The sequence below is a fragment of the Aquimarina sp. U1-2 genome (genome assembly GCF_017897595.1).
Classification (GTDB): domain Bacteria; phylum Bacteroidota; class Bacteroidia; order Flavobacteriales; family Flavobacteriaceae; genus Aquimarina.
In genome coordinates this window covers 1-230,686 of record NZ_JAGKIK010000002.1, presented here as the reverse complement: position 1 = coordinate 230,686, position 230,686 = coordinate 1, and the positions used below count along the sequence as shown (strand labels likewise).

Here is a 230,686-nt window from a genome sequence, read left to right as displayed (position 1 = left end):
AACCGAAATATACTATAAACTATCTTCGATAACAAAAAATGGTAATTTATTCTTATACCAGTTCTACTTTAAAGTTGCTCAAATAAAAAACAGTCATTTTTTGTTTAGACAAAAAAGAAAACTCAATCATAGTCGTAGGCTATGGTTGCTTTTTATGTTGAAGTATAAACGGCAAAGGGCAATCCTGACTGCCATCCGCCGGGCAGGCAGGTTTTGATGAGCAATTTTAAAGTGGAAGTAGTATTAAACCAGGGTTAAAAACTATATAATTCTAGAGGAGTCACACAAAAGTCTAGTCGTATATCCAAAGAAAAAATATCGGTTATACACTCTTCTGCTCTAAAGAAAGAAAGACCAATTTTAATGGTTTCAGGGCTGCATTTTGCTAAAAACGTATCATAAAAACCTTTTCCGTACCCTACTCTGTTTCCTTTTTTATCAAAGGCCAAAAGAGGTACAAATACTACCTCTATCTTATCTTCTGAAATCATAATTCCTTCTACCGGCTCGGGTATACCTAATGAATTTATTTCTAATTTGGTAGTATCGGTTAGTAAAATATGATCAAGGGTGTGATTATCGCCATTACTTTTAGGAACAAGTACATTTTTGTCTTTACCTTGCAAAATATGCAAAACAAACTCTGTATTGATTTCTTTTTGCCTGGATATTGGTAAAAAAATATGATAATAGGTTTTGTCCCATATGGGTAATGCTAATAGTCGATTAGCGATATCTATACTTAAACTATCAATTTTTTCTTGGTCTAATTGAGAACGTAACTGTTTGTATTTTTGACGGAGTTCTATTTTTTTCATTATTCTTCTAACTCAGTAGTAATGCGAAATATCGCATCCCCCTTATATACAATAGGTGCTTCGTTCACATTAATAATATAACCATCGTTACTCGATTTCACAATATGTCTCATTTTTCCGTATGGATCTGTAATAGTCGCCAGCATTTCTCCTTTTTCGACATGCTTGCCAATTGGTATTTTAATATGCAGCAATCCACTATATTTTGCACGAAGCCAGTTACTTTTTTTGATGACGATAGAATCGTTAATGGTATCGGGCATTTCAAATTTGGGGTGTAACATTTCTAAATAATGTAACACACGCATAGTGCCATACACCCCTTCTCTGGCAATATCCCTATTACTGTTTTGTGATTTTCCACCTTCAAACAATAAAATGTCTATATCTTTTTTGGCACAGGTAGCCCTGTAGGATCCGTCGAGGTTTTTAGAAAGTAGCGTAAATGGTGCATTAAAAATTTTGGCCATAGCCACAGATTTTTTGTTGCTAGGGTCTATTCTGATATGAGGTGCATTAAATCTACTACCACCACCCGTATGAAAATCAAGACAAAAATCGGCAATGGGTAATATTTCAGTAACAAATTGATAGGCAAATCGACTTGCAAGCGACCCATTTTTTGTACCCGGAAATACTCTGTTTAAATCACGCCCGTCAGGAAAAAATCGATTCATTGTTAAAAAACCGAATACATTAAGTACAGGAATGCATATAATTGTTCCTTTTACGGGTTTATTAATTTTTTTAGCTATAATCTGTCGAACGACTTCTACGCCATTAATTTCGTCACCGTGAATTCCCGCAGTAATAAGCACTGTTGGACCCGATTTTTTGGATCTCTCGATGATGATCGGAATTTCTACCTTGGTCGAGGTATATAGCTTTGCAATGTTAAAATTAATTGTTTTACTACATCCCAAAGGAACTTCTTCTCCCAATATATTGAGCACATCTTTGGTTACCCTTGTTTCACTCATGTTATTGATTCTTTCTTTCGATATATTTGATAATTGATTTTGCAATATCTTTTCCGGTGGCATTTTCTATGCCTTCCAGTCCTGGAGAAGAATTAACTTCTAAAATAAGTGGTCCTCTTTTACTTTGCAACATATCGACACCAGCAACCCCCATTTTTAAGGTTTTAGCAGCCATAATTGCTGCTTGCTCTTCGTGTCGAGTGAGTCGTATCACATTCGCCGTACCACCACGATGCAGGTTAGATCGAAATTCTCCTGCTTTGCTTTGCCTTTTCATAGCTCCCACTACTTGGCCGTCTACCACTAAAACTCTGATATCTGCTCCTTTGGCTTCTTTGATGAATTCTTGAACGATTACTCTGGCTTGCAAACCGTTGAATGCCTCTAAAACCGACTCGGCAGCAGTTTTTGTTTCTGCAAGAACTACACCTAATCCTTGGGTACCTTCAAGAAGTTTTATAATTAAAGGAGCTCCGCCTACATGAGAAATAACTTCAGAAACATCTTTCGAATAATTAGTAAATACCGTTTTGGGTAACCCAAGTCCTGCCTTTGACAAGACCTGCAAACTGCGTAGCTTGTCTCTGGATTGGATCAATGCTTGTGAACTTAGGGTTGTAAATACATTCATCATCTCGAACTGCCGCACTACAGCGGTACCATAAAAAGTAGTAGAAGCTCCTATTCTAGGTATTACTGCATCAACATGATCTAGTTTTCTACCTCGGTAATAGATTTCTGGCTTTTGCCGTTCAATAACTATATCACAACTTAAAGGATCGATCACTTGCACGTTGTGTTTACGTTTTACTGCAGCTTGAACTAGAGCATGGGTAGAATATAAATTCGTACTGCGCGACAAAATTTTAATATTCATTTCGTTTTTAAATTGTAAGACTGATTTTCTAACTGGGGATCGACTAAAAATTTTCCACTCAAAAATCTGCGCCCTATTAATACAGGAAAACGCATATCATCACGGGGAGATAACGTAAAAGTGATAGGATAAGATCTATTAAATACTTGAATTTGAGTTCGTATGGCAAAACGTGTTTCAATTTTTCCATTGCTACTCTTCACGGCAGTCATATCATAATTTTTAAATATGAATTTTTTACCGTTGTACTCTGGGTGGGTGGCATCTAGAAATGTACATTGCAATGTTTTATCCACTTCCCGAATATCAATACAATGTATCGCAGAAGTATATGCTCCTGTATCAATTTTTGCATTGATATTAGATAATTCTAAGATTGGAAAATCAACTTTGTCTGTACGACCAATTATTTCCTTCATGCGTTCCTAAAAAATAACCGTTTTCATTTAGAACTACTAATGTAATAAAAATCAAAACGCGCCATACCGTTATAGATATTTAAATAAATCTCGTAAAAAAGGAAATTTTAAGCTTAGAAGAATCCGGTTTAACATAATTTAAACTTTAAAACTGTATTCATAAATTGCCGTAAACTCTTAAATTTACCCTATAAATGCAAAACGCCTCATTAGACATACAACTTAGAACATTACCTTCTGGTCCGGGAGTGTATCAATATTATGATAAAGAAGGTAGGTTGTTGTATGTTGGTAAAGCAAAAAATTTAAAGAAAAGAGTAGCTTCTTATTTCACAAAGAATCACGATAACTACAAAACCAAAATTCTTGTAAAAAAAATTCATTCGATACAACATATAGTCGTCGATACAGAGACCGATGCCTTATTATTAGAAAACAACCTGATTAAAAAACACCAACCTCGTTTTAATGTTATGCTTAAGGATGACAAAACCTATCCTTGGATTTGTATAAAGAATGAACGTTTTCCCAGAGTTTTTCCTACTAGAAATTTAATTAAAGACGGATCAGAGTATTACGGACCCTACACCAACTTTAAAACTGTAAATACATTATTAGATCTCATTAAAGGGCTGTACCAGCTTAGAACATGTAACTATGATTTATCTCAGGATAAAATAGATAACGGCAAATATAAAGTTTGCCTTGAGTATCACTTGGGGAACTGCAAAGGTCCTTGTGAAGGTTTTCAGGATGAAGGTGAATATAATCAAAACCTTAATGCTATAAGACAAATCGTAAAAGGGAATTTTAAAGAATCGTTGCATCGATTTAAACATCAAATGGCAGACCATGCCAAAAAAATGGAGTTCGAAGATGCTCAAAGAATTAAAGAAAAAATAGAAGTATTAGAAAAATATCAGGTAAAATCTACTGTAGTCAACCCAAAAATTAGCAATGTCGATGTTTTTTCGATCATCTCAGACGAGTCTTTTGGCTATGTCAATTTTTTTCAGCTTTCGTATGGATCAATCATACGATCTCACACCACTGAAATTAAAAAAAAGCTGGAAGAAACTGATAAAGAATTATTAGAATTAGCGATCATAGAATTGCGCCAACGTTTCAATTCTAAGTCAAAAGAGATTTATGTTCCTTTTGAAGTTGATGTAGGTGAACATATAAAAATCACAGTACCGCAGTTAGGAGACAAGAAAAAAATTGTCGATCTGTCTTTGCGAAATGCCAAATATTTTAGACAAGAACGTTTTAAACAAATTAAAATCATAGATCCAGACCGCCATGTTAAACGCTTAATGGGTCAAATGAAAAAGGATTTACGATTGCCTGAAGAGCCCCGACACATAGAATGTTTTGATAATTCGAATATCCAGGGTACACACCCGGTGGCTGCTTGTGTAGTTTTTAAAGACGGAAAACCAAGTAAAAAAGACTACAGGAAGTTCAATATCAAAACCGTAGAAGGTCCTAATGACTTTGCTTCTATGGAAGAAGTTGTTTATCGCAGGTATAAACGATTGCTTGATGAAAACGAACCCTTACCTCAACTGGTTATCGTCGATGGTGGAAAAGGACAACTTTCTTCTGGCTTAAAAGCTCTTGACACCCTTGGAATCAGAGGAAAAACTACTATTATTGGTATTGCCAAAAGACTAGAAGAAATCTATTACCCCGGTGATACTATTCCTTTATACTTAGACAAGAAATCAGAAACCCTGAAGGTCATTCAACATCTGAGAAACGAAGCACATCGCTTCGGAATAACATTTCATAGGCAAAAACGAAGCAAATCGGCTTTAGACACAGAGTTAGATGCTATACCCGGTGTTGGTGAAAAAACAGTAATAGAACTATTGAAACATTTTCGATCGGTAAAAAAAATTCAAAAAGCTTCGATAAATGAGCTTACCCAAGTAGTGGGACAATCGCGCGCAACCAAAATATTTAATTTTTATCTTTCTAAAAAGGAATAACGGTGTATATACGAGACGTTTTAAGGATTTATCTAGTTCGAATATCGGTATTTCTGATTTGTTTTTTCCCTCAGACGCATCAATCTCAAGATGAGATACCAATACAAAGTCGTGATGATGCTCAAAACAAGGATGTTAAGGTAGGTTTAGTTCTTAGTGGTGGCGGAGCCAAAGGCCTGGCACATATCGGCGCTTTAAAAATTATAGAAGATGCAGGAGTTCGTATAGATTACATAGGAGGAACTAGTATGGGCGCTATCGTAGGTGCACTATATGCATCAGGATATCGAGCAAAAGAGTTAGATTCTATATTTAGATCGGTAAACTTCGATACGTTTATCCAAGATTTGTTACCCCGGGATGCAAAAACGTTTTATGAAAGAGAAGATGCCGAGAAATATGCAATCACCCTTCCTTTTGATAACTTCAAAATAGGATTACCGCAAGGATTATCCAAAGGACAAAATTTTTACAATCAGTTTTCGAGATTTACAGCACACGTGAACGACATTAACGATTTTGATGACCTCCCAATTCCATTTTTCTGTATGGCTACCAATATTGAAACTGGTCAGCAAGTATTGCTTGACAAAGGGTATTTGCCAGAAGCTGTTGCCGCCAGCGGGGCGTTACCTTCTATCTTTAGCCCTGTTGAATTAAATGGAGTTTTAATGACAGATGGTGGCGTATCTAATAATTATCCCGTAAACGAAATAAAAGAAAAAGGAGCCGAAATAGTAATAGGGATCGACGTTCAGGATAGTTTGCTACCACAAGGTGAATTAAATTCTTTGACCAATATCATGTTACAAATCAGTAATTTCAGGACCTTTAATGCGATGAAAGACAAGGTTGCACAAACCGATATCTATATAAAGCCTGCGATTATGGATTTTTCTGTGATGTCTTTTGACAAAGCCAACGAAATTATTAAAAGTGGAGAAAAAGCTGCCGCTTTGAAATCTGAAAAATTAAAAGCAATCGCTCGGCAGCAAAAACCCTCTAAACCTAAAGAAAAAGTTCCTGAAAATTCTGAGAACCTACTTATTAACGGACTTTATATTACTGGAAATCAAAGATATACCAGAGCATATATACGAGGTAAACTTAAGTTACAAACGCCTAGAGTCACTACGTATGAAAAATTAAACGAAGGAATCAATAACTTATCGGCTACAGGAAATTTTGATAGAGTAAGCCACAGATTGATCGATGGGGATCAAGGCAAAGAACTGGCTCTTAACGTAAAAGAAAGTGACAATAAAATGTTACTGCGGTTTGCCTTACATTATGACGATCTTTATCAAACGGCTGCACTAGTTAATGTTACCAGAAAAAGCTTATTGGTAAACAATGATGTGCTTTCTCTCGATGTAGCTTTAGGGGATAATGTTCGCTACAATTTAGATTATTACATTGATAAAGGTTTTTATTGGAGTACAGGGTTGAAATACGAATACAATAACTTTCAAAAAGATTTTGATTTTAGTTTTATAGGGCAATTTAGAGAAATTCCTGATCTCGACATCAATACGATCGATGTTACTTACACAGATCATACCGTTCAGGCCTATGCCGAAACCTTGTTAAACCAAACATTTTCTCTAGGCCTGGGTGCCGAATATAAAAGGTTACAAATCATTTCAGATACTTTTGGAGAAGATGAAGATCAAGTTCCAAGAACTGTCTTCGAGAACAGTGATTATTGGAGTGCTTTTGGATACTTAAAATTTGATACGTATGATAATAAATATTTTCCAAAGCGCGGGATATTATTTGAAGGAGACATTCACACCTATCTCTTCTCCTCAGACTTTACCAATACATTTGATGAGTTTTCTATAGCCAAGGCACATCTGGGGTATGCCCGTCCTCTATTTCAAAATATAGCCTTGAATATAAGTCTAGAGGCCGGTACCAAAATCGGTAATAATGCTATCAATTCTTTAGATTTTTTGTTAGGAGGTTTTGGAGCAAAAACAATTAATAATTTTATTCCTTTTTATGGATATGATTTTTTAAGCATCGCCGGATCAAGTTTCATGAAAGGATTGATCACATTGGATTACGAAATTTTCAAAAAAAATCACATTAATGTATCCGCTAATTTTGCCAATGTAGGTAATAAGCTGTTCAGTACAGGAAGATGGTTCGAGGATCCCGAATATTCTGGATATGCATTAGGATACGGGTTAGAAACATTTGCAGGCCCCGTGCAGGTGAAATATACCTATTCTCCAGAACTTGATGAAAGCACATGGTTTTTTAGTGTAGGTTTTTGGTTTTAATGAACTCATTTAAGATCATCAAATCTTTATTCTTTTCTCTTTCAGCTTTCTGTATTATTAACAGAAATATTTACGATATTTGTATATTATGAGCATATTTTGGCAGGATTTATTACTATTTCTACATTACCTTATTAAACGGAATCCCGAATAAGGCAGTATTGTTATTTACTATTTTAAGCAAGTAATCCATTCCTTAACATCTAAGAACTATGCCATTTTATCATACTTTAGGAAAAATACCTCCCAAACGTCACACCATCTTTAAAAAACAAGATGGCAACTTATATTACGAGCAATTATTTGGAACCATAGGTTTTGATGGCATGTCGACCAATCTTTACCACTGCCATCGACCCACGCAGGTAAAAGAAATTAAAAAAAACTACTCGGTTGCTCCCAAGATCGCTATCGGAAACAATATAAAATCATATCGCTTTCACGGTTTTAAAGTAAAACCAGAAACAGACTACGTACAAAGTAGAAAAACAGTATTGACCAATAGTGATGTAAGTATCATTTTGGCAGCGCCACAACAATCGATTACCGATTATTTTTATAAAAATACAGATGCCGATGAACTGATTTTTGTGCATCGAGGCAGCGGAAAATTTAGAAGCCATTTGGGTAATCTCGATTTCAAATACGGGGATTACATTCTGGTTCCGAGAGGTACTATTTATACACTAGATTTTGATACTACTGATAATCGTTTGTTCATAGTCGAGTCACGACGACCTATCTATACCCCTAAAAGATATCGTAATTGGTTTGGTCAGTTACTAGAGCATTCACCGTTTTGCGAACGTGACATTAGAACACCGTATGAATTGGAAACTAATGATGAAAAAGGCGATTTCTTGCTAAAAGTAAAAAAACAAGATGAAATTTTTGAAATGATATATGCAACACATCCTTTTGATGTAGTTGGTTACGACGGCTATAACTTTCCTTATGCTTTTTCGATACATGATTTTGAACCTATCACCGGTAGAATACATCAACCCCCACCGGTACATCAAACCTTTGAAACTGATGCTTTTGTAGTATGTTCTTTTGTACCCCGGCTTTATGATTACCACCCCGATAGTATACCAGCACCGTACAATCATAGCAATATTGACAGCGACGAAGTTTTATATTATGTAGATGGAGATTTCATGAGCAGAAATGACATTGATGCAGGACATATTTCTTTGCATCCTGCCGGAATTCCGCATGGACCACACCCAGGAGCTGTAGAACGAAGTATTGGTCAGACCAAAACAGACGAATTGGCTGTAATGGTGGATACGTTTAAGCCGCTGAAGGTAACTGAAGAAGCCATGCAAATAGCTGACGAAGAGTATCATAAGTCTTGGTTAGAATAGTTCATAAGAAAATATTGAAGTATAGAATTGATATAAGCGCTCATTTAAGAGCAATGTGGTAATCTCTTATTTTGAGATTATTTAACAGTTTGTTCCATAGAGAACATTTTCTAATTATATAAGTAACACATTACCTAATTAACATCATTATGTCAACCCATATAAAACCACAAGATTTAGAAAAAGTAGTTCCACAAGCAGAAGATTTTCTACCTTTATTAGGAACCGATTATGTAGAACTTTATGTAGGCAATGCCAAACAAGCTGCTTATTATTATCAAACCGCATGGGGATTTCAGCCTATTGCTTATGCAGGATTAGAGACCGGTCGAACCGATAGTGTTTCTTATGTGCTTCAACAAGACAAAATTCGATTAGTACTTACTTCTCCTCTACAGCCAGACGGAGAAATAAATAACCACATCAATGCACATGGTGACGGAGTAAAAGTAGTTGCGCTATGGGTAGATGATGCTACCAAAAGCTATAATGAAACTATAAAACGAGGCGCCAAATCATATCTAGAACCTAAAACAGAAGATGATGAGCATGGTAGTGTTGTGTTTTCAGGAATTCATACCTATGGCGAAACGGTGCACATTTTTGTTGAACGAAAAAATTATACCGGAACGTTTTTACCAGGATATATACCCTGGAATAAGTCGTACGAAACAGAAGCTACCGGATTGAAGTACATCGATCACATGGTTGGCAACGTGGGATGGAACGAAATGAATAAGTGGTGCGAATTTTATGCTAAAGTAATGGGTTTTGCGCAATTGGTCTCGTTTGATGATAAGGATATTTCTACAGAATATACGGCTTTGATGAGTAAAGTGATGAGTAATGGAAATGGTCGTATTAAGTTTCCTATAAATGAACCTGCAGAGGGGAGAAAAAAATCTCAAATTGAAGAATATATTGATTTCTATAACGGTGCGGGTGTACAACATATGGCGCTCGCAACCGATAATATCATCGAAACAGTGACCGCGCTTCAAAAAAGGGGTGTAGAGTTTCTTACTGTTCCTGCTAGCTATTATGAAACTGTATTGGATAGAGTAGGAGAAATTGACGAAGATCTGGCACCATTAAAAGAGTTAGGTATTCTAATTGATAGGGATGATGAAGGGTATCTCCTTCAAATCTTTACGAAACCTGTATTAGATAGACCCACTATGTTTTTTGAAATCATACAACGCAAAGGTGCACAATCTTTTGGAAAAGGTAATTTTAAAGCCCTATTCGAGGCTATCGAGCGAGAGCAAGAGCAACGAGGAACTTTGTAATACCAAAGCGCTAATTGCTTTAACCGGGTTAAACCCGCTTTATGTATTAGAAAATCTATTACGGCTTGAAACTGCTGCAAAACCAAGCACTACGTTATATTTTTAAGTGTCACCGTAGCGGTGCTACGCTGAAACTTAGAAAACACTTGGTTTTATGGCATTTTCAAACCTCATGACGACATTCTAATACATAAACCGGGTTTAATAATTCTCAAATAAATAGGTAGATATCACGCCAAAATTGAACTATTGTAATTTTTTACATAAGTTTTTGTTAAAGTTGATAATAAAAAAACGTTTTCGATTGATAATTATGCAAAAAAAGTTCATCTTTGTAGTGTAAACGGGGTGGTTACCGTTTATATCTAAAACAATAATTATTCTCATAATTTAAGTTTTTAGTTGGTTAATAAAAGTAAAAAAAGAGAGCTGTGGTGGCTCTCTTTTTTGTTTTCCTTTATGTTTTTATAACAGTATTCATTTTTATGTCATAGCATTAAATAGTACTTTTGGAATAGATATTGTTATCATGTGATAAAGTATTGCACCAAATAACAAAATGTCTTATACCATGAAAAGGTTATTATTAATTATATTTTTACTTGTGCTCTCGCCTTCTATATATGCGCAAGATGCTCACAGCGCATTTGATTCGGGTGAATGGTTTAGGTTTCGAATTCATTATGGGATTTTTACCGCGAGCTATGCCACTATAGAAGTGAAAGATGAGGTTCTCGACGGTAAACCTGTTCGCCATATTGCGGGAGCTGGTAAGTCTTCTGGTTTTCTAAGTTTGTTTTTTAAGGTCGAGGATTATTATGAAACATATATCGATAGAAACGAAGTAAAACCCTATAAATTTATTAGAAAAATTAATGAAGGAGGGTATACCAAAGATATCGAAATCAAATTTGATCATCAAAATGCCCAGGCACTGGTTCATGACAAAAAACGCAATACCAAAAATACGTTTGCTACTCACGACAACGTTCAAGACATGATGTCTTCTTTCTATTATTTAAGAAATAATATTAAAACATCTTCATTAAAAAAAGGTGACGAGCAGTATGTTAATATGTTTTTTGACAGAGAAAATTATCGTTTTAAATTAAAGTTTCTAGGAAAAGAAGTACTTAGTACCAAAATGGGTAAAATTGCCTGTCTCAAATTTAGACCTTATGTACAGGCCAATCGAATTTTTAAAGAAGAAGAAAGTATGACGGTATGGGTAAGCGATGATGATAATCGAATGCCAGTACGAATAAAAGCCGAAATTTTGGTAGGGTCTATAAAAGCAGATTTGGATGCATTTAAAGGACTCAAACATCCGTTTAAAATTGTGGTAGATTGATGAACCAACCTATAAGACCAGAAATTGCAAAAAAAATAGAGCAATTAGAAAAAAAATTCAAAAATTCTGGACAGGATTTAGGATCATATCTAGATGGCCTGCTTCATGATCGCTATTTAACTTATTGGGATTATATTCATTTAGATACACTACTAAGCTTACAGATTCCGAGAACTCATTTCCCAGACGAAGAGATCTTTATCACGTACCATCAAATTACAGAACTTTATTTTAAGCTTATTATACACGAGCTTAAACAGATCATAGATGACAAATTACAAACCGCTACTTTTTTTATCACAAAACTAGACCGAATCAATCGATATTTCAGAGTGTTGATCAATTCATTCGATGTGATGATCAAAGGTATGGATAGAGATCAATTTCTTAACTATAGAATGTCGCTTCTACCCGCCAGCGGATTCCAGTCTGTACAATTTAGACTCATAGAAATCTATGCCACACCACTTGTCCATCTTGTTCATGCCAAAGAAAGAGATCGGTTTTCAGAGCAAGACTCTTTAGAAACGGTTTTTGAATATCTCTACTGGAAATCTGGCGCTACCAACGTAGAAACTGGCGAAAAAACACTCACGCTCAAACAATTCGAGTACCGCTACACCCCAAGAATGATGCGCACAGCAAAACAGGTACAACAAAGTACGATTTATCATAAATACCTAGAACTTCCAGAAAAAGAGCAAAATAATGTGCAGCTTATCGAAGCATTACGTACTTTTGATACCAATGTGAATATTAATTGGTTATTAATGCACATGGGCGCAGCTTTCAGATATCTTAACAAAGAGGAAGGTGAAGTTTTGGCTACTGGTGGAACAAATTGGAAAAAGTTTTTACCTCCAAGTTTTCAAAGAATTATGTTTTTTCCTAATCTTTGGAGTCAAACGGAAAAAGAAACTTGGGGACAGCAATGGGTCGCTCATCAATTTAATACCACAAAGTAAATCACCTCGAGGGCAAGTCCACGAGGCATTCGTAAGAAATAGATTTTTAATTTCGAGGCAAGCCTAGGGATATGATACCCTGTGGCGGTGCCAATAAAATAGTTGTCAGTTGAAGCAAATAGGTTATCTACTACTGCTTATAGTAGTTGTATGTTCGTGTCAAAAAGAAAAAGAGAAAGCAAAGGTTACCGTTCCTGAAGTGATTGAGAAAGAAGAAACTCCGCCGGTTATTATGGAATTTGGATACGTACTAGATGATTTTACTGTAGTTAAAGACACTATTAAACCCGGTGATAGTTTTGGTGCTATCATGGATAGTCATGGCATTAGTAGAGCCAAAGTATTCGAGATAACCAACAAAATAAAAGATACGTTTAACGTAGCACGTATTATGGCCGGTAAACCCTATACCTTATTAAAATCTAAAGATACCACCGAAAAGGCTCAGGTATTTGTATATCAAAATAATAAAATAGAGTACACTGTTATTGATTTTAGGGATAGTATTACCATACAGAAGCGAAAAAAACCCGTAACCCTGGTTGAAAAAATAGCATCAGGTACGATATACAGTAGTCTAATGCAGACTTTTGATGATTTGGATCTTAATTTTTTGGTAGCGTATAACCTATCTGATATCTATGCCTGGACAATCGATTTTACGAGGTTGCAAGCAGGAGATCGATTTAAAGTACTATACACTGAAAAATTTATTGATGATACCATTCCTGCCGGAATCGATCAGATTAAGGCATCCTACTTTGAACATCGCGGGAAACCTATTTATGCATTTAGGTTTCAAGACGATTCTATAAACAATACGATAGATTATTTTGATAGCGAAGCCAACAATCTACGCAGAGCATTTCTTAGAGCGCCAGTAAAATTTAGTAGAATATCTTCTCGATATAACTTGAGAAGGAGAATTAAATACTACGGCAATAAAATTCGACCCCATCGAGGAACAGATTTTGCGGCACCCATTGGCACACCAATACTAGCAACTGCAGATGGCATTGTCACAAAATCAGAACGACGAGGAGGAAACGGGAAATATGTTAAAATAAGACATAATGCTACCTATGACACGCAATACCTACATATGAGTAGACAAGCCGTAAAAGTTGGACAGTTTGTACGACAAGGCGATGTAATCGGGTATATTGGAATGACAGGGAACACCAGTGGTCCTCATGTTTGCTACAGATTCTGGAAAAACGGGAGAGAAGTAGATCCGTTTAAACAAGATCTTCCCGCATCAAAACCTTTGTCTGATAGTCTTAGACCGAAATTTTTTAATTATATAGAACCTATAAAAGCTACTTTAGATAGCATCCAGTTTAAACCACAAGAAATTTTATAACATGACATTACCAACTATTAATCCTACCACCACAAAAGCCTGGGGAGCACTAACTGCTCATTTTGAGCACATAAAAAATAAACATCTCAAAGATCTATTTCAACAGCAACCCAGTAGAGCAACAGATTTTTCAGTGATTTGGAATGATTTCTATGTAGACTATTCCAAAAATCGAATGGATACGACCACCAAAAAGTTATTGATCGAACTTGCAAAAGAAGTAAAACTAGATCAAGCCATACAACATTATTTCGGCGGAAGCCTAATTAACAAAACAGAAGAAAGAGCTGTACTACATACGGCGTTAAGAGCTCCTTCTAACCATAGTTTAGAGATAGACGGTAAAAATATAATTCCAGAAATTACCGCAGTAAAAGAGAAAATAAGAACGTTTAGCAATCAGATCATTTCCGGAGACTTAAAAGGATATACCGGCAAATCATTTACAGACATTGTCAATATTGGTATTGGTGGGTCTGATCTGGGTCCTGTAATGATCACAGAATCTCTGGAGTTTTATAAAAATCATCTTAATGTACATTTCATATCAAACGTTGACGGAGATCATGTGCATCAAAACCTGAAAGGTCTGAACCCTGAAACTACCCTTTTTGTAGTGGTTTCTAAAACTTTTTCTACCCAGGAAACTTTATCGAACGCTACGACCGCCAGAAATTGGTTCACCCAAAAAGCACCAAAAGATACAGTAGGCAACCACTTTGTAGCCGTATCCAGCAACATCCCGAACGTAACGAACTTTGGTATTAGTGAAGATAATATATTTCCATTATGGGATTGGGTTGGTGGTCGCTTTTCGCTATGGAGTGCCGTTGGACTATCAATAAGCCTTTCAGTAGGGTATGACAACTTTGAAGCATTACTAGAAGGTGCACACGAAATGGATGAACATTTTAAAAATACCTCCTTCGACGAAAACATACCTGTTATCCTAGGTATGCTGAGTATCTGGTACAACAATTTCTTTACCGCAGAAAGTGAAGCGATTATCCCATATTCTCAATACTTACATCGACTTCCCGCCTATTTACAACAAGGCATCATGGAAAGTAATGGAAAAAGTGTAGACCGCAATGGAAACCCGGTTGATTATCAAACGGGGACTATTATCTGGGGAGAACCAGGAACCAATGCGCAGCATGCATTTTTTCAATTAATTCACCAGGGTACCAAATTGATCCCGGCAGAGTTTATTGGTTTTAAATATTCGTTGTTTGAAGATCAAGATCATCAAGATAAATTGATGGCTAATTTCTTTGCCCAAACTGAGGCATTAATGAATGGAAAAACGAAAAACGAAGTACTAGAAGAACTTGCTTCTAAAAACCTATCTGAAGAAAAACTGAAACAACTTGCTCCCTTTAAAGTATTTGAAGGAAATAAACCCACAACTACAGTTTTAATCGATAAACTAACTCCAAAAAGCCTTGGGGCTTTAATTTCGATGTATGAACAACGTATTTTTGTGCAAGGGATTGTTTGGAATATTTTTAGCTATGATCAATGGGGGGTAGAATTGGGTAAGCAATTGGCCACAAAAATTCTATCAGAAATTAACAAGACTCAAAGTTATCAACACGACGTTTCTACTCAAAAACTTTTAGCACACTATCTAAAAAAATAAAAACCAACCTTGTTCTGTGCGGATAACAAAGGTTTTTTTGAGATCTAAACGAGTTTACAATGTTAACGTTGCAGAAAAGAGTGAATTACTAATTAACTTTTTTTTGGTTGATAACTTTTGAATATCTTCAACGTATTGAGGATCAGTGCACTCTCAAAATAACTTTACTTTAATGCTATACAAATTTTGTGAAAAACTCTTAACATTAAGGTAAAGTTATATTCCACAAAGATTTGTTCATTTGCACGGATTAATTAACTCACTTACAGGTAATGGAATCAAAAGCGATTTAGATACATTTGGGGGTGTCTAAATGATTATCAGGAAATTGTTGAAGGTTCTATGACAATTGAAAAAAACAATTTAATACACACATGAAAAAGATTACATTTTTATTAGTTGTAATCCTTATGGCAGTCGTTGGGGAAACGTATGCGCAAGGGGTAACTACATCATCGATTAATGGTAAAGTCACCGATAATAACGGAGAACCATTACCAGGGGCTACAATTGTGGCGATACATCAACCGACGGGAACTAAATACGGTGTTACTACTGATTTTGATGGATTTTATCGTATTAACAATATGCGTGTAGGGGGTCCATACAGTGTTAATATTTCTTATGTAGGTTTTGAAGAAGTAAAAAAGAACGATCTTTTTTTACAGCTTGGACAATCTGAGAGAATTAGTGTTCAAATGACAGAAGAAACTAATGCTTTAGATGAGGTAATTATTACTGCTCAAAAAGGTAGCGTATTTGATTCAAATAAGACAGGTACAGAAACAACCGTAACACAAAGAGAAATTAACACAATACCCAATACTTCGAGATCTATTGCTGAATTTGTAAGAATAACTCCACAAGCACAATTAAATGAAGGAGATGACGGATTTTCTTTCTCTATAGCCGGGCAAAACAATCGGTTTAATGGCATATATGTTGATGGAGCTGTCAACAATGATGTTTTTGGTTTAGCAGCTTCTGGAACTAATGGTGGTCAAACTGGAGTAAATCCATTCACTATAGATGCAATTGAAACTATTCAGATCAATGTAGCTCCTTTTGATGTTAAACAATCCGGATTTGCAGGAGGAGCTGTAAATGCTATTACAAGATCAGGAACGAATGAATGGATTGGCTCAGCATACACGTTTTTCAAAAATGAAGATTTAGTAGGTAAAACACCAGTAGACTTACTAAGAGAAGGAGATGAGAGAACTAAAGTTAATGAGTTTACAGCATCAACCTATGGACTACGTTTGGGAGGTCCTATTATTAAAGATAAGTTATTCTTTTTTGTAAATTATGAAAGAGTTGATAATGAGTTTACCAATCCTTTCTTTATCAACACTTACACAGGTCAATCCACAGCGGCTGATCTGGAAAATTTAAGGCAATTCGTTTCAACAAATTACAACTACGACATAGGTAGTTATGAAAATAATCTATCTACCCTTTTAGGTAATACTTTTACGATAAGACTAGACTGGAACGTAGATGAAAACAATCAGATTTTCTTTAAGAACAACTATGTAAAATCAGAAAATCTTGAAGGAAGAGCTTCTGGTGTTAGAAATATTAATTTTTCTAATGGGTCTGAAGTTTTTGAAAGCGTGGCCAATACAACTACATTAGAGTGGAACTCAACTATAGGCAATAAATTTTCCAATAATCTAATATTAGGATATTCAAGAGTACGTGATGACAGAGATCCGGATGGTAGTCCATTTCCTTCGGTTCAGCTTAGAGACGGCAATGGTGCCAGGATAACTTTTGGAGCCGAACGATTCAGCACTTCAAATTTATTAGATCAAGATGTATTTACATTAGCTGAGAATTTCAATATTTATTCTGGAAGGCATACCATTACTATTGGTACTCAAAATGAATATGCATCGACTAAGAATCTTTTTTTTGCTAGTAATTTTGGTTATTATCAGTTCTTTGATCAATTTAATGATGCCGACGAATTTATTAATAGTGGAACAGATCAGTTCCTAAATGAAAGAGATGCTGATCGATATGATATTAGCTATCCATTATTAGCAGGACCTAGCGTAGGTGATGATGCAGTAGGAGCGGCAGAATTTGGAAGATTTATGTTTGGTTTTTATGTACAAGATGAGATTCAGTTTACAGATAACCTTAAAATTACGGCTGGTATACGCTTAGATATCCCCTTCTGGGAAGAAGGGATTGAAAACGAAGATTTTAACACAAGAACTGTAGGGATATTAGAAGCGGCGGGAAAAGATCTTCGTGGAGCGAGAGTAGGTAAAGCAATCAATCCTAGAGCTCATATAGCACCAAGATTAGGGTTTAATTGGGATGTAAATGGAGATAAAACTACTCAGGTTCGGGGAGGTTTAGGAATTTTTACATCGCGAGTACCACTAGTTTGGGCAGGTGGAACCTACAATAATAATGGTGTAACCCTTGGAGCAAGTGAAGAAAGAAACTTTCCTCCTGAATCTATTTTTTTCAATCCAGATGTTAATACGCAGCCAACTCATATAGAAAGAGGAGTAGGTGCAGTGGGTGGTCAAATAGATTTGTTTGCACCAGATACGAAGTTACCTCAAGTATTGAAATATAATATCGCTGTAGACCAAAAATTACCATTTTGGGGTTTAATTGCTTCTGCAGATTTCCTATATCAAGATAATATTACCCAGTTACAGTACGAAAATCTTAACATTGCAGGACCAATCGGTACCTTAGACGGAGGACAAGATAATAGATTGCGATATAGCAGGGATTTGATTGACAACACCTATCAAGGGATTTATCTAGCATCCAATACCGGTGAGGGATATTCTTACAATGCTACATTTACGTTACAAAAACCTTTTGATAACGGTTTTCAAGGAAGTATTTCGTATTCTTATGGTGAATCTGAAAATATATTTGATGCATCTTCATCTCAAAATAGTTCTCAATGGAGAAATCAAGTCACTGTGAATGGTAAAAATGCAAGAATACCTGTAACTAGATCAGATTTTTCTCCAGGACATAGAATTATTGGAAATATCTCTTATGAGTTTAAGTGGAATGAAAATATAAAAACTACGATTGGCTTAGTATATGAAGGATTCCAAGATTCTCCATTTTCCTATACCTATGGAACTCCTAATTTTGGCAATTTTATTTTAAATGATGATACTCGAGATAATGCCTTAATATATGTTCCTAGAAATCAGAACGAAATTAATCTTGTTCCATTTAGAAACGATGAAGGTGAGATCATTCCTGGAACCCCTTCTGTAGCTGAACAATGGGATCAATTAAATTCTTATATTGAAAATAACGATTACTTAAGAGAACGAAGAGGACAATACGCAGAAAGAAATGGGGAGAGAGGACCATGGAATCACATTTTTGATTTCCGTTTTGTACAAGACTTTTCTATCAACGTAGGGGGAAATAAACACGGATTACAATTGACAGCAGACGTTTTAAATTTTGGGAATTTCTTAAACAAAGATTGGGGCGTTAGAAAGTTTACTAGAGACGAGGTTCAAATAATAGACGTAATTAATGTAAATAACGGTGTACCTTCTTTTCAGGTTAATCAGAGAAACATAGATAATGTGGAGGAGATAGATGATGAGAACAACCAGTCCTCAAGATGGCAAATGCAAATAGGATTACGTTATTTGTTTAATTAAGAATTATAATCATAAAATACAAAAAAGCCCTTTCATCAAATAATAAAAGGGCTTTTTTTGTTAAGTTTTAATTCCTTATTTGTAGAAAATTTTACATGATAAAATGTAAAAAAAGCAGTGGGATTAATGTAAAGCTAGTTCTTGTTCGATTGATGTATAGGTGACTTTCCCAAGTCGTAAAGCAGCATAAAAAATATAAGGTATAAAAGAGGGGTCTATTAATAATATTTCTAGACACCTTATTAAAAACTCCTTAAGGAATACTATTTCTTTCACAGTACTATTTTGGATGCCTCTGAAAAAATATGAGTTATAATCCGGGAAACTAGCTAATTCGGATTCTAAATCAGGTAAAGAAGATATCAAACCCTTGATCTCTTTTTCAATAATGGAATCAAAATCTTCTGTCCACAATCTTATAAGTATATCTTTTTGTAGCTGATAGGTCTCTTCAAATTGTAGAAGGGTGTCATTACGCCTTCTCATAAGTTCTTTAGAGTTAATACGTTCATTGCAGTCATAACTATAGACAAAATAGTTTTTAAACATAAAAAACAGGAACTCTTTAAAGGCTGCTCCTTTGCCATGAAAATAAACGTGGTTCAAATCACTAACTACAGCAAAGGCAGAAGAAATTTGAAAACTTTGATCAAAAAACTCATCTGAGCCCTCTATTACAAAAGAGTTAAGTTTATTAAAAATGGGTATAACCGCTTTGTATAATGGTTCTGTAACAAACCTGAATTTAAAACCAATAAAGGCAGGAAAATGCATGTTATTTAAATCATGATCATTTTTTAAAGCGTACAACCAATCAATTAAAAAATTATTTAGCCATTCGTGCTTTGCATGTATGACACAAAATATGTCTTGTGGAGAAAACCCTTGCCCAGTTGAATAGGTCGTATAAAAATAATTAGTAAAATTCTGATCAACACGATTTTTAAACTTCAAAAGTGATTGACTAAGTATTTGTAAAGTGTTGAGCCGTTGTTCAAAATTATCTAAAAAGGGGATATGAATACATAGAGAACCTTCATTGAGTGCTAATTGGATATTGTTTACAGGGTATAATTCCACTAAACCACCTTTACCAATGAGTTCTTTTTCAGCAATCTCTACTAATTTCTTATAATCTTTCTTTACATAAGCTAAATCTAATGCACTAATGATCTCTTGCTTAAATTGCGGATTATGTTCTTCAAGAAACTTCATTCTATGCTTTCCATCACCTTTCCATACTCCTTCGGAGTGTAATTTAAAACCAATCAAATTATCTACTAACTTCCCTGCGTCTAGAATTAGATTTTCCCATTTTTCTTTTATATTATCCAGCTTATGGGCGCACTTAGTAATCGAAATTCTTGCATCAAGATGATCTTCATTTGACATAGGTTTAGGGCCATTATTTTTTAATTCCACACTATGATCAGTTATGGAATTTGCTAATTTCAGATCTCCAAATAGATAAACACCCTTAGCTATTAATCCTATAAAATGCCCCCTAGCACTACTATAATCTGCATAAAACCTTTCATATAAATGTTGTAACGGTATTATAAAGGTCTGTAATTTATATCCTTTAAAGGACAAGGTTTCATTATGTAGTTGGTTTCTATTCGATACGATAATGATAATATCTATGTCAGAATTTATATCCGCCGTTTCATCTATTACGCTACCGCTTAGAATAGCCGTTAATACCATCGGATATTTTTTTAGGAGAAAATTAATAATATTTTTTCTTTCAATTTCAGTCAGATAGGACATAAAACTTAAAATTTTTAGGTACTGTTAAAGTATAGTAAAATAGCTAATTATATTTTATGTAATTCCCTAATTCTAAATCAATATAACTTTATTAAAAACCTTTTAACAAAAAACAAATTATTTAATTTAAAAATGTATTATTATGAAAAATTTAAAAGATTTAAAATTTCCAAAATTAAAAAGAGAACAGCTAAAAAAGATCAATGCGGGTCATAGCCATAATTCTGGATTTTATAATGACAACGATGATTCTGGTGGTGGAGGACCAAGAACATGTCACGGTTGGGCGTGCCGAAATGGAATAAGAATGTGGGTACAAGTAACCTGTTCCACTGGGCATATTGATACGTCAAGTTGTACATAACTAAAAATAAATTTTACTGCTCTACTTTGAATTGTTGAAGGCACTAAAAAAGGTAAGATCGTAGTAGAATAGAGACATCAACTTTGAGACACTAACATCCCAAACGGCAATACATAGGATTGCTGTTTGGGATTTTTTAATGCACCACGTCATTGCATACTTACCACGTCACTGCGAAGGAGGATACGACTGAAGTAGTCTGTCCCAATACTCCCGTAGCTCTGATTAGAACTTTCATATACATTTAAAAAGATCACTTCGTCGTTCCTCCTCGTGATGACATTTCAATATAATTTGCCACGTCACTGCGAAGGAGGCAACGACTGAAGCAGTCTGCCTAAGCACGCCCGTAGCTTTGATTAGAACTTTCGGGTACATTTATAAGATCGCTTCGTCGTTCCTCCTCGCGATGACTACACAAATTCATAAGATTACTTCTCCACCTATCGGTGTATCGTAATGACGTTTTAATTGATCCTCCCTCCTCGCGATGCTGTTTTCATAACATGTTCATGCACCACGTCACTGCGAAGGAGGCTACGACTGAAGCAGTCTGCTAAAACAAAACACTATTTTTAACTACTTTTACGCCATTAAACAGAATATCCTTATGAAAACTGCCCATGTGTATTTAATGACCAATAAAAACAATACCGTTATCTACACAGGCGTAACCAGCAATTTATTAAAAAGAGTATATCAGCATAAAACGAAAGCTTTTGCTAAAAGTTTTACTGCCAGGTACAATTGTGATAAACTCGTTTATTTTGAAGAGTTTCACAGTATTATAGAAGCTATTGCCCGAGAAAAGCAAATAAAAGCAGGAAATAGAAAGCGAAAAGAAAATCTTATTCATTCCAATAATCCTGATTGGAGCGACCTGTCAGAGGGTTGGTTGTTTCATTTTGATTAGTAAACGTCACTACACACATCATACGTCATTGCGAAGGAGGCTACGACTGAAGCAGTCTGCCTAAGCACTCCCGTATCGCTGATTAGAATTTTCGTGTACATTTAAAAAGATCACTTCGTCGTTCCTCCTCGTGATGACATTTATTTAGGAACTTTATACTACATTTATTACTTTTACAACTTATGAAAAAAATAATCTCCATACTTGCGTGTATACTACTATTGACCAGCAATAGTCAGCTTACCTATGCACAACATTTCTGTGGAGATTCAGAAATGATGGCACTTCTCACATTGGGGCAAGCAGAACTCTCATGCGGTATGGTCAATAAAAATGATGCGTGTGAAGATAACGAGGATGCAGATCATTCTTGCTGTGATAATCAATATACTCATATCAATACCGATGACACCTTTCAACGGGTGAATCATGATATACAACTTTACCCATACATCGCTTTGGCGATATCGTATACCTTCTTACTTGAAATCGAACCGAGCGAAATGTCTAAAGCTCGTATTCCTTTTTCTTATATATCTCCTCCCCTTCATAAAGACCATCAAGTCCTTTATGAAACTTTTTTAATTTGATTTTTATTCTTTTCACTTACGCTTACAATAGGGTAATACAAACTTCCAGATTAGTAATACTACTTAACTCAACTGTGATGTCTGTTTACCAATAATAGTGTGAAACCCCTGTTGCACGTCTATGTAAACTACCTCGGGGTATTATACCCTTTGACAGTGCTAATAAAATTTTATAGGTACTCTCAAGTGCCTAACCTATAAAGTTTATACATACGACATGCGTTCATTTAACAATTACCAAAAGAATAAAACATTTTACTAATGAAAAAATTTATATATATTTTAGGGTTCTTTCCCCTGTTCTTCCATGCGCAGGATGATGTTGAAGGAATCATATTAGAAATTCAGAATGCCAAAGAAATCCCACTGCCCGATGTAAATATCTACTGGCTCAATTCGAGTATTGGAACTAGCACTAATAAGTATGGGACTTTTAAAATTCCATATACCCCAGAACATTCAAAACTAGTAATTAGCTATTTGGGATATCAAACAGATACTTTAGACATTAACCAACCCAAAACAATAAGTCATGTACTCAAAGTAAAGGCTAGCCTCGATGAAGTGATGATAACTTCTCAGAAAAGAGCAACGTCACGCTCTTATATCGAAGCAAAAAATGTAATTCAAATAAGTAGTGACGAATTGTTAAAAGCGGCATGTTGCAACCTTTCTGAAAGTTTTGAGACCAATCCCACTATTGACGTCAATTTTGCCGATGCTATTACAGGTACCCGCAGAATTAGAATGCTTGGTCTTACTAGCCCTTATACACTAATTAATATAGAAAATATTCCCGCTATTCGAGGTGCCAGACAAGCTCACGGACTCAGTTTTATCCCAGGAACTTGGGTAGAAAGTATTCAAATTACCAAAGGTGCCGGTAGTGTAGTCAATGGATTTGAAAGCATTGCGGGTCAAATCAATACAGAATTTGTAAAACCTAAAACCGATGATCGCTTCTTTTTGAACACCTATAGTGCAATAAACGGAAGAACGGAAACCAATGTTCATATCAATAAAGATATTACTGAAAAATGGAGTACGGGGCTTTATGTGCATGGAAATTATAGAGGTATAAAAAATGACCGAAATCAAGATGGTTTTCTAGACATGCCGCTTGCTAATCAATTCAACGTATTAAACCGCTGGCAATATGCAGATCCCTCAAAAGGCTTTGTAAGTTTTATCAATCTGCGCTATATGAATGATCAAAAACGTATAGGTGAAACTCGTTTTGATACACGAACCGATAGCGGTACTACCAACTCTTGGGGAGGTGAAATAGATACACAACACTTAGGGATCTCTGCCAAATTAGGCTATGTTTTTCCTGAAGCCCCCTATCAAAGTATAGGTGTCCAGCTTGCTTACAACGATCATGATCAAAAGGCGTATTACGGTCTAAGACCCTATACCATTCATCATCGAAGTGCATATGGCAACCTACTATTTAATTCTATTATAAGTGATTCTCGACATCAATTTAAAACCGGTCTTACGGTAACCTATGATGATTTTGATGAGACCGTAGAAATTACGAATTACGATAGAACCGAAAATTCTATAGGAGCATTTTTTGAGTATGCTTATGACAACCTCGACAATTTGCTACTCACAGCTGGACTACGGTTAGATACTCACAATTTGTTTGGAACATTTGTGACCCCTCGATTACATGTTCGATTTACTCCCTGGAACAAGGCCGCGTTAAGAGGGTCTATAGGGCGAGGTAAACGAAGCGCAAATCTTTTTGTAGAAAATCAATCCTTACTGGCAACCTCTAGGGTGATCTCTATTCAAGAGGCAAGAGGAGAAATCTATGGGTTAGATCCAGAAATCGCCTGGAATTACGGAATATCTTTCTTACAAGGTTTCAATGTGTTTCAAAAGAAGGCAGAGGTCTCTATCGATTTTTACAGAACAGATTTTAAAAATCAGGTCGTTGTCGATTGGGAGGACCCCAGACAGATTCAATTCTATAATTTAGAGGGAGAAAGTTTTGCCAATAGCCTTCAAGTAGAATTCAATTATTTTCTTTTTAACGGTACAGAGTTCCGAACCGCATACAAATATTATCAAGTAGAAACCACATATCAAAACGGTCGTTTAGAAAGACCTTTGACACCAAGCCACCGTGTTTTTGCTAATATTGCCTATGAAACTGCTTTAAAAGAAGGAAAATCAGACTATTGGAAATTCGATTTGACCTATAATTGGCTGGGGAAGCAACGATATCCTAGCACAGCATCAAATCCGGAAGCTTTTCAACTTAGCACATTTTCACCTGCTATAGGTACTCTTAACGCACAGGTGACCAAAGTATTTAGTACTACTTTTGAAGTGTATCTGGGAGCAGAAAATTTTACAGATCAGAGACAGCAAAATCCTATTCTTGATCCTCAGAATCCCTTTGGTTCAAATTTTGATACTACTTTTGTATACGGACCCATTTTTGGGAGTAATTATTATTTGGGTCTTCGATATACAATGTAAAATTCAGCGCAGTGGTTACCTACATTCTTAATCTTATAATTATTTTAAATGAATATCTGTCATCAATCATATCGCACTGTCTCCTCGAGCGCAATCGAGAGGTTAGTAAATCCAACGAACTTAAAATCAGGTCTCGACTGCGCTCGACCAGATGTTACAATTAATTTTATGATTTAGCGGATATTCAATTATTTTATTATCAAATAATCACAAAAATTTAAACATATGAAACGAACATTAAGAAATTTTAAAAATTACTTTACAAAAGGGAATGTTTAAAATTTTTAATGTGAGAGCGTAGCGGTTACATACGTTCTCTATTTTTTAATTATTTCATTTTCAACCAATTAAAAACATTTAAACGTATGAAAACTTTTCAGTTACTACTTATTAATCTTTTACTATGTTTTTCAATTTCAGCTCAAAATAAAAATGCCAAAACAGTTATAAAAGTAGATGGCATTTGTGGCATGTGTAAAAAACGAATTGAAACTGCCGCAATTAAAACCAAAGGCGTTAAATCTGCCGTTTGGAATGTTGATACCAAAACTTGTAGTTTGATTTTTGACGAACGTAAAACTGATCTTACCACAATAAGTCAGCAAATTGCCAACGTGGGGCACGATACAGAAATGATTAAAGCTACAGATGAAGCCTACAATAGTGTACACCCTTGTTGTTTATATCGTAATGATGAGATAATACAAGAGCATCACAAAAATTGATAGCCATTAGCATGCTTCATAAATAGCCAAAGTATCCTGACTTATCGATTACAAAGTGCCTCTCAAATTAAGATACAATACTTGAGAGGCACTATTTGATTTTGACAGTTGGTATGATAATGATTATCTTTGAAAAACTTAAATGACTAACATGTATCAAGCAATTCAAATCGTACATTCTTATTGGGCCTATTTAGTAGTTTTAGTAGTAACTCTTGCCACTTTTAATGCGATAATAGGGTTTATTAGAAAAAGAGCGTATGTCCCAAAGGATTTTAGAATTTCACTTTTTGCCCTAATTGTAACCCATATACAACTGCTAATAGGGCTAGTTATTTTCTTTGTATCACCACTTGTAGTTTGGTTTTCTGAAACGCATGGTATGGGAGAAATTATGAAAGATAGTACGCTACGCCTTTATAATGTTGAGCATCCTCTAACTATGATTTTAATGATTGTTTTTATTACTATTGGATACTCTAAACATAAGAAAAAGCTAACGTCTACTCCAAAATTTAAAATGCTGGCTATTTTCTACACAATAGCCTGGATTTTGATGTTGTCAAGAATTCCCTGGGCGCAGTGGCTTTAATCCCTCCTTGTTAGGAGGTAGATCATAAGCCTTTTATGAATTTAATATAAATTTCACAATCATACCACTTTGTATTTCAAGGAACTGTATACCTTTACCACTTGAAATTGTCATCGCTATGAATTTATCAAAAATAAAGCTAGTCGCTACAGATATGGACGGCACACTTCTTAACAGTAAAGGTGAGGTAAGTCACCATTTCTTTCAACTTTTTGAAGAATTACAACAGCTGGGTGTAACCTTTGTAGCCGCAAGCGGAAGACAATACTACAGTATTATAGATAAGTTAAAACCCATCAAAGATGATATTTATGTTATTGCAGAAAACGGAGCGCTCACCATGAGGCAAGGCAAAGAACTTCAAACAACTGCCATAGATCGAGATGTATATCTCGAATTATTAGAAATTACCCGGGATCTTAAAGGTTCACAAGTAATTTTATGTGGTCGCAAAAAAGGATATATCGAAAACTATGGGCAAGATTTTGTCGATATGTTCTCTGAATATTATGACCGATATGAAATTGTTGATGATTTAGCCAATGTTACTGATGATCTTTATCTTAAAATAGCTATTTGCAATCAAAAAGGATCAGAACGATACCTGTATCCAGCTTTAAAACATCTTGAGGGTCGCCTTAAAGTTAAAGTCTCTGGCGAAATATGGCTAGATCTGTCTCACAATCTGGCTCATAAAGGATATGCGCTACAACAACTTCAAGAAAGTCAAAACATTCTACCTGAAGAAACTATGGTTTTCGGGGATTACAACAATGATCTGGAAATGATGTCAAGAGCCACCTATAGTTTTGCTATGGAAAATGCGCATCCTAACGTTAAGGCAGTAGCCAACTACACTACAAAGAGCAATAACGATGATGGTGTAGAGTTGATACTCCAAAAGATGATTGAAGCAAAAAAAGCATCTTTTATTTAACTTGATCACCAAGTTAGACTTCTTAAAAACTTAGGATATACAAGCCAAAACTATAGAAATAACAAAAAAATATACATAAATAGGAATACGGGTTGGGGATAGATTTTGCATAGCTAATTTAGTTGTTTACATGTAATCATAAATATAATGCAATTTAAAAAAAATTTAGCGTAAAAAGCATTTAATCGTTCAAAATTACTTTTAAACGTCTAAATTTTTATAAATATTGTAGCCGTACTCCTACTTTTAGCTTTCTATAACTTGTTTACGTTTATAATTCGTCCTGCAATCTAGACCATGATAACAATTAGTCATTCAGTTTTAATACTGCCATAAACGCTTCTTGCGGAATTTCAACATTACCTACCTGGCGCATACGCTTTTTACCCTTTTTTTGTTTTTCTAGTAGTTTACGCTTTCGCGAAATATCACCTCCATAACATTTTGCTGTCACATCTTTACGAAGTGCTTTTACGGTTTCTCTGGCTATAATTTTGGCGCCAATTGCCGCTTGTATGGGGATGTCAAATTGTTGTCTCGGGATTAACTCTTTGAGTTTCTCACAAATTTTCTTACCAATATCATAAGCATTATCCTGATGTAATAAAGCAGATAGCGCATCTACCGTATTTCCGTTAAGTAGTACATCAACTTTTACCAACTTAGAGGTGCGCATCCCAATGGGACTGTAATCAAAAGATGCATATCCTTTGGATACTGTTTTTAAACGATCATAAAAATCAAAAACAATCTCGGCCAGCGGCATATCAAAAGTGAGTTCTACGCGTTCTGTGGTAAGATAAGTTTGATTTGTAATTTCACCTCGTTTTTCGATACATAAAGACATCACGGGCCCTACAAAATCAGCTTTTGTGATGATAGAGGCTTTAATGTAAGGTTCTTCAACACGATTCATCGAAGACGGATCAGGAAGGTCTGATGGATTGTTCACTATAATAACATCATCAGGGTCTTTGTTTGTAAATGCGTGATACGATACATTAGGTACGGTAGTAATCACAGTCATATTGAACTCACGTTCTAGTCGCTCCTGGATGATTTCCATATGTAACATGCCAAGAAACCCACATCGAAAACCAAATCCCAAAGCTGCAGAACTTTCTGGGGTAAATACCAGAGAAGCATCATTGAGCTGCAATTTCTCCATCGAAGCCCGTAGTTCTTCATAATCTTCAGTATCTACAGGATAGATACCTGCAAATACCATAGGTTTTACATCTTCAAAACCTTCAATAGCATTCTGTGTTGGTGTTTTGGCATCGGTCACGGTATCGCCTACCTTTACTTCTCGCGCGTCTTTAATACCTGTAATTAAATAGCCAACATCACCGGTTTTAATACTTTGTTTTGGGACCTGATTCAATTTTAATGTGCCTATTTCATCTGCAGAATAATCCTTTCCGGTAGCCACAAACTTAATCTGTTGTCCTTTTTTTATTTCTCCGTTTACTACTCTAAAATATGTTTCAACCCCTCGAAACGGATTGTAAACCGAATCGAATATCAATGCCTGTAAGGGTTCATCGGGATCACCTTCTGGCGCGGGAATCCTTTCTATTATTGCCGTTAAAATAGCTTCTATTCCGATTCCGGTCTTAGCACTTGCGGGAATCACATCGGCGGCATCACAACCTAAAAGATCTACAATATCATCAGTCACCTCTTCAGGATTGGCACTTGGCAAATCCACTTTATTTAAAACGGGTATAATTTCAAGATCGTTTTCTAATGCCAAATACAGGTTAGAAATTGTTTGCGCTTGTATACTTTGGGCGGCGTCTACAATCAATAACGCCCCTTCACATGCTGCTATAGAACGCGACACTTCATACGAAAAATCCACGTGTCCCGGTGTGTCAATAAGGTTCAAAATATAGGCTTCCCCTTCGTGCATATATTCCATTTGTATAGCGTGGCTTTTTATGGTAATTCCACGCTCGCGCTCAAGATCCATATTGTCCAAAAGTTGAGCTTGTGCTTCGCGGGCTGTTACCGATCCCGTAAAATCTAACAAGCGATCGGCTAATGTACTTTTACCATGATCTATATGTGCAATAATGCAAAAGTTTCGAATATGCTTCATTTTTCTTTTTCAAATAAGTTTGGGGCGTGACCCTGCATTACATTTCGGGTCGGGCTATTCGCTATATCTTTTTTTATGGGTGTCCTTTGCAAATCTCAGGACACCCATAAAAAAAGGATGCCGCTACTATCCCTCACGCAATTTCCACTATAGTAATGACTTGCAAATATAATTCATTTTAGAAGGTTTCTACTATCTCTCCCAGTATTTTTGAACCTGGATTATGTATTAGAATTTCATAATGAGGGTTGAAATACCAATAAAAACAAGTATTTTCTTAATTCCTTCGTAGTAGTTTACCCTGAACCTGGTCAAAGGGCAACAATGATATTGAAAAATACAGTGTAGCGTTTATTTAAGGTATGTAAAGATTTTATAACGCATAAAGCGGGTTAAACGTTCTGCGATTGCAATACCTCTCAAGGTAAGAAAGAATTCGTATTTTTGTCAAAAAAAGTAGTGCCGTGGCAAAAATAGGAGACATTGATGTAGGAGAATTTCCGTTATTACTCGCTCCGATGGAGGATGTAAGCGATCCTCCTTTTCGTGCATTATGTAAAGAACAAGGAGCAGATGTAGTATACACAGAGTTTATCTCTAGTGAAGGACTTATTCGTGACGCTGCCAAAAGCGTAATGAAACTGGATATCTATGAAAAAGAACGTCCGGTTGGTATACAGATATTTGGTGCCAACCTGGATTCGATGCTTAAATCGGTAGAGATCGTAGAAGCCTCGGGGCCTGATATCATTGATATCAACTTTGGGTGTCCCGTAAAAAAAGTAGTGAGTAAAGGTGCCGGTGCCGGTATATTGAAGGATATTGATCTTATGGTATCGCTAACCGAAGCCATGGTAAAGCACACCAAACTACCTGTTACAGTAAAAACACGACTGGGCTGGGATCATAATTCGATACGCATTGTAGAAGTGGCAGAGCGACTACAAGATGTAGGTTGTAAGGCGATTTCTATTCATGGGCGTACTCGTGCACAAATGTATAAAGGTCATGCCGATTGGAAGCCTATTGCCGAGGTGAAAAATAATCCAAGAATGCATATTCCGGTATTTGGAAATGGAGATGTCGATTCTCCAGAGCGAGCCAAAGAAATGCGGGATCAATACGGACTTGACGGTGCAATGATTGGCAGAGCTAGTATTGGATATCCTTGGTTTTTTAAAGAAGTTAAACATTTCTTCGAAACTGGAGAACATTTGCCTTCACCCTCTATAGACGAGCGTGTTATCGCCGCTCGAAGACATTTACAGATGGCTATTGACTGGAAAGGTGAAAAACTAGGCGTTTTTGAGACCCGTAGACATTATACCAACTACTTTAAGGGAATTCCTCATTTTAAGGAGTATCGAACCAAAATGGTAACCAGCGATCATCCAGAAGATGTGTTTGCCGCTTTTGACGAAGTACAATCAGCATTTGCTGGATTTGAATTTGTGTAGAAGATATTCTTACTTTTTAGCATTCCTACTAAATCGCTATAGAACAGGATGATACCAATTTTCATATTAATTAATAAGTCGTTGGTTTATTCTGCTAGAAGCCAGTAATGAGGCTACAAATCCTATAATAGTTATCGTAAAAAAAACGACGATAAAACTTATTGTGGTAATTTTTGTAGGGTACGGCAGTGAAGGGGTAATCATTAACAAACTGAAATGTTGTTGCATAAGGATCAATACTAAACCAAGGGTAAGCCCCAATAAAGTGCCTAAAACGGTCATGAGCGACCCCTGAAACAAGAAAATTTTTCTGATACTAGCCAATGACGCACCTACGTTGTATAAGGTCTTAACATTACTTTTCTTATCTATAATCATCATAATAATAGCTCCGGCGACATTAAACAGGGCAATTATAGCGATAAGAGTGATGACTAAATAAGATACCAGGTTTTCGGTATTCAGCATTTTGTACAATTTATCGTTAAGCTGAAACCGGTTCTTTATCAAGATTTTATCTCCAAATATAGCATGCAATTGTTGGGTAACAGCTTCTTCGCTTGCGTTGGGCAGTATTTTGAACTCCAGATGTGTTACTTCGTTATTGGGGATATCGAGTAATGTACGTGCCAAGGTAATCGTTGTAAAAACGTATTTTTCACTAAGCTCTTCATTAACATCATAAATACCGATATTCACTACTTTTTTAGATCGAAATGCTTTGGTAATGTCATTGGGTATTCCTTTACCTGGTTTTGGCACGTAGATACCTAATAGATTCGTATAGGTTTGTTCTACTCCCATACTTAGTTCTCTACTGATTCCGTTACCTGCAACAACTTGAAAATCATTATCTGTTAACCAGTCGCCATACACCACAATACTATCGGTTTGAATTACCTTGTTATAATTGCGATCTACGCCTTTGATGAAGGCCGTTTTTTGTTTATCCCTGAATTCAAGAAAAACATGATCCTCAATAATTTCAGAGAAATGAGCAATTCCTTCGATCTGGTTTAGTTGCTCCTTTTTTTCTTTATCGATAACAAAAGTCTTTCCGCTTGACGGGAAAACTTTAAGATCCGGATCAAAAAATGTAGAAAACTGAAGACTAAAATCTTTGAGTCCGGCGAACCCTGTTAACACCAAAAATAAAGCCATCGCAGCTATAACTACTCCTGCTGCCGCAATCCCGGTGATAATATTAATAGCGTTGCTACTCCCCGGAGAGAACAAATAACGCTTTGCGATGTAGTATGAAAAATTCACTTCTTTTTTCGTCTTTCCAAAAGTTCTGGATTTTGAATGGGGTTTTCTTCTCCCTGTACGGCTTTTTCAATCTTAGAAATATACTCTAGTGAGTCATCTATAAAATAGGAAAGCTCTGGCATACGTCTCAACTGATTTTTTGTGCGCTGTGCGACCTGGTGTTTGATTTGAGATTTTACTGCATCTACTTCACTTAACACTTTTTCTCCTTCTGTATGAGGAAAAACACTCATATATACTTTTGCAATCGAAAGATCGGTAGTTACACTTACTTTGGTAACAGAAACCAAAATACCATGAACTCCCGCCTCTCGTAATGCTTGTTGTATCACATCGGCTACATCTCGTTGTAATACCCCCGCAATTTTTTTCTGTCGATTTGTTTCCATAACTACAAAAATACGTATTAATCTTTGTACGAGACAACTTCATATTAATTTTGGGAGGTCGCTCTGGTAAGCTTTTACCGATGGCGTACACAAATGACGATCGCATAAGATTTTACAATTTGTACTATATAGCTCTATAGCTACAAAAATGAAACCTCTTTTTTTAGACCCAATTGATTTTGATTCTATTATTTTTGCATCAATTCATACAATGTTACTATGGGCGCATTTAATAAAATAGAACACTTGGGTATTGCTGTAAAAGACATCAATATGGCAAATAAGCTTTACGAGAAACTGCTAGGAGTAGCTCCCTATAAACAAGAGACGGTAGAGAGCGAAGCTGTAATCACTTCTTTTTTTAAGGTTGGCGAAAGTAAAATTGAGCTTTTGTCTAGCACAAGGGAAGATGGGCCTATTGGGAAATTTATCGCCAAAAAAGGCGAAGGGATTCATCATATTGCATTTGACGTAGATGATATCGAAAAAGAGTTAGACAGGTTAGAGAACGAAGGCTTTCAAATTATCACTAAAACACCAAAATCTGGAGCCGATAATAAACTGGTTGCTTTTCTACATCCTAAAAGCACCAATGGAGTACTCATCGAACTTTGCCAGGATATAAAAAAGATATAACGTCTAGAAATAGATCTCGCTCTTCTGAGGGATAAATTCAGTGTACTATTTTATACCAGTTCTACTTTAAAATTGCTCAAATAAAAAGCAGTCATTTTTTGTTTAGATAAAAAAGAAAACTCAATCATAGCTACGGTTGCTTTTTATGTTGAAGTATCAACGGAAAAGGACAATTTTTAATAAGTTATTTTAAAGCGGAACTGGTATTACATACACTCTTTAGGCGCTACGAAATAGAACTTCACTTAATTAAAATTAAAAATGTTTGGCGTGTTTGGTTCAATTACTTAAATTTGCGCTCCGTTTTAGGTCCCATAGCTCAGCTGGTTAGAGCACCTGACTCATAATCAATGTGAGAAGTTGGCATAAAACGTTAACAATCAAAGGTTTAAAAACCTTCGTTCTTTAAAATATTGGAAGTTTGAACATTTTCTGAACATTTTTGGTCAAAAAATGGAGAGTTTAGGGCCCTTAGCTCAGCTGGTTAGAGCACCTGACTCATCAAATTGGTGACTCTTTGGAGTAATTCAAAGATGCAAACTGGGTGAACTCAGGGAAACCTGCACCATACTTTTTTAGTGTGGCATGGCAATCCTGAGCCAAGTCCGATGAATAGATGTAACAGTAATCGGAAAGGTGCAGAGACTAGAGTGTGAAGAATCTTACTAATAATCACTCCTCGAGCGCCCAGCACCCTAATCACAATGTATTGTGATGGGTGATGATATAGTCCTACCCCGCGAAGGAAACTTTCGGATAAGTGAATCAGGGGGTCGAAGGTTCGAGCCCTTCAGGGCCCACAAAAACAAACTTCCAAATCAAAGCCTCAGCAGTAATGTTGGGGCTTTTTTATTTTTCAGAATTGACCGTAGGTAATATTTCATCATATCTACAAACCACATAATTTTCATAAACGGTAAACAGGTATGCGTCATCTTTTTTAGGAGGATCCCCTAGAAAGAAAATATAGGCTTTCTTTTTAGTCTCTTTATCCTTGTCGCTTTTTTGATCAATAGTAGCAAAAGTAAGCTCGTTGAGAATTTTTGTTTTCTTATGATTACTTAATCCGGTTAAATCGATTGCAATACTGTAGTTGCGATTGGGGCCGCTTTTTTCACCGTTTTTGACCCACTTGTCAAATTCATAGAGCTCAATGAATAATTGGTTTCCTTTTTCAGTTACATTGTCTTCACTTAAGGAAACCCTGCCAAAATAAACTTTACGGCCTTTGTACTGTCCATCACTTTTTCCTTTGATTCTTTTAAATGCATATTGGTACCCTGTCTTTAAATCCAATAGCTCCAGAGGATTGTTTCGGTTATATGGAAAGTTGAGATAAAAGTCTACCACTTGCCCTAAAGCGGTAACAACTCTATTTCTTTTTCTCTCATAAGAATGAGGGTTTATATTTTTACCTCCACTATTTATTGGATCATCCTGATCTGAAGAATTATTTCCTTCCTCATCGGTTTTGATTGTCTTCTTGGTAGGTTTAATTAGTTTACTTGGATAAGCAACAGGAAAGACGACATCTACACTTACATCTGTGGTTCTGGATTTTTTTGGAGTTCAGTATATTGACTAAAAACACAATCCTGTGAGTGATGAACACCTTTTTCAGTCTTAAAATATGGTCTGGGTTTATGGTGCTTTTCAAAAGAACATGGTATTAAACGGATTTTGCAATTAGCATCAATACACTCATAATTCTCTTTCTCTACTGATGCTAAAAGCTTGAGCTCTTCAGCTTCCATCTCTCTGCCCGTTGATTTATCTTTTGCGATATTCATAGCTATAAAAATATGAATAGTAAACGTGTCAGAATGTTAAATCTTATTTACCCATAACACTTCTCAACAACCCTCTTCTTCGCTCCAGCACCAGAGTAAACAAACTATCTGCTTGAGAACCTTTGTTTTCAAAGCGGATCTCTGCTACGGCTTTTCTTCTGCGGAAGATATTTAATGGAAACTTACCAGGCTTTTTGTAGTAGTAGAAAATATCAAAGTTATGAATGACCTGGTAGTTGGCGGTGAGGGTATCGAGCTGAGGAATATAAAGGCCTTCGAATTTCAGATCCGGATTATTAATGAAAAACTTTTTGGCTGGAAGGGACTTGATTTCATTAAGAACATACAAGGTGTCAGCCGTTCCAGTCTTAAAATCTCCTGTTGTAGATGCCTTAACAATGGAATAACTGATCAGGTTTCTTTTGAGGTTACCCACCTCTTTTTTCAAAAACATCTTTAGGTCTTCTTTGAGAACAATGTTGGCATTGGCCGCTTTGATCTCCGCAATATCTGCACGAGTTCGGTTTTTACCTGCTTCATCCCGCCAGATTTCAATTTCCTTTTGTTGGATACGATAGACTTCTTGAAAGTCTTTTACTTTTTGTTTTTCCTTCCTCCAGAAGTGGATTTGTAACCCCAGAAGCAGGATCAATAAAAAAGGAAGCAATTTTCTAACTGTGCCAATTACTTTAATCCAACTCATTTTCTAAAAGTTTTGAAGATTCATTTTCTACCGGAAATTCTGACTCTGAAGATTGGTGGATGATCTCTTTTCTGGAAATATTGAATTGAATGCCGGTGATGCCATATCGGTTTTTGGTCGTTACCGCATAATTATTGAAGAAGCTATCATCCACTTTTACAACCTCAATATTGATTCCTGCATCAAAAAGTGGTGCAGTTCCACCACGGATCATTTTTTGTGTGGTACGTTGAAAAATGACAATAAATATGGCATTGGGATGTGCCTTTCTCAGCTTGTCAAATTCTAATGAAGGCAGACCAGTCTTATTCCAACTATCCAGAATGATCACATCAAGGTCTTTGGCTGCTTCCTGGATACTCTTCAATCCTTTGGGAATCCTGTCCGTTATGAAGACCTTTCTCAGATTTTCTGGCTTCAAATAATCTTCCCGCATTCTTCGGATCAGGTCTGACTTGCTTCCGATCTCCAGTGAAAAAATAGCGATGGTGTTTCCAATATCAGCAAACGCATCTGCCAGTTGATAAGCAAATCGGGTTTTGCCACCTCCTTGATCGCCTTCAATAGTCATCGCCAGTTCAAAACGCTCTAAATCTCCCAGGAAGCTTCCTAAATCACCTTCAAGTTTAAATGAGTTTGCGGCTGGCTGATCATCAATCTGATCCATCGAATCAAATAACGGCTGCTTTTTAGGGGATAAAGAATTGGTATGCTGACTCTTTTTCGGAAGAAGTCCCAAATCAGTATGGTCTTTCTCCTTTAACAAATCTTTTAGCTTGTTCAACCAATACCCGTTGATTTCAATTTTCAAAAGCTCCTCATCATTCATTTGGTTATATTGATCGATCAGTTTTTGTTGGATGTTGACGATATCTTCAGCAAGTACAGAGTTCTTTCTAATGGTTTTTGTCCGGATGGCTTTTTGAAGCGTTTGTATAAAAAGTAGGAGCTGTCTTTTCGTTTTGGTTTTTCCGTTTAACCCAATGAACCTTTTCACAAAAAGTATATCTTGGGTAGGCACGAGTTGGATCGGTAAAGCCGTTTTCTCTAAATGCAAATTCAATCGCTCCAGATAAAGATCGACCGCTTGTTTTACAGCTTTTTCTGAATGATAAAAATCTCTGGCCTCTTCAAAAAACTGATGCCCGTCTTGTAGCAATAATGGTAGCTTCTTGATATTTACCTTTTTGATTTGCTCTTCATAATTGTCCCAGGAGATTTTCGGCTTCATGGGACAAGAATACGCGAAGTATGGATGTTGCTTTCGGGTTCGTTCGGATTGGTGGAGATTAGATTAATTGAAATCTTAATTTTATTGCCTTTGCGTTTACGAGGATCGCTTCATCGATTCCCGAAAGGTTATTTTCCAGAGGATAATTAGCAGTCAATACTTCAGTCTTTACTTTATCAGTTTGTTTGGTAACAGCGACTTCCGTGCTTTTTTTAAGGGTATACCATCTATGTTTTTTGGTGTAATGGTCAAGAATTTCTGAAGGATAGCTGCTGAGCAGAAACTTACCCTTGATACTAGCCAGCATATTTAATAATTCTTCAAAATCCTTTTCAGTATAACCCTTATAGTGCCCCATGTTAGAATTGAAATACGGAGGGTCGCAATAGAAAAAGCTATCAACTGCATCCCTGCTTTTGATAACCTGAAGTGCATCATTGTTTTCTATGTCCACCATTTCCAAACGATCTCTGATGGTTTGGTCGAAGACCAATTTCTTGTTGACAAACCGCTTTAGGGTACCATTTGATTTGCGCTCATAGGCATAGCCACCAAATATCCTGGAAGAAAAGCTCATATTGGTTTGCACCCAGAAAGCCCAGGCTCTCTTTATAGCATCACATTGGTTTGGATGTTTAAGGATGTCTTGAGTTTCGCGATGTACTTGTCGGCTATGCGGGGTAGCTTTTATAAGTTTATCCAGTTTTTGGAAATGGTTATGGCAAACACGATAAAAATTGACTACTTCCCCATTCAGGTCATTGATCACTTCCATTTCACTGGGTTCTTTAGCGAAGAATACTGCGGCTCCGCCCAGGAATGGTTCGCAATACAATTTATGCTTTGGAATCAGTGATAAGATCAGATTGACCAATCGCTGTTTACCTCCATAATAGGTAATTGGGGTTTTTACAAAATCAAGACCTTCCAACGGAGATTCTTCAGGCTCTTTTTTCAATAGTTTTAGGCTTTTACTAATACGCTCACCCACTCTCTTTACCACCGGAACGCTCACTGCATTGCCCAATAGTTTATACCGCTGACTATCACTGATGGGTTCGATCTCTCCATCAAACACACCTTTACTGGTCCAGCCATCCGGAAAACCCTGTAAGCGTTCGCATTCCAGAGGCGTAAATCTTCGGATAGTCTTCATATTGGTTAGTAGATTTTCTCGCTCTGTGTTAGTGGTCAATGCACCTGTGATACCATCTAGCCTGACTTCAAACTCACGCTCCCGGAAGGGAGCATAATCTATCCCCTCCTTTTGATTCTTCCTTCGGATCGCTTTGGCCTTTTCATTACGAACCGAGCGTAAAGGATGCCACTTTTCCAATAGAAAATTATGCTTAGCCGAACTTGTTATACAATTGGTAGATTTATCTTTTCTAAACTCTACATTTTGGCCACCGCCTTTTTTCCTACCCCTCAGGGTAAATATGTATGGCCCATAATTAGAATCTGCTCCGACACGTGTACTCACTGTTGGAGCAATGTTGGCTTGCGAGAGGCTTTTACGGCTTTCAAGATTCGTTTGGTTGTTTTCTCCGATAGGAAATACTTGGGGCCTGGGTTGGGTTCTAAGAGATCCGACAAGGTAGATACGCTCTCGGTTCTGGGGTAAAAACCAGGCAGTATTAAGCAGTTGCCATTGGAAGTCATAAACCCGCAAGTCGGCAAACGATCTAAGTACGACTTCAAAGTCTTTGCCTTGGTTACTGGAGAAAAGTCCTTTGACGTTTTCAAAGATAAACATACGGGGCTGCAGTTCGTTGATGACTCTAATTGCTTCAAAAAAGAGTTTGCTTTTGCTTCCCTGTATTCCTTTCCTTTTTCCAGCAATAGATAAATCCTGGCAAGGAGATCCGAACGTGATAATGTCTGGTTTGGGGATGATGCTTTTTTTGCTAATGCTTTCGACTGCTCCGACATGAATGGCTTTTTTAAAATTGTATTTGTAATTGGCAATGGCATATTTGTCTATTTCGCTGAAGTAGTGTTTTCGGAAAATAAACCCGGCTTCATTCAATCCTTTCGGGAACCCTCCTATGCCACTGAAGAGGTCGAGTAGAACAAGATTTTTCATAACATCCCTTCATCTGAAAAGGAAAAATATCCCTGCCTCGAAATGATAATATGATCCAGCAGTAAAACATCGTGTAGCTCTCCGATTCGTTTTATTCTTTTCGTCAGGTTGATGTCAGATGCACTCGGCTTAAGGTTACCTGAAGGGTGGTTGTGTGCTATGATAATTCCAGTGGCCAGACTTTTTAAAGCTATGGCAAAGATCAATCTGGGATCAGCAATTGTCCCTACCAATCCTCCTTTGGAATGACGATAGTAGCCAATGATACTGTTTCTGCGGTTTAGATAGATTACATTGAAAAATTCCTGCGCTTCAATGGTTCCTCGTTTGTATTGTAACCGAATGAATTTGGCAACTTCACTGGAAGATTTTACATTTCCTAATACTCTTCGCCCTTTGTTGTAACGTAAGTTTATTTCGGGAACAAGATTGAACTTGAACTGTCCTTTTATTCCTGAAAGCTCACCCATCAAAAGTACAGGCTTTGTTATATTTTTATACCGCTTTTTAGCCACTACAACTTTCCTTCTCGTTTCAATTCTTTGGTAGCTCGCTGAATGGCTTTAGTCCAGGGTTCGTCTTTTTTCCTGGTCTTCTTTGCTCTTCGACTGATCAATGTTACTCTTTGAGTATTAGCCTTTTTTCCTGGAGTGGATTTCCCTTTCTTTTTATACCTCATCGAATCGTTTTAAGACAAGGATAGGGAAAGGTATGATTGTAGTTTCGGGTTGAGACGGGTTGAAGTGGGATTGCAGACCTAGTAAGAAAGCCTCTCGTGGTAATTATTTCGCATTAACTACCTTTTTTCGTAACCGTTCAGCAAACTACATCTTGTTTAGTTTCTACTTAACTTTTGGTTTTTCGATATGCAAAAACAGGATACAAAAAGAAAACAACAGATGTATTCCATTATTAGATCTTGGAAAAAGAGTAAATTAGGTTTACGAGAATACGGAGAAAAACAAGGTATTACATATGGAGTTATGAAATTGACAATAACCTAGTGGAAAACACTATTAGACCGTTAGCATTAGGTAGAAAGAATTACTTGTTTTCCGGTTCTCATAAATGGAATATAAAGGATATATATCCTTTATTCTATTGTTATGCGCCAGCATCGGAGGTCTGAAAACCAAATCGCAAGCAACACTCAAAACTGACAAACGCCAGATCGAAGACCTGAGTATTTTTGCAAAGATTTTTAATCATTCAAAAGTTTGAGCTCCTACCCAATTCTGACGGAATAATGGCTATCGTTATTTTGTAATTGTAATCGCTTAACCCAAAGTCGCAAAGCGATCGCGGGATTCTGAAAAATCAGCTCGCAAGTTCATCGCTTTGCTTAAGGCAATTTTACAAAGTCTCGGCTGAATAAAAAGCCGGCGTATAACAAAATGTATAAGTTCATAGCGGCGGAAATTCCTAACGGAATTTCACGCGCGTTTGCTATCTTTGGGCTGTGCGGAGGATTCTTTTTCGAGTTTGCCCACTACGAAACTATACATTAAACGTTTATGCGCTAGCATCGGAGTTCTGAAAAACAAAACGCAAACAAGACTCAACACTGACAAACACCGGATCGAAGACCTGAGTATTTTTCAAAGATTTTTACCGATTCAAAAGTTTCAGCTCCTACCCGATTCTGACGGAATTTAGGCCTGTGATTTGTTTTCAATGGTTTTGGTTAATCCATAAAGTCGCAAAGCGATCGTGGAAAGCTAAAAAATCAGTCCGCAAGGGATTCGTAAGCAGATATCGCTTTGTTAAGGTCAATTTTCGAAGTCCCGGCTGAATAAAAAGCCAGCGCATAACACCATGTATAAGTTTATAGTGGCGGAAATTCCTAACGGAATTTCACGCGCGTTTGCTATCTTTGGGCTGTGACAGAACATTTACTGTGTGTTTGTCCGCCACAAACCATACATTAATCGTTGTAGAGCATTAGAAAGATGAGTATTTGGAATAAAATATTTAAAAAGACTAAAACAGAAACTATAGAAATTGAAAACAATTTTGATGCGGACGTAATAAAGTCGATTGAAATAATTGGAAATGCAGAAAAGTCTCTTGACAATGGAGACTTTATGTCTTTATTGATGGAAAAGGGAATTAAAAAAGAAAATGCATTCGAAATTATCATTTTCTTGCCAGTTGCCTTTATTAGACGATGGTTAAATAATATTGACTGGCCAGTAACTTATATAGATTACTATTCTGAGAATAATAAAATCACAAAAAGATATTCCGAAAATCATCAATATGTGGTCATAGAAAATGAGGTTGAAAGATATTGGAATAATAACCCCGAAAAAGACTTTATAATAAATATCGCTGGACGAAGTGCCGAATTTGACGCAATAAATCAGCTTTTAAATGATGGTGAGAAAATGGAAGATATAAAAATTGTAGAATTGGTAGTACTTAGAACATAGTAACAATGGAATTAAAATATTGTTGGAGATGTAAAATGGAGGTTCTAATGCTAAATAAGGAGGAACACGCTATCGCTTCCAAGTTATATGCTAAGGGCTTTAAGGTTTTAAAAAAAGATAGACAAGAACGATTCAAAGAGTTATTAGATTATTATAATGACTTGACTGGATTTGGAGAAACTGAACCTAATGCAATAATGCATCATTCACTTGCACAATTTGGACCTGATTGTGAAAAATGTGGAAAACCATACAGAACTCAAAAAGCCAAATTATGTGCAGCTTGTGGAAATAAAAGAATAGTAACTGAATAAAAACGCTCTACAACAGTTTGTATATTGCATATGCCGCCTTCGGCAGGCAAACGCAACATACAAGAGACGTTACCAGCAATATTAGCAACATACTATGTTGATTTTACCAAAAAATATACTAAAAGATACGGCAGGACATCGAACAATAAAGTTAGATGGTTGTACTGTGATAGAAAGTTGCATCTATGGGCAAGGTCTAACCGATTCTGCCTTTATTACAGACCACGAACTGATTTACATTATTTCAGGTAGTCTCATTGTTGATGAAATAAGGGTTGAAGCAGGTGAAGCCATTTTAATTAAAAGAAATTCTTGCTTTGAATTCAAAAAACAAATAAATCCGAATGATGGCTCATATCAAAGTATGCTGTTTTTCCTAAGAAAAGAATATATCAGGGATTTCATTGCGTTACGGCTCAATCAGCAAAAAAAGGTTGAAAACAAAACGGATAGAAATACAATTAAAATTAACTCTACTCATTTGATGGAAGGATTTGTTCAATCCTTAATTCCTTATTTCAGTCATCCGTTAGGAGAACAAAAAGCTATCATCAAATTAAAGACATTTGAGTTGTTGTATCAACTAACAGAAATTGATGAAGGACTCTTATCTTTCTTCTTAAATCTGAACGAAGAATATAAAATCAGCTTACCGGAGATGATGGAAAGCAACTTTACGAAAAGGTTGACAATCGCAGAACTAGCAACTATTTCGGGACGTTCCTTGTCAGCCTTCAAACGTGATTTTAAAAGTCAATTCCAGACAACACCTGCACGATGGGTTAAGTTAAGGCGATTAAAGTTAGCGAAACAGCTTATTGAAAATAGTAATCGAAAAATATCCGATATTTACCTTGAAATTGGATTTGAGAACTACGCACACTTTTCCAAAGCATTCAAAAGGGAATTTGGTATATCACCTAAACAAATAAAAGCTTGAACTTCTCGGACATATACATTGGGCTTTTTAAACAGTAAACAGATTTGTCTTCACCATACCTTTAAAAATCATTAAACAAGGTAAAAAATGAAGTACTACTTTTTAGCATTTATAGTTATGACAGCATTTAGCATTCAAGCTCAAGAAAAATTTGTTTCAGGTTTCAACAGTGACAAAAATTTGAAAGATTGGAGCCAATTAACAATCGAAGGATGGAAGTCTAAAATAAGGACATTGAAAGTTGAAAATGGCAAGTTGATTTACGAACCCACCTCAAGTGGATGGTTTGAAGACAACTACGCAGGGTTTTTGTACCGAGAATTTCAAGGTAATTTTGAACTTACCACAAAAGTTAAAGTCGAAGGTACAAATTCAAAACTTCCCAAGACTTCTTTTTCACTTGCAGGTCTTTTTGTTCGCGCACCAAGAGAAGTTAACAGTAAAAATTGGAAGCCCAAAGGAGAAAATTGGATGTTTTTCAGTATTGGTTCGGCAACCGAACCAGAAAAACCTCAGTTTGAAATCAAATCGACTTACAGCAGTCAATCTACTTTAAAGATATATCCTGCTAAAGCTGAATGGGTTGAATTGAAAATAGTGCGTGTTAGTGAAATTTTCACGCTATTACATAAGTTTGAAGGAGAAGAGTGGAAAATTTTGGACCAATTTATAAGACCAGATTTACCCGAGACTCTTCAACTTGGGATTACTGCATATTCGGATTGGCCTTCGGTAAGTGAAATTTATCCTAACTATGAAGAATATAATAGAAATGGCACTAAAAATGATGATGGCGATTTGATAGCTTATTTTGATTATGTTTCAATTAAAAAAGGAGTTGTAGAGAAAGAACTACCTATCGCTAATTTCATTGGAAAAGAGGTTTTAAAAAACTTAAAATAAAGCTGGTAATCGAGTAGACGGCTCTCCCCACAGATGAGGAGAGTGCGCCTCTCACACCACCGTACGTACGGGTCTCGTATACGGCGGTTTGTTAACTTGACCTAATTTGCAAGTAGTACTTGGTCACAGAAAGATATTCCTTTTGTTCTAGTCGTTTTAAGGTAACGGTGGTACGCAATATAGGGCTTTGGGCTACTGCCCATCCTCCCATTCGTGTCCTACTCCATGCATAAGCTTGATCACTAGATATCCCCAGTCGGATGAGGCTACGCCTTTTCTTCTCCGGTTTCTTCCAGTAGTGCCAGATGCAATACCTTAATCGGTTTCTGAGCCATTCATCCAAGGCTTTTAATTTACCTTGTATCAATGAGAGCTTAAAGTAATTGATCCAGCCTTGCTTTAATCTTTTCAGTCGGGTGATACGTTCATCAAAACTCATAGGGATCGTCTTTCGGGTCAGTGCCTTCAGCTTTTGCTTAAAGACCTTCCACGCTTGTTTGCCTACTACCAGTTGATACTTCCCCTTACTGCCTTTGCGATAACTCGATACAAAACCATACCCTAGTATCTCAAATTGAAGGGGACGACGTATCCCACTCTTCTCTCGATTGATGGGCAGTAGCAGTTGATCTCTCAAATATTTGTAGATACTGTTGCCTACACGCCTGGCTGATCGCTTACTCTTCACATAGATACTAAAATCATCGGCATAGCGCACATAACAATGCCCTCGACTTTCTAACTCCTTATCTAGCTCATTGAGCAGTATGTTAGAGAGTAGCGGACTTAAAGGAGAACCTTGTGGAACACCTTTCTTACGTTCGTGCAACCTCTTTGATATCAGTATTGGTGCCTTTAGAAACTTACGCAATAACTTCATCGTAGCTTTGCACTTCATTTTCTTATAAATCAATGACAACAAGAAGTCGTGGTCTACTTCGTCAAAGAAACTCTTTAAGTCAATATCGATCACCTGTTGATATCCTGAGTTGATGTAGTCCAGTGATTGCTCTACTGCCTGATGCGCATTGCGCTTAGGGCGGAATCCATAGCTGCCGTCTTGAAAGTCTGGCTCGAATAAAGGCTGTAGCACTTGGTGTAGTGCCTGTTGAAATACCCTGTCAGTGACCGTTGGTATACCCAGAAGTCTGGTCTTACCATTAGCCTTGGGTATCTTTACACCTTTTATCGGGCTGGGTCGATAACTCCCACTACGTATCTGGCTGATAAACGTTCTACTGTGCGTTTTAAGGTGGGATGATAGTTCCGTGATTTGCATCCCGTCAATACCTCCTGAACCCTTGTTTGCACAGACTTGCTTATAAGCCTGATTTAGATTCCTCTTTGATAGTACTTCTTCTATCATTACTACTTGTAATTGGCGCATTCATTCCATACTGGCTATCTGATCAAATGGAAAGCTATCCTTGGCTTGATCAAACTCCTAGTACCGTTTGAACACTATTAACATTTGGTCCTTCATATTACTAACCTGTAATACTACTATGACCGCTGCTGACTTCTCTGCTATATCAACTCGTGATTACAGAGACCTCCCATAGTAAGGCAATTAGCTTCCTGTGAATCCCTGCTAGATCTACTGCTTAAACTTAGTGCTCACCTAAATGAGAATCGGGCGTTAGTATGATGTGCTACCTTACCCAGTTCGAAAAGCCTCTTATCTAGTTCCTCTTCGTCAGTACCCACATTTGTAGTCTCGCTTACTTCACTGCATACCTCACGATATACCAGCTTGCGACTTACTAATACTTCCTAGCGTTACCTAGGCGTACAAGCGGACTCTAACCGCTCTAGCTAATCCAATAGAAGTCTATTAGTTATCATCTTTCAAATCAGCTATCTTTGAAAAACGTTTGTCATTTATGGCACACACATTGTGTATAAGCAATAGCGGGTTCAGTGCTGTTTTGAAATATAAAATATAAATCAAAGGTCGGTGCTATCGGACAGTTATGTCACTTAAAATCTGCTACTGCTCATACACAAGACCGTCAGACTGTCTCAAAACCTAACCTATTATTAACATAGTTCATTTCTTTCGAACTTTTAGTTTGATTAATTTAAGGCATGGAATATCGCAAAAAGCAATCTCGTACCCAACTCACCCTCTACACTACCTGTCTTGATGATATGATTTGCGAAGACAATTCGGTTCGCGCTATCGATCAGTTTGTGGATTCTTTGAACTTGCAAGACTTAAGTTTTACTGATTTACCAGAACAAGGTCATCCACCGTACGATCCAGCAGATTTATTGAAACTGTATATTTACGGCTACATGAACAAAATGCGGTCTTCCCGCAGGCTTGAACTGGAATGCACCCGTAATATTGAAGTGATGTGGCTGTTGGGCAATCTCAAACCGGATCACAATACCATCAACCGCTTTAGAAAAGATAACCCAAAAGCGATCAAGAGGGTTTTCAGGGCTACGGTTTCCATCGCACAAAACCATGATTTAATAGGGGCTACACTCATTGCAGGCGACTCCACTAAACTCAGGGCGCAAAACAGCAAAAAGAACAATTACAACCCAAAAAAGGTACAACGCCATCTGGAGTATATTGATAAAAAGCTGGAAGAACACAATCAAGAACTCGCCAAGTCTGATGGCGACCAAAAGCAAGAGGTTGAAAAGCAAATTGAACATAGAAAACAGCAGCGTACTAAGTACGAGCATCTGCAAAAGCAACTGGCGAAGGACACCACTACCAAAAACCCGCAAATCTCTACATCTGACCCGGAGAGCCGTCACCAAATTGTAAGAGGAACTATTACTGAAGTATGCTATACCGCACAAACCACCGTGGATTCAGATCATAAACTACTGATTGATTATAAAATCACCAATCAAAATGATAAAAAGGCCATGGGCAACATGCTACAACGGGCAAAGGCCATATTGCAAACCAATACATTTACTGCCCTTTATGACAAGGGCTATCATACCGGGAGCGAACTGGCCGTTGCCAATCGTTTAAATATTAAAACACTGGTGGCCATACCTGGCATTGGGCGAAAAAGCCAAGCTCCTGATCCCGCTTACAATGCCGAAAACTTCGACTACGACCCTACAACAGATACCTACACTTGCCCACAAGGAAACATCCTTACTTCCAATGGCTCATGGTACAGAGCTAGAAACTACCGATTTAAACAGTACAAAACAAAAGCCTGTAAAGAATGCCCGGTACGAGCATCGTGCACGACTGCAACACAAAACGGAAAGATCATTCAACGAAGTGAGTTTACACCATATATTGAGCAAAACAAAGCACATGTGACCGAAAACCAAGAACTATACAAAAAAAGACAGGCCATAGTAGAGCATCCGTTCGGAACTATGAAAAGGCAATGGGGTTTTGATCACATAATGACCAAAAAAACTATCGCAAGAGCTAGTGCAGACTTCGGGCTGGTTGCTATAGTATACAATCTCAAAAGACTCATTAACATCATAAATAGTGATAAAACAACCATTAAAAATGATCCTGACTACCAAAAATGCCTATTGAAACCAATATTTGCCCACCTTACAGTCATTTTAACCAAAATTGAACAGCTATTCTTAAAATCACTTAAACCTGTTCCAAATCTTCGCTCTTTGATTTTTGCCTAACTTTAAGCCAAATTAAAGGTGGTTTTGAGACAGACTGCCGTTGTGTGCAAGTTTTACATAACAGTAATTTGTTTCACCATTTCCTTAAAATCTGTAATTGCTTAAAATCTTCAATTTATACCTTTGTAAAAATTATTCATCTTGATTCCAAAGTTTAAAATAGCTTCTTTTTTAAAGTATTTTAATATAGAAAATTATAAAAGCGACACCATTCATATTACTAAATATGAAGAACATCACAACCTGCTTTTATCTTCAAAACCAATTTCAATTGATTTTTATTTTTTGGCTCTGAAAACAAATTTTGAATCTATTGAAGACTTTGGAAAAACACCATATGATGGAAGATACTCGTTTGCTTATTTCGATGCACCAGACACTATTGCAGAATGGAGTTTGAAAAAACCTTGGAAAGGCTATCATATTCTAATCAATAAAAAAATCTTTAACGATTATGCGAAAACCTATAATTTTTCAGGTTATGATAAACATGAAGCTCTATTTCTTAACCAAGATGAAGAAGATTTATTGACTGGCATATTTGAAATGGCTTATAACGAATTTTCAAAAACAAATTTTTCAGAAGATATACTACTCTCTTATTCTAAACTCATTTTGTCCTACATACATTCATTTTACAAACGACAATTTGAAACTAGGCAAGACATATATAATAAAATTGTAATAGAATTTAAACGTCATTTACAAGACTATTTTAACGACGGAACTGAAAACTACAAATTACCATCTGTTAACCATTTTGCTGAAAAAGCGAACTTATCAACTAACTATTTTGGTGATGTTATTAAGCATTTTACTGGACGTCCACCGTTAGACCATATCCACGACCATATCATTAGAGTTGCCAAGGTAAAATTATCCGACACTAAACTAAACGTTAATGAAATAGCATACAGCTTAGGCTTTGATTATCCAACCTATTTCACGCGTTTTTTTAAGAATAAAACAGGATTTACACCCTCTAAATTTAGAAATAAGTAAAACGTTTCATTCTTGCAGTAATTTGTTTAGCAATTGCTCTTAATCATTAATTTACTTTTGCCAAATAAATAAAAATGTAAATTATAATGAAAAAAATATTAATAGTTAATGGTTTTCAACCTAACGCTTTTTCTGAAGGTAAACTTAACGCATCTCTTGTTGAAAAAGCAAAACAGCAATTTGAAGCCAATAATTTTGAAGTAAAAACCACCATTATATCAGAAGATTACACTATAGAAGAGGAAGTTGACAAGCACATTTGGGCAGATATAATAGTGTTACAAACGCCAGTTAATTGGATGGGAATAACTTGGGGTTATAAAAAATATATAGATGAAGTTTTTACTGCAGGAATGACAGGTAAACTGTGTTTATATGATGGTAGAAATGAAGAAAACCCAGAAATAAATTATGGAACTGGTGGAAGCTTAAATGGTTCAAAATATATGCTTTCGCTAACATTTAACGCACCAAATGGTGCATTTAATAATGAAGACGAGTATTTGTTTCAAGGAAAGTCCGTAGACGATTTGTTTTTCCCTCAACACGTGAACTTTAGGTTTTTAGGGATGACAGCACTTCCAACCTTTGTTTGTTATGATGTTTGGAAAAATCCAACTATAAAAAACGATTTTATACGATTTGAAGACCATTTAAATAGGCATATTATTAATTCATAAAATCAACAATAATGAATATAAATGATGTAAAAGTAATCATAACAGGTGCCACTAGTGGAATTGGTTATGAAACAGCAAAAGTTTTAAAGAAACATGGTGCACAAGTGGTTATTTCTGGTAGAAATGATGCTAAACTTCAAAAAGCCATAAAAGAATTAGACACTTTAGGTTTCGTTGCAGATGTTACAAAAGAAGAAGACGTTAAAGCGCTTTTTGATTTTGCTATAAAAAGTATGGGAACTATAAATGTACTTATCAATAATGCAGGAATTGGCTCGCTTACACTTTTAACAGAAACCACGTTAAAGGATTTTCAAAACCAATGGGAAGTAAATACCAAAGGTTTGTTTTTAGCAGGGAGAGAAGCTGCAAAACATTTTATAAAGGCACAATACGGAAATATTATAAATATAGGTTCTACTGCTGCTGTTAGAGGTTTTCAAACTGGCTCTGCTTACGTAGCAAGCAAATTTGCAGTAACAGGTTTAACTGAATGTTGGCGCGCAGAATTACGCCCTCATAATATTAGAGTAGCTCAAGTAAACCCTAGCGAAGTAGTAACAGATTTTATTGAAAAAGCGGGCTTAGAATTGAAAAACACAACTTATAAACTTAAACCTTCTGAAATAGCTCATACTATTTTAGCAATGCTATCCTTAAGTGATATTGGCTTCATACCTAGTGCCGAAGTTTGGGCTACTAATCCGAATAGGAAATAAAAAGACAAATAAACCAGCACACAACACCGTATACAAAAAACAGCGGTTTAAGTACTTAATCGAAAATGAATTTTATAAATTTAAGGCAGTACCAAACCGAAAAGTCCGTTAGTAAACCCTGCTACTTTTCATATACAAAAACGTTCGAGTCCATACTCCGCTACGCTCCGTATGGACTCGAATGTGCGGGCGGCTCCGCGCCAGTCCACGCCCGCTCCCCGCGAAAAGCGGGAGAACGGACAAGAACTGGCTGCTATAACGCATACTTTTGAAGCAAAATTACTATTTTGCACAAAAGAACACGCCATAGCCGCCCGCACATTGTATGCCATTTGACAACATTCAAACTTCAAAATTGAACAGCCTAGAAATATACTTTAGTAGCGTTGGATTTAGCGAATCGGAAGTGAAAAGCATCACGCAATGCTTTCAAAAAAGAACTTTTGACAAAGGGGAATTCTTTGTCAGTGAAGGAAGTTACACTTCAGAAATTGGCTATCTAGAATTTGGACAGTTTCAATTTTATTCTACAAATCAACAAGGTGATGAACGAACAAATTATATTTCACTACCAAATACGTTTGTAGCATCTTTACTTAGTTATTTAACTGAGAAACCTTCCAGAGAAAACGTTAAGGCCATAAATCCATCTTGTCTTTGGGTTATAACCAAGAAAGATATTCTTTCCCTACAGGAAGAAATAGCATCTTTTAAAGACTTTTATATTCAGCTTATTGAATATCAGCTATGCTGTATAGATAAGGCAAAATTTGACCTTATTACCCTAACAGCAGAACAGCGGTATAAACAATTGATGCAAGAAGAACCCGAAATTTTACAACAAGTGCCCTTGCAATATATTGCATCAATGCTCGGTATGACCCCAAGACATTTGAGCAGGCTAAGAGCGAAAATTTAAATACACCTACATTTTCAGACATTTGTCCTGTGGGATAAATTCTAGCAGACAGAACTTTACAGCGTAACAAATAAAAATTATGATATGCTAAAGAATGTTTTGTTGGCTGTATTGCTCACCATTGCAAGCAAAGCCTTTACACAAGAAAAATTTCCAAAACAAACGATAAGTATCAATGGGTTTAGAAATCCTTCCATTGGTTTAGAATATCAGCGAAATCAGGTATCGGTTCACGCTGGCTATTACCCAACCAACTTTGAAAGCGGAGTAACAACTGAATTTCTGAAAGCAGGGTTATCTTATTGGTTCTTTCCGGTTGATGAGAAAGACATTCCTTCTTCCTTTTACGTTGGTGCTTCTTATTTAAGAGGATTGACCAGGGACTATGAAGATAAAAACGCATTAGGCGTTGAAGCTGGTTTCCGATGGTACGCCTGGAAAGGCTTGAACTTTCGAATAGGTATCATTGCTTTAGCTGCTGATGGGCAAGATTTACAAATCAACCCAACCCCAAGTATCAGCTATTCATTTAAGTTTTAGCCCCCGAGATGGGAGTCGATAAGTTACGGTTTTTTTTGATTGTCGGTGTAATTGTAGTCTGCTTTTATAGCTGTTCTAACCAATTTTGTTGTTAAGTATTATGGACATTATGGATTGAATTTAGCGAAGTTGAGATTGTAAAGAACAGCATACAACACGGTGTATAATCAATAGCGGTTTAAGTGCAAACTTGATCCGCTTTTCCTTTTAAAAAATTATATTGTAACCTAAAAAGTAGTCGCTTAAAATCAGCTACTGCTCATGCACGAGACCGTTACCTTTTTTCGGTATTTTTTGCTCAGTTTATACCATACGCTTTCGGTTCTTAGTTCTCTTGTTGTAAATGACATAAACCCGGTAAACAGATCGGGTTTGAACTACTATTTTGCCTTGAAAGTCACGAACCGGTAGATTTTCTTTTATATCCTTTCAAAAAAGAAGGGTGAAAGGCAATTTTTGGTTCGGATAAGAATGGATTTCTGATTTAGAATTTAAGTTGTAGGTCGGATACGTGTCTGCAGACGTTGTTTTATTTCTTCATAAATTGTTATATCAACATCCTCTTTTACCTCAAGTGTAACTGCTAATCCATATTTTACAAGAAATGTTTTCTCTAAACCAGAAGCATCTTCCCTACAGTTTACTTTTATTTCTAGGTAATCATTGTCTATAAATACATCTGCTTTATCACCTTGTAATATATCATGCTGGGTGGTACCTAATTGAGTTGTTCTAAAATCATAGTAAGACCTAGAAAGATCAAGATGTCCGTTATGGGTTACATTATCAAAATAAAGTTGAGCTTTACGATATTTTCGCGTATTAAAATTAAGGGGACTATGATACGCAAGAGTAATAGTCAATCTTTTTTCAATCTTATCTGTACTTAGGGATGGTGGCAAAGGAAAGCGATAGAGATGAGCGCCCCCGCTAGATAGTTTTCCGTAACCTAACAGAGTTACCCTTTTATCAGTAGAATAAAGTATTCTTTGAGGATCAACGTGTCCATAACCTAGATAGGGTAAAATATTTTTCTTTGACGTATTTGCTGCTGTACCTGGTAGGTTTTTGATCAGGTCTAAAAGCAAAGACGATTTTTCACCCCAACTTGCGCTATGCACAAGCAAACTTTTAATAATTACCGTGAAAAAACCAGTATCAATGACTGTTCTTCCTTCTTCATTGGTTAGAGTAAGTAGAACTTCATATAGCTGAACAGCCAGCCGAGTAGTTAAAGCTGCTGAATTACTTGTTCCACAAAGATAACCTGTTGCATCAACTCGCCCTTCTGCACCAGGTAACGCACTTCTACTACCTGGAGGATTTGCAGTAAATGGAGTTGTTTCTATCCTCAAGGTAGTCTTATTAGCATCATTTTGTATTGGAGCTTTCCTGTAGAGCTTTCTACCTCCAGGCATTAATATTTCTGGCTTTATACTACGTTTGTAACCGAACCCTATCCTACTTATGGGAGACAAGAGTTCAGAAGAGTTTATAATATTTTTTCTTTGATATAAATTTGCGATTTTGGATGAATCATAATGAGAAGCGCCAACTGTTAACGCGTTAATAGACTCCGCAGGAGTAAGAATTTTTCGACTATAATTTGTTTTTACTATTTCTTCTAAAGCTAATTTCTGAACTTGATCCTCCGATAAATTATCAAATTCAGCTTCTGGAATTTCTAATGTAATGTCATCAGCATGATTTCCTGCGCTCACAATAAATAGCAAGTCATATTCCCCAGCTAACCAATCAAGAAGTTTTGCCCAGGAACTGATGTTAGAATGAAAAGGTCTAAAAGCATCTCCTATTGAAAAATTAATAATTTTTACTAATGGTGCAGTTGGTGGAGTTTCTCCTTCTCCTATTTTCATCCTAATAATGGCTCTATGAACCAAATCGATTGGTAATATATCATCAGGCAGAGATTCACCTGGATTAAACCCAGAGTTTAGTTTCATAATAGGCCTTACATACAAAGGTCTATCTAAGGGTACCGAATTAAGATCATCTAAGTCTCCGTGCAGTATCAACGAAGACATTGCTGTACCGTGATACCTTTGGCTACCGAGATAATTAACGCCAAACTCATCTGGATCATCAACTTGAATTCTATTTTGAAGTAATACATGATTCTCTAATGGTAAACCATCCAAAAGAGCCGCTATCGGTTGCCCATTGACCTGATTATCTTCGGGCTCTTCAATAGTAGGAAGCTGTAGTTCTTCTGCAGGAGTCTCAAAAATAATTTGCCCTACAGGTCGGAAGAACAAAATTTGTTGAGATTTCAGAAAAGAAATGTTAGTGTTTTCTGTTAAATTATCAAAAGCTTGTATCGGAGCTTCTGCAATAAATGCATGATATTGGATTTGCGAAATAACAACTCTGGAACCTGCTACTTCATTCCCCTCATTTAGATGAAGTAATCTCACTACCTCTTGATAAGCATTTTCATTTTGCTGCTGATCTTCTCTATAAGCCAGTTCTATTTCAAACTTGACAATATCATGATCATAAGCTTTTATTTCGTCTATATAATCTTGAATACCTGTGTCTCGAACTCTGTCTTCTATATTATAGGGTCTAATGTCTCTTAACTGCTCAAAAAGAGTTCTGAAGTTAGTTGTACCACGCCTAAAGTCTTGTTGTTGCTTGTCTTTCTTGTATTCTTTCCAATATTTTTGAAGTTCTCTAAGAGCTTCTTGATTGGTCATCGTCAAATAAAACCGAGAGTCAACTGACTTATCTGTCTTATTGCCATTATCGTCAAGAATATAAAAATCCTCATCTGGATCAATTTCAGATTCATACTCGGCTAAAAACTTCATTCCTGGGGTTTTTCTTACTGCTTTGAAAAAATCACTAATTTCACCAACAGTTTCTAATACCAAGATCATCTCTGGTATTATGTTCCCAGCCTCTTGTTGTAAAGCAGCAGATTTATTGGTAAGTACTCTTTCTAATTCAGTTATTTTATCCTCATGACGTTCTATTTGCCTACCCTTAGAAGGGAAAAAGAGATTGCCAGAGGAGCCAAATTTTCTTGACTTCTCAGCTGTAGTTGGAGATGGGAAAATTAAAAGAGGTTTTTTAGCCATTGTTTAAAGAGTATTTCTGCTCCATCTGCCCCAAACATTCATCCACTACTCTTTTTACATCAACTTCTGGTAAAGACAATATGTATTTTCGTTCTACATCTAGTATAAATTCTTCAATTTCTGCAAAGTTATGTCCTTCAAGTTTGCTTGCTATTCTGGAAATCGGATATTGCAAGTCATATTTCACTCGTTGTTCGAACTTTTTCAACCAAAGTTCAATCATATTTTTATCTGGTGCTTTTAATTCCATTCTAACTTGAAATCTTCTCCAAACGGCCTTATCCAAAAGTTCAGCATGATTAGTAGCTGCGACTACAACCACATAACTTGGTAATCTATCAATTTGAAGTAGAAGTGAACTTACAACCCTTTTTATTTCTCCGGTTTCGTGGATATCCCCTCTTTCTTTTCCAATTGCATCGAATTCATCAAAAAACAAAACGCATTCTTGTGTTCGAATAAAATCGAACATGGCCTTTAATCTTGTCGCGGTTTCACCCAAATAGCTTCCAATTATTCCGTCATAACGAATGACATAAAAGGGAATCATTAAAGACTGAGCAATAACTTCGGCTAATGATGTTTTACCATTTCCTGGAGGCCCTGCTAACAGTATTCGATTTCTTGGTTCTAGATTGTACGATCTTAAAAGATCACTACGGTGATGTTCTTGTATTAAATCCTGGATTACTTTTGAATTATTGTAATCTAGTATAACGTCCTCTAAGGTTTTTTGAGGATAAATACGATAAAGGAAATTATCTAATTTTTCATCTAACAGACGATTATTAGAAGAATTCTTCGGTTTAGCCTCCTTAGACTTAATCAATAAATCAGTTAATTGCTCTGCAACAATATGGTGTTGTTTGCTTTTTTCTTCGGCAATAATAGATTCGACTACTTTTTTAAAAAGTGTCTGATTTCCGTTGGTTCCGGCTTTTACTAATTTTAATAATAAGTCTGCTCGTGCCATTGTCTGTAAAGATAACAATATTATAAATCGAAATTTATCTTGGTAGATTTAGATATTAACATCATTGATTATCAATATAGTGTCTTTTTTATAAATACATGAGCCATGCTTGAGAAAATATTGCTATAATAAATATCAAATAATAACCTATACAAGCACTTCTATGAAGTATTTATAACACTATCAAGGCTCTCCCAACCGATCAAAAAGAAATCTGACCACTTCGGGACGCAGGAGTTTCGTATGCTTTTTATAGCCGAACTGCTGGAGCTCTTCCAGGTAAGTATGCATCCAGGCAGAGAAGGTTTTTGAACAAACATTGTACATGGCAGCCAACTCATATTTGTAATATGATTTGATCTTCACAGGGGGCTGCTCACCTTCAAAATATACACTTCTGATCTCCATTGCTTTTGTTTTGATTAGGGTTTGGGTATTTTCCGCCTATTGCTTTCCATACTTCCAAAGGGATTACGTCCCGAACGATTGTATCCAGAGAGGAAGCCAATACCATCCCTTCTCTTGCAGGTTGTGACTTCAATACCTTGACCAACTTCTTCAGACTTGCAATATCTTGTGGATAGAGGTATTCTTTCGCCTTTTCAATACTTGCCTCCAGTTTCTTGATGTTGGCTTCAGATAGTTTTACTGTTGAGCCTGTCAATTCAATGCCATAGTATTTCTGACCCTTTTCATATCGTTCATTCAGGTATCTCGTCAACTGTCCTTTAGTATCAAATTCTTTTTTGAACCTGAAATTACCGTGTTGGTCATAGATGGCATAGAGTCTCTTTTTCATAACTGTCACTCTTCATCCCAATAGGGCATTAAATCCCCAGAGGTGTGGTCGGGATCATAAATCACCTTGGTAGGTTCATCAAAGATGTACACCCCACCTACGGCTTGAATGGCTATGCCGTGTTTCAAGGAGATTTTCTCCAGGTCACAGATGAATTCACGGAAGCGTTCTTTTTTACTTTTATTTTTCATCAATTGCATTCTTTTTCATGTATATCTATACATCAACAACCACTCCTGTCAGCTCATTTCGGACATTAAATCACTTGAATGTGCTGTACTGTCCGAATCCTTCAAAACCATTGGTGCCAATAGTTGAATATTGATCTTCCGGGATGTATTCCTCACCTATGAAATTCCCAACAAAACCACCTATCAAAATGAAAGGATAGATTTCCTCCGTCTTCAGGTATTTAGCAGTCAGAAAACCAACCATACTGCCCATTAAAGCCAGTCCTGCTTTTTTACTGTTTTTTGATAGTTTCATAGTTAGGTTTGGTTTTGATAGGCCGCCAAAAACAATAAAACTGAAGAAGCGATAAGTGATGTCCAGGCTACTTTTTGAAATATCCTTCTTCGTTCATCCCGAAAATCAACCAGTGTCACCGTAAACCGATTCCCATATCGCTGCTGATGTGACCTTGCCAATTTCATAAACAATTCAAAGTCTTCGGCATTGGCAAATACCAAACATCCGGCAGAGAAATGGTCAACGGATTTGGTATTGCCTGTTTTCCGTGCGCGGTGGATATTGATTCCAAAAGTTCCGGTATCTTCTATACCGCTTTCAAACCATTTGAATAATCCTTTTCGGTCGTAGTCTCGGATCACGGTAACCTCTTTGGTCTGAACCAAAGCCTCATAAATTCCCCGATGATAACCTATTTCATAGGCATCCTGATACTGTCCTTTTTTCAGAAAAGAGGTCCCTTGTGGATCCATTGGATTATCCAGCCAATATTGACCAGGATCAGTAGTGGCAGGAAAGATGTGATAGATCCATTTTCCTAGCTCATTTTTATAAAACACATGGATCTCGTCATCAAATCGGTTGCTTCGGACAAATCTGCTACGGTACGCTACGATATTGAGTTCATAGGGACGGTCATACAGTTTGTAACCTTTGCTTCGCAATATGTTTATGGTTTTATTCAGCATTTTTTATTCTCCTATAAAATCCACCACAGCCCAGACTTGTCGTTTAAGCCTTTTCTTACGATAAACACCGTCCCCTTCCCGTGAACCGTTATCATTTGTATTTCCTTCTACCGTAATTACCCAATCCTGCTTCCATTCATCGACAAATCCGATATGGGCAGGGCGGTTCAGCCTTTGGTACCAAATCAGAAATACATCTCCTGGTTGCGGTAGTTCTTTAATGAACCTTCCTCGTTTATAAATTATTCTTTGCTTTTGTGCATAGCTCGGCACCCATGCGCTTTTAGGAGCTTCTACATTAGCTTGCTGATAGCACCAGCTCACAAAGGCTGCACACCATGGGAAGCCCGGACCAAAACCGACCGAAGCTAAATACTGCTCGACCTGCTTGCCTTGGTTTGCTCCACCTTGCTCTCTGACACCTAACTGGCTGTCATAGATTTGCTTTAAGCAAAACCGTTTGCTTTGTGTAGCTGGCTGACCTAAATCGTTCTGGCTAAAAGTGCTACTGCAAACAAAAAAGCAAAGAAGATAAACGTAGAGAGTTTTAATTTTTGCCATGGGGTTATCGTTTTAAAGTCTTTTCTAAATTCGTGATCCAAATAATCATCTGAAGTCGGCCAGATGAGTTTCATCAGGATGCGTACTACTCCGTGTAAAATGAATAGTCCGATAATTGCAAAGAGATAAATCTGAAATATCCCTGCATCATAGGTTCCTGCAGTAGGGTCGATCCATCTCAGGAAAACAGCACTTTGTATCCAGAGCAATAGTCCGACTGCCATTGAGGATAGTTCCCGCCAGACGCTCAGGTAACTCCAGAGTTTCTTTAATTTTGTTGTCAGTTCGTCTGTAAACCATTGTTTCCATCGTTTCATGATTATATCAATTTTAAGTTTTGGGAAGGGGCATAAACAGTTTCCCCACTTTGGGTTAGAATTTGGGTGACGCCCCGATGATCACCTGTTACAAATCCGATGACGGTATTAGGGTTTAGTGCCGGAATGATTGAGTCACCGTTCATTGCTTTCAACATAGTAGGTCTTCTTGCAATAGCGATATTGAACAGCTGCCGGTCTTCCCGATAGTCTTTCCAATCCTGCCAGGTAGCGATCGCTCCAAGTCCTGGGATGTACCAAACACCCTTTGAATTTTGTTTTAATCCTATCCGCCTGAACTCTGCTCGAATCTTTACTTTGCCAGATTCATTGCTTTTGAAAGCAACACTGAGCAATGCATTGACCAAGGAGGTTACCCTTATTCCATTAATCCGGATGCCTTTAAAAAAATTGCTCACGGCTATATATTGGTTAACATCCTGAAGCTTTTGCAATCCTGCTATTGTAGCAAACAGATTTCTGCTGTTCGCTGCTTTTATAAGCTCTGCGGCAATTACCTGATTGCTCTGGTTTGCTACCAGGCCACTATCTGCTTTTGCTTTTCCAATGGAAAGCAAACGGGAAAAGTCATTCTCTGAGACTATTGCAGTGTACCCTGCAGCTCTTAGAGCACGTTCTGTTCCTGGGCCGAATATTCCATCTGTCTTTCCAGATCGAATACTGGTAGATCGGATGGTATTGGCTGCTTCGCCTCCAAAAGCAAGCAATGCATTTTGTAGCATGCTGATCAAATTGCCTCTTGACCCGCGTTTTAGTGGGAAACTGCTGCTATTCTGCTGAATAATGATATTGGTTTCTTCTTTGGGCGGAATAACAGGCGTTTGAGTACTGCGGTTTAATGCTGCCCTATCTTGTAAGTAATTATACAAGAGATAACCTCCTCCCAGAAGCACACCGGCTCCCAAACCATACATCACATACTTTTTGCGTAGACCTGCTCTTCTTTTCTCTTCAGCGGAAAGAGGTTTTTTCTGCACTGTCTTGATCGTTTGTGTTGCCATTTGTTTTATGGTTTACTGTTAATGATTTGCATGGCAGTAGTAAATTCTTCGGTAGTCAATTCTTCTTTGAGATCGGCCGCCAGGTTTCTTTGGTAAAGGTCACGGTATGCCTTTTGTACCTTCCTCATAATGGATTGAGAAGGGATGAGTTCCAATGTGATAAATACTGCCTCTTCATCAGTTCCCCAGCCTAACCATGTATCATTCTCAAAGGCCATTTTTAAACGAATGGCGTATGAGGCAGGGTTCCCCTCAACCAGGGCTTGCTGTTCACGGACACCCTTCTTGAAGTTCCTGATCAATAGGCGAATGCCCAGAAAAGCTCCGACACCTGCACCAGTCGCCAGAATGACCGTGGTGAGCTGGCTACTGACCGATATCCTTGACCGGTTTTGCCAAGCCATTTGTCCTGCTTTATATGCTGCTACGGGTACTGCCATTATTTTTGCCTACTTTGATTTTCACTATGTTCCGAACAAAAGGATCCGTTTTGAACATATGCTCCATTTTGATGATCCCTTCAGCTTTAAAATTTTTGACCATTGTCTCAAAGGCTTTTTTTACCTGGCCGGCTTCTACCTGGTTTTTAGCTTTGAGTTGTACGGTGATGTTGAATGTTTCTTCCATTATTCAGTAGTATTTTCCGTTTCGGGCTGTGTTTCTTTTGGTTGAGTGTTTTGCCTGCTTTTTTGGACACGATTCAACTGCCTGAGATAATAACTGACCTTTTGCAGGATTTCCTGATCGTCTTTGATCTGTTCACCCATCTGGGCGATTAGCTGAACGATCTGGTCAAATTGTGATTCTGTAAAGAGCTCCCTGAAATATTCTAAAATACCCAACAGGTTTTGCTGTTCTTCACTGAGACCGGAAGGGGGCAATATGTTATCTTCTTCCCCATTCAGGCCTCCTAAAGTAGAAGCCAGCCCATGCATTTCTTTGGGGTAGCGCTTGGCCAGTCCATTGATCGCTCCGGGGATGAGTACTTTCCCTAATTCTACTAGACTGAGTTTCTTGACGAGTTCTTCAATTTCATGCTGCTTTTCTTCGGTAGATGCCTCTGATTTTTCCAGTTGTTTTTCCAACTTTTCGATTTGCTTGAGCTGATTGGTATTTTCTTTTTTGAGAGATTCAAAATCTCGCTTTAATAGCTCATCTTTCAGCAAATTATTCACCTGGTGATGGACTCCATCCAGAGTTTGCTGCTTATCCATACTCAGAGAATCCAGTTTTTCCCGAAGCTGTTGATTTTCCAATGAAAGCCGTTGAATAGATAACTTGTCAGCCAAAGCATTTGCAGAGGCAGGTTTATCTGTTGGCACTCCTAAAGAAGTGTCCTGGTTTTCTGCCATTTCTTTATCCTCCAAAGTTTCATCGATTCCTGACTGGTTACGCAGTACCATCAAATGGTTTTTTGCTCCGTTGAGCTTATATTTCACATAGGCACTTTCATTATCAATTCCCAAAGATTCCATCTCGGCATACTGCTCATCAGTCAACCGGACGGATCCGGGTTTTCTATGTCTGAAACTTTCGTTCATTGCATGATAATTTGTAAAAAGATGACCTTTTTAGGGTTTTCAGTTGTATTCAGAATACTGATCTCATCGGCATGTTCCTGGCTGTTTTCTGATAATCCTTTATTCGACTCATTGTATTCTCCATAGTCTGAGCGAATATGAATGCCTTGATCTGCTTCAATCAATAGCCAGATTTCATTGAACGCTTCGATTTTTCGTTCTTCTTCAGGCAACATCTGTAATTGCCTGTGTACTATCCGGCATTTGGAATAGCCCCGTTCCCGGATCCTTCGAAGGGCATAGCGTATGGCAAATTCTTCAGTCATCACAGGTTATTTCAGGTTCTTCCTCCAACAGCAACCAAATGGTCACTTCATAAGACCCTTCCATCATTCCGCTATCTTGAAAAATCCCGGTGACATAATCGGTCTTGCCATCAGCTGATACAGGTATGATCTCGATGCGATCTGGCTGATTCCAAAGCTTTGGTTCGATGATATCCACTTTTTCTAGTTCCAGCAGATCATTCAGCTCAATACCACAACCTAAATTGTGAACTTCCTCTTTAAAGAAGATGCCCCGTTTTTCAAATAAGGATAGTGTTCCAAGCTTCATCGTACTTTCAATTGAATCGTTTTTTAATCATCATCTTCGTTATCATCATCTCCATCGCTATCAGGCATTGGAATGACTTCAAACCATACTTCTCCCAAACCTTTGTTTTTGCTTTTCCAAAGGCGGTAGGTTTCCCCTTCACAGGCTTCCAATGCCTGTACCCAGGTTTCCTGTGGATGATGGAAAGCATGGCGATTACCATTGATCTTTAGCTTTGGACTTCCCAATCGTTTGGGTTGAGCATAATGCAATCTCTCATCTTCCTTGACCTGTACCTGTAGCCTAAAACCCTCACCTTGATTGAGAAGTCCTGTGTTTAAGTCTTCGATACAAACAGCATTGTCTGATTCTCTGGTGAATGTTCCGACATCTATTTCACAAGGGCTGCTTCCTACATAAAACCGATCTATCCAACCTGATGCATTCGCAACCCTGGAAGTAATAATTAGCCCTGCCACTTTTTGAATATCGTGGGGTAGCTTTAGACTGAAATTCAAATACTGACCGGGTTGGGTCACCTCTAATCGGATCGGGATAAACCGCCTTTTGATAATCAGTGCTGCTCCCTGAAGGGTTTTGTCTGGATATCGTATCATAGCGACTCTTCTAACAACAGAATGACAGAAACCGAATACCCCTGGGCAAAGATTGCTTTTGAATGGTCTTTGTCTTCATATCGGATTTTTACCGACAGATCCCCAGGCAAAACTTCTCCCAGATCAAAAAACCGTTCTCTAGGTGCTACATTCAGTGAAGACATGAGAATCCTGCTTTCAAAGCCTTCAGGGAAAAGTTCTTCCCCACCAATCTCGATCTTCTGGCAACCTCGGTAATAGAGCTTATCGGGTTGATCAGTAGTCAACTGCAGGCCTTTGACAAACTTCGTCTGCTTAGGTAATTCCCAATTATTGGGTGTGTAAGGCCTATTGGCCTCTCCTACCCAAAAGGTGAAAGTCTTCCTCGTCTCTTTGGTATTTTGATCCATCATCGCTTAAGCCTATGCCGGAACGGTAGAGGTTCCTGCCAACACGACTTTGATCAGTGTTCTTTCAGGAGCATCATCACCCAGTTCAATGGTAAATTCAAACTCTTCATCATCTCGGATAAACCTTGGGCTCTCCAGATAATAGGTGCCCAGGTTGCTCATCAGGTTATTGTCGGTAACAAACTCCTGCATCGGACGCTCATCGATAATGATCTTTTTGTTTGCCATGAAGGTGAAAACACCATTTTGCAAACCGGGCACCTTCTTGATGCTGTCAAAATCCGTAGACTTCAGAAGTCTTTTGAAGGCCATATCCGAATCGGGAACGTCACCCTCAAATTCTGTAGCCAATAACATGATCCGGTTACAGAGGAACAAGCGGTCTTTTGGCAGCTTGGATTGAGTTACATTGGTAATCCCAATCTCTTTGGCGTCCTGCGTTTCAAACATGTGGATGGTTGCCTTATCACCTCCCCATTTCAGGGAGTAGTAGGCAGAATCCGCCAATTGCAGGCGGTTTTCCTTGATGCCTTCGGCTACTTTGACCATGGCCGGATCATGTTTTTTACCCTGGTCTCTGAGGGAAAGGTGTGCATTGACAATTTCCAGGAATTGCTCTCTTGATGTTTTTTTCATTGTATTCATTTTTAACTGATTTTGATGGTGGATTACCCAAAGGCATTGAGTTCGGTCATGTCTTCGGAGCCCGTGAGCTCCAGGATATCGTTATTGCCCAAGTCACTGGACATTGGTTGTCCGTTGATCAGTGCTTCTGTATTTCCTTCTTCCAGTTGGCGAATGATTTCATCTACTTCGCTGGTGTCAAAGTCGCCTTGATCCGCCACCTCGCTTCCTACAAATACCAGAGGCTGATCTTCTAAAGCTCCCAATCCTAGCTTTTGACCTATAGATGGAGAAAGTTTGTCCAGGTAGATTTTCTTACCTAATGCTTTTAAGGAGCTGAGTGCACGGTTCTTTGCATTTTCCACTTCATCTTTAATCCCATCTACTCCTTCGGTAGTGGTTTCTGCTGTCGATCCGGAAAATCCATTAGAAGCGACCATGCCCACGCCTGCTGAAATGAGCCAGTCGTATTGGTACCAGGCACCTCCAAAAATGGTAGCAGCTCCTAGCCAGAGGGAATGACGCCCCACAGCTGAGCCAGCCAGCATCCCCAGGATACCTGATCCCATATTTTTACCCGTTTCCAGGAGGCTATCTTTTACGTTTGCTTTTGTTTCCATTATGCTTTGATTTTATTCGTTTATGATGATTTATAGTAGTGCGGTCGGAACTAATTTTTCAGGAGCCTTTCGCTTGCTTTTTGTTTTGGTGGATGTCCTTTTTCGGGAAGGGGTACTACTCACAAACCTGCCCAGCTCATCTCTTTTTGTTTTGGTGCCGGATATACCGTTGACAGGCTTAGCAGTCTTTTTCCGTTGTTTCATTGCATAATAGATGCCTCCTCCTGCTACCAGTACTCCTGCACTGATAAGCAGTGGTGTTTTATTCCGTTTGAGCCAAGATTCTTTTTCCTCTGGTTTTGTTGTAACCGATGGTATGACTGCCCTTGAAGTGACTGCCGGACTAACACTCCTAGGAACAGAGGTTCGGACAGGAAATGATGTGTTTGTCGGAATCAAAGTTTGTTGGAAGGGTACAGTCGGGCGGATGGGTGAGGTGATCACCGGATTGGTTTGTACAGGTCGCTGAAAGGGTTTGATCAGGTTTTCTGCCTGAGTCTTAACCTGTTTCGCCTTGTCAAATACACCCGTAATCTTGCCTAACAATGCGGCAATGGAACCTACAGCTCCTGAAGCAGCGGCAATAGCTGTTCCTGTTGCTACTGCTCCCAATCCTTCGATCTCTATTTCATCATTGGCAAAGGCCTCTACAATATCTGCATCGGCTTCTACAATGAATTGTTCAAAAGCATCATTATAGCCTTCGTCTTCTTCAAAGGGGTTGCCTAAAGCAAAACCACTTAGCGGAACTGCCTTGTCTTTGTTTCCTTTTCCGGAAAGGATTGCTTTTTTAAGATTGGACTTTTTACCCCCTGCAGTATCATAGATTTTTCCCGCCTTATCTACTACTTTTTTCAGCTTAGAAAACTCTCGCATATTTACACCCCTTTTTCGGGCTTCAGCATCACTGAGGTACCCGAAACGGAGGCGCTCGGCCACTTTGAAAAGGTTAGTTTTCATAGCCAGAAGAAAGCCGTTCCTAAGAAGAATAGTAGCTGGGTTCAAAAACCGGTTAAACGTTCTGAAAGCGGGTTTCAGTACTTTTTTACCTACAAACTTGGCTCCTTTGCCTATGGCTTTTACGGTGGGTTTGACTACTTTCTTACTCACAAATTTTCCAATATTCTTAAGACCTTTTCCAATCTTTTTGAAAAAACCCAGCTCTCCCAAGCCATCTATCATATAGAGGTTTTCTTCCGCATCTGCATACATGATGATATTCCCTTCATCATCCTGTATTTCATACATAATGTCTGGTTCCCTAACGTACCCCAAGGCTTCCAGAGCTTCCACTTGTGAAGGGTTGAAATCATCTTCTACCGTTTCAAATGCTATATCCTGAATGTCGATATTATCCAGCCCTGTGCCGGAAAGTCCGTCTAATCGATGTAATTCCATGTCTTTTTAGTTTATGCGTTGTACTATTTTATATGTCCCATATCCCACACCGATGGCAATCAGGGTCTTGATCCACCATCCTGAAAGTGGGTTTTGCTTTGTCTCTTGAAAAAGCTCCGGCTGTACTTCGGTAGGTAGTTCCGGAGCTTCTACTTGCGCAAGGCGCAATTGGGGTTTTGGGGATTGCTCTTCTTTCTTTGTTGTAATAGCTTTAGAAAAAGCCAGTTTTGGTTTTGGAATGCATTGGGTAACGGGTTTAATGACAATGTTCACCAAACAGGGTTTCAGGGGTGCTTCCGTTTGAAACCTTTCAGATGTCCTGAGTGGTAAGTCTGGTTGTTTAAGATCATCCAGTGTTCCACCAGACAACAGATCAATAGTATCTACCCCGCTTAACCCAAATACTTCACCTACAGGATTGGGATTATTGATCGCTACATCTTTGCAACCGGAATATGGTACTTCATAGTTAAATGCATCTGCTACACAATCAATGGCGATGTGGGTTTCGCCATCTGGAACAACAGGATAAATATGCTGAAAATGGGATTTTCCATTGTATTTGGTAATTCGCACTTCGTGAGGGATCCCCAGGTTGGTCAGGATACTGCTAATAAAAACAGTATAACAATCACAGTCCACGCCTTTTTGGCGATCTGCCCAGGTACGGGAAGGTCGTCTGACCTGCTCAACCCCGGTCTTGTCCCTGCGGTATTGAATATGTTCATAGACAAAATTCCAGATCTTGTGACAGGTATCTTTCCGGGTTTTGCCCTTGAGCACTTCTGCCAAAAGTTTTGTGTCATCCTTGGTTTCGTGCACTACTTGCTTGATCAAGCTTAGAGTATGGTGCAACTGTGCCTTTCCTGGCCCTCGGATTACTGTATCCTGGTGATGGCTCTTGGGGATCAGGGAGTCGAACTCAAGCCCAGGTTTTATATGTCTCTTCTGTAGTGCTTCCATTAGATACTGAGTTGTATTTGATCGACTTGCTCGTAGGGTATGTTGTTGATTCTACTCGTAGTGGTGGCAGTAATATTCAGAACAATGTTCTCACCGCTTCGGATTCTAGTAACGATTTCTGTCCCTAATATTTGGATAAGGGAAAGCCAGCCGGAAGATTGTATTTTCAACTCAAAATTTTGTTCGCTGTTCTCGGGTAGATGGATGATTTCATTACGCACCTCCGTTGTGCCTAGAGTATTGCCTTTGTAGGTAATTTTTACAAAAGGGTACTGCAAGTTGAGGGCAATGGGGTTAGGGTTTTGAAGGCGTACTATAGCTTTTAATTCCAATCCTGACAGGGCTACTTTATGAAGGACGATGGAGATTCTGGACGTAATGGTCTCAGCGGCTTTGTTGAGCCGGAGTAAATAACGCCCTGCAAAAAATGTGGCCAATCCGCCTGCGATCCATTTGAACATAACTTTGCTTTTTGATCAAAGGAATATTTTTTTAATACACGGGTCAAATGGGTCTGGGATAGCCCGTTACGTTCCAGGTATTTCGTGGTAAAAAGTTTATTTTTGGGAGATTAGAGAGGATTTTTAAGTTTTGAACTGAAGTTAAGGGTCTTAAGACTTTAATGAATTAAAACAGACTTTAATGGTAGAAAAACGATGGGATATGAAGTTTGTGAGCAAGGCAGAACTGGCTAAACGCTTTGGCATTAGCCCGGAAACTTTACGGGTAAAACTGAAGGAAGTGAAAGGATTAGAAACGGGTAGGAGGCAATTGCTGTATCCCTGGGAAGTGAGGTTGGTTTGGGAGTGGTTTGGTTCTGGCAGATGAAGGAATCAGGGAGGTTGATTGAAATCAATAGTTTATTTTTTATGATTTTTAGGTACTTAGAGTACCTGTCTTGTGTGTTTTTTGAACCTTTTTATAGAATGATTTAGTTAAAGCTATCATTTGGAAAATAATAGAAATGGGGGGAAATTTCAATTTCGATGTGCCACCATATGTCCATTCAATGCTTTTATGGAAGCGAATCTCCTACCACACTCATTGCACTTGAATTCATCGATAGTAGATTGAATGTTTACATCGTTAGTTGTCTTTTTGTAAACACCGTTTTTCCGTTCTTTTTTACGGTTTTCAGCCACCTTTTCAACAAATAGTTCTGAATAGCTGTAGCCTGTAAACGCCAATACTCCTGCAATGAAAATCTTGGTGAATCCCATCATCCACTCTACAGGAATAAATTCAAACGGATTATAGTATAGTAGGTTGATTACAAAAACAAAAACTGAGTACAGCTGTGGTTTTCGTTTGATGTAATGGATGGTAAAGACCAGAATGGTAAGGTCGAAACTAATGGCATAGAAGAGTGCGTAGGTATTTTTCCAGAGCCTGCTTCCTTCAAAAGGTGAAATCTGAAAGAAGAGCTGATGTGAATGCATGATCATTGGTACCGTGCCGGCAATGACCACCAAAAAGATGAACTTCCTGGAATATAGAAAAGCTTCAATACGTTCAAATAGGGTTTGGTTTGCTTCCATACAGTCTGTTTACACGTGTTTACATCCAATTCCGCGCCACTATGCATGTTTTTCAATCAGTTTGCTAGAATAACCGTCTGCCATTTTTGAATTTGACCAGCTCTTTACCATTCGTTTGGTTCTCATAAATAATAGCGGTCTCCCATTGCCCTTTGAAGGTTTCCATTACCATTTTTTCCAGCCTTCGAATGCCTAGTGACTGATTGGGTTTGGCATTTTTGTGCGACTTATCCAAGGAATAGAAGGTCCGGCTATTCCCATCATAAAAGTAAACGATGCATTTGCTGAGGGCTTCTTGTTGTGATTTACCTGGTAACATAATGTGGTTTTAAAGTTTGTTGTAAACTGCGCTGATAAGCTTGTTCTAAGGCTTTATCCTTGTAATTGGATATTCGTTTTTCATGAATTCGGAAGAGTTGTAAACGGGTTTTATGTTTATGCCTGCCTTCCCCTTTTTCACGTTGCTTCCATTCGTGTTGGGTCTGTTGAATGATGATCTGATTGCGAATTTCGTTTTTTAGGGTTTCCTGCTTCAGATACCATTCCCAGGTTTTACCAAAACCATTTCGCTTATTATTATGATGAAAATAGAGATAAGGTTTGGGGATCCAGTGGTTCGGGTTGCGCTCTAACCAGCGCCTGACCATATCCACCCGTTTGTAAAGCATATCTTGGTGGTTTTCCCATTGCTTTTTAGTGCCTTTAAGGCGGAATTTCTGAAAAACCGATGCCCAAATATGATTGAGGATTTCTTGCTCTTCAGGCTTGCAAAACATTAAACCTGGATAAAGAGAGCTGTAGGTGTACCTCCAAAAATCAAGCACTTGTTTTTTTAAAAAGGAAATGTGCTCCGCCCCAACCTTTTCGGTCTCTTTTTCAGAAACTTTGGTTTGATTTTGTGGGACGGAAGGCACAATTTCCCCCGTGTTCATATCATGTTCTTGTATGGTTCCTGTCGTGTTAGCTTTATCATCTTGGTGAGTCTTTTGACTCACACCGCTTATTGACTTATGAACAGTGATATTATTATTTCTTTGTTCTTGTTGTTCATGAACTAAAGGGTGAAAATTTTTCGCTTTATCATAAAAAAGAGAGGTAACTACTCCTATTTTTGTTACTCCATCAACAGAGGTTGCGCATAACTTTTTGTGCCCCAAAACCTCAGGGGTGATCCAGATTTCAATCCCTTCACTTCCTCGATGCTCTTCTCTGACAATAAAACCTGCTTGCTTCAGCCGCTCTTTATGATTGATAATAGTGCGTTTGGTACAACCCTTACAGGTGGCGAGGCTAACATTAAAGGTTCGGAAACCTGGAAGTTGTTCCCTTCCCAACTCCTGAAAGCGTGAAGCCTGGTTAAGCTGTTTTATATACAACCTGGTAATGAGTTCCGCTGTGGCTCGGTGGTTGGCATTTAGCTTATTTGTCAGTTGAGTTTGCCTTTTGTTATATCGGTCAATGTAGGACTTAGTATTCCAAAAGACTTCTGAAAAGTCAAAATACAGGCAATTAGGTTCAGTGGTTTTCATACGTGCTTTTAGTTTGTAGTTCTCTCAATGATTGGATAAGGGCTTCCAGGTGCTGATGTCGTACTTTGAGTTCTTTACCCAATACAGCGATATTTTTCTCCCCAAACTCCAATAACAAAAATTTGTAAACACGCTCACAGCAATGGGATTCAAGTTCTAGAAAAGCGAGTTGTTCGTTTATGGAGATCATGTTTACCAAAGTTTAAAGAGGTTTCTGAATGTAGCGGTTCAGGTATTCCAGGATACTTCGTTTTGAATACCGGATAATACGGCCGTCTTTTGGTTTGGTGTATATGATCTCATCCAGATCACGTAGCTCTTGCATCTTTGTCTTGCTCCTTATTCCTAGAAGTTTCCGGGCTTCTTCACTGGAAATCCAATCATTAGCTGGATCAGATTTCTCCATAGCTTCTTCCCATGCCTCCTTGATGGCCTTTTTCATCATAGAGATCATCTCCCGATGCATTTTTTCGTATGCTTCTGATTCAAATACGATCACTTCCATAAGCAGTTTCTTTTATGCGGTTTTCTAATGCCTTTAAAAGTGATGGTCGGTAGATCCAAAGAATACCATCTTTATCTATCCGGATAAGATCACAGTTCTTTACTACTTCATCAGTCAGATTTTCCATGGGAATCCAAGGGCTTTTCGGAAATGAAAAATGGATGGAATGGATGCTATTAGACTGTTTACAGTTCTTTTTTCTTACCATTATAACCTTCTAAAGGATATTATGGTGGTAAAGAGAAGGATTAAACTAATGCGAAAACAGTGGTACACGGGTGTACCACCCCTTTAGCTGAAATTCAACTATCTGCATAACAGTGAATTAAAGTTTTATGAATTTTGAAATTAATCAGAACAAGGGATTTTGTTTTGTCAAAATCACAGAGACAAGAGGGTTTGGAACATAAAAAGTACACGCTGTATACACCCTAAGATTTCAATTATTTTATAATGTTTGGGGTAATTACATTGAAAATAAGGCCTTATTTACCAAATTTATCCAATTGATCGAGCATATTCCTAAGCACTTGTCTGACGTTTCTTTTTGTCGTAGTTGGTAATTCATAATATTTCCTATCCAGGCTTTCAATAGAGATATTTTTTGTTTTTAAGGTACTATAACTATTGCTCACAAATTGCAGTACGGATTTACGGGTACCCTCTAAAAGCTTATTTTCATAAAAAAGGCGTGTAAAAAGTGACATCTCCGAAACAGATATCAACACAAGTTGCTTTTTATATAATTCACTCAAAGGTTCTGAAAAAGAGCCTACAGATAAAGCTGGTTCAAATTTGAGTTTACGCCTGTAGAATTGAATATTTTCTATAAACCAAAGACTCATCTGATCTTTAAATGGAAGGTGTTCCTGGTTGTAGCCAAAGGTGGCTTTTACAGGAGATTCCTTCAGCGTTTTTTCATAAAAATAAAGGGTCTTTAATTTCTCTGATACGGTTTTCTTACTTTTCATTTCATCAGCAATCCTTCGGGTCACATATAGAAAGAAGTCATGGTCATTAAAATCGTATGTTTTTAAAAAATACATAGCCGCAAATTCGCTTAGTCGATGGTGTTGCTTTAAAAACACGTCTAAAGCATCAATATATTCGATGTGATATAGTTGATCATAATAACTGAACTCCCTTGCCTGATGTATCACCAGGTTTTCAAGTGGTTTTTTGAGTAGGTTGAGCAGGTTCTTGGGTAGGCTTTTAGTTTTGTCAAGCTTTTCTATCAATGCTTTTGATGCATCAGAATAGTTGGCCAGCAACCATAACCTATTACAGTAGGGAATGGGAAATGAAAGGTCCAGATAATTGAAAAAGGTCTTTTCCATATAGATAAGTATATCTTCTAATTTTTGGAACGCTAATTTGTGAATATCCATATCTGTTTTATTTGCTGAAATTTGATATAGCCCATTATGTTTTTTAGCAGGAATTCGTTCATTATTAATTACATGTATATAGGCATTGATCACGGCCTGATACTTTTTGACATGTACTTTTATTGCCTCTTCGTTTTTGAGATCAAAAACTTTTTGGTGTAACTGGCCTTTTATTTCATTAACCGCTTCATGAAGTGATACCTGGTAGAAATAAAAACGGATTTCCTGCCCGGAGATAGATTGATAATCTTCAGAGGTAATAATTTCATAAAGTATACTATCTGGTTTTTTCTTCAATCGAATATCCACAATATGATCAGACCCTCTTCCTAATAGTTGTTTCAGGGCACTTTGTGAGGCTTCAGGTAGATCGTCATAAATTAGAACCTTACTACTGTCAGAGAAAAATGTAGTAGATAGTTCTTCAAAAGCAAACTGCAAGTGATCAACAACTTGGAATCGACCTTTTTCGGTTTTTCTTAACTGTATTTTATGATGTCGAATGTATTTCGGATACCTTCTTTTCAAATAAATGAGCTGCTCTTTATAGGTATCTTCATGATCATAAATTGGTGAGTCAGCATTGAATATTTTGTAAAATATGTCGAAGTACTCCATAGGCTACCTTATTTAAGTGTTCTTACTAAAAATATAAGGATTTTAAGCCTGGATTGTAGTAAAATATCCGTTAGGTACTATTTTCCTGATCTTTATCAGGTTTTTGAAAAATACGGGAACGGATCCGGCTTAGAGTATCAGGTGCTATTCCAAGGTAGGAAGCTATATAGATGATAGGCATTCGTTGAAGGATACGGGGTTCAGTTTTGAACAAATGAATATATTTTTGTGTAGCATTAAATATCTGCAAACAAGTTATTCTTTCCATTAACATTCTTGCATAATTTTCTACGATCAATCTGCCTAAAGTCTGCCATTCCGGATACTTTTCATAAAGGTCATGTAAATCAGATTTGGTGATTTTAAGCAGAGTACTCTTTTCTGTGAGCTGGATATACTCACAACTGGGATCACCAGTTGTAAAACTTTGAAAAGAAGTAAAAAATGATCCTTCAAAACCAAACCAATGAGTAACCTCCTTTCTTTTTTTAAAATGGAAATACCTGCAACTGCCCTTAATAATAAAATACAGTTCATTGCAGAGATCATCTTGTTTGATCAACAGGGTTTTCTTCTTAAATTTTTCTACCTGAAATCTACTAGTAATTTCGGCTGTAGCCTTGTTGCCTAATACGGAAAAGCTATCGAGATAAGTCTCTAATTTGTTGTATTCTGATTGCTTTTTCATAATCATCCACTTAAATCTAGAAATGAAGCCAACAACCTGAGAATAGTCTCAATCAGATAAGAATACGGATACTTTGCAAAGGTAGCTGTCAAATAGTAAAACGATACACTTCAGGTATGACCTGATGCTCAAACAGCTTTACAGTCTTAATTTTATTGTCAATAATCTTATATACAATCACTAAATCTTGTTTTATGATTTCTCCTTTATTGAGATGGGGTGCGATAATTTGTACTGCTTTATTTTCTTCCACTATCCAGATGACTTCCATCGCGAAATTCCTGATCTTATTTAGAACGGATGACAGAATATCCAGAGCTACAAAAAATCTCTCTTTACCTACATATAAAAGATCTTCCCGGTTATTTTTACTGACCATAAACAAGACGTCATCACTGATAAAAGAGACCAGCAACAATTTATTATCCATTTTTATAGCGTTAATGCAGTTTTCAACGATGTTCAATGTGTTTGTTTTCATCACTTGATATCATTCATTTTTCACTCTAAATAAACTCTCAGCATCCAAACCATTTTTTCATGGTCTTTCATCATGCTTGTAAAAAAATCACTGGTACCTGCATCATGGTATTTTTCCTGGCAAGTTTCCAGGTTGCTTCGTAAGTGATTGATAATTAATTCGTGATCATAGACGAGGTTTTGAAGCATGCTCCTAGCATCTCCATTATCCTCTTCATGTTCCTCAAGCCGCGTGAGTTTAGAGAATTGCTTGAGCGTACCTATAGCATAATGTCCTAAGGCCCTTATTCGCTCGGCAATCTCATCAATTTTTTCTTCTAGGTCCCGATAATGCTCTTCAAACAACTCATGTAATGACTTAAACTGCATACCTCTGACGTTCCAGTGATACTTACGAGTTTTTGTGTACAATACATATTCATCAGCCAACAGATGATTCAGCAATTCTACTGAGCCAAAGCGGTCTTTTTCGGTTAATCCAGTATTTAGTTTTTCCATAGTTTATCATTTTGATACTCACAATCTACAATGAATACATTTCAAGGATTGAGCATTTATCAAACTGTTTGTGGCACTTTTATTCCTTTCATCTATGAACATTATCAAAAGGTGAGTAATGCTTTTAATGCCCACGAATATTTAGTTTTTCAAACCCGATGGGATTCATAGTTATCCTCAAAGTATCTCGGCTAATAATAGAAAGGTAATATCTCTTTTAAATGCAAAATCACCCTGTAGCTGCTTAAGACGGAAGTAAAGATTATATGACTGCAGCCTAATAAAAAAGCATACAGATTTTCAATTTTTTTTACAAACTCAATAATTTCTTGTAGTCCATTTCATTATCAATATCCAGTACATTAACAGATGAACCTATTCCAGTTACATTCTTTAGCTTAGTATTAAGAAGTCTTTTAGCTCCAACATCTTCTTTAAGTTCTTTCAGCAAGTGAAAAGTATTATAGACGAAAAGTGCAGGAACCCCAATTCTAAGCCTATAATTAGTTCCAACAGCATCTTGCTCTTTCTCTATGAAAGTTTCAATCAATGCAGTGTAATGTGCAGTAGTGATTAACGGTTGGTCAGAAAGCACGATCATTAAAGCTTCTAAACTAGGATGCACAGCCATTAGCTCTCTCACTCCTTTACCTATTGAAGTGCCCATACCATCCCTCCAGTTTCTGTTTTGCACTACCATTACACTGGCAGGAATAACTGGAGTCAATTCCTGGTTGTAAGCCCCGGTTACGACTAAAATTTTCGATAGTCCAGTTGCTATTATCTTATCCAGCACACCTTCAATAAATGTTTTACCTTGAAATGGCAATAACTGCTTAGGCCTGCCCATTCTGCTTGAAGACCCTCCAGCCAGTACAATTACCCCGATACTTTGTTTAACCAAGCCTAAATCCATCACTTTGCCGCAAAAAATTTATCATGAATATTGGTCTTTTTGTATAGCAAGGGAGCTGCGGAATGACTTGATAGTATGGCTTGTATCTCAGCCAAAATAGAAACAGCAATCTCTCCTGGCAGCTCACCTCCGATATCCAGTCCAGCGGGTGCTCTTAGAGAAGAATCTAGCCAATCCGGAAGGATTTCCATATGTTCTATCACTTCAGATATCAAGCTGTCCCTGCGCCGTTTCGGACCCAACAGACCTAAGTAGGGCATATCGTTCAACTTAAATAGTTGTAAGAGGTAAGACAAATCTCTACTGTAGCTATGTGTCATTAGCACTACGGCAGTTTGTTCATCAACTCCTATGTTTATATGAAGTTCCTCGGGTGCAATGTTGATGATTGAATATGGATCCTGTGGTTTTGATGGAAGAGGATTTTGCGGATGGCCAATCAAAGTAACCTGAAACCCGACCTCTGCAGATATTTTAGCCAGTTTAAATGCGTCTGATTCACTCCCTATGATATGAAGTTGGCGAGAAGGCAGTATACTTGAAGTAAAAACCCCTTCCTTACTTTTCTTGTCCAACTCAAATTTGCAAATCGATTTTTGCCAGTCTGCTGAAAAACGCTCCTCTTTATCAAATTGGAATACCGATCCCATCACTTCTCCTTCAAAACGACTGGTAATTTTCCAAGGATGCCTATGTTTGAAAGCCTGAAAATAACATTTCCAAAAGGCGGTATCCTTAGGAATATCAAAGGGCTCGATCAAAATATAAAGTGTTCCATTGCAGCCGAGGCGATATCGTCCATCATATTCAATCAGTACTGGTTCTCCCGATATGAATACCTCTTTTGATCGCCTAATTACTTCTTTTTCGATGCACCCTCCACTTATTGCACCAACGGCTCTACCATTTTGACCTATGAGCATGCGGGCTCCTGGTTTTCTATAGGAGGAACCTTCTGTTTTAACAATAGTTGCTAAAACAAAAGATTCATTCCAGACATATGCGGTATGTATTATTTCATCAAGCTCTCTCATAGTACTAAAATCTTAAGTAAGTAGTGAAAACAACATTATGGATATCATTTTCAACCGAATCGAAAAAATCACCTTTATAAAGCGCAGAGTAGAACAGTTCGAAACTTACAAAGGCGTTGACGGCCCATTCTGCTTCAATACTGGGAAGCATTCCCACATAACGTTCAGTACTGATTCCATCCTCCCCCGTAATAGAGGAAAATGGTAATCCCGCAGCATTATAAATAATGTCATTTTTGCTTTGCCGCCATAGCCAAGCATTCTCAATGTTGACAGCAAATCCATTTGACAAGGTCAGTCGATAAGAAGGATGAAAAGTGTAGAGATTGCTAAAATTAATAAGCGCGGCACGACTTAAATAGCCCAAAGCCGGATAAATAGGATTGAAGGTTCCCAAATCATTATCCCTACTGCCATCGCCACTGAACACATTGGCTTTAATGCCGAACCGATGCTCAATATTTTTAGTAGTGTTCCAAAAATGATCGGCATTCAAACTCACGGAATATGCATTGATATTGAGATTCTGGAAATCGCCAAACTGGTAATTAGCTTCTGCATCCACATCATATCCACGCTCTCCAACGGATTGGTATAAAAAGCGTAAACCCAATGTATGTCTTTCTTCCTGTCCCGTCAAGTTTTGATACACTACATTTGGTCTGCCCAGGCCAGCATAATAGAAATCCAACACTTTTGTATGTTCCCCCGAGCCAAGGTCTAAGCTACTGTACACTCCATATAACTCATTATCCCCAAATGCTTCATTATCAAATACACCATCTTCAATAAATACCTCCTTTAAATAAAAGATATTGGAGTTCCAGATTCCGTTAGCCAAGCCTAACCTCGCACCATCATAAGACAACCTCATATTAGGGGGTCCTTCACGAACTGAAAAAAAACGCCCTGAACCTAAAAACATGGACTGTCTGCCCATTCTCAAATAGCCTTGGAAGGAATTTGTACCGAAATCCAGCTCATAAAACAATTGCTGAAAGGTCAGGTCATCCTCATCAAGAGAACTTATAGAAGCTTCATCTCCCACTCTCCAAGCGTTCACCAATTGTGCAAAAAGGCGATGATTTTTTAAATGGAAATCTGTATGAATCAATAACCGCTGGTCCCAGAAGTATTCGTTCTCGGTTTTTGTTTCTTCTCCATCTGTCGCTGTTCTTAGATAAACAAACTCACTTCTGGAGTTACCACCAAGAGAAAGATAAGAAGTCCCTTCTTCATTAAGTTTAATGAATTTGATTTTTTCCCAACCATTTATTTTCTCAGCGTTTTTGAGGTAATCAAACTCATCCATATATCTTATCATATTAAACCTACGCTGGATAAAAAGCTGACCGTGTATTTCATTCACCTCTATTTCATCTTCTTTTTGTGGTTCTTGGCTATAACTCTCATTACAAAACGCTATTGATAGGGATATAAGAATTCCTCTACCAAACTTACTTAGACCTTTCATGCTTTGATATTTTTGGACTTTTAAGCTTAGGTAATCGTCATCCCAAGTAGTTTCTCAGGTTTATAGGGTAATGATCTCAAGCGCACCCCAGAAGCATGGTATATGGCATTCATAATTGCGGCTTGTAAACCAACACCACCTAGCTCACCAACCGATTTTATGGCTAATGGGTTAGCCTTTTTATCATCATAAGGTAAAAATGACAAATCTAAATCCGGTATATCGGCCTGTACCGGCATGTGATATCCTCCTAAGTCAGCATTTATATATCTACCTGTCGTTAAGTCTCTTTCTGTAGCCTCTTGCATGGCCATTCCAATAGCAAAAACACAGCCTCCAACAAGTTGAGAATGTGCAGTTTTTGGATTCACAATTTTCCCTGCATCGTAGACTCCAACCACACGATTAATCTTTGCCCAGCAAGTGATAGGGTCTATTTCTACCTCTACAAAATTAGCACCAAAAGAGTAAGAAGAATATTTGAAACGGTCTGGCCCAGGTGCAGAGTCAACGCTGGTTTCTATAAAGCGCCTTTGACTTCTTTTTACCACTGCTACAAAGCTATCCGTATCATTACCTAGTGTCATAACACCTTTGGATACTTGTACCGCATTAGCATCCTTTTTATATAATGGCGACTGAGGGTCTAAGACGGCAAGTTCAATAAGGTAATCTTTAAGTTTATTACAGACCTCCATGACAGCGGTACCAGTACTCGCCACTGTAAATCCGGCAACGGAAGGCGGGGATTTAGGGTACACTGTATCCCCCATTTTAGCCTTTATTTTTTCGATTGGATAGGACATAGCATCAGCGGCTATCTGACTAACGATGGTATACGTTCCCGTACCAATTTCATGCGTTGCCGACAACACCTCCAGGGTGCCATCTTCATTCAATCGTGCTTTTGCTGATGCAGCAACCCTTAGCGTTGGATATGTAGAACTGGCTACACCATAACCGATTAGCATACCATTTTTCCGCATACTTCCTATTTTGGAGTTACGATTTTTCCAGCCAAACTTTTCAGCTCCCTTATCAAAACATTCCATCAGGTACTTAGAAGACCATGGGATATTAAAGTCCAGATTAATCTCAGCATTATTCTTTCTGCGAATTTCAATAGGATCAATGTCAACCTCATAGGCTAGCTCATCAATCATGGATTCCAATAGAAACATTCCACTGGACTCACCCGGAGAGCGCATTGGTACCGACCCACTGATATAGTTTCGAGCGGCCATCATGTTAGCTCTCATATGTTTATTATTGTACATGTGCCTTGGGGACATAACAGTAGTTTCGTAAATAGTATTTTGGAAACTTGGAGCTTCTGCTGTAGCTTCAATATCCACAACATTGATGGTGCCATCTTTCTCGGCTCCCATTTTGACTTTACTATAAGTAGCTGAGCGAAAACCTACGACCCCAAATAATTGTTTACGAGTGAGCTCCATCCTAATTGGTCTGCCGGTTTCCTTTGCGGCAACAGCTGCAATAGCGGTATGTGGAGCAGTAAGGCCTTTTCCGCCAAAAGCACCGCCCACATAGGTAGAAATCACACGTACTTTTTCTTGCGGTATACCAAGCATCTCCGAGACTCCTTTTCTATGGCCAAATACCCAAGCACTGGGCTCATAAATAGTCACAAAATCATTATCCCATATAGCAGTGGTACCATGTCTTTCCATCGGGTTATGATGCATCGTTTGAGTGGTGAATTCCCTTTCAATCTTTACCGTACTATCGGAAAAGGCTTTATCAGGTTCTCCACGTTCATACTGACCTTCAACAACTTCATAAAGCAATTCTAATTCCTCACCTTTTTCAGGGTTTGGGTGTTCTTCAAAAAAAACAGGGTCTTTTGAATACAATACTTTAATTAATCCTGCAGCTTCTTGAGCTATCTCGAAAGTTTCGGCTACAACCAATGCAACATATTGCAGGTCATAATAGATATTCTCATCCTGAAGGGGAACGTGGGTTTGCTGACCACTGTCGTCACTGGGCAGAAAAGCAGAAACCCGTGTACCCGTTTTATACAATCGAGGCATGTTCAAATGGGTAAAAATTTTGATGACTCCCTTTTGATTGGACGCTTCCTCTGTATCTATTTCAATAATCTTTCCTTTTGTAATGGTAGCTGAAAGCAAGTAACCATAGGATAGGTTATCTACTTCTATATCATTACAATATTTTGCTTGTCCGGTTACCTTAGCTCTGCCATCTACCCGGTTCTTTGGTTGACTAATTTGTTCCATAAGGAGTATTTTTTGCCATTATCATTGTTCGTACTAATATTCTTTCGAGCAGCCGTACCTTAAACTTGTTGTGCTTACCAGTTTTTGCCCCTTGTATTGCAATGGCCGCGGCTTTTTTGAAATTTTCCACGGTAGCCATTTTTCCTTTTAAGAATTGCTCCGCATTCTTGAACCGCCAAGGAATGGTGCCGACACCGCCTGCTGCAATACCAGATTCATTTATCAAATTGTCTTTTAAATTGAATGCAACAGCACCTGAAATCAAGGCGAATGCGTATGATTTTCGGTCTCTCACCTTTAAATAGGCAGAATGTGTGAAGCCAGGCTCTAATGGTATTTCTACAGCGGTTATTAGTTCACCTTCTTTTAGGTAGGTAATCTTTGTACTTTCATTTGAGGGGATGTGATAAAACTCGCCAAGGGGCATTTTCCGTGCCTCTTTTTTACCTTGTAGGATTACATTGCTGCGGAGGGCCAGCATACCTACTGCCATATCTGAAGGATGTGGGATGTTGCAGCTATTGTTTATTCCAAAAATAGCATTGCTACGATTGTCTCCTTTCTCCGTAGTGGTAGGACATACCGCATTTTGGGTTCTTCTACCACATGCAGATGATAAATCGTAAAAGTGGGGACATCTGGGTTCCTGCATCAGGTTTCCGCCTATCGTGGCCATATTTCGTATTTGTTGTGTTGCCCCTTTGGTTATACTTTGAGTGACTAATGGAGCATTCTGCAAAACGAGTGCTGCCTCTGCAGCCGCAGTGTTCGACACTAAAGCTCCTAATCGAATACTGTTCCCTTCTTTTTTGATTTCTTTAAAGGGAATGGACATTATGTCAACCAAATAATCCGGGCGTTGTATCCCTACTTTCATCATGTCTACAAGGTTGGAACCTCCCGCGATGTAATAGGCATTTTTGTGATTACTTTTTTCCTTTATGGCATCTTTTGTGCTGTTAGCGACAGTGTAGTTAAAATGTTTCATGAATTACATTTTTTTTGCTGTGGTTTCTACTGCTTTTATGATATTCGGGTAAGCTCCGCAGCGACAGATGTTACCACTCATATACTCCCGGATTTCCTCAGTGTCTTTCGCATGTCCCTCATTGATACAAGCGACTCCGGACATTATCTGTCCTGAAGTACAATACCCACACTGAAAAGCATCATGCTCAATAAAAGCTTCTTGTAGGGGGTGAAGTTGGTCACCATCCGATAGCCCCTCTATGGTAGTGATTTCATCATTCTGATGCCTCATGGCCAAGGTTAGACAAGAAAGTTTCCGTTCTCCATTGATATGAACTGTACATGCTCCGCAATGGCCTGCATCACACCCTTTTTTCGTTCCGGTGAGGTTAAGGCGATACCTTAACGTATCTAGAACACTTGCCCTCGGGTCAATTTCTAGTCTTTCTTTTTTTCCATTTACCGTAAGTACAATTTCAACAGCCTTAGGAATCTCAAATACTTTTTCTTGTTGGTTCGGACCTATGGTAGAGCCGAGTAGCGGAAGAGCGGCCACACCTGCAGTGGCAGTCCCAGAAATTTGCAAAAAATTTCTACGGCTTAATCCTTGTTTCTCTTCGTTTTGCCCTTTATTTTTCATGTAAAGTAAATTTTAATCTGGTGGTTTCTTCCTAAGCAATTTCGCTTTTTAATAAAAAATGATATGGTACATTTCAAACTAATCATGGTACTTTTCATGAAGCCCATAACTAACCAAGATAAAAAAGCCCACCAGTGGAATGATCTTCAAACATTTAACAGACTGCTTTGAAGTATTATTTATCCAGCCACTTTCAGAAAATCGTCAAATAGCCTCTTGCCGATTTTGCTTTGTGAGTAATTGTTGCGGTTAAGTCTTTCTTCTCTGTTTATTTTCTGCTAAGTATAGGCTTTGATTTGTAAAGAAACCCATTTATCAATCGTTCACTACCATTACTTTTATCGCCTCTCGATTATCCATCGCTGCGTACCCTTGAGGCACGTCGTCGAGGGATACCTCAAGATTCAGTACCGGTGCAGGATCAATCCAACCATTAACAACATCATTCATAAGCTCTGGAATATAATTTCGTACTGGTGCTAGACCACCAGAAAGCCGAATATTATTCGCAAACAAATACCCCAAGTCCAATGGATTATCTCCATGGGGTGCGCCTACATAGCCGATGGCACCCCCGGGTTTTGTAATTTTAACAGCTGTTTGCATAGATACATCTGTCCCTACACATTCTAAGGTGTATTTTACACCGTGCCCCGTTAGTGATTTTATTTCATCGATGGCTTCTTCTCCTCGTTTTTTCACTATGTCAGTAGCTCCGAATTTTCGACCTATCGCAATACGCTCATCGTGACTACCTAACAATATAATTCGCTCCGCCCCCAGTTTCTTGGCAGATAGCACAGCACATAAACCAACAGCTCCATCCCCAACCACAGCTACCACACTTCCTGGTCTTACGCCTGCGCTGAAAGCTGCGTGATACCCTGTGCCCATTACGTCTGTGAGGAGCAGAAGTGATTTTAGTAAGTTTCTATCATTATCAGCATTACCCGGAATTTTCACAAGAGTAGCATCTGCAAATGGTGCGCGTATTGCCTCTGCCTGGCCACCATCGTTCTCACCACCCCAAAAACCTCCGTGGTAGCAAGAGGTGGGGACTCCATCCTCGCAAGCTTCACATTTGCCATCAGAAAATGCAAACGGAGCCAATACGCGGTCTCCCTTTTTTACTGTCTTGACTTCTGCACCTACTGCTTCTACAATACCCATCCACTCATGACCCGTGCGATAACCCTCTTGCCAATGAGGCCAGTAGCCTCTATAAAACCAAAGGTCTGACCCACATATACACGAGTGAGTGATGCCAACTATAGCATCGGTAGGTAAAACAATCTCGGGATCTGGAACCGTACCAATTCTAATATCTTCTTTTCCGTAATAAAGTGCAGCTTTCATAGAATTATTTTTTTAATTTAACCATGACCTATAAGTAAAACCAAACGTACCTAACACTTGATGTTGAGTACTAAGATATACGGTAATTGGATTAGCATATGAGTAGTTTTCTAACAGATGATGGTACTTTTGCTCTGTATAGGTGAAAGGAAAAAGGGCTTACTAAAAGCCGCTTTAATAAACGAAAGAGTGGAAATGTACGCTACACCTCTATTCTAGAAAAGTACCATAACGAGGCGTCATTTGTAAAACTACAATGAGTCACTTATTTCCTGGTGATACCAAGTTTCTTTAAACGATGTTCCAACGTAGTAGCTTTCATGTCGAGGAGTGCAGCAGCGCCATGCCTTCCACTAACACGCCATTTGGTTTTATGCATTACCATTTCTAGGTATTCTTTTTCAAGAATTTCTTTTTTACGCTTGATATCTTCCATGGTTATGTCTTCTAAATTCTCTTGCACAATTCCAAAACTTTCGGACATACCTAGCCTATCAAGGTATACATTCCCTGGTTGCAGGTTGAGCTTTTCATGACGTTGTGTAATGAGTGCTTGTTGGGTTAGGTTTTGAAGCTCTCGCACATTCCCTGGCCATTGATAATCCAACATGACTCGTTCGCTTTCCTTTGTAAAACCTTTGAATGTAAACCCTAATTTTTTCGAAAAACGCTGAGCAACTTCCTTGGCAATCAACAAAATGTCATCACCCCTGTCACGTAAAGGAGGTAATTGTATTGAAAAAACGCTTAAGCGATAAAAAAGATCTAGACGAAAATTTCCTAGTTGGGTTTCTTCTTCAAGTCTACGATTGGTCGCAGCAATTATTCTAAAGTCAATCTTTTTTAACTGATTGCTACCCATTCTTTCTACTTCTTTTTCTTGAATTACACGCAACAGTTTTGCCTGAAGGTCAAGTGGCATTTCTCCAATCTCGTCTAGAAAAATAGTTCCTTTATCAGCTAGTTCAAACTTACCCACACGGTCTTTGATAGCCCCGGTAAATGCTCCTTTCACGTGTCCGAATAACTCACTTTCTACTGTATCTTTTGGAATAGCAGCACAGTTAACCTTTACTAAGAGGTGTTCTCTTCGAGGTGAGTTCTCGTGAATGGCCTTTGCTACCAACTCTTTGCCGGTACCAGTTTCTCCTAAGATAAGTACGGGTATGTCTATGGCTGCTACTTCGCGCACTTGTTGAAATACCCTTTGTATGGCCAGGCTTTTGCCAATGATGTTTGAAAAGCTATTGCCGGGTTGTAGCTCCTCTTGCAAATAGCTTTTTTCTTCTGCCAACTTTTTGTTGAGTTCTTTAATCTCATCGTAGGCCAGTAGTTTTTCAAATATCAAAACCAATGAGGGGTGTAAACGCTCCATTAGTTCGATATGCTCTTTGGCATAAACATTTTCAGATTTACTGTAGAAAGCAATATAAAGTATCCTTTTTTTGGCAATGGGAAAAGGATAGACCATCATACTTCGATGACCAAAAACATCGTACATCGCCTTTTTGATAATATTCTTTTTAAGTGCTGTAAAAAACTCCTCTTTGTTCAATACCAAAGGCTTAGTGGCCATATCTTTTGCAAGTTGCCCTTGCAGCTCTTTTCTACTAAGTTTAGTAAGTTTAACAAAGGTGAAGATATCGATATCGCGATATTCATTAGGACCAATACACTCAAAGCCCAAGTTTGGAAGCCCGGGAATATCATGTATCATGCCGAAGGAAATAAAGTGAAAGGGAATGCATGATTGTAGAATCTTTGCAAAACCTAGTAATTTGTCTTTCCACTCAATTCCTTCTGTTAATGCATTGATAACACTCAGCTGCAAGGTTTTTTCACGATCTCGTTCCTGAATGTCCTCGTTAGCTATAATATTGCTCAGTGCCACAGTCATTTGATCAGTGATGGATTTAAACAAGGATTGTTGCCCATTAAATGCATTTTCCTTTCTGCTCCAAAAATAAAGTAGACCGATATTTTTCTTTCCTTTTTTGAGTGTAGCGGCAATAACACTTTTAAAATCACGGATATCAGGATTCTTAAAATGTGGATGTTCTAGCAGGTCAAAAATTTCAGTTCCCATCAAAATATGCTGGTTTTTAATAATACTCTTGGTAGTACCGCTCATTGGTAGCCAACCCGTCAGACCGTTTTCTTTTAGAGTCAAATTAATACCTACTTCGTAACTATAGTCGACTATAAGATCACGTTCCCTTTGTAAGTCTATGTCTAAATGGAACAGCCCGGCATCATCAAAGGGAAATACTTTTTGCAGTTTGTCAAAAATGGCTTTGACCAGTTCGGGCCCGGTGGTGATGTTGGCAATGCTCTCGGTAACGGCCAGCAGGTCTTCGGTCTTTTTCTTTTCTTCCATCAATGCTTCATTGGCCAGTACGTTGCTTACCGTTACAGCCAACTGGTCGGCAATGGCCTGGAAGAGGGAAAAGTCTTTTTTGGAATAGGTGCCCGTTTCTTTGGAATCGAAGACTAAAAAGCCAAAAGTTTCACCAGACATACGCAACGGGGTATGTATGAATTCTTTTAAACCCTCGTCTTCCATAACAGCTAGAAATCCCACAGGGAAGTCTTTGAACTTCTTATAATTCTCAATGGTCATCACCTCAGTTGTCGAAAGTAGATGCTCAACGAGACTGTTCATTGGCTGCCAAAAATGGAAATCTTTTTCTATCAGGCCAGACAGTGTCGATGTGGAAAAATGTCTTTCAATAGAAATGTCTTTCCACTGGGTATTGTCCTCATTTACGATGACAATGGCCAAATCATCCATCGGTAACAGTTTACCTATCCTTTCGGTGATGAGGTGAAAGAGTTGGTGGCGTTGGCTTACGTTCACAAGTGCCTCACTGATGCCCAGCAGCTTTTCGGTGAGTTGTTTTTCCTTGATAAGCCGAGCATTTTCTTTTTCAAGCTTCTCAACCTTTTTCAAATAATTTTCTTCATGCATGTTGATGACTGGTATCTATTTCAATTACTGTAGAAATATAATAGTTATTCACCTAAAAATTGGGAATTTCACCATTAAATTAATCGTTATTTTGGGTTTTTACTCTACTAAGCAATTACTTCAAATTCAAAATACTGATAATCAATTTCTTATATAATATTTGAAAGCTGGTATAAACTTCGATTATGCTTTGGTATGAATAAATCAATTAATGCAATAGATACCTTGAAACTCGATGAATTTGTAGATCACATTCGTGGAGAAAAGTATGTGTACCAGAATTTGATCTTCCCGTGGGGACAAAATGGGTTTTATACAGATACACTTGATGTTTTTAGTACATCTTATAGCCAGTTGCCAAAAGTTTATGTTCAGGATTTTTACTTTTTATACATTTTGAAGCATGGGCGTATTGTTAAGTTTAGTCAAGCCAAAAAAGTAGATTTACAGGGAAAAAATCTCTATGTATCTTGTCCCGGCCAGATGAAAAACTGGAAAGCTGTGGAAAATGCCGAAGGCTACATCCTTGTGTTTTCAAAGGGTTTCTTAAAAAATCTAAGATATAACAAAAACATGTTGACCGAATTTCCTTTTCTTGTTTTCCCAGATAAGATTAATTACTCTGTACAGTCTAAAGATTTTGAAAAATGCTTAGATGTTTTAGCAAATATATATGAAGCGTATATCCGAAAAGAAGCATACGATTATGAATTGATTCAACTTTGGGTAACAGAATTGCTAATCAGAATAAAAAAATATAACGACAAGAATAACAGAGAACATTTAGGTGATGATAGTGCTAATGAAACATCAGTAGGTCCAAGATTTGTACAACTACTCGAAGACCATTTTACCCAAGGCATTAAAAAAAAATTAGTCACTAATAAAGGAGTAGCAGAGTTTGCAAAAGATCTCAACGTGCACCCCAATCATCTAAACAGAGAAATAAAAAAACACTATGGTAAAAGCACAAAAACAGTAATTATCGAGCGATATTTATTAGCAGCTAAGTGCTTGATTTTGCAGACAGACTTAACAATACAAGAAATCTGTTATACACTAGATTTTAATAATCCTCCCTATTTTGGTCGGTTTTTTAAAAAGTATACAGGAATGTCTCCATTACAATTCAGGAAAAAGAATAGTAAATTAGTTTAAGGCGTATTTAAAATTAAATATTTAACTGATATTAATTTATTTTCAGAGTTTCCTTAACCTTATTTTGAACTTTATCATCTTTTGCTGTTCTCCATCTAGTAAATGATTGTGAGATTATCTCTAAGTTATTCAGTATAAAGGGTGCCAAAGACATGGTCAATATAGATACCGCTAAAAAAATTTGGTAATTGGTCTCAGTAATCAGTCCATATTCCTGTCCCGTTTTGGATATTACAAATGAAAATTCACCGATCTGTGCCAATGATAAACCCACTGCAAAAGATACTTTTAATGGCATTTTTAAGAACCTAGCAGCAAGTGTACCAGCAATTATTTTAACGATTACAATGAAACTGAACCAAAACAATATTCTAGGAAACTGCTCAAGAAAAGTATGATAATCTAACAACATTCCCATAGCAATAAAAAAGAACCCTATAAATACATACCGAAAGGGCATAAAGCTTGAAACCGCCAAACGACTATACTCTGTTTCTGCAATAATTAACCCAGCTATAAATGCCCCTAGAGCTAACGAAAGCCCTAACCATGAGGTGAAAAGTGCGATACCCGTTACAATAAAAATACTGGCTACCAAAAAAACCTCCTGACTAGGTTTTCTCATTACGAGAGATAAAAATTTTGGAATGACATATTTCGCCAGTATCCATGCTAATAATGCAATGGCTCCTAACTCTAGTAATAAAAGCCCCATCTCCAATACGGGGCTTCTTCCTTCACCCGCTAAAATAGGTGTGAACAGCATAAAAGGGACTATCACAATATCCTGAAACAGTAACATGGCCAAAATGACCTTTCCTGTCTGGGTTTCTAACTTAGATTGGTCTTGAAGTATTTTTACTACTATTGCGGTGCTACTTAGTGCAGTGACGAAACCCCAGAATATACTTTCTTCGATAGTTCTACCAATGCAATAGGTAAGAACTGCAGTAATGGAAATGGTAAGCAGTACCTGTAATGTGCCTCCTAGAAGGACGAATTTTTTTATTTTTTTCAGATTACCGAATGAAAATTCCAAGCCTACTGTAAATAGCAAAAGGATAACACCAATCTCCGCATAAGTTTCTACTTCGTGTGCGCTATTCATAATTTCAGAGGTGTTTGGGCTCAACAGAATACCTGTTGCTAGATAACCAATAAGATGCGGAATCTTTAAAAAATTACAAAACACGATGATGACCGTGGTAACACCAAATAAGATGAAAATATTGAGTAGGATATGAATTTCCATAACAATTGATTTAAAGGTGAAAGCAAAGATATCCTACCATTCAAAAGTTTGCATTGTTGAACCTCCTTGTCGAAAAGGGTGTAGTTTGGATAAGATTTTATCGTGATCTGCTGAAGTTCTCCATTGTTGGAGATGGTTCATATTATCCATTTCCAACAACAATACTGAACTATCTTTTTCTTGCAAATCTTTGATTACTTTGACCTCAATAAACCCTTCGTGTTTTGAGGCAAGTGAATGCAACTCGTTAACCCACTCTGAGAAATATTTTTTACCAGCTTCTGAGAGAGAATGTTTTACTATTACGTGTATCATTTTTTTATAAAATTTTAATTTCTAAAGCAAAATTAAAGGGTTAAAAGAGCATTTGCTTGGTAGTTTTCAAAGTAGCTCTGGTACTTTTTAAATTTGACAAAAGAATCTGTTGTTAACAAGTATAACACTCAGAAACCTCGACAAGCGATTGCTCATAAAATTGCTATGCTTTTTCAAAGTGAAATACTATCTTGAACGAGTGAATAAAGAAGTAATCGTTTTTAAAGATATAGCGGCCTTGCTAAAGGGGCTTAAAAGTATCAAACCGAAGTACGAACATTTTCAAATCCATCGATTTGAGGATGTTCCTGATTCGCAGGTCAATGAAACCAAGATTTTCAGAAGTAATTGCTATGTAATGATTCTTCTATTGCAAGGTGAGGCCGATTATAAAATTGGACTTCACAACTATTATATGTCTGCTGGGTCTTTGTATTTTTTAGGGCCTAAACACCTAAGACACTACAGAAGGGAAAAGAACAACTGGAAAGGATTTGTTTGCATTTTTACCGATGAGTTTACTACAGCCACGAATCTACCCAACCATTTTGCAGATTACCCTTTCTATTCTTTAAAAGGAAATCAAAAACTACAACTTCGGGAGGAAGAAATTGTGGGTTTTCAGAAAAGGATAAATGCGCTATACCTTACTTTCAATAGTGGAAAATTAGACAATTGTTGGCACCAACTACATATTATTCTGAACGAGGCCAAAGATTTATATTATCAAAAATTCAATGAGGAAGTACACGAGCCTGAAGCCGATTTGGTGATTCAGTTCAACTCAGAGCTAGAAAGCCATTTCTTCAATATTGCCAGTGGAAACGTAGAGCATTTGTATTCCGTAAACGACTTTGCAGGCCGCCTTTATGTTCATCCCAATCATTTGAGCAAAATCCTTAAAAAGTATACTGGGCGAACGGCTGGTCAAATTATACGCGAGCGGGTGATCGTTGAGGCTAAATCGCTGTTACAATCAACAGAAATGTCCGTATCTCAGGTAGCCTTCACACTCTGTTTTAATGATACCTCATACTTTACTAAATACTTTAAGAAATCTGTGGGTATGACCCCTATTAAGTTTCAGGAGAAACATAATAATAAATAGGACACTCCAAAAAAGTGTGATATATCGAATTCACCATTATCTATCTTTACTACAAGAGCAGTACTATTCAAAAGTATAAATCCTCAAGACTCTTAAAACTTACCATTACTGCTTTGAAAACTACCATCATACCAGGTATAGTTAAAAATACCTTTGCATAGAATGTAGAAAGATTTAAGTCAAAGTGTAATCTTAACATATAAAATCATGAAAAATAAAAAGAAAATGGTGTGGTTCATTACAGGAGCCTCAACAGGTTTTGGAAAAGAATTGGCCAAAGTAGCGTTGAGTGGAGGTGATAAAGTAGTCGCTACCTTTAGAAATCAAGAACAAATAGCTGCTTTTAACAAATACTATCCGGGCCAGGCCGTTGGCGTACATGTCGATGTTACCAAGCCGGAGCAGGTCGCTGGAGGAATCGAAAGGGCAATCTCAGAGTTTGGTCGAATTGATGTGTTAGTGAACAATGCCGGCTACGGCTCATTGGGCAGTTTGGAAGAAGTTGAAGAGGACGAATTGAAATATCAATTTGAAGTAAATGTTTTTGGTGCTGTAAGGCTGACCAAAGCTGTCTTACCTTACATGCGCAAGCAACGCTCTGGCCATATTATTAACATTACCTCAATTGGAGGTTTAGTTAGTTATCCCGGTGTTAGTGTATACAATGGAAGCAAATTTGCCCTGGAGGGTATTGGCGAAGCACTGGCAATGGAGGTAGCGCATATAGGTATTAAAGTAACAAATATTGAGCCGGGACCTTTCAGAACCGATTGGGCCGGTCGTTCAGCCAGCTATCAGAAAGTTACCATTCCCGATTATGAAAAAAGTGTGGGGCAACGTCTGGAATCGATTAAGGAAATTGATGGTAAACAAGAAGGCGACCCTGAAAAAGCTGCAAAAGCTATTTTTCAAGTTACCAGACTAAATAATCCCCCCTTACACTTGCCACTCGGTGCCAGTGCCTATAAAGATGCTTATGAGAAGTCCGAAAACCTACGCAAAGAACTTGATAGCTTTCAGTATTTGGGACTGCCCACTGATTTTAAAATGGAAAAGTAACTGGTGTAAAAAACATAAGAGCATCTTCAGGAATAGAAAAGCCGCTTAATAGCGGTTTTTTTAATGAAAAGTACCAGACACACTTTAAATAGTACCAAACATAAGGTTATAGGTCAACATACCTTTATGGTATACAAAAAATACACAATTATGAATAGAAATATTGAACCTTGCGAAAACACCTCAAAGCTCTATTTGATATTTGCTTCTCTAGGAATGGAAAATAACGTTAAAGACCAAATATTTGAGCTTTGGGAGAAAATGCTCAAAAAGATGAGTGCAGTCAAAACAGGACTTTCTTCATTCTTTCAAAATGATTTTAACAAAATGCTTCTGGCAACCGTAGGCTATATGTTTATTTCAGTAGTTCTTATGTTGACCGCATTTGCTTTAATTGTTTATTAAAATGAAAAATACATTAAAAATAACTGTTTTAACTTGGGTAGGTATCTACCCATTGATAACCCTTTTATTGTTTGTTCTCGAGGACTGGCTCAACCATTTAATTATGCCAATCAGGACATTAGTACTTACAATAGTGCTGGTACCCTTGATGACTTATTTAGTGATGCCTTTACTGCGAAATCTTTTTCAAAAGTGGTTGAACAGAGCAGATACGGAAAAAGATTCAGCTTAAAATTTGATCCGCAGCATCATCTAATACTTCTTTATCAAAGTCTGCGAAGTAGGCTTCCGTGGTATAGTAGTTTGTGTGGCCAAGCATATCCCCAATTTGTGCTTTGGATACGCCTTTGTGCAAACCTGCCGTGGCAAAAGTATGTCGGGCAACGTAGGTAGTAAGTTTGGTGTCCAAGCCAATCTCTTTTCCTATAGCATTCAATCGCCTGTTGTGGTTTCGCATCCTGCTTTGGTAAACAGCATAAATACGTCTTTCATCTTCCTGATTAATCACATCATCCAATATTGGGAACATCAGATTGGTCTTGACTTTTCTTTTAGAATAGTGATTAATGATTTGTTGTGATTCCTCAGTAATCTTGATATTGAACTCTTTAACACTATTTCCTCTTTTAGTTTTCCTCCTTTTGTATCGGATCCTTCCGTCTTTAATAGCATCAGTAGTTAAAAAGGCAAGGTCAATGAAATTCATTCCTCGCATGTTGAACATAAACAAGAAATAGTTACGATGATGCCATAAAGGTGATCCTATTTGGTAGTTTAGCTTTCTGATGTCATTAATGACATCCAGTTTCACAGCTCGTTTATTCGCTTTTTCTCTTTTTATTGAATATCCTCCTCTCCCAAATGGATAGTCATTAGCTGTAAGCTCTGTTTCTTTATCTTTCACTGCCAGGTTGAAAATTCTCCTTATAGCACGGAGATGGACTCCTAAGCCATTGATTTTGTTGCCGCTTCCTATATAGTCTGCTTCTAAATCTTCCAGAAATGTTTCGTCAATATCTGAAAGTAGTAACCTGTCATTGCCGTAAAACTTTAATACCACGCGAACTGCCTCCTTAAAAGAATTTACCATACCGAAGCGATTTGCTTTTTCATAGCGAGCCACTACTTTTTCGCAATAGGTTTTAAGAGTGGTTTTGTTTGATTTGGAAGAGGGCAATGTATCTATTTGAGGAAGTTTCTCTTTATCCTGTTCTTCAAATCTTGCATTGATCAGGTTGGCTATATCATCTGAAGAAAGCTGTTTCAGGATAGTAAAATGTTCAGACAAAACATCTCTTGCCAAGGAAACTTTTTTCTGTACTCTTGCATTGGCTTTTACTGAATTAGGGTAGCTACTTTTGATTTGCTTTCCTTTTTCATCCCAATCCTTAATCTTCAGTATATATGAAGTTTTGAGGTAATTAGCCTTTCCCTTATGAGACAGTCTAATGACTAGAGGTTTGCTATCTACTTTATTGTATCTGGGATCTGGCATTAAGGTCAACTTGGCCATATATTTCGTATTTTGCTTCTAGTCTAAAATACAAAAATGAAATAGCTCAAAGAAGTGATTTTGAACATTTTTTGAACACTTTTTACGGTTTCTGATGGTATTTTGCAGTTCATAATAGTCCTAATATTATTACAATATATTTGATTATCAAATAGTTATGAATTATTATAAATCAAGAAAAACCATAAGTCTACTTACTCATAATCAGGGGGTCCTTGGTTCGAGCCCAAGTGGGACCACTTTTAATAATCAAAGAGTTACGATTGCAAAATTTCGTAACTCTTCTTGTTTTGAACACTTTGCCCATTTTTTGCGCTCGTTTACCAAAGGCTAACTTCAATATCTAAACAAATTACGAATGATAAAAGGTAACTAAAGCCATTTACACCAACCTTATATCATCTTTAAATAACATATGAATATACTCTGCGTGCACCTCGGCATGATGTTTATGTTCTAAACAATGAAAAAGTAGATGAATCAAGCCATAATCACCTAGTGTATCACGATATTCGTATTGCTCCTTATTTTTTACCCATAGAATAAAACAACACAAGTGACCAATTTCTCCTAATTTCTCAGGGTCTTTTAAGCATTCGCGAAATTCTTCAATATCCATAAGCGCATACTCGTTATACTTTTGCTTACAAGAATTATAATCAAAGGTATGCCTGTAAAGTTGTAATTTTCTATTTTGTATTTCATATTTAATACCACTCATAACATAAAAATCAATTGCATTAGGTATTTCTATAGTCATTACAGATACGATTCGGTTCTTAATAATTCAGCAAAACATATAGAACTGGTTTAAACTTTTTTGATTTAAGCGAAAATTGAAAAAAGTTTAAACCAGTTCATACCATGACTTTAAAAGATACTACAATAAAAGGTGAAAAAAGACTTAAACTTCTCATAAAATTATTTAGAGAATTTGGAAATATTCCAATACAAAGATACAAAATTTGGAAATATTCCAAACCATGAATTCAATAATATTTGGTATTTATATTACTAGTATACCTCAAATAAACTATTGTTTTTCAGTATCTTACACTCATAAATATGGCATATTTGTTAATAAAACCTAATAAGTTTATTTTTCAAATTCGAAATTGCCATTTACATTTATCCAAATATTTTAATGTTTTCTTTGGTATGTTTTTTGGGGAAAGAACTACAAGAATCCTATAATTGAAATACAAATTAAATCGTGTATTATGCAGTATAAAGTCATAGATGCCAAAAGCCAATATTTTGGCAAAGTATTAGATTTCCAATCCTGCTCTACTTTGAGTGATTTGGGAGGAGTGCTCTTAAAAATAGGAAGAAACAAAGTTTCTCTTTTTAAATTTAACGAAGTAGAATTGGTGTAACCGTTTTACGACAGGCTGGTTGATCCTAATGCTGCTATTCTTTTAACATATTTACCTATCACATCGAATTCTAAGTTTACTACAGTACCTACAGAAAAGGTATTGAAATTAGTATGTGTATACGTATATGGGATAATAGCAACACTAAATTCATTTTTTTTAGAATTTACAACCGTTAGACTCACTCCATTAACCGTTATAGAACCTTTTTCTATAGTAATATTGTTTAGCTCGGCATCATATTCGAATGTATAATACCAACTACCATTAGCTTCAGAAACAGCAGTACACCTTGCAATTTGATCTACATGACCTTGTACAATATGTCCATCTAGTCGGTCGCCTAATTTCATACCCCGCTCCAAATTGACAACATCGCCTTCTTCAAGATGTGTCAGGTTCGTTTTATCCAATGTTTCTTTAATAGCAGTTACGGTATAGGTATCTTCATGTATAGAAACAACAGTAAGGCAAACACCATTATGAGCAACGCTTTGATCAATTTTTAATGCTGAAGTAAATCCCGATGTAACGGTAATATGTAAATTTTCCTGATCAGTTTTTAAGGCTACGATTGTTCCTAATTCTTCGATGATTCCAGTGAACATAAATGCAAATTATTTAGTTAAATTTGTACTCTTGAAGGTTGAAGTTCTATTTTAGACTTCAAAAATACTGATAAAGTAGTTTATTAATGAAGAAAGAAGAAAAAATAAAGGTAGGGATTTCTATTGGAGACCTGAATGGTATAGGAAGCGAAGTTGTGCTCAAAACTTTTGAAGATTCGCGAATGTTGGATTTCTGTACTCCGGTCATATTTGCATCGGTTAAAATTCTCTCCTTTCTTAAAAAACACTATAAAATTAGTGCCAATCTGCATGGCATAGAGACAACTTCTCAAATTCTTGAAGGTAAAATAAATGTTTTAAATGTCTGGAAAGAATCCATAGCTATTAATTTTGGTGTCGAGGATGAAAAAATCGGGAAATACGCTATACGATCATTAAAAGCTGCTACCCAGGCGCTTAAAAATGAAGAGATTGACATATTGGTTACAGCTCCTATTCATAAACACAGTATCCAATCTAACGATTTTCAATTTCCCGGTCATACAGATTATCTGGATCAGGAGCTTGAAGGAAACAGCCTCATGTTTATGATCAGTGATGATCTTAAGATCGGATTGTTAACAGATCATGTAGCAATTAAAGATATAGCCAATACTATTACACCCGAACTAATTATACAAAAAATTAATACAATACACCATGCCTTGAAGCAGGATTTTGCTATTTCTAAACCCAAAATTGCCATTTTAGGCATTAATCCACATAGTGGAGATAACGGTGTAATTGGCAAAGAAGATGATGAAATTTTAAAACCTACCATTCAAAAAATTCAGGAATCAGGAAAGCTAGTATACGGTCCATATGCTGCCGATAGCTTTTTTGGGTCTGATACGCATACTGCTTTTGATGCAGTAGTGGCATCCTATCATGATCAAGGGCTCATTCCATTTAAAACACTTTCTTTTGGAAAAGGTGTCAATTACACTGCCGGGCTAGATAAAGTGCGCACATCACCCGATCATGGCACTGCTTTTGAAATAGCAGGTAAGCATAAAGCAGATCATAGCTCTTTCGAAGAAGCTGTTTTTGCAGCATTAAAAATTTATAAAAACCGAAAGGAATATGCCGAAATCACTAGAAATCCATTAAAAAAACAACCACGAAAACCACAAAATAAGGCCTGAGGTATGAGGTATCAGGTTAGAGAATCTTCTCACAACTCACATCTGCCAGGGGCAGAGACCTCACAGCGAAGCGCCCTCACCACTATTTTGCTACCAGTTTAATATAATTTTGCTTACAAAAAGGTTTTCATAATGATTTTTTAGTATCTTTGCACCCGCCTTTATCAAATTGGTACGGGCACTTGAAACTGATGATGAAATGATGCAACTTAAAGAGTATACTATTCCTTTTGTTGGACTGAAGCAGGGATTACACCAGTTCGAGTACGAAATCGACAATACGTTCTTTGAACATTTTGAGTACGACGAATTTAATGCAGCTGCGGTAAAAGTTGATTTGGAATTTACCAAAAAAACCACCATGCTGGAACTACAGTTTAACGTTACCGGAACCGTAAATATAAATTGTGATCTCACCAATGAGTCTTTTGATTTGCCAATCGAAAATGATTTTCTTTTAGTAGTCAAGTTTGGAGAAGAATACAACGATGAAAATGAAGAACTTCTTATCCTTCCTCATGGCGAATATGAAGTTAACGTGCAACAATATATTTACGAGCTTATTGTTTTGGCTTTGCCTCAAAAACGAGTTCACCCCGGCGTAAAAGATGGAACATTACATTCAGATATTCTCAAAAAATTAGAAGAGCTAAGTCCAAAAGAAAAAACAGAAAATAATGACAACAAGGAAACTGATCCTCGTTGGGATAAATTAAAAAACTTATTAAACGATAAATAAAGCTAAGCAATGGCACATCCTAAGAGAAAAATCTCCAAAACTAGAAGAGATAAAAGAAGAACACATTATAAAGCTTCTGTACCACAAATTGCTACAGACCCTACAACAGGAGAGGCACATTTATATCACAGAGCGCATTGGCACGAAGGTAAATTATACTACCGTGGCCAAATAGTTATCGATAATACCGAAGAGGAAGTGGCATAGGCTTACAGTTAAAATTTCAAAGAGCTCTCACAAAACGTGAGAGTTTTTTTGTTTTTAGTTGAATATATGTCAAAATCCGATTATTTTGCCGCATATTTGTGTATAATTTAGTAATTTCAACGACTTTTTAGGTAGTATTCGTGCTATAGTTCGTGAATTAAAACTAAGATATGAATAAAATCACAGCCGCTATCACTGCTGTAGGCGCATATGTGCCAGACTACGTATTAACCAATGACATACTAGCAACAATGGTTGATACGAACGACGAATGGATAACCTCTCGTACAGGGATAAAAGAACGTAGAATACTCAAAGACAATACCAAAGGAAGTTCGTTTTTAGGTATCAAAGCCGCTGAAGACTTAATTGCCAAAAAAAATCTTGATCCCAAAGAGATCGATATGGTCATTTTTGCTACAGCCACCCCCGATCTTCCGGTTGCTGCAACTTCGGCATACGCAGCGTCACAAATTGGAGCTGTTAATGCTTTTTCTTATGATTTACAAGCTGCCTGTTCTAGCTTTTTATATGGAATGTCTACCGCTGCCAGTTATATAGAAACCGGACGATATAAAAAAGTACTTGTGATTGGAGCCGATAAAATGTCATCGATCATAGATTATACAGATCGTACTACGTGTATCATCTTTGGTGATGGTGGTGGAGCGGTGCTATTTGAACCTAATGAAGAAGGGTTCGGTCTTCAAGATGAATATCTTCGAACAGATGGTATCGGAAGAGAGTTCTTAAAAATTGAAGCTGGAGGTTCACTACTTCCCCCTACTGAAGAAACCGTTGCCAAAAGACAACATTTTGTGCAACAAGACGGAAAAACAGTTTTCAAATACGCTGTATCCAATATGGCCGACGCCAGTACAAAAATCTTAGATCGTAATCATCTTACAGGGCAAGATGTAGACTGGTTAATAGCACACCAAGCCAACAAACGTATTATTGACGCTACTGCCAATAGAATGGGACTAGACGATAGTAAAGTACTCATGAATATTCAAAGGTATGGTAATACCACTTCGGCTACGTTACCTTTATTATTACACGATTACGAAAAACAACTCAAAAAAGGAGATAAAATTGTATTTGCCTCATTTGGTGGAGGTTTTACCTGGGGTTCTATTTATCTTAAATGGGCCTATAACTCCTAAACAACTAAACACACAATACCCAACATTATGGATTTAAAAGAAATTCAGAATTTAATTAAATTCGTGGCCAAATCAGGGGCGAGCGAAGTAAAGTTAGAGATGGATGACGTTAAAATTACCATCAAAACCACATCAGACGATAGTAAAGAAACTACCTTCGTACAACAAATCCCAATGGGAAGTGCAGCAGTTACTCCTCAACCAGTAGCACCTGCTCCGGTTGCAACACCTGCATCACCATCGGCTCCGGCAACGCCTGCAGAGCAAAGTTCTGAAGACGATTCGTCGAAATATATAACAATCAAATCACCTATAATAGGAACATTATACAGAAAACCATCGCCCGATAAACCTATGTTTGTCGAGGTTGGTGATACCGTTAAAGAAGGGGATGTACTTTGTATCATCGAAGCTATGAAACTTTTTAATGAAATCGAAAGTGAAGTTTCAGGAAAAATTGTAAAGGTACTGGTTGATGATTCTTCTCCTGTAGAATTTGATCAACCGCTTTTCTTAGTAGACCCATCATAACCCCGTTTTAAAATTCCAATAGATAAATCCCAAAATCCAGTTATTATGGACTTTGGAACCTGGAATTTGAGATTTTTAAATTTAAAAAGTTATGTTTAAAAAAATTCTTATTGCAAATAGAGGTGAGATTGCCATGCGTGTAATTAGAACCTGCAAAGAGATGGGTATCAAAACCGTTGCAGTATATTCTACCGTAGATGCCGAAAGTCTCCATGTTCGTTTTGCTGATGAAGCGGTTTGTATCGGTCCTGCACCTAGTAGTGAGTCCTATTTAAAAATGGCAAATATTATAGCTGCGGCAGAGATTACTAATGCAGATGCTATACACCCAGGATATGGTTTTCTTTCTGAAAATGCCAAGTTTTCAAAGATTTGTGAAGAACACGAGATCAAGTTTATTGGTGCAAGTGCCGAAATGATCGAAAAAATGGGTGATAAAGCGACTGCCAAATCCACGATGATCGAAGCTGGAGTGCCTTGTGTACCCGGAAGTGAAGGCGTAATTCCTGATTTTGAAACATGTAAAAAAGTAGCCAAAGAAACAGGATATCCTGTAATGCTTAAAGCGAGTGCCGGTGGTGGGGGTAAAGGAATGCGTGCGGTTTGGAAAGAAGAAGACCTGCAAGCAGCCTGGGAGTCTGCCCGACAAGAAAGTAAAGCTGCCTTTGGTAATGATGATATGTACATGGAAAAGCTTATTGAAGAGCCCAGGCATATCGAAATACAAGTTGTAGGTGATAGTAATGGTAGAGCATGTCATTTATCAGAAAGAGATTGCTCGGTACAAAGAAGACACCAAAAACTTACCGAAGAGACACCTTCGCCATTTATGACCGACGAACTTCGTGAAAAAATGGGAAATGCTGCGATCAAAGCTGCAGAATATATAAAATATGAAGGCGCAGGTACCGTAGAGTTTTTAGTGGATAAGCACCGTAATTTCTACTTTATGGAAATGAATACTCGAATCCAGGTAGAACATCCTATTACAGAACAAGTTGTCGATTATGATTTAATCAGAGAACAAATCCTTGTAGCAGCAGGAGTACCTATTTCTGGCAAAAATTATTACCCGCAATTACATTCTATCGAATGTAGAATCAATGCCGAGGATCCTTATAAAGATTTTAGACCTTCTCCGGGAAAGATTACGAATTTACACCTCCCAGGGGGTCATGGCGTTCGCATCGATACCCATGTGTATAGTGGATACAGCATTCCGCCAAATTATGATTCTATGATCGCAAAGTTGATCACAACTGCACAAACTCGTGAAGAGGCAATCAATAAAATGAAAAGAGCTCTTGATGAATTCGTAGTAGAAGGTATTAAAACTACCGTCCCTTTTCATAGACAATTAATGGATCATCCAGATTACGTGTCTGGAAACTATACCACTAAGTTTATGGAGGATTTCGAAATGGAAGAACCCGAATATGACTAAATAGTTCACGAAAAGCCTCCTTCCCGAGGCTTTTTTTTATGATCCTTAATGAACCATAGTGAAATAAGCCATAAACATGAGGATGATACCCACCGATATGATTATATGGCGATTCCATCTGACAATTGAAAAACAAAAAATATAAACAGATGAATCTGAGTTATTGGGAATATAAAACCTGGTTATCTAATATTGATTTTACCATTATTGGTAGCGGAATCGTAGGACTTTCTTGTGCGCTTCGATTACGTACTAGATTTCCTAAAGCAAAAATATTGATTCTTGAACGCGGCATGCTTCCTAATGGAGCAAGTACCAAAAATGCAGGTTTTGCTTGTTTTGGAAGCTTATCTGAAATTATTGATGACTTAAGCTCTCATAGTGAAGAAGAGGTGCTACAACTCATTCAAAAAAGATATCAGGGACTTCAGTTATTACGTAAAAATCTTGGAGACAAAGCCATAGACTATCAACCCAACAAAGGTTTTGAACTTTTTACCAACAAAGATCAAGCGCTATATGAAGAATGTCTTTCAAAGAGAGAACAAATCAATGCACTACTAAGACCTATTTTTGGAAAAGATGTGTTTTCATTCCAAAAAAATAGTTTTCATTTCAAAAAAATTCATCCTCAATATAGTGTAAATCAGTTTGAAGGTCAAATCGATACCGGCAAGATGATGTATAGCTTACTGCGCAAGGCACAGGCAGCCAAAATCCGTATTTTGCATCATTGTTTTGTTACAGGAATTGAAGATCTTAACACTTCTGTAGAAATAAATACCGATCATTTTACGTTTTTATCTCGTAGCGCAGTCATAGCTACAAACGGTTTTGCTGCTCAATTAGGTATCAGCCATGTAAAGCCGGCACGGGCACAGGTTTTAATTACGAAACCTATTCCTGATTTGCATATTAAAGGTACCTTTCATTTAGATAAAGGGTATTATTATTTTAGAAATATAGACCATAGAATTTTATTAGGAGGAGGTCGAAATCTTGATTTTAAAACTGAAGAAACCACCAAATTAGGTCAGACTCCATTAGTACAACAAAAGTTGGAAGCGTTACTAAATGAAACTATTTTACCTAACATAGACTTTGAAATAGAACATCGTTGGAGTGGTATTATGGGAGTAGGTCCACAAAAAAAATCGATTGTAAAACAACTATCGAATACTATATATTGTGGTGTGCGCCTTGGCGGAATGGGTGTTGCCATAGGAAGTAGTATTGGCACAGAATTAGCAGATCTTTTATAGATTTCTTTGCTAAAAAATATGAAACGGATTCTTAGTTTTTTAATAAAAGTTGGTATAACATGTATCGTACTTAGCCCTGTTTGGGTACTAAGCTACAGGTGGATCAATGTACCTGCAACGCCTCTTATGGCCATTCGAAAACTTCAATCTAATAAGCATACGATACAACATGAGTGGGTGCCATTGCATAACATCTCAATGCACCTACAGCTTGCTGTCATCTGTAGTGAAGATCAACGATTTACAGAGCATCATGGATTTGATAAAGAAGCTATAGAAAAAGCTATAGACGAGTACAAAGCAGGAAAACGACTGCGAGGAGCCAGTACGATAACGCAACAAACAGCCAAAAATGTATTTTTATGGCCACAACGTAGCTGGATTCGAAAAGGACTAGAAACCTATTTCACGTTTTTAATTGAGAAAATGTGGAGTAAAGAACGTATTCTCGAAGTGTATCTTAATAGTATCGAAATGGGAAACGGAATATATGGAGCGCAAGCGGCTGCAAAATTTTGGTATAACAAGCCTGCCAACCATCTCAACATAGAAGAAGCTGCAGCAATAGCCGCTATTCTACCCAACCCCAGAAAATATCTAGCCCATCCAGCTTCAGAATTTACTCAAAAAAGAAAGGAGTGGATTTTTATACAAATGCGTAATTATGGTACTTTAGTGTTCGACGAAAAACAAAAAAATGAATACCCTGGATATTAAACAACTACTACTAAACCAATGTCAAACTTATGTCTATCAGCGTACACAGCGCGTTCAAAAAACTATTTCTAATACCAGTTCTACTTTGAAATTGCTCTAATAAAAAGCAGGCAATTTTTGTTTAGACAAAAAAGAAAACTCAATCATAGCCGTAGCTATGGTTGCTTTTTATTTTAAAGTATAAACGGAAAAAGGCAATTTTTAATGAGTAATTTTAAAGTGGAAGTGGTATAACATCCAGGATTCATTACATACTGAAACCAAAAGTACTGTAGGTGATAAGCACGAAACCGGGCGAGCGATGCTACAATTAGAGCGAGAGAAAGCTGGGAAACAATTAGCCGAAGTACAAAAATTACGGGAAATTTTGCATAAAATTGCTATTTCTACCTCATCTGATCGTGTTTGTTTAGGGAGTTTGGTCATCACCTCGAATGGAAATTATTTTGTAAGCATTTCTATGGGAAAAATAAAAGTAAATAATGAAATATATGTTGCTGTAGCAGCTAATTCTCCTTTGGGTAAATTATTAATAGGTAGATCGAACAATGAAGCTTTTAATTTTTTAGAACAGCAAATAACGATTCTTAAAGTATTGTAGATAATTTTAAGAAATTATTTTATATTTGTACTCATTTGTTAAAAAATTTAACAAATGAGTACAAATATTTAAATTAGTCCCAATGAAAAAAGTAAACCTATTTTTACCAAGTATCCTACTTGCAATTACATTTTTAGTTTCTTGTAGTAGTGATGACAGTCCTTCGAACCCCAATAATGGCGGTGATCCGGTAGGAGAAGAACTAAATCCTGAAGACCGCGAAATTGCTGCAACAGAACTACAAAACAAAATTACTATTGAAAGCGGTACGTTTGTAGCTGGAAAAACACCTCCCGCGCCTACCGGAACCCTAGATTTCAAAATAGAAAAAGCAGAGCAACAAGCCTTAATGACCAATGGCTTTAATATTGAATTTAAGTCTGCAAGTACAGATTCGCTTAGAGCCTATATCGTACTGAAGGATGCCAATGGAAATACTGTAGACGGATATTATGATGCAGCAGCTTTAAGTGAAGATGCTAGTGCCAAATCAAGCATCTCATCAAAAAAAAGGAGTAAAAATTCGGTGATACTCGAAGATAACAGATTTTTTAATGTAGACTTCGACGAGTCTTTACAACCAGGTAAATTTTGTTATGAAATTTGTATTTACGATCAACAAGGTAACATAAGCCAGATCGAAGAGGTATGTGTACAGATCGAAGCATGGGGAGGTAATAAGGATATCGTAGGAGAATGGATATTCGATAGAGAAGAACCCACAGATAGTAACAATAGAAACACAAGGTCTATTACTTGTGAAAACGGGCAACAGTTAAATGATATTCCTTACTACAAAGAAGAAAGAGACATATGGACTTTTGTATTAACAGAAGATGGTATTTATTACGAGACCTATAACCAAAAAGGGCAAGATTTGGATATAACAGCTTCTGAATTGAATTGCGCTGCTATTTATGGCGAGAGTTACGAAGACAAAGATAAATATTCGGGCAATTGGGTATATAATGAAGATGAAAAGACATTTACTTGTTTAGATTTTAAATATGAAGATCTCTTAGATCCTTCAAATAATGAGCAGTATCCACAGGGATCGATCTACTTCGATAGAGTTAAAATAGAAGTGGTAAACAACGAATTACGAATTACCGAAATCGATGGTACCGATGAAAACGGAAATCTGGAAACATATACTTACATTTTCAAGAAAAAATAATAAGATTCTTCACGAAGAAAGTAAACTACCTCGGTAGTATTAATCCTTTTACGGTGCCAATAAAATTACGGTCTCTATTTTGGCGTGGAGACCGTATTTTTTTATACCGTTTTTATTAATGTGCCAAAGAAAGGATTTTAGTAAATTGCGATATTATAAATCATTTTAAACATGCGCAGTTTTCTTACGCTAGTTCTAACAGCAACACTCCTTTTTTCTTGTAAACCTTATCAAAATACCAAAATCAGAAAGAATCAGATTACCTACGAAGATTTTAGGGCTGATCAAAGATTATACCCTACCGATGATGGGTTAATCAAATATATTGATAAGGGTGAAGGTCCGGTAATCTTATTATTGCATGGCGTGCCCACGTCGGGATGGTTATATCGCAAAATGATAAATCCGTTGGTTGCTAATGGATATCGCGTTATTGTACCCGATATGCTAGGCTTTGGCTCTAGTGATTCTCCTGAGGGATTTGAAATATACAATGCAGAAAATCATGCGAAAAGACTCATAGAATTGATGCAATCTCTAGGTATTGAAACCTGGTCTCATGGTATGCATGATGCAGGAGGTCTTTGGACGTGGGAGCTGATGAGACAGGCCCCAAATAGTATAAAAAACTTAATCGTTTTCAATACCATAATTTATGAAGACGGGTTTTATCCCCCCGTAAGAATGAAACCAGGAGGAATGGCAAAAACAGCAATGTGGGCGTATCGAAATGGAATTACCACAAATACATTATTAAAGAATCTATTTAATCAGGGCCTACAAGAAAATACACTAAACCCGGTAGATGTAGCAGGGTATAAAACACCGTTACTAGAAGGAAAAACACAAGCGATGTATTACTTTTTTAGCCAAACCTGCAATGAATTACCAGACTATTCTGATGTGTTTGAAAATATTACTGTTCCTGTTACTGTTTTATGGGGAATTCATGACACTATGCTGCAGTGGCCCCCACAGCAAACAAGAGCTGCTAGCGCCCTTGGCGTTCAACCAGAGGATATTCATTTTATTGATGAAAAACATTTCATTCAGGAAACAAAAGCTGAAGAATTAGTATACAAGATCATTGATTTTCTTAATTGAGACTCGCATTCTTAATCCAATTTTTCAATTCTATCCTAAAAATAGTACCATTGATGAGTTCATGAATTTGAATTAATTCTGTTTTGTTTACAGCAAGATCAATTTTTTCTGAAGGGGTGCGCAATAAGAGAGATCGACAATGCTGAGCATCTATACAATCATCACAACATTGTGTTTCTTGCGTAGTCCTACATAATTCTGAAAAATCTTTTAACTCGTTGAGTGTAAGTAAAAAACCGATATCTCGAAAAACCAATTGCACTCGAGGTACTGAAGCATACATTTCTTTTTTCCAGAAGAAGGAAATACCCATTTGATTACTGTAAATTTTATCTATAGGATTCATGATAACTCTTAATTTAATCCAAAAATAAGAATTATTTATAATCAATCTAAATAAAAATAAGTTAAAATGAAATGAGACAGATTTCTTAACTGACTTTATCTTATTGATTGTTCGTTATTAGACCTAAAATTTATCTGAGAAGTCACCCTGAATTCATTTCAGGATCTCATTAAGTTTATTTCTAGTAAATTGAGATGAGAAGCTGAAACGAGTTCAGCTTGACGCAATCCGTTTAGGTTAAATTATGGATATTCGTATATCTGTTTTTATAAAAGTGAAGATGATAATTTCTATATATTAAATCATTGTTGTTCGATAAAAAAGTTGATACGCTCTGAAAACCTCTATTACCATTAAGAAATTATGAGTTTATAGAAAAGACACCTTAATTTTCTAAAATTTAGACAACTTATTTTGAAACTGAATCGCCTTTACTTCAAAAACCATAATAGACAAGTATTTACAAATAAGTCTTTGTTCTATTTTCTAGCAGCGCAGCGGTCTAGTTTCTTTAACCGGATAAGACTGATCTTAAATAATATCCTTTAGTTTTAATTGTAATGATATGGATCTATTCCATTCGTTTTCATCAATCGTATACACTGCTTTAAAAATTTGGTTTTCACATATCAGATTATATTTGCCTCCCAAATTAAAACCAATAGCTTCTATGGCTACCCCATTTTTATGGATTTTACATTTTAGATGTTTGTCTTCTGCCCCTACGCATTTACTATATCCTGTGTCCTGAAGACCTTCTGTCATAAAAACAGGGGCCATATTACCAGGTCCAAAAGGTGCAAATTGTTTCAAAATACGATAAAATCGTGGTGTTATTTCGTTTAGATCAATAGCGGCATCTATTGCGATTTCGGGAACAAGTAACGTTTTATCAATTGTTGTCGATACTATGTCTTCAAATTTTTGTTTAAAAGTAGCGTATTCTTCTTCTAATAACGTTAAGCCTGCGGCATATTTATGTCCACCAAACTGTTCGATATGCTCAGCGCAAGCTTCCAGGGCATTGTATACATCAAATCCTTTTACTGATCGGGCAGAAGCCGCGAGTTTCTCCCCACTTCTTGTAAATACAAGCGTAGGTCGATAATACGTTTCAGTTAGTCTTGAGGCGACGATACCAATAACTCCTTTATGCCAATTTTCTTCAAATACTACAGTCGTACATCTATTTTCTTCTTTATTTTTAGCTATTTGTGTTAATGCTTCCTCGGTAATGGTTCTATCTGCATTTTTTCGATCACTATTATACGTTTCTATTTCGGCAGCATATTGCATAGCTTTGTCTGGATCTTCTTCGGTGAGTAGTGTTACTGCGTGCAACCCGTGTTTCATTCTTCCGGCGGCATTAATTCTGGGTGCAATAAGAAAAACAACATCTGTGATAGTTAATTGCTTTTTTTGTACTTGTGCAAGCATCGCTTTAAAGCCTATCCTTGGGTTTTCATTGATTACTACTAATCCGTAGTATGCTAAGACTCGATTTTCTCCGGTAATAGGTACTATGTCTGCTCCTATTGCTGTGGCTACCAAATCCAGATAATGCATCAAATCATCTACAGACAGACCTTTTTGAGAGGCCAAAGCCTGAACTAGTTTAAATCCTACTCCGCACCCACATAACTCTTTATAAGGATAAGAACAATCCTCTCGTTTTGGATCTAACACGGCAATTGCGTTAGGAATCGTTTTACCCGGGCGATGATGATCACAAATGATAAAATCAATACCTTTAGTTTTGGCGTACTCTATTTTTTCAACGGCTTTAATACCACAATCTAGAGCAATAATTAGCGAAATATCATTATCGTGTGCATAATCTATCCCTTGGTACGATACTCCGTATCCTTCGTCATAGCGATCCGGGATATACGTTGCCACTTGAGAAGATATCGTTTTGAGATATGATGACATCAATGCCACAGATGTAGTACCATCTACATCGTAATCGCCATATACCATTATATTTTCGTTTTTTTTGAGAGCCTCTTCAATTCTCGATACGGCCCTATCCATATCTTTCATCAAAAAAGGATCGTGCAGATCTTCTAATGAAGGTCTGAAGAATTTTTTGGCCTGGTCAAATGTTTCAATTCCTCTTTGTACCAAAAGAGATGCAATAACAGTACTTACATTCAATGCCTTAGCCAGACTAGCAACAGTTGCTGTGTTTGTTTTGGGTTTTAGTGTCCACCGCATTCGTTTTGTGTATTCCAATTTTTAAAAAAACCAAAGTACAAAAAACATCTTGACCTCTATGGATTTGACATTAGTTTTGTATTTTGCTTTAGTAAACCCGGATTATACATTATGAACGGGTTAAAAACAATCATCAACGTAAAAATCTTATCCTTATGCCTTTAGTCACACCGCTTTCTGCCGATCATGATCTGGAAACCAAAGAACTGGCAAAATTTTTTAATGAAACCCTGGGTTTTTGCCCTAATTCGGTACTTACTATGCAAAGAAGGCCAGCTATCTCTAAGGCGTTTATTAATTTGAACAAAGCCGTAATGGCAAACGAAGGCCGCGTCACCTCGGCATTAAAACGTATGATTGCCTGGGTAAGTAGTAACGCAACGGGATGCAGATATTGCCAGGCTCATGCTATTCGAGCAGCCGAAAGATATGGTGCCGAAAAAGAGCAACTGGATAATATATGGGAATATAAAACGCATGCTGCCTTTACTGATGCCGAGCGTGCAGCGCTCGATTTTTCACTAGCAGCATCTGTAGTTCCTAATGCGGTTGATGAAACTATCAAAAATGAATTGTATAAACATTGGGATGAAGGTGAAATTGTAGAAATGTTAGGTGTGATTTCTTTGTTTGGTTACTTAAATCGATGGAACGACTCTATGGGCACCACTGTAGAACAAGGTGCTATTGAATCTGGTGAAAAATATTTGGGAAAACATGGATGGGAAACAGGAAAACACAAGTAAAACCGATAACCATTTTCTATTTTTTGAGATAGTATCGATAACTGCGATAAAGTAATACGATGCTTATCAAGAGGATTAACAATGCCCACATCCAATATTCGCCTATTAAATGTACGGCGATCATTTGTGTATCTGAATATTGAATTCTATTATCTCTTTCGAATTGTTTCGTAAATAAATAGGTGGTTTGCAAATACGTACTCAATACGCATTGCGTACCCAGAAAGAGTAACGCAAAAACTTCTAGTTTTCGAACTCTTAGAATAGCGATAAAAAATAAAACTGCCGCAAAAATACTTAAAATCACTAGAGCTAATAGTTCGTATATCCAAAGACATAAAGACGCTACCATAATCATTAATAAGAGCCAAAGTGCAATTTTAGAAGCTATTTGGTGTCTTGCTGCTGCAATAAGAATAGCACCAGAAACAGCCGGGCCCAATAAACCTCCTGCAGAAGTAATTGCCCTTGCCATATTATATTCTAAATAACTAAAGGAAACATTGGTATAGGCTACACCACCACCATTATCATAAATTTCTAAATAATAGAATTTTCCCCCGAGAAGTAACGCGGTGAGTCCATGACCCATTTCATGAAACCATGTCCCCAATAACAATAAGGGATACTGTATGATGGCAAAATAAGGTAATTGCCATATTAAAAACACTAGCAAACTAATGCTCACTATTGCCAATAGGGGTTTCTTTTTCAAAATCTAAGGGTTGTACTTACTTTGAATAACAACGCTAGTGCTTTTTTATTATTACTTTCTCAGGGAAATATACATTTTGACGCATAACTAAATCGTAGTAAAAAACATGAATATTCAAAATTTTTAACGGGTTACCCATTTAGTTCGCATCATAATTTTATGACGATAAACTACCTCGGGGCAAGCCCACGAAGCATTCATTGTAAATAATTTTTCAATTTTGAGGCAAGCCTCGGGGTATTATACCCTTTGGCGGTGCCAATAAAAACATCTATCCCTTTTCCTACGCTCCATCTCGCCTATCGTCGTTACGGCGCCAACGTCTTCAAAAGGAAGGGAGGTAAAAGTCTCCTCTTAAGGGGCGATTTGGAGGGGTGTAAACCATCACTGATCTTAAATATCCTGAAAAGTAGATCTGAGACTTAGATGGATAACCCTAAATTTTCATATCTATCTAACTTAATTTTAAAATTTCGTTCACTTTTTCTTGAAGAACAGGTACAACATCCTGTTCAAACCAGGTATTCTTAGTTCGCCATATACGATTTCTGGGTGAGGGATGCGGTAATGGTAAAAAACGAGGTAAATATTCCTGATAGGCCTTTACTGTTTCAGTCAATGTTTTTTTTGCATGCTTTTTTAAATAATAGTTCTGGGCATATCGGCCCACAAGTAGCATGAGTTCAAGTTCAGGCATTTTTTCGAATAGCTCATGATGCCATAGTGGAGCACATTCTGGTCGTGGCGGTAAATCACCACTTTTTCCTTTACCGGGATAGCAAAATCCAATAGGGGTTATAGCAAAGTTTTCAGGATTATAAAAAATAGCATCAGAGACTCCCAGCCATTTTTTTAACTCCTTTCCCCCGGGATCATCCCAGGGCACCCCAGAAAGATGTGCTATTCTTCCCGGTGCCTGGCTTACCAGAGCGATCTTCGTTTTAGAATGGGCGCTAACAATAGGTCTTGGCCCCAAAGGTAAATGTTGTTTGCATACTCTACATGATTTGATATCCAAAAGCAGTTGTTGCATTATTTCCTTTTACCTTCAACAATCACTACAATCTCTCCTTTTAAAGATCCTGTTTTAAAATGTTCCATAACTTCTGCAATGGTACCTCGAACGGTTTCTTCGTGAAGCTTTGTCAATTCTCGGGATATGGAAATATGACGGTCTTCTCCAAAATAGGTGGCAAAGACACCCAACGTTTTAATGAGTTTATGAGGCGATTCATAAAAAATCATGGTTCGGGTTTCGTTTGCCAACTCTTTCAATCGTGTTTGCCGTCCTTTTTTTACGGGTAAAAATCCTTCAAAAACAAATCTATTATTAGGCAAACCGCTATTTACTAATGCTGGTACAAAAGCAGTAGCTCCTGGTAAACAGGCTACCTCGATATTATTATTTACACATGCCCGAGTAAGTAAAAAACCAGGATCGCTGATAGCCGGTGTTCCCGCATCACTAATTAGGGCTATGGTCTCCCCACTCTGCAATTTTTGAATAATACGATCAACTGTTTTATGTTCGTTATGCATGTGATGGCTTTGCATAGGCGTATTGATTTCAAAGTGATTCAGTAATTTACCACTGGTTCGTGTATCTTCAGCCAAAATTAGATCTACTTCTTTAAGTATTCGAATGGCTCTTAAAGTAATATCTTCAAGATTACCGATAGGAGTAGGTACAAGATATAGTTTTGACATATGTTAAAATAAAAAGAAGCTTTTTAAAAAGTTTACATACTATTATTCTGATATTCTGAATTCATTTCAGAATAATAACCACTCAATTTTCAGAAAGTTTCAAAGATAGCTTTTGAGTTTTAGTTGAACATCATTAAAATCTTACTTTTTATGGTTGTTTATGAAATTGCCCGGGCAGCGCATCAGAAATTCTGTTCATAAACTACCCCGAGGGTATTGTACCCTTTGGCAGTGCCAATTTAAGCGTACCGCTACGATGGTCTAATGTTCAAATTTAGTAAGGATTACATCAAAAAATCGTTCTTCATGTTCTTCTTTGTTACTCCAATTATAATCAGGCTTCACCACAGTACTGATAAAATCCCTGGCTTCTTTCTTGGTTCTCATGGTTTCTAATTGAGAAAGCACCCTATTATAATCCAAAGTATTGCCGTTAAAAAGATATTTTATAAAAGCCAACCTGTCATTTAAACCGATTTGAATATCCTTTCGCAATTGGTCGTTAATAGATTTTGGTTTATCCTTGTCATCTATTGAAGCAGCACTTTCATAATCTGGCGCCGAAAACGAGGTGTTCTTTTTCGATGACACCTGTGCGGGTACAAAAAGATCTTCACTCACACGTGCATTTATTTCTTCAATAACCAATTCTGGTTTATCAGGTATACCCGCCTTTTGTTGTGTTTTTTCTGTTGTTTCATGATCTGGTGTTATGGGCTTCTCTACTTTTTGCTCCTTCTGTACTGCTCTAGTTGGCTTAGGCTCCATAATCGCTTTGATTTTCTGTTGAACTTCTTTCAGTTCATCCGACGTTTCCTGTTCAAGAGCCGATGTAATTTGTCCGATTGTAGGTTGTGGCCCTGCAAAATGAGCTTCAGCAAAGGTTAGTATCGTAAGCTTTTCGTAGAGTTGCCTACTCTCTTCCTGAAGTTGTGACAGCGTTGTGGTGTCTTTCAATTGTAAAATTCGATGAGCAATACTTATTAATTCCGCTTCCAATTTCTTCTTCATAACTTTCTTATTTGTTTGCAATACTGCTTCGTGATTTTTAATACATTTACCTCATCTCGTGAAAGGAAAGAGGGATTTGTTTAAATTGATTCTGAAAAATACAAAATGTTTCTCGAAAATACGGTAAATCATAAGGAGCAATTTGGGTGGATTGAAGTCATCTGTGGTTCGATGTTTTCAGGAAAAACCGAAGAATTGATCCGCCGACTAAAACGAGCACAGTTTGCAAAGCAAAAAGTTGAAATATTTAAGCCTGCAATTGATATTCGTTATGATCATGAGATGGTAGTTTCGCACGATGCTAATGAAATTAGATCAACTCCCGTACCTGCTGCAGCTAATATTAGAATATTAGCAGATACGTGTGATGTGATCGGCATAGACGAAGCGCAGTTTTTTGATGATGAAATTGTTACTGTTTGTAATGACCTGGCCAACAAAGGAGTTCGCGTAATTGTAGCCGGATTAGATATGGATTTTAAAGGAAATCCTTTTGGACCCATGCCCGCATTGATGGCAACGGCAGAGTATGTGACCAAGGTACATGCTGTTTGTACAAGAACCGGTAATCTTGCACAATTTAGTTACCGAAAATCTAGAAAAGATGACCTTGTTTTATTAGGGGAAACCGAAGAATATGAACCTTTAAGCAGAGCTGCGTATTACAAAGCTATGCTCAAAGAAAAGGTACACAAAATGAAGGTGAACGATCCCAAAGAAATATCTAAAAAATCTGATGAGTAATATTCAAGAAACCACATTAGAGATTAATTTGGCTCATCTCTCCCATAATTTCAGATATATAAAGAGTAAAATTGCCAATGGCGTAAAGATGTTGGCTGTTGTTAAAGCCTCGGGCTATGGTAGTGATGCTATAGTTATTGCAAAGCATCTAGAAAAAATAGGAGCAGATTATCTAGCTGTTGCTTATACTGCCGAAGGAATAGCACTACGAGAAGCCCAGGTTCAAATTCCTATTCTGGTATTACACCCGCAGCCTGTAAATTTCTCTAAACTTATCGAACATCGCCTAGAACCCAATGTATATAGTTTTAGAACTTTACAACATTTTATAAAAGCGGCTACGGCTCTTCATCAAACAGACTACCCTGTTCATATAAAATTTAATACAGGATTAAACCGAATAGGTTTTAGTAACAATGATATCCCTCTTATTTTAAGTGAAATCGATCAGAGCCAAGCCCTAAAAATTGTGGCTTTACTTTCTCATTTGGCAGCTAGCGAAGATCATGATGAAAAAGACTTTACTACAACGCAAATAAAGACATTTCAAGAAATCGCAGATAAAATGAATGTCGGACTGGGATATCGCCCTATGTTGCATCTATCTAATACTTCTGGTATTTTAAATTATCAAAAAGCGCATTTTGATATGGTTCGTTCTGGTATTGGACTCTACGGTTATGGTAATGAAGCAAAATACGATCAGGCACTTAAACCTGTTGCCTCATTAAAATCTGTCATTTCCCAAATTCACATACTAGCACCGGGAGATTCTTTAGGGTATAATCGAGCTTTTAAAGCGACTGATACTACGAAGACAGCCACGATACCAATTGGTCACGCCGACGGAATAAGCAGGAATTTTGGTAAAGCCAATGGATTTGTTACCATAGGTCAACAACGTGCCTACATATTAGGAAATGTTTGTATGGATATGATAATGGTAGATGTTACTCAAATAGACTGCCAAGAAGGTGATGAAGTTGTTATTTTTGATGCTACTACAAATGCAGCTCAGGTAGCAGAATTTTCTGGCACCATCTCTTACGAATTACTAACCGCAGTTTCCTCTAGGGTAAAACGTGTTGTTATAGCAGATAAGCTATAGACTTCAAAAGCAACTGTAGCATATCTATACACTACAAGACCGTAGTAATCTCTAAAATTTTGTTAAATTAGCGCTATACTAATCATCTAAATCAAAATATTATGGGATTTATAAAAGATTTCAAATCCTTCTTAATGAAAGGAGATATTGTAGCTCTCGCCACGGCTGTTATTATTGGTGGAGCTTTTAATAAAATAGTAAGTTCGCTTGTAGCCGATGTAATTATGCCCTTAGTAGGTCTTATTCTTCAGGGGCAACATGTTAGTAATCTTTTTGTTCCGCTAGACGGCAGCAATCCAGATACCATTGCAGCAGCCAAAGAGGCAAATGCAGCAATTTTAACATACGGAAACTTTATACAAGCTATTATTGATTTTATAATCGTAGGATTTGTTATCTTTATTTTCTTGAAAGGATATGAAAAAACCAAAAAGAAAAAAGAAGAAGCTCCTGTAGCGCCGGCAGGACCATCAGAAACCGAATTACTTACTGAAATAAGAGATTTATTGAAGAAACAGCAATCTTAAATAGCTCTTTGTAAGTAAGTTTGACTGGAGATCGTTATGCCTACAGAAAGTAGAATTGGTTAGATAATCAATTATTATATTTGATTTTTACCTTATCTAACTTCTAGATGCTAATAGTGAAACGGTATAACATTAAAAATTTCTGATGCTACTACAAAAAAGTTAATTATCTATAGCTACCGCTATACTACATATTCTAACTAAAACCATCCTGAACAAGGATGGTTCTTTTTTACAGACAGTTCATTATTTAACAAATTGTTCAGATATTTGTATTTTAAATACTACTGCTTGTTATATTAGAAATATTCCTCACATTTGCCTAGTATATTAATAAAGTGTATAAGTGTAAGTAAAAAATCTATGAAAGTAGCTGTCGTTGGTGCTACCGGTATGGTAGGAACCGTAATGTTAAAAGTGTTAGAAGAAAGAAATTTCCCTGTTACAGATCTTATCCCTGTAGCCTCTGAGAGATCTGTTGGAAAAAAAATTACATACAAAAATAAAGAATATACCCTTGTCGGGCTTGCCGAGGCCATCGCTACGAAGCCAGACGTTGCCTTGTTTTCGGCCGGAGGGAGTACTTCGCAAGAATGGGCTCCAAAATTTGCCGATGCTGGTATTACTGTTATTGATAATTCATCGGCATGGAGAATGGATCCCACAAAAAAATTGGTCGTTCCCGAGATCAATGCCAAAGTACTAACCAAAGACGACAAAATTATCGCAAATCCTAACTGTTCAACCATCCAGATGGTATTGGCATTGAGTCCGCTGCATGATCAATACAAAATAAAACGGGTGGTAGTTTCGACATATCAATCTATTACGGGTACCGGAGTAAAAGCAGTACAACAGCTCGAAAATGAATATGAAGGAAAAAAAGGAGAAATGGCCTACCCATACCCTATCCATCGTAATGCGATTCCTCACTGTGATGTGTTTCAAGATAATGGCTATACCAAAGAAGAAATGAAACTTGTTAATGAAACACAAAAAATTCTTGATGATGCTACTATTGCGGTTACAGCAACAGCTATAAGGATTCCTGTTGTAGGGGGTCATAGCGAAAGTGTGAATGTCGAATTTCTAAATGATTTTAAAGAAAATGAAGTAAGAGCGCTTTTAAACGACACTCCCGGTATCACCGTACAAGATAATCCAGATACCAATACCTATCCTATGCCTATCTATGCCGAAGGTAAAAATGATGTTTTTGTTGGCAGAATTCGTAGGGATCACTCTAGAGAAAACGCTCTCAACATGTGGATCGTATCTGATAATCTTCGTAAAGGTGCTGCTACCAATGCCATACAGATAGCAGAATATCTAATGGAGCGACAATTAATTGGTTAACCACCAAAATGATATAATTTTATCATATAGTGCCCAAGAAATAGTAAACTACCTCAAGGCAAGTGTGAGAGATTTTACATCTTGATTATCGGGTACATTTTATTTTGACTGAAGTAGGAAGTGAGTAAGAATTGAGTTTTGGATCTGAAAAATTATTCTCGATAGCTACCTGTTATAGTTAGACATGCAAGTATTTTTCTTCTTTTTAAAATGCTTAATGGGTTTATCATATTTTTGTAGCCAAAAGTCAGGATACTTAGGAAACACTTTTATAAAAGCAAAAAAATTTGTTTCTTAGAGAAAATTCTGACTGCTCTTACGCAATTATCCTACAAACTTGTTACTAAACCCCAAAGTAACAGCGAAAAGAATCCCACTTTTCATTTGGGAATGATTGATAGAGCAGTCTTTTTATAGTTTCTTTAGCATTAACGGTCACATCTTTTGATAGATTTGTGACACATTTTAACGAACTCTACTATGAAAAGTATATTCCTTGGGCTTTGTAGCCTATTCCTATTAATAGGCTGTAAAAACGAAACGAAAGAACAAAACGATAAAACGAGTATGGCATTGAAGTATCCAGAAACCAAGAAAGTTGACACTGTAGACACCTATTTTGATACTGAAGTAAAAGACCCGTATCGTTGGTTAGAAGATGATCGTAGTGAAGAAACTGAAAAATGGGTGGCTGCCCAGAATAAGGTAACTTTTGGATACTTGAAGAATATCCCTTTTAGAGAACAGTTGAAAAAACGTTTATCAACATTATGGAATTATGAAAAAGTAAGTGCTCCTTTTAAGAAAGGCGCATATACTTATTTCTATAAAAACAACGGACTTCAGAATCAAAGTGTACTCTATCGATTTAAAAATGAAGACGATCAACACGAAATGTTTTTAGACCCTAATACCTTTAGTGATGATGGTACTACCTCATTAGGAAGTGTTAGTTTTTCAAAAAACGGTAATCTCGTAGCGTATTCAATTTCTGAAGGTGGTAGTGATTGGAGAAAGGTAATCGTGAAAGATGCTGTGAGTAAAAAAATTATAGAAGATACACTAGTAGACATTAAATTTTCCGGAATATCATGGAAAGGAAACGAAGGATTCTATTACTCTAGTTACGACAAACCCAAAGGAAGTGAATTATCTGCTAAAACTGATCAACACAAAGTTTTCTACCATAAATTGGGAACCCCTCAAAAAGAAGATGTCCTTATTTTTGGAGGAACTCCTGAAGAGAAACACAGATATGTAGGAGGAAGTGTTACCGAAGATGATCGCTATTTAATCATCTCTGCAAGTAACGCTACATCAGGAAATAAATTATTCATAAAAGATCTTACTCAACCCAATCAAAAAATAATCACTATTCTGGATCATACCGACAGTGATACTTATGTGATAGAAAATGAAGGATCTAAGCTTTATTTGGTTACCAATTTAAACGCCCCCAATCAAAAAATTGTCACGGTTGACGCATCAAACCCAGCATCCAAGAACTGGAAAGATGTTATCCCAGAAACCGACAACGTATTAAATTCAAGTACCGCAGGGGGATATTTCTTTGCCGAATATATGATTGACGCAGTATCTAAAGTTTTTCAATACAATACTAACGGAAAATTAATACGCGAGGTTGAGCTTCCCGGTATTGGAAGCGCAAGTGGTTTTTCAGCTAAAAAAGAAGAAAAAGAACTATATTATATATTCTCTAATTACAAAACCCCTTCCACTATTTATAAATTAGATATTACTGAAGGAACTTCTGAATTATATCATAAATCAAAAATAGATTTCGACCCCGATCTCTACGAAAGTAAACAAGTATTTTTTACTTCAAAAGACGGAACCAAAGTACCAATGATTATAACTTATAAAAAAGGAGTCGAATTCAATGGGAAAAACCCAACTATTTTATATGGATATGGTGGCTTTAACATTAGTCTTACGCCTTCTTTTAATGTTGCTAATGCGGTTTGGATGGAGCAAGGTGGTATTTATGCGGTACCTAATCTTCGAGGTGGAGGCGAGTATGGCAAAAAATGGCATACCGCAGGTACCAAAACACAAAAACAAAATGTATTCGACGACTTTATCGCTGCCGCAGAGTATTTGATAGAAAATAACTATACCTCTTCAAGCCATTTGGCGATTCGAGGAGGATCTAACGGAGGACTTTTGGTTGGCGCTACGATGACGCAACGTCCTGATTTGATGCAAGTGGCCTTACCTGCAGTTGGCGTATTAGATATGCTACGCTATCATACATTTACAGCAGGTGCCGGGTGGGCTTATGATTATGGTACTGCCGATCAGGATAAAGAAATGTTTATATACTTAAAAAGATATTCTCCTGTACATAACGTAAAACCAAACGTAAATTATCCCGCAACCTTAATAACAACTGGTGATCATGATGATAGAGTTGTGCCGGCACATTCATTTAAATTTGCAGCAGAATTACAAGCTAAACAATCTGGAGACAACCCTACCTTAATACGAATAGAAACTAATGCTGGCCATGGCGCCGGAACACCAATAAGTAAAACTATTGAGCAATATGCAGATATTTTTGGGTTTACCTTATTCAATATGGGGTACGAAGTACTTCCTGAGAAAGTGGCTAACGAAGTTGAAGGGTGATATTAATATTATCAATTCTCTTTTAATTCTCTAAGCCTTTTAACAAAATACGAAGGATGTAACCCGGTTTTTTTGAAAAACGTTTTAGAGAATACCTCAGTAGAGTTAAAACCAGCTTCTGCAGCTAAGGCTTTAATAGTATAGTTTTGTAACTTCGTATTACTTTGTAATTGTTCAATAATATAATTTATTCGAAGGTCGTTAATGTAAAGAGTAAAACTTTTTCCTCTGTAAAACTTGATAACTTTGGTTAGATACTTTGAATTGGTACTAAATTTTGACGCTAGAATCACAGAAGTAAGACTAGTTTTTAAAAAGCCATGAGTTTGTTCAAAGTGGATCAACTTTTTTAAAATCATATCGACTACATCCTTTGCAATATCAATGCGCTCCTCTCTGTTCGAGCTTTCATTCTTTACTTTCTCTTCATGTTTTTGGTTGATTAATTCATTAAAACGAAGTTTATATTGTCTATTTTTCTTATAATTCCTTATGAATATGCCAGTAAGAATAATAATTGATCCCAATAATAAGATTAGACTAAAATTCGATCTGGTATTTTGAGTTTTTAATTCATCGATTAATAGTTCTTTTTCTTCAAGTAACAATGGTGTTTCATATTCCCTAATTAATTTAGTATTCATATTTTTGAAATTACGATCTACAACACTGTCGTTTTTAATCAATTGGTTGATATAGTATAATTGATTATTCTTGTCGCCAATGGATTTATAATACTTTATTAACTCTAAATAGGCATAACGCGTTTTTGGAATTCTATAATTGGTATGTTGTAGAATAGAGTCAATTTTTTTATAATATTTGATGCCTTCGTCTTTATTTTTGAGAGCTTCGTAGGACTTTCCTGAAAAGTAATAAGCGTCTATTAAATCATAATTTTCAAAATATATATGGTTTTTTGGTTTTAATAAAGTATCTACGGCGCCTTTAATAGTAGTAATTGCCTTACTATAATCTTGATCATAATATTGTAATATACCTTGATTCAGCTTAAATAAAGATTGTATTGTTTTGTGACGAGATCTTTGTAACCCTATCTTATTAGTAAGAATTGCGGAATCCAGTTCTTTATGCTGGCGGTAAGTAGTAACCAGTTCAGCAAGAGTAAAAAGATAATTTAAAGAATCGTTAGAAGACTTATTGACTATAGATTCCTGATATTTCAAACATTTCTGGAATAATATTTTGGCCTTTTCAAATTGTCCGAATTTTCTTCTTTGAATACCAATATTATGCTGTAAATAATAAATATAAAGAGAATCGTTTGTTTTTTTTGCTAAATCCAATGCTTCAAGATAGTTATCCAAAGCAATGTCAAAAAATCCATCAGTTTCATAAACTGCTCCTTTGTGAGTTTTTAAATAAACTAATGTGCCTTTATGGCTTTTAAAATCGTTTTTGTTTTTTGTGTTTGTAGTAATATATATAGCACTATCTATATAAGTGATTTGTCTTTCTAAGTCATTTATATATAATGTAGATCGATAGTAATAGGCAGATGAAATTTCATAATCATTTTTATTTTCTTTAGCCCTTCTTAAAAAAACATTAGAATAGAAATCTGCCAATTCAGGGTTTTTCTCTAAGTTGGTATTAATCCCGTTAATCAAACCTGAAAAATCGAGCTTATTTATAGAATCTACAGGAATCACTTTTTCTTTCTGGCTAAACAAAGTTTGGCAAAACAAAACTGAGAAAAGAATCTTGAAAATAAATTCTCGTATCGACATAAATAAGTTCTTTTAATACACTTGATTTAAAGAAAACCAAATTAATTGATTCAGATGCATCTGTTAAAAAACTTAACAAATATATATATTAAAAAGTTCATAAGCTCGTTGAATATAACTATCTGTTTTATAAGTTTTTAATTTGAATATATTGTTTTTAAATGGTATCTGGGTTCTAGAATTTCTATATGATAATTCTAGAATTAAGACTTATTCCCCTTGCATTTCATCTTTTGATACTCCTACATTTGACTTCAACAAACCACAAACATCATGAACACATATGTATACAACCATAGAAGCCAATTTCTAGTTAATACGATACACGCCATGCACCTTAAACTTGATCAATTTATGTACAATCTGGTGCATTGTAGTCCTTATGAAATTATTATTTATATCTGGATTCATAAACTGTATGATAAGCAGAAAACAAGCGAAGAAGCAGTACAACTTATCTATAAAGCGAGAAACCTGTTTTTATTGGGGAAATGTGGGGCTGAAGCGGAGTAGTTGAGTGGTGAGTTTACAGTATTGGATTCCCTCGGTTAGGGAGTGTTTTTTGATTCAGAATGTAGAATTCAGAATTATGAAGTGTAAAACTTAAAGTATAAAATACCATTACTTAATACTCTGTACTCAATACTAGCTACTCAAACTAAATATTCTACAAACAAATCAATACAAAAACATGAGAAATGTAATTCAAGATCAATTAACATTGGAAGAAAAAAACACGGCAGAAGACCTGATCACACAACTGGAAACCCTATTGGTCGGTAAGCTATCTGCCCTCACCGAGAAAGAGCGACAAGACTATAAAGCAATCAATGAAAAGAATAAACTTTTTGTCAATAAGGTGTGGGACTATCGTCAACACAGCCAGTCATTAAGTTCTCCCGATGTGGATTGGGAAGAGTTCGAGAAGGACTATAAAGCCCGGTCCTTTTCAGAAAACCTATTAGGCCGTATCGAAAGCTTAGCCTATAGGATAGAGAGCACCAAAATCCTTCATGATTATGACAATTACCAAGACGCTCTTAATGATTATGCTTATGCACAATATAGTAAAGGAGCCGGCAAACCAGGTTTTACAGAAAAAGTAGCAGAGCTCAAGCAATTTTTTGCACGTACAAAAAGCACCTCCAAAACGGATGGACAAATAAGTTGAGTAGTGTGTAAGTAACTTCCCCTCCCCTTTTGTTGAAGAAAGGGGTTAGGAGTGAAAGACAAATAGCCAAGCAGCTAACAAAAATGATAACACGCATATCATCAAAACTTTATAGAAATAATAATCCATTTATCTCAAAACACCTTCTTATGGGCTAAATAGACGTTTTCTTTAACCACTTCAATAAAGATTTTAAGCCAAACGGCTAAAAATTGAACTTTAACAATCAAAAATTTAGGGCACTATCTCAAATTTTTAAGTCAAAAGATTACAAATAGCACTTCTAGTACTAAACACTTCGTCAAAATAGATCTCCCGAGAGCCAAAATGATCCGTAGTATAATCTTTACAATCAAACTCAATATGAATACCTCTAAAAATTGAAATACGATAATTAAAACTTTACAGGGAACACACATACAAAAGGAAATACAAAATAAATCAAAACATCAAAACGCTATCAATTATGAAAACCATCAACAATCAAATAGAAACCATAGCCCGTATCGATCGGCTGATCCGGATGCAGGCAACTGGTACACCCGAAGCTCTTGCCAGCAGGTTGGGCGTTTCAAAAGCCACATTATACCGAACACTCAATGTAATGAAAGACCTAAATGCCCCTATCACCTACGAGCACGATCTGAAAAGTTTTGTATACGAAAAAGCAGTAGGCTTTCGGTTTGGGTTTTATGTGGATTCGGGATTAGTGTCTGGTACAAAGTATTAAGTAGTGAGTACAAAGTACGGTGTACGGAGTAATTATGATAGTATTCCCTCCTTGAGGAGGTGTTTTTTAATTTGGAATGTAGAATTCAGAATTAAGCAATGTAAAATTTAAAATGAAAAACTTAAAATTTTAAAGTAAAAAATACTAATTACTTAACACTTTGTACTCACTACTCCATACCAAATACTCATAAAATTTTAACAATTAAAAATACCTGAGTTTCAAAAAATGAAACTGGCAGGGTGTAATATTGTGATGAAAAACTAACCAATTATTCTTTTAAAATGAATATGAAACACTTATTATTTATTTTTGGGCTATTTTGTTTAACTATTACTGCACAAGAAGGTCAAGAGGGGCAACAAGTAGCTCCGCCACCACAGATTTACCCTACCTCTCCCGAAGCTGCTAGCTTAGGAAAATATGGAGAAATCCCTATTAATTTATCTACGGGAAGAATTAATCATACGATTCCTCTACATACAATTAAAGAATCTGAATTCAGTTTGCCAATTTCATTATCATATAGTTATTCTGGTTTAATGGTAGAAGAGATTCCAGGTAGTGCAGGATTAGGTTGGGATTTAACAGGCAGAGGTATGATTACCAGACAAGTGCGCGGTTTACCAGATGAATCCAGTCTAGGATATATTGGCTATAATAAAATCGGTGAAAAGGTATATCAATATATCACCGATAAAGAAGCGCTTACTGATCGAGATAAAGGTAATATTTTAAAAGGATCTGCAGAAGGTCGATGGGATACTGAATCTGATAAATATCTTATAAATATAGGTGATATTTCGGCTACATTTTATTTCAATCATAAAGGGGAAGCAATTTTTGCACCGTATAAAAATTATAAACTCACCTATATACAAAATGAAAATCGATTCGAGCTAATCGATGATCGCGGGATTATATATTATTTCACTAGTCGAGAAGAAACAGAAACAGAGCTAATCGCAGATAATCCTTACATAAAGCTTTACACTTCTGCATGGGTAATTGATCGAATTGTTTTGCCCAACACAAAAGAAATTACATTTACCTATATACCCTACCAAGTACGACAGTTCATTCATTCTGATTCACAATCTATTCTGGAGCCATCATTAGGGGATATCTATGAGTGTCAACAAAGGGATATATTTGAACCCGCAGCCTATCGTAGGATATTTTCGAATACTTCGGCACTAATGCTCCATAAAATTAGTACGCCGTCTGAAACTGTTACTTTCAACTATACAATTCGTGATGCATTAATCACAAGTGCTGGACACAACCCGGTAACCCTCGAAAATGTAAAAATTGTTAATTCTGTTGGACAAAGTGTCATGCAATATGGTTTTTCTTATAACGATAAATCCAAAACAAGAAAACTCTTAAAAGGAATTCATAGAGGAAAATATAATCCAGAACAAGACAGGAATTACTACAAATTCGATTATTATAATATTCCACCAGAAAATATCGCCTATTACAAACAGGATTTTTGGGGATATTATAATGGAAACACTAATACTACTGGTAATTTAGTTTCTCAAGGGACTAATAGATCTCCTGATTACCAAAGTACATTGATGGGAGCATTAAAGACAATTTATTATCCAACCAAAGGGTATACAGAAATTAGGTATTCACAAAACCAAGTATATGGCGCTCAGGATACAGGTGAAATAGGGATTGAAGATCGATTAAATGAGCCGATAGACATTGTCTTCACTTCTGATACTCGTCCGGAAGATGAAAATATATTTAAAACTATTTCTACAGTATTTACCCCACAAGTAGTTTCAGGTAGAGGAGCCCATATTTCTCTTATGTATAATCTACAGGCTTCAGATGGTGGAGCTGCTGCTACAGTAACTTTAAAAAGAACAGATGGAAAGCCCATTGTTAACTGCACTCGACCAGGATTAGGATGTAATTACCTACGGGATGGTGCAGTAGCAGAGCAAGGACCAGCAGAACCAGCTACATTAGACAGAACCCTTTTTTATTTAGAACCTGGTGAGTATGAACTTAAGGTATTCGTAGAAAGAAATGCACATAGCAATACTGGAATCGATGTTGATCCTAATAACCCAGATTCTGGGCGCCCACCAAGAGTTTCTGCAGTTGTAAGTTTACGATATTCTTCTGTTAACGAATCAACATCACCACACAGCAATGTTTCGTTTGGAGGGCTTAGGGTCTCTCAGACTAAATCTTGCGATGGGTTAGGAAATTGTATCAAAAAAATGTATTCTTATAAAACTGATAATATATCAACCGGAATCAGTCTTGCTAAGCCTAGATATATTGGTGGGGTAGTCCATGATTATGGATATAATGTTTGTGCCATATTGACCAAAACCTCTTCCAGTAATGTTCCTTTGAGTACATTTATAGGTAGTCCGGTTTTATATAAGTCTGTTACCGAATCTTCTATAGGATACAATAACGAGATGTTGAAAACCCTGTACGTTTTTTCGGGTAAGAAAGATAGTGTGGAGGCGTTTCCTTTTGCTCCAACGGAAAAGTTAAATTGGCGTAAAGGGAAACTGATTGAACAGAAGGCCTATAAAAATCAAGAAGGATATTTCTTTCCTGTAACTACCACCACCAATAAATACAATGTCAAAGATCATTCGAATCTTTTTGGAAAAGATTTAAAATCGTACAATCTTAAGGTTGGTCAATTAACGTATTCATATAGCGCAAACGGTGGACTTGTAGAATATACTTACGTTCCCGAACATTTTGGAATAAGAGAATACATTAACAGTTCAGAAACTTACCCTTTACAAGCTTCTCTATATAAAGAAATACTAGGTAACGATTCTATTAGTACAAATACATTATATACCTATGACGATCCAAAGGGATACCTGAAAACCCAAACAACAATTGATAGTAAATCAGGCACCCAGGAAACCAACTACTATTATCCATATGATAAACGAAGTACTGTTAATGACAAGCTGGTCGCTCAAAACCGAATAGCAAACCCTATTGAAACAAAATATAAAATAAATGGGGCACAACAATCAAACCAGGTTACAGAATATAAAGATTGGGGCAATACTATCGTAATGCCCGGGATCACTAAAACTGCTAAAGGTAATACCACACCCGAACCTCGCCTTACCTACCATGATTATGATTCTTATGGCAACCCGCTAGAAGTATCCCAGGCCGATGGAAAGTCTATTATGTATGTATGGGGGTATAACTATACCCAACCCATTGTAAAGATTGAAAATGCAAGTTATACAGGTATTCCATCTGATGCAAGGACTATACTTAATCAACTCCAAACGGCTTCAAATACAGAGAACAATACCGCTGAAGAAGAACACATGCGCAATTTAATTGGAAACATAAGAAGGCATGCGTACTTTAAAAAGGCACAGGTTACAGGATATACCTATGATCCGCTTATAGGTGTCACTAGTATCACTGATCCCAAAGGGGAAACTACCTATTACAAGTACGATGATTTTAACCGGTTAGCGTATGTTTTAGATCAGGATGAGCATGTGACCCAGCAGTTGCGTTACAATTATGAAGGACAGGGTGCTGAAGCTTTGAGTAGGATAGCGATCTCACCTTCGGTATCGGGTACTATACATCCTAATCAGGTAATTACTTTTACTGCAGGTACACCAGTTACAAACAGTACAGTAATGTACACTTGGTCTGTAAATAGTATCCAGGAGCAATGTGGAGATTCTTCTGTGTTTCAAAAAACATTTAGTAGAGAAGGTGAGTATACCATTTCATTGAATGCTTTTGATCCGCAGACACAGGTACAGGTTAAAAAAACACTTCGTGTTACAGTAGCCTACCCTGCATTGAGTACTCCAAATATTTCTGCTACACATACCCATGTATTCTTTGGTACTAATGTGGTTTATACAGCTTCTAATATTTCAGGTGGATCGGGATCCTATCGCTACGGATGGTATGTGAATAATGTAAAACAGACTAATAATGATAGATCGTATACATTCAACACGACTACTGCGGGTAGATATACCATCTTTTTTAACTTAGTGGATACGGTTACAGGCAGAGTTCATAGGAGTTCATCAAGAGTAGTACACATACACCTTCCTTTACAAGTTCCCAGTATTAGTGCCAATAGGAGTCCTCATATAATCAAGGGTACTGCGGTTACCTTTACAGCTAGAGGTATCGGTGGCGGTTCGGGTAATCGAAGGTACGAATGGTATGTAAATGGGGTAAAGCAAAATGGGCAAACCAGTATTTCGTATAGCAATAGCTTTTCATCTACAGGTACGTATAGTGTGAAGTTTCGAGTGGTAGATAATAACATCACCCCGGCTCCCTATTACAAAGAGTCCAATACCTTTACGATATATTCTCATAATTCACTTTCTACCCCTAACGTATCATCCAGTTTGGGATCACATTTTCTAAAGGGTGCTACCGTTACTTTTACTGCTTCAAACATAGGAGGGGGATCTGGCAATAGGCGCTATGAATGGTATGTAAATAATACAAGACAGGCGTATACAGGCACACAGTTGCGGTATACTTTTAGCACAAAATCCACATATACCATCAAATGCAGGGTGATTGACAACAATATTCCTAACCATATAAGAGAAAGAAGTATTACGGTTCAAGCCCATGATCCTTTTTCCAATGTAAGGGTTAATGGAAAAACCTATATCGTAAAAGGAACTGAAGTTACTTTTAATGCTTCGGCGTCCGGTGGTTCAGGATCTGATCAAAGAAGATACGAATGGTATGTGAATAATGTACGACAAAGTGGTTCGGGTAGAACATTTAAATACAGGTATACTATTACAGGCAGCTACCAAGTTAAATGTAAAATAATAGATACCAGGATTAGTCCTACGCATGCTGCATGGAGTGGTGTAAAAACGATATATTCTTATAATCCTATGAGTATTGGCAGATCTCAAACCTCTTCACAAATTAATAATAGTAATCCCAATGTTACTTTTAGATTAACTTCGGTGACCCAAGGTTCGGGAAGTTATAGCAGTGTTACCTGGCGTGTAGTGTGTCTACAGGATTATTCTGATAATTACACCTCTACTAATACTAGTAGAAGCTTTTCTTTTGGATCCACAAAAAATGGTGAATATAATATTACAGCCACCATTAAAGATAATAAAACAGGAGAAGTAAGAAGAGTTCCCTTTACTGTTATTGTAAACCGATCCGGCAGTGGATCCGGTGGTGGTGAACAATGGTAAGAAGTGTCAACCAAAAAACAAACAAGATGAAAACAATCCTATATAGCATAGTACTTTTAGTCGTGGGCTTGCAACTACATGCCCAGACCTCTTTATCCGATAAGAATTATATCCATACAATCATCCCACAGGGACCAATAACTATAGATGCAATCGAGAATGTGAATTGTTCTACAATAGGGCAATCGAGCCATACCATAGAAAGCGTCACCTACTTCGATGGTTTGGGAAGACCAATGCAACAACGCGCCATCAAGGCATCGGGTGCAGGGGCTCCCATAGTCAATCTGCTCCCAGAAGACTGGAGCGAAGGTCAGGGGAGTACACCCTTTTATAATCAAAACGGATCTACTGCAGAGAACAACCGGGTTATGGGTATAGACCCGGCAGGGGAACGCTCTTTGTTATGGCGATGTGGTAGCGATGCAGATAGTCATGCCGACGGGGGTTGGAACACAGCTTACTTTGAGATTGATAATACGGCAAGTTACCGATATACCGTTTGGGTCAAACGAACAGGTTCTCAAGATGGCAATACCTATCATGGTACCCAAAATGTCAACAACCTAAACGGATCAGAAAATGGGAATCCATACTTCTGGCATGGAGATCTTCCAAAGCTGGATACTTGGTATTTACTGGTGGGAGTGGTTCACCCCCATCAATATACAGGTGGAAACTCTGGGATTAGCGGGGTGTATGATAGCTATGGAAATAAAGTGATTACCGGTACCGATTTTAAATGGAGAAGCACCATGACCAGTACCCGGTTTAGAAGTTATTTGTATTACAGTACAGATTTGAATACTAAACAATTCTTCTGGAACCCTGTACTTCAAAAACTGAATGGTAACGAGAGGTCAATCATCGCAATTGCTTTGGGGGCGCAACAGGAAATAGGTGATATCGTTACCCATATTACCTACGATGATTACGGGCGACAAGATAAGCAATACCTCCCCTTTGTATCGGGAGATAATGGGGCGTTTAAAACCGTAAATGTTATCGATGACATCAATAGCTATTACCTAAACAAACACAGAGAAGACTTCCCTGGGATCACAAACCCCTCAGAAGTGAATGCCTATAGTGAAAGTGTATTTGAACAATCTCCACTTAACCGCGTGCTGGAACAAGGTGCCCCGGGGGCAGCCTGGAAAGCCGATCCTGGTAGCGATCATGATCATACCATCAAATTTGATTGGGCTACCAATACTACAGGGGAAGTGATTCGATTTGATGTCAACTTTCCCAATCCCAATAACACCGAAGCCCCTGCACTACAACAAAATGGGCATTACCTTGCCAATGAACTGTATGTCACCATCACCAAAGATGAAAACTGGAAGCCCGGGGATGAAGACCTAAGAACAACTAGAGCATATAAAGATAAGCTTGGTAACGTTATTCTTAAAAGAACTTTCAATAGCTCCTCCCCCTCTACAGGGGGAGGTGGCGAAGCCGGAGGGGGTGCGCATGATACCTACTATGTCTACGACCACTTCGGAAACCTAACATACGTCATCCCCCCAAACGTAGATACCAGTGACGGTGTATCAAACACCGAACTTACCGAACTGTGCTACCAATACCGCTACGATTATAGAAACCGACTCATCGAAAAGAAAATCCCTGGCAAAGGAGATCAAAACACCTGGGAATCGATTGTCTATAACAAACTGGATCAACCTGTACTCACCCAAGATCCTAACCAAAAAGCAAAAAACGAATGGCTCTTTACCAAATATGATGCCTTTGGTAGGGTAGCTTATACCGGTAAGATCACCATACCCAACAAAACCCGGAAACAATTACAAACCGAAGCCAAAGGGTATAACGATAAGCAATGGGTACAACGAGGTAGTGCAGTGATGATTGGGGGTACCACTATGCATTACAATAATGGAGGATATCCAAACGTACAAAATGCAGAAGTGCTTACGATTAATTATTATGATGATTATGATTTTGACAGGGCAGGGATCAATGATCCGGGTACGGTCTACGGGGTAGGCACCAGCGATCGTACCAAATCCCTGTCTACAGGTAGCAAAGTAAAAGTACTAGGCACCTCTTTTTGGACTACTACAGTCACCTACTATGATAATAAAGGAAGGTCAATCTACAATGAAAGTAAGAATGAATACCTGGATACCCATGATAGTGTAAAAAGCAAGCTTGACTTTACAGGAAAAGTAGAAAAAACCCATACCTACCATAAAAAAGGCAGCCATGAAGCGATCGTTACCGAAGATACCTTTACCTATGACCATATCGGCAGGCTTACCTCTCAAACCCAAAAGATCGACAATCAGGAGGCAGAACAAATCGTTGCCAATTCGTATGATGAGTTAGGGCAGTTGGTTCAAAAGAATGTGGGTGGTATAGCTTCCTCCCCTGTAGGGGGAGGTGCCGCAGGCGGAGGGGGCACTTCGACTACGCTCAGCACAGGCTTGCAGACTGTAAATTACCACTACAACATCCGTGGTTGGTTAAAAGGGATTAATGATGTTGATAATTTAGGAGACGATGTATTTGCTTTTGGTATTAATTACAACAAGATTACCGAAAATCTCCATGCTCATCCTTTGTACAACGGTAATATTAGCGAAACCCTATGGAAAACGGCTAACGATAACCAGAAAAGAGCGTATGGATATCGTTATGATGAATTGAATCGATTTACAGCAGCCAATGATCATGAGAACAGATATGTAGTATCTAGCATTACGTACGACAAGGTTGGAAACATCTTATCCCTGGCAAGAAACGGTTGGCAAAACAATGCTAACTATGGCAATATGGATGTTTTAAGCTACCAGTATGATGCTGGAAACAAACTAAAAAAAGTGACCGATACGGGTAACAAAACCTATGGTTTTAAAGACGGCACCAATACCAATGATGATTTTGACTATGACGCAAACGGGAATATGATCATAGACCGTAACAAGGGCATCTCAAGCATTACCTACAATCATTTGAATTTACCTGAAACCGTTTCGATTAGTGACAGTGAAGGAACCGGAACAATTTCTTATATTTACGATGCCACTGGCACGAAGCAAAAAAAGATCGTGCTAGAGGGAAGTTCTAATACAAGTACGGAATATGCACAAGGGTATGTTTATAAAAATGATAATCTAGAATTCTTTAACCAACCGGAAGGAATTGTAGAAAAAGAGGATGATGGGTACAAATATGTCTTTAAATTTAAAGACCATCTTGGGAATATTAGACTGAGTTATAAGGATGCTGATAAGAATGGTTCTATTAGTCAGAGTGAAATTATCCAAGAGAAGAATTATTACCCTTTTGGACTTGAACATCGAGGATACAATGATGTCCTGAGAGGTGCAGAAAACAAGCACTTTACATATGTTGGCAAGGAATTAAACGAAAGCCTTGATTATAATATGTTAGAAATGGATTGGAGGCATTACGATCCTGGTATTGGTAGATTTATGGGAATAGACGCAATGGCTGAGAGTTTTGAAGATTATACTCCATATCATTATAGCAACAATAGTCCTATAATGTACAAAGATCCTACAGGATTATTTACTGATGTTGTTAACGAAGAAACAGGAGAGAAATATCATGTAGATGATGGGTACGATTTTGATTGGGTTGTTAGTGCTGATACTTTTGACGAAATAAAAGAGGCAGGAGAAATCCCAAATAATCTAAAGTGGGATCGTACCAAAGCGTTTTGGAAACAAGTTTGGGAAGGTGTTACAACATCTGATGGAACAGTTACTGGAGAACTTACTGCATTTTTTGTAACTGATGATTTAAAAGACGGAGTTGAAGCTATTCAAAATAAGGATTTAATGTCTTTAGCTCTTTTACCTCTTAACAAACTTAAAAAACTTAAAAAATTTAAAAAATGGATAAAGAAAAATGATGGAAAAATCCCTGGGACTAAGAAAGGAGGAGGAAACTTTAAAAATAGGGAGGGTAAGTTACCTAAAACAGATGCTGATGGAAACCCAATAACATATAAAGAGTATGATGTAAATCCTACTCCTGCAGGTCAACGAAGAGATGCAGAAAGGCTAGTAAAGGGGAGTGATGGAAAAGTTTATTATACAAGTGACCATTACGGTTCATTTACAGAAATTAAAGATTAATTATGGAAACTATTAAGGTTGATAAAAACACTTTTGTAGGATCAATTAATGGTATTAATTGTCCAACTAAAAAAAATGCATTACGAGAAATAGGCTTAGCTTTTCTATTTGCAGACCACTATGGTCAAAACCTAGATGCTTTGGAAGATTGTCTTACAGATCTATCTTGGATAGAACATAGAAAGGTAGTTTTGATTATAAATGATTTTGATTTATTCTTGAAAGAAGAATCGTCTGAGTTCAAAAATATGTTTTTAGAGTTGTTAAATGATGTAAAACAAGAATGGTCAGAAAATCAAGAAAAAGAATTTACAATACTTTATAACATAACATCTACTTGATCTTAAATCATAATTTATAAACCACTCAGGTGATGAGTGGTTTTTTTATGCCCTAAAGTGAAATAATTAAAAAAAACGATCAATAATCTATCAAATTAGTGTAGTTAATCTGTGAATTGATGTAAATGATCGAAAAATCACTTGTACAGGGGAAAAACCCCCTGTAATAGGTCTTGACATGGGTTGATATTAATAGTAGGTTTGGCTTCAAATTCTAAGAAAACACAAGTCAAATGAATGTCACCAAACAAATCGATCTAATTAGAAGGGTAGACCAGCTGGTCAGACTTCAAGCCACGGGAACCCCAGACGAATTAGCTTGTAAATTAGAGATTTCTAAATCAAAATTATATCGTATTATCAATATGATGAAAGACTTTAATGCACCTATCGAGTATAATCCAACATTAGAAACCTTTTTATATAAAAAAGAAGTACGGTTTAGCTTTGGGTTTTATGCCTCGCATCATCAACATGTAACTGCTGGTATTGCTTAACTATCAGAAAAAAACAATACTAAAAATAGAGAAGCCCACACGTATAAAAAATAAAATTCATATTTGTCTCGAGGACGATAACAATTCTAGCGCAATTGTTAGCTAAAACTCCATTAGAACACTTAGTTTATTTAAGGATTAAAATTAAAGAGTTATGGTGTAAGATGTACAAAGAAGTAGAACGATATCTTATATTAAGTTTTCTACAGGTTGGGTTCAGGTTTATTTAGTAATTTTAAGCCATGAAATAAGCCATAACAATGAGATTGATACCTATCAATATGATGATATGGCGATTCCATTCTTACACAAAAACTAGTCGAAGTGTGATCAAAAAAAATACTACATATAAATATATGAAACCATGGTGTGTTGTTAACCCTACGGTATATTTTGGAGTTTTCTTAATGTATATGAGTATAATGGTTTATGGTCAAACCGCTAAGACTATACCGATTGCAAATGAAATCGATAGTATAGCTACCTATTATAGATTAAGTAAATCTGATAAGCTTACCTATCAGCAGCGATTAAATTATATTAACTGTTTTTTGGAAAAAACGGAGTTATATAACTACCCCTGCTAGCGCCAGAATGTTTCTGGTGCCGTCAAAGCTCGGTAAAGTATATGTAAGCCGCATAAAAATGTCAGTTTCAAAAATGAAACTGACATTTTGTATTTTTGAGCTGATGAGCAAGAACTCTAAAATTCATAACAAAACATATGTCAAAAAAAGTGTAGTAAGCAATAAAAGATAACCTTTAAGAGAATAGAAAAAAGCGTTGCTTTAGATGCGTGAAAAGGCAGCCACGAAGCGATCGTTACCAAAGATACGTTTACCTATGACCATATGGGTAGGCTATTAAGTCAAACTCAAAAGATCAACAATCAGGATGCAGAACAAATCGTTGCCAATTCCTACGATGAGTTAGGATAGTTAGTTCAAAAGAATGTTGGCGGTATCGCTTCTTCCTCTATAGGGTGCAGGTGCTGTAGGCACAGGAGGCTGTAAAATAAACCCAAGACATAGCTTACTTTACATATACATGTACTCAAGCAACACATAAGTTGTAACTTTTATCCCAAAACTTCATCAAAGTTCAATATCTTTGAGTAATGCTTACAGTGAACAACATATCTTTTGCTTACGACACCAAACTCATTTTAAAAAACATAAGTTTTTCTATTAATGAAGGGCAGCATATCGCTCTAATAGGTGCTAGTGGTTGTGGAAAAAGTACATTGCTCAAGATTATTTATGGTTTGTTACATGTTGAAGAAGGTGAACTTTTCTGGAATGATAAAAAAATAGTAGGTCCTTTATACACCTTAGTTCCCGGTGAGGAGCAAATGAAATACTTATCCCAGGGATTTGAACTTCAGGCATACACATCTGTTGCAGAAAACATCGGTCAATACCTTTCAAATTTTGAAAAAGAAGCAAAACAAGAACGAGTTCAAGAATTGCTTGAAATTGTTGAAATGACTGACTATGCAGATAAAAAAGTTGAAAATTTAAGTGGTGGTCAAAAACAAAGAGTTGCTCTTGCCAAAGCTCTCGCCAAAAAGCCCGAATTATTACTTCTAGACGAACCTTTTCATAACATTGATAACTTTAGAAGAAGTTCGCTACGCCGTAATCTCTTTCGGTATTTAAAACGTAACAAAATAACAAGTGTCACAGCGACACATGATAAAACAGATATTCTTTCGTTTGCCGATGAAACCATTGTCATTAAACAAGGTGAAGTCGTTACACAACAAAAAACTGAAGCACTGTATCAAAACCCCTCAAACTATTATGTAGCTTCTCTTTTTGGAGAGGTAAACCAGTTACGTCTTTCAACTCTTGGTCAAAAAGGGGATAAAGAAATTCTTGTGTATCCCCATGAGGTAAAAGTTGATCCCACATCTACCATAAAAGCAAGAGTAAAGAAGGCTTACTTTACCGGAAGTCATTATTTGATCGAAGCCGTATGTGACAATTCGATGATCTTCTTTAATCATCAAACTATACTACACGCACCAGAAACTGTCGGTATCTCGATTGCGGCTGATATCGTCAAAAAAAGGCTTAGGATAAATAGCGCCCAATACGCGTAGTATTGAACTCAAAACTAAGACTTCAAGTTAAACCCATTTTACCCATATAAAAACCTAAATTTGTGAGACCCTTAATGTATTGACCATTCCTTTAGCGGTAATGGGCATTGCAGCGAGATTAATTAACATATCCCCTTGGGTAACAAAACCTTTGTTGGCTGCGATACTATTAATATCTTCTACGGTTTCGTCGGTACTTACGAACTTGTCATAGAAAAAAGCTTTTACACCCCAAAGTAAGCTAAGCTGTGCTAATATTCTCTTATTGCTCGTAAATACCAGAATGTGAGCACTAGGCCTCCAGGCAGAAATTTGAAAAGCCGTATACCCACTATTGGTTAGTGTACAAATAGCCTTTGCATCTATATCATTGGCCATATGCGCTGCATGATAACAAATGGACTTCGTAATAAATCTATTCGTTCTAATATGTGGAGGATTTTGAGGAACAGCGATCAAATCAGAATTCTCTACACTTCGAATAATTTTGGTCATTGTTTCTATTACCTGCACCGGGTATTTACCCACTGATGTCTCACCAGATAACATCACGGCATCGGCGCCGTCCATGACCGAGTTTGCCACATCGTTAACCTCGGCCCGGGTGGGAGTAAGGCTGTCGATCATAGTTTCCATCATCTGTGTGGCTATAATTACCGGTATTCTGGCAGTTTTGGCCTTAAGTACTAGTTTTTTCTGGATTAAGGGAACTTCTTGAGCTGGTATTTCGACACCCAGGTCTCCCCTGGCTACCATCAAACCATCACAATACGCAACAATTTTATCGATATTATCGACACCTTCCGGTTTTTCAATTTTAGCTACTATCGGAATTTTATGTTTACTATGTTTCTTAATAAGATCCTGAAGCTCCATTAGATCTTGTGCATGTCGTACAAAGGATAAAGCAATCCAGTCTACCTCTTGCTGGCAGGCAAAAATGGCATCTTTTACATCTTTTTCGGTCAATGCAGGAAGTGAAATGTTTGTATTGGGCAAGTTTACTCCTTTTTTTGACTTTAATGGGCCTCCTTGTATTACTTTGGCTTTTACAGTATCCTTCTGATTAGAAGAAACTACTTCAAAAATAAGTTTTCCATCATCTAGTAATATGCGCTCACCAGCTTTTACGTCCTTCGGAAAATTCTCGTAGTTCATGTATACTTTACTGGCCGAACCTTCAAAAGGTTTTCCTGTTACAAAATCAAGAAGATCTCCGTTAGTTACAATAATATCCCCCTTCATGACTCCAACTCGCAATTTAGGCCCCTGCAGATCTCCCAGAATAGCAGTGCTAAACCCATGCTCTTCACTTAGTTGTCGTATCATTTTTACACGCTCTTTAACGTCGTTATAATCTGCGTGAGAAAAATTAATTCTAAAAACATTAACGCCCGCTTCCATCATTTCTTTTAGGGTTTCTTTTCGGCTCGTAGCGGGCCCCAGAGTTGCCACAATTTTGGTTCTTTTACGTCTTGGCATTATTCTAATATTAAATTGTTTTTTGACTTGAGTGTACTGTAATCAATTGTATACGCTGTAATAACTTGAGAAATATCAAGTATTTTGGAAACTTTTGGTTTGCTCAAAAAAGTAGATGACTCTACAGTGATTTTTAAAAAATAATCTACATGTTTAAGTTCAGGAATTAAGTATTTGGTTGTATAGGCATCTTTTTGAGCGGCAAATAAACCCACAGAGACAGCTTTGTTAGATGGTGTAATTGTAGATACGCTCTGGCTTGACGTATGGTTACTGCTATTTTTTGACCTGTTCAAAGACGGTATATCTGTCTCTACCATACTACGAAACTTATTAGCTACTAAAGCATAAGTGTTGTACTGCAAGTGATCTTCATATTGATATATCGGAAAATTCGCTATGCCGTCTTTGTATTTAAAATGGATATCTTTTTTCTTTCTGAAAAGTGATATGCCCAGCGTTTTATTTAATAAGAAAGCTAGTCTGTACGAAGGTAATGAACTGTGAATAGCTATGAGTTCGTAACTATCATCTTCAAAGGTTTCTAAGACTAACTTTTGAATGGCCATCGTGCAGTAATTTATGGGATAATCGAAATTAAAATTATATGCTAACACTTCATCTATACTATTGCTCCCAAAGTATTTTACTTATAATCCAACGTGAAATATACAAATAAAATACCCTATTAAGATTAATAAATGATAAAGAAATTAAACGAAAACGATTGAGTTAGTATCTTTATTCGCACCGCTAGAGGGTGCACTACCTCAACGCCTGTCCCGAGGTAGTTTGCTATAAACTGGTTTGCACGTTTCTCACAAAAAAATTGAGTAGTAGAGTTTCTACAAGGTGCCTTTATGTTGATGTTATTCTGGATTGAAATGCAAAGAAAGCCCTTTTGGAAGCTTTTTCTTCAGCCTTTTTCTTTGATGTAGCCCTGGCTTTTGCTACAACTTTTTCGTCTATCCATAATTTGACTGCAAAATGCTTCATCTCATCTTTGCCTGTATCTTCGTAAATTTCGTAGTTGAAAATTTTTTTCTCTTTTTGGCACCACTCAATCAGTAAGCTTTTATAACTAATAATTTGGCCTTCGAGACTCTCAATATCCACATAAGGATTGATTACCGCTTCATGAATAAAACGTTCACAATACGAAAATCCCTTGTCGAGATAAATAGCACCAATTAACGCTTCAAAAAGATTACCGTGAATATTTACACCAAATTGTGATTTTGGGATATTTGTTCGTACCAATTCAATTAATTTCAGGTCTTTCCCCAATTCGTTCAGATGCTTTCGGCTTACTACTTTTGCTCTCATTTTTGTAAGATAGCCTTCGTTACCTTCGGGAACTTCTTTGAACAAATGGGCAGCTATTACACTGCCAAGCATAGCATCACCCAGAAACTCGAGTCTCTCATAATTTACAGCATTTCCCTTTTTATCTTTTAAATTCAACGAGCGGTGTGTAAATGCTTTTTCATAAGGTCTAATATTTTTAGGCTTAAACCCCAATATTTTATGAATTTTGGAAAAAAAATTCCCGTTCTTTTCAGAGCGGGAATTTAATATGTTGCGAATAACATTCATTATTCGTTTAATTTTTTAAACAACACACACGCATTATGCCCTCCAAAACCAAAAGTATTACTCATGGCATAGGTAATGTCTCTTTTTTGAGCTGTATTCAATGTCAGGTTCAAATTTGGATCTATATTCTCGTCTACAGTAGTATGATTGATTGTAGGCGGCACAGTACTTTTTTGCATAGCAAGAATAGAGGCAATAGCTTCTATAGCTCCTGCTGCACCTAGCAAATGTCCTGTCATAGATTTTGTTGAATTGATATTGATATGAGGAGCATGGTCACCAAAAACTTTGGTGATTGCTTTTAACTCTGCGACATCTCCCAGCGGAGTAGAAGTACCGTGCGTATTGATGGTATCAACTTGTTCTGGTTGCACGTTTGCATCTCTTAAACAATTGAGCATCACACGTTCTACACCAATACCATCTGGATGTGGTGCTGTCATATGATATGCATCACTAGACATACCACCACCCACAACTTCTGCATAGATTTTGGCACCGCGGGCTTTGGCATGTTCATATTCTTCAAGAATCAGAGCCCCACCCCCTTCGCCTAAAACAAAGCCATCTCTGGTTGCGTCAAAAGGTCGAGAAGCAGTTTCTGGGCTTTCGTTTCTTGTCGATAAGGCATGCATGGCATTAAATCCACCCATACCGGCTATGGTTACTGCAGCTTCACTTCCTCCAGTTACAATAATATCACAATGTCCTAAACGAATATAATTTAAGGCATCGATCATAGCATTGGCAGAAGATGCACAAGCAGATACCGTGGTATAGTTAGGCCCCATAAAACCATTTCGAATAGAAATATGACCTGGAGCAATATCGGCAATCATTTTAGGAATAAAGAAAGGATTAAAACGTGGTGTTCCATTTCCTTTGGCATAGCCAATCACTTCTTCCTGAAAAGTTTCTAAACCGCCAATTCCTGCGCCCCAAATTACACCTACTCTAAATTTGTCGACGTTTTCAAGATCGATTTCGGCATCCTTTATAGCCTCTTCAGAAGATATAATGGCATACTGAGCAAATTTATCAAGTTTGCGCGCTTCTTTTCTATCAAAATAATCTGTAGCAGCGTAATTTTTGACTTCGCAAGCAAATTTAGTCTTGAAATTTTCGGTATCAAAATAAGTAATGGGAGCACAACCGCTTTTTCCGGTCGACAATCCTTCCCAATACTCTTCTATATTCTTACCGATAGGTGTTAAAGCACCCAGTCCTGTGACTACAACTCGCTTAAGGCTCATACTTTGTGGTGAAGTTTATTACTTTGCGTCTTCAATGTAGGATATAGCTTGACCTACGGTTGCGATGTTCTCTGCCTGGTCATCTGGAATCTGAATATCGAATTCCTTTTCAAATTCCATAATCAATTCTACAGTGTCTAGCGAATCTGCTCCTAGGTCATTTGTGAAGCTAGCTTCATTTACAACCTCGTTTTCGTCTACACCTAATTTGTCAACGATTATCGCTTTTACTCTTGATGCAATGTCTGACATAGTTTTTAATTTTAATTTTTAATTTAGGAGGCAAAAATAAAAAACTTTATTTTAAAACCCCATAATCCCGCAAAAATGTATTTGTGTTTTTATCAAATATAGGAAAGTAATGGCTTTTAACTGCCTAAAATTGAATTATAATTATTTTTTTTGTAAACTATAGATGGAACGTATCTTGACTTTTTTCTATTACATCTATTATGATAGTGTTTCTCTATATTTTAAAGAAACATTAGTTACTATTCATTTTTAAATACCTTTTCACACTATGAAGCGCATCATTATCTTTGCTTCCGGCTCTGGCACGAATGCGGAAAACATTATTACTTATTTTCAAGAGCGCAATACTGCCAAAGTTACCCACGTGTTCTCTAATAATAGACAGGCAAAGGTTTTAAAACGTGCACATAAGCATAACGTAAAAGCATTACACTTTGATAGAGCATCTTTTTATCACAGCAATGATGTGCTTCACCTTTTAAAAGATGCACAACCTGACCTTATTGTACTGGCAGGGTTTTTATGGATTTTTCCTAAAAGAATCATCGACGCCTTTCCTGATCGGGTGATCAATATCCATCCTGCGCTTTTACCAAAATACGGAGGAAAAGGAATGTATGGTCGTCATGTACATGAAGCTGTGATTCAAAATAAAGAAAATCAAAGCGGAATTACAATCCACTATGTAAATGAACATTATGATGAGGGAGCAATAATTTTTCAGGCAAAAACCAGCATAGATCCAGCAGATACTGCAGATGATGTGGCACAGGCAATTCATCAATTAGAATATAAACACTTTCCTGTCGTTATAGAAAAAGTATTGGAGTTATGAGAGGTGAGGGCGTTCGCTTCGCTCTCTGTGAGGGATGAGGATGTGAGTTTGTAGGGTTTGTGAGTGGTTAGAGCGTTCGATTTGCTTTCTGTAAGGTTTGAGGAGTTTACACGCATGTCTAGTTCCCTCTCCTTTGGGGAGAGGGCTTAGAGAAAGGTGGCTCGCCCTGAGCGAGACGGAAAGGGTAGAGATCGCAAATAATACTTTTGCTAAACATTAACTTTTTAACAATTTCAGTTTCACATTTGACTTGGATATTGATCAGGTTGTATTTGAATATTTGAGATTTAAGACATAATTTTTGTTGAATATACTATAGTGTCGTAGACATGATGTCTTTGAATTTGCGAGGGATGAGGGCGTTCGCTTCGCTCTCTGTGAGGGATGAGAGAAAGACTCTGAAACTTTGTAACCCTATCACTACCCGCTATAAACTAACAACTAAACAATGGCAAAAAAAGAAAAATTCTACGTAGTCTGGGAAGGGCACCGCCCCGGGATTTATACAACATGGGACGATTGTAAAGCCGCTGTAAAAGGCTATGCAAATGCCAAATATAAGTCGTTTGACTCATTTGACCTTGCAAAAAAAGCATACAACGGAGACTATGAAGATTATAAAGGAAAAACCAAACCCAAAAAGACACTTACAGCTGAACAGTTGTCGAAAATTGGGAAGCCTAATTTATATTCTATAGCCGTAGATGCGGCATCTAGTGGCAATCCTGGCAAAATGGAATATAGAGGCGTTGATACCCAGACCGAAAAACAGCTGTTTCATCAAGGGCCTTTTGCACAGGGTACTAATAATATCGGAGAGTTTTTAGCACTTGTGCATGGCCTGGCCTATTTAAAGAAGAAAAACAGTGATCGTATTATATATTCAGACTCTAAAATAGCGATTGGCTGGGTAAAACGAAAAACCTGTAAAACAAAGCTTAAAAGAACCACAAAAAATGCGGCGATGTTTGATTTGGTAGATCGAGCTATACAGTGGCTTAACGAAAATACGTATACGACTAAAATTGTTAAGTGGGAAACCAAAGCCTGGGGTGAAATTCCGGCGGATTTTGGAAGGAAATAAGTATCTAACTTAAGACCCCAAAGGTTTTGAAAACCTTTGGGGTCTTATTTCCATTCCAGGGTATATTCTTTTAGTTTTTCTGAAAGTGATCCTGCTTTTTGTTGATGGCTAGATATAAAATTTTCCTTTCCGGAAAACAATTCTAAAATATAGTCCTTAGAGATATTTGTAGGTTTTTCAGACAGGAATGCAGCGTATGAAGAATGAGGGTATGTCTGAAAATTATCTGTAATTTTATGGTATTGGGCATTGGTGTGAATGTATAAAATTAAATTCCTGACATATGCTTCATCTTCTATTTTTATCCTGGAAAATTTTCTTTTGAACAAGCTACCTGACCTTTCATAGCCTTTATTGATAGCTTTAGCATAGGCATTAAATACATTAGAAAACCCTTGGGATATAATTTTGCTTTCTAAATTCTCTTTTGTTCTGATTAGTAAATGGAAATGATTAGGCAGGAGGCAATAACAATGTATTTCGGCAATAGGTAGGATGTGTTTTTTAAGTAAATTAAGAAAATAACTATAATTTTTTTCTTCTATAAACAGGTTTTCTTTGTTATTTCCCCGATTGTATATGTGATAATACCGACCGGGTTCTAATGTTTCATATTTCAAATAGTCTAAATTTTATTGATTGTAAAATGGATAATAAAGAGACCCCAAAGGTCTCTGAGACCTTTGGGGTCTAACATTTATCTCTTTTCTAATTCTTCGATCAACCTATCCTTATCTTTTAATCGCGCTTCATATAATTCGATGATTTTATCTGTTTTTTCTTTGTTTTCTTGATACAGGTCTTCAATATAACACATCGATTGATCTTTTAAATCCTGATTGATTGTTTTTCTTGAATTTGAATCTAGAAACTCATCAGTCGGCGTTTCTAATATTTTTGCCAGTTGATACAATCGCTCTACGGTAAGTTTGCTTTCTTTTTTTCTAATTTGCTATACGCCGCCTGGCTAATATCTAGTTCTTGCGCAATATATTCATGCGAATATCCTTTTTGTTTACGAATAGTTTTGATATGTTCTAGTATATTTTCCATAACTAATAGTTATAAATTTTTATGAATATCCGTAATTTAACCTAAACGGTTTGCGTCAAGCTGAACTCGTTTCAGCTTCTCATCTCAATGTATTGAAAATAAACCTAATGAGATCCTGAAACGAATTCAGGATGACTTCTCCGTTAAATTTTAGGTATAATAACGGACAATTAATAAATATAAATACAATGAAAAAGATAAGTGCAGTAGTAGTTTTCTTTTTATGTTCTCTTTTTAGCAACGCTCAGAATATGACCGGCTCATGGTCAGGATCATTAGAGCTACAAAATTCGCAATTACCTCTGATATTTCATATTCAGAAAAAAGATAGTATCTACAAAACTATTATGGATAGCCCCGCACAAGGTGCTACAGGTATTATTGTCGATAGCACTAGCGTACAAGACTCTTTGATTACCTATGTTATCAAAAATATAGGCGCCACTTATAAGGGGCAACTTAAAAACGATACGCTTATTGTGGGTACATTTACACAGGCAGGACTACAATTTCCTTTAGATCTTAAAAAGGGCGAGATCGCAAAAGAGGTGCGCAAGCCGCAAGAACCCGTACCTCCGTTCCCATACCAAAATGAAGAAGTGTCTTTTACCAATAAAAATGGTGATACGCTTTATGGAACCCTCGCTATACCCAGTAAAAATGATAACATGTTTCCAGCTGTACTACTTATTACCGGTAGTGGTCCTCAAAATAGGAATGCCGAACTGTTTGGGCATAAGCCTTTTTTGGTAATTTCAGACTACTTGGTACGACAGGGCATCGCTGTTTTACGGTTTGATGAGCGCGGGGTCGGCGCATCTCAAGGGAACTTTGGTAAAGCAACTACTCAAGATTTTGCTGATGATTTGGTATCGGCTTTTGCTTATCTTTCTGAAAGAAATGAAATTAATGCTACCCAAATAGGCTTAGTAGGTCATAGCGAAGGGGGTCTTGTAGCCAGTATGATGGCTTCAAAGAATAACACTATACATTTTGTAGTGTTATTAGCTACTCCGGGGATACGTGGTGATCGGGTATTAGCTTCACAAACCCAAAAAATCCTAGAAAAATCAAACATAGCCAAAGCCAATATAGATACTATTCTTGGGATTAATAGAACTACATATGATTTAATCTTAAAAAATGAAGACCCAGAACTCTTAAAAGATAAATTAAGACAGCATCTTACCGGTTCGATATCACAACTAAATGTATTGAACCCAAAGCCAGAGCATCTAAGCACACCACAATACATACAAATGATGGTCGAACAATTAGCATCCCCTTGGTTTACCTTTTTCGTAAAATTTGACCCAAAACTATGCTTACAAGCTATAAAATGCCCTGTACTGGTACTTCAGGGCGAAAATGACACTCAAGTACTTCCAGACAACAATCTTCACGCTATTGAAACGGCATTCAAAAAGGGAAATAACAAAAGGGTTGAGATCGTGAGGTTGCAGAGGCTTAATCATTTATTTCAGCAAAGCCAGACAGGATTACCAAATGAATATGGAATGATTCAGGAAACCTTTTCGCCGAAAGCATTGCAAGTACTGGGAGAATGGATAAGAAAACAAACCTATAAATAACGAAGTGATTTAAACCTGGACCTAAAACGGGTTAAATCAGTTCTATTCATAAAAATACCCCCGAAGTGATGTTCGAGGGTATTTTCTAACTTCATCTAGCGATAACGCCAGATTATAATTCATGTTATCCGCCGCATGGCCCTAAATTGTTCCATCCGCTGGCAGTTCTTTCGTACAATGATCCCTGATACGTAACTTTTGAACCTACAGCATAAGAACGACCGCTCACGTATGCTGCTACACCGGCACATGGATCATTACTAGGACATGCACCCAGATTGTTCCATCCGCTAGATGTTCTTTGGTATAATGATCCCTGATACGTAACCTTAGCACCCACAGGATAGGATCGACCACTTACATAAGCCTCAACACCGTCACAAATATCTCCTCCTGTATCTGAAAAAGGATATATAGTGCCAATAAAGGATTTATCGGTATCAGACAAACTCGTATTTCTTCCCACAGCTACACGATCTAATGTATGCTCTGCCGGAATTGGGTAATGCATAATAGATAATGGATCATACTCGCTGTAGTTGGTTACATTAGCTTCATACCGTCTAAAAAGATTATTGTCGACTTGAGCTCTCGACCAGTTGTTTGGTGGACCGGCATAATACGCGTACACCGCTTCTCTATCCCAATTAATTCCTGCTACGGGATTTTGATGCTCGTGAATTAATCCTAAAGCATGACCAAATTCATGAATGGTTGTTCTTCTAAATTCCTCATCGGTAGTATCGTTGTCAAACCACCCAAAATGCATACTGTGCGCATGACTGTTAGAATCTGTTCCCAAATAGGACCAGGATCCTGTTTCATTAGCATATTGCCCCTCTCTAAATGCGATTTTAATGTTGGCACTACTGCTAGAAGAAACCCATTCGAACTTCAAATTAGCATAGCTTTCCCACGCTACTGCGTACTGGCGTACCTTGGATTGTACAAAATTGTTACCGTTTAAGAATTTTACGCGAATAGTTTGACCAGGTTGCCATTGCTTTGCTTTGATACTGGCCGCTTTTGCACCATTAGACAAATCCCATTTGGCAATACAAACTTTTGCATGTTTGGCATCATCGAGTTGTTGGGGTTCGAAAATGTCGTCAGAGTTTTTTTCACAGTTCGCTACAGAAAACGAAACTGCAATAGCCAATACAAGTTTGGCTAGCTTGTTTTTTTTCATAATTAAGTTGAGTTTGAATTAAATTTCTTTCAAAATTAACAAAATTTTAATAAGATGACAGTATTTTGTGTTAAAACTGATCAAACGTTGTTGTAAATGATGATGAAGAATAGAAAAATGAATATCTGTAATTTAACCTAAGCGGTTTGTGTCAAGCTGAATACTGAAACGAGTTCGGCATGAATTCACGATCGAATCATTATTAATAATTCATATCTAAGTAATGAAAAGTAACCTTCATGATTTTTTGTCACACTGGTAAAGAAGATGTAACTCAATCTAAGAACAAAAAATGTTCTGCTCTGTATCTTCAAAAGAGATTTAATAGGATATAAAGCAGGTTGAAAAAGTAAAGTGTATATTTGCAAAAAATTTACACGCTATTGTATGAGCAAATTATTAATTGTAGGTTCTGTTGCCTTTGATGCCATAGAAACTCCTTTTGGAAAAACAGATAAGATCTTGGGTGGTGCCGCTCCGTATATTGCACTTTCGGCATCTCACTTTGATATTCCTTCGGCCATTGTTTCTGTAGTTGGCGAAGACTTTCCGAAAGACTATTTTAGAACTTTAGAAAATAGAAATGTAGACACTTCAGCTATTAAAGTAGTAAAAGGTGGTAAAACATTTTTTTGGAGTGGAAAATATCATAATGATCTAAATTCTAGAGATACTTTAGAAACACAACTTAACGTACTTGCCGATTTTAATCCTATAGTTCCTGATGCTTATAAAGATGCCGAGATTGTCGTATTAGGAAATCTTAATCCATTAGTACAGCTTGGTGTTTTAGAACAACTAACGAGCACACCAAAACTTGCTATTTTGGATACTATGAATTTCTGGATGGAAGATGCCTTTATAGAAGATCTACGTCGAGTTATTGCCAAAGTAGATGTGATTACCATCAATGATGAAGAGGCAAGACAGCTTAGTGGAGAATACTCGTTGGTAAAAGCGGCTCGAGTTATAGAAGCGATGGGGCCAAAATATGTAGTGATCAAAAAAGGAGAACACGGAGCTCTATTATTTCATAAAGAACAGGTTTTCTTTGCCCCGGCACTCCCTCTCGAAGAGGTTTTCGACCCTACAGGTGCGGGAGATACATTCGCCGGTGGTTTTGCAGGATATTTAACTAAAACTGGTGATATTTCTTTTGAAAATATGAAGAATGCGATTATTCATGCATCCAACCTGGCTTCATTTTGTGTAGAAAAATTTGGAACAGAACGCATGGAAAGCCTCAATAGAGAAGAAGTCCATCAACGACTAAAGCAATTTAAAGAACTAACTCAATTTGAAATAGAATTGTCTTAAAAACGAGCCTCGAAATTTTATTTTTTGAGGCTTTTTAAGTTTGAATTATAATGTACTTAGCACAACAACTTAGAATTTTTGAACTATAATGAGTGATGCGTTAAAACACGAATGCGGTATTGCATTTATAAGATTATTAAAACCGTTAGAATTTTACAAAGAAAAATATGGCAGTGCATTTTATGGTGTTAATAAAATGTATCTCATGATGGAGAAACAACATAATCGAGGTCAGGATGGCGCAGGTTTTGCCAGTATCAAATTAGACACACCGCCGGGAGAGCGTTACATAAGCAGGGTTCGTTCTAGTGCTTCACAGCCTATACAGGATATTTTTTCTCAAATTAATGACAGAATTAATAAGGAACTTGTTGATCATCCTGAATATGCAGACGATGTAGCGCTTCAGAAAAAAAACATTCCGTACATAGGAGAAGTGTTATTAGGCCACGTGCGTTATGGTACGTTTGGTAAAAATAGTGTAGAAAGTGTTCATCCTTTTTTAAGGCAGAATAACTGGATGCATCGAAATCTCATCGTCGCCGGTAATTTTAATATGACCAATAACGATGTTCTGTTTGATAACCTTGTGCGCCTGGGACAGCATCCAAAAGATAAAGTAGATACCGTAACCGTAATGGAAAAAATCGGTCATTTTCTCGATTCTGAAGTGGCAAAACTATACAAACAACTAAAAAAAGAAGGATATAATAAGATTGATGCTTCTCCACAAATCGTTGAACGGCTTAATGTAGCTAAAATTTTGAGAAAATCATCGAGAGACTGGGATGGTGGTTATGCTATGGCGGGAATGCTGGGTCACGGTGATGCATTTGTTTTAAGAGATCCTGCAGGTATACGTCCGACATATTACTATACGAATGAAGAAGTAGTAGTGGTAGCATCAGAAAGACCCGTTATACAAACTGTATTTAATGTACCTTTTGATGAGGTGGTAGAATTAGATCCGGGGAAAGCAATTATTGTAAAGAAAAACGGAGATACGAGCATAAAAAGAATTATAGAACCTTTGGAGCGTAAAGCATGTTCGTTTGAACGTATTTACTTTTCTAGAGGTAGTGATGCAGAAATCTATAAAGAGAGAAAAGCGTTGGGCAAATTAATCATGCCTCAGGTTTTAGAAGAAATTAATCACGACACTGTAAATACTGTTTTCTCCTTTATTCCGAATACAGCAGAAACTTCTTTCTATGGTATGGTAGAAGCTGCACAAGACGAATTAAATAAGCAGAAAAATGAAACCATACTATCTGAAAAAGAAGTACTAACAGACGAGCGTTTATCAGAAATACTTTCTGCTCGCTTAAGAACAGAAAAAATTGCAATTAAAGATGCAAAATTACGAACCTTCATCACCGAAGATAGTAGTAGAGACGATCTGGTAGCGCATGTGTATGATGTTACTTATGGTGTCGTTAAACCCAACGATAACCTGGTTATTATTGATGATAGTATTGTACGGGGAACTACACTTAAAAAGAGCATCATCAAAATGATGGACAGGTTACAACCCAAAAAGATTGTTATTGTTTCTTCGGCACCTCAAATAAGATATCCCGATTGTTATGGCATTGATATGGCACGATTAGAGGGACTAATCGCATTTCAGGCGGCTTTAGAGCTATTAAAAGAAGATGGCAACTATGATCTGGTTGAGAAAGTTTACGAAAAATGTAAAGCACAAGAACACTTAGCCGATGCCGAGGTACAAAATTTTGTAAAAGAAATCTATAGTGGGTTTACTGATCAGGAAATAAGTGATAAAATCGCCGAATTACTAAGTGATCAGTATGTAAATGCCGAGGTGAAGATAATTTATCAAACCGTAAAAAATTTACACAAGGCATGCCCTAAAAATTTGGGAGATTGGTATTTTACAGGAGATTATCCTACTATAGGGGGTAACAGAGTAGTTAATAAGGCATTTATCAATTTTTTTGAAGGTAAGAATGAAAGAGCCTATTAAAATCAAAAATCTTTTGCTGTTAAAAAGGGTTAATTTGTGTATTTCAACAATTATTTTGACCTTTTATCTAAAACATTTTTTCACAATGAATTTCCGTCTTATATTAGCAAAGCCATAGCATAAGTAGGTTAAGTTCATGGTAGATTTGGGGCAAAAAAAGGTGGATTTTCCACCTTTTTTTATTTTATAATAGTTTTGCCTAAACGATATTATATACGCTCCGAAATTCTATACGATATAGTCCTTCGATGATCTCAACTTAGTGAGGGCGTTTTTCTTATAGATTAAAGAAAATACTTTTTTTCAATACAGTTTTTTAGCTTTTTATTCTCCTTCCTTTAGTAGTACTTAGTGATCTGTACGTTCTTAACCTGTCAGTTCTGATAACGAACTATCTAGGCAGAGCCACAAGAATATAAGAATTAAAACCAAGAACCAAGATAATTTAGTTTATTGATTCTTGGTTCTTAGTTCTAAATCTCATTATCTATTCACTACGCCCGAAACGCTATCTAGGAGAATTCTATAGATTATACAGGAAGAGTAAAACACATATAGCAAGTAAACTCCCTCAGAGTATTATACCCTTTGGCGGTGCCAATAAAAAAGAGTCGCTATGCTGCGACTCTCTTTTTTTGGTAAAATATATTTTAATATGTAGAAATCTTTAAGATGTGGTCTTGAGAAAATTCATCTTACTTTCCTTGAGCATATCTACTTGAAACTTCATTCCAATCGATCACATTAAAAAATGCCGATACATAGTCTGGACGACGATTTTGATAGTTCAAATAATAGGCGTGCTCCCAAACATCTAATCCTAATATGGGTGTTCCTCCACATCCTGTTTTAGGCATTAAAGGATTATCCTGGTTAGGTGTAGAACATACTTCTACTTTACCACCAGATTGTACACATAACCAAGCCCAACCAGATCCAAATCTAGAACCCGCAGCATTAGAAAATTCGTCTTTAAAAGCATCGAAAGATCCATAAGCTGCATTTATCGCATCGGCCAACTCGCCAGAAGGTTTGCCACCACCGTTTGGTGACATCACTTCCCAAAACAAATTATGATTATAATACCCGCCGCCATTATTTCTAACAGCCGTATTCGACATATCAAGATTTATAAGAATGTTTTCTATGGTTTTACCTTCTAGATCAGAACCTTTAACAGCTGCATTTAGTTTATTGGTATATCCTGCATGATGTTTATCATGGTGAATCTCCATAGTACGAGCATCTATATGGGGTTCTAACGCATCAAATGCGTAGTTTAATTTTGGTAATTCAAATGACATATTTTACTTTGTTATGATTAATAAAAAAACGAAATGACCTCAAATTTAACAATAAGCGAGAGGAATAAAAATTAAAAATTGTTATAAATTAATTAAAACAGTTCACTTAGAAATTACGAATCAACGTACTTCTAAGCACTTTTGTAATGAACTATATCCCGGCAAAGCAGTCGGGGGGTATCAAAATTAAGGCTCCTTTACCTTACGAATCGAGAAACTAAACTATCTCTCTGTCTTGACTGTTAGTTCTAAAAGCCTTAATGTATGCTAACTACGCCCTAAGCTCTGCCTCGGTGGAATTCTATGGATTAAAAAATGATTTTAAGTAAAAAATGCCTACTTTTCGGTTTAGAATCACTTCTATCTATTAAATCAAAATTTGAAATCGACAACTGCTTTTACGGTTTATAATGCTGCTGCCGGAGCCGGTAAAACATATACCTTGGTAAAAGAATACCTCGTTACTTTATTGAAAGGACAATATAAAGACGCTTATAAAAACATCCTGGCCATAACATTTACCAATAAAGCAGTGGCCGAAATGAAAATCAGGATATTAGAAAATCTTGTAGCACTAAGTACAACCCCTACTCCTGTAGCGTATCAAAATTTGCTTGAAGATTTAGTTGTACAGACTAACATCTCTGAGGAGCAATTAAAACGTAAAACCGTTCGGATTTTAAAGAGTATTCTTCATAATTATGCAGCTTTTGATGTGGTTACTATCGATACATTTACGCATAGAATACTTAGAACATTTGCTTACGATTTAGGATTACCTATCAATTTTGAGATAGAAATGGATGTTGAAGGCTTAATTATAGAAGCTGTAGATAATTTGGTAGCAAAAATTGGATTGGATGAGGCTATTACACATTTGATCATAGATTTTGCAATGCGTAAACTTGAAGAAGATAAAAGTTGGGATATTACCATAGAATTGACCAAAATTGCAAAACTTTTGTTTAGCGAAAATGACAGACAACCATTAAATCGTCTTTCAGATAAATCACTAGATGATTTTGAAGGTCTTAAAAAAGTGGTACGCGACAAGATTGAAACCCATAAAAAAGTAATCGTTTCGAAGGCTAAACGCATTCTCGAGTTGCTGGAAGACAATCATCTAGATGCTTCAGATTTTACTAGAAGTTCTATCCCTAACCATTTCAAAAAACTTTCAAACGGAGAGCTCCTGATCGATTTCAAAGCTGCCTGGAAACAAGACATACACCGTGCTTCTTTCTATAATGCAAAGTTGGATAGCGCCAAAAAAGACAAAATAGATCATATAAGGCCTCAAATTGAGGATGCTTTTTTACTTACCAAACAACAATTGATTGAGACAAACTTTTTAAAAAATTGTCTTAAAAATAGTACTCCAATAGCTGTATTAAATGCAATTCAGAAAGAATTAAAAGCCATTCAGAAAGAAAGAAAAATTTTATTAATTTCAGAATTCAATACGATTATTAATCGAAGTGTTCAAGGGCAACCTGCTCCTTTCATCTATGAACGACTAGGCGAGCGTTACCAGGATTATTTTATTGATGAATTCCAGGATACTTCAGCGTTGCAATGGAATAACCTGATACCGCTTATTGATAATGCCGTGGCAACAGAGACGCTTTCAGGCAAAAGAGGGCGGATTACCATAGTAGGAGATGCAAAACAAGCTATTTATCGATGGAGAGGTGGAAAAGCCGAGCAATTTATTGCTTTATCCTCAGACCAAAATCCATTTTCGGTCAAAGAAAAGCAAGTGCTTAACCTACCAAAAAATTACAGAAGTCATGAAGAGATTATAAAGTTCAACAATAGTTTTTTTACGTTTTTATCTCAGGAATTCAGCAACGATACTCATCGACAACTGTATCTTTCAGGAAACAAACAAGAAGTAAATACCAAAAAGAACGGATATATTGATATTTCTTTCATAAAAGCAAGTAATGCAATCGAAGAACAAGAAGCGTATCCCTTAAAAGTCTATGAAACGGTTCTCGAACTTCAATCCAAAGGATATACTCCGGCAGATATTTGCATCATAGTGAGAAAGCAAAAAGAAGGAGTGGTTATTGCCAATTATCTTTCAGAAAAAGGACTGTCTATTATTTCTTCTGAAACCCTATTGATTAAAAATGCTCCTGAGGTTCTGTTTATTGTCAATTTAATCAAATGGTATTTCCAGCCTAATGATCTACACGCAAAAGTCGATATGCTTCAGTTTCTTTCAAAAGAGACTCCTTTAGAAGAAAAACACCTGTTTCTACAAGAAATGATTCATACAACAAAAAACGAATTTGTAGGCTATTTAAAAAATCAGGGGATCTTTTTTGACTTTGATCAATTGGCGTTAAGACCTTTGTATGATGCAATAGCGTATATCATTACCAGTTTTAATCTGGCAAAAAAAGCACCTGCGTACCTACAATTTTTTTTGGACGTGGTATTTGGTTATGCGCAACAATATACTGAAGGTATCCTTGGATTTCTATCGTATTGGGAGACTAAAAAAGACAACCTTAGTATTGTCGCACCCGATACCGATAAAGCCATAAGAATCATGACGATTCATAAAGCCAAAGGACTCGAGTTTCCTTGTGTGGTTTATCCATTTGCCAATACAGATATTTATAGAGAAATTGAGCCAAAAGCCTGGATTGAAGTTAATCCAGAGGATTTTTTCGGATTCAAAGAAGTATTTGTAGACTATAACAAGAGCATCGAAGCATATACCGAGCATGCGAATACAATAGTTTCAGAAAGACAGGCCCAACTCGAGCTAGATGCATTTAATTTATTATATGTTGTATTTACCAGAGCAAAAGAGCAACTATATATTATCTCTAAGCTTGATCTTAACAGCAAAGGTGAGTATTTCCCTAATAAGTTTTCCGGAAAATTAATAGCCTACCTAGAAAATATTGGAAGGTGGAATGCAGACATTGCACAATATACGTTTGGTGATTTTAAAAAGCCGACAGGCATAACACCACAGGTAAAGTCAAAAAACCAAACCCTACTGATTACTGGTTTTGAAGATGCTTCAAAGACCTATAAAACTCACATCGTAACTCATGCTAGTAAACTATGGGACACCCGCCAGGAAGACGCTATAGAAAAAGGAAATCTTATTCATAATATCATGTCCTTAATATATACCGAAAAAGATATTCACCGTGTGATTAAAGAAACGTATAGAAAAGGTGAAATATCGTTACATGAACAAGAAGTGTTGTTACAAGAAATCCAAAACCTTATAAATCATCCTGAGCTTTCAACCTACTTTTCTAAAGAAAACGAGATATATAATGAGCGTGATCTGCTCTATAACGGGACACTATTTCGACCCGATAGAATAGTTATTGATCCCTATAAAAAAACAACTGTAATAGATTATAAAACGGGTAGTTATCGAGAATCTCATGCAACACAGATTCGAAAATATGCTCAAATTCTTAATGATATGGGATATCTTATAGAAAATAAGATTTTAATTTATATTAATGAAAGAATCACTTTAAAATACGTATAAATAATCAAGGATTTTTGCAATTACTAAGAGAATTGTAAGGATAAAAGGTATTTTTATCTTATAATTGTACCGTAATTGTTGAAATAAATACTATTACTTTTAATAAAAAACTAAAATATAGTTGTTTTTTTTGGGTTTAAAATACTGTAAGAAAAAACTTTAAGCCCCCTGAAAACAGCGATATTTACTGGCTTATTATGAAAATTTTATTAGATTTATCTTTGACAGTTATGTTTAACATATTACATTTGCTCTAATTAACACTTAAAAATTAAATTATTGAATATGAAACATCTTAGCAGATTTTTAGTTGCTTCGTTACTAGTACTAGGGGTTAGTACTTCGAATGCACAAGATGAAAACAATCCTTGGGCGGTTTCTATAGGCGTTAATGCCGTTGATGTCTTTCCTACTGGTGGTGATCTACCTGTACAAGGAGAAATTTTCGACGAATACTTTAACGCTGGCGACCACTGGAACATCCTTCCTTCTGTTTCCACTTTATCTGTTGGTAGATATATAGGAGACGGTTTTACATTTACCGTTTCTGGATCGGTTAACAAAATTGATAAATTGGGTGAGACTGAAGATGGAACTAACGTAAGTGCAGATGATTTATCGTACTATGCTGCAGATGGTAGAATTAGCTACAGCCTTAAAAATGTTTTAAAAACCGGTTGGTTTGACCCTTACCTAGGTGTAGGTGGTGGTTATACTTGGTTAGATGAAATAGGAGTAGGAACTTTAAATGGTTCTATTGGAATCAATCTATGGTTAACCGAAAATTTAGCATTTAACGTGCAGTCTACATACAAACACGTATTCGAAGACTACGCCGTAGGTGCTAATGGTAGAGCTTTTAGTTACCCTCCAACACATTTCCAACACTCTGCAGGAATTACCTTTGCTTTCGGAGGTAAAGATACCGATGGTGATGGTGTATACGATAAAGATGACGAGTGTCCAGATGTTCCTGGTTTAGAAGAATTTAACGGATGTCCTGATACTGACGGTGATGGTATTACTGATGCTAAAGACGATTGTCCTGATACTGCTGGTACTGCAGAATTTAACGGATGTCCTGACACTGATGGTGACGGTGTAGCTGATCCTAAAGATGAGTGTCCTACTGTAGCTGGTTTAGCAGAACTTAATGGATGTCCTGATGCTGATGGTGATGGTATCACTGATGCTAAAGATCAATGTCCTAATGAGTCTGGCCCTGCAGAAAATAATGGATGTCCTTTCCAAGATAAAGACGGAGACGGAGTATTAGACAAAGATGATAACTGTCCAGATGTAGCTGGTACTGTTGCCAACAACGGTTGTCCTGAAGTTACTGAAGAAGTACAAAAAACACTTAACGAGTACGCTGCACAAGTATTGTTTGATTTAGGTAAATCAACTATCAAAGCAGAATCTACTAAAGTGCTTAATGATATTATCGCTATCTTAAAAGAATATCCAACTGCTAAGTTTACAGTAGAAGGTCATACTGATAGCTCTGGTAGTAACAAATTGAACCAAAGATTATCTGACTCTAGAGCTAATTCTGTAAAGAACTGGTTAGTAGAGAATGGTATCGATCAGTTTAGATTATCTGCTGTTGGTTATGGAGAAGATAGACCTATCGCTACTAACAAAACTAGAGCTGGTAGAGCTAAAAACAGACGTGTAGAGATTAACTTAGTAAAGTAATTGTAGGTTAATTTTTAACAAATAATTGATAAAACGTCCCGATAGTATCGGGACGTTTTTTATTTTTAAGAAATGAACCTGATCCAAGTAATACCAGTTCTACTTTAAAATTACTCAAATAAAAAGCAGTCATTTTTGTTTAGAAAAAAAGAAAACTCAATCATAGCCGTAGCTACGGTTGCTTTTTATGTTGAAGTATAAACGGAAAAAGGCAATCCTGACTGCCATCCGCCAGGTAGGTAGGTTTTAATGAGTAATTTTAAAGCAGAAATGGTATAAAGTGTTATTAATAGTTTAGCCATTGAAAACTTTTCTTAAAGAAGTCCTACAAGAATTACATTCGAAAGATATAGTAATAAGCGATCATGTTTTTTTAGTTCCCAGTAAAAGAGCAGGCTTATTTCTTAAAAAAGAAATGGCTGCTTTATATAGTGGCCAAACCATCTTTGTTCCCGAAATTTATAGTATTGAAGAGTTTATCACACAAGTTTCAGGATTAGAACAAATAGAGCACACTCAAGCTTTGTTTGAGTTCTACGAAACCTATCTAGAGGTACATTCACATCTAGAAAAAGAGAGCTTCGAAACGTTTAGTAACTGGGCTCAAACATTAATCAATGATTTTAATGAGATCGATAGGTATTGTATTGATCATAAAAGTTTCTTCTCCTACCTGTCTAATATTCAAGATTTAAATCACTGGTATTTACAAAAAGAAAAGACACAATTAATACAAAACTACATTCTATTCTGGGAAAGTTTATTACATTATTACGAAGGTTTTAAAGATAAGTTGATATCAAAAAACATGGGATATCAAGGATTATTGTATCGAAAAGCTTCTGAAGATATTCATAAGTACATTCAAAAATCTAAAAAACGACATATCCTTATTGGGTTTAATGCCTTAAATAATGCAGAGCAGATTATATTTCAAGCATTTTTGGCTTCAGGATTCGCCGATGTTTATTGGGATTGTGATCAGTTTTTTATGAACAACGAGTATCATGAGGCAGCTTTATTTCTTCGTAATTATAGAGATCAATGGGAATATTACAAAAGTCACCCGTTTACATGGATAAATAACACATTTTCAGATACAAAAAAAATCCAACTTATTGGAGCGCCTAAAAATGTGGGACAAGCAAAGTCTATATCCAAAATTCTTTCTGCAATTCCTGCATCGAAAATAGAAAATACAGCGCTTGTTTTGGCTGATGAAAGTTTAATGCAACCCTTGCTTAACGCATTACCTAACACTATCAATTCGATCAATATCACTATGGGATTGCCTCTGAAAGAGGTTCCTACTTCTGGTTTTTTTGAAATGCTATTTAACCTGCAAAAAAATATAAACCCAGATAAACTCTACTTTAACGCAGTAGTAGAGATTTTAACTACTCTTCCTGCAAATAGGTTATTAGGACGAACCGCCAGAGAATTAGTTTTAGCTATTAGAAGAGAAAATATAGTATATGTATCGTTACAAAAATTACAAGATCAGGTAGAAAAAGAGAAGAAAGAAATACTACATGCACTGTTTCATCCTTGGAAAAACGTAACTACGGCACTAAGCAATTTGAAAAAGCTCATCTATCACCTTAAAGCGAATATTGATACAAAAAACAACGTACTAGAGTTAGAATATATCTATCATTTTCATTTAGTATTTAATAAACTAACAACCATTCATAGTACGTACCCCTACATGACAACCATGAGTGCTTTGTACATGGTGTATCAAGAAATAGTAAATACAGCATCACTCGATTTTTCTGGAGAACCCTTTCAAGGTTTACAATTTATGGGGATGTTAGAGTCACGCTGCCTGGATTTTGAAACGGTTATTATCAGTTCTGTAAATGAGGGTATTTTACCTGCCGGAAAAAGTGCAAACTCTTTTATCCCTTATGATCTGAAAAGAGCGTATAATCTACCTACATATAAAGAAAAGGATGCCATCTATACGTATCATTTTTATCGATTAATTCAACGAGCTAAGAACATTTATCTGGTATACAATACCGAAAATGAAGGAATTGGAAGTGGTGAAAAAAGTAGATTTTTATTTCAACTCGATATCGATAAAAGACCTAAACACACAGTAAACCACTACACTGTTGTTTCAGAAGTCCCTCAATTGATGCAACAACCTTTACAAATCAAAAAAAATACTGCTGTATTGCAAAAACTGCAACAACTTGCCATGCATGGATTATCACCATCTGCACTTACTACATACATAAGAAATCCGATAGATTTCTACTATAAATATGTTCTGGATATTAGAGAAATGCAAGAGGTAGAAGAAACAATAGCTGCCAATACGTTGGGAACTGTAATTCATAACGCGCTAGAGACATTTTATCAACCTTTTGAGCATAAGCTTATTACTTTGGAATATCTTGCGCAAATGAAAAAAAGTATTGGCAACGAAATAAAGAAACAATTTAAAAAAGAGTATTCGACACTAGATATTACTAGTGGTAAAAACCTCCTGATTTTTGAAGTAGCGAAACGATATGTGTATAACTTTCTGAGCTTAGAAGAAAAGCTGCTACAAAACGGATCTCAATTAAAAATGCTATCCATAGAAAATAACCTAAAAGCTCAAATTGATATTCCCGAATTTGATTTTCCGGTATATATCAAGGGAAAAGTTGACCGAATAGACCTTCTAGATAATACACTTCGGATTATAGATTATAAAACCGGTAAAGTGACCCGAAGCGATGTTGTATTTACTGATTGGAGCGACATTACCAAAGACTATAAATATAGCAAAGCCGTACAGGTTTTAACCTATGGGTTAATGTACTATACCGAAAATAATACAACCGATCCTTTCCAGGCAGGAATTATTTCATTTAAAAATTTACAAGAAGGCTTTATCAAATTCGGTACCAAAGAACACACACGTAGCCAACCTGATCACGAGGTTACTGCCGGGGTACTAGATACGTTTAAAGCTCATTTAAAAGCACTGATTATAGAAATTTTTGATCCCAATACTCCATTTATAGAAAAAGAGATTCGCTAACTATGACTACTATTAAAAATATAATCTTACAAGGAAGGCATCGTAGACCAATAATAACAGATGTTTTTTTTAACCGAAATGCGCACAAAAAACCTATAGTTATATTTTGCCATGGCTACAAAGGATTTAAGGACTGGGGAGCCTGGGATCTAGTAGCAACCGCTTTTGCAAAAGCAAACTTTTTCTTTGTTAAGTTCAATTTTTCTCACAATGGTGGCACCCCAAAGCAACCTATAGACTTTCCTGATCTTGAAGCTTTTGGAAACAACACCTATATCAAAGAATTAGATGACCTAGAAACTATTATTGATTGGGTATCTACTCAAGATTTTGATTATAGCAACGAAATAGACCCTACACAAATTACGTTAATCGGTCATTCTCGAGGCGGAGGCATAGTAACTATAAAAGCTGCCGAGGATGAAAGAATTACCAAAATTATTACCTGGGCTTCGGTTTCAGATTACAAAAATCGTTTCCCGAAAAAGGAAGCATTTCACTTTTGGAAGAAAAACGGAGTATATTATGTTGAAAATGGAAGGACGAAACAAAAAATGCCACACTACTTTGAATTTTACACTTCTTTTGTTCAAAATGAAGAGCGGCTTACTATCTCTAGAGCGACAAAACGTATAAACATACCGCACTTAATTATTCATGGCACTAATGATCAAACAGTGCCCGTGACCGAGGGTAAAAATCTGCATTCCTGGAATCCCGAAAGTGAGTTGTTCTTGGTAGAAAATGCGAATCATGTTTTTGGTGCAAAACATCCTTGGGATATCAGTACTTTGCCCGAACATCTCGACGTAATTACCTCAAAATCGATTCGTTTTGCAATATTTTAACAATTAACTACTGGTGAATGTGTACTTTTTAGTTGTTTTTTTTGTTTATTTGTTATGATGAAGTCCATAAGACCTATCATAGCAACAATTTTTCTGGCAATATTTAGCCTAATTCAATTCGTTGATCTTCATGTTTTCGATCATGAGGCCAATGATGTTGACTGCCAGTTATGTCAAATGACTTCAGAAGATACTAAAGATGATGGATATCTCAATGTAGATAGTATAGAGATTCCAAGTATTATTACAATTCCTTCTAATGTAGTTCGAAATTCTTATGAACAACATTATTTTGATTCTCCAACTCAGTATTTATTCTTTAATAAGGCGCCTCCTACAGCCTAATTCCTAAATTTTCTCAATGATCTTTTATACTAGCATACTTAGTAAAGGTATGTCTAGATAGATATTAGTAGTTACATACATGAAAGGACTCACTTTAATTTTAGTGTTTCTTATAAGTGTACGCATTTTATCAGCACAAGATTGTGAGCAATCACTTACCGGCCGGGTAATTGATTTTCATGATGGCGTACCACTTGAAGGAGCAACAATCACATTTAATAATCAAATGATTGTAACAGATAGTAATGGTAATTATACAATTGATGGCTTATGCGCACTATCATATGCCTTTACTGTATCGCATGAGGATTGTAATTCTCAGGTGTTTACCTTGGATATCGCTAAAGTATCAACAAAAAACTTTTACTTAGAACATCATTTAAACGAATTACAAGAAGTAAAAATTACAGGAAAAGACAGAACAGAAACATCATCGGCCCAAGAAGCAACTCTAGATCAAAATACCATAGAAAAATATAGTAGCGCAACGCTTGGGGATGCTTTAAAAGAAATCCCCGGAGTGTCATCATTAAATACCGGATCGACCATTGTAAAACCAATTATTCAAGGATTAAGTGGTAGCAGGGTCCTGATTATGAATAATAATGTAAGGATGCAGGATATGGAATGGGGTGATGAGCATGCTCCCAATATCGATATTAATACGGCAGGAAGCATTACCGTAGTTAAAGGGGCTTCGGCATTACAATACGGTGGTGATGCGATAGGAGGAATTATTATCATGAAACCTAATCGTGTTCCAGCCAAAGATACCTTATTTGGAAAAACCACATTTTCTGCAATGTCTAATGGGCGTGGAACAGCCACCACTACTCGAATTGCTAAGGGTTATGAAAACGGGTGGTACCTTAGAGGACAAGGAAGTTTAAAATTGCTCGGAGATTTTGAAGCCCCTGATTATGTACTTTCAAATACGGGAGTTTATGAAAAAGGAGCCTCTTTTGCATTTGGAATACACAAATTTGAGTATGGATTAGATGCGTTTTATTCATTTTACGATACTGAAATTGCAGTTCTTTCAGCTTCTCATATAGGCAATCCAGACGGTCTTATCGCAGCTATTAATACAGGACAACCACGTATTATAAGAGATTTTACTTATGAAATTAGTAATCCGAAGCAAGAGGTTACTCATCATCTAGGTACAATAAAATATTATAAGAGGTTTGAAGAATTAGGGAAATGGACCACTCAATATGATTTTCAACATAATCAACGGTTTGAATTCGATATTAGAAGAACTGAAGAACGAAGTAGAAGACCCAGTATAGATTTAGAGCTTACTACCCATACGTTTACTTCAGAATTTGAATTTGATGCGAAGCCTAATTATAGCTTAAAAACAGGGGTTCTGTTAAGATATCAAGATAACTTTGCCGACGCCTTAGAAACTGGAGCAAGGCGTTTAATTCCGGATTATGATAGATACGAGATGGGAGCTTTTTTTACAGGGGAGTTTACTATAAATGAATCCTTACTTTTGGATGCAGGAATTCGATATGATTATACATATATTGATGCCAAAAAATTCTATTTGCAAAGCCGATGGGACGAACGCGGGTATGAAAATGATTTTGCTGATATTGTCATTGATAGAGAAGTAACAGGCTCTCAGCTATTAACAAATCCGATATTTGATTATCATAACATCTCTTCGACCATAGGAGTACAATATTCATTTAAGAAACACTACCAGCTTAGAGCTAATTATGCGTTGGCGCAAAGAGCCCCTAATCCAGCTGAATTGTTTAGTGATGGTCTACATCACTCTGCTGCGAGAATAGAAATCGGTAATATAAGATTTGATAGCGAAGTTTCTCATAAACTTTCGATATCGCTTCAGAAGAATAATGAGCAATGGGGATGGGAAATTTCGCCTTACGCTAATTTCATAGAAGATTTTATCATCCTTGAACCTACAGGGGATCTAACAACTATAAGAGGTTCTTTTCCTGTTTGGGAATATCGACAAACCGATGCTTATCTTTTGGGAATTGATGCAAGAATGTACGCAAACTGGTCAAAGTATTGGCAAACCGATCATAACTTTTCTTTAGTTAAAGGGAAAGAGAATGATAGTAATGTTCCTTTAATCAATATGCCAGCACCTAATGTTACGAATAAACTTACCTTTTTATGTAAAGATTGGTTCAATTTTCAAGCCTCATTAGAAAGTCGGTATACATTTAGGCAAAATGAATTTCCACCTAATATTTTTGTGTTTTCTCAAAATGCCGGCGAAGAAGTCGAATTAGAGATTAACACTCCGCCAGATGCATACCATCTACTAAATTTTGATACCAGCATGCTTTTTAAAGTAAACAAAAAGAACGATCTCAACATTGGGCTCACTATAAATAATGTGCTCAATACAAGGTATAGAAATTATCTCAATCGACTACGATACTTTGCAGACGAGTTGGGTAGAAACATTTTATTACGAATATCAATTAACTATTAATTTTTTAAACAATGATGAACTTAAGTAAATTTTTAACCGTATTTCTAATAGGAGCTCTTTTCTTAACTTCCTGTTCAGATGATGATGATGACCCAAATCCAGCAAACGATCCAGAGGTAATTACCACAATGACAGTTACCTTGATTAACCCGACCGATGCAAATAACGTTGTGACACTTAATTTTCTGGACCCAGATGGTGATATAGGTTCTACATCACCTACATCGAATGTAGAAGGAGAGTTAAGAACAAACACTACCTACAATGGATCGATAGTGCTGTTAAATACTACCGAAAATCCTGTAGAAAGGGTTAACGAAGAGATTGAAGGTGAGGCAGACGAACATCAATTCTTTTATTTGACCAGTGATTTGGGAATAACCACGGCATATACAGATCAAGAGTGTGATTATAACGAAGAACCTTGTGAAGGAACTAATGCTCGACCTGTTGGCATCACTTTTACATTAACTACAACCGACGCTACCGGTACTGGAGATTTAAGAGTTCTATTACTACATGAGTTGGATAAAGATGCTGAAGGTGTTGCAGGTGGTAATGATACCAATGCGGGAGGTGAAGCTGATATCGACTGGACCTTTGAAAACATAGTAGTACAATAAATTAAATTAAAAAAGATCATTGAAACTTCATGTTAGAGATATAAGTTGAGTTTGTATTATTCTAGTTTGTTTCAATAGTTATTCCCCCAGAATACGTTCTGGGGGGATTATAAATTAAATGGTCAAAGAATTATTGCCAAATAGTTGCCCGATTGGGCATAAAATTTGATAGTAAGAGATCAGAAATAAAAAATAAATAAAAAGCGAAGCTAAAGACATTCAGAATATGATAATAATTACCTTATAAAACGTATGAAAAAATCAGTGAAATTTGATTTTCAATGTGTTAAAACTAATGATTTTATCAAGGTATTACGGCATTGTTAAATATTGATTACGATTGCATTTAATGTACAATAGTATGCGTATAGCGCTTATATTCGCAAAGCCAAAGCAACCCTATAAAAACAAAATTGAAACTATCATAATTAGTATAAGTTGAGTTTGTGTTAAATACAATTAAGTTTCAATTCAGACCCCCGGAAGTAGTTAGCCGGGGGTTGTTTTTTGTAGAAAATAAACATATTCTCGAGATAGTTGTTAGGGTATCAAAATTGAGACTACTTTATCGTGAGTATTAAAAAGCAAGACTATCTTTTAATTTGACTCCTGTTCTAAAAGCTTTATACCAAATTGACCTAAATTTAGTAGTAATGAGATGTGAAATACTCCAAATTAAAAAAACCTCTATGTACCAACGCAATACAAAGAGGTTTCTTAAAAGAAATATTTTGGGGGAAATGCTTGGTAGTTTATAGTCAGTTAAAGATGAAATTCAAATATTCTCTAATGATAAAGTACGTAAGAAAGAAACAATAGGAGATGATAAATATACCCCCTACCAACATTTTATCTTTAAATACTCTTCTTTTACTTAACATAAAACTTTATTTAAATGACTGTATTAATAGAACAACCTAGAATGAAAAACTCCTTTTTTATTTTTCATTTTTTTAATAGTACTGCGTATTGATAGGATGTAGAGCAAAGAAAATCAGTTATTCACTATGTTTCATTATTAAGAAAGGATCAGAAAAATTTACTCAATAATCGAAATGTAAATGCTCATAGGCTTGCCCTAAGGTAGTTTAGTTTACGTAGGTACTATTTAGAATTTTGATGGAAAACGATTTTCTTTATACAATCTTATCCTGGTATTTAGTATCGCTAAATGAAGTATGCTGACGGCAAGGGCTATTAAAAAAGTAATAAAAAGTCAAACTCGCTTTTATTTGTTTACACAAAATATTGGACAGTGTCTTATTACTCAGGGTCGATTATCAATTCCAAGGATTCCCTTAGTTATTTATTCTTTTTTTAATTAAATCGATTTCTCTATTAATATCTGATAAGTATATCTGATCAAATAATTCGTTATAAGGGTCAATCATTTTATTTTTTGATTTATAAAGGATTAGTGCTTCATTTAATTTTGCTAGCGCCATATTAAGATTGTTGAGATTTTTATAGCAGATTGCAGAATAATAGTGGTTTTCAGCTATGTTGTTAACTCTATATTGTTTTTCAAAACAAGTTAACGCCTTATGGTAGTCTTTTTTTTCTATATAAAGAACTCCAAGATGCAAGTGATTGTACATAGAAAAATCTCCTTCAATTTCACTTTGTTTTGTTATAATTTCAATAGCTTCATCAATTCTGTCTAAAGCTTTTAAACATAGTCCTTTGACAATATTTAAATGATAAGTACCATTAGAACTATATCCAATGTCATGAGAAATAATAGTGCTTAATGAATCGATATCTTTTAAGGCTCCTTTATAATCAGCAAAAAATTTATATCGAAGTGAAGCTCTTACAGGCAGATAAACTACGGGATTATACTTTACTGCTTTATCCATATTTTGCTTCCAAACTAAAAAATTCCCACTTTTTATATAAGGAGCAGCTCTTTCTCTATATGCATACGCGAAGAAAGGACAAATCTTTAAAGCTTCATCAAATATATCATGATAACGTTTGTCAAATTGATAATATTTATGCTCATTTTTTTCAAGAAATTTGCAAGCATTATATTGCAATGTGTCTTTTTTGGATAAAAACAAATTACAATTTGGTAGTTGGCAATAAGAGATGCTTACAGTCAAAAACGATAAAAAAGGGATGGCTTTCATGGTCAAGGTAGAATTTTTGTTATTTTTCCATTTTCAATTACAAATATGATGTATTGATAATAATCTATATTCATATCCTTATATGTTTGTACTCCCCAGCCTCTAAGGTCTTTAGTAATGTTTAAAAGTTGAGATGTAATATTTTCATCAAAAACTTTCTCCTGATAATTGTTGTCCATACCTAACAATCTAAATCTACCTGTTTCAGCTTTACAATTTACGATAAAACGAATCCTAATTAGTCCACTTTGTTTTTCAACTATTTCAGAATTGTATTTGTCAAAAAATAATTTGTCTAGCATAGGTTTTTCTCCTTCATATACTAATCCATCAGAGTTATTAAAATATTGAAATATATAATTATTACATACTTTGAAATTGGGGTCATCTTTTGTCTCATCAAAAGATATTTCATCCACCACTTCGTAAGAGCTATTGTTTTCTTTTGTTTTTTCTTTCGTTTTTTCTTTTTTGGAAGTACAATTCGTTAAATAAATGCATATTATTACTAAAGTGAAAATATAATTTTTCATTAATTTACTTATCTATAATTTGTTTTTCAGTGTAAGTTCACAATACAGTAAAGTTATTAATTTTTGAATTTAACTCTCTGTTCTATTTTTGGGGGGAACTTCAGATTTTTGAAAAATTGTTACTTATTCCACGACCATCTTGGTTTACATTTTGATTTAACCAGACAACCGCACTATTCCTTTTGCCTTTCTGATAAATAAAATTAAAAACATCTTTACGGTTTGTGAATTTGCTGTATTCTATTCCGTTTATAGTAAATTCAGATAATAAGGAATCGAATTTACTTAATTTTAGCCCATTGACATCTTTGGTGAAGTATAATTCTTCTTTATATTCACTATCAATTTTATAGTAATCTAGGTTGCCTTCTGCATTCTTTTTTACTAAAATAGAATAGTACCGATTTTAGAAAATCTCAAAAACAATAAAACTAGAATTTATAGATGGGAAATAATGATTGAAAGTTGTTTTATCTCCTATCCTATTCCCGCTAAATGTCATTTCTCTACCGTCAATTATAAATAAAAAGTTAAGAGCATAAATCAATGTACTTTTCCCAATATTATTCGGTCCAACAATTTGAAGAGAATTACAGTTATCAAGTTCTATATCCGCCTTTGAGTATATATCGGAGTTAATTATTATCAGTCTTTTGAGCATTAATATTTAAAGTATAAGAAATTGTTTGGTCGTAACAGACGTTTCCACTCAAGAACTAATTTAGTAAAAGCCTTGTCTACATCAGAATACTTTCCTTATCAGTTATCAAAAGAATTATAAACATTTGAGGGCTATTAAATATTAAAGAAAAGTGTAATCAATATTATAATGTTTGAAAGGCTAGTTTTTGGCCTGTTGGAGTAATCATAACTCAGGGGCAAATGACTTTAAATGGCAGATTGTTCAACCAGGCTTATTCGAGTTATAACTTGAGGGCATTACACTTTCTAATATTTTAGTTTTATACTTCAAATTATATTTGAAAGATTAAAAAAACAAAGAATAATTTCTAAAATTCTTTGCTAAACTAGACTCAAAAATATGCAAATAGTATGCAAACAAAAAAGAGCCATGATATTTTTTATCACAACTCTTTGGTAATCAGTGGAGAAGATGGGACTCGAACCCACGACCTCTTGACTGCCAGTCAAGCACTCTAGCCAGCTGAGCTACATCCCCGTATTTTTTAATCAGAACCTCGTAAAATCAATAATGGGATCCTACTTTCAAAATCCTTTTTTAGCACCGTATTTTCTTCCCAAAGCTTGGCAAAAAAACCTCGTTTCCGTCTAAAAACACATAATAAATCTGGATGATTTTCATTAAGATGTTCTAGAACCCCTTGAAATAAAGTTGCATTTTCTGAAGATTGATGAGCTGTTATTATAGATGCCAGTTCCTCTTTAATATCAGCATCTTCAGGAATAAAATCTAATGTTTTTACTTGAAGCAGCTTGATTTCGGCTTCAAATGTAGTTAAAATTTCTTTTATAGGTAGTAAAGCATTTTTCTTTTTTACATTTCCCGATTTGACCGCCATTAAAACTTTTTGAATAGGCGTAAAGGTAAAATTTTCGGGTACGATCAATACGGGGATTTCTGTGTTTTTGACTAAACTCCCAGAGGTTTCCCCTAGAAAATATGGATCTTTTACTCCCCCACTTTCTGCGCCTAAGACTAATAAACTAATCGAATGCTCTAAATTAAATTTAGGAATAGCCTCAAGTAAATCTCCTGTAAGGGGAAGTGCAATTACCTTGACACCTTTTTTGTCGAGTGTGGCTATTTGTTCTTCAATAGTAGTTGCTGTGATATCTTTTAACGTTTGATTTACAGAGGGAAGACTACCAGATCTTGGCAATTGCTGAAACACTTGTGTTACATACACTGTTCCTCCCATTTCTTTTGCCAAATCTATGGCGTATTGAATCCTGGTTAAGGTAATTGAGTTGTCTGATAATCCTAAAGGAACCAATATATTCTTCATTACTTACTACGATTTGTGATCTAACTTACAAAATTACAATTTTATATGATTTCGCACCTTATATGAACAGTATATAGAAAGCTACTTTTCTTAAAATTTTTATTGAATATCCGCTATACATCATAAAATTAACTTTAATGTCTAGTCGAGCGCAGTCGAGACCTGATTTAGAGCTCGTTGGATTTACCAACCTCTCCACTGCGCTCGAGGAGACAGTGCTATATGATTGATTACGGATATTCATTAATTTCTAAGAATGTTATGTTCTACATTATAAAGATAGTACTTTTGAATTTTAAAAAATTTTGTGATGTTAGTGGTTTAAGAATGATGCACCAAATAAGTTCATTAGATGTAAATATCATCCTCAACCTTACTACACATCTATAAATCAGTATAATTAGTAAGAGAACTCTAAAGGAGAATACATTAAGAAGCCCTAACAAAGTGAAATTACCAATTTAGTAGTAGCAACTTCTATGACGAGCAGTGTAATAAGTTTCAGAAATATTAATCGATTGGCGGTTCCTGCGATCATTTCGGGTATAGCTGAGCCTATTTTATCAGCTACAGATACTGCAGTTGTAGGTAATATACCTGTAACAGGAACCGCTTCTCTGGCCGCAGTAGGTATTGTAGGGTCATTTTTATCTATGCTTATCTGGGTATTGGCGCAAACAAGGTCGGTAATTTCAGCTATCGTATCGCAATACTTAGGGGCCGGAAGATTAGAAGAAATTAAAACACTACCTGCACAAGCCATACTTTTTAATATAGGATTAAGCATTACCATATTAATTGTAACAGTACCGTTCATAAAAGAAATTTTTATGATATTAAAAGCAGAAGGCCAAGTACTAGAATACTGTATCTCTTATTATAGCATTCGAGTCTGGGGTTTTCCTTTATCACTCTTTGTTTTTGCTGTTTTTGGAATTTTTAGAGGGCTTCAAAATACATTTTGGCCTATGGTTATCGCCTTAATCGGTGTTTTTGTAAATATTTTATTAGATTTTGCGCTAGTCTATGGCATACAAGGAGTTTTAGCTCCTATGCATCTGGAAGGCGCAGCATGGGCCAGTCTTTTTTCACAAATATTGATGGCGGTACTATCATTGGTTTTGGTCTTGAAAAAAACTGAAGTGTCTTTACGCTTAGAAAACTTATGGCATCCAGAAATGAAACGGTTTCTTATCATGAGTGGTAACCTTTTTATTCGATCTTTAGCTCTTAATGTTACTTTTCTATTAGCCGTTAGAGAAGCTACAACACTAGGCACAAAATACATAGCCGCCCATAGTATAGCCGTTCAACTTTGGCTATTTTTTGCATTCTTCATCGATGGTTACGGCGGTGCCGGTAATATTTTGGGCGGAAGACTTCTTGGTGCCCGGGATTTTAAAACCTTGGTAGCTATGGCTAAAAAGGTAAATGTATATGGAGTTTTGGTAGCTTGTGTATTGGCCGGTATAGGACTATTGTTTACCGGTACTTTGGGATCTGTTTTCTCAAAAGACCAAGAAGTACTCAGTATTTTTTCCGGTTTTTTCTATATCGTAGTTTTGATGTTGCCTATTAATGCATTAGCATTTGTGGGTGATGGGATTTTTAAAGGATTAGGAGAAACAGGATACTTACGCAATGTATTATTAGGATCAACGCTTTTAGGTTTTATCCCTACACTATGGATCGCCCGATACTTCGATTTACAACTTCACGGTGTGTGGATTGCTATTTCGGTATGGATGTTTTTAAGAGGCATTACGCTTATTATAAAATTTAGAAATAAATATGTTCGTTTATCTTTATGAAGTAAGCATTGATATAAGAATCCAAAGCGTGGCCAAATAGGCCGATAACATTACAATTTCTAGTCGGTATTTTATAAAAATAGTTCTTCCCATGATGAATTAGTGTTAAGAGATGATTTATATATGTTTTAAACTTAAAAACAGTAAATTTTACGGTGTAAATAGTATAACGAATAGCATGAGTGCTATGTAAGATACCATCAAAACTACACCTATTTTAAGCCCGTTTTTTTCAAAGAAATGATCTAACATAGGTTCAAATATAGGATATGTTCGCCTATTTATAGATATGCTACAATGCGCAGTTATAATAAGTTTTTAACACAAAATAAACAGACCTTCGCACAATAGTGTTTTTAAAATATAGTATTGATGATTTTTATGTTAAATTAAATATCAAAGACTTTTAGAACCAAGAGCCAGGATAAGAGATGATCTTGTTTTTTGATGCTTACAGCAAAGTGGTCTTAAATTGGATACCCGAGACGGCTCTGCCTCGAGGTATAATCCCCTTTCGCGGTGCCAAAAAAACAAGTGTTTTCTAAGTTTCAGCATAGCAGTTTACCCTGAACGGAGTCGAAGGGCTATGGTGACATTGAAAAATACAGCGCAACGTTTGTTTTAAAGGTATTTTGAAACGTATTAAATTTTATAATACATAATTCGGGTTAAACCAGTTCTATAAATAGAAGATATAGATGGTAATCTTCGTAACTTTGCAAAAATTATAGTATTCAGAATGAGTAAAATTCGTATTACCAAACAATTTTCTTTTGAAACCGGCCATGCCCTCTATGGGTACGATGGCAAATGTAAAAATGTTCATGGTCACAGTTATAAATTAAGTGTTACCGTTATTGGTACTCCTATCACAGATACTTCTCATGTTAAATGGGGCATGGTTATCGATTTTGGGGATCTCAAAAAAATTGTAAAAGAAGAAATTGAAGATGTATTTGACCATGCAACAGTGTTTAATAAAAATACACCTCATGTAGAATTGGCTATGGAGTTAAAAAACAGAGGGCATAATGTAATTCTTGTATCCTATCAACCCACTAGTGAAAACATGGTCATCGACTTTGCAGAAAAGATAAAAACAAGGTTGCCTAAAAATGTTACCTTACATTCGCTTAAACTTCAGGAAACAGAAACCTCTTATGCAGAATGGTATGCCAGTGAAAATCCTGATTAGCTTTTCTTATCTTTACATTTCAAATAGAACATATGAACCTTCCGGAAGGGAAAAAAGTATATTTTGCCAGCGACAATCACTTAGGGGCTCCTACTACAAAAGAAAGCTTTCCCAGAGAGCAAAAATTTGTAAAGTGGCTGCATGATATTCAGAAAGATGCCGCAGCTATTTTCTTACTAGGTGATCTTTTCGATTTTTGGTTCGAATATAAGACGGTAGTACCAAAAGGGTTTACCAGAACCTTAGGAAAACTTGCCGAAATTACAGATTCAGGAATTCCAGTCTATTATTTTGTAGGTAATCATGATCTTTGGATGAACGGTTATTTTGAAGAAGAATTAAATATCCCTGTATATCACAAACCTCAAGAATTCACGTTTAACGATACTACCTTTTTTATTGGTCATGGGGATGGTTTAGGACCTGGGGATAAAGGGTATAAGCGAATGAAAAAGGTGTTTACCAATCCGTTAGCAAAATGGCTATACCGGTGGTTGCATCCTGATCTTGGTGTGAAATTGGCTCAATATCTTTCAGTAAAAAATAAACTGATTTCTGGAGAAGAAGACGTTACCTTTTTAGGAGAAGATAAAGAATGGTTGGTACAGTATTGCAAAAGAAAACTTGAAGATAAACATCGAGATCATTTTGTATTTGGACATAGGCACTTACCTATGGAAATTGAGTTAAATAACAAATCGCGTTATACCAATTTGGGGGATTGGATAACACATTACACCTATGCTGTTTTTGATGGACAACAGATGCGTCTTCAAAAATTTTCAGGTTAGGTCTAAAATTTCTGACTTATTTCGAATGTTGAAACAAGTTAGTACGGTGCCAAGAGCAATGTATTGCGAATGACTAGTACTTTTTAATCTAATTTACTAGACACCATCTAATTGTGTTTTCTAGAAAATATGGATTCTAGATCTGCAATAGTAACAGGTTTTACTATGTAATCTTTTACGGCGTTGTTGTTTTTAGCTCTATTAATATCAACAGGATTTATTGAAGAACTCACAACATAGAGTGCGCTTGCTTTTTTTAGTTTATTCTCTATACTGGTATACCGCTCTAAGAATTCCCAACCATTCATAACAGGCATATTTATATCCAAAAAAATAATTTCAGGAATGTTTTTCTCGTCTATACTGCTGGTCATCACTTGAAAATAATCGAAGGCCGATTTTCCATTATGAAAAACCATAAGATTTTGACAAAGATTTTTGGCCAGTATAATTCGTCTTATCAAACTTACATACATAGTATCATCATCGATAATGCATGCCAAAGATATTGTGCTACTCATTCTAAAAGGGGTTTGAGCGTTTTTCTTTGAACCCGATCAACGGGTTAAAATTCTATTATAAATTTTGTTCCTGCGTCTACCTCGCTTTCCACAGCGATAGTGCCATTTAAAGATTCTACTTGATTTTTGGTTAAAAACAAACCAATGCCAACGGCATCTTTATTGTAGTGAAACGTTTTATACATTCCGAATACTTTATCTTTAAACAGTTTCATGTCAATTCCTTTTCCATTGTCGATAACTTCCAGATACTTATGATTGTCTTTGATATAGGTTTTTATATGTATTACCGGATCTCTATCTGTATGCTTGTATTTTATGGCGTTGGTTATTAAGTTGAGCAGTATGCTTTCTAGATATGCCGGGATATAGTCGATCTCTTCTAATTTTGTAAAATCTGATTTGATGGTTGTTTTACTATACGCGATCATTTGCCCAATACCACTCGTTACCAAATCTAGTGAGTCCTGAAACCTGATCTTCTTTCTTTCTTGATCTTTATTTGTATGAATAGCTACAATCTCGTTAAGATGTTCTATTGTAGTATTCAAACTGTATGAGATCTGCTTCACCTCATTAACCAATTCTATTTTTTCTTCGGGATTATCGATATCCTCTATTAATTGAACCAATAAGGATAGATTACTGGTATGAGATCTTAAATTATGAGATACTATATGAGCAAAATTGAACAATCTCGAATTTTGAGAGGTAATAATATCCATACTCCTCTGCAATCGTATTTCTTTCTTTTTAATTTCATCAATATCTTGAAAAACACCTCGTATACCAATAATCTCTTTATTTTCATTATATACCGGTTTTCCAATAGCTCGTACCCAAAAAATTCTTTGGTTTGCCGTTACCATTTTGATCTCGGTATTAAAGGGTGTACCCACCATAGCACAATTAAAAAATAGATCGGCTGCCTGCTGCCTCGAATCGGCCGCATAGTAATTGGCAGAATCTTTGAGCGACGGTAGGTAATCATCAGGATATTCTAAAATTCGCCTTGTCTCAAAATCCCAAAAACTCTTTTTTTCTTGAAAATCGACATACCAACTTCCGGTTGCAGTCATCTGAGCGGTCTCTTTGTAGTAGAAATTATCCTTAGTAATATCTTGATTAGGTTCTAGTTTTATTTCAAAAAAGAATACTAGTTTTGTCTCAGACTTAATATTTACCGGTAATTCATTATTAGTAGCACATCGAAAAAGTTTATACGTTCCACTTTTTGTAAGAATTTTGATATGCTGCTTAAAATGAATGGTGTTTTTTCTATAATTCAAAAAATTATCTCTAAAAACTTCAATGTCATCTTTGTGGATTAGATGTTCTAGAAAGTACGCTAGTGTAGCTTTTAAATCCTTACTACTAAAACCTATCTGCTCATAAAACTTTAAAGACCAAATCTCTGTATCGGGATTGGTGTGTAGCTCCCAATACCCTGCATTGAAATCTCGTATTACGTTATTAAACAGTTCATTTTGAAGCATTAAAGAGAATTAATAGAACAAGATACGCATTTCTTACTTATTTTCCTCAATCCTATCAAGTCGTATAGATAGTGCTTTAGTAGAAATTTGTACCTCGACAAATGATAACAATAATGAGACCATGAGGCAACCTAAACTAATACCAAAGATTATATTGGCCCAGGTATTATAAGTGAGATAAATTAAGAACATAGTAATTACGCTAGTAAGAAAGCTTAAAATAGCTATGGCCTGCATATTTCTTATGAGCCATAATCGCTTTCTTAGATTCGCAATTTGCAATCTTATGTTTTTAGATTTGGATTCTAGATAAGCTTTATGTAACTGTCTGATCAATGCGGCAATTGCCAAATATCGTGCATTGTAAGCTAGCATTGTAAGTGATATAGCAGGAAACAGCAATGCAGGGATACCCATAGTAAGTGTCATAGTCGTTATTTTTAGAGCTAAATGTACCTAAAAAATAATCTAGTTTCTCTTGATTATCAAAACGAAGCGGTCTCAATTCTAATACTGCGATGGCTCTGCTTGATAATTACTTAGACCCCCTCGAGGTAATTTACTTAATTTGTAGCGTACTCTTTTCTTCTATCTCAGCGTTAGATACTTTTATGTGATATATTCCCACAGGCAAGTAGTAGTTACCATTGTCTTTTTTAGAAATTTCTTCATCCTCGAATTCTTTTTCAAGAAGATGTTTACCATTTTCGGTAATTGTTAGGTCATAAGGGATATAATTTAAACCTTTGTTAACTCTGGCAGAAAATTCCTGAAGCACTTTTCCATTTTCAGTAATGATTTGAAGATCGTACTTTCCAGGGGTTTTTGCATACAATTGAATTGTTGTAGACGGCACATTAGGGTCGAGCCATTTGCTCCAGGATTTACCCCATTGATCAGACCATTTCACTTTTCTATTATCAAAAACATGGAGGTCCTTTTTGGCAAGGGTATTATCAAGTTTTTGTATGGGTTCGATATTTGTTTTATAGATACTTCTACCATGTGTTCCTAATAACAAATCATTAGCCTGTGGATGAATCACTAAATCATGTACTGCTACATTGGGCAGTCCTTGAGAAAAAGCTTGCCAGGTAATTCCCTTATCTAAAGACACATATGCCCCATTATCGGTTCCCAAGTAAAGTACATTTTCATTTTTTGGATCTTCTTTAATTACATTAACCGGAGATAAAGGAAGACTTTTCCCTATATTTTTCCAGGTAGCGCCATAGTTTTCGCTTACGTAAACATAAGGAGTAAAGTCATCCCATCGATATCCATTAAGCGTTACATATACGCGCTCTTTTTTATGTGAAGAAGCCAATACTCTCGAAACCCAAAGATGTTTTGGGAGAGCATCTGATATTTTTGACCAACTCGCGCCAGAGTTTTGAGATACATAGACCAATCCATCATCACTACCGGTATACAGCAAACCAAATACCAAGGGGGATTCTGAAATTGTTGTCAATGTACCATAAGCTACATTTCCCTTTTTACCTTTGTTCGTTAGATCTGCAGAAATAGCTGTCCAGTCATCTCCCTGATTCATGGATCGCATCAGTTTATTCGCTCCAAAATATATAATATCTTGATTGTGAGTAGAAAGCAATATAGGTGTTTGCCAATTAAAGCGATATGGTGATTCTCCCAACTCGTGTTTTGGCTGAATAAATGTTTTTTTACCTTCTGCTCGATGGAGTCTAAAATAATTTCCAAACTGAAATCCGGTATATACAATATTCGAATCTCTATCATCGATTTGTACCTGCATCCCGTCGCCTCCCATTATACTTTCCCAGGGATAATGCCCGCTTTGATGCCATGATTCGTCTTCTTTACTTGTATTGGCTCCTACCCAGACTCCGTTATCCTGTAATCCACCATATACATTATACGGTGTTTCATTATCTACATTAATGGCATAAAATTGCCCTACGCTTGGTTGATTGGCTTTGATCCAATTCTCTCCATCATCATAAGTGATGTTTACACCCCCGTCATTACCATTAATCAAATGATTTGGATTTTTAGGATTAATCCAAAGCGAATGATGGTCTGCATGAACATTTTTTGCACTTATACTTTTAAATGTTTTACCCCCATCTTTTGATTTTAAAATAGGTACCCCACTAATATAAATATGATCTTTATCCTGAGGATTTACCTGAATTTGTGCAAAGTAGTACCCATAACTGAAAAAGAGGTCATCTAAAAAGTCGGTATGTGTTTTGACCCAGGTTGTACCACCATCTGTACTTCGATATACTTCAGCCCCAATCACCGGAGTATCAAACAACATTGAATTTGCATCTTCTAGATATTTGGCAAGATCGATTGGCTCTACGGTACCACCTCTAACGAGTTGTTTTAAATTGTCTGCTCTGTATTTTTCCTGAAAACCGTTGGTTTTCAAAAACCTATTTAGTTTTTTATCATCAATGGCCAGAAATTTTTTGGTTGACATCGTTTTGAAATCTTTTTTGGTCAACTTTTGTTCTCCGTTTTTCTGATCTTCTTTTTTTCTTCTTGACTGATTATCATGAACTGCATAAAGTATATCTTCGCTAAAAACAGCAAGACCAATTCTACCTACACCTTCGCCAATAGGAAAACCACTTTTATCATTTGAAACTTTGGTCCAGGTAACCCCTGCATCTGTGCTTTTATAAATACCTGACCCTGATCCGCTCCCTTTAAAATTCCAGGCTTTACGATCTTTTTCCCACGAGGCAGCATATAGAGCATTAAAATTACCAGGGGCCATTGCCAGATCGATAATTCCTGTTTCATTAGTAACAAATAGTGTCTTGACCCAGGTTTTACCACCGTCTGTAGTTTTATAAATACCACGTTCGTCATTAGAAGAATATAAATGCCCTGTAACTCCTACTACTACCTCATCCGGATTTTCAGGATTAATTACTATTCGACCGATATGATGCGAATCCTCTAATCCCATATGTTGCCAAGTTGCTCCCTTATCATTTGATTTTAAAATTCCAATACCCGCGTATGACGATCGCGACGAATTGTTCTCTCCGGTACCTACCCAAATCGTCCCACTTTTCCAATCTACAGCAATATCACCTACATTAATAGTTTTAGCAGTATCCATAACCGGTTCGAATGTGGTGCCGTTATTATTGGTATACCATACTCCACCAGATGCATATCCAACATAAAACTCTGTAGTATTATTTGGATTCACATCTATATCAACAACCCGACCACTCATTACCGATGGACCTATATTTTTAAACGGAACATTCTTAACCAGTGAGGTAGCTTCCATTTGTTGCTTTTGTGACAATCCTTTTATAACATCTTCTGCAATAGTTGAAGGCTGTTGAGAAAAAAGAAATAATGAAACAATAAAGAAAAATAAAGTGAGTGCTTGTGTTTTCATTTTGACGGTAATTTAGTGTATCAAAACCAATGATGACTTTAAAATGAGGCAATTAGACCTTAGATGATGACCTTCATTGGATCTGTTCATTATATAAATAATGGGCGATGAAAGTAGATATTGTGAATACAATCTCAAAATTTTTAGATATTGTTTAACAATACATCTTCTATGCTTTATTATTTTTGGAATTCAGTACTAATTATGCAATCCATACCATGAAATACCATCCAATAGACAGCCATCTTTTTATAAAAAACAGGCAAAAATTCACTTCTCAAATGAAACCTGGCAGTATTGCTGTCTTCAATAGTAACGATATTTACCCGATTAGCGCAGATAGTACTATGCCCTTTGAGCAACATAGAGATATTTTTTATTTAAGTGGTGTTGATCAGGAAGAAAGTATTTTGCTTCTTTTTCCTGATGCTCCAAACGAGAAGCACAAAGAAATTTTATTTTTAAAAGAAACCAGTGAACTTATAGCCATTTGGGAAGGTGAAAAACTAACCAAAGAGCGTGCTTTTGAGGTGTCAGGAGTTAAAACCGTATACTGGCTTGATCAATTCGAAAAGATTTTTTTTGAGGTCATGACACAGTGCGATATCGTATATGTAAACACCAATGAGCATTATAGGTCTAATGTAGAAACCGAAACTCGTGAAGATCGTTTTACCAAATGGTGGAAAAGTAAATATCCCGCTCATGCCGTGGCAAAAAGTAATCCTATCTTACAACGTTTGCGTTCGATAAAAGAGCCTATAGAAATCGATCTTATGCAAACTGCTTGTAATATTACTGAAAAAGGATTTCGTCGACTTTTGGATTTTGTAAAACCCGGCGTCTGGGAATATAATATCGAAGCCGAGCTTTTACATGAGTTTATCAATAATCGATCCAAGGGCTTTGCATATACACCTATCATTGCTAGTGGTAATAATGCAAACGTGCTGCATTACGTAGAAAACAACCAGGAATGTAAGGCCGGAGATCTCATTCTAATGGATATCGCTGCAGAATATGCGAATTACTCTAGTGATTTATCCAGAACCATACCTGTTTCTGGTCGATACTCAAAACGCCAAAGAGAGGTGTATGACGCGGTGCTTAGGGTAAAAAACGAAGCTACCAAAATGTTAGTGCCAGGCACTATTTGGGCTGATTATCATGTTGAGGTCGGTAAGATCATGACTTCCGAATTACTTGGCCTTGGGCTTTTGGACAAAGTAGATGTACAAAACGAAAATCCCGACTGGCCTGCATACAAAAAGTACTTTATGCATGGTACTTCACATCATATAGGTCTCGATACTCATGACTACGGAATTTTAACCGAGCCCATGCAAGCCAATATGGTATTTACCGTAGAACCTGGTATTTATATCCCAGACGAAGGCTTCGGAATTCGATTAGAAGACGATGTGGTAATTCAAGAAAAAGGAGCACCTTTTAACCTGATGGCCAATATCCCTATTGAAGCTGATGAAATTGAAGAGCTGATGAATCAATCGTAATAACGCTCTTTTATTTACCCAGTAAAATCAATATCTTTGGCGATACTTTTAAAATCAATAGAGTTAAGTCAAAATGCAAAAGTCCCTTTATCTTTTTTTTGCAATCTGGATACAGATCGTTGTTGTATGTGCTCAGGAGACTACTATCATTGATATTTCTATATATGATCAAAAATTTCCCGCTGTAGAAGACAGCATTGCCAAATACACCCTTTTATCTAAAGACGCCTATAGAGCGGGAAACTTAAAAACTTTTAAGGCTTATAGTAACGTTATTTTGGCAATGGCCAAGGCCAATAATTTAGAGGACACAAAAATTCGAACACTAGTCAATATTGCAATTTATTACCAACAAACAGATCAATACGAAAAATCTTTAGACACCTATCTTGAGGCAGAAAAATTAGCAGAAAAATTACCCGAGGACTCTTATATTAAAAGTCTTATTAAAACCAATTTAGGGAATTTATACATAGCCATGGGTGATTATGAAATGGCAATAGTAGCTATGAAAAATGTACTCCTTCTGGCAGAAAATCATGATAATCCAGATATGTTTAAAAATGTTGCATATAGTATAATTGGAACAGCATATCTAAATCAAAAGAAATTTGTAAAGGCTCTTGAATATATGGAGCTGTCAAAAGAATTATCAATTAAATCGAGTCGTAAGGATTATTTGATCAGCTCGATGATTAATATTTCAGAATGTTATTTAGCATTACATCGATTTGAAGATGTGCTAAAAAATGGGCAACACATATTAAAACTTATTGATGATAAAGAATCTATAGAAAGTAAAGCCTTAACACAATTGACTATTGCTAATGCATTTCTTGGCTTAAAAAAACCTTCTAAAGCATTAAACCCTTTAACAGAAGCTAAAGAAATTGCTATTTCAGGAAATTTTCTGAAAATTAAAATGAACTCGCATCATCAACTATCCAAAGTATATGAATCTTTAGGCAACTTAAAAAGTTCGTTAGAAGAACAAAAAGCGTATACAGAAACCCGGGACCAATACTTAAAAACGCTCTCTAAGGCAAAACGTTTAGAATTAGAAAAAGAAACCAAAAATAAAACCAAAATTATTACGCATCAGGAAAAGTCAATCACACTTCTAAGTGAAGAAAAACAACGTTATATTTTTCTAGGAATTGTTTTGGTCGCTTTATTGCTGGTATCCTCAATCTTTTATTGGAATAAGCGTAAAAAACTAGCAGAAAAATCTTTACAATTGAAAGATGACAAGTTATTGCTACAAAACGAAAATGAAGTCCTAAAAGACACTCTAAATGCCTTGGCTTTAAAAAACCAAAAACGAGAGTTTTCTCAAAAAACTACCGAGATACGATCGTCGAAAAAAACTTCGCTAAGTCCAGAAGACCAGAAAGAATACATGAAGCTTATTCTAGACTATATGGAAAAGAAAAAACCATATTTGGATCATGAAATTAAACAATCTGATATTGCGAATTGTCTACAAATAAGTGTGCATCTCTTCTCTGAGGTATTAAATGTTTGTTTTCAGAAAAATTTTAATAGCTTCATTAATCTGTACAGGGTCGATACCGCAAAAAAAATGATTCAAAATCCTAAATTCAAAGATTATAAAATTTTAGCTATTGGATACGAAGCTGGCTTTCCTAGTAAGACTTCTTTCAATAGAGTATTTAAAAATCTTGTAGGACTAACACCTTCAGAATTTCAAAAAAAATATAGCTAACTTTATGGATAAGTCCCTTGTAAAGAAGCTCCAATTTATAATTTGAACCTTTTTCTTGATCATTTATTGCTACTTTCAACCTATCATAATTGCTATGCGCCGTACTGTTAATTTATCGTGATGTGTGCTAGTTAAACCCAAACGGTAAACTTATAGAATTGAGTAAGCGACCTCAATGGCAAACTCTTGAAATACGATTTAGCAACTAAATTTTTATATCATGATAAGCCTTGGTGTATCTAAATCTCGATTATCGAGTAAAGCAATAAACGTAATGAAAACACTTCAACACCTTTTACAGATTCTAACCCTAGATGCTTTGCTGTTTCTTGGACTACTAATTTATGTGGTTCACTATGCAGACCATACCACAAATCATTTTTTAAAAAGCTTAATTTGTGGCGCAATATTCTTCGTTTGTGCCGTTGCGTCGATAAGCTTTGGCACTATACTCATATTACCCTATAGCAGTATACCAGTTCGCTTTATTATAGCTATATCGATTTCTTTATTAGTGGTATATATAATATCGGCTTTTACAATTTTACCTGCAATTAGCGTTTGGTAGGATCTTTATTTATCCCGAACTTATTTCATGTAGACGCATAGCACGAAGTCACAACAAATTAATAAACTGATGTAAACTTTTTAAACCAGTTCAATAAAAAAGATGTACCATATTATAATCTGGAACATTTTTTTACCTATACTACGATATATTTGACCATCAATTACGGTGTATATATTTCGCTACTGTCATTTTATTTATATTTTAGCGAAATTTAGATAACAACTAAATATGCAAACCTAGACCTAGATGTATTATGAAATAAGCCATAACGATTAAGATGAAACCTACCGATATGATGATATGGCGATTCCATCTGACAACTAAAAAACAAAAATATAAACGAATGAAACATGTATTTATTAGATTCTTTTTGATCACCTTAGTACTATTCACTTTTTCCTGTAGTGGTGAAGACGGCATTAATGGAACCGATGGTGTAGACGGCACCGATGGTGTAGACGGGGTTGATAATGGAGTAGGAACACTTATACTTACCGGGGATGTCACCAATGAAGAAGCGGTTACATTAGTTGCTGAAAACTTTGGTGAAGATACGCATAGTATTTTGATCAAAAACACCACAAATTTAACAGCTGTAGACATTTCATCAGTTTCGAATTTGGCTTCTTTAATCGTTGAAGGAAACGAGAACCTGCAAAGTTTACTATTAGCAAATGTAACCACAATTATCGAAAGGGCAGAAATTTCAAATAACCCTTCTTTGGATCGCGTAGATTTGTCAAGCCTTACTGTATTAAATAGTGGTCTTACTGTAAACGCAAACCCGGTATTAACATCAATAAACGTAGCTAACTTAAGAAGTTCTGCCTCGATAACGTTTTCAGACCAACCCTTGTTAGAACGTTTAGATCTTTCAAATTTAACAACAATTAATGGTGGATTAAGCATCAGAAATCATGAGAATATTGCTAGTGTGTCCTTAGCATCATTACAATCGCTTTCTTCGCTGGACATTACCAGTAATAATATGCTTCTTGAGCTCTCTATACCTAATCTGGAAACCGCAACCACTATAGCTATTAGTTCAAATATGGCTATGGAGCGTATCGATTTACCCGTATTGCAAACTACTTCGAATTCTCGCAATGCTATACGAATTAATAGTAATGAAAATTTAACCTCTCTTAATCTGAATAGCGTAACTACCGGTGGTGGATTTACATTTTCAGGAAATTCGAATCTAGCAACATTAACATTAAATGCGCTAACTAGTACTGATTTTATTTCAATAGATAGTAATACCAGTCTTACTACGGCTTCATTTTCTAATTTAACTAGTTGTGCAACCCTTCAGATTTTAAACAATGAAGCCTTGTCGAATTTCAATTTTGAACGATTAGAAAATGTGGGCAGTCGATTATTTGTAGAAGACAATACGACCCTAACCACCATTTCTTTTCCTGCATTAACGAATATAGGTAATGGAACCGGATTTAGTTTGTCAATCGAAAACAATGATAGGGTAACTACACTGTCATTTCCTAGTTTACAAACCTATGGAAGTAGTTCTAGAGGAATTAGATTAACCTTTGTAAGTCTCGAATCGATTAATTTTAATCAACTTTCCTCTATCCACGAGCTTATCATTAATTCTGAAAGCATAGTAACCAATATAAACATATCATCACTTCAAGACTTCGATGAATTAGCGTTCTCAAGACTTTCTACACCAGCTATTGATACTGTTATTGGTCGACTAGTTAACATTACCCCACCTATAACAGGTACAACCATTTCATTTACAGGTACACCTTCTCCCGAAAGCACTACTGATATTGATACCTTACGGAGCAACGACAATACTGTCACAGTTAGAAATTAAAGCGTACTATGCTTTAGAATTTATGAAAATAAACATGTAACGATGAAAAATAGATATCTTAACATTTTTGTAATTACGATTTTAGCAACAGTTATTTCCTGTAGCACAGAAGATGGCGTTAATGGAACAGACGGAGTTGATGGTATAGATGGCATTGATGGTAGAGACATTAGCGGTAAAGGTTTTATTTCAATTTCCGGAGATATGAGCAATGAAGAGGTAGCTTCTTTAATTGCTGAAACTGCCGGAGCAAATACACATACCCTGGTCGTAGAAAACACAACGAACCTAACCGTATTAGAGCTTCCGCAGCTTACATCACTAGTACAATTAGAAATAAGAAACAACGAACGCCTGCAACAACTATCACTACCAAATCTTAACGCCACATATCAAAACGCTCTAATTTCAGGTAATGATGCACTGATCACTATTGAAATGCCTGTACTAAATGAAATAAGTGGTAATTTTAGTATTTCCAGTAATAATACATTAAGTACTATTATTATTAATCAACTTGCCAGGGCAGAGCGACTTTCTATCGGGACCAACCCTGCGTTAGAAACTATAAGTATCCCTGCTTTGGTTGAGGTTATTGAGCGACTACGTATTTCTGGAAACGAGAACTTAACTGCTTTATCTTTAGATGTTCTCGAATCTGCTGGTTCCTTAGAAATTAATGCAAATACAAAGCTACCCATAATCACTATTGAAGGTTTGCAGACTTTTGGAGAAATACGCATCAATAACAACGAAGCAATTACAAGCATTAATTTACCCGCGCTAACTAATGATACGGTTGTAGATGAGGACGATGATCTTATTCTATCGATAAACAATAATCTAAATTTAAATACTGTAAACTTGCCTGCTTTGACTAGCGTGAGTGGTATTTTGATCAGAAATAACCAAAATTTTACTACACTTAATAGCGATGCATTAGCGTCTATAGGATATTTTAGATTTGACTCTAATCCTTTGGCTACCTCACTATCCTTTCCTAATTTGACAAGTTCAAAAAGGATAGTTATTGAAGAAAATGAAACGCTAACCACGGTGTCGTTTCCTAATGTGACTGCAAATGATCAAGATATTTCTATTGTTGAAAATCAGGCACTAGTGCAAATAGATTTTTCACAAATGACCAGATGTGAGAACATTGCTATTTCTGAAAACGAAGGATTAGAACGCATGAATTTTAATGCATTGCAAAATATTGAAAATGAGTTATCTATCGCTAATAATATAAAATTAACAGATATTTCATTTCCAAACTTAGAAGTTTTACTCCAAATTTTATTTATATCAGGAAATGATGCATTAACTTCTATAAATTTTGCAAAACTCATCACCTTAGGAAGCGATGATGCAATACAAACCATAAACCTCAGGATTGTAAATAATACGGCGCTTCAACAAATTAATTTTCCTGCATTAACGACTGTTCAAAATTCAGATAGATTTGAAATTAACAATAATGAATCTTTAACAACCATTTCCTTTCCTGTATTACGTATTGTAGGGAATAGAAATTCTTCAAACTTTTTTCCGCCACGGTTTACCATTAGTAACAATGCTCTATTGGCGAATCTCGATTTTTCTAATCTAGCTACCATTCATGCAACTTTTGAAATCTCCAGAAATACTGCCTTGGCTGCGTTATCTTTTCCACAATTATCTTCAATTAACGTTGTAGATAAATCAATAGCATTAGAAATCGAAAATAACGATTTAATTACCAGTATATCTTTTCCAAGTCTTGAAACGATAACGGGATCTAGTGTAGAAATAGTTATCGATGAGAACATGTTAGAATCTGTGAATTTTGGGAGGCTTACCACGGTTCGATCGGTAGACATAGACTCTATGGTTTTGCTTACATCGGTTGATTTTTCGTCAATTCGGGAGTTTTCGACACTTAATCTGTCAAGTCAAGGGAACCTGTCGACCACTGTCATAGATACTATATTAAGTCATTTGGTGAGTATAACGCCTGCAATTAGTAGTAAAAGAATTACATTATCAGGTGTTGCCTCTGTACAAGCAGAATCGCAAGCAGAAACATTAAGAGCTAACGGTAATACAGTCAATATTTTTGATTAATGCGAAAAGCAGTTACAACTAGTGAACAAAAAAACAACCAAATTTTTAGTTATGAAAAATTATTTTGTTAGAATACTAAGTATAATCCTTACGCTAACGGTCTTTTCTTGCAGCGATGGAGAAGATGGAATTGATGGGGTCGATGGTATTGATGGTGAAAATGGCTTCAACCTAGGTTTAGAGTATCTGGTATTTGCAGGAGATATCACCGATGAAGAAGCGTTACAAGTAATCGCAAATAATCAAGGTAATAATACACATACCGTTCTTGTTTTAAATACAACTAATTTAACGACCCTGGATCTTACCGAAATCACAACACTAATCAATTTGGAAGTATCTGGCAATAGCAGCTTACAAAATCTGTCATTACCTAATCTTGAAACTGTTCTTGAAGACGTCGAAATCAGTAGAAACGATGCATTGGCAACTGTTAATTTAGAAAAATTAAATGATGCATTAGATCTAAATATTGAAGAAAATGTAGTACTTAACTCTTTGAATTTAAATTCGGTTACACAATTAGATCGCTTAGAAATTGAAGAAAATCCGATACTGGAAATACTCAATCTACCTGAGTGTAAAGCGATAGGAAATTTGAGCATACAATCATCTGAAAATGTATCTTCTCTTAGTGTTCCAAACTTACAAACCCTAGGAAATCTTTCTATTCGAGAGACTAGACTATCTGAAATAAACTTACCTCAACTTGAAACCATAGACGGTTTTTTTATTCAAGATAATGAAAGTTTAGAAAGTGTGAATGCCCCTTTATTGGCTAATACTACAATGGACCAAGGAGCGGGTATTACGATTCAGAGGAATATGACATTGAGCACTGTAACATTGGGAGCCATAGATAAATTTAATCGAGTACGTATAGAAAATAATGACAACCTGACCCTTTTTGAAGCTAATGCGCTCGAAGCCATCACAAATACTTTTACGCTCAGGAATAATCCCAGTTTAACATCACTTATTTTTCCGGACTTGTTACGTATTTCTTCACTTACTATTTTTGAAAGTAACTTAATTACACTACAACTTGACGCACTACAAGAAACAAGAACGGTGTCTATTACAGAGAACAGTAATTTAACTAGTGTTTCGCTACCAAGTTTAACAGTAGCTGAGGCTATTCGAATTTCAGAAAACCCGGCATTAACAACCATACAAATTAATGAGCTGGTCAATACAGATGGTGCCATTACGATTTCAACAAACGAGAATTTAAATACAGTAAGTTTTGAAAAGCTTGTCAATCTTAATGCTAGCCTTGTCATCTCAAGCAATACCGCATTAGAATCTGTAGCATTTCCTCAACTTGCTTCTGCCGGAGTACCAGATGTTCGAACTTCTTTTGATATTAGGAGTCACCCCAACTTAACCCGTATGGATTTTTCTAATCTAACAACGTTACATTCAACACTATCGATTTCGACTAATGCCTCTGTACCGTCAATTTCATTTCCAGCCCTGTCAACAATAACCGGTAGCGACACATTTTCAACAATCGACATAAATAATAATACCTCAGTTACTACTATTTCTTTTCCTAATCTTGAAACGACCTCTAATATTCGAAGTATTACCATTAATGAAGAACAATTGGCCACGATTAATTTTGAAAGCCTCACCACTTTTTCTGAATTAACTGTAGATTCTGATGTGCCGATTACCACGCTAAACCTATCTTCGGCACAAAACTTTTCTACACTACGTCTAGGAGGAAGTAGAGGCAATCTCTCAACTACCGTCATAGACAACATACTCACTAGTTTAGTGAATGTAGCCCCTCCTATTACAGGAACAAGAATTACACTTACAGGAGAAGCTTCTGCACAAGCAACAACTGATGCACAAACATTAAGAGATAATGGAAATAGTGTATCTATCTTTTAACTCTGAAATCGGTTAAATTAAAATTAATGAACATTTAAGCTATGTGGATATATATTAGAGAGCAACTTATTGAAGAACGAGATTTTACATTATTAAACGGTAATTGTAATTCTGGAAAAGTTGTACTTCAACTCATACGAAAAGATGTACAAGCGTTATTTTTTATGTTTCCTTCAAAAGTTACACAACTAGTATGTGCCGATACAGGAAAGCGTATCAAAAAATCAAATTGGACTACAGAGATTAAAGAGACGGCAGCAGAAATGAAAAGAAATCTCAAGGTTCCGACTTGGGGATACTGGACTGCTGCCATCGTAACCTTGCTCATTTTTATTGCTATTCCTATAGGTATCTATTCTGGAATAAAAAGTGGAAAAGCCCATGAAGCATCTTTTATGTCCAAAAATAAACAACAGCAAAAAATGATACTGCAACAATTAGAGCAAGGTGATCTTGTAGCGTCTACAGAGAAAGTGTATCTCATAAAAACTATCAGTGATAAAGAGGTAATATTGGTCGAAAGCAAAAATAAAATGCCAGAAAATTTTACAGAGCCTTTAACCAATGAAGCTTATCCAATGAACTCTTTTGTAGCAAAGCCTACTGCAGTTCTTAAATCAAAATTTAGTAAAGGAATGCTTTCAAATTACGAAGTTATTGTAAATGTTTTAGATAATTAGTGAACTGGTCTAAATGAATATGTGTTCGGCGTAAAAAACTTATGTGAGTTTTGATCAAAAGTCTAACGCTATATCGACCTTTTCCAATGCAAAAATAGGGTAAACGATAACCGATTCAATTTTTTATAAACAAACGCATAATATTTACAAATACTAAAGAAAAAACGGCAGGAATAAGCCACGCCAAACTATAAGTCCCTAAAGGAATTAGATCTAATAGCGGCTTCATTTCCTCTCGAAACCCGATGGATACCAAAAAATCCGGAATACTAAAAATTATAGTCACAAACACTACCGTTCTAAAAACCAATTGAGAAGTGACCCTTTCTGGGAGTATGTTCAAAAATATCAAAACAATAGTGGTAGGATAAATTAGCATTAATGAAGGAACAGCCACATCTATGATATAATGCACATTAAATTGACCCATAAGTACCCCAAATGCACAACCTGTAATAGCGGTTATGACATACGCTTTTTGTGAATTTCCAAAAATCTCTTTTATAAAATCTGAAGTCCCGGTAACGATACCCACAGCCGTTGTAAAACAGGATAAACCTACCAATATACTTAGAAGAACTTTACCTATGTTTCCTAATGCTTTTAAACTTAATCCCGATAATAATTCGGTTCGTATGACATCGGGTTCAAATTGTGTGTAGAATAAAGCACCATTATAAATCATACCTGTATAGATGACCAAAAGACCAATACCAGCGACGATACCCGATGTTATCATCATATTTCGGTTTTTTATGATATCATTTTTGCCTTTTATTTTCAAAGAAACGAGAATTACCCCACCTACTACAACTGCACCGATAGCATCAAAAGTTTGATATCCCTCTAATAAACCATGAATTAAAGGTTTCTCAAAATCCATGGCTACGATATTTGCCTCGGTAGCAAATATTCCAATACAAATAATACACAGAATAACCACAAAAATTATTGGTGAAAGAAATTTACCCAGTACACTCAAAATTTTGGATCGATTGAGTACAAACAGTAAAACGAATGCAAAATATAGTGCACTAGTGATCCATGCGCTTGTTTCAAAAAACGGTCGAATTGCCATTTCATGAGTAACAGAAGCGGTACGGGGTGATGGTAAAGCAATAGAGATCGCATATACAAGCAGGCCATAAACTAAACTAAAAGCAGGAGAAACTTTTTTAGCAAAATCCAACATAGATCCCTGGAGTTTTGCATGGGCAAAGATACCCGCCAGCGGAATAAGTACTGCTGATATAGCAAATCCAATAGTAACCCAGAGCCATTGATCACCTGCTTTAAATCCCAACAACGGAGGAAGCATCAAATTTCCTGCACCAAAGATCATTGAGAATAATGCAAATCCTGCTACAAATGTTTCTTTATTCAATCTCATTTAGTTACGTTTATAAGGCTAAAATTAAAATTTCAAAATGATTTTGAAGTATAAAGGGATCAAAATAAATTATAATAAGGTGGGTCATGGCAAATCTATCGTTTTTTTACATGGTTTTCTAGAAAACTCGACAATGTGGCAAGACTGCATAACCTTTTTTTCCAAACGGTATCAATGTATTGCTATAGATTTATTGGGCCATGGCCATACTGAATGTTTAGGATATATCCATACTATGGAAGATATGGCAAACGCCGTTAAAGCAGTACTAACTCACTTAGGAGTTTCTAATGCTACATGGGTGGGTCATTCTATGGGTGGATATGTGGCTCTAGCGGCTATTGATTTATTTCCTGATTTGGTCGGTGGATTGGTTTTGGTGAACGCTACTTCATATCCCGATTCCGAAGAACGTAAGATTAATCGATCTCGAGCTATTGATTTTGTAAAAAAGAATCCCAAAGCTTATATCAGTATGGCAATCACGAATCTATTTGCAGAAAAAAACAGAGCCAAAGTACAAAACGAAATTATGCATATTAAAAATCAGGCCTCGCAAACATCACTTCAAGGTATACTATCGGCTTTAGAAGGAATGAAAAATAGAAAAGATAGGTCCAAAGTGCTTAATGCTTTTAAAGGACCTAAAGCCATATTTTCAGGAAAAAAAGATCCCGTAATAGCATATCAAAAAAGTATACAAGAATCAGAACAACTTTCTACGAATTTAATAAGCTTTGACGCAGGACACATGATTCATGTTGAAAATACGGAAAATTTTTTGTCAGAACTTGAAAAATTCTTGGCATAAATTATCAAATTGCCAAATAACTACAACAGTATATCACTAGACGAAAGACACTTTTTAAGGCACAAAAACACCTTAATCGCCATTATTTATGTTAAAACTGCTTTATAAAGCATTAATTTTTCTTACAAAATCATTGTTAATTAAGAAAATAATAGTATTATTGTATTGATAATGAGCCTTTAATCTTTTACTATGTTATAAAACCCTCATACTAATGAAAAAATCTACCCCCAATTCTAGCTTTTCTTTTTCAAAAATGTACTGTTCTCTATTTGGTCACCACTTTGTTCTTAGCAAAAATGTAACGCACCACATCAAAGAATATACCTGTGCACATTGTAAAGAACAGGCAACTACCAATAGTAGAGGTCGTTTAGAAATCATGACGCCAAAACTAAAAGAAATTAATGATGCACTAGCTTCTGTTCATGCTAAAAAAATTGCTCGAAACAACACAAAAAACTCATTTCAAGCCGCTTCTTAAACTATGGTGTTAGTGGGTTCCATCCCTGTGCTTTTAATTCAATTTTTTCATTAGCTCTGGTTACCAAACCTATTCCGTTTTTTTCTTCGGTGATATGACCAATAACTGTTAAATTAGGATTGGCTTTAATTTTTGGATAATCTTCCTGTTTTATGGTAAAGAGCAATTCATAATCTTCACCCCCGCTCAAAGCGATTGTAGTGCTGTTGAGTTTGAATTCTTCACAAATAGAAATTACAGTAGGGTCTAACGGAATTTTTTCTTCGTACAAATTTACGCCTACCTTAGATTGTTTACAGATATGAATTACTTCTGAAGATAATCCATCACTAATATCAATCATACTGGTTGGGTTTACCCCTAGTGATTTGAGAAGTTCAGGGATGTCTTTTCTTGCTTCAGGTTTGAGTTGCCTCTCGATAAGATACGTGTATTGATCCAAATCTGGTTGGGCATTGGGATTTACCTCGAATACCTGTTTTTCTCTCTCTAAAACTTGTAGGCCCATATAGGCTGCGCCCAAATCTCCCGAAACTACCAAAAGATCACCTTCTCCTGCCCCGCTTCTATACGTCAACTCTTCTTTATTTGCATAACCAACTGCCGTAACACTAATGATCAATCCTGTAGTAGATGAGGTAGTATCACCACCAACTACGTCTATTTCATAAAGTTTGGCTGCAGTATGGATACCTGCATAAAGTTCTTCTAACGCTTCTAACGGAAATCGATTAGAAACCGCAATAGAAATTGTAATTTGGGTCGCCAGAGCATTCATGGCATAAATATCCGAAAGGTTAACGATAACCGCTTTATACCCTAAGTGTTTCAAAGGCATATACGCCAAGTCAAAATGAACACCTTCAATCAACAGGTCGGTAGATACTACGCATTTTTTATCTTTAAAATCCAATACCGCCGCATCGTCGCCAATTCCAAAATCTGTAGTGGGTTGCTTGATCTTAAAGTTTTTTGTCAAATGTGCTATAAGACCAAATTCTCCCAAATCAGAAATTTGTGTTCTAGGTGTGTTTTTATCTTCTATCATGGTACAAAGATAACTAAACCGGTACGATACACTAGAAGATCTCTATTATATAAAAACATTCACAGTACATCTTTATCTTAAGAATTATGAATATCCGTAAATTAATCTAAACGGTTTGCGTCGAGCTGAATACTGAAACGAGTTCAGCACAGGCTCGTTTCAGCTTCTCATCTCATTTTACTGAAAATAAACGTAATAAGATCCTGAAATGAATTCAGGATGACTGCTCAGTTAAATTTTAGGCATAATTACGGATAATCAATTAAAAAATTTAGCCATGCGATAGTTGGGTAGACTATTTAAAATACGCATTATGTTATCGCTTATAACCTTTTAGACTATAACAAATGCTTATTTTAACATTTGTTATATATATGTTAGTGTTTGTAAAAACAATCTACTTATATAGTATATTTGCAATTCATTTCGAATTAATCTAGTGATAGAAGTATGATCAAGGTATCAGACATAGCAAAAAACAAGGTCGTTGAGTTGATGAGCGAAGACGGATATAACACCACTACTGATTATGTGAGAGTAGGCGTTAAAAGTGGTGGTTGCTCTGGTTTGTCGTATGACCTTCAATTTGATAAAGAACAAAAAGAAGGAGATAAAGTCTTTGAAGATAATGGTGTAAAAATTATTGTTGATAAGAAAAGTTTTCTTTATCTCATAGGTACTACCCTAGAGTATTCTGGTGGATTAAATGGTACGGGTTTTGTTTTTAACAACCCAAATGCAAGTCGTACTTGCGGTTGTGGAGAGAGTTTTTCCCTATAAATTAATAACGTTTTATCCATTGATCTAATAATTAAGACGTTAAAACAAATTCAGGAGTAAACAGATGGCATATACAGAAGATGATTTAAAGAAAGAATTAGAAACCAAAGAATACGAATACGGATTTTACACAGATATAGCATCTGAAACATTTCCTGTAGGTCTTAATGAAGACATCGTAAAAGCGATTTCTAAAAAGAAAGAAGAGCCCGACTGGATGACAGCATGGAGATTAGAAGCTTTTCGTATTTGGGAACAAATGGAAGAACCCGAGTGGGCAAATGTAAATTATGAAAAACCTGATTTTCAAAATATTTCTTACTATTCTGCACCCAATAAAAAGCCAAAGTATAATAGCATAGATGAGGTAGATCCAGAATTATTAGAAACTTTTGAAAAACTAGGTATTTCTCTAGAAGAACAAAAAAAACTAGCTGGGGTTGCTGTAGATATTGTAATGGATTCAGTATCTGTAGCCACTACTTTTAAAGAAACATTGGCAGAAAAAGGTATCATTTTCTGCTCAATTTCAGAAGCAATTCAAGAACATCCCGATTTGGTGAGAAAATATATCGGGTCTGTAGTACCACAGAAAGACAATTTTTACGCAGCGTTGAACTCTGCTGTATTTAGTGATGGTTCTTTTTGCTATATTCCGAAAGGTGTTCGATGCCCGATGGAGCTGTCTACCTATTTTAGAATTAACCAGGCAGGAACCGGTCAATTTGAGCGCACACTGGTCATCGCAGATGAATCCAGCTATGTCAGTTATTTAGAAGGATGTACAGCTCCTTCGCGAGATGAAAATCAATTGCATGCGGCTGTTGTCGAACTCATTGCTCTGGATAATGCCGAGATTAAATATTCGACGGTACAAAATTGGTATCCCGGCAATGCCGAAGGCAAAGGAGGCGTTTATAATTTTGTAACCAAAAGAGGGCTTTGTGAAACTAATGCTAAAATTTCCTGGACACAAGTAGAAACAGGATCTGCAATTACCTGGAAATATCCCTCTTGTATTCTTAAAGGAGACCATTCGGTAGGAGAATTCTATTCTATCGCGGTAACTAATAATTTTCAGCAAGCCGATACGGGAACCAAAATGGTACATTTGGGTAAAAATACCAAGAGTACTATTATATCCAAAGGTATCTCTGCCGGGAGATCGCAAAACAGTTATCGTGGGCTGGTTCAAATTAATAGCAGGGCTACCAACGCGCGTAACTTTTCGCAATGCGACTCTTTATTGATGGGCAATGAATGTGGAGCACATACGTTTCCTTATATAGAAGCAAAAAACAAAACTGCCCAAATAGAACATGAAGCTACTACAAGTAAAATAGGTGAAGACCAGATTTTTTATTGTAACCAGCGGGGGATTGATACCGAAAAAGCAATTGCTTTGATTGTTAATGGTTTTAGTAAAGATGTGTTAAATAAATTGCCTATGGAGTTTGCTGTAGAAGCTCAAAAACTTCTAGAAATTTCTTTGGAAGGTTCTGTTGGGTAATTGTATAACCATCAAAACTTTATAATGAAAAAATTAGTTCTTCTTCTTACCATTAGCTTAGTAGCAATAGCATGCAAACAAGAAAAATCTGATACCGATAACGTAGAAGCAAGCCTTATTCGAGGAGAGTTTATTTTTATCGACGGCGCAGCAGTAATTATGGGTAAAGATTTTATTTATGGAGTACGTATTAACGAAGCTACCAAAGAATTAGCCAAAAAGGTAGCGCCTTTGCAACGAGAAGAATATGACATGGTGCCGGTAGTGATCAAAGGAATTATTAAACCTAATGATACCAACGGCGTAGAAAAATGGAAAGAGATCGTAGAAATAAAGGAAATTATAGGGGTTAGCGCTCCTACCTCAAAATTACCAACGAAGATTAATGCTTCAGACGTTGTTAAAAACGCGGGGGATTCTAGTGTAGATAAAGAAAATTAAATAGGTTGTAATCAACTATAAAACAAGCCCATCGCAGGCATCGGATTAGAGACTAATTTTTGTTTTAAGACAACAAGACAATCCTTAAAACATTGAAATCTCGATAACCGAGTAAAAGTGATTAAAATTTAAAGCATGTTAGACATTAAAGATTTGCACGCTAGTGTAGAAGGAAAAGAAATTCTAAAGGGGTTAAACCTTGCTGTAAAAGCTGGAGAAATCCATGCTATCATGGGTCCCAACGGTGCAGGAAAAAGTACGTTGGCCAATATCGTTGCCGGAAAAGAAGAGTACGAAGTTACAGGCGGCGAAATTCTATTAGCCGGAGAAGATATAGACGAATTATCTGCAGAAGAACGAGCACACAAGGGAGTTTTCTTATCATTTCAATATCCCGTTGAGATTCCCGGAGTAACGGTTACGAATTTCATGAAAACGGCAATAAACGAAACTAGAAAAGCTCAAGGTATTGAAGAAATGCCTGCCAAAGACATGCTTAAAAAAATTCGTGAAAAGTCTGAATTGCTCGAAATCGATCGTAAGTTTTTATCCCGATCCCTTAACGAGGGTTTCTCTGGTGGCGAGAAAAAAAGAAATGAAATTTTTCAAATGGCCATGATGGAGCCAAAATTGGCAATTTTAGACGAAACAGATTCTGGTCTTGATATCGACGCCCTTCGAATTGTGGCAAATGGCGTAAATAAATTAAAAAGTGAGGATAATGCAATTGTTGTTATTACACACTACCAAAGATTATTAGACTATATCGTACCAGATTATGTTCATGTACTTTATAACGGTAAAATCGTAAAATCTGGCACCAAAGAATTGGCACTAGAGTTAGAAGAAAAAGGATATGATTGGATTAAAGAAGAGATAAATGCTTAATAAATTTATGGTGTATTGTTTCAAATTTCAAGTGTATTAAGCTTATGGCAACAATTAAAAAATTTGAAGATTTAGAGATTTGGCAAGAAGCTAGAAGATTAAGCAATGAGATCATTATTTTGTCCAAAAATACTGGATTGCAAAAAGATTATAAATTAAAAGATCAAGTTAAAGGCGCTTCAGGTTCTGTAATGGATAACATTGCCGAAGGCTTTGAGAGAGATGGCAATTTAGAATTTAGACAATTTCTCTCTATAGCAAAAGGATCTGCTGGAGAAACAAGATCTCAATTATACAGAATTTTTGATTCAGAATATATTGATGAAAACACATTAAAAATATTGATCAGTGATTATGAAACCTTAAGTAAAAGAATTTCAGGTTTTATAAGCTATTTAAACAAAAAAGACTTCAAGGGCATTAAATATAAGGAATCAAATCCTTGAAACTTTAAACTGTTTTGTAAGAAACAAAAATATGAAACTGAATTATGGAATTGAAAGAAAAATTAGTATCCTCTTTTTTGGCTTTTGAAGATACCGTAGATATTGATGCTCCCGTTCATGACATAAGAAGCGAAGCCATCAAAGTTTTTGAAGAAAAAGGATTTCCTACCAAAAAAGAAGAGGCCTGGAAATACACATCTCTAAATACAATTCTAAAGCACGATTATAGTGTTTTTCCTAAAGAAGAAAATACATTAGAATTTAGAGATGTTAAAAAGTATTTTCTTCACGATTTAGATACATATAAAATTGTGTTTATAGATGGGAAATACTCTTCTAATCTTTCAGAAACAACACACGATAAAATTGATGTTTGTTTGATGTCTTCTGCACTTACCAAAGACAAATACAGACCTCTTATCGATAATTATTTTAATAAAATTCCCAAAGAAGATGGTTTAAGTTCATTAAATACTGCCTTTTCTAAAGAAGGTGCATACATCTATATCCCGAAAAATAAATTGGCAGACAAGCCAATCCAGATCATCCATTTTTCGACTGGAAAAGAGTCTTCTCTACTTTTGCAGCCTCGTAACCTAATCATTGTTGAAGAAAATTCTCATGTTCAAATCATCGAGCGCCATCAAAGCCTTACTGAAAATCCAGTGTTAACAAACTCGGTAACCGAAATTTTCGCAGAGAAAAAGGCACATGTCGATTACTATAAAATTCAGAATGATAATCAGAATGCTTCGCTAATCGATAACACATACATAAGCCAGGAAACACAAAGTCTTGCGTCTGTACATACCTTTGCTTTTGGTGGTCATATTACCAGAAATAACCTAAATTTTTATCAAAAAGGAGAGCGAATTGATTCTGTGCTCAACGGGATTACAATTATAGAAGGAAAACAGCACGTAGATCATAATACTTTGGTACATCATACATCTCCAAATTGCGAGAGTCATCAAGATTACAAAGGTATATTTGATGAAAAAGCGACTGGTGTTTTTAACGGAAAAATAATCGTTAACAAAGAAGCACAAAAAACAAATGCTTTTCAATCTAATAACAATCTCCTGTTAAGTGATAAGGCAACCATTAATTCTAAACCTCAGCTAGAAATTTTTGCCGATGATGTAAAATGTTCACACGGTTGTACAATTGGGCAATTGGATGAAAATGCGTTGTTCTATATGAGGTCTCGGGGTATTGGTGAAAAAGAGGCTAGAGCCTTAATGATGTATGCATTTGCCAATAATGTTTTAGAAAGTGTCAAAATACCAGAATTAAAAAGCAGAATCAATAAATTGATTGCCAATAAACTGAATGTACACATTGGTTTTGATTTGTAGCAAGCTGCTTTAAAGCCAGCTTACATCATCATCCTGAACTCGTTTCAGGATCTCATTGGTCAATTAGGATGAAAAACTGAATTTTTTTCTTCATTCGGTTAAAGAAGCGCCAAGTCTAACGGCTTTTAAAAGCTATGGCTCACGCGCCCCTACTATTTTATTGCTGCTACTATATTCTTTAAGAAGGCGTTAAAGTCTACTCCCTCTTCCCCTTTTAATCCAAAACGAACAACTACAAGGTCCTTCGAAGGAATAATAAAAACGCGCTGACCCTGAAATCCATTAGCAGAAAACATATCTCTGGGGGCATCTGGATAGAATCCGCCAGCATTTAACCAAAAATGCGCCCCATAATCTCCCTCAGAAGTAGGGCTGGGTGTCGTCACGTAGTCTACCCATTCTGGTTTGAAAATTTGTTCACCATTCCAATTGCCTTTATTGAGATACAAAAACCCAAATTTACCCCAATCTCTTACTGTTGCCCAAGCATAAGACGAACCGACATAATTACCCGCAAGATCGGTTTCTATCAGCATAGAATGCATACCTATTTTATCAATAAACTCTCGATAAGGGTAGTCTAAATATTCTTGATATGTATCAAAATATGTACGTAGGATTCCAGATAGCAAATTTGATACGCCAGAAGAATAGTACCAATATTGATTCGGGGTATGCCGTGCTTTTTTATAAATTTGAGACGTGGTCATATCGGTATCCAGATATAGCATTCTGGTGACATCAGAAAGACTGGTATAATCTTCATTCCACTCCAAACCGCAATTCATTTGTAACAAATTATGTAAGGTAATATCTTCTCTATCATCATTTTTCCAGGCTGCAACAGGTGCTCTATCCTTAGTAGTAAGCACTTCTTCTTTTTCTAGCACTCCAAAAATAGTAGCCAAAATACTTTTGGTCATCGACCATCCCAGCAATCTAGAATTTTTGTCCAATCCTTGACTATATCTTTCGGCTATGATATGTCCTTTGTACAGCACTAAAACCGCCCGGGTTTTTTGCAAATTTTCACCAGGCGTATCAAAAATTGAATTGACGGCTGTATCAATTTTGTCATAGCCTATGGCATCAGAAACAGTATCTTTTTGAGGTAAATTTCCATACGGATATGGCAATTCTGTTTCTGTATAAAAACGTTTAGGTTTTGCAACAGGTTTATTCTCATCAAAATCTTCATTAATTAAGACACTACCTACTCCGTCGCGATATATTGCCTTACGCTCTTTAAGACCAAAAACTGAAGCTGTGGCGACCTTGTTTTTCAAATCCACCTTATCGTCGGCAAAATGAACCGGTGCAAAATTATTATCTACGCTATCTGTAAATGCAACTGTTCGGTCTCCTAGAAATACCGACGAGCTCATGTGTTTTGCAGAATATCCTGTAAGTACCGTAAGTTTTGGATAATTCATCAATGCCACGACGCAGATGACACCTAACAAAATAAGAAACACTAGTGCGATAATTTTTTTAGATAGCTTCATACGAATAAACTATGTTTAACTGATTGATCTTAAATTTTTTAGCCAAATTTCTTTACTTTTCCTTGAGCTTACTACCCTATCTTTTATTCATTTCCTTTTGTAGAGGCGATTACCTTGCCATACTTAATCTCTCTATGAGGGTTTCATACGTTTAAATCTTTTTAATTGTTTGAAAACGAATAATTAAAAAATTAAGAACGTATGTAACCGCTACGCTCTCACATTAAAAATTTTAAACATTCCCTTTGGTAAAGTAATTTTTAAAATTTATTACTATTCGTTTCATAAGAAAAAGAACAAATACATCCTAAAAATAGCTAATCTTTATTAGAAATACTTAGTACTTTTGCAGAAAGAAGTTATGATGTTTGATGTACAAAAAATTAGAGAAGATTTTCCCATATTAAAAAGAACTATTAATGGAAAACCTTTAGTTTATTTTGATAATGCGGCTACGTCTCAAACTCCGCAAGTAGTTATAGATACCATTATAGACTACTATAGCAATTACAACGCAAATATTCATCGTGGAGTTCATACGCTATCCCAAGAGGCAACAGATGCCTACGAGACGGCACGAATAAAAATTCAGCATCATTTTAACGCAAAACACTCACATGAAATTATTTTAACCTCGGGAACAACACATGGCATCAATATCGTTGCCACAGGTTTTACTGGTTTTTTATCGACTGGGGATGAAGTTATAGTATCTGCTCTCGAACATCATTCCAACATAGTACCCTGGCAAATGCTTTGTGAGCGTACCGGGGCAATTCTCAAAGTAATCCCAATGAATGAAGATGGAGAATTGTTGATGGATCGCTATGATAGTTTACTTTCTGATCGCACCAAACTGGTTTTTGTAAATCACATTTCGAATGCCTTGGGAACGATTAACCCTATAAAAGAAATTATTGATAAAGCTCATGCCGCAGGAGCCGCCGTACTTATCGATGGCGCTCAATCCTGCCCGCATATAAAGCCTGATATGCAAGCACTTGATGTAGATTTTTATGTAGTTTCTGCGCATAAGCTTTGTGGCCCTACAGGAGTAGGTATGTTATACGGAAAAGAGAAATGGCTAAACCAACTTCCGCCTTATCAGGGAGGTGGTGAAATGATTGATCAGGTTACTTTTGAAAAGACGACATACGCCGGTCTTCCTCATAAATTTGAGGCCGGAACTCCGAATATTTGTGGCGGTATAGCTTTTGGTGCTGCTCTGGATTATATGAATGCGATTGGTTTTGATTCGATTGCTGCCTATGAACATGAATTACTCGAATACGGTACATCAAAATTACTTGAGATTGAAGGGCTCAAAATCTATGGTACTGCTGCAAATAAAACATCAGTAATATCATTCAATCTAGAAAATATTCATCCCTATGATGTGGGTACCATCGTCGATAAACTGGGTATTGCTGTTCGAACAGGACACCATTGTGCACAACCTATTATGGATTTTTACAAAATACCAGGTACGATACGAGCGTCGTTCTCCTTTTACAATACTAAAGAGGAGATCGATATGCTAGTTGATGCGATCAAAAAAGCTCAAATGATGTTGGGTTAACCCTTTTATCAGCTCTAGGCTCTTTTGCATATTTCATATTGTATAGCTCTTTTTACATATGTATTAATCAAATAAATATAGGCAAGAGTTTATTGTATTTAAAAGGTAGTTTTGACTGCGCTTAACATAGAACTGGTTTACACTTCTACTTTACCATTTATTTGTTAAATATGTCTAATTTTTGTTAATAGATAAAACAAATTGTTTTCTGTTTTCGTTCTCAATTAGAGGCTGTAATATATTGTATAACACACCTTTATACCAAAATTCATATGAGAAAGATCACAATACTGTTCGTATTTTCTAGCTTTCTTTGTATATTTTTATACAGTTGCGGAAATTCAAAAAAAGAAAAAAGAGAAGAGCATACCATTTCAGATGAAACTCGCAATCCTATTAACAACATCCCTGATTCTATTATACGATGTGGTACGATGCAGGTATTGCAAGATCATCTGATCAAAAACCCAGAATTGAAGGAAAGAATGAAAGCTATTGAAAATCATTGTCGAGCATTTGTTCAGCTCAGAAAAAATGAAAACGTACAACGTTTGGATACTATAATTATCCCAACCGTAGTGCATATCGTTTATAACAATGAAAATGAGAATATAAGTGATGAGCAGGTGCGCTCTCAAATACAGGTACTTAACGAAGATTTTACAAAATCCAATACCGATAGTAATCAAGTTCCACAAGAATTTTTAATTGTAGCTACAAATACAAAAATTCACTTCGAGCTGGATAGCATTATAAGAGTAGCTTCTGCCAGAGCAACCTGGGGAACCAATGATCAGGTAAAGTTTGCATCTAATGGTGGATCAGATGTAATTGATCCTTCTAAAAATTTGAACATATGGGTATGTACCATAGGGGGTGGAATACTTGGCTATGCCCAATTTCCGGGAGATAATGCTGAGACCGATGGTATTGTAGTTTCTCCCCAGTATTTTGGTACAACAGGTTTTGTTACGGCACCTTTTAACAAAGGTAGAACGACTACGCACGAAGTAGGTCATTGGCTTAACTTACGGCACATTTGGGGAGATGGAAATTGTGCTCTCGACGATTTTGTAGACGATACCCCATTATCAGATGGGCCTAATTATGGTTGCCCTACCTATCCCACAGTACGATGTAATTCGACCGATATGACCATGAATTATATGGATTATAGTAATGATGCCTGTATGCATATGTTCACTATTGGTCAAAAAAATAGAATGAGAGCTGTCTTTGCAGAAGGAGGACCACGCGAAAGCTTTGTGAAAACTATCATTCCTTAATAATTCGTTGTGTATTATGAAAGGAACAGTAAAGAAAAGCGTCAATTTAAGTGATTTTTTTGTAGTAAACTACCTCAAGGCAAGTCTCTGAATGTGATACCCTTCTTCCGTGCCAATAAAATGAAGAAAAATTAGCCTGCTTTTAACTTGGATTGGGGTTTCGCGAATAGTTTTTCGGATTCAAAATGCACAATGGGTCTTAATAATATGCACATATGATTAAAATTTTCATAACGAATATATCGCTGATCGTGAGTTTGGTTTTGGTATGCTCATCATGTCAAACACAACCAATTACAAGCGTTTATATCGCCGATCATACAGTAGATTGTGAAGGGGTTGCTTCTCAAAAATGTATGTTAATCAAAGACGATATGTCTCAGGATTGGCGTTATTTTTACGGCACTATAAAAGGATTTAACTATGAAGAAGGATTTACCTACGCTCTTAAAATCATTGCAGATACGCTAAAAAGCCCTCTTGCCGATGACTTATCTATACACTACTCTTTATTAAAAATAGTGTCAAAGAAAAAAAGCGAGAATACCAATATTGGTCAACACATGGTATCCCAATATCAAAATGCTCAGGAAAATGTTTCAGGTATTATTTATGAGGCTAGTACCAGAGGGGTATTTTTGTATATCAAGGTAGATCAGAATACCATTCAAAAAACAACCGACCGCAGCTTAACTAATACAGTTAAAAAAAAGTGTTCTCAAGAAGATTGGAGTGCTGTGGTTTCCTTACTAAAAAACGTTCCTCTTAGGAAAATCAATACTTTGACTACTACAACTCAAAAAAGTAGTGGAGACGCTGCTATGCAGGCAAATTTAAAAATTATAACAAATGGCCAAGTGTACACCTCTTCTTCATTTGACCATGGTTATCCTCCCTCAGAAATAAAAGCATTAGTTAATACTATACTATCATTGTCAGAAAGTATTGAATAGCAACTAATCTTGTTGTATTTTTGTTGAAAATTGATAGCTAATGACAATACAGGATATTCAGGAAGAAATTGTAGAGGAGTTTAGTATGTTCGATGACTGGATGCAACGTTATGAGTATATGATTGAATTGGGAAAATCACTACCCATTATCGACGATAAATACAAAACAGATGACAATAGTATTAAGGGGTGTCAAAGTAAAGTATGGGTACATGCTGAATTGAGTGACGAAAAGTTGAATTTTACGGCAGATAGTGATGCTATTATTACCAAAGGTATCATTGCGATTCTAATACGAGCATTTTCGGGACAACATCCTAAAGATATTATTGATGCCGATACTAGTTTTATCGATGATATTGGCCTAAAAGAACACCTCTCGCCAACCCGAGCAAATGGTTTGGTAAGTATGATCAAACAGCTTAAAATGTATGCGATTGCTTATCAAACACAATTAAATTAATTCTTTTGTCAGGTATATCCTGATGGACGTTGAAAAAATAATTATGAGCGAAACCACTATAGATACAAACGAACTAGGTGAAAAAATAGTACGGGTACTTAAAACCATATATGATCCCGAAATTCCCGTAGATATATACGAACTGGGATTGATTTATGATGTTTTTGTAAATGAAGATCTCGATGTAAAGATTCTTATGACGCTTACATCCCCCAACTGCCCGGTAGCAGAATCACTGCCTGAGGAAGTAAAAGAAAAAGTAAAATCTCTTGATGCTGTTAATGATGTAGAAATGGAGCTTACGTTTGATCCCCCTTGGTCACAAGATCTTATGAGCGAAGAGGCCAAGTTAGAACTAGGTATGCTATAAATTAAGGGCTAATTATCGCTGTTTGGCTCGTAGAACACCTATTGAAGAGCAATACTACATAAAAAATTTACCAAAGAAGATGACATCATAAAAGACGAGATAATAACATGGCCGAAGAAATCATAAATAGGGTTGCAAACAACCAAAATCTGATGACATTTGATCTTGAAGAGTACTATCCAGATGGTAACCGTGTTCTCTTTGATATAAAAGACTGGCTTTTTGAAGGATTGCTTTTGCGCGAAAAAGATTTTAGAAAACATGTCAAAGACCACAATTGGAGTCAATATCAGAATCAATACGTGGCGTTAACGTGTTCTACAGAAGCCATTATACCCGGGTGGGCTTATCTTTTATTGACTAGTTCATTAATTCCGTATGCTAAAAAAGTAGTAGTAGGTTCGCTAGAAACCTTAGAGACAATTCTCTACGAAGAACTCATTAATACCTTGGATGTTTCAGCATATCAAGATAAACTTTTGATTATAAAAGGATGTACCCAAAAGCCTGTTCCCGAAGGGGCATATATCGCTTTGATCCAAAAATTGCAACCTGTTGCCAAAAGTTTAATGTATGGAGAAGCATGCTCTGCAGTACCTTTATACAAAAGGAGATAAAGAATTTGATCCTAAAAATCAGCATTTTATCGAAAAAATTGACACTATTTAATGTTTTTGTATCTCTCAAAACTTCATTGTCCTAACTTTGGGGATGAACTTATCATGTAATTGGATTTTATACCAGTTTTACTTTGAAATTGCTCAAGTAAACTACCTCGGGGCAAGCCCACGAGGCATTTGTTGAAAACAATTTTTCAATATCTTAATATTCTTATTTATCATTAAATTATAACACGTGTAACTATGAAAAAAATTCTTTGCCTCGCATTTTTACTGTTAGCAATTACTACAACATCTGCACAGACTGAAGAAGAACTAAAAAAAGAACAAGCTGTAAAAAAAGATTCTATAGCCGCTATTCAAAAACGAATAGATGCCATACAGGCAAAGCTCGACACGATTACGGGTTGGAAAATAGGAGCTTTTGGTACTGTAGGAGGTAGTCTTTCTGGGTTTAATAATTGGTTCGCACAGGGCATTCCCAACAACTCCGCCGGTAATATAGGTATTACTTTCAATGGATACGCCAACTTACTACAAAAGAAATATTTCTGGAAAAATAGCCTTACCACCAATTTTGCATGGGTTAAACTTGATGACAGAGACGATCCAACAGATGATGATGGTTTTAGAGAAGCTACCGATGTTTTTAATTTTACTTCGCTTTTTGGGTATAGACTTACCCGTACCCTGGCCGTATCCACATTAACCGAATACAGAACTACCATTTTAAGTAATTTCAATGATCCCGGATATCTCGATATTGGTGCAGGGATCACATGGACCCCTATTAAAAACCTTGTAATTGTGGTACATCCTGTTAATTATAACTTTGTTTTTAGCGAGGGGGATGCGCAGTACGAATCTTCTCTTGGAGCTAAACTAGTAGCCGATTATACCCGCAGAATTGGTGCTATTAATTTTAAAACCAACCTCTCTGCATTCTTAAGTTATGAAGATACCGACTATTCTAACTGGACCTGGACCAATTCGTTTACATATACCCTTTGGAAAGCCATTGGTGTAGGATTTGATTTTGGCTTGCGCAGCAACAAACAAGAAGCGTATAATTTTGCACTGGCTCAAGTTCCCGAGATTGTTCCTACTCCCACTCTCGAAAATACAGATAACGAGCTTCAATCGTTCTGGAATTTAGGGGTAAGTTACACCTTTTAGTAGTGCAGTAGAATTTAATTATCGATTACCTAGTCGAACGAAACGAATACTCACAAAAGAAGATTGTTTTATACGCTATTGATTATCGTATAGAAGTTGCGATTTGAAAACCTAAACACAACTCGTATATTTGTCACTTTACCCCTACAATGACGGATCTAATGAAAAGGTTTTTAATAGTAATTTTTGTAGTATTATTTGTGTCAAAAATCTTTAGTCAAGAAAAGAAAAAGACAAAACAACTCGATTCTATTCAGCTTAATTTAAAGCGTTCTATTGATAGTCTTTTGAAAAATACCCCTCGAGAGTTAAATGTTATCGTTTTAAAGAATATTCTAAAAGAAATTTCGCCAAAAAAACCAAAAAAACCTGAACATGTAGGCTGGAAAACCAAAGGAAAATTTTCTTTATTGTTTAATCAATCTGCCTTCAATTTTGATTGGCAAGGGGGAGGAACCACAAACGTTGCCGGAAACGGAGTTGCCAATTATGAATTTAATTACAAAAAAAACAATCTAACCTGGTACAATAAAATTTTGGCCGACTACGGACTTTCTTTTTTAAAAGATGAACCTTTTGCACGCAAAACCAACGACAGGATAGAAATTAACTCACGGCTAGGAAAACGTATCGGTAATGGTAATTGGAACTATTCCTTTTTTGTTAATTTCTTATCCCAGTTTGATAAAGGTTTTCGTTTTGAAACCGATCCCGTGACCGAAGAAACCATTCGTATTGAAGAAACTCATTTTTTCTCTCCGGCATTTTTAAAAGGCGGTCCTGGTATTCTCTGGAAAAAAAGTGACGATCTTAATATCAACTTAGCTCCGGTTACCTCGCGAATCATATTTGTAGATAAAGAGTTTACCAATGTACCAGGTTATGAAGATGGTGATTATTTTGGTGTCGACGCCGGCGAAAGTACGAGATTTGAGTTTGGTGGCTCTTTGGTTGCCAACTTAAAATTTGAATTGTCTGAACGGTTTTATGTCGATAATATCTTAAGTTTATATTCTAATTACATCGAAGATCCCGGTAATATTGATATCGACTATACTTTTAATCTTAATTTGAAGGTGAATCGTTATGTTTCTTTCAGTTTTGTGTTTCAGAGCATCTACGATGACAATGCGACCAGCGCATTTCAAATTAGGCAGGTTACCGGTATTGGTTTAGACTATGCATTCTAAGATATTACACTATTCTTCAATACTCTCAGGATATAAAAAATTATTATATGGAAAACGGGTAACATGAATATCTCGAACTTCTTTATATATACGTGTTCTAAATTCCTCCATATTTTCTTTATGAATGGCTGAGATAAATAATGCGTTATCCCCGATTTTATTCATCCAGGTTTGCTTCCATTCTTCTAATGTATAATGTGCTTTGGTTCTTTCTGTAGTAAGGTCATCTGCTGGTATAGTTTCATGCTCATAGGCGTCTATTTTATTAAAAACCATAATCGTAGCCTTGTCTCTACAATCGATTTCACCCAAAATCTTGTGTACAGAATCGATATGATCTTCAAATTGTGGGTGAGAAATATCTACTACATGCAACAAAAGATCGGCTTCGCGAACCTCATCCAGCGTACTTTTAAAACTTTCGACAAGTTGGGTGGGTAATTTTCTAATAAATCCAACCGTATCACTCAATAAAAATGGTAAATTACCTATCACTACCTTGCGTACCGTGGTGTCTAGAGTTGCAAAAAGCTTGTTTTCTGCAAATACCTCGCTCTTAGCAATAACATTCATTAGTGTAGATTTACCTACATTGGTATATCCAACCAAAGCCACACGAACCAGTTTGCCCCGGTTGCCACGTTGTGTTGCCATTTGTTTATCAATGGTTTGCAATTTCTTTTTGAGTAAAGAAATACGATCCCTTACAATACGACGATCGGTTTCTATTTCTGTCTCACCAGGACCTCGCATCCCTATACCACCTCGTTGCCTTTCTAAGTGCGTCCACAATCCTGTAAGTCTAGGTAATAAATATTGGTATTGTGCCAATTCGACCTGAGTGCGGGCATAGCTAGTTTGTGCACGCTGCGCAAAAATATCCAAGATTAAATTGGTTCTATCGATAATCTTTGCTTCTAAAATACGCTCGATATTACGAAGTTGCGCCGGTGATAATTCATCATCAAAAACTACAGTGCCAATATCATGTGCTTCGACATAGGCCTTCACTTCTTCCATCTTACCGGTACCGATAAACGTTTTAGAATTGGGCATCTCCATTTTTTGAGTAAATCGCTTAACTACCTCTCCCCCTGCTGTATAGGTCAAAAATTCTAGCTCATCTAGAAATTCTGTAAGCTTTTCTTCGTCTTGATGCCTGGTAACAATCCCTATCAATACTGTTTTTTCGTATGCAATTTCTTTCCGCTCTAACATGTAAAATACGTATCTTCTATTTCTTAAATTGGTATAGTGTGACTCAAACCCAGAGTGCAAAAATACGATAATTATGTCCTTCAAAGTCTATAACACACTGGGTTTATTGTAAAGAACTGGTTTAAATTTAATGATTATGGCAACCAACAATTATTTCAAAAAAATATATAAAGCACCCTATCGTGCACATTAGCACATCCAGACCTGCTTAACTTACATCCTGCTATTACGGGTACACGAAAAGATGTACAGGAAGCTATTGATTTTGCGATAGAAGAAAAAGTCGAAGCAACAACTCATAAAGCTCCTTTAGAAAATATCAATACTATATTCGAAGATATGAAGAAAGGTAACATTGATGGTAGAATGGTCATCGATTTAACCCGGTTTATGCATTAGAATTTCGTTATGAGGGTTGAAAATGCCATAAAACCAAGTATTTTCTAAGTTTCAGCATAGCATCGCTACGGTGAAATTTAAAAATACAACGTAGTGATTGGTTTTGCAGCAGTTTAAAGCCGTAATAGATTTTCTAATGCATAAAGCGGGTTTAACCCAAATGATGTACTTATTGATAAGCTTCACTTCAACCCCTTTATATTGGTAGTAGCTTACCTGCCAAAGGCATGCAGACAGAAATGATCTATCTTTCAAATACTTAAGTAAAGTACGCTAATTTCAAGGCACACATTTATTGATGTTTTTTTAACATAGTCCAGATGTAAGAATCAGCGGAATGACATACCTTGCGTTACGCAAAAAATCAAGCATACAAATTATTTATTATGAAATTAAAATTACTTTTAATTCCATTCTCTTTTCTATGTTTTATAGGAATTCAGAAAGGATTTACACAATCTGTATTTATTAATGAGATACATTATGATAATGTAGGTGCAGATGTAGACGAAGCTATAGAAATCGTTGGACCGGCTGGCACCGATCTTACCAATTGGAGCATTGTGTTATACAACGGATCAAATCAAACCGCATATAACACCGTTTCAATTTCGGGTATATTGCCTGATCAACAAAATGGATTTGGTACAATAGCCATATTTCCTGCTGGAAGCATCCAAAATGGAGCTCCCGATGGGATTGCTTTGGTAGACAACACGAATACGGTTATTCAGTTTTTAAGTTACGAAGGGGTCTTTACCGCTGCCAATGGTCCTGCTGCTGGGCAAACAAGCACCGATATTGGCGTTTCAGAATCTAGTAGTACTCCCGCCGGAAACTCGCTTCAATTATCCGGAACAGGAAGTTTAGCTTCCGATTTTACATGGCAAGTGGCTTCTTCCAATACTTACGGAGCGATAAATACCAATCAAACGTTCGGAGCTATCGTTGTTCGTCCGCTCATTAATGAATTTGTACTCAATCACACAGGAGCAGACACCAATGAATTTATAGAAGTATTAGCCGCTTCAGAAGCTGATTTAAGCGAATACTGGCTATTAGAAATTGATGGTGATAGCAATGCCGCAGGAACTATTGATCAGGCCATACAATTAGGTACCGCCGATACTAATGGATATTATACCACTCCTTTTGCAAATAATAGCTATGAAAATGGAACGTTATCCCTACTCCTCGTAAAAAACTTTACCGGTACTCTTGATCAGGATTTGGATACCGATGATAACGGAGTTTTTGAACGTACACCTTGGGAAGAACTTCTTGATGATGTAGGTGTAAATGATGCAGACACAGCTGATATCAATTATGCCGAAGTAACGCTTTTATCTTCTTTTGACGGAATCCCATTTACAGTAGGTGGAGCATCGAGGTTTCCCAACGGAAAAGATACAGATGCTACAACCGACTGGATACGAAATGATTTTAACGGTAGTGGACTGCCTAGTTTTCCAGATGTAACTGCCGATCCGGGAGAAGCAGTAAACACACCTAATCAAAAAAATCAGGTCGCAAATGATGGGGGAAGCCCTGTAACATCTTTACTAATCAACGAAATTGATGCAGATACGCAAGGCTCAGACACCCTGGAATTTGTCGAGTTGTATGACGGCGGAATAGGAAATACTTCTCTAGAAGGCTTTGTACTGGTTAACTATAACGGAAGTAATAATGCAAGTTATAGCGCCATAGATTTAGATGGCTTTTCTACTGATGCAGGAGGTTATTTCGTAATTGGTAATGCCGATGTAGCGAATGTTGACCTTATTGTACCCGGAAATTCATTTCAGAATGGAGCAGACGCTGTAGTTCTATATGTTGATGATGCTTCTTCTTTTCCTAACGGAACCGCGATTAGTACCGAAAATATTGTTGATGCTATAGTATACGACACCGATGACAGTGACAATATAGTATTACTAACACTGTTAAATGCGAATCAACCGCAGCTCAACGAAAATCAAAACGGAGACAAAGATGCAGCTTCTCTTCAACGCATTCCTAATGGACAAGGGGGGGCTCGCAATACGACATCCTATGTAGCCAAAGCTCCTACGCCGGGAATTAGTAATGAAGGGGTGCTTGTCGTACCAGGAGAAACCGTTACTATTGCCGAAGCCAGAGCCGCAGCAGAGGGAACAGCAGTTACTATTGCCGGGGTACTTACGGTTACCAATAGCTTTAACGGTCCTGCGTTCATTCAGGATGCTACCGGTGGTATTGCGGTATTCGACGAACAAGTACAGGCCAATGCTGCATTACAAGTTGGAGATTCTATCACATTAACCGGCGTAAGAGCTGTTTTTAATGACCAAGTTCAGATTACGGGTGTAGTTGAAGTCATAGATAACGGGAGACCTCAACGCCCAATTCTTCCGCAAATAATTACACTGTCTGAAATTGAGAGCCATCCAGGAGAATTAGTTCAGGTAACCAATACTACGTTTCCTAATCCCGGAGATCTTCTCTTCGGAAATTCTAATGTTACACTCACCGACGCCAGCGGAGCAGGAGAACTTCGCATCGATAACGACGTCGCATCTGTCGTAGGTAAAGTACAACCTACAACATGTCCTTCAATTACTGGTGTAGTAGGTCGTTTTAGGGAGTTTTTTCAGCTACTGCCCAGAGACCTTAATGACATCCCTTGTACTGTAGACTTTATTCCTCCTGGAGACACTATTGGTATCCCTAAAGAAGATACTTTTGATGTGGTTACTTGGAATATCGAATGGTTTGGAGATGAAAATAACTCTCCCGTAGGTCAAAACCCAATGTCTGATGCCATTCAAAGGGATAGTACGGCTACTGTACTTCAACGACTTAATTCAGATATTTACGCAGTTCAAGAAATAGCTGATGATGCTCTGCTAGAAGAACTGGTAGCACAATTACCAGGATATGATTATGTGTTATCTGATGCTTTCTCTAACCCAGGAGGCACTCCACCTTTTCAAAAAATCGGTTTTATTTATAATACCGAAACCGTCTCTGTAGTGAGTACAAGGGCAATGTTTACTTCAATTCATCCGCTCTATAACGGTGGTGATGATAGTGCTTTAGTCAATTATCCCGATGAGACTTCTCGTTTTTTTGCCAGTGGTAGATTACCTTTCTTACTAACAGCAGATGTAACCGTAAACGGCGTTACAGAGCGTATAGATTTGATTGCACTGCATGCCAGGGCGAATAACAGTCGCAATCCTCAAAATCGATATAATATGCGCAAATATGATGTGGAAGTCTTAAAAGATTCTCTTGACGCTCATTTTGCGAATAACAAAGTGGTTCTTCTGGGCGATTATAATGATGATGTCGATGAAACAGTTGCCGACATTTCTTCTACGATTTCAAGTTTTCAGGAGTATGTAGATGATACTGCAAATTATACTATTGTTTCTTCGGCTTTAAGCGAAGCAGGGTTACGTTCTTTTGTCTTTAGAGAAAATATGATCGATCATATCACAATTACCAATGAACTCGACGAGGCATATATCGAAAACTCGGTAACTGTACATTACGAGATATATGATGCTGACTATGCATTTACCACTTCAGATCACTTTCCGGTTTCAGCTCGGTTTCTATTAGAGCAACCTTTTAGAGAGAATTCGTGCACAGGCGCATCTATTGTATCCTTTGAGCAAGGAAAACGAAAAGACGGAAGAAAAATATCCCGATTCAGAAGTAATCCGCATCGTGCTTTGGGCACTCCCAACGAAAGAAAATATTTTGATTTTGTAAGTTTAGGTTTTGGAGGTGCTATTACTATAGCGCTAAATGAAAAGATATTCGACAATAAGAATACCAACGAATTTGCAGTATTCGAATCTACAGGATTTTTTGATAATATCCCTTGCCAATACTTTCCTGAAACGGCTGAGGTTTTTGCCTCTGCAGACGGTGTAGAATTTGCTTCGCTAGGCACCACCTGCCAAGACGGAGAATTTGATCTGGCTGATGGGAATTTGGATACTGCCAAGTATATTAAAATTGTGGATGTAAGTGATCGTAACGTATTTCCATGGTTTGCCGATGGTTTTGACTTAGATGCCATAGTTTGTCTAGAGAATGGAGAAAACCTCTTTACAAAACGAGCAATTACTGCTTTACATACCCCAACAGCTTTTGACAGCGAACTGCTGAAAGAAGATTTCGAATCAGGTGATGTACATATAGCTATTGCTCCCAATCCGGTAATAGAACAGTTGTTTTTAGATTTTCAGGTGCTTTCAAAAAGCGACGTTGAAGTAATTATTACTGACATTACCGGTAAAACAGTGTATCAACAAGCTGTACGACTTGCTGTGGGATCATCTCGATTCTCTGTAGATATGCGTAAATTTCCGCGTGGATTTTATGTAGTTCGTGCTTCAGATGAAAAAGGAACGTTTAGAACCACAAAAAAGATACTTAAGAACTAAATGTTTTTGTAGAAAACGTTGAACTCATCTTGACTTTTTTGATTGTAAGGCAAAAGGAGTATCAAAAAACTAACCCGTAGCACTAAAAAAACATGTGTTATGGTTACCTAATAACAAATTAAAGCATATAAAATAGGCTATCTGTACAGATAGCCTATTTGCTTTATCCCGGTTTATATTATTTTATGGTTTAGTTCGCACGCTTTTTTCGCTTTGCTTCGCGTTCGCGTTTTTTTTGTGCCTTTTTTAACTGTCTAAGTTCTTTTTTAGACAATTTTTTGGTTGCTACTTTCTTTTTCGCCTTTTTTATAGTGGTCGCAGATGCTTTTTTAACTACTGGCTTCTTTTCTTCTTTTTTCTTGTCGCCACAAGCAACTACTGCTATCAGAAGCAGTGTAGCTACGAACCACTTTTTTAAAGTTTTCATGATACAACATGTATTAGTTTGTACATGATATATAACGTAATAAGTACATATTTGTTTTATTGGTTAAACCCGCTTTATGCATTAGAATTTCGTTATGAGGCTTGAAAATGCCATAAAACCAAGTGTTTTCTAAGTTTCAGCATAGCATCGCTACGGTGAAACTTAAAAATACAACGTAGTGCTTGGTTTTGCAGCAGTTTAAAGCCGTAATAGATTTTCTAATGCATAAAGCGGGTTAAATTCAAGTCAATTTTAGATAAATAATAATGAATATCCGTAATCAATCATATCGCACTGTCTCCTCGAGCGCAGTCGAGAGGTTAGTAAATCCAATGAGCTTAAAATCAGGTCTCGACTGCGCTCTACCAGACATTAAAGTCAATTTTATGATGTATAGCGGATATTCAATAAAAATTAGATTATTTCGACCATTCTTTTATGTTTTTCTCATTTAATCTGATAAAATCTTTGTTCTTTGCTTTTTTGGATAGTGCCAACGACCTTTTGGCTGCTAGTATTGCCTCGGTTTTTCTATCGAGGTCAGCTAGAATCAAAGCTTCCCGATACACCTGAAAAAACAAGGCATTTTCATTTTTAGTAGCTTTTTGAATATAGGTAAGTGCTTTTTCTAAATCTTCTTGAGCTTCGTGCAAATATAATGCTGCCTGAAAGTAATCAAAGGTAGACGGTCCTGAAAGTGTTTTATAGATAGCAGCCATGGTTTTTTCATGTGTCATAAACTTTAGAGGCAGTACTATTTTGGTAGTATCCCAAGTGAATATCAATTGCGCACTGTTTAGCGTAATTTGATCTATATACATCAAGAAGGTTTCTACTACCTGATTCGATTTGATGCGATCAATCGTAAAACTGGCAATGGGCGTGCGATCTACGTACGTACTCCAATTTTGGGATTCATAGCTGTATACGTATAGATCCCAACTATTTTTCCCTGGTTTGGTAAGAATAGCGTAAGAACCTTTTTTTATGGGTGTTTCAGAAATTAGCAGATCATCACTAAACGTAATTTTAGTAGCTGCGTTTGCGCCGGTTCGCCATAATTCTCCGTAAGGAATGATACCATCTTCTCCAAAAATAGTTCTATCTCTTTTACTTGGTCTAGAATATTCGATTTCTATCTCTGTTAATCCAACAGTTTGTATTGTTTTTGAAGATGGACTTAACGCAGGAACTCGAAGCTGTGCATTAGCCGTTATTACCATCATGATACTCATAAAAAGTACTTTGTACATAGTGTTTACAATTTTAATTAAACCTGGATTATGTATTAGAATTTCGTAATGAGGGTTGAAATACCAATAAAAACAAGTGTTTTCTCAATTTTAGCATAGCACCGCTACGGTGAAATTGAAAAATACAGCGCAGCGTTTGTTTTTGAAGGTATTTCAAGCCGTAATAGATTTTATAATACATAATCCGGGTTAAAGATTTGAGAAATACTCTTTTGGCGTAGTCCCCATCAAATCTTTAAATGATTTATTAAATGTAGTTTTAGAATTGAAGCCGGCCTCTTGAGCAAGGCCATAGAAAGTAATATGTTTGGCATCTTCAGTCTTAGCCAGGGCTATAAACTCTTTTATTCTATAATAATTTACATATTCGAAAAAGTTCATCCCTATACGCTCGTTGAGTAAACGTGCTATTTCTGGGTTGCTAACCCCTAACATCTCTGCCAATTCTGATTTCAGAAGCTTCCGGTTCAAATATGGTTTTCTTTGTATCATTAAATGGTCTAATTGAGATTTTAACGTATCTAACTCTTCATTAGATAATTTGGACTGTGTATATTTTTTAGGCGCTATAAGCTCGGTAACTTTAAATAACTGTGGTTCTTTTATACTATAAAATGTAAGAAATAGAATAATAAGGGCAATGCTTATCCATACGATTTGCCAAGAGGATTTTGTTAAGAATTGAAATCCTAAAATCCAATAGATAAATAAACCCAACCAGCAAAGCATGCAAAATCCTATAGCTATTAAAAAATTTAAAAAAAACTGGGATTTTATGCTATAGCTTAGTTCATTCTGGATATTTTTCTTAAACCTTAAAAAGATCCGAAAGCTTAAGACCCAGTAGGTCATGTTAACTAGTAATCCAACAGCAATAAAAATAAGCGTATATCTAAACTGTTCTCTACTTTCTATTCTTTCTTGCAGCACCTCATCAGAAGGTAGAATAAAAATAACTGTGACTAATGCATTGTATAGGATTGCGGGTATATAATGACGTAACTCTTTATACGAAAACGGTTTTTTTAATAGACTAGATCGAGTAAATAAGTAAATAGTAGCACCAAATAATAATGTCGCAAACTCTGAAAAAATAACCCATCTGTAATTATCACCAAAAAATCCAGAAATATATACTATTCTTCCGCTTAGCCCAATAACTAAAACCAATATTAAAAGGGCAACATACGTATTTATAACTTTTCTTTTTTTAGAAGAAAAAACATAAATAAACAATAAAAATAAGCTTTGAAAGTACGCAAAATACACTAATTGATTTAGAAACGATTGCATAAAAATTATTGTCTTTTTTTACTAATCCGTTATACGTTTTAGTTATTTTTACCGCCTACCTGCGCAGCTGTTTGGAATTTTATTGGCACCGCCAAAGGGTATAATGCCTCCATGGGCTTGCCCGAGGTAGTTTACTTTAATACAAACTGATTTACGTGCAATATACCATCGTGATTCATCGTAAGGTTTTCTTTATAAAACTTGTCAAAGGCCTCTTGACTGTCCCATTGTGTAACCATTACTATATCCGGATTATGGTAATATCCCATCACAGATTTTCCGTTAGTAAGTTTGATAATATTCTTGCCACCATTAACCACTGACTTTTGAGACCATAGTTTTGTAAATTTTTGAAATGATTCTGTATCTTTTTTCCAATAAGAAGTTACTACATTATATTTATTTCTGTCAATTTTAAAAGTGATATCGTTGGGTATTTCGTAATAGGTTAAAGTAAATAAAGACCAGTTGTTTCTGCGTTGGATATGAAAGTCGGGAACCAAGCCTTCAATTTCGGCAATAAATTGTTCTCGATTTTTTAGATCATTCCATTTACCAAGAATGAAACTGGCAGGCTGTATATTACCTTGTATTGTTTCTTTTATACCAAATCCAGGTAAGGGCTGGAATGTTCTTTTGACACCAATAGGAAAAATAGTTTTTTTATATCGCTCGAAGTCTTTTTCGGTTCCAGGTTTTGTGGTTAGTAAAAGAATGTCTAAAACTTCTCCTTTCTTAAAACTAAAGGATGTTATGTTTGACTGGGCGAAAAGAGTTGTTGTTACAATAAAAGTAAGAAAAAAGACTGCGAGATTTTTTGATAACTTCATTTTTATACGAATTTAAAATTTTTAAACAAATATAGAAGCTATAATAGATCCCTCGCAATTATAGGAGCTCAGAAGGATACGTATACTGTATATGAACTAATTAAAAAGTGTTTTGTGTGTGTAGCTAAATTAGAAATAAAAATTTAACCTAATTTTAGGTAAAGATAAGCGCTAAAGCACCTAGGAGCCTCGCTACTAAACTTTGGTCTAAGTGCAATAGTATAATATATACTATCCTAAGATCTGCTCTGAAATTTAAAAATTGTTTTTAACAAATACTACGTGGGCTTGCCCAGAGGCAGTTTATTTTAAAATTTCCTGATATTTTGAGGTGTTTGCTAATATTGCTTTACTTTTTGCTACCTCAGGATTATGTTCTACATAATAATTATACAATCCTTCTCTATAGAAATACCTTTTGATAATCTCATCGGTCAACAAATTCACTATTTCATTTTTATGAGTATCTAGAGCTTTTTCTTTAGATTTTTTTATAGCAACGAGCAACGCATCATAACTTGAGGCGATAGCAACATCTAGTTTTTCCCTTTTGGCAGTAAGTAGCGATTTTCTAAAGGCTTTTTCGGTATCGGTTTCAAAATCAAAATCTTTTTGCTTTACAAACGTTTTAAAGGCTTCGTAATCACTATCTGTAAATTTGAAATCGTCTGCCTTTTCTAGTTCGTGGTTATAATAGTATTGTGTAGCGTAACTAAAAATAGCGTCAGATTTAAGAAGTGCATTGGTGATATCACTATATTTTGACGTTTCCATCTCAATATCCGGCTGAATGCCTCCACCATCATATACTGTTCTTCCGTTTTTGGTTTTAAAAGCTTTAAAATCCTTTTCATCAATACGAATTGCGTTATTATCTTTGTCTCGATGCCAGTAATCCAAGGATTGTATACAACGACCACTAGGGGTATAATATCTCGAAATTGTAATTTTTAGCTGTGTGCCATAGGTCAATTTTTTAGGTCTTTGTACTAATCCTTTTCCAAAGCTTCTTGCTCCTATAACAATTCCTCTATCCAGATCCTGTATGCTACCAGCTACGATCTCGCTGGCAGAGGCGCTTCGACCATTAACCAAAACTACCAAAGGTATTTGCGTGTCTACGGGATCTTTTTTTGTAAAGTACTCTTTATTATATTTTTTTACCACTGATTTTGTAGTAGTGATTAGTTCTCCCTTAGGAACGAAGATATTGGTCACATTTATTGCTTCGCTTAACAGTCCCCCGGGGTTTCCTCGAAGATCCAAAATCATCTTATCTGCTCCTTTGGCTTTTAAATCCTTCAATGCATCGATGGTTTCACTTGAGGCTTTATTATTAAATTTGGATAGCACGATATATCCGGTATTATCCTCTAATAGGGTATAAAAAGGAACGGCATCGACTTCGATTTCTTCTCGAGTAAGTACGGTGGTTTTGATTTCTCCTTGTCTGTTATACGTGATATTTACTTTTGTTCCGCTTGCACCTTTGAGAAGCTCTCCTGCATCTTCTTTAAAATCGGCAACCTTAATATCTCCTATCTGAATAATTTCGTCTCCTGCCTTAAGACCTGCTTTATCTGCAGGATAATCCTGATAAGGTTCGATGATAATAATCTTATCTTTAATTGTTTTTACTGTTGCGCCTATACCGGTATATTCTCCTGCGTTTCTAATTTTTGAAGCTTCTACATCCTGTTCGTTCCAATATTTGGTGTAGGGATCCAGATCGTCTAACATGGCTTTGATTGCCGTATCCATAAGTTCGGCAGGATTAGTTTCATCTACATAGTTCATATTGAGCTCTTTGAACATTGTAGTAAAAATTTCTATCTGCTTGGCAATTTCAAAAAAATCAGATTTAAAACTTACGGTAGTTAAAAAAATAACTACTGCAATTGCGGGGTAGATAATTCTCTTTTTCACACGTTACTATTTTAGTAATTCTTATTTGTAGTAATTTTGCACTAGATACAGAATGGGTTTACACTTTTTTGATTTAAGTAAAAAAGTTGAAATTCGTTTTTAAAATGCTTCCTGTTTTTTTATCCATTTCACAAAAATAAGCTACGTTTTAAGCTTACTTCTTGTGATCAGGTGTTGAACTCATCTCTTTCTGAACAAATTGTTGTAAAATAACATGTATTTTAGATACAATTACCTCATATTCTGGCATTTCTTTCCCTGAATATAAAAACATAAAAGCGAATTGATGAGTAGTGTGAGGTACAAGATACTTATTTTTTCGATAACTCTCTCGCAATATACGTTTTATACGATTACGATCTACTGCCTTCTTAAAATTTCGCTTGCTTACCGATACTGCCGCTTTAATGGGTATCTCATCCTCAAAATATGTTTTTGTATATACAAGTCTTACGGGATATTTGGCAATAGATTTCCCATCAGAAAAGAGCTGTTCAATTATTTTATTAGTTTTTAGTCTTTCTTTTTTATTGAATGTTGCTTTCATTGATGTACGGATCAATACGGCTACCTAATGTATCCATATATGTTAACCCGGATTATGCATTATAAAATCTACTTCAACTTTAAAAAAGTGAAGCCTTGATTAATTAAGATAATTGTTATTACTTGGGTTAACATCTGCCATAGTACCTGTGATATCTATGGTGATTGATTTGATCTGTGATTTTGGTTTAGGAATCTCTACAACATACGTAGGATGCGTCCATGCCCAATCTAATAGCGTAGTTCGATTAATCGACGGAATTGGATTCTCTTTTTCACCACGCATCATTCGTAAAGGCGTGTAAAAAGATGCTATAGACCCATCTTTATATTCAACATATAAATCTATAGGCATAGGCATAAGCCCCAGTCTTTCCAGAGTAATCTTGGTTTTACCACTCTTTTCTTCAACTTCTTTTATTCCATAGTCTATCCAATTGGTTGTTTGTGTCCAATCGGTTAGGTACCAATCTAATTGAATTCCTGAAACCTTTTCTGCTACTCTTTTAAAATCGTTGGGTGTGGGATGTTTAAATTTCCACTCATCAAAGTATCTTCGTAACGTTTTAGCCAGATTTTCTTCACCAATTATATATCCTAACTGAGAAAGAAATACCGCTCCCTTAGCATACGCAGAGGCTCCGTATGCAGCATTATGGGCATAACGATCTGCTTGTGTTGTTTGTGGTTGTTCTACACCCGAAATGGCTAATTGAAAATAGCTTTTATACGATCCTTTTAAAGAATTAGGGTTATTTTGTTTCATTACCTCATTCATGGCCAAGGTTGAAATATAATTGGTAAACCCCTCATCCATCCACTCGTGTTTCGACTCATTGGTAGCCAATATGTGCTGAAACCAGGAGTGTGCCATTTCGTGCGCGGTGACCCCAACCAGGCTACCAAAACTACGCTCCCCTGTTATTAAAGTACACATGGCATATTCCATACCACCATCACCGCCCTGGATAACAGAGTATTGATCATAGGGATACTTGCCGATCTTCTCGCTAAAATACTGCATCAATTCAACCGTTTTTGGCTGTAAGTCTTTCCACTTGTCTATAATGTCGGGGTTATTCTTATATAAAAAATGAAGTGTGGGTCCGTTGGGCACTTCCACACTATCGTGTATAAATTCTGGATCTGCTCCCCAGGCAAAATCATGTACTTTAGGTGCCTTGAAATGCCAAGATAACTTTCCTTTTTTCTTTTTAACTTTTGATCCCGCAGGTGCATACCCATGACCAACTTCTTTTGGGTTTTGCAAATACCCTGTTCCGCCAAGCACATAATTTTGATCAATACTAATGGTAACATCATAATTTCCCCAAACCCCATGAAATTCTCTGGCAATATAGGGATGTGCATGCCAACCCTCGAAATCATATTCTGCCATTTTTGGATACCATTGCGTCATAGATAGTGCTACACCTTCTTTACTATTGCGACCAGAACGGCGTATTTGTTTGGGCACCTGACCTAGAAACTGCATAGAGAAATTAACTTTTTCACCAGGTAATATGGGTGCATTGAGTTCTACCTCTAGCACGGTTCCTGCAACTTTATACCTTACTGGTTTTTTATTTTGTGTTAGCGAAGAAACTTTAATAAAACCGATCTCTTCAGGTGATAGTTTGCTTATTCTATCTTGTACTCGAGGATCGGGGTCGGGTAGGTTTCTAGAGCGAACATCCATCTCGCTACCCGGTTGAAAAGCATTAAAATACAGATGATAAAAAACCTGATACAATGTATCTGGCGAATTATTAGTGTACACCAATTCTTGAACGCCTTCATATTGAAAGGTGTCTACATTCATATCAATATCCATCGTGTAATCGACATGTTGCTGCCAATAGTTGGTGTTGTTTTGTGCGATAATACTATTTGCCATCAAAAAACAAAACAAAGCAATTTTTTGTATCATAATACTGTATTATTTAGACATTTTAGCTGCCATAATCAGCGCATTGTAAAGATTAACCATGCTACCCGATTTTGATAATTCTGAAAAGTTCTTAATGTTCGTCGCTTCTTCGCCAACCACGACATCGGTACTTATGCGTAAACCGCTATCCATTAAAATCTTTTTGACCTGAGCCGCTCCTAACTGAGGATAATAAGAACGTACTAAAGCAGCTACTCCTGATACTGAAGGAGCTGCCATCGAAGTTCCCTGTAGATATTCATACGAGTTGTTGGGTGTGGTAGCCCAAATCTTAACTCCGGGTGCGAACACATCTACATTACTTTTGCCAACATTTGAAAAATCGGCGACGAGATTAGACCCGTACTCATAGTTTAAAGCTCCAACAGTGATAAAATTATTAGCTACCTCTGTATCGTTATCGATTTGATCATTTGGATATACTGCCTTTTGATCTAAATCTTCAGCTTCATTTCCTGCTGCGTTCACGATAAGCACATCTTTTGATGCAGCATATTGAATAGCTTCTCGAACCCATTCTGGATGCGTACTAAAATACTTTCCAAAACTAGTATTGATTATTTTGGCCCCGTTATCTACAGCATATCGTATCGCCAGCGCTATATCTTTATCATATTCGTCTCCGTCAGGTACGGCACGTATTGCCATAATTTCTACGTTTTGCGCTACACCTTTCATCCCTATAGTGTTGTTTCTCTCTGCCGCTATGATCCCTGCTACGTGTGTACCATGTCTGATCCCTTTTTTTTCAGGGTCTGGTCCCATCACATTGTTATTTCCATAGTTGGTATCGGTAATATCATCAACATTGTCACCCACGATTTTTCGTCCGTCAAAATCTACATTAAGATTATATTCTAATTGTTCGGTGAAATGTTCGATCCCTTCTTCTAGGTTATTTATAAAATCAGGAATGGTATCTCCCTCATCTAAAAAACTAAACATTTGAGAAAGAAACGCCATGTGATATTCTAATTCTTTGTCTTTAGGATCTAGTTGTAATAACTCTTTTTGCGAATATTCTTCTTTATCCAAGGCTTTGGCGATAGCTTTATGCGAGATTTTGGCTTGAGATAGAATCTGTTCGTATTGCTGTTTTTGTGAAGAGGCTTCTTGATATTCTTTTTCAAACTCTGCCTTGGCTTCAATATATTGTTGATATTCGTCTCGGTCTTTTTCAGGTATTGATGATAGAAGCTTGCCTTTATATTTAGGCTTTAACTCTTTCATGATGCGTACATATTCGAGATTTTCGTTTTCGGCATCTCCCAGAAAATTCCAACCATGAATATCATCTATGTATCCATTATTATCGTCATCTTTATTATTTCCTTTAATTTCATCAGAATTCGTCCAAATGACATCATCAAGATCTTCATGCGCTATATCTACACCGCTATCAATAACCCCAACAATTACAGTTTGACCTTTTCTGTTTTTAATAATTTCGTTATATGCTCTGTAAACGCTCATCCCGGGAATGGTATCTGCCACCAGGTCGTAAAAACCCCACTGTTGCAGTTGGGCATCGGTAAGCGGTTTTATTTTTAGCGGAATGCTATCTACGTTCTCTATAGGGGTTGAAATAATAGCCGGGGCTCCACATCCTGTCATCACCATTGCTATGGCAATCATATACATTCTAGTCAATAGGGTCATTTTCATTGTTTGATATTAATTAAAAATTTCTTCGCAGGTAAATACTTGGTCGAGCCGTACACCTTTATCTGTATGTTTTACGGTAATAATTTCGTTATGCGCATCATGTTCTAGAAATAAATACCACTGGTGATCTGCTGCACTTTCTAAAAAGAATTTCTTCTCTTGCAAGGTCAATAAAGGTCGGGTATCATATCCCATGACATAGGGTAATGGTATATGACCAACAGTTGGTAATAAATCTGCCATAAAAACAATAGTTTTACCTTTATATTCGATATGCGGAATCATTTGTTTTTCTGTATGACCATTAACAAATAGTACGCCAAAACCTAATTCAGAGTTTTTTTGGAATACGTCATCCTTTCTAGAAATAAAATGTAGCTGCCCACTTTCTTGTATTGGGAGGATATTTTCTGTTAAAAACGAAGCTTTTTCTCTCGCATTAGGGGTTACTGCCCATTTCCAATGCTCTTCGTTACTCCAGACTTTGGCATTTTTAAAGGCTACTTCGTATCCGGTTTTGCTGGCATTATGTTGCACTACACCACCGCAATGATCAAAGTGTAAATGCGTAATAAACACATCGGTAATATCATCACTATGAAACCCTTTTTGTTGTAAGGATGCCTCTAAACTGTCATCCCCCCAAAGGGAATAGTAACTAAAAAATTTTTCAGATTGTTTATCTCCCATCCCAGAGTCGATAAGAGTAAGTCTATCCCCATCTTCTATAAGTAAACATCGTGCAGCAATATCTATCAGGTTGTTTTGATCTGCAGGATTGGTTTTGTTCCATAGAACTTTGGGTACTACTCCGAACATAGCACCTCCATCAAGTTTAAAATTTCCCGCTTTTATTGGGTATAAATTCATGTATTCACAAAAATAACATTCAATGGTAAATTGCCTCGGGGCAAGCCCACGAAGCATTTGTTGAAAACAATTTTTCAATTTTAAGGCAAGCCTCAGGTAGTATACCCTTTGGTGGTGCCAATAAAAAATAGCAAACCAACTTTGTATGGTATGGTATGCGCTTATCTATTACTTATTTTAACTGATTTCAGCATTTTTTTTAGCAAATTGAAAAAGTATAAATCAGTTCATTATCTGAAAATTTGTGCAAAATAGAAAAAAAGACAAGGATCGAGATTTAATTTTTGGACTTTTTAACAAAATTAAAGTGTGTTTGCTATTTTAAGGTATAATTTTATCGAATATCCGTAATTTAACCTTAACGGTTTGCGTCAAGCTGAATACTGAAACGAGTTCAGCACAGGCTCGTTTCAGCTTCTCATATTAATTGACTGAAAATAAACGTAATGAGATCCTGAAATGAATTCAGGATGACTCCTCAGTTAAATTTTAGGTATAATAACGAACAATCAAATAATTTTATGCATAATTTTTATTGTAACGATTGTTTACAATATAGTCTAAACTATGTTTATTAAGCTGAATAGGTTTCATCGCTAGAAAAGTCTTTACGCTTAATTTTTCAAATTATAAAATCGCATATGTTCCTTGTATGTTTGAAAAAATTACGATCTTTCTTCCAAAAATTGATTAAGCAAGATTTATGTTAGAATTAGCAGGCATCATTATATTAGGGATACTGGCACAATGGGTAGCGTGGAAATTTAAAATTCCGGCTATTCTTCCTCTTATATTAATTGGCCTTTTGGTGGGTCCGGTATCTACCTTATGGACTGAGGGTGGTAACAAATTAATTGAACCCATATGGGATGGTAACAACGGTTTGTTTCCTGGAGAGAGTCTTTTTTATTTTGTGTCTCTGGCTATTGGTATTATTTTATTTGAAGGCGGTCTTACCCTTAAAAAAAGTGAAATCCTTAATGTTGGTCCGGTTATAGTTAAGCTAATCACTGTGGGTGTGGTTGTCACCTTTTTTGGAGCTGGTCTTGCTGCCCGATTTATTTTTGAGTTGAGCTGGCCCATTTCCTTTCTCTTTTCTTCACTAATTATTGTCACAGGACCTACAGTAATCACACCAATTTTAAGAAATATCCCTTTAAAGAAGGATGTTTCTGCAGTATTAAAGTGGGAAGGAATACTCATTGATCCTATTGGCGCCCTGGTAGCGGTTTTAGATTTCGAATTTATAAGGGCCGGTGCCGGAGAAGATTTTACCGTTACTGCCTTAATAGAATTTGCTAAAATTGTACTTGTAGGTCTTACATTCGGGTTTACATTTGCTCATGCCTTGGCTATTGCCATCAAGAAAAATATAATTCCACATTATTTATTAAATGTATTTACACTTGCGGTCGTTCTGGCTGTTTTTGTACTCTCAGACACTTTTGCCCACGAATCAGGATTACTATCGGTCGTTATCATGGGGATGGTATTAGGTAATACTGATTTGCCTAATATCGAAGAGCTTTTGTATTTTAAAGAGTCTTTAAGTGTACTTTTAATTTCTATACTTTTTATTTTATTGGCTGCCAATATTAATATTGAAGATCTTCAACTCATATTAAACTGGAAAGCCGTGTTGCTATTTGCCGTCGTCGTATTTGTTGTGCGACCCGTTGGCGTGTTTTTGAGTTCTATAGGTTCTGGTCTTAAAACTAACGAGCGCCTTTTTATTAGCTGGGTAGGACCCAGGGGTATTGTAGCTGCCGGTATCGCCTCGTTATTTGGATTAAAACTCTCTAAAGTTGGTGAGCCTGGGGCAGAATATATCACTCCGTTAGTTTTTATGATCGTTTTAGGTACGGTACTGCTTAATGCTACCACCGCAAGAATGTTTGCCAAAATAGTAGGTGTATTTCTAAAAACGTCTGAAGGAATTCTTATCGTAGGCGCCTCCAAAATATCCAGGCTTATTGCAGTATACCTTAAAACGAACAATCGCCACGTCGTCTTGGTTGATAATAACCGAACCCATGTTAATAAAGCGAAAGACCTGGGGCTAGATGCCATCGAAGGGAACATTTTTCGTGATCAATTAAAAGATAATATCGAATTAAATGACGTAGGCTATCTTATGGCACTTACGGGCAACAGTGATATCAATCGGTATGCGATCGACAAATACAAAAACCAATTTGGAGAGAATGGATCGTATCGCTTAATTACCTCTGAAGAGATGAAAGATCCGGAAAACAATCCTAAAGAAGGTTTATTTTCGCGTACTGATGATTTTTATAAGTTAATGGATCTTGCTGAAAAATATCCCGGAATTCAGGAGATTAAGATCAGAAATCAAAAACATTATAAAGCGCTTATTGATTTTATAAGAGATGATCACGAGATTATCCCTTTGTTCTTAAAAGACCCCTATCATAAAATATCTATTTTAACCTCTGATAGTGATCAAATTTCACAAGTTGAAGAAGATAGTTATCTAGCCTATATCGGTAAACCCATTGATATAGAAGACATCAAATAAGTAACGATTAAATACACATATTTACGATTAAATACCTTTTATTAACATAAAATTTTGTTAATAAAAGGTATTCCCTTATATTTGCTACGGTAAAATTTAACTTTTTAAGCCCCTAAATTATGAAAAAATTGATGTATTTAGCCGTAGTAGCCTTCACTCTTGGATTTACTTCTTGTGGTAATGATGACGATGGTGGAAATTGTAGAGAGTGTATTTTGCAAACATCTATTTGTGACAATGGAAATGGTACCGCTAGTGTAGAAGGTGATGCAACACAATATCCAATTCCAGATGAACAAAGCTTCGACGAATTCGTTGATACTTTTTGTTCAGGAGATATTACTATTGGGTTCTAGTAAACAGTTTATCAAAACAAAAAAAGTGACCAAAATTTGGTCACTTTTTTTGTTTTATCAGATATACATACACGGGATAATGATCGCTGTATCCTCCAGTATATCTTCCATTTGAATAACTTCGGAAAGGATATCCTTTGTATTTTCCGTTTGGTGTAGTTAGAAAGTCTTTATTATATATTCCGGTCTTAAAATAGGTATATGTTGTATAATCTGTAGCTATTAGTGATTTAGACAGTATAATTTGATCAAAAATCGCCCAGGTATCCCTCCATGCGTGAGTACCCATTCCTTTTTTGGCCATAGCGTACATCGGGTTATACAATCCTTTTAAAACAACTTCTTCCTTTTTTGATTTGGCTTGCAGTACCTGTCGAATACTACGATCGTTAGGAGCGTCATTAAAATCACCCATTGTAATTATTTTTGCATAGGGATCGAGCGCGAATAGCGAATCCATGATCTTAGTATTTAGCTGTGCGGCTTTTTCTCTTTTGTATCGACTTCGTGCTTCTCCTCCTCTTCGGCTTGGCCAATGATTTACTATAAAATGAAGCAGTTCTCCATCAAGATAGCCACTTACGACTAGTTGATCCCTTGTGTATATTCGCTTATCTTGGTGATCCTGATCAAAAATTTTTAATTCGTATGCGACGCTGTGTTTAGGTTTAAATATGGTTTTTTTATAAAGTAGGGCCACATCAATTCCTCTTCGGTCTGGAGAATCAAAATGAAAAATACCATAATTTTTATCGCGTAACGCTTTTTGGTTGATCAGATCTTCTAATACTTGTCGGTTTTCAATTTCACAAACCCCTACGATTGCCGGTGCATTAACTGCCGTGTCGGTTCCTATGCCAGAAATCACTCTGGCGATATTAGCTAACTTTTGATGATATGCTTCATTTGTCCAGTGATCTTTTCCATGGGGTGTTTTGTCATCGTCAAAAGTAAAAGGATCGTCTACGGTATCAAATAGATTTTCCAGGTTATAAAAGGCAATGGTTTGAATGGTATAGGCTTTTTTGTCTTGAGAAAACATCGAAATCGAAATTAACAGTAGTACCTGTATTAGGGCTTTTATCATGTCACTACTTTTTTAAATAATAATCGTATCAAACTTCATAAGATCACAATAGTACACAAAGATTAATTTTTTCAGTTTCAAAAAATGAAACTGACATCTTTTATTATTGCACTATGTAATTTAAATACGCATATAGATTGTATACAAAATTTTTAAAAACATCTATGGATATTGTCATTTTGCTGCCCTTTCTAGGTTGTAGCTGGATAGGTTATTCACAAATAGCACAACTTAAAGGCAGAATTATAGATGCCATCACTCAAGAAAATATTGTAGGGGCTTCAGTAGCGCTCGAAAAATCTGATGTTTTCACCTCAACAAATGATTTTGGTGTTTTTGATTTTAAGAATAAGACACTTCCGCTTGGCGAGCAGATTCTTGTCATCACTGCAAAAGGATATGTGCCTAAGCGATTTCCGATACGTATTCAAAATGGATTTCCTATACACCTTAAAACTATTGAACTTGATTATGATTTTAAAAATGTGCAACAGCAGCTCAGTACCATTACCCTAAGCGATGTAGAACTTCGTGATGAGAATGATACAGCTTTTTCTATGCCTTCGTTGTTACAGGCAAGTAGAGATGTATTTCTTACTGCTGCAGCCTTTGATTTTAGCCCTACGTTTTTTCGCCCCAGAGGCCTTTCGAATGAACATGCCAAAGTTTTGATCAACGGGATAGAAATGAACAAACTGAGTAATGGTAGACCACAGTGGGCAAACTGGGGAGGTTTAAATGATGTACAACGAAACCAGGAATATGCTTTTGCTATTGCCCAAAATGAATACGCTTTTGGAGATCTTATGGGGGTTTCTAATATTATTATGAGAGCTTCGAAGTATAGAAAAGGAGGTAGGGTTTCTTATGCCTCTTCTAATAGAAGTTATACAGGTAGGGCAATGGTTTCTTATCATTCGGGATTGACTTCAAAAAATTGGGCATTCTCTATAGCGGCTTCTCGCAGATTTGGTAACCAAGGATTTATTAATGGTACGTATTATGATGCAATGTCATTTTTCACTTCCGTAGAAAAGAAAATCAATACGAAGCATAGCCTTAATCTTACTGCTTTTTATACCCCGAACCGTAGAGGAAGGGCTACCGCAATCACCGAAGAAGTTTTTAGTATTAAGGGCGCTACTTACAATCCAAATTGGGGATATCAAAACGGAACTATTAGAAATTCTAGAGAGCGTAGGGTTGAAGAGCCTGTAGCCATGCTTAATCACTACTGGACGATCAATGATAATACAAGCCTTACTACGAATATTGCCTATCAAACAGGAACCGTCGCCGACAGTAGAATAGATACCGGTGGCAGCGATTTGATGGCTACCCGTTCTGGAAATATATATTTGGGAGGAGGCAGAAGTGCTAATGTTAATCCTGTACATCCTGATCATTTACCAAGTTTCTTTTTAAAAGAATCCAACACTACTGCTGCAGACTATCAAAATGCGTATCTGGCACGACAAAACCTTGTTACTAATGGTCAGGTACCTTGGGATCAATTGGTACAAGCCAATCAACGACAGGCGGCTCAAAGTAAAAATGCAGCATACATACTATATGAAGATCGTACAGATGATGATCAATGGACCACAAACCTAATGCTAAACAGCAAGCTTTCTAAGCATTTAACAGTTAATGCCTCGCTTGCTTACAAAAAACTAAAAAGTCAGAATTTTGCTGAGGTCAAAGATTTGCTTGGGGGATCGGGTTTTCTTGATGTTGATGTATTTGCATTATCGGCATCTAATTTATCTATAGAAAGCCTTGCCAACAGAGCTCAAAGTGATTTACAAAATCCAAATCGCATAGTACAGGTGGGTGATCGTTACGATTATAATTATAAGATCGATGCATCAACGCTAAACGGATTTGCACAAGCTCAATTCAACTATAAAAATATCAACTTTTTTTTGGCAGGTGATGTGTCGCAAGCAACCTATCAAAGAAATGGTCTTTTTGAAAATGGGTATTTTCCCAGATCGCAATCTCTGGGAAAAAGTGCACCACTACAGTTTAAAAATTACGGAATCAAAGCAGGTGCGCTCTTAAGACTACATGGTCTTCATTCATTACAATTTCACGGGGCTTACTTTACTAAAGCTCCAGGGATCAGAAATGCATTTGTAAATGCACGACAAAGCAATGCATCTGTCTCTCAATTAATAGGTAAGGCTCAAGATAACGAAAGGATTGCTTCAGTAGATGCCAGTTATTTTTTTCGTTCTTCAAAAATAAAGGCGAGACTAACGGGGTATTACACCAAAATTCAAGATGCTACCCGTATCTCCTTCTTTTTTACCCAAGCTATTTCAGGCTCAGGTGCGGGTTTTGTTCAGGAAATTCTAACTGATATCGACAAACTTCATCTGGGTGGAGAGTTAGGTATAGCCTATCAGGTTACCCCTACATTAAAGCTTAAAAGTGCTGCTGCTGTTGGTCAATTTACCTATGCGAACAACCCTGAGCTGGCACTCGCCAGTACCAGTGAACTATTTGCTAATGTACAGGGTATACGATCTTTCGGAACGTCTACATTAAAAGGATATTATCTTTCTAGCGGTCCTCAACATGCGGCTCAGTTAGGGTTTGAATATAGAGATCCCGATTTTTGGTGGTTCGGGGCTACAGCAAATTACTTTGCAAATGCCTTTATTAGCGTAAGCCCCTTTGCCAGAACCTCGAATTTTAACCAGGATGAAGATGGATTACCCTTTACCGATTATGATGAAACTATCGCCAGGTCATTATTACAACAAGAACGTTTTAATGACTACATCCTGGTGAATGCTATCGGAGGTAAATCCTGGAAAATTAACAAGTATTACGTTGGGTTCTTTGCTGCTATCAATAATGTTCTTAACCAAAGCTATAAAACCGGGGGTTTTGAACAGACCAGAAATGCAAACTACAGGGGTGCTTTAGCAGAAGCTAAAAGAGAAATTCCTGTTTTCGGACCAAAATATTATTATGGTTTTGGTACCTCATATTATCTCAATTTTTACTTACGATTTTAACTAGTATAGTGATGAATGTATTTTTAAGAAACGTAAACGACCTTAGGGCCAGCTCACGAGGCATTATTTGTAGTAAGCATTTTTTCAATTACCAGGCAAGCCTTGGGATCCTCTACGCTTTGGCAGAGCCAATAAAAACAGTTTTATATGGTGTTATTTGTGTCATAAGTATACTTTCCTGTGCTCCTGAAGAGGATTTTGCCGTACCGCCACTTATTATCGAAGAGCCATCAATTAACGGAACTGTTATCGATCTTGGCGCCGTTCTCGGTACGATGTATCAAGAAATAGAAAGAGAAGGACAACAGGCAAAAGCCACTTTCAAAAACACAGATACTTATTTTATAGGTTATGTAGTTTCTAGCGATAAAGGCGGTAATTTTTTTAAAGAACTCATACTACAAAATAATACAATAAATCCAACTGCCGGAATTCGATTATTAATAGATAATTCTCCCCTGTACACCTCATATGAATTTGGCCGTAAACTATATGTAAAACTCGATGGTTTATCTGTAGGTCTACAAAACGGTGTGCCTACCTTAGGTTTTTTAGACGGAAATACCATTGCTGCTATTGCTTCTTTTTCTGTAGCCGATGTTGTACACAGATCCCCAGAAGTACATACAATTACACCACTAGATACTACCATCGAAAATTTTAACGACCAATTACTGAATCTTTATATACGCCTGTATCAGCTTCAATTTCATAAAAATATGGTGTTAGATCAAAATGTATTCACACTTGCAGCAGAGCCTAATGATGTTTTTGATGGAGAACGTATTCTCGAAGATTGTACTACCAGAAGATCCACAATTTTAAGTACGAGTACTTTTGCCGACTTTAAAGGGGTTACATTACCCAGATCTCAGGGTAGTTTTACAGGTATTTTGACTAAAAATTTTGTTGGAGATACCTATAATCTAGTTCTGAACGACCCTAACGGATTAATTTTTGATATCGATGATCGATGTGATCCTTTAGTGTTAAGTTGTCCTGTTGGAGAAGAAGGAAGTACTATTATTTTTAAAGAAGATTTTACCGCAGTTAAAACCAAAGATTTAGAAAAACTAGGCTGGCTTAATCAGAACCTTTCAGGAGGTAAACTGGATTATGAAATAGGCGATTTTGCCGAAAATCAATATATCCAAATTACGGGATTCAGGTCAAAAGAACCCATATATGAAGTTTGGCTACTCTCACCAGAAATAGACCTTACCAACTCAGTCGATCCTATACTAAATTTTGATGTACAAGCAGGCTATGACAATGGTAATATCCTCGAGGTTTTCGTAACCAACGATTTTGAAGGGGATATCAAAACAGCTACATGGGTAAAATTGGATACACATCTGCCCAGAGGTCCTATGAATGCTTTTGGTGATTCGCTACCTGCAGGTCCTATCGGTTTATCATGTGCTCAAGGTTCAATTCGAATTGGTTTTCGATATATTGGGGGTGATCCCAAAGCTACTACTCGATATCATATTGATAATATCATCATTAAAAGTCGTTAATTCCAGAACATATACCTATTCTAATTTAGGCAAATTTCGAATCATACCTATGTGAGGGATACCATCTTCAAGATACTCTTCCCCGAATTTTATAAACCCATGGCTTTCGTAAAATTTTTTAAGATGTGTTTGAGCTGATATTTTTACGGTATTCGTTTTGAAATGCTTTTGTATGGCGGCGATACTTATTTTAATAAGATCATGACCATACCCAAACTGTCGTTCGTTTTGAGAAATTACTACTCTACCAATACTGGATAAATCGAAATAATCTCCTGCTCTGAATATTCTGGCATAGCCAATAATCTCCTGATTTTTGCGGCCAATGATATGAAGCGCTTTTTGATCCTTATCATCTATGTCTTGATATACACAATCTTGCTCAACTACAAAGGCTTCTGCGCGTAAGCGCAAAATTTTATAGAGCTCCAAAGTCGTTAGCTCTTCAAATCGCTTTATTACAAAATTAACCGCCATATACAAATGTTCAAATGATAATAATACGAAATTGAATACTATTTAAGGCAAGTCTTTTGGGGATTATACCCATTGGCGGTACAAAACAAATTAATTATAAACCGGCAGGTATCTTTTCTACTCTATTGCGATGACGACCGCCTTCGAATGCCGTATTAAGAAACGTTCTCACCATTTCTATAGCCTGCGGTTTTGAGGTATACCTGGCAGGAATACAAATCACATTTGCATCATTGTGTTGTCTTGCTAATTCAGTAATTTCTTTGATCCAACATAATCCTGCTCTTACATTGCCGTATTTATTTGCTGTCATGCAAACCCCGTTACCACTGCCACAAATTAAAATTCCGAAATCTACTTTTGCATCATGAACATCTTTGGCGACAGGATGTACAAAATCAGGATAATCTACACTACTTTCTTCGTTCGTCCCGTAATTGGTTACTGCTATTCCTTCAGACTCCAAATATTCGACTATTGCAAATTTATATGCAGTTCCTGCATGATCGTTACCTATGGCGATTTTCATAAGAATTGTATGTTTTTTATCAATTTAAATCAGTTCAAAATCTATTGGTTAGGTTAAAAATGTATAGCATCATTCTGTTCTCACATTAAAATTTTTAAACATTCTTTTTGATGAAAAAAGTTTAAAAATTTCTTAGTAATCTACTTATGGATACAAAGATACTTTAATACAGAAAAGTAATACCACTTCTACATTAAAATTACTCATTAAAAATTGTCCTTTTCCGTTTATACCTTAAAATAAATGATCTAGGAGACAGGCTCTGCGAAATTCTATCGTTTTAACCAAGTACTATTCGAATGTTGATAACATGCAAACTTCTGTTAACAGGAAATGTCAATAAATAGTTATTAATTATCTGAAAGTTTTTTTGTGCATCTAAGATTTTATTCAAATAGCAGCATAAATAGATGAAATCAAAATTTTAACCTGTCTTTTTTTTTGCAACTTGTTCAGTAATACGCTATGGTTATACACTACGGTTTTGCCGTAAAAATATTAAAGTTTCACTGAAAATAACAGCTATTAACAACTGTTAATTAAAACTCATTTTGTAAACGTTTACAGCTTGTTACCATAGTGATATCCTGTTGATATTGTTCTGAAAATTATAGTTTACTTCAAAAACAAATAAAAGTCAATAAAGTTATACCGCTATCCACAATACATCATCATCATCATTTTTAATTTTAATTTTCAAAAAAACAAAATGGATGATATAATATATGTTGAAAACCTTAAGCGAATAGAAATTAAATTTGAGTAACTACTGTGAGCATTACTTAAACTCTGATTATGTAATGGAATTTTGTAATGAAGGTATGCTAAGTCGTAATAAATTTTATAATGTATGTAACAGGTTAGATACTATTACGCTTAATGTATTGGTACCGGCCAAAGGATACCATACACCCGTGGTAGCTTACTTTAAGATTTGATAAAAAATCAGTATAGTCCGGTTAAAGAAACTAGACCGCTGCGCTGCTAGAAAATAGAACGAAGACTTATTTGTAAATACTTGTCTATTATGGTTTTTGAAGTAAAGGCGATTCAGTTTCAAAGTAAGTTGTCTAAATTTTAGAAAAGCAAGGTGTCTTTTCTATAAACTCATAATTTCTTAGTGGTCATAGAGGTTTTCAGAGCGTATCAACTTTTGTATCGGACAACAATGATAAAAAATTAACTATGCTACACTTTGAATTGAGATCCTAAAACAAAGGTGTGCCGAATACGAAATGAGTTCGGTACAGGGCTTTTTTAATAGTTAGGGTAAGATATAGATTGTGAAGTAACCGATACGTTATACTATTCTTAAGTTTGAATTCGTATTTAAATCTTCAATAATGTGTAGTACCTTGTCTTTATCTTTTGAGTGTACTCTTAGGTTAATACCACCTAACGCATTCGAATAGAAAGGAAAAACACCAATCATCGTTTCATTTTCAAAAAAATAAGAAATACTTTCTTGATCAAGAAGAAGTTTTAAAACTGCATATTCGTAAGGATATGTATATGTGTAATAGTTAATACTTAATCTGACAATTTTAGTAATTTAGTTTAAATCAATTTAAATATTTGTCAGATGAACACAGAAGAAAAAATCATCAAACCAAAGTTAGGACTATTAGAGTTAGCAAAAC

At 36.4% G+C, this 230,686-nt stretch carries 204 protein-coding genes, 1 tRNA gene and 1 pseudogene; 103 read left to right on the top strand and 103 right to left on the bottom strand.

Annotated elements, in window-relative coordinates; genetic code table 11:
- Nucleotides 1-254: 254 nt before the first annotated feature.
- The 4 genes from J8281_RS03860 to J8281_RS03845 are packed head-to-tail and all read right to left on the bottom strand — an operon-like array spanning nt 255 to nt 3,094.
- A complete protein-coding gene (locus tag J8281_RS03860; RefSeq protein WP_210196275.1) occupies nt 255-818 on the bottom strand; it encodes a 5-formyltetrahydrofolate cyclo-ligase in 564 nt (187 codons plus the stop codon).
- A complete protein-coding gene (locus tag J8281_RS03855; protein ID WP_210196274.1) occupies nt 818-1,798 on the bottom strand; it encodes a succinylglutamate desuccinylase/aspartoacylase family protein in 981 nt (326 codons plus the stop codon). The genes J8281_RS03860 and J8281_RS03855 overlap by 1 nt, the downstream gene beginning before the upstream one ends.
- Before the next feature lies 1 nt (nt 1,799).
- Nucleotides 1,800-2,675, bottom strand: a complete 876-nt coding sequence (gene rimK, locus J8281_RS03850) for a 30S ribosomal protein S6--L-glutamate ligase (protein WP_210196273.1) — start codon at nt 2,673-2,675, stop codon at nt 1,800-1,802.
- Nucleotides 2,672-3,094, bottom strand: coding sequence for a RimK/LysX family protein (locus J8281_RS03845; protein WP_210196272.1), 423 nt, complete (start codon nt 3,092-3,094; stop codon nt 2,672-2,674). Before J8281_RS03845 ends, rimK begins: the two co-directional genes overlap by 4 nt.
- Nucleotides 3,095-3,288: 194 nt before the next feature.
- Between J8281_RS03845 and uvrC the strand changes: the two genes are divergently transcribed.
- The 9 genes from uvrC (at nt 3,289) to J8281_RS03800 (ending at nt 19,027) form a co-directional block, all read left to right on the top strand.
- Entirely contained in the window at nt 3,289-5,088 is a 1,800-nt protein-coding gene (gene uvrC / locus J8281_RS03840) for an excinuclease ABC subunit UvrC (RefSeq protein WP_210196271.1), read from the top strand.
- A 2-nt stretch (nt 5,089-5,090) separates the two neighbouring features.
- On the top strand, nt 5,091-7,376 hold the full coding sequence (locus J8281_RS03835) for a patatin-like phospholipase family protein (protein WP_371812578.1): 2,286 nt from the start codon (nt 5,091-5,093) through the stop codon (nt 7,374-7,376).
- A gap of 212 nt (nt 7,377-7,588) precedes the next feature.
- Nucleotides 7,589-8,746, top strand: a complete 1,158-nt coding sequence (locus J8281_RS03830; protein ID WP_210196270.1) for a homogentisate 1,2-dioxygenase — start codon at nt 7,589-7,591, stop codon at nt 8,744-8,746.
- A 149-nt stretch (nt 8,747-8,895) separates the two neighbouring features.
- Complete coding sequence (gene hppD, locus J8281_RS03825; protein WP_210196269.1) at nt 8,896-10,035, top strand: 4-hydroxyphenylpyruvate dioxygenase; 1,140 nt, start codon at nt 8,896-8,898, stop codon at nt 10,033-10,035.
- Between the two features lie 571 nt (nt 10,036-10,606).
- Entirely contained in the window at nt 10,607-11,386 is a 780-nt protein-coding gene (locus J8281_RS03820; RefSeq protein ID WP_210196268.1) for a DUF3108 domain-containing protein, read from the top strand.
- A complete protein-coding gene (locus tag J8281_RS03815) occupies nt 11,386-12,351 on the top strand; it encodes a tryptophan 2,3-dioxygenase family protein (RefSeq protein ID WP_210196267.1) in 966 nt (321 codons plus the stop codon). The genes J8281_RS03820 and J8281_RS03815 overlap by 1 nt, the downstream gene beginning before the upstream one ends.
- Nucleotides 12,352-12,460: 109 nt before the next feature.
- A complete protein-coding gene (locus J8281_RS03810) occupies nt 12,461-13,714 on the top strand; it encodes a peptidoglycan DD-metalloendopeptidase family protein (RefSeq protein WP_246848963.1) in 1,254 nt (417 codons plus the stop codon).
- 1 nt (nt 13,715) lies between these two features.
- On the top strand, nt 13,716-15,356 hold the full coding sequence (gene pgi / locus J8281_RS03805) for a glucose-6-phosphate isomerase (protein ID WP_210196266.1): 1,641 nt from the start codon (nt 13,716-13,718) through the stop codon (nt 15,354-15,356).
- Nucleotides 15,357-15,730: 374 nt separating this feature from the next.
- Nucleotides 15,731-19,027, top strand: coding sequence for a carboxypeptidase regulatory-like domain-containing protein (locus tag J8281_RS03800; RefSeq protein WP_210196265.1), 3,297 nt, complete (start codon nt 15,731-15,733; stop codon nt 19,025-19,027).
- A 123-nt stretch (nt 19,028-19,150) separates the two neighbouring features.
- On the opposite strand, the gene J8281_RS03795 is transcribed toward J8281_RS03800, so the two are convergent.
- Complete coding sequence (locus tag J8281_RS03795) at nt 19,151-20,797, bottom strand: nucleotidyltransferase domain-containing protein (protein WP_210196264.1); 1,647 nt, start codon at nt 20,795-20,797, stop codon at nt 19,151-19,153.
- Nucleotides 20,798-20,939: 142 nt separating this feature from the next.
- On the opposite strand from J8281_RS03795, the gene J8281_RS03790 reads away from it, so the two are divergent.
- The 7 genes from J8281_RS03790 (at nt 20,940) to J8281_RS03760 (ending at nt 27,414) form a co-directional block, all read left to right on the top strand.
- The gene (locus J8281_RS03790; protein WP_210196263.1) at nt 20,940-21,161 is read left to right on the top strand and encodes a hypothetical protein; all 222 of its coding nucleotides are present in this window, start codon (nt 20,940-20,942) and stop codon (nt 21,159-21,161) included.
- 610 nt (nt 21,162-21,771) lie between these two features.
- Nucleotides 21,772-22,074 (top strand): GIY-YIG nuclease family protein, encoded by a 303-nt coding sequence (locus J8281_RS03785; protein ID WP_210196262.1) that lies wholly within the window; start codon nt 21,772-21,774, stop codon nt 22,072-22,074.
- Between the two features lie 182 nt (nt 22,075-22,256).
- Nucleotides 22,257-22,664, top strand: a complete 408-nt coding sequence (locus J8281_RS03780; protein ID WP_210196261.1) for a hypothetical protein — start codon at nt 22,257-22,259, stop codon at nt 22,662-22,664.
- A gap of 261 nt (nt 22,665-22,925) precedes the next feature.
- Entirely contained in the window at nt 22,926-25,160 is a 2,235-nt protein-coding gene (locus J8281_RS03775; protein ID WP_210196260.1) for a TonB-dependent receptor domain-containing protein, read from the top strand.
- Nucleotides 25,161-25,525: 365 nt separating this feature from the next.
- Nucleotides 25,526-25,885 (top strand): heavy-metal-associated domain-containing protein, encoded by a 360-nt coding sequence (locus J8281_RS03770; RefSeq protein WP_210196259.1) that lies wholly within the window; start codon nt 25,526-25,528, stop codon nt 25,883-25,885.
- 151 nt (nt 25,886-26,036) lie between these two features.
- Entirely contained in the window at nt 26,037-26,477 is a 441-nt protein-coding gene (locus tag J8281_RS03765; RefSeq protein WP_210196258.1) for a hypothetical protein, read from the top strand.
- A gap of 118 nt (nt 26,478-26,595) precedes the next feature.
- Nucleotides 26,596-27,414, top strand: a complete 819-nt coding sequence (locus J8281_RS03760) for an HAD family hydrolase (RefSeq protein WP_210196257.1) — start codon at nt 26,596-26,598, stop codon at nt 27,412-27,414.
- Nucleotides 27,415-27,721: 307 nt separating this feature from the next.
- Here J8281_RS03760 and lepA read toward each other — a convergent pair whose 3' ends face one another.
- Nucleotides 27,722-29,518: a translation elongation factor 4 gene (gene lepA / locus J8281_RS03755; RefSeq protein ID WP_210196256.1), complete on the bottom strand. Its 1,797-nt coding sequence runs from the start codon at nt 29,516-29,518 to the stop codon at nt 27,722-27,724.
- 464 nt (nt 29,519-29,982) lie between these two features.
- Here lepA and dusB point away from each other — a divergent pair, with 464 nt between their 5' ends.
- The gene (gene dusB, locus J8281_RS03750; protein WP_210196255.1) at nt 29,983-30,975 is read left to right on the top strand and encodes a tRNA dihydrouridine synthase DusB; all 993 of its coding nucleotides are present in this window, start codon (nt 29,983-29,985) and stop codon (nt 30,973-30,975) included.
- 66 nt (nt 30,976-31,041) lie between these two features.
- Here the strand turns inward: dusB and J8281_RS03745 are convergent, their stop codons facing one another.
- Entirely contained in the window at nt 31,042-32,244 is a 1,203-nt protein-coding gene (locus J8281_RS03745) for an ABC transporter permease (RefSeq protein ID WP_210196254.1), read from the bottom strand.
- A complete protein-coding gene (gene rbfA, locus J8281_RS03740; protein WP_210196253.1) occupies nt 32,241-32,633 on the bottom strand; it encodes a 30S ribosome-binding factor RbfA in 393 nt (130 codons plus the stop codon). Before rbfA ends, J8281_RS03745 begins: the two co-directional genes overlap by 4 nt.
- 219 nt (nt 32,634-32,852) lie before the next feature.
- Here rbfA and mce point away from each other — a divergent pair, with 219 nt between their 5' ends.
- A complete protein-coding gene (gene mce / locus J8281_RS03735) occupies nt 32,853-33,269 on the top strand; it encodes a methylmalonyl-CoA epimerase (RefSeq protein WP_210196252.1) in 417 nt (138 codons plus the stop codon).
- Between the two features lie 849 nt (nt 33,270-34,118).
- On the opposite strand, the gene J8281_RS03730 is transcribed toward mce, so the two are convergent.
- The 7 genes from J8281_RS03730 to J8281_RS03700 form a co-directional block, all read right to left on the bottom strand.
- Nucleotides 34,119-34,565 carry a hypothetical protein gene (locus J8281_RS03730; protein ID WP_210196251.1) on the bottom strand — a complete coding sequence of 149 codons (447 nt, stop codon included), beginning with the start codon at nt 34,563-34,565 and terminating at the stop codon, nt 34,119-34,121.
- A 242-nt stretch (nt 34,566-34,807) separates the two neighbouring features.
- The gene (locus tag J8281_RS03725) at nt 34,808-35,059 is read right to left on the bottom strand and encodes a hypothetical protein (RefSeq protein ID WP_210196250.1); all 252 of its coding nucleotides are present in this window, start codon (nt 35,057-35,059) and stop codon (nt 34,808-34,810) included.
- 43 nt (nt 35,060-35,102) lie between these two features.
- Entirely contained in the window at nt 35,103-35,762 is a 660-nt protein-coding gene (locus J8281_RS03720) for a hypothetical protein (RefSeq protein ID WP_210196249.1), read from the bottom strand.
- Nucleotides 35,749-36,993, bottom strand: a complete 1,245-nt coding sequence (locus J8281_RS03715; RefSeq protein WP_210196248.1) for an antirestriction protein — start codon at nt 36,991-36,993, stop codon at nt 35,749-35,751. Before J8281_RS03715 ends, J8281_RS03720 begins: the two co-directional genes overlap by 14 nt.
- 58 nt (nt 36,994-37,051) lie before the next feature.
- On the bottom strand, nt 37,052-39,079 hold the full coding sequence (gene dcm / locus J8281_RS03710; protein WP_210196247.1) for a DNA (cytosine-5-)-methyltransferase: 2,028 nt from the start codon (nt 39,077-39,079) through the stop codon (nt 37,052-37,054).
- Nucleotides 39,076-39,549, bottom strand: coding sequence for a RadC family protein (locus J8281_RS03705; RefSeq protein WP_210196246.1), 474 nt, complete (start codon nt 39,547-39,549; stop codon nt 39,076-39,078). Before J8281_RS03705 ends, dcm begins: the two co-directional genes overlap by 4 nt.
- Before the next feature lie 44 nt (nt 39,550-39,593).
- The gene (locus J8281_RS03700; RefSeq protein WP_210196245.1) at nt 39,594-39,758 is read right to left on the bottom strand and encodes a hypothetical protein; all 165 of its coding nucleotides are present in this window, start codon (nt 39,756-39,758) and stop codon (nt 39,594-39,596) included.
- Nucleotides 39,759-40,064: 306 nt separating this feature from the next.
- Here J8281_RS03700 and J8281_RS03695 point away from each other — a divergent pair.
- From J8281_RS03695 to J8281_RS03675, 5 genes and pseudogenes are all read left to right on the top strand, one after another.
- Nucleotides 40,065-40,145: pseudogene (locus J8281_RS03695) on the top strand (transposase); the annotation flags it as partial.
- Between the two features lie 883 nt (nt 40,146-41,028).
- Entirely contained in the window at nt 41,029-41,511 is a 483-nt protein-coding gene (locus J8281_RS03690; RefSeq protein WP_210196244.1) for a hypothetical protein, read from the top strand.
- A gap of 5 nt (nt 41,512-41,516) precedes the next feature.
- Nucleotides 41,517-41,825, top strand: a complete 309-nt coding sequence (locus tag J8281_RS03685) for a hypothetical protein (protein ID WP_246848962.1) — start codon at nt 41,517-41,519, stop codon at nt 41,823-41,825.
- A 94-nt stretch (nt 41,826-41,919) separates the two neighbouring features.
- Nucleotides 41,920-42,765, top strand: coding sequence for an AraC family transcriptional regulator (locus J8281_RS03680; RefSeq protein ID WP_210196243.1), 846 nt, complete (start codon nt 41,920-41,922; stop codon nt 42,763-42,765).
- Nucleotides 42,766-42,852: 87 nt separating this feature from the next.
- Nucleotides 42,853-43,668 carry a DUF1349 domain-containing protein gene (locus tag J8281_RS03675; RefSeq protein ID WP_210196242.1) on the top strand — a complete coding sequence of 272 codons (816 nt, stop codon included), beginning with the start codon at nt 42,853-42,855 and terminating at the stop codon, nt 43,666-43,668.
- 91 nt (nt 43,669-43,759) lie between these two features.
- Here J8281_RS03675 and ltrA read toward each other — a convergent pair whose 3' ends face one another.
- The gene (ltrA, locus tag J8281_RS03670; RefSeq protein ID WP_210196241.1) at nt 43,760-45,034 is read right to left on the bottom strand and encodes a group II intron reverse transcriptase/maturase; all 1,275 of its coding nucleotides are present in this window, start codon (nt 45,032-45,034) and stop codon (nt 43,760-43,762) included.
- A 722-nt stretch (nt 45,035-45,756) separates the two neighbouring features.
- On the opposite strand from ltrA, the gene J8281_RS03665 reads away from it, so the two are divergent.
- From J8281_RS03665 to J8281_RS03640, 6 genes are all read left to right on the top strand, one after another.
- On the top strand, nt 45,757-47,307 hold the full coding sequence (locus J8281_RS03665; RefSeq protein ID WP_210196240.1) for an IS1182 family transposase: 1,551 nt from the start codon (nt 45,757-45,759) through the stop codon (nt 47,305-47,307).
- A gap of 141 nt (nt 47,308-47,448) precedes the next feature.
- Nucleotides 47,449-48,309: an AraC family transcriptional regulator gene (locus tag J8281_RS03660; protein ID WP_210196239.1), complete on the top strand. Its 861-nt coding sequence runs from the start codon at nt 47,449-47,451 to the stop codon at nt 48,307-48,309.
- A gap of 86 nt (nt 48,310-48,395) precedes the next feature.
- Nucleotides 48,396-48,989, top strand: coding sequence for an NAD(P)H-dependent oxidoreductase (locus J8281_RS03655; protein ID WP_210196238.1), 594 nt, complete (start codon nt 48,396-48,398; stop codon nt 48,987-48,989).
- An 11-nt stretch (nt 48,990-49,000) separates the two neighbouring features.
- The gene (locus J8281_RS03650; protein ID WP_210196237.1) at nt 49,001-49,708 is read left to right on the top strand and encodes an SDR family oxidoreductase; all 708 of its coding nucleotides are present in this window, start codon (nt 49,001-49,003) and stop codon (nt 49,706-49,708) included.
- Nucleotides 49,709-50,114: 406 nt separating this feature from the next.
- Nucleotides 50,115-50,627, top strand: a complete 513-nt coding sequence (locus J8281_RS03645; RefSeq protein ID WP_210196236.1) for a Crp/Fnr family transcriptional regulator — start codon at nt 50,115-50,117, stop codon at nt 50,625-50,627.
- Nucleotides 50,628-50,711: 84 nt separating this feature from the next.
- Nucleotides 50,712-51,167, top strand: coding sequence for a hypothetical protein (locus tag J8281_RS03640; protein WP_210196235.1), 456 nt, complete (start codon nt 50,712-50,714; stop codon nt 51,165-51,167).
- A 491-nt stretch (nt 51,168-51,658) separates the two neighbouring features.
- On the opposite strand, the gene J8281_RS03635 is transcribed toward J8281_RS03640, so the two are convergent.
- The 22 genes from J8281_RS03635 to J8281_RS03535 all read right to left on the bottom strand — a co-directional run bounded on the left by J8281_RS03635 (nt 51,659) and on the right by J8281_RS03535 (nt 66,283).
- Nucleotides 51,659-54,268, bottom strand: coding sequence for a S8 family peptidase (locus J8281_RS03635; protein WP_210196234.1), 2,610 nt, complete (start codon nt 54,266-54,268; stop codon nt 51,659-51,661).
- Complete coding sequence (locus J8281_RS03630) at nt 54,261-55,241, bottom strand: AAA family ATPase (RefSeq protein ID WP_210196233.1); 981 nt, start codon at nt 55,239-55,241, stop codon at nt 54,261-54,263. Before J8281_RS03630 ends, J8281_RS03635 begins: the two co-directional genes overlap by 8 nt.
- Before the next feature lie 183 nt (nt 55,242-55,424).
- Nucleotides 55,425-55,649 (bottom strand): DUF4248 domain-containing protein, encoded by a 225-nt coding sequence (locus J8281_RS19800; RefSeq protein WP_256437869.1) that lies wholly within the window; start codon nt 55,647-55,649, stop codon nt 55,425-55,427.
- Nucleotides 55,624-56,040 (bottom strand): hypothetical protein, encoded by a 417-nt coding sequence (locus J8281_RS03620; RefSeq protein WP_210196232.1) that lies wholly within the window; start codon nt 56,038-56,040, stop codon nt 55,624-55,626. The genes J8281_RS19800 and J8281_RS03620 overlap by 26 nt, the downstream gene beginning before the upstream one ends.
- 5 nt (nt 56,041-56,045) lie before the next feature.
- Nucleotides 56,046-56,168 (bottom strand): hypothetical protein, encoded by a 123-nt coding sequence (locus J8281_RS19795; protein WP_256437868.1) that lies wholly within the window; start codon nt 56,166-56,168, stop codon nt 56,046-56,048.
- A gap of 133 nt (nt 56,169-56,301) precedes the next feature.
- Nucleotides 56,302-56,526 (bottom strand): hypothetical protein, encoded by a 225-nt coding sequence (locus tag J8281_RS03615; protein WP_210196231.1) that lies wholly within the window; start codon nt 56,524-56,526, stop codon nt 56,302-56,304.
- Between the two features lie 2 nt (nt 56,527-56,528).
- On the bottom strand, nt 56,529-57,197 hold the full coding sequence (locus J8281_RS03610) for a hypothetical protein (protein ID WP_210196230.1): 669 nt from the start codon (nt 57,195-57,197) through the stop codon (nt 56,529-56,531).
- Between the two features lie 3 nt (nt 57,198-57,200).
- The gene (locus J8281_RS03605; protein ID WP_210196229.1) at nt 57,201-57,758 is read right to left on the bottom strand and encodes a CHAP domain-containing protein; all 558 of its coding nucleotides are present in this window, start codon (nt 57,756-57,758) and stop codon (nt 57,201-57,203) included.
- Nucleotides 57,680-58,075: a hypothetical protein gene (locus J8281_RS03600; protein ID WP_210196228.1), complete on the bottom strand. Its 396-nt coding sequence runs from the start codon at nt 58,073-58,075 to the stop codon at nt 57,680-57,682. Before J8281_RS03600 ends, J8281_RS03605 begins: the two co-directional genes overlap by 79 nt.
- Nucleotides 58,076-58,077: 2 nt before the next feature.
- On the bottom strand, nt 58,078-59,097 hold the full coding sequence (locus J8281_RS03595; RefSeq protein ID WP_210196227.1) for a peptidoglycan-binding protein: 1,020 nt from the start codon (nt 59,095-59,097) through the stop codon (nt 58,078-58,080).
- Nucleotides 59,098-59,102: 5 nt separating this feature from the next.
- On the bottom strand, nt 59,103-59,537 hold the full coding sequence (locus J8281_RS03590; protein WP_210196226.1) for a hypothetical protein: 435 nt from the start codon (nt 59,535-59,537) through the stop codon (nt 59,103-59,105).
- The gene (locus tag J8281_RS03585) at nt 59,512-59,724 is read right to left on the bottom strand and encodes a hypothetical protein (RefSeq protein WP_210196225.1); all 213 of its coding nucleotides are present in this window, start codon (nt 59,722-59,724) and stop codon (nt 59,512-59,514) included. Before J8281_RS03585 ends, J8281_RS03590 begins: the two co-directional genes overlap by 26 nt.
- A complete protein-coding gene (locus tag J8281_RS03580) occupies nt 59,724-60,638 on the bottom strand; it encodes a hypothetical protein (protein ID WP_210196224.1) in 915 nt (304 codons plus the stop codon). The genes J8281_RS03585 and J8281_RS03580 overlap by 1 nt, the downstream gene beginning before the upstream one ends.
- Nucleotides 60,635-60,853, bottom strand: coding sequence for a hypothetical protein (locus tag J8281_RS03575; protein WP_210196223.1), 219 nt, complete (start codon nt 60,851-60,853; stop codon nt 60,635-60,637). The genes J8281_RS03580 and J8281_RS03575 overlap by 4 nt, the downstream gene beginning before the upstream one ends.
- Nucleotides 60,854-60,935: 82 nt before the next feature.
- Nucleotides 60,936-61,232 (bottom strand): hypothetical protein, encoded by a 297-nt coding sequence (locus J8281_RS03570; RefSeq protein ID WP_210196222.1) that lies wholly within the window; start codon nt 61,230-61,232, stop codon nt 60,936-60,938.
- A gap of 23 nt (nt 61,233-61,255) precedes the next feature.
- The gene (locus J8281_RS03565; RefSeq protein WP_210196221.1) at nt 61,256-61,828 is read right to left on the bottom strand and encodes a hypothetical protein; all 573 of its coding nucleotides are present in this window, start codon (nt 61,826-61,828) and stop codon (nt 61,256-61,258) included.
- A complete protein-coding gene (locus J8281_RS03560; protein ID WP_246848960.1) occupies nt 61,825-62,094 on the bottom strand; it encodes a hypothetical protein in 270 nt (89 codons plus the stop codon). The genes J8281_RS03565 and J8281_RS03560 overlap by 4 nt, the downstream gene beginning before the upstream one ends.
- Before the next feature lie 135 nt (nt 62,095-62,229).
- Entirely contained in the window at nt 62,230-62,853 is a 624-nt protein-coding gene (locus tag J8281_RS03555; RefSeq protein ID WP_246848959.1) for a hypothetical protein, read from the bottom strand.
- Nucleotides 62,854-62,885: 32 nt separating this feature from the next.
- Nucleotides 62,886-63,461, bottom strand: a complete 576-nt coding sequence (locus J8281_RS03550; protein ID WP_210196218.1) for a hypothetical protein — start codon at nt 63,459-63,461, stop codon at nt 62,886-62,888.
- Between the two features lie 30 nt (nt 63,462-63,491).
- The gene (locus J8281_RS03545) at nt 63,492-64,859 is read right to left on the bottom strand and encodes a hypothetical protein (protein WP_210196217.1); all 1,368 of its coding nucleotides are present in this window, start codon (nt 64,857-64,859) and stop codon (nt 63,492-63,494) included.
- Between the two features lie 6 nt (nt 64,860-64,865).
- Complete coding sequence (locus tag J8281_RS03540; protein WP_371812577.1) at nt 64,866-65,822, bottom strand: transglutaminase-like domain-containing protein; 957 nt, start codon at nt 65,820-65,822, stop codon at nt 64,866-64,868.
- Nucleotides 65,822-66,283, bottom strand: coding sequence for an LEA type 2 family protein (locus tag J8281_RS03535; protein ID WP_210196215.1), 462 nt, complete (start codon nt 66,281-66,283; stop codon nt 65,822-65,824). The genes J8281_RS03540 and J8281_RS03535 overlap by 1 nt, the downstream gene beginning before the upstream one ends.
- A gap of 181 nt (nt 66,284-66,464) precedes the next feature.
- Between J8281_RS03535 and J8281_RS03530 the strand changes: the two genes are divergently transcribed.
- Entirely contained in the window at nt 66,465-66,650 is a 186-nt protein-coding gene (locus tag J8281_RS03530) for a hypothetical protein (protein WP_210196214.1), read from the top strand.
- A 149-nt stretch (nt 66,651-66,799) separates the two neighbouring features.
- Here the strand turns inward: J8281_RS03530 and J8281_RS03525 are convergent, their stop codons facing one another.
- The 18 genes from J8281_RS03525 to J8281_RS03440 all read right to left on the bottom strand — a co-directional run bounded on the left by J8281_RS03525 (nt 66,800) and on the right by J8281_RS03440 (nt 84,684).
- Nucleotides 66,800-67,360, bottom strand: a complete 561-nt coding sequence (locus J8281_RS03525; protein ID WP_210196213.1) for a C2H2-type zinc finger protein — start codon at nt 67,358-67,360, stop codon at nt 66,800-66,802.
- Nucleotides 67,361-67,424: 64 nt separating this feature from the next.
- Nucleotides 67,425-67,595 carry a hypothetical protein gene (locus J8281_RS03520; protein WP_246848958.1) on the bottom strand — a complete coding sequence of 57 codons (171 nt, stop codon included), beginning with the start codon at nt 67,593-67,595 and terminating at the stop codon, nt 67,425-67,427.
- Nucleotides 67,596-67,665: 70 nt separating this feature from the next.
- Nucleotides 67,666-68,889 carry a hypothetical protein gene (locus J8281_RS03515; protein ID WP_210196211.1) on the bottom strand — a complete coding sequence of 408 codons (1,224 nt, stop codon included), beginning with the start codon at nt 68,887-68,889 and terminating at the stop codon, nt 67,666-67,668.
- Nucleotides 68,876-69,079 carry a hypothetical protein gene (locus J8281_RS03510; protein WP_210196210.1) on the bottom strand — a complete coding sequence of 68 codons (204 nt, stop codon included), beginning with the start codon at nt 69,077-69,079 and terminating at the stop codon, nt 68,876-68,878. Before J8281_RS03510 ends, J8281_RS03515 begins: the two co-directional genes overlap by 14 nt.
- A gap of 12 nt (nt 69,080-69,091) precedes the next feature.
- Entirely contained in the window at nt 69,092-69,394 is a 303-nt protein-coding gene (locus tag J8281_RS03505) for a helix-turn-helix domain-containing protein (RefSeq protein WP_210196209.1), read from the bottom strand.
- Nucleotides 69,375-69,521 (bottom strand): hypothetical protein, encoded by a 147-nt coding sequence (locus J8281_RS03500; RefSeq protein WP_210196208.1) that lies wholly within the window; start codon nt 69,519-69,521, stop codon nt 69,375-69,377. Before J8281_RS03500 ends, J8281_RS03505 begins: the two co-directional genes overlap by 20 nt.
- Before the next feature lie 358 nt (nt 69,522-69,879).
- Nucleotides 69,880-71,400 carry a hypothetical protein gene (locus J8281_RS03495; RefSeq protein WP_210196207.1) on the bottom strand — a complete coding sequence of 507 codons (1,521 nt, stop codon included), beginning with the start codon at nt 71,398-71,400 and terminating at the stop codon, nt 69,880-69,882.
- Between the two features lie 70 nt (nt 71,401-71,470).
- Nucleotides 71,471-72,088: a Crp/Fnr family transcriptional regulator gene (locus tag J8281_RS03490; protein ID WP_210196206.1), complete on the bottom strand. Its 618-nt coding sequence runs from the start codon at nt 72,086-72,088 to the stop codon at nt 71,471-71,473.
- Nucleotides 72,089-72,176: 88 nt separating this feature from the next.
- Nucleotides 72,177-72,569, bottom strand: coding sequence for a hypothetical protein (locus J8281_RS03485; RefSeq protein ID WP_210196205.1), 393 nt, complete (start codon nt 72,567-72,569; stop codon nt 72,177-72,179).
- A gap of 20 nt (nt 72,570-72,589) precedes the next feature.
- Nucleotides 72,590-73,066, bottom strand: a complete 477-nt coding sequence (locus J8281_RS03480; protein WP_210196204.1) for a Dps family protein — start codon at nt 73,064-73,066, stop codon at nt 72,590-72,592.
- A 310-nt stretch (nt 73,067-73,376) separates the two neighbouring features.
- Nucleotides 73,377-73,982, bottom strand: coding sequence for an NTP transferase domain-containing protein (locus J8281_RS03475; protein ID WP_246848975.1), 606 nt, complete (start codon nt 73,980-73,982; stop codon nt 73,377-73,379).
- Nucleotides 73,982-75,016, bottom strand: coding sequence for an XdhC family protein (locus J8281_RS03470; RefSeq protein ID WP_210196202.1), 1,035 nt, complete (start codon nt 75,014-75,016; stop codon nt 73,982-73,984). The genes J8281_RS03475 and J8281_RS03470 overlap by 1 nt, the downstream gene beginning before the upstream one ends.
- A 4-nt stretch (nt 75,017-75,020) precedes the next feature.
- Nucleotides 75,021-76,490 (bottom strand): alginate export family protein, encoded by a 1,470-nt coding sequence (locus tag J8281_RS03465; RefSeq protein ID WP_210196201.1) that lies wholly within the window; start codon nt 76,488-76,490, stop codon nt 75,021-75,023.
- A gap of 26 nt (nt 76,491-76,516) precedes the next feature.
- Complete coding sequence (locus J8281_RS03460; RefSeq protein ID WP_210196200.1) at nt 76,517-78,751, bottom strand: xanthine dehydrogenase family protein molybdopterin-binding subunit; 2,235 nt, start codon at nt 78,749-78,751, stop codon at nt 76,517-76,519.
- Nucleotides 78,738-79,739: a xanthine dehydrogenase family protein subunit M gene (locus J8281_RS03455; protein ID WP_210196199.1), complete on the bottom strand. Its 1,002-nt coding sequence runs from the start codon at nt 79,737-79,739 to the stop codon at nt 78,738-78,740. The genes J8281_RS03460 and J8281_RS03455 overlap by 14 nt, the downstream gene beginning before the upstream one ends.
- Nucleotides 79,740-79,742: 3 nt before the next feature.
- Nucleotides 79,743-80,360: a (2Fe-2S)-binding protein gene (locus J8281_RS03450; RefSeq protein ID WP_210196198.1), complete on the bottom strand. Its 618-nt coding sequence runs from the start codon at nt 80,358-80,360 to the stop codon at nt 79,743-79,745.
- A 315-nt stretch (nt 80,361-80,675) separates the two neighbouring features.
- Entirely contained in the window at nt 80,676-81,716 is a 1,041-nt protein-coding gene (locus tag J8281_RS03445) for a zinc-binding dehydrogenase (RefSeq protein WP_210196197.1), read from the bottom strand.
- Between the two features lie 265 nt (nt 81,717-81,981).
- Nucleotides 81,982-84,684, bottom strand: a complete 2,703-nt coding sequence (locus J8281_RS03440) for a sigma 54-interacting transcriptional regulator (protein WP_210196196.1) — start codon at nt 84,682-84,684, stop codon at nt 81,982-81,984.
- A gap of 195 nt (nt 84,685-84,879) precedes the next feature.
- Here J8281_RS03440 and J8281_RS03435 point away from each other — a divergent pair, with 195 nt between their 5' ends.
- Nucleotides 84,880-85,842 carry an AraC family transcriptional regulator gene (locus J8281_RS03435; protein ID WP_210196195.1) on the top strand — a complete coding sequence of 321 codons (963 nt, stop codon included), beginning with the start codon at nt 84,880-84,882 and terminating at the stop codon, nt 85,840-85,842.
- Between the two features lie 31 nt (nt 85,843-85,873).
- On the opposite strand, the gene J8281_RS03430 is transcribed toward J8281_RS03435, so the two are convergent.
- Together J8281_RS03430 and J8281_RS03425 are read right to left on the bottom strand one after the other, a co-directional pair.
- On the bottom strand, nt 85,874-87,094 hold the full coding sequence (locus J8281_RS03430; protein ID WP_210196194.1) for a cation:proton antiporter: 1,221 nt from the start codon (nt 87,092-87,094) through the stop codon (nt 85,874-85,876).
- 33 nt (nt 87,095-87,127) lie between these two features.
- The gene (locus tag J8281_RS03425; RefSeq protein WP_210196193.1) at nt 87,128-87,409 is read right to left on the bottom strand and encodes an antibiotic biosynthesis monooxygenase; all 282 of its coding nucleotides are present in this window, start codon (nt 87,407-87,409) and stop codon (nt 87,128-87,130) included.
- 178 nt (nt 87,410-87,587) lie between these two features.
- Here J8281_RS03425 and J8281_RS03420 point away from each other — a divergent pair, with 178 nt between their 5' ends.
- The 3 genes from J8281_RS03420 (at nt 87,588) to J8281_RS03410 (ending at nt 89,981) form a co-directional block, all read left to right on the top strand.
- Nucleotides 87,588-88,517 carry a helix-turn-helix transcriptional regulator gene (locus J8281_RS03420; protein WP_210196192.1) on the top strand — a complete coding sequence of 310 codons (930 nt, stop codon included), beginning with the start codon at nt 87,588-87,590 and terminating at the stop codon, nt 88,515-88,517.
- 225 nt (nt 88,518-88,742) lie between these two features.
- Nucleotides 88,743-89,576 carry an oxidoreductase gene (locus tag J8281_RS03415; RefSeq protein ID WP_246848957.1) on the top strand — a complete coding sequence of 278 codons (834 nt, stop codon included), beginning with the start codon at nt 88,743-88,745 and terminating at the stop codon, nt 89,574-89,576.
- A 150-nt stretch (nt 89,577-89,726) separates the two neighbouring features.
- Nucleotides 89,727-89,981, top strand: coding sequence for a hypothetical protein (locus J8281_RS03410; protein WP_210196190.1), 255 nt, complete (start codon nt 89,727-89,729; stop codon nt 89,979-89,981).
- Nucleotides 89,982-90,204: 223 nt separating this feature from the next.
- Here the strand turns inward: J8281_RS03410 and J8281_RS03405 are convergent, their stop codons facing one another.
- Both J8281_RS03405 and J8281_RS03400 read right to left on the bottom strand, forming a co-directional pair.
- Complete coding sequence (locus tag J8281_RS03405) at nt 90,205-91,494, bottom strand: site-specific integrase (protein WP_210196189.1); 1,290 nt, start codon at nt 91,492-91,494, stop codon at nt 90,205-90,207.
- A gap of 382 nt (nt 91,495-91,876) precedes the next feature.
- The gene (locus tag J8281_RS03400) at nt 91,877-92,254 is read right to left on the bottom strand and encodes a hypothetical protein (protein ID WP_210196188.1); all 378 of its coding nucleotides are present in this window, start codon (nt 92,252-92,254) and stop codon (nt 91,877-91,879) included.
- A gap of 460 nt (nt 92,255-92,714) precedes the next feature.
- On the opposite strand from J8281_RS03400, the gene J8281_RS03395 reads away from it, so the two are divergent.
- Nucleotides 92,715-92,870: a hypothetical protein gene (locus tag J8281_RS03395; protein ID WP_210196187.1), complete on the top strand. Its 156-nt coding sequence runs from the start codon at nt 92,715-92,717 to the stop codon at nt 92,868-92,870.
- Between the two features lie 5 nt (nt 92,871-92,875).
- On the opposite strand, the gene J8281_RS03390 is transcribed toward J8281_RS03395, so the two are convergent.
- Nucleotides 92,876-93,478, bottom strand: a complete 603-nt coding sequence (locus J8281_RS03390) for a riboflavin synthase (protein ID WP_210196186.1) — start codon at nt 93,476-93,478, stop codon at nt 92,876-92,878.
- Nucleotides 93,479-93,564: 86 nt separating this feature from the next.
- Here J8281_RS03390 and pdxA point away from each other — a divergent pair, with 86 nt between their 5' ends.
- From pdxA to J8281_RS03335, 11 genes are all read left to right on the top strand, one after another.
- Nucleotides 93,565-94,623, top strand: a complete 1,059-nt coding sequence (gene pdxA / locus J8281_RS03385; RefSeq protein ID WP_210196185.1) for a 4-hydroxythreonine-4-phosphate dehydrogenase PdxA — start codon at nt 93,565-93,567, stop codon at nt 94,621-94,623.
- A 199-nt stretch (nt 94,624-94,822) separates the two neighbouring features.
- Nucleotides 94,823-95,362: a DUF177 domain-containing protein gene (locus J8281_RS03380; RefSeq protein WP_210196184.1), complete on the top strand. Its 540-nt coding sequence runs from the start codon at nt 94,823-94,825 to the stop codon at nt 95,360-95,362.
- Nucleotides 95,363-95,371: 9 nt separating this feature from the next.
- Nucleotides 95,372-95,569 (top strand): 50S ribosomal protein L32, encoded by a 198-nt coding sequence (rpmF, locus tag J8281_RS03375; RefSeq protein WP_024768393.1) that lies wholly within the window; start codon nt 95,372-95,374, stop codon nt 95,567-95,569.
- Nucleotides 95,570-95,739: 170 nt separating this feature from the next.
- A complete protein-coding gene (locus J8281_RS03370; protein WP_210196183.1) occupies nt 95,740-96,735 on the top strand; it encodes a beta-ketoacyl-ACP synthase III in 996 nt (331 codons plus the stop codon).
- Nucleotides 96,736-96,762: 27 nt separating this feature from the next.
- Nucleotides 96,763-97,266 (top strand): acetyl-CoA carboxylase biotin carboxyl carrier protein, encoded by a 504-nt coding sequence (accB, locus tag J8281_RS03365; protein ID WP_210196182.1) that lies wholly within the window; start codon nt 96,763-96,765, stop codon nt 97,264-97,266.
- Between the two features lie 91 nt (nt 97,267-97,357).
- Nucleotides 97,358-98,710, top strand: coding sequence for an acetyl-CoA carboxylase biotin carboxylase subunit (accC, locus tag J8281_RS03360; protein WP_210196181.1), 1,353 nt, complete (start codon nt 97,358-97,360; stop codon nt 98,708-98,710).
- 149 nt (nt 98,711-98,859) lie between these two features.
- Nucleotides 98,860-99,972, top strand: coding sequence for an FAD-binding oxidoreductase (locus J8281_RS03355; RefSeq protein WP_210196180.1), 1,113 nt, complete (start codon nt 98,860-98,862; stop codon nt 99,970-99,972).
- An 18-nt stretch (nt 99,973-99,990) separates the two neighbouring features.
- Nucleotides 99,991-100,689 (top strand): monofunctional biosynthetic peptidoglycan transglycosylase, encoded by a 699-nt coding sequence (gene mtgA, locus J8281_RS03350; RefSeq protein WP_210196179.1) that lies wholly within the window; start codon nt 99,991-99,993, stop codon nt 100,687-100,689.
- A gap of 301 nt (nt 100,690-100,990) precedes the next feature.
- On the top strand, nt 100,991-101,290 hold the full coding sequence (locus J8281_RS03345) for a 3-oxoacyl-ACP synthase (RefSeq protein WP_246848956.1): 300 nt from the start codon (nt 100,991-100,993) through the stop codon (nt 101,288-101,290).
- Between the two features lie 82 nt (nt 101,291-101,372).
- Entirely contained in the window at nt 101,373-102,467 is a 1,095-nt protein-coding gene (locus tag J8281_RS03340) for a hypothetical protein (protein ID WP_210196178.1), read from the top strand.
- Nucleotides 102,468-102,638: 171 nt separating this feature from the next.
- Nucleotides 102,639-103,571 carry an alpha/beta fold hydrolase gene (locus J8281_RS03335; protein ID WP_246848955.1) on the top strand — a complete coding sequence of 311 codons (933 nt, stop codon included), beginning with the start codon at nt 102,639-102,641 and terminating at the stop codon, nt 103,569-103,571.
- On the opposite strand, the gene J8281_RS03330 is transcribed toward J8281_RS03335, so the two are convergent.
- Together J8281_RS03330 and recJ are read right to left on the bottom strand one after the other, a co-directional pair.
- Nucleotides 103,564-103,917, bottom strand: a complete 354-nt coding sequence (locus J8281_RS03330; protein ID WP_210196177.1) for a hypothetical protein — start codon at nt 103,915-103,917, stop codon at nt 103,564-103,566. The two genes, J8281_RS03335 and J8281_RS03330, sit on opposite strands and share 8 nt — an antisense overlap.
- 531 nt (nt 103,918-104,448) lie before the next feature.
- Nucleotides 104,449-106,134, bottom strand: coding sequence for a single-stranded-DNA-specific exonuclease RecJ (recJ, locus tag J8281_RS03325; protein ID WP_210196491.1), 1,686 nt, complete (start codon nt 106,132-106,134; stop codon nt 104,449-104,451).
- A gap of 155 nt (nt 106,135-106,289) precedes the next feature.
- Here recJ and J8281_RS03320 point away from each other — a divergent pair, with 155 nt between their 5' ends.
- The gene (locus tag J8281_RS03320) at nt 106,290-106,880 is read left to right on the top strand and encodes a carboxymuconolactone decarboxylase family protein (protein ID WP_210196176.1); all 591 of its coding nucleotides are present in this window, start codon (nt 106,290-106,292) and stop codon (nt 106,878-106,880) included.
- 16 nt (nt 106,881-106,896) lie between these two features.
- Here J8281_RS03320 and J8281_RS03315 read toward each other — a convergent pair whose 3' ends face one another.
- The 4 genes from J8281_RS03315 to J8281_RS03300 form a co-directional block, all read right to left on the bottom strand.
- The gene (locus J8281_RS03315) at nt 106,897-107,595 is read right to left on the bottom strand and encodes a M50 family metallopeptidase (protein ID WP_246848954.1); all 699 of its coding nucleotides are present in this window, start codon (nt 107,593-107,595) and stop codon (nt 106,897-106,899) included.
- Between the two features lie 454 nt (nt 107,596-108,049).
- Nucleotides 108,050-108,628 (bottom strand): uracil-DNA glycosylase family protein, encoded by a 579-nt coding sequence (locus J8281_RS03310; protein ID WP_210196175.1) that lies wholly within the window; start codon nt 108,626-108,628, stop codon nt 108,050-108,052.
- Nucleotides 108,628-109,302 (bottom strand): 16S rRNA (cytidine(1402)-2'-O)-methyltransferase, encoded by a 675-nt coding sequence (gene rsmI, locus J8281_RS03305; RefSeq protein ID WP_210196174.1) that lies wholly within the window; start codon nt 109,300-109,302, stop codon nt 108,628-108,630. Before rsmI ends, J8281_RS03310 begins: the two co-directional genes overlap by 1 nt.
- A gap of 261 nt (nt 109,303-109,563) precedes the next feature.
- Nucleotides 109,564-110,313 (bottom strand): hypothetical protein, encoded by a 750-nt coding sequence (locus J8281_RS03300; protein ID WP_210196173.1) that lies wholly within the window; start codon nt 110,311-110,313, stop codon nt 109,564-109,566.
- A 105-nt stretch (nt 110,314-110,418) separates the two neighbouring features.
- Here J8281_RS03300 and J8281_RS03295 point away from each other — a divergent pair, with 105 nt between their 5' ends.
- The 5 genes from J8281_RS03295 (at nt 110,419) to J8281_RS03275 (ending at nt 116,697) form a co-directional block, all read left to right on the top strand.
- Complete coding sequence (locus tag J8281_RS03295) at nt 110,419-111,057, top strand: thymidine kinase (RefSeq protein ID WP_210196172.1); 639 nt, start codon at nt 110,419-110,421, stop codon at nt 111,055-111,057.
- On the top strand, nt 111,050-112,165 hold the full coding sequence (gene alr / locus J8281_RS03290; protein ID WP_210196171.1) for an alanine racemase: 1,116 nt from the start codon (nt 111,050-111,052) through the stop codon (nt 112,163-112,165). The genes J8281_RS03295 and alr overlap by 8 nt, the downstream gene beginning before the upstream one ends.
- Nucleotides 112,166-112,266: 101 nt before the next feature.
- Nucleotides 112,267-112,692 (top strand): large-conductance mechanosensitive channel protein MscL, encoded by a 426-nt coding sequence (gene mscL / locus J8281_RS03285; RefSeq protein WP_210196170.1) that lies wholly within the window; start codon nt 112,267-112,269, stop codon nt 112,690-112,692.
- 363 nt (nt 112,693-113,055) lie between these two features.
- Nucleotides 113,056-114,048, top strand: a complete 993-nt coding sequence (locus J8281_RS03280; protein WP_210196169.1) for an aspartate-semialdehyde dehydrogenase — start codon at nt 113,056-113,058, stop codon at nt 114,046-114,048.
- A gap of 480 nt (nt 114,049-114,528) precedes the next feature.
- On the top strand, nt 114,529-116,697 hold the full coding sequence (locus tag J8281_RS03275) for a prolyl oligopeptidase family protein (RefSeq protein ID WP_210196168.1): 2,169 nt from the start codon (nt 114,529-114,531) through the stop codon (nt 116,695-116,697).
- Between the two features lie 11 nt (nt 116,698-116,708).
- Here the strand turns inward: J8281_RS03275 and J8281_RS03270 are convergent, their stop codons facing one another.
- The gene (locus J8281_RS03270) at nt 116,709-118,448 is read right to left on the bottom strand and encodes an AraC family transcriptional regulator (protein ID WP_210196167.1); all 1,740 of its coding nucleotides are present in this window, start codon (nt 118,446-118,448) and stop codon (nt 116,709-116,711) included.
- A 273-nt stretch (nt 118,449-118,721) separates the two neighbouring features.
- On the opposite strand from J8281_RS03270, the gene J8281_RS03265 reads away from it, so the two are divergent.
- The 8 genes from J8281_RS03265 (at nt 118,722) to J8281_RS03230 (ending at nt 132,661) form a co-directional block, all read left to right on the top strand.
- Complete coding sequence (locus tag J8281_RS03265; protein ID WP_210196166.1) at nt 118,722-118,961, top strand: hypothetical protein; 240 nt, start codon at nt 118,722-118,724, stop codon at nt 118,959-118,961.
- Between the two features lie 178 nt (nt 118,962-119,139).
- Nucleotides 119,140-119,619 (top strand): hypothetical protein, encoded by a 480-nt coding sequence (locus J8281_RS03260; protein WP_210196165.1) that lies wholly within the window; start codon nt 119,140-119,142, stop codon nt 119,617-119,619.
- Between the two features lie 466 nt (nt 119,620-120,085).
- The gene (locus tag J8281_RS03255; RefSeq protein WP_210196164.1) at nt 120,086-120,349 is read left to right on the top strand and encodes an HTH domain-containing protein; all 264 of its coding nucleotides are present in this window, start codon (nt 120,086-120,088) and stop codon (nt 120,347-120,349) included.
- A gap of 290 nt (nt 120,350-120,639) precedes the next feature.
- Entirely contained in the window at nt 120,640-125,586 is a 4,947-nt protein-coding gene (locus J8281_RS03250; RefSeq protein ID WP_210196163.1) for a PKD domain-containing protein, read from the top strand.
- Nucleotides 125,587-125,612: 26 nt separating this feature from the next.
- Nucleotides 125,613-129,719 carry a DUF6443 domain-containing protein gene (locus J8281_RS03245; protein WP_210196162.1) on the top strand — a complete coding sequence of 1,369 codons (4,107 nt, stop codon included), beginning with the start codon at nt 125,613-125,615 and terminating at the stop codon, nt 129,717-129,719.
- A gap of 2 nt (nt 129,720-129,721) precedes the next feature.
- A complete protein-coding gene (locus tag J8281_RS03240) occupies nt 129,722-130,060 on the top strand; it encodes a barstar family protein (protein ID WP_210196161.1) in 339 nt (112 codons plus the stop codon).
- Between the two features lie 233 nt (nt 130,061-130,293).
- Complete coding sequence (locus J8281_RS03235; RefSeq protein WP_210196160.1) at nt 130,294-130,557, top strand: hypothetical protein; 264 nt, start codon at nt 130,294-130,296, stop codon at nt 130,555-130,557.
- A 1,117-nt stretch (nt 130,558-131,674) separates the two neighbouring features.
- Nucleotides 131,675-132,661 (top strand): ABC transporter ATP-binding protein, encoded by a 987-nt coding sequence (locus tag J8281_RS03230; RefSeq protein WP_210196159.1) that lies wholly within the window; start codon nt 131,675-131,677, stop codon nt 132,659-132,661.
- A gap of 54 nt (nt 132,662-132,715) precedes the next feature.
- Here the strand turns inward: J8281_RS03230 and pyk are convergent, their stop codons facing one another.
- From pyk to J8281_RS03205, 5 genes are all read right to left on the bottom strand, one after another.
- Nucleotides 132,716-134,143: a pyruvate kinase gene (pyk, locus tag J8281_RS03225; RefSeq protein WP_210196158.1), complete on the bottom strand. Its 1,428-nt coding sequence runs from the start codon at nt 134,141-134,143 to the stop codon at nt 132,716-132,718.
- Nucleotides 134,143-134,712 (bottom strand): IPExxxVDY family protein, encoded by a 570-nt coding sequence (locus J8281_RS03220; protein ID WP_210196157.1) that lies wholly within the window; start codon nt 134,710-134,712, stop codon nt 134,143-134,145. The genes pyk and J8281_RS03220 overlap by 1 nt, the downstream gene beginning before the upstream one ends.
- 289 nt (nt 134,713-135,001) lie before the next feature.
- The gene (rnc, locus tag J8281_RS03215) at nt 135,002-135,739 is read right to left on the bottom strand and encodes a ribonuclease III (protein ID WP_210196156.1); all 738 of its coding nucleotides are present in this window, start codon (nt 135,737-135,739) and stop codon (nt 135,002-135,004) included.
- A complete protein-coding gene (gene fabF, locus J8281_RS03210) occupies nt 135,739-136,992 on the bottom strand; it encodes a beta-ketoacyl-ACP synthase II (protein ID WP_210196155.1) in 1,254 nt (417 codons plus the stop codon). Before fabF ends, rnc begins: the two co-directional genes overlap by 1 nt.
- 18 nt (nt 136,993-137,010) lie before the next feature.
- Complete coding sequence (locus J8281_RS03205; protein ID WP_024768509.1) at nt 137,011-137,244, bottom strand: acyl carrier protein; 234 nt, start codon at nt 137,242-137,244, stop codon at nt 137,011-137,013.
- Between the two features lie 268 nt (nt 137,245-137,512).
- Between J8281_RS03205 and purN the strand changes: the two genes are divergently transcribed.
- Nucleotides 137,513-138,079: a phosphoribosylglycinamide formyltransferase gene (gene purN / locus J8281_RS03200; protein ID WP_210196154.1), complete on the top strand. Its 567-nt coding sequence runs from the start codon at nt 137,513-137,515 to the stop codon at nt 138,077-138,079.
- Nucleotides 138,080-138,527: 448 nt separating this feature from the next.
- Entirely contained in the window at nt 138,528-139,163 is a 636-nt protein-coding gene (locus tag J8281_RS03195) for a viroplasmin family protein (RefSeq protein WP_210196153.1), read from the top strand.
- Between the two features lie 44 nt (nt 139,164-139,207).
- Here the strand turns inward: J8281_RS03195 and J8281_RS03190 are convergent, their stop codons facing one another.
- The 3 genes from J8281_RS03190 to J8281_RS19615 form a co-directional block, all read right to left on the bottom strand.
- Nucleotides 139,208-139,783 (bottom strand): transposase, encoded by a 576-nt coding sequence (locus J8281_RS03190; protein WP_210196152.1) that lies wholly within the window; start codon nt 139,781-139,783, stop codon nt 139,208-139,210.
- Nucleotides 139,784-139,860: 77 nt separating this feature from the next.
- Entirely contained in the window at nt 139,861-140,076 is a 216-nt protein-coding gene (locus J8281_RS19620; protein WP_246848953.1) for a hypothetical protein, read from the bottom strand.
- Nucleotides 140,077-140,081: 5 nt separating this feature from the next.
- Nucleotides 140,082-140,216, bottom strand: coding sequence for a helix-turn-helix domain-containing protein (locus J8281_RS19615; RefSeq protein WP_246848952.1), 135 nt, complete (start codon nt 140,214-140,216; stop codon nt 140,082-140,084).
- 188 nt (nt 140,217-140,404) lie between these two features.
- On the opposite strand from J8281_RS19615, the gene J8281_RS03180 reads away from it, so the two are divergent.
- Nucleotides 140,405-141,808 (top strand): S9 family peptidase, encoded by a 1,404-nt coding sequence (locus J8281_RS03180; protein ID WP_210196151.1) that lies wholly within the window; start codon nt 140,405-140,407, stop codon nt 141,806-141,808.
- A 124-nt stretch (nt 141,809-141,932) separates the two neighbouring features.
- On the opposite strand, the gene J8281_RS03175 is transcribed toward J8281_RS03180, so the two are convergent.
- On the bottom strand, nt 141,933-142,997 hold the full coding sequence (locus J8281_RS03175; RefSeq protein WP_210196150.1) for a matrixin family metalloprotease: 1,065 nt from the start codon (nt 142,995-142,997) through the stop codon (nt 141,933-141,935).
- A gap of 387 nt (nt 142,998-143,384) precedes the next feature.
- Between J8281_RS03175 and J8281_RS03170 the strand changes: the two genes are divergently transcribed.
- Both J8281_RS03170 and J8281_RS03165 read left to right on the top strand, forming a co-directional pair.
- A complete protein-coding gene (locus J8281_RS03170) occupies nt 143,385-144,314 on the top strand; it encodes a PfkB family carbohydrate kinase (protein WP_210196149.1) in 930 nt (309 codons plus the stop codon).
- 88 nt (nt 144,315-144,402) lie between these two features.
- The gene (locus tag J8281_RS03165; RefSeq protein ID WP_210196148.1) at nt 144,403-146,301 is read left to right on the top strand and encodes an amidophosphoribosyltransferase; all 1,899 of its coding nucleotides are present in this window, start codon (nt 144,403-144,405) and stop codon (nt 146,299-146,301) included.
- Between the two features lie 695 nt (nt 146,302-146,996).
- On the opposite strand, the gene J8281_RS03160 is transcribed toward J8281_RS03165, so the two are convergent.
- Complete coding sequence (locus tag J8281_RS03160; RefSeq protein ID WP_210196147.1) at nt 146,997-147,605, bottom strand: superoxide dismutase; 609 nt, start codon at nt 147,603-147,605, stop codon at nt 146,997-146,999.
- A gap of 379 nt (nt 147,606-147,984) precedes the next feature.
- On the opposite strand from J8281_RS03160, the gene J8281_RS03155 reads away from it, so the two are divergent.
- From J8281_RS03155 to J8281_RS03125, 7 genes are all read left to right on the top strand, one after another.
- A complete protein-coding gene (locus J8281_RS03155; protein WP_210196146.1) occupies nt 147,985-151,137 on the top strand; it encodes an exodeoxyribonuclease V subunit beta in 3,153 nt (1,050 codons plus the stop codon).
- 285 nt (nt 151,138-151,422) lie between these two features.
- Nucleotides 151,423-152,835, top strand: coding sequence for an OmpA family protein (locus tag J8281_RS03150; RefSeq protein ID WP_210196145.1), 1,413 nt, complete (start codon nt 151,423-151,425; stop codon nt 152,833-152,835).
- 301 nt (nt 152,836-153,136) lie between these two features.
- Nucleotides 153,137-155,875 carry a PD-(D/E)XK nuclease family protein gene (locus tag J8281_RS03145; RefSeq protein ID WP_210196144.1) on the top strand — a complete coding sequence of 913 codons (2,739 nt, stop codon included), beginning with the start codon at nt 153,137-153,139 and terminating at the stop codon, nt 155,873-155,875.
- Between the two features lie 2 nt (nt 155,876-155,877).
- Entirely contained in the window at nt 155,878-156,723 is an 846-nt protein-coding gene (locus J8281_RS03140; RefSeq protein ID WP_210196143.1) for a S9 family peptidase, read from the top strand.
- 54 nt (nt 156,724-156,777) lie between these two features.
- On the top strand, nt 156,778-157,068 hold the full coding sequence (locus J8281_RS03135) for a hypothetical protein (RefSeq protein ID WP_210196142.1): 291 nt from the start codon (nt 156,778-156,780) through the stop codon (nt 157,066-157,068).
- A gap of 79 nt (nt 157,069-157,147) precedes the next feature.
- Nucleotides 157,148-159,550 carry a TonB-dependent receptor domain-containing protein gene (locus J8281_RS03130; protein WP_210196141.1) on the top strand — a complete coding sequence of 801 codons (2,403 nt, stop codon included), beginning with the start codon at nt 157,148-157,150 and terminating at the stop codon, nt 159,548-159,550.
- An 11-nt stretch (nt 159,551-159,561) separates the two neighbouring features.
- Nucleotides 159,562-160,173: a type 1 periplasmic binding fold superfamily protein gene (locus J8281_RS03125; protein WP_210196140.1), complete on the top strand. Its 612-nt coding sequence runs from the start codon at nt 159,562-159,564 to the stop codon at nt 160,171-160,173.
- Between the two features lie 1,298 nt (nt 160,174-161,471).
- Here the strand turns inward: J8281_RS03125 and J8281_RS03120 are convergent.
- From J8281_RS03120 to J8281_RS03100, 5 genes are all read right to left on the bottom strand, one after another.
- Nucleotides 161,472-162,305 carry a tetratricopeptide repeat protein gene (locus tag J8281_RS03120; protein WP_210196139.1) on the bottom strand — a complete coding sequence of 278 codons (834 nt, stop codon included), beginning with the start codon at nt 162,303-162,305 and terminating at the stop codon, nt 161,472-161,474.
- Nucleotides 162,306-162,307: 2 nt separating this feature from the next.
- Entirely contained in the window at nt 162,308-162,838 is a 531-nt protein-coding gene (locus J8281_RS03115; protein ID WP_210196138.1) for a hypothetical protein, read from the bottom strand.
- 406 nt (nt 162,839-163,244) lie between these two features.
- Nucleotides 163,245-163,499: an ABC transporter ATP-binding protein gene (locus J8281_RS19925; protein WP_210196137.1), complete on the bottom strand. Its 255-nt coding sequence runs from the start codon at nt 163,497-163,499 to the stop codon at nt 163,245-163,247.
- A 445-nt stretch (nt 163,500-163,944) separates the two neighbouring features.
- A tRNA-Ala gene (locus tag J8281_RS03105) sits at nt 163,945-164,018 on the bottom strand.
- 7 nt (nt 164,019-164,025) lie between these two features.
- On the bottom strand, nt 164,026-164,826 hold the full coding sequence (locus J8281_RS03100) for a universal stress protein (RefSeq protein ID WP_210196136.1): 801 nt from the start codon (nt 164,824-164,826) through the stop codon (nt 164,026-164,028).
- A 479-nt stretch (nt 164,827-165,305) separates the two neighbouring features.
- Between J8281_RS03100 and J8281_RS03095 the strand changes: the two genes are divergently transcribed.
- The 3 genes from J8281_RS03095 to J8281_RS03085 all read left to right on the top strand — a co-directional run bounded on the left by J8281_RS03095 (nt 165,306) and on the right by J8281_RS03085 (nt 168,623).
- On the top strand, nt 165,306-166,637 hold the full coding sequence (locus J8281_RS03095; RefSeq protein ID WP_210196135.1) for an MATE family efflux transporter: 1,332 nt from the start codon (nt 165,306-165,308) through the stop codon (nt 166,635-166,637).
- Between the two features lie 739 nt (nt 166,638-167,376).
- On the top strand, nt 167,377-167,832 hold the full coding sequence (locus J8281_RS03090) for a 6-carboxytetrahydropterin synthase (protein WP_210196134.1): 456 nt from the start codon (nt 167,377-167,379) through the stop codon (nt 167,830-167,832).
- Nucleotides 167,833-167,864: 32 nt separating this feature from the next.
- Complete coding sequence (locus tag J8281_RS03085) at nt 167,865-168,623, top strand: UDP-2,3-diacylglucosamine diphosphatase (protein ID WP_210196133.1); 759 nt, start codon at nt 167,865-167,867, stop codon at nt 168,621-168,623.
- A gap of 107 nt (nt 168,624-168,730) precedes the next feature.
- On the opposite strand, the gene J8281_RS03080 is transcribed toward J8281_RS03085, so the two are convergent.
- The 4 genes from J8281_RS03080 to J8281_RS03065 form a co-directional block, all read right to left on the bottom strand.
- Nucleotides 168,731-169,144 (bottom strand): response regulator, encoded by a 414-nt coding sequence (locus J8281_RS03080; protein ID WP_210196132.1) that lies wholly within the window; start codon nt 169,142-169,144, stop codon nt 168,731-168,733.
- A 44-nt stretch (nt 169,145-169,188) separates the two neighbouring features.
- Nucleotides 169,189-170,640: a PAS domain-containing protein gene (locus tag J8281_RS03075; RefSeq protein ID WP_210196131.1), complete on the bottom strand. Its 1,452-nt coding sequence runs from the start codon at nt 170,638-170,640 to the stop codon at nt 169,189-169,191.
- Between the two features lie 33 nt (nt 170,641-170,673).
- Nucleotides 170,674-171,069, bottom strand: a complete 396-nt coding sequence (locus tag J8281_RS03070; protein WP_210196130.1) for a DUF2721 domain-containing protein — start codon at nt 171,067-171,069, stop codon at nt 170,674-170,676.
- Between the two features lie 130 nt (nt 171,070-171,199).
- Complete coding sequence (locus J8281_RS03065; protein ID WP_210196129.1) at nt 171,200-174,052, bottom strand: glycosyl hydrolase; 2,853 nt, start codon at nt 174,050-174,052, stop codon at nt 171,200-171,202.
- Between the two features lie 218 nt (nt 174,053-174,270).
- Between J8281_RS03065 and J8281_RS03060 the strand changes: the two genes are divergently transcribed.
- From J8281_RS03060 to J8281_RS03030, 7 genes are all read left to right on the top strand, one after another.
- Nucleotides 174,271-175,566 carry an aminopeptidase P N-terminal domain-containing protein gene (locus tag J8281_RS03060; protein ID WP_210196128.1) on the top strand — a complete coding sequence of 432 codons (1,296 nt, stop codon included), beginning with the start codon at nt 174,271-174,273 and terminating at the stop codon, nt 175,564-175,566.
- 73 nt (nt 175,567-175,639) lie between these two features.
- Nucleotides 175,640-177,292 (top strand): tetratricopeptide repeat protein, encoded by a 1,653-nt coding sequence (locus tag J8281_RS03055; RefSeq protein ID WP_210196127.1) that lies wholly within the window; start codon nt 175,640-175,642, stop codon nt 177,290-177,292.
- A 274-nt stretch (nt 177,293-177,566) separates the two neighbouring features.
- Nucleotides 177,567-177,860, top strand: coding sequence for a hypothetical protein (locus tag J8281_RS03050; RefSeq protein ID WP_210196126.1), 294 nt, complete (start codon nt 177,567-177,569; stop codon nt 177,858-177,860).
- A gap of 346 nt (nt 177,861-178,206) precedes the next feature.
- Nucleotides 178,207-179,706, top strand: coding sequence for a hypothetical protein (locus J8281_RS03045; RefSeq protein ID WP_210196125.1), 1,500 nt, complete (start codon nt 178,207-178,209; stop codon nt 179,704-179,706).
- 42 nt (nt 179,707-179,748) lie between these two features.
- Nucleotides 179,749-181,809 (top strand): hypothetical protein, encoded by a 2,061-nt coding sequence (locus tag J8281_RS03040; protein ID WP_210196124.1) that lies wholly within the window; start codon nt 179,749-179,751, stop codon nt 181,807-181,809.
- 51 nt (nt 181,810-181,860) lie between these two features.
- Nucleotides 181,861-183,711 carry a hypothetical protein gene (locus tag J8281_RS03035; protein WP_210196123.1) on the top strand — a complete coding sequence of 617 codons (1,851 nt, stop codon included), beginning with the start codon at nt 181,861-181,863 and terminating at the stop codon, nt 183,709-183,711.
- A gap of 41 nt (nt 183,712-183,752) precedes the next feature.
- Nucleotides 183,753-184,391, top strand: a complete 639-nt coding sequence (locus J8281_RS03030) for a hypothetical protein (protein ID WP_210196122.1) — start codon at nt 183,753-183,755, stop codon at nt 184,389-184,391.
- A 115-nt stretch (nt 184,392-184,506) separates the two neighbouring features.
- On the opposite strand, the gene brnQ is transcribed toward J8281_RS03030, so the two are convergent.
- Nucleotides 184,507-185,781 carry a branched-chain amino acid transport system II carrier protein gene (gene brnQ, locus J8281_RS03025; RefSeq protein ID WP_210196121.1) on the bottom strand — a complete coding sequence of 425 codons (1,275 nt, stop codon included), beginning with the start codon at nt 185,779-185,781 and terminating at the stop codon, nt 184,507-184,509.
- A gap of 37 nt (nt 185,782-185,818) precedes the next feature.
- Here brnQ and J8281_RS03020 point away from each other — a divergent pair, with 37 nt between their 5' ends.
- A complete protein-coding gene (locus tag J8281_RS03020) occupies nt 185,819-186,592 on the top strand; it encodes an alpha/beta fold hydrolase (protein WP_210196120.1) in 774 nt (257 codons plus the stop codon).
- 214 nt (nt 186,593-186,806) lie between these two features.
- A complete protein-coding gene (locus tag J8281_RS03015) occupies nt 186,807-187,076 on the top strand; it encodes a hypothetical protein (RefSeq protein WP_210196119.1) in 270 nt (89 codons plus the stop codon).
- A 1-nt stretch (nt 187,077) separates the two neighbouring features.
- Here the strand turns inward: J8281_RS03015 and thiL are convergent, their stop codons facing one another.
- Nucleotides 187,078-188,124: a thiamine-phosphate kinase gene (gene thiL / locus J8281_RS03010; RefSeq protein ID WP_210196118.1), complete on the bottom strand. Its 1,047-nt coding sequence runs from the start codon at nt 188,122-188,124 to the stop codon at nt 187,078-187,080.
- A 450-nt stretch (nt 188,125-188,574) separates the two neighbouring features.
- On the opposite strand from thiL, the gene J8281_RS03005 reads away from it, so the two are divergent.
- From J8281_RS03005 to sufD, 6 genes are all read left to right on the top strand, one after another.
- Entirely contained in the window at nt 188,575-188,904 is a 330-nt protein-coding gene (locus J8281_RS03005) for an iron-sulfur cluster assembly accessory protein (protein WP_210196117.1), read from the top strand.
- A gap of 64 nt (nt 188,905-188,968) precedes the next feature.
- A complete protein-coding gene (sufB, locus tag J8281_RS03000) occupies nt 188,969-190,414 on the top strand; it encodes a Fe-S cluster assembly protein SufB (RefSeq protein ID WP_210196116.1) in 1,446 nt (481 codons plus the stop codon).
- A gap of 24 nt (nt 190,415-190,438) precedes the next feature.
- On the top strand, nt 190,439-190,855 hold the full coding sequence (locus tag J8281_RS02995) for a hypothetical protein (RefSeq protein WP_210196115.1): 417 nt from the start codon (nt 190,439-190,441) through the stop codon (nt 190,853-190,855).
- Nucleotides 190,856-190,990: 135 nt separating this feature from the next.
- A complete protein-coding gene (gene sufC / locus J8281_RS02990; protein ID WP_210196114.1) occupies nt 190,991-191,743 on the top strand; it encodes a Fe-S cluster assembly ATPase SufC in 753 nt (250 codons plus the stop codon).
- A gap of 44 nt (nt 191,744-191,787) precedes the next feature.
- Nucleotides 191,788-192,189 (top strand): four helix bundle protein, encoded by a 402-nt coding sequence (locus tag J8281_RS02985; RefSeq protein ID WP_210196113.1) that lies wholly within the window; start codon nt 191,788-191,790, stop codon nt 192,187-192,189.
- A 44-nt stretch (nt 192,190-192,233) separates the two neighbouring features.
- Nucleotides 192,234-193,547, top strand: coding sequence for a Fe-S cluster assembly protein SufD (gene sufD, locus J8281_RS02980; protein ID WP_210196112.1), 1,314 nt, complete (start codon nt 192,234-192,236; stop codon nt 193,545-193,547).
- 152 nt (nt 193,548-193,699) lie between these two features.
- On the opposite strand, the gene J8281_RS02975 is transcribed toward sufD, so the two are convergent.
- On the bottom strand, nt 193,700-195,052 hold the full coding sequence (locus J8281_RS02975) for a serine hydrolase (RefSeq protein ID WP_210196111.1): 1,353 nt from the start codon (nt 195,050-195,052) through the stop codon (nt 193,700-193,702).
- Nucleotides 195,053-195,416: 364 nt separating this feature from the next.
- Between J8281_RS02975 and J8281_RS02970 the strand changes: the two genes are divergently transcribed.
- The 8 genes from J8281_RS02970 to J8281_RS02935 all read left to right on the top strand — a co-directional run bounded on the left by J8281_RS02970 (nt 195,417) and on the right by J8281_RS02935 (nt 202,689).
- Complete coding sequence (locus tag J8281_RS02970) at nt 195,417-196,631, top strand: aminotransferase class V-fold PLP-dependent enzyme (protein WP_210196489.1); 1,215 nt, start codon at nt 195,417-195,419, stop codon at nt 196,629-196,631.
- Nucleotides 196,632-196,903: 272 nt separating this feature from the next.
- On the top strand, nt 196,904-197,917 hold the full coding sequence (locus J8281_RS02965; RefSeq protein WP_210196110.1) for a zinc metalloprotease: 1,014 nt from the start codon (nt 196,904-196,906) through the stop codon (nt 197,915-197,917).
- Nucleotides 197,918-198,132: 215 nt separating this feature from the next.
- On the top strand, nt 198,133-198,870 hold the full coding sequence (locus J8281_RS02960) for a DUF4377 domain-containing protein (protein ID WP_210196109.1): 738 nt from the start codon (nt 198,133-198,135) through the stop codon (nt 198,868-198,870).
- A gap of 40 nt (nt 198,871-198,910) precedes the next feature.
- The gene (locus tag J8281_RS02955) at nt 198,911-199,333 is read left to right on the top strand and encodes a SufE family protein (RefSeq protein ID WP_210196108.1); all 423 of its coding nucleotides are present in this window, start codon (nt 198,911-198,913) and stop codon (nt 199,331-199,333) included.
- Nucleotides 199,334-199,376: 43 nt separating this feature from the next.
- The gene (locus J8281_RS02950; protein WP_210196107.1) at nt 199,377-199,703 is read left to right on the top strand and encodes an SUF system Fe-S cluster assembly protein; all 327 of its coding nucleotides are present in this window, start codon (nt 199,377-199,379) and stop codon (nt 199,701-199,703) included.
- Nucleotides 199,704-199,810: 107 nt separating this feature from the next.
- A complete protein-coding gene (locus J8281_RS02945) occupies nt 199,811-200,320 on the top strand; it encodes a DUF2480 family protein (protein WP_210196106.1) in 510 nt (169 codons plus the stop codon).
- A gap of 246 nt (nt 200,321-200,566) precedes the next feature.
- Nucleotides 200,567-201,499, top strand: a complete 933-nt coding sequence (locus tag J8281_RS02940; protein ID WP_210196105.1) for a DUF3078 domain-containing protein — start codon at nt 200,567-200,569, stop codon at nt 201,497-201,499.
- A 161-nt stretch (nt 201,500-201,660) separates the two neighbouring features.
- Nucleotides 201,661-202,689 (top strand): DUF3078 domain-containing protein, encoded by a 1,029-nt coding sequence (locus tag J8281_RS02935; RefSeq protein ID WP_210196104.1) that lies wholly within the window; start codon nt 201,661-201,663, stop codon nt 202,687-202,689.
- 9 nt (nt 202,690-202,698) lie between these two features.
- Here J8281_RS02935 and hflX read toward each other — a convergent pair whose 3' ends face one another.
- Entirely contained in the window at nt 202,699-203,907 is a 1,209-nt protein-coding gene (gene hflX, locus J8281_RS02930) for a GTPase HflX (protein ID WP_210196488.1), read from the bottom strand.
- 785 nt (nt 203,908-204,692) lie between these two features.
- Between hflX and J8281_RS02925 the strand changes: the two genes are divergently transcribed.
- A complete protein-coding gene (locus tag J8281_RS02925; RefSeq protein ID WP_210196103.1) occupies nt 204,693-208,748 on the top strand; it encodes a DUF5689 domain-containing protein in 4,056 nt (1,351 codons plus the stop codon).
- 190 nt (nt 208,749-208,938) lie between these two features.
- On the opposite strand, the gene J8281_RS02920 is transcribed toward J8281_RS02925, so the two are convergent.
- The 9 genes from J8281_RS02920 to J8281_RS02880 all read right to left on the bottom strand — a co-directional run bounded on the left by J8281_RS02920 (nt 208,939) and on the right by J8281_RS02880 (nt 219,509).
- Nucleotides 208,939-209,175, bottom strand: a complete 237-nt coding sequence (locus tag J8281_RS02920) for a hypothetical protein (RefSeq protein ID WP_210196102.1) — start codon at nt 209,173-209,175, stop codon at nt 208,939-208,941.
- A gap of 419 nt (nt 209,176-209,594) precedes the next feature.
- The gene (locus J8281_RS02915; protein ID WP_210196101.1) at nt 209,595-210,428 is read right to left on the bottom strand and encodes a DUF2911 domain-containing protein; all 834 of its coding nucleotides are present in this window, start codon (nt 210,426-210,428) and stop codon (nt 209,595-209,597) included.
- Nucleotides 210,429-210,617: 189 nt separating this feature from the next.
- The gene (locus tag J8281_RS02910; protein ID WP_210196100.1) at nt 210,618-211,721 is read right to left on the bottom strand and encodes a helix-turn-helix domain-containing protein; all 1,104 of its coding nucleotides are present in this window, start codon (nt 211,719-211,721) and stop codon (nt 210,618-210,620) included.
- Nucleotides 211,722-211,852: 131 nt separating this feature from the next.
- Nucleotides 211,853-212,551: a hypothetical protein gene (locus tag J8281_RS02905; protein WP_210196099.1), complete on the bottom strand. Its 699-nt coding sequence runs from the start codon at nt 212,549-212,551 to the stop codon at nt 211,853-211,855.
- A gap of 303 nt (nt 212,552-212,854) precedes the next feature.
- On the bottom strand, nt 212,855-214,477 hold the full coding sequence (locus J8281_RS02900) for a S41 family peptidase (RefSeq protein WP_210196098.1): 1,623 nt from the start codon (nt 214,475-214,477) through the stop codon (nt 212,855-212,857).
- Nucleotides 214,478-214,631: 154 nt separating this feature from the next.
- Nucleotides 214,632-215,024 (bottom strand): ribonuclease P protein component, encoded by a 393-nt coding sequence (gene rnpA, locus J8281_RS02895; protein ID WP_210196097.1) that lies wholly within the window; start codon nt 215,022-215,024, stop codon nt 214,632-214,634.
- 99 nt (nt 215,025-215,123) lie between these two features.
- On the bottom strand, nt 215,124-216,953 hold the full coding sequence (locus tag J8281_RS02890; protein ID WP_210196096.1) for a M1 family metallopeptidase: 1,830 nt from the start codon (nt 216,951-216,953) through the stop codon (nt 215,124-215,126).
- A gap of 9 nt (nt 216,954-216,962) precedes the next feature.
- Complete coding sequence (locus J8281_RS02885; RefSeq protein WP_210196095.1) at nt 216,963-218,639, bottom strand: S8 family peptidase; 1,677 nt, start codon at nt 218,637-218,639, stop codon at nt 216,963-216,965.
- 9 nt (nt 218,640-218,648) lie between these two features.
- The gene (locus J8281_RS02880) at nt 218,649-219,509 is read right to left on the bottom strand and encodes an MBL fold metallo-hydrolase (protein ID WP_210196094.1); all 861 of its coding nucleotides are present in this window, start codon (nt 219,507-219,509) and stop codon (nt 218,649-218,651) included.
- Between the two features lie 703 nt (nt 219,510-220,212).
- Between J8281_RS02880 and J8281_RS02875 the strand changes: the two genes are divergently transcribed.
- Both J8281_RS02875 and J8281_RS02870 read left to right on the top strand, forming a co-directional pair.
- The gene (locus J8281_RS02875) at nt 220,213-222,048 is read left to right on the top strand and encodes a sodium:proton antiporter (RefSeq protein WP_210196093.1); all 1,836 of its coding nucleotides are present in this window, start codon (nt 220,213-220,215) and stop codon (nt 222,046-222,048) included.
- Between the two features lie 119 nt (nt 222,049-222,167).
- The gene (locus J8281_RS02870) at nt 222,168-222,404 is read left to right on the top strand and encodes a hypothetical protein (protein WP_210196092.1); all 237 of its coding nucleotides are present in this window, start codon (nt 222,168-222,170) and stop codon (nt 222,402-222,404) included.
- A 40-nt stretch (nt 222,405-222,444) separates the two neighbouring features.
- On the opposite strand, the gene J8281_RS02865 is transcribed toward J8281_RS02870, so the two are convergent.
- Nucleotides 222,445-223,491 carry an endonuclease/exonuclease/phosphatase family protein gene (locus J8281_RS02865; RefSeq protein WP_210196091.1) on the bottom strand — a complete coding sequence of 349 codons (1,047 nt, stop codon included), beginning with the start codon at nt 223,489-223,491 and terminating at the stop codon, nt 222,445-222,447.
- 164 nt (nt 223,492-223,655) lie between these two features.
- Between J8281_RS02865 and J8281_RS02860 the strand changes: the two genes are divergently transcribed.
- Both J8281_RS02860 and J8281_RS02855 read left to right on the top strand, forming a co-directional pair.
- A complete protein-coding gene (locus tag J8281_RS02860) occupies nt 223,656-226,520 on the top strand; it encodes a TonB-dependent receptor (protein WP_210196090.1) in 2,865 nt (954 codons plus the stop codon).
- Nucleotides 226,521-226,531: 11 nt separating this feature from the next.
- On the top strand, nt 226,532-228,040 hold the full coding sequence (locus tag J8281_RS02855) for a DUF5689 domain-containing protein (protein ID WP_210196089.1): 1,509 nt from the start codon (nt 226,532-226,534) through the stop codon (nt 228,038-228,040).
- Nucleotides 228,041-228,055: 15 nt separating this feature from the next.
- On the opposite strand, the gene J8281_RS02850 is transcribed toward J8281_RS02855, so the two are convergent.
- Together J8281_RS02850 and rpiB are read right to left on the bottom strand one after the other, a co-directional pair.
- Complete coding sequence (locus tag J8281_RS02850; protein WP_210196088.1) at nt 228,056-228,517, bottom strand: GNAT family N-acetyltransferase; 462 nt, start codon at nt 228,515-228,517, stop codon at nt 228,056-228,058.
- Between the two features lie 94 nt (nt 228,518-228,611).
- On the bottom strand, nt 228,612-229,046 hold the full coding sequence (gene rpiB / locus J8281_RS02845) for a ribose 5-phosphate isomerase B (RefSeq protein ID WP_210196087.1): 435 nt from the start codon (nt 229,044-229,046) through the stop codon (nt 228,612-228,614).
- Nucleotides 229,047-230,686: the final 1,640 nt, after the last annotated feature.

Excerpts from the sequence above, each read along its gene's own strand:
- J8281_RS03615 (WP_210196231.1), bottom strand. The coding sequence starts at position 56,526 with ATGAAACTATCAAAAAACAGTAAAAAAGCAGGACTGGCTTTAATGGGC.
- J8281_RS03465 (WP_210196201.1), bottom strand. The coding sequence starts at position 76,490 with ATGAAAGGTCTAAGTAAGTTTGGTAGAGGAATTCTTATATCCCTATCA.
- J8281_RS03220 (WP_210196157.1), bottom strand. The coding sequence starts at position 134,712 with ATGGCCATTCAAAAGTTAGTCTTAGAAACCTTTGAAGATGATAGTTAC.
- J8281_RS03480 (WP_210196204.1), bottom strand. The coding sequence starts at position 73,066 with ATGGAAAAACTAAATACTGGATTAACCGAAAAAGACCGCTTTGGCTCA.
- alr (WP_210196171.1), top strand. The coding sequence starts at position 111,050 with ATGAGTAATATTCAAGAAACCACATTAGAGATTAATTTGGCTCATCTC.
- J8281_RS02910 (WP_210196100.1), bottom strand. The coding sequence starts at position 211,721 with ATGCAATCGTTTCTAAATCAATTAGTGTATTTTGCGTACTTTCAAAGC.
- J8281_RS03775 (WP_210196260.1), top strand. The coding sequence starts at position 22,926 with ATGAAAAAATTTATATATATTTTAGGGTTCTTTCCCCTGTTCTTCCAT.
- J8281_RS02950 (WP_210196107.1), top strand. The coding sequence starts at position 199,377 with ATGAGCGAAACCACTATAGATACAAACGAACTAGGTGAAAAAATAGTA.
- J8281_RS03415 (WP_246848957.1), top strand. The coding sequence starts at position 88,743 with ATGGTGTGGTTCATTACAGGAGCCTCAACAGGTTTTGGAAAAGAATTG.
- J8281_RS03335 (WP_246848955.1), top strand. The coding sequence starts at position 102,639 with ATGCGCAGTTTTCTTACGCTAGTTCTAACAGCAACACTCCTTTTTTCT.
- J8281_RS02880 (WP_210196094.1), bottom strand. The coding sequence starts at position 219,509 with ATGAATTTATACCCAATAAAAGCGGGAAATTTTAAACTTGATGGAGGT.
- J8281_RS03050 (WP_210196126.1), top strand. The coding sequence starts at position 177,567 with ATGAAAACACTTCAACACCTTTTACAGATTCTAACCCTAGATGCTTTG.
- J8281_RS03500 (WP_210196208.1), bottom strand. The coding sequence starts at position 69,521 with ATGGAAAATCTGACTGATGAAGTAGTAAAGAACTGTGATCTTATCCGG.
- J8281_RS03280 (WP_210196169.1), top strand. The coding sequence starts at position 113,056 with ATGAAAGTAGCTGTCGTTGGTGCTACCGGTATGGTAGGAACCGTAATG.
- mce (WP_210196252.1), top strand. The coding sequence starts at position 32,853 with ATGGGCGCATTTAATAAAATAGAACACTTGGGTATTGCTGTAAAAGAC.
- J8281_RS03255 (WP_210196164.1), top strand. The coding sequence starts at position 120,086 with ATGAAAACCATCAACAATCAAATAGAAACCATAGCCCGTATCGATCGG.
- J8281_RS03460 (WP_210196200.1), bottom strand. The coding sequence starts at position 78,751 with ATGGAACAAATTAGTCAACCAAAGAACCGGGTAGATGGCAGAGCTAAG.
- J8281_RS03475 (WP_246848975.1), bottom strand. The coding sequence starts at position 73,982 with ATGGATTTAGGCTTGGTTAAACAAAGTATCGGGGTAATTGTACTGGCT.
- J8281_RS03090 (WP_210196134.1), top strand. The coding sequence starts at position 167,377 with ATGAGTAAAATTCGTATTACCAAACAATTTTCTTTTGAAACCGGCCAT.
- dcm (WP_210196247.1), bottom strand. The coding sequence starts at position 39,079 with ATGAAAAATCTTGTTCTACTCGACCTCTTCAGTGGCATAGGAGGGTTC.
- J8281_RS03795 (WP_210196264.1), bottom strand. The coding sequence starts at position 20,797 with ATGTCCTATCTGACTGAAATTGAAAGAAAAAATATTATTAATTTTCTC.
- J8281_RS03080 (WP_210196132.1), bottom strand. The coding sequence starts at position 169,144 with ATGAGTAGCACAATATCTTTGGCATGCATTATCGATGATGATACTATG.
- J8281_RS03095 (WP_210196135.1), top strand. The coding sequence starts at position 165,306 with ATGACGAGCAGTGTAATAAGTTTCAGAAATATTAATCGATTGGCGGTT.
- J8281_RS03035 (WP_210196123.1), top strand. The coding sequence starts at position 181,861 with ATGAAAAATTATTTTGTTAGAATACTAAGTATAATCCTTACGCTAACG.
- J8281_RS03260 (WP_210196165.1), top strand. The coding sequence starts at position 119,140 with ATGAGAAATGTAATTCAAGATCAATTAACATTGGAAGAAAAAAACACG.
- J8281_RS03150 (WP_210196145.1), top strand. The coding sequence starts at position 151,423 with ATGAAACATCTTAGCAGATTTTTAGTTGCTTCGTTACTAGTACTAGGG.
- J8281_RS03600 (WP_210196228.1), bottom strand. The coding sequence starts at position 58,075 with ATGAAACGATGGAAACAATGGTTTACAGACGAACTGACAACAAAATTA.
- J8281_RS03435 (WP_210196195.1), top strand. The coding sequence starts at position 84,880 with ATGAATAAATCAATTAATGCAATAGATACCTTGAAACTCGATGAATTT.
- rsmI (WP_210196174.1), bottom strand. The coding sequence starts at position 109,302 with ATGTCAAAACTATATCTTGTACCTACTCCTATCGGTAATCTTGAAGAT.
- J8281_RS02875 (WP_210196093.1), top strand. The coding sequence starts at position 220,213 with ATGTTAGAATTAGCAGGCATCATTATATTAGGGATACTGGCACAATGG.
- J8281_RS02885 (WP_210196095.1), bottom strand. The coding sequence starts at position 218,639 with ATGAAAATGACCCTATTGACTAGAATGTATATGATTGCCATAGCAATG.
- J8281_RS03715 (WP_210196248.1), bottom strand. The coding sequence starts at position 36,993 with ATGAAGCCGAAAATCTCCTGGGACAATTATGAAGAGCAAATCAAAAAG.
- rnc (WP_210196156.1), bottom strand. The coding sequence starts at position 135,739 with ATGAATGTTATTCGCAACATATTAAATTCCCGCTCTGAAAAGAACGGG.
- J8281_RS03525 (WP_210196213.1), bottom strand. The coding sequence starts at position 67,360 with ATGGAAGCAAACCAAACCCTATTTGAACGTATTGAAGCTTTTCTATAT.
- J8281_RS03630 (WP_210196233.1), bottom strand. The coding sequence starts at position 55,241 with ATGGCACGAGCAGACTTATTATTAAAATTAGTAAAAGCCGGAACCAAC.
- J8281_RS02870 (WP_210196092.1), top strand. The coding sequence starts at position 222,168 with ATGAAAAAATTGATGTATTTAGCCGTAGTAGCCTTCACTCTTGGATTT.
- J8281_RS03545 (WP_210196217.1), bottom strand. The coding sequence starts at position 64,859 with ATGGAATTACATCGATTAGACGGACTTTCCGGCACAGGGCTGGATAAT.
- J8281_RS02860 (WP_210196090.1), top strand. The coding sequence starts at position 223,656 with ATGGATATTGTCATTTTGCTGCCCTTTCTAGGTTGTAGCTGGATAGGT.
- sufD (WP_210196112.1), top strand. The coding sequence starts at position 192,234 with ATGGAATTGAAAGAAAAATTAGTATCCTCTTTTTTGGCTTTTGAAGAT.
- J8281_RS03780 (WP_210196261.1), top strand. The coding sequence starts at position 22,257 with ATGAAAAAAATAATCTCCATACTTGCGTGTATACTACTATTGACCAGC.
- J8281_RS03605 (WP_210196229.1), bottom strand. The coding sequence starts at position 57,758 with ATGGCAAAAATTAAAACTCTCTACGTTTATCTTCTTTGCTTTTTTGTT.
- J8281_RS03595 (WP_210196227.1), bottom strand. The coding sequence starts at position 59,097 with ATGGCAACACAAACGATCAAGACAGTGCAGAAAAAACCTCTTTCCGCT.
- J8281_RS03570 (WP_210196222.1), bottom strand. The coding sequence starts at position 61,232 with ATGAAGCTTGGAACACTATCCTTATTTGAAAAACGGGGCATCTTCTTT.
- J8281_RS03445 (WP_210196197.1), bottom strand. The coding sequence starts at position 81,716 with ATGAAAGCTGCACTTTATTACGGAAAAGAAGATATTAGAATTGGTACG.
- rpmF (WP_024768393.1), top strand. The coding sequence starts at position 95,372 with ATGGCACATCCTAAGAGAAAAATCTCCAAAACTAGAAGAGATAAAAGA.
- J8281_RS03655 (WP_210196238.1), top strand. The coding sequence starts at position 48,396 with ATGAAAAAAATATTAATAGTTAATGGTTTTCAACCTAACGCTTTTTCT.
- J8281_RS03830 (WP_210196270.1), top strand. The coding sequence starts at position 7,589 with ATGCCATTTTATCATACTTTAGGAAAAATACCTCCCAAACGTCACACC.
- fabF (WP_210196155.1), bottom strand. The coding sequence starts at position 136,992 with ATGAGCCTTAAGCGAGTTGTAGTCACAGGACTGGGTGCTTTAACACCT.
- J8281_RS19800 (WP_256437869.1), bottom strand. The coding sequence starts at position 55,649 with ATGGAGATCAGAAGTGTATATTTTGAAGGTGAGCAGCCCCCTGTGAAG.
- J8281_RS03490 (WP_210196206.1), bottom strand. The coding sequence starts at position 72,088 with ATGAAAAAGCAATCAGAATACAACAAATTAGAGACTTATCTCGATAGC.
- rimK (WP_210196273.1), bottom strand. The coding sequence starts at position 2,675 with ATGAATATTAAAATTTTGTCGCGCAGTACGAATTTATATTCTACCCAT.
- J8281_RS02955 (WP_210196108.1), top strand. The coding sequence starts at position 198,911 with ATGACAATACAGGATATTCAGGAAGAAATTGTAGAGGAGTTTAGTATG.
- rpiB (WP_210196087.1), bottom strand. The coding sequence starts at position 229,046 with ATGAAAATCGCCATAGGTAACGATCATGCAGGAACTGCATATAAATTT.
- rbfA (WP_210196253.1), bottom strand. The coding sequence starts at position 32,633 with ATGGAAACAAATCGACAGAAAAAAATTGCGGGGGTATTACAACGAGAT.
- J8281_RS02995 (WP_210196115.1), top strand. The coding sequence starts at position 190,439 with ATGAAAAAATTAGTTCTTCTTCTTACCATTAGCTTAGTAGCAATAGCA.
- sufC (WP_210196114.1), top strand. The coding sequence starts at position 190,991 with ATGTTAGACATTAAAGATTTGCACGCTAGTGTAGAAGGAAAAGAAATT.
- J8281_RS03555 (WP_246848959.1), bottom strand. The coding sequence starts at position 62,853 with ATGAAAAAAACATCAAGAGAGCAATTCCTGGAAATTGTCAATGCACAC.
- J8281_RS03275 (WP_210196168.1), top strand. The coding sequence starts at position 114,529 with ATGAAAAGTATATTCCTTGGGCTTTGTAGCCTATTCCTATTAATAGGC.
- J8281_RS03505 (WP_210196209.1), bottom strand. The coding sequence starts at position 69,394 with ATGGAAGTGATCGTATTTGAATCAGAAGCATACGAAAAAATGCATCGG.
- J8281_RS03405 (WP_210196189.1), bottom strand. The coding sequence starts at position 91,494 with ATGGCCAAGTTGACCTTAATGCCAGATCCCAGATACAATAAAGTAGAT.
- J8281_RS03085 (WP_210196133.1), top strand. The coding sequence starts at position 167,865 with ATGAACCTTCCGGAAGGGAAAAAAGTATATTTTGCCAGCGACAATCAC.
- J8281_RS03115 (WP_210196138.1), bottom strand. The coding sequence starts at position 162,838 with ATGAAAAATTATATTTTCACTTTAGTAATAATATGCATTTATTTAACG.
- J8281_RS03675 (WP_210196242.1), top strand. The coding sequence starts at position 42,853 with ATGAAGTACTACTTTTTAGCATTTATAGTTATGACAGCATTTAGCATT.
- J8281_RS03575 (WP_210196223.1), bottom strand. The coding sequence starts at position 60,853 with ATGTTGCCTGAAGAAGAACGAAAAATCGAAGCGTTCAATGAAATCTGG.
- J8281_RS03765 (WP_210196258.1), top strand. The coding sequence starts at position 26,037 with ATGTATCAAGCAATTCAAATCGTACATTCTTATTGGGCCTATTTAGTA.
- J8281_RS03700 (WP_210196245.1), bottom strand. The coding sequence starts at position 39,758 with ATGAGGTATAAAAAGAAAGGGAAATCCACTCCAGGAAAAAAGGCTAAT.
- J8281_RS03610 (WP_210196230.1), bottom strand. The coding sequence starts at position 57,197 with ATGCTGAATAAAACCATAAACATATTGCGAAGCAAAGGTTACAAACTG.
- brnQ (WP_210196121.1), bottom strand. The coding sequence starts at position 185,781 with ATGAGATTGAATAAAGAAACATTTGTAGCAGGATTTGCATTATTCTCA.
- J8281_RS03620 (WP_210196232.1), bottom strand. The coding sequence starts at position 56,040 with ATGAAAAAGAGACTCTATGCCATCTATGACCAACACGGTAATTTCAGG.
- J8281_RS02985 (WP_210196113.1), top strand. The coding sequence starts at position 191,788 with ATGGCAACAATTAAAAAATTTGAAGATTTAGAGATTTGGCAAGAAGCT.
- J8281_RS03450 (WP_210196198.1), bottom strand. The coding sequence starts at position 80,360 with ATGAAAAATAAAGGGCAAAACGAAGAGAAACAAGGATTAAGCCGTAGA.
- mscL (WP_210196170.1), top strand. The coding sequence starts at position 112,267 with ATGGGATTTATAAAAGATTTCAAATCCTTCTTAATGAAAGGAGATATT.
- J8281_RS03470 (WP_210196202.1), bottom strand. The coding sequence starts at position 75,016 with ATGAGAGAGCTTGATGAAATAATACATACCGCATATGTCTGGAATGAA.
- J8281_RS03585 (WP_210196225.1), bottom strand. The coding sequence starts at position 59,724 with ATGGAAGAAACATTCAACATCACCGTACAACTCAAAGCTAAAAACCAG.
- pdxA (WP_210196185.1), top strand. The coding sequence starts at position 93,565 with ATGAAGAAAGAAGAAAAAATAAAGGTAGGGATTTCTATTGGAGACCTG.
- J8281_RS03125 (WP_210196140.1), top strand. The coding sequence starts at position 159,562 with ATGATGAACTTAAGTAAATTTTTAACCGTATTTCTAATAGGAGCTCTT.
- J8281_RS02855 (WP_210196089.1), top strand. The coding sequence starts at position 226,532 with ATGAATGTATTTTTAAGAAACGTAAACGACCTTAGGGCCAGCTCACGA.
- J8281_RS03245 (WP_210196162.1), top strand. The coding sequence starts at position 125,613 with ATGAAAACAATCCTATATAGCATAGTACTTTTAGTCGTGGGCTTGCAA.
- J8281_RS03770 (WP_210196259.1), top strand. The coding sequence starts at position 25,526 with ATGAAAACTTTTCAGTTACTACTTATTAATCTTTTACTATGTTTTTCA.
- J8281_RS03380 (WP_210196184.1), top strand. The coding sequence starts at position 94,823 with ATGATGCAACTTAAAGAGTATACTATTCCTTTTGTTGGACTGAAGCAG.
- J8281_RS02865 (WP_210196091.1), bottom strand. The coding sequence starts at position 223,491 with ATGATAAAAGCCCTAATACAGGTACTACTGTTAATTTCGATTTCGATG.
- J8281_RS03100 (WP_210196136.1), bottom strand. The coding sequence starts at position 164,826 with ATGAAGAATATATTGGTTCCTTTAGGATTATCAGACAACTCAATTACC.
- J8281_RS03345 (WP_246848956.1), top strand. The coding sequence starts at position 100,991 with ATGCTACAATTAGAGCGAGAGAAAGCTGGGAAACAATTAGCCGAAGTA.
- J8281_RS03425 (WP_210196193.1), bottom strand. The coding sequence starts at position 87,409 with ATGATACACGTAATAGTAAAACATTCTCTCTCAGAAGCTGGTAAAAAA.
- J8281_RS03045 (WP_210196125.1), top strand. The coding sequence starts at position 178,207 with ATGAAACATGTATTTATTAGATTCTTTTTGATCACCTTAGTACTATTC.
- J8281_RS02850 (WP_210196088.1), bottom strand. The coding sequence starts at position 228,517 with ATGGCGGTTAATTTTGTAATAAAGCGATTTGAAGAGCTAACGACTTTG.
- J8281_RS03540 (WP_371812577.1), bottom strand. The coding sequence starts at position 65,822 with ATGGAAGCACTACAGAAGAGACATATAAAACCTGGGCTTGAGTTCGAC.
- J8281_RS03235 (WP_210196160.1), top strand. The coding sequence starts at position 130,294 with ATGAATGTCACCAAACAAATCGATCTAATTAGAAGGGTAGACCAGCTG.
- ltrA (WP_210196241.1), bottom strand. The coding sequence starts at position 45,034 with ATGATAGAAGAAGTACTATCAAAGAGGAATCTAAATCAGGCTTATAAG.
- sufB (WP_210196116.1), top strand. The coding sequence starts at position 188,969 with ATGGCATATACAGAAGATGATTTAAAGAAAGAATTAGAAACCAAAGAA.
- purN (WP_210196154.1), top strand. The coding sequence starts at position 137,513 with ATGAAGCGCATCATTATCTTTGCTTCCGGCTCTGGCACGAATGCGGAA.
- J8281_RS02945 (WP_210196106.1), top strand. The coding sequence starts at position 199,811 with ATGGCCGAAGAAATCATAAATAGGGTTGCAAACAACCAAAATCTGATG.
- J8281_RS03140 (WP_210196143.1), top strand. The coding sequence starts at position 155,878 with ATGACTACTATTAAAAATATAATCTTACAAGGAAGGCATCGTAGACCA.
- J8281_RS03270 (WP_210196167.1), bottom strand. The coding sequence starts at position 118,448 with ATGTCGATACGAGAATTTATTTTCAAGATTCTTTTCTCAGTTTTGTTT.
- J8281_RS03075 (WP_210196131.1), bottom strand. The coding sequence starts at position 170,640 with ATGCTTCAAAATGAACTGTTTAATAACGTAATACGAGATTTCAATGCA.
- J8281_RS03230 (WP_210196159.1), top strand. The coding sequence starts at position 131,675 with ATGCTTACAGTGAACAACATATCTTTTGCTTACGACACCAAACTCATT.
- J8281_RS03160 (WP_210196147.1), bottom strand. The coding sequence starts at position 147,605 with ATGTCATTTGAATTACCAAAATTAAACTACGCATTTGATGCGTTAGAA.
- J8281_RS03395 (WP_210196187.1), top strand. The coding sequence starts at position 92,715 with ATGCAGTATAAAGTCATAGATGCCAAAAGCCAATATTTTGGCAAAGTA.
- J8281_RS03040 (WP_210196124.1), top strand. The coding sequence starts at position 179,749 with ATGAAAAATAGATATCTTAACATTTTTGTAATTACGATTTTAGCAACA.
- J8281_RS03580 (WP_210196224.1), bottom strand. The coding sequence starts at position 60,638 with ATGAACGAAAGTTTCAGACATAGAAAACCCGGATCCGTCCGGTTGACT.
- J8281_RS03650 (WP_210196237.1), top strand. The coding sequence starts at position 49,001 with ATGAATATAAATGATGTAAAAGTAATCATAACAGGTGCCACTAGTGGA.
- J8281_RS03845 (WP_210196272.1), bottom strand. The coding sequence starts at position 3,094 with ATGAAGGAAATAATTGGTCGTACAGACAAAGTTGATTTTCCAATCTTA.
- J8281_RS03515 (WP_210196211.1), bottom strand. The coding sequence starts at position 68,889 with ATGAAAACCACTGAACCTAATTGCCTGTATTTTGACTTTTCAGAAGTC.
- J8281_RS03320 (WP_210196176.1), top strand. The coding sequence starts at position 106,290 with ATGCCTTTAGTCACACCGCTTTCTGCCGATCATGATCTGGAAACCAAA.
- J8281_RS03250 (WP_210196163.1), top strand. The coding sequence starts at position 120,640 with ATGAAACACTTATTATTTATTTTTGGGCTATTTTGTTTAACTATTACT.
- J8281_RS03170 (WP_210196149.1), top strand. The coding sequence starts at position 143,385 with ATGAGCAAATTATTAATTGTAGGTTCTGTTGCCTTTGATGCCATAGAA.
- J8281_RS02890 (WP_210196096.1), bottom strand. The coding sequence starts at position 216,953 with ATGATACAAAAAATTGCTTTGTTTTGTTTTTTGATGGCAAATAGTATT.
- J8281_RS03265 (WP_210196166.1), top strand. The coding sequence starts at position 118,722 with ATGAACACATATGTATACAACCATAGAAGCCAATTTCTAGTTAATACG.
- J8281_RS03705 (WP_210196246.1), bottom strand. The coding sequence starts at position 39,549 with ATGGGTGAGCTTTCAGGAATAAAAGGACAGTTCAAGTTCAATCTTGTT.
- J8281_RS03640 (WP_210196235.1), top strand. The coding sequence starts at position 50,712 with ATGCTAAAGAATGTTTTGTTGGCTGTATTGCTCACCATTGCAAGCAAA.
- J8281_RS03440 (WP_210196196.1), bottom strand. The coding sequence starts at position 84,684 with ATGCATGAAGAAAATTATTTGAAAAAGGTTGAGAAGCTTGAAAAAGAA.
- J8281_RS03530 (WP_210196214.1), top strand. The coding sequence starts at position 66,465 with ATGGTAGAAAAACGATGGGATATGAAGTTTGTGAGCAAGGCAGAACTG.
- J8281_RS03240 (WP_210196161.1), top strand. The coding sequence starts at position 129,722 with ATGGAAACTATTAAGGTTGATAAAAACACTTTTGTAGGATCAATTAAT.
- J8281_RS03340 (WP_210196178.1), top strand. The coding sequence starts at position 101,373 with ATGAAAAAAGTAAACCTATTTTTACCAAGTATCCTACTTGCAATTACA.
- lepA (WP_210196256.1), bottom strand. The coding sequence starts at position 29,518 with ATGAAGCATATTCGAAACTTTTGCATTATTGCACATATAGATCATGGT.
- J8281_RS03590 (WP_210196226.1), bottom strand. The coding sequence starts at position 59,537 with ATGGCAGTACCCGTAGCAGCATATAAAGCAGGACAAATGGCTTGGCAA.
- J8281_RS19925 (WP_210196137.1), bottom strand. The coding sequence starts at position 163,499 with ATGCTCAAAAGACTGATAATAATTAACTCCGATATATACTCAAAGGCG.
- J8281_RS03120 (WP_210196139.1), bottom strand. The coding sequence starts at position 162,305 with ATGAAAGCCATCCCTTTTTTATCGTTTTTGACTGTAAGCATCTCTTAT.
- pgi (WP_210196266.1), top strand. The coding sequence starts at position 13,716 with ATGACATTACCAACTATTAATCCTACCACCACAAAAGCCTGGGGAGCA.
- J8281_RS02935 (WP_210196104.1), top strand. The coding sequence starts at position 201,661 with ATGAAAAGGTTTTTAATAGTAATTTTTGTAGTATTATTTGTGTCAAAA.
- J8281_RS02965 (WP_210196110.1), top strand. The coding sequence starts at position 196,904 with ATGAGAAAGATCACAATACTGTTCGTATTTTCTAGCTTTCTTTGTATA.
- J8281_RS03725 (WP_210196250.1), bottom strand. The coding sequence starts at position 35,059 with ATGAATATCGCAAAAGATAAATCAACGGGCAGAGAGATGGAAGCTGAA.
- J8281_RS03065 (WP_210196129.1), bottom strand. The coding sequence starts at position 174,052 with ATGAAAACACAAGCACTCACTTTATTTTTCTTTATTGTTTCATTATTT.
- J8281_RS03015 (WP_210196119.1), top strand. The coding sequence starts at position 186,807 with ATGAAAAAATCTACCCCCAATTCTAGCTTTTCTTTTTCAAAAATGTAC.
- rnpA (WP_210196097.1), bottom strand. The coding sequence starts at position 215,024 with ATGAAAGCAACATTCAATAAAAAAGAAAGACTAAAAACTAATAAAATA.
- J8281_RS03370 (WP_210196183.1), top strand. The coding sequence starts at position 95,740 with ATGAATAAAATCACAGCCGCTATCACTGCTGTAGGCGCATATGTGCCA.
- J8281_RS02960 (WP_210196109.1), top strand. The coding sequence starts at position 198,133 with ATGATTAAAATTTTCATAACGAATATATCGCTGATCGTGAGTTTGGTT.
- accB (WP_210196182.1), top strand. The coding sequence starts at position 96,763 with ATGGATTTAAAAGAAATTCAGAATTTAATTAAATTCGTGGCCAAATCA.
- thiL (WP_210196118.1), bottom strand. The coding sequence starts at position 188,124 with ATGATAGAAGATAAAAACACACCTAGAACACAAATTTCTGATTTGGGA.
- J8281_RS03565 (WP_210196221.1), bottom strand. The coding sequence starts at position 61,828 with ATGATACGATATCCAGACAAAACCCTTCAGGGAGCAGCACTGATTATC.
- J8281_RS03175 (WP_210196150.1), bottom strand. The coding sequence starts at position 142,997 with ATGAAAAAAAACAAGCTAGCCAAACTTGTATTGGCTATTGCAGTTTCG.
- J8281_RS03135 (WP_210196142.1), top strand. The coding sequence starts at position 156,778 with ATGATGAAGTCCATAAGACCTATCATAGCAACAATTTTTCTGGCAATA.
- J8281_RS03055 (WP_210196127.1), top strand. The coding sequence starts at position 175,640 with ATGCAAAAGTCCCTTTATCTTTTTTTTGCAATCTGGATACAGATCGTT.
- J8281_RS03180 (WP_210196151.1), top strand. The coding sequence starts at position 140,405 with ATGAAAAAGATAAGTGCAGTAGTAGTTTTCTTTTTATGTTCTCTTTTT.
- J8281_RS03060 (WP_210196128.1), top strand. The coding sequence starts at position 174,271 with ATGAAATACCATCCAATAGACAGCCATCTTTTTATAAAAAACAGGCAA.
- J8281_RS02915 (WP_210196101.1), bottom strand. The coding sequence starts at position 210,428 with ATGTACAAAGTACTTTTTATGAGTATCATGATGGTAATAACGGCTAAT.
- J8281_RS03690 (WP_210196244.1), top strand. The coding sequence starts at position 41,029 with ATGAGTATTTGGAATAAAATATTTAAAAAGACTAAAACAGAAACTATA.
- recJ (WP_210196491.1), bottom strand. The coding sequence starts at position 106,134 with ATGCGGTGGACACTAAAACCCAAAACAAACACAGCAACTGTTGCTAGT.
- J8281_RS03665 (WP_210196240.1), top strand. The coding sequence starts at position 45,757 with ATGGAATATCGCAAAAAGCAATCTCGTACCCAACTCACCCTCTACACT.
- J8281_RS03310 (WP_210196175.1), bottom strand. The coding sequence starts at position 108,628 with ATGCAACAACTGCTTTTGGATATCAAATCATGTAGAGTATGCAAACAA.
- hppD (WP_210196269.1), top strand. The coding sequence starts at position 8,896 with ATGTCAACCCATATAAAACCACAAGATTTAGAAAAAGTAGTTCCACAA.
- J8281_RS03390 (WP_210196186.1), bottom strand. The coding sequence starts at position 93,478 with ATGTTCACTGGAATCATCGAAGAATTAGGAACAATCGTAGCCTTAAAA.
- J8281_RS03510 (WP_210196210.1), bottom strand. The coding sequence starts at position 69,079 with ATGATCTCCATAAACGAACAACTCGCTTTTCTAGAACTTGAATCCCAT.
- J8281_RS03820 (WP_210196268.1), top strand. The coding sequence starts at position 10,607 with ATGAAAAGGTTATTATTAATTATATTTTTACTTGTGCTCTCGCCTTCT.
- J8281_RS03495 (WP_210196207.1), bottom strand. The coding sequence starts at position 71,400 with ATGGAGTACTTCGACATATTTTACAAAATATTCAATGCTGACTCACCA.
- J8281_RS03205 (WP_024768509.1), bottom strand. The coding sequence starts at position 137,244 with ATGTCAGACATTGCATCAAGAGTAAAAGCGATAATCGTTGACAAATTA.
- J8281_RS02975 (WP_210196111.1), bottom strand. The coding sequence starts at position 195,052 with ATGAAGCTATCTAAAAAAATTATCGCACTAGTGTTTCTTATTTTGTTA.
- J8281_RS03790 (WP_210196263.1), top strand. The coding sequence starts at position 20,940 with ATGAAAAATTTAAAAGATTTAAAATTTCCAAAATTAAAAAGAGAACAG.
- J8281_RS02940 (WP_210196105.1), top strand. The coding sequence starts at position 200,567 with ATGAAAAAAATTCTTTGCCTCGCATTTTTACTGTTAGCAATTACTACA.
- J8281_RS03030 (WP_210196122.1), top strand. The coding sequence starts at position 183,753 with ATGTGGATATATATTAGAGAGCAACTTATTGAAGAACGAGATTTTACA.
- J8281_RS03430 (WP_210196194.1), bottom strand. The coding sequence starts at position 87,094 with ATGGAAATTCATATCCTACTCAATATTTTCATCTTATTTGGTGTTACC.
- J8281_RS03330 (WP_210196177.1), bottom strand. The coding sequence starts at position 103,917 with ATGAATCCTATAGATAAAATTTACAGTAATCAAATGGGTATTTCCTTC.
- J8281_RS03535 (WP_210196215.1), bottom strand. The coding sequence starts at position 66,283 with ATGTTCAAATGGATCGCAGGCGGATTGGCCACATTTTTTGCAGGGCGT.
- J8281_RS03400 (WP_210196188.1), bottom strand. The coding sequence starts at position 92,254 with ATGACTATAGAAATACCTAATGCAATTGATTTTTATGTTATGAGTGGT.
- J8281_RS03195 (WP_210196153.1), top strand. The coding sequence starts at position 138,528 with ATGGCAAAAAAAGAAAAATTCTACGTAGTCTGGGAAGGGCACCGCCCC.
- J8281_RS03760 (WP_210196257.1), top strand. The coding sequence starts at position 26,596 with ATGAATTTATCAAAAATAAAGCTAGTCGCTACAGATATGGACGGCACA.
- J8281_RS03165 (WP_210196148.1), top strand. The coding sequence starts at position 144,403 with ATGAGTGATGCGTTAAAACACGAATGCGGTATTGCATTTATAAGATTA.
- J8281_RS02920 (WP_210196102.1), bottom strand. The coding sequence starts at position 209,175 with ATGAAAACTTTAAAAAAGTGGTTCGTAGCTACACTGCTTCTGATAGCA.
- uvrC (WP_210196271.1), top strand. The coding sequence starts at position 3,289 with ATGCAAAACGCCTCATTAGACATACAACTTAGAACATTACCTTCTGGT.
- J8281_RS03020 (WP_210196120.1), top strand. The coding sequence starts at position 185,819 with ATGATTTTGAAGTATAAAGGGATCAAAATAAATTATAATAAGGTGGGT.
- J8281_RS03410 (WP_210196190.1), top strand. The coding sequence starts at position 89,727 with ATGAATAGAAATATTGAACCTTGCGAAAACACCTCAAAGCTCTATTTG.
- J8281_RS03860 (WP_210196275.1), bottom strand. The coding sequence starts at position 818 with ATGAAAAAAATAGAACTCCGTCAAAAATACAAACAGTTACGTTCTCAA.
- J8281_RS19615 (WP_246848952.1), bottom strand. The coding sequence starts at position 140,216 with ATGGAAAATATACTAGAACATATCAAAACTATTCGTAAACAAAAAGGA.
- J8281_RS03355 (WP_210196180.1), top strand. The coding sequence starts at position 98,860 with ATGAATCTGAGTTATTGGGAATATAAAACCTGGTTATCTAATATTGAT.
- J8281_RS02905 (WP_210196099.1), bottom strand. The coding sequence starts at position 212,551 with ATGAAGTTATCAAAAAATCTCGCAGTCTTTTTTCTTACTTTTATTGTA.
- J8281_RS03130 (WP_210196141.1), top strand. The coding sequence starts at position 157,148 with ATGAAAGGACTCACTTTAATTTTAGTGTTTCTTATAAGTGTACGCATT.
- J8281_RS03680 (WP_210196243.1), top strand. The coding sequence starts at position 41,920 with ATGTTGATTTTACCAAAAAATATACTAAAAGATACGGCAGGACATCGA.
- J8281_RS03815 (WP_210196267.1), top strand. The coding sequence starts at position 11,386 with ATGAACCAACCTATAAGACCAGAAATTGCAAAAAAAATAGAGCAATTA.
- J8281_RS03295 (WP_210196172.1), top strand. The coding sequence starts at position 110,419 with ATGTTTCTCGAAAATACGGTAAATCATAAGGAGCAATTTGGGTGGATT.
- J8281_RS03005 (WP_210196117.1), top strand. The coding sequence starts at position 188,575 with ATGATCAAGGTATCAGACATAGCAAAAAACAAGGTCGTTGAGTTGATG.
- J8281_RS03300 (WP_210196173.1), bottom strand. The coding sequence starts at position 110,313 with ATGAAGAAGAAATTGGAAGCGGAATTAATAAGTATTGCTCATCGAATT.
- J8281_RS03720 (WP_210196249.1), bottom strand. The coding sequence starts at position 35,762 with ATGAGTTGGATTAAAGTAATTGGCACAGTTAGAAAATTGCTTCCTTTT.
- accC (WP_210196181.1), top strand. The coding sequence starts at position 97,358 with ATGTTTAAAAAAATTCTTATTGCAAATAGAGGTGAGATTGCCATGCGT.
- J8281_RS02925 (WP_210196103.1), top strand. The coding sequence starts at position 204,693 with ATGAAATTAAAATTACTTTTAATTCCATTCTCTTTTCTATGTTTTATA.
- pyk (WP_210196158.1), bottom strand. The coding sequence starts at position 134,143 with ATGCCAAGACGTAAAAGAACCAAAATTGTGGCAACTCTGGGGCCCGCT.
- J8281_RS03550 (WP_210196218.1), bottom strand. The coding sequence starts at position 63,461 with ATGGAAACAAAAGCAAACGTAAAAGATAGCCTCCTGGAAACGGGTAAA.
- J8281_RS03635 (WP_210196234.1), bottom strand. The coding sequence starts at position 54,268 with ATGGCTAAAAAACCTCTTTTAATTTTCCCATCTCCAACTACAGCTGAG.
- mtgA (WP_210196179.1), top strand. The coding sequence starts at position 99,991 with ATGAAACGGATTCTTAGTTTTTTAATAAAAGTTGGTATAACATGTATC.
- J8281_RS02970 (WP_210196489.1), top strand. The coding sequence starts at position 195,417 with ATGTTTGATGTACAAAAAATTAGAGAAGATTTTCCCATATTAAAAAGA.
- J8281_RS03455 (WP_210196199.1), bottom strand. The coding sequence starts at position 79,739 with ATGAAACATTTTAACTACACTGTCGCTAACAGCACAAAAGATGCCATA.
- J8281_RS03685 (WP_246848962.1), top strand. The coding sequence starts at position 41,517 with ATGGAATTAAAATATTGTTGGAGATGTAAAATGGAGGTTCTAATGCTA.
- J8281_RS03800 (WP_210196265.1), top strand. The coding sequence starts at position 15,731 with ATGAAAAAGATTACATTTTTATTAGTTGTAATCCTTATGGCAGTCGTT.
- J8281_RS03785 (WP_210196262.1), top strand. The coding sequence starts at position 21,772 with ATGAAAACTGCCCATGTGTATTTAATGACCAATAAAAACAATACCGTT.
- J8281_RS03855 (WP_210196274.1), bottom strand. The coding sequence starts at position 1,798 with ATGAGTGAAACAAGGGTAACCAAAGATGTGCTCAATATATTGGGAGAA.
- J8281_RS03485 (WP_210196205.1), bottom strand. The coding sequence starts at position 72,569 with ATGAAAACAAACACATTGAACATCGTTGAAAACTGCATTAACGCTATA.
- J8281_RS03070 (WP_210196130.1), bottom strand. The coding sequence starts at position 171,069 with ATGACACTTACTATGGGTATCCCTGCATTGCTGTTTCCTGCTATATCA.
- hflX (WP_210196488.1), bottom strand. The coding sequence starts at position 203,907 with ATGTTAGAGCGGAAAGAAATTGCATACGAAAAAACAGTATTGATAGGG.